224 protein-coding genes, 4 tRNA genes, 2 rRNA genes and 1 other RNA gene (2 of these 231 cut by a window edge) are annotated in these 221,766 nt (G+C 63.3%); 127 read left to right on the forward strand and 104 right to left on the reverse strand.

Annotation, left to right across the window (positions count from 1 at the left end; genetic code table 11):
• From FA04_RS18120 to FA04_RS18130, 3 genes are all read left to right on the forward strand, one after another.
• Positions 1-2,187: ribosomal RNA gene (locus FA04_RS18120) — 23S ribosomal RNA — on the forward strand; it begins 609 nt to the left of the window's first position.
• Between the two features lie 124 nt (positions 2,188-2,311).
• Positions 2,312-2,426, forward strand: a 5S ribosomal RNA gene (rrf, locus tag FA04_RS18125).
• Between the two features lie 208 nt (positions 2,427-2,634).
• Positions 2,635-2,711 (forward strand) — tRNA-Met (locus FA04_RS18130).
• Between the two features lie 80 nt (positions 2,712-2,791).
• Here the strand turns inward: FA04_RS18130 and FA04_RS18135 are convergent.
• Entirely contained in the window at positions 2,792-3,736 is a 945-nt protein-coding gene (locus FA04_RS18135) for an alpha/beta fold hydrolase (protein WP_082936524.1), read from the reverse strand.
• Between FA04_RS18135 and FA04_RS18140 the strand changes: the two genes are divergently transcribed.
• The 9 genes from FA04_RS18140 (at position 3,735) to deoA (ending at position 14,667) form a co-directional block, all read left to right on the forward strand.
• Positions 3,735-4,442 (forward strand): lysoplasmalogenase, encoded by a 708-nt coding sequence (locus FA04_RS18140; RefSeq protein ID WP_034805132.1) that lies wholly within the window; start codon positions 3,735-3,737, stop codon positions 4,440-4,442. The two genes, FA04_RS18135 and FA04_RS18140, sit on opposite strands and share 2 nt — an antisense overlap.
• Positions 4,432-5,844 carry a coniferyl aldehyde dehydrogenase gene (locus FA04_RS18145; RefSeq protein WP_034805320.1) on the forward strand — a complete coding sequence of 471 codons (1,413 nt, stop codon included), beginning with the start codon at positions 4,432-4,434 and terminating at the stop codon, positions 5,842-5,844. The genes FA04_RS18140 and FA04_RS18145 overlap by 11 nt, the downstream gene beginning before the upstream one ends.
• Before the next feature lie 95 nt (positions 5,845-5,939).
• The gene (locus FA04_RS18150) at positions 5,940-8,264 is read left to right on the forward strand and encodes a heavy metal translocating P-type ATPase (RefSeq protein ID WP_034805129.1); all 2,325 of its coding nucleotides are present in this window, start codon (positions 5,940-5,942) and stop codon (positions 8,262-8,264) included.
• Positions 8,265-8,512: 248 nt separating this feature from the next.
• Positions 8,513-10,048, forward strand: coding sequence for an ABC transporter ATP-binding protein (locus tag FA04_RS18155; RefSeq protein ID WP_034805126.1), 1,536 nt, complete (start codon positions 8,513-8,515; stop codon positions 10,046-10,048).
• Complete coding sequence (locus tag FA04_RS18160; RefSeq protein WP_034805123.1) at positions 10,045-11,178, forward strand: ABC transporter permease; 1,134 nt, start codon at positions 10,045-10,047, stop codon at positions 11,176-11,178. Before FA04_RS18155 ends, FA04_RS18160 begins: the two co-directional genes overlap by 4 nt.
• A 4-nt stretch (positions 11,179-11,182) precedes the next feature.
• The gene (locus FA04_RS18165) at positions 11,183-12,154 is read left to right on the forward strand and encodes an ABC transporter permease (protein WP_034805120.1); all 972 of its coding nucleotides are present in this window, start codon (positions 11,183-11,185) and stop codon (positions 12,152-12,154) included.
• A gap of 4 nt (positions 12,155-12,158) precedes the next feature.
• On the forward strand, positions 12,159-12,551 hold the full coding sequence (locus FA04_RS18170; RefSeq protein ID WP_034805117.1) for a cytidine deaminase: 393 nt from the start codon (positions 12,159-12,161) through the stop codon (positions 12,549-12,551).
• A complete protein-coding gene (locus FA04_RS18175) occupies positions 12,548-13,354 on the forward strand; it encodes a purine-nucleoside phosphorylase (RefSeq protein ID WP_034805114.1) in 807 nt (268 codons plus the stop codon). The genes FA04_RS18170 and FA04_RS18175 overlap by 4 nt, the downstream gene beginning before the upstream one ends.
• Positions 13,351-14,667, forward strand: a complete 1,317-nt coding sequence (gene deoA, locus FA04_RS18180) for a thymidine phosphorylase (protein WP_034805112.1) — start codon at positions 13,351-13,353, stop codon at positions 14,665-14,667. The genes FA04_RS18175 and deoA overlap by 4 nt, the downstream gene beginning before the upstream one ends.
• Here the strand turns inward: deoA and FA04_RS18185 are convergent.
• The 7 genes from FA04_RS18185 to FA04_RS18215 form a co-directional block, all read right to left on the reverse strand.
• Positions 14,660-15,187: a TIGR02281 family clan AA aspartic protease gene (locus tag FA04_RS18185; protein WP_034805316.1), complete on the reverse strand. Its 528-nt coding sequence runs from the start codon at positions 15,185-15,187 to the stop codon at positions 14,660-14,662. The genes deoA and FA04_RS18185 overlap by 8 nt on opposite strands.
• Positions 15,188-15,315: 128 nt before the next feature.
• Complete coding sequence (upp, locus tag FA04_RS18190) at positions 15,316-15,945, reverse strand: uracil phosphoribosyltransferase (protein ID WP_034805105.1); 630 nt, start codon at positions 15,943-15,945, stop codon at positions 15,316-15,318.
• Between the two features lie 117 nt (positions 15,946-16,062).
• Complete coding sequence (locus tag FA04_RS18195) at positions 16,063-17,031, reverse strand: adenosine deaminase (protein WP_034805102.1); 969 nt, start codon at positions 17,029-17,031, stop codon at positions 16,063-16,065.
• Positions 17,028-18,248, reverse strand: coding sequence for a phosphopentomutase (locus tag FA04_RS18200; protein WP_034805099.1), 1,221 nt, complete (start codon positions 18,246-18,248; stop codon positions 17,028-17,030). The genes FA04_RS18195 and FA04_RS18200 overlap by 4 nt, the downstream gene beginning before the upstream one ends.
• 141 nt (positions 18,249-18,389) lie before the next feature.
• Positions 18,390-18,977 (reverse strand): TadE/TadG family type IV pilus assembly protein, encoded by a 588-nt coding sequence (locus FA04_RS18205; protein WP_051659691.1) that lies wholly within the window; start codon positions 18,975-18,977, stop codon positions 18,390-18,392.
• A 10-nt stretch (positions 18,978-18,987) separates the two neighbouring features.
• Complete coding sequence (locus tag FA04_RS18210; RefSeq protein ID WP_034805082.1) at positions 18,988-19,611, reverse strand: TadE/TadG family type IV pilus assembly protein; 624 nt, start codon at positions 19,609-19,611, stop codon at positions 18,988-18,990.
• 116 nt (positions 19,612-19,727) lie between these two features.
• Positions 19,728-20,141: a pilus assembly protein N-terminal domain-containing protein gene (locus tag FA04_RS18215; protein ID WP_034805079.1), complete on the reverse strand. Its 414-nt coding sequence runs from the start codon at positions 20,139-20,141 to the stop codon at positions 19,728-19,730.
• A 257-nt stretch (positions 20,142-20,398) separates the two neighbouring features.
• On the opposite strand from FA04_RS18215, the gene FA04_RS18220 reads away from it, so the two are divergent.
• The 10 genes from FA04_RS18220 to FA04_RS18265 all read left to right on the forward strand — a co-directional run bounded on the left by FA04_RS18220 (position 20,399) and on the right by FA04_RS18265 (position 29,486).
• Positions 20,399-20,584: a Flp family type IVb pilin gene (locus FA04_RS18220; RefSeq protein ID WP_034805075.1), complete on the forward strand. Its 186-nt coding sequence runs from the start codon at positions 20,399-20,401 to the stop codon at positions 20,582-20,584.
• A 28-nt stretch (positions 20,585-20,612) separates the two neighbouring features.
• Complete coding sequence (locus tag FA04_RS18225) at positions 20,613-20,798, forward strand: Flp family type IVb pilin (RefSeq protein WP_034805073.1); 186 nt, start codon at positions 20,613-20,615, stop codon at positions 20,796-20,798.
• 114 nt (positions 20,799-20,912) lie between these two features.
• A complete protein-coding gene (locus FA04_RS18230; RefSeq protein WP_034805070.1) occupies positions 20,913-21,425 on the forward strand; it encodes an A24 family peptidase in 513 nt (170 codons plus the stop codon).
• A gap of 121 nt (positions 21,426-21,546) precedes the next feature.
• On the forward strand, positions 21,547-22,356 hold the full coding sequence (gene cpaB / locus FA04_RS18235) for a Flp pilus assembly protein CpaB (protein WP_034805067.1): 810 nt from the start codon (positions 21,547-21,549) through the stop codon (positions 22,354-22,356).
• Positions 22,353-23,930, forward strand: a complete 1,578-nt coding sequence (locus FA04_RS18240; protein WP_051659690.1) for a type II and III secretion system protein family protein — start codon at positions 22,353-22,355, stop codon at positions 23,928-23,930. The genes cpaB and FA04_RS18240 overlap by 4 nt, the downstream gene beginning before the upstream one ends.
• A 92-nt stretch (positions 23,931-24,022) precedes the next feature.
• Positions 24,023-24,682, forward strand: coding sequence for a CpaD family pilus assembly protein (locus tag FA04_RS18245; RefSeq protein ID WP_034805061.1), 660 nt, complete (start codon positions 24,023-24,025; stop codon positions 24,680-24,682).
• A gap of 18 nt (positions 24,683-24,700) precedes the next feature.
• A complete protein-coding gene (locus FA04_RS18250) occupies positions 24,701-25,987 on the forward strand; it encodes a CpaE/TadZ family protein (protein ID WP_034805058.1) in 1,287 nt (428 codons plus the stop codon).
• Positions 25,988-26,004: 17 nt separating this feature from the next.
• Complete coding sequence (locus FA04_RS18255; RefSeq protein WP_034805055.1) at positions 26,005-27,471, forward strand: CpaF family protein; 1,467 nt, start codon at positions 26,005-26,007, stop codon at positions 27,469-27,471.
• An 8-nt stretch (positions 27,472-27,479) separates the two neighbouring features.
• Complete coding sequence (locus tag FA04_RS18260) at positions 27,480-28,490, forward strand: type II secretion system F family protein (protein ID WP_034805052.1); 1,011 nt, start codon at positions 27,480-27,482, stop codon at positions 28,488-28,490.
• Between the two features lie 9 nt (positions 28,491-28,499).
• Positions 28,500-29,486 (forward strand): type II secretion system F family protein, encoded by a 987-nt coding sequence (locus tag FA04_RS18265; RefSeq protein ID WP_034805049.1) that lies wholly within the window; start codon positions 28,500-28,502, stop codon positions 29,484-29,486.
• Between the two features lie 93 nt (positions 29,487-29,579).
• Here FA04_RS18265 and FA04_RS18270 read toward each other — a convergent pair whose 3' ends face one another.
• A complete protein-coding gene (locus FA04_RS18270) occupies positions 29,580-30,404 on the reverse strand; it encodes a tetratricopeptide repeat protein (protein ID WP_034805046.1) in 825 nt (274 codons plus the stop codon).
• Between the two features lie 131 nt (positions 30,405-30,535).
• On the opposite strand from FA04_RS18270, the gene FA04_RS18275 reads away from it, so the two are divergent.
• From FA04_RS18275 to FA04_RS18285, 3 genes are all read left to right on the forward strand, one after another.
• Positions 30,536-31,927, forward strand: coding sequence for a leucyl aminopeptidase family protein (locus tag FA04_RS18275; protein WP_034805043.1), 1,392 nt, complete (start codon positions 30,536-30,538; stop codon positions 31,925-31,927).
• A gap of 87 nt (positions 31,928-32,014) precedes the next feature.
• Positions 32,015-32,365, forward strand: coding sequence for a MarR family transcriptional regulator (locus tag FA04_RS18280; protein ID WP_034805040.1), 351 nt, complete (start codon positions 32,015-32,017; stop codon positions 32,363-32,365).
• A 6-nt stretch (positions 32,366-32,371) separates the two neighbouring features.
• Positions 32,372-33,226, forward strand: coding sequence for a C40 family peptidase (locus FA04_RS18285; protein ID WP_034805036.1), 855 nt, complete (start codon positions 32,372-32,374; stop codon positions 33,224-33,226).
• Positions 33,227-33,371: 145 nt separating this feature from the next.
• Here FA04_RS18285 and FA04_RS18290 read toward each other — a convergent pair whose 3' ends face one another.
• From FA04_RS18290 to FA04_RS18310, 5 genes are all read right to left on the reverse strand, one after another.
• Complete coding sequence (locus FA04_RS18290) at positions 33,372-34,331, reverse strand: 2-hydroxyacid dehydrogenase (protein WP_034805033.1); 960 nt, start codon at positions 34,329-34,331, stop codon at positions 33,372-33,374.
• A gap of 8 nt (positions 34,332-34,339) precedes the next feature.
• A complete protein-coding gene (locus FA04_RS18295; protein WP_034805312.1) occupies positions 34,340-35,968 on the reverse strand; it encodes an ABC transporter ATP-binding protein in 1,629 nt (542 codons plus the stop codon).
• 8 nt (positions 35,969-35,976) lie between these two features.
• Positions 35,977-37,113 (reverse strand): ABC transporter permease, encoded by a 1,137-nt coding sequence (locus FA04_RS18300; RefSeq protein ID WP_034805015.1) that lies wholly within the window; start codon positions 37,111-37,113, stop codon positions 35,977-35,979.
• Complete coding sequence (locus tag FA04_RS18305; protein ID WP_034805012.1) at positions 37,113-38,195, reverse strand: microcin C ABC transporter permease YejB; 1,083 nt, start codon at positions 38,193-38,195, stop codon at positions 37,113-37,115. The genes FA04_RS18300 and FA04_RS18305 overlap by 1 nt, the downstream gene beginning before the upstream one ends.
• A 177-nt stretch (positions 38,196-38,372) precedes the next feature.
• Positions 38,373-40,232: an extracellular solute-binding protein gene (locus tag FA04_RS18310; RefSeq protein ID WP_034805009.1), complete on the reverse strand. Its 1,860-nt coding sequence runs from the start codon at positions 40,230-40,232 to the stop codon at positions 38,373-38,375.
• A gap of 231 nt (positions 40,233-40,463) precedes the next feature.
• Between FA04_RS18310 and mepA the strand changes: the two genes are divergently transcribed.
• The 6 genes from mepA (at position 40,464) to FA04_RS18340 (ending at position 46,593) form a co-directional block, all read left to right on the forward strand.
• A complete protein-coding gene (mepA, locus tag FA04_RS18315) occupies positions 40,464-41,516 on the forward strand; it encodes a penicillin-insensitive murein endopeptidase (protein WP_034805006.1) in 1,053 nt (350 codons plus the stop codon).
• A gap of 105 nt (positions 41,517-41,621) precedes the next feature.
• Positions 41,622-42,002, forward strand: a complete 381-nt coding sequence (locus FA04_RS18320; protein ID WP_034805003.1) for a methylglyoxal synthase — start codon at positions 41,622-41,624, stop codon at positions 42,000-42,002.
• Positions 42,003-42,115: 113 nt separating this feature from the next.
• Positions 42,116-43,135, forward strand: a complete 1,020-nt coding sequence (locus FA04_RS18325; protein WP_034804985.1) for a glucokinase — start codon at positions 42,116-42,118, stop codon at positions 43,133-43,135.
• A 112-nt stretch (positions 43,136-43,247) separates the two neighbouring features.
• Positions 43,248-45,083 (forward strand): ABC transporter ATP-binding protein, encoded by a 1,836-nt coding sequence (locus FA04_RS18330; RefSeq protein ID WP_051659689.1) that lies wholly within the window; start codon positions 43,248-43,250, stop codon positions 45,081-45,083.
• A gap of 21 nt (positions 45,084-45,104) precedes the next feature.
• Positions 45,105-45,923 carry a 4-hydroxy-tetrahydrodipicolinate reductase gene (dapB, locus tag FA04_RS18335; protein ID WP_034804982.1) on the forward strand — a complete coding sequence of 273 codons (819 nt, stop codon included), beginning with the start codon at positions 45,105-45,107 and terminating at the stop codon, positions 45,921-45,923.
• Between the two features lie 34 nt (positions 45,924-45,957).
• On the forward strand, positions 45,958-46,593 hold the full coding sequence (locus FA04_RS18340) for a 2,3-bisphosphoglycerate-dependent phosphoglycerate mutase (protein WP_034804979.1): 636 nt from the start codon (positions 45,958-45,960) through the stop codon (positions 46,591-46,593).
• Positions 46,594-46,670: 77 nt separating this feature from the next.
• Here the strand turns inward: FA04_RS18340 and FA04_RS18345 are convergent, their stop codons facing one another.
• Positions 46,671-47,558: a methylated-DNA--[protein]-cysteine S-methyltransferase gene (locus FA04_RS18345; protein ID WP_034804968.1), complete on the reverse strand. Its 888-nt coding sequence runs from the start codon at positions 47,556-47,558 to the stop codon at positions 46,671-46,673.
• Between the two features lie 103 nt (positions 47,559-47,661).
• Positions 47,662-48,159, reverse strand: a complete 498-nt coding sequence (locus FA04_RS18350) for a DUF2244 domain-containing protein (RefSeq protein WP_034804964.1) — start codon at positions 48,157-48,159, stop codon at positions 47,662-47,664.
• A 22-nt stretch (positions 48,160-48,181) separates the two neighbouring features.
• Between FA04_RS18350 and nth the strand changes: the two genes are divergently transcribed.
• Positions 48,182-48,952: an endonuclease III gene (nth, locus tag FA04_RS18355; RefSeq protein ID WP_034805307.1), complete on the forward strand. Its 771-nt coding sequence runs from the start codon at positions 48,182-48,184 to the stop codon at positions 48,950-48,952.
• A 22-nt stretch (positions 48,953-48,974) separates the two neighbouring features.
• Here nth and FA04_RS18360 read toward each other — a convergent pair whose 3' ends face one another.
• A complete protein-coding gene (locus tag FA04_RS18360) occupies positions 48,975-49,568 on the reverse strand; it encodes a TetR/AcrR family transcriptional regulator (RefSeq protein ID WP_034804961.1) in 594 nt (197 codons plus the stop codon).
• Positions 49,569-49,636: 68 nt separating this feature from the next.
• Here FA04_RS18360 and FA04_RS18365 point away from each other — a divergent pair, with 68 nt between their 5' ends.
• Both FA04_RS18365 and FA04_RS18370 read left to right on the forward strand, forming a co-directional pair.
• The gene (locus tag FA04_RS18365; protein ID WP_034804958.1) at positions 49,637-50,065 is read left to right on the forward strand and encodes a VOC family protein; all 429 of its coding nucleotides are present in this window, start codon (positions 49,637-49,639) and stop codon (positions 50,063-50,065) included.
• 87 nt (positions 50,066-50,152) lie between these two features.
• Positions 50,153-51,145 carry an adenosine kinase gene (locus FA04_RS18370; protein WP_034804955.1) on the forward strand — a complete coding sequence of 331 codons (993 nt, stop codon included), beginning with the start codon at positions 50,153-50,155 and terminating at the stop codon, positions 51,143-51,145.
• Positions 51,146-51,184: 39 nt separating this feature from the next.
• Here FA04_RS18370 and FA04_RS18375 read toward each other — a convergent pair whose 3' ends face one another.
• Positions 51,185-51,736 (reverse strand): SH3 domain-containing protein, encoded by a 552-nt coding sequence (locus FA04_RS18375; RefSeq protein WP_034804952.1) that lies wholly within the window; start codon positions 51,734-51,736, stop codon positions 51,185-51,187.
• 182 nt (positions 51,737-51,918) lie between these two features.
• Here FA04_RS18375 and FA04_RS18380 point away from each other — a divergent pair, with 182 nt between their 5' ends.
• Entirely contained in the window at positions 51,919-52,923 is a 1,005-nt protein-coding gene (locus FA04_RS18380; protein WP_034804939.1) for a 2-hydroxyacid dehydrogenase, read from the forward strand.
• 61 nt (positions 52,924-52,984) lie between these two features.
• On the opposite strand, the gene FA04_RS18385 is transcribed toward FA04_RS18380, so the two are convergent.
• The 3 genes from FA04_RS18385 to recF are packed head-to-tail and all read right to left on the reverse strand — an operon-like array spanning position 52,985 to position 55,376.
• Positions 52,985-53,452, reverse strand: coding sequence for a GNAT family N-acetyltransferase (locus FA04_RS18385; protein WP_034805304.1), 468 nt, complete (start codon positions 53,450-53,452; stop codon positions 52,985-52,987).
• A 10-nt stretch (positions 53,453-53,462) separates the two neighbouring features.
• A complete protein-coding gene (locus FA04_RS18390; protein ID WP_034804936.1) occupies positions 53,463-54,224 on the reverse strand; it encodes a molybdopterin-synthase adenylyltransferase MoeB in 762 nt (253 codons plus the stop codon).
• Positions 54,225-54,251: 27 nt separating this feature from the next.
• The gene (recF, locus tag FA04_RS18395) at positions 54,252-55,376 is read right to left on the reverse strand and encodes a DNA replication/repair protein RecF (RefSeq protein WP_034805301.1); all 1,125 of its coding nucleotides are present in this window, start codon (positions 55,374-55,376) and stop codon (positions 54,252-54,254) included.
• A gap of 203 nt (positions 55,377-55,579) precedes the next feature.
• Here recF and FA04_RS18400 point away from each other — a divergent pair, with 203 nt between their 5' ends.
• Both FA04_RS18400 and FA04_RS18405 read left to right on the forward strand, forming a co-directional pair.
• A complete protein-coding gene (locus FA04_RS18400) occupies positions 55,580-56,224 on the forward strand; it encodes a DUF47 domain-containing protein (RefSeq protein WP_034805298.1) in 645 nt (214 codons plus the stop codon).
• Positions 56,224-57,228: an inorganic phosphate transporter gene (locus FA04_RS18405; RefSeq protein WP_034804933.1), complete on the forward strand. Its 1,005-nt coding sequence runs from the start codon at positions 56,224-56,226 to the stop codon at positions 57,226-57,228. Before FA04_RS18400 ends, FA04_RS18405 begins: the two co-directional genes overlap by 1 nt.
• Positions 57,229-57,276: 48 nt before the next feature.
• Here the strand turns inward: FA04_RS18405 and FA04_RS18410 are convergent, their stop codons facing one another.
• Entirely contained in the window at positions 57,277-58,665 is a 1,389-nt protein-coding gene (locus FA04_RS18410; RefSeq protein WP_034804931.1) for a serine hydrolase, read from the reverse strand.
• Between the two features lie 140 nt (positions 58,666-58,805).
• On the reverse strand, positions 58,806-59,705 hold the full coding sequence (locus tag FA04_RS18415; RefSeq protein ID WP_034804929.1) for a LysR family transcriptional regulator: 900 nt from the start codon (positions 59,703-59,705) through the stop codon (positions 58,806-58,808).
• Positions 59,706-59,838: 133 nt separating this feature from the next.
• Between FA04_RS18415 and FA04_RS18420 the strand changes: the two genes are divergently transcribed.
• From FA04_RS18420 to FA04_RS18430, 3 genes are all read left to right on the forward strand, one after another.
• Positions 59,839-60,588 carry an SDR family oxidoreductase gene (locus tag FA04_RS18420; RefSeq protein WP_034805296.1) on the forward strand — a complete coding sequence of 250 codons (750 nt, stop codon included), beginning with the start codon at positions 59,839-59,841 and terminating at the stop codon, positions 60,586-60,588.
• Between the two features lie 203 nt (positions 60,589-60,791).
• Positions 60,792-61,427 carry a DUF1326 domain-containing protein gene (locus FA04_RS18425; protein WP_034804927.1) on the forward strand — a complete coding sequence of 212 codons (636 nt, stop codon included), beginning with the start codon at positions 60,792-60,794 and terminating at the stop codon, positions 61,425-61,427.
• Positions 61,428-61,432: 5 nt separating this feature from the next.
• Positions 61,433-62,326, forward strand: a complete 894-nt coding sequence (locus FA04_RS18430; RefSeq protein ID WP_090426699.1) for a DUF2182 domain-containing protein — start codon at positions 61,433-61,435, stop codon at positions 62,324-62,326.
• Between the two features lie 63 nt (positions 62,327-62,389).
• On the opposite strand, the gene dnaJ is transcribed toward FA04_RS18430, so the two are convergent.
• From dnaJ to FA04_RS18450, 4 genes are all read right to left on the reverse strand, one after another.
• Positions 62,390-63,520, reverse strand: coding sequence for a molecular chaperone DnaJ (gene dnaJ / locus FA04_RS18435; RefSeq protein WP_034804924.1), 1,131 nt, complete (start codon positions 63,518-63,520; stop codon positions 62,390-62,392).
• Between the two features lie 251 nt (positions 63,521-63,771).
• Positions 63,772-65,694 (reverse strand): molecular chaperone DnaK, encoded by a 1,923-nt coding sequence (gene dnaK, locus FA04_RS18440; protein ID WP_034804922.1) that lies wholly within the window; start codon positions 65,692-65,694, stop codon positions 63,772-63,774.
• 261 nt (positions 65,695-65,955) lie between these two features.
• Positions 65,956-68,226 (reverse strand): transglycosylase domain-containing protein, encoded by a 2,271-nt coding sequence (locus tag FA04_RS18445; RefSeq protein ID WP_034804919.1) that lies wholly within the window; start codon positions 68,224-68,226, stop codon positions 65,956-65,958.
• A 236-nt stretch (positions 68,227-68,462) separates the two neighbouring features.
• On the reverse strand, positions 68,463-68,813 hold the full coding sequence (locus FA04_RS18450) for a hypothetical protein (RefSeq protein WP_034804916.1): 351 nt from the start codon (positions 68,811-68,813) through the stop codon (positions 68,463-68,465).
• A 570-nt stretch (positions 68,814-69,383) separates the two neighbouring features.
• Here FA04_RS18450 and FA04_RS18455 point away from each other — a divergent pair.
• Positions 69,384-69,872, forward strand: coding sequence for a hypothetical protein (locus FA04_RS18455; protein WP_034804913.1), 489 nt, complete (start codon positions 69,384-69,386; stop codon positions 69,870-69,872).
• Between the two features lie 27 nt (positions 69,873-69,899).
• Here the strand turns inward: FA04_RS18455 and FA04_RS18460 are convergent, their stop codons facing one another.
• The 3 genes from FA04_RS18460 to FA04_RS18470 form a co-directional block, all read right to left on the reverse strand.
• Positions 69,900-70,859, reverse strand: a complete 960-nt coding sequence (locus FA04_RS18460) for a lysylphosphatidylglycerol synthase transmembrane domain-containing protein (RefSeq protein ID WP_034804910.1) — start codon at positions 70,857-70,859, stop codon at positions 69,900-69,902.
• A gap of 475 nt (positions 70,860-71,334) precedes the next feature.
• Complete coding sequence (locus tag FA04_RS18465) at positions 71,335-72,726, reverse strand: M20/M25/M40 family metallo-hydrolase (protein ID WP_089043078.1); 1,392 nt, start codon at positions 72,724-72,726, stop codon at positions 71,335-71,337.
• A gap of 230 nt (positions 72,727-72,956) precedes the next feature.
• Positions 72,957-73,400, reverse strand: coding sequence for a MarR family winged helix-turn-helix transcriptional regulator (locus FA04_RS18470; RefSeq protein ID WP_034804907.1), 444 nt, complete (start codon positions 73,398-73,400; stop codon positions 72,957-72,959).
• 511 nt (positions 73,401-73,911) lie between these two features.
• On the opposite strand from FA04_RS18470, the gene polA reads away from it, so the two are divergent.
• Together polA and purU are read left to right on the forward strand one after the other, a co-directional pair.
• Positions 73,912-76,920, forward strand: a complete 3,009-nt coding sequence (gene polA / locus FA04_RS18475) for a DNA polymerase I (RefSeq protein WP_034805279.1) — start codon at positions 73,912-73,914, stop codon at positions 76,918-76,920.
• Positions 76,921-77,156: 236 nt separating this feature from the next.
• Positions 77,157-78,011, forward strand: a complete 855-nt coding sequence (gene purU / locus FA04_RS18480; RefSeq protein WP_051659688.1) for a formyltetrahydrofolate deformylase — start codon at positions 77,157-77,159, stop codon at positions 78,009-78,011.
• A gap of 57 nt (positions 78,012-78,068) precedes the next feature.
• On the opposite strand, the gene FA04_RS18485 is transcribed toward purU, so the two are convergent.
• The 9 genes from FA04_RS18485 to FA04_RS18525 all read right to left on the reverse strand — a co-directional run bounded on the left by FA04_RS18485 (position 78,069) and on the right by FA04_RS18525 (position 89,828).
• The gene (locus FA04_RS18485; protein ID WP_034804901.1) at positions 78,069-78,713 is read right to left on the reverse strand and encodes a TetR family transcriptional regulator; all 645 of its coding nucleotides are present in this window, start codon (positions 78,711-78,713) and stop codon (positions 78,069-78,071) included.
• A gap of 51 nt (positions 78,714-78,764) precedes the next feature.
• Positions 78,765-81,905 (reverse strand): efflux RND transporter permease subunit, encoded by a 3,141-nt coding sequence (locus tag FA04_RS18490; protein ID WP_034804897.1) that lies wholly within the window; start codon positions 81,903-81,905, stop codon positions 78,765-78,767.
• 9 nt (positions 81,906-81,914) lie between these two features.
• The gene (locus FA04_RS18495; protein WP_472323144.1) at positions 81,915-83,126 is read right to left on the reverse strand and encodes an efflux RND transporter periplasmic adaptor subunit; all 1,212 of its coding nucleotides are present in this window, start codon (positions 83,124-83,126) and stop codon (positions 81,915-81,917) included.
• Between the two features lie 268 nt (positions 83,127-83,394).
• Positions 83,395-84,396 carry an ABC transporter ATP-binding protein gene (locus tag FA04_RS18500; protein WP_034804877.1) on the reverse strand — a complete coding sequence of 334 codons (1,002 nt, stop codon included), beginning with the start codon at positions 84,394-84,396 and terminating at the stop codon, positions 83,395-83,397.
• A 13-nt stretch (positions 84,397-84,409) separates the two neighbouring features.
• Positions 84,410-85,474 (reverse strand): Gfo/Idh/MocA family protein, encoded by a 1,065-nt coding sequence (locus FA04_RS18505; RefSeq protein ID WP_034804874.1) that lies wholly within the window; start codon positions 85,472-85,474, stop codon positions 84,410-84,412.
• Positions 85,471-86,310, reverse strand: a complete 840-nt coding sequence (locus FA04_RS18510) for a carbohydrate ABC transporter permease (RefSeq protein WP_034804872.1) — start codon at positions 86,308-86,310, stop codon at positions 85,471-85,473. Before FA04_RS18510 ends, FA04_RS18505 begins: the two co-directional genes overlap by 4 nt.
• A gap of 11 nt (positions 86,311-86,321) precedes the next feature.
• Entirely contained in the window at positions 86,322-87,272 is a 951-nt protein-coding gene (locus FA04_RS18515) for a carbohydrate ABC transporter permease (RefSeq protein ID WP_034804869.1), read from the reverse strand.
• A gap of 342 nt (positions 87,273-87,614) precedes the next feature.
• A complete protein-coding gene (locus FA04_RS18520) occupies positions 87,615-88,874 on the reverse strand; it encodes an ABC transporter substrate-binding protein (protein WP_034804866.1) in 1,260 nt (419 codons plus the stop codon).
• A 57-nt stretch (positions 88,875-88,931) separates the two neighbouring features.
• The gene (locus FA04_RS18525) at positions 88,932-89,828 is read right to left on the reverse strand and encodes an N-acetylmuramic acid 6-phosphate etherase (RefSeq protein WP_034804861.1); all 897 of its coding nucleotides are present in this window, start codon (positions 89,826-89,828) and stop codon (positions 88,932-88,934) included.
• A gap of 198 nt (positions 89,829-90,026) precedes the next feature.
• Between FA04_RS18525 and FA04_RS18530 the strand changes: the two genes are divergently transcribed.
• From FA04_RS18530 to nagA, 4 genes are read left to right on the forward strand one after another with little or no spacing between them, the layout of a single operon-like run.
• The gene (locus tag FA04_RS18530) at positions 90,027-90,911 is read left to right on the forward strand and encodes a glucosamine kinase nucleotide-binding domain-containing protein (protein ID WP_034804858.1); all 885 of its coding nucleotides are present in this window, start codon (positions 90,027-90,029) and stop codon (positions 90,909-90,911) included.
• Complete coding sequence (locus FA04_RS18535; protein WP_034804855.1) at positions 90,908-91,672, forward strand: GntR family transcriptional regulator; 765 nt, start codon at positions 90,908-90,910, stop codon at positions 91,670-91,672. Before FA04_RS18530 ends, FA04_RS18535 begins: the two co-directional genes overlap by 4 nt.
• Positions 91,673-91,705: 33 nt before the next feature.
• A complete protein-coding gene (locus tag FA04_RS18540; protein ID WP_034804852.1) occupies positions 91,706-92,728 on the forward strand; it encodes an SIS domain-containing protein in 1,023 nt (340 codons plus the stop codon).
• The gene (gene nagA / locus FA04_RS18545) at positions 92,725-93,885 is read left to right on the forward strand and encodes an N-acetylglucosamine-6-phosphate deacetylase (protein ID WP_034804849.1); all 1,161 of its coding nucleotides are present in this window, start codon (positions 92,725-92,727) and stop codon (positions 93,883-93,885) included. The genes FA04_RS18540 and nagA overlap by 4 nt, the downstream gene beginning before the upstream one ends.
• 86 nt (positions 93,886-93,971) lie before the next feature.
• On the opposite strand, the gene FA04_RS18550 is transcribed toward nagA, so the two are convergent.
• The 3 genes from FA04_RS18550 to FA04_RS18560 are packed head-to-tail and all read right to left on the reverse strand — an operon-like array spanning position 93,972 to position 96,972.
• The gene (locus tag FA04_RS18550) at positions 93,972-94,706 is read right to left on the reverse strand and encodes a copper homeostasis protein CutC (RefSeq protein ID WP_034804846.1); all 735 of its coding nucleotides are present in this window, start codon (positions 94,704-94,706) and stop codon (positions 93,972-93,974) included.
• The gene (locus tag FA04_RS18555; protein WP_034804842.1) at positions 94,703-95,614 is read right to left on the reverse strand and encodes an ROK family protein; all 912 of its coding nucleotides are present in this window, start codon (positions 95,612-95,614) and stop codon (positions 94,703-94,705) included. Before FA04_RS18555 ends, FA04_RS18550 begins: the two co-directional genes overlap by 4 nt.
• Positions 95,611-96,972: an amidase gene (locus FA04_RS18560; RefSeq protein ID WP_034804840.1), complete on the reverse strand. Its 1,362-nt coding sequence runs from the start codon at positions 96,970-96,972 to the stop codon at positions 95,611-95,613. Before FA04_RS18560 ends, FA04_RS18555 begins: the two co-directional genes overlap by 4 nt.
• A 194-nt stretch (positions 96,973-97,166) precedes the next feature.
• Between FA04_RS18560 and FA04_RS18565 the strand changes: the two genes are divergently transcribed.
• Positions 97,167-97,898, forward strand: coding sequence for a sulfate transporter family protein (locus FA04_RS18565; protein ID WP_034804837.1), 732 nt, complete (start codon positions 97,167-97,169; stop codon positions 97,896-97,898).
• A gap of 75 nt (positions 97,899-97,973) precedes the next feature.
• A complete protein-coding gene (locus FA04_RS18570; protein ID WP_034804834.1) occupies positions 97,974-98,183 on the forward strand; it encodes a SlyX family protein in 210 nt (69 codons plus the stop codon).
• A gap of 84 nt (positions 98,184-98,267) precedes the next feature.
• Here FA04_RS18570 and FA04_RS18575 read toward each other — a convergent pair whose 3' ends face one another.
• The 3 genes from FA04_RS18575 to FA04_RS18585 all read right to left on the reverse strand — a co-directional run bounded on the left by FA04_RS18575 (position 98,268) and on the right by FA04_RS18585 (position 100,576).
• Entirely contained in the window at positions 98,268-99,260 is a 993-nt protein-coding gene (locus FA04_RS18575; RefSeq protein ID WP_034804831.1) for a BMP family lipoprotein, read from the reverse strand.
• A 305-nt stretch (positions 99,261-99,565) separates the two neighbouring features.
• Positions 99,566-100,219: a peptide-methionine (S)-S-oxide reductase MsrA gene (gene msrA / locus FA04_RS18580; RefSeq protein WP_034804828.1), complete on the reverse strand. Its 654-nt coding sequence runs from the start codon at positions 100,217-100,219 to the stop codon at positions 99,566-99,568.
• 39 nt (positions 100,220-100,258) lie between these two features.
• Entirely contained in the window at positions 100,259-100,576 is a 318-nt protein-coding gene (locus FA04_RS18585) for a membrane protein (RefSeq protein WP_034804825.1), read from the reverse strand.
• A gap of 382 nt (positions 100,577-100,958) precedes the next feature.
• Here FA04_RS18585 and FA04_RS18590 point away from each other — a divergent pair.
• The 7 genes from FA04_RS18590 to FA04_RS18620 all read left to right on the forward strand — a co-directional run bounded on the left by FA04_RS18590 (position 100,959) and on the right by FA04_RS18620 (position 104,866).
• A tRNA-Ser gene (locus FA04_RS18590) sits at positions 100,959-101,048 on the forward strand.
• 181 nt (positions 101,049-101,229) lie between these two features.
• The gene (locus FA04_RS18595; RefSeq protein ID WP_034804822.1) at positions 101,230-101,544 is read left to right on the forward strand and encodes an ArsR/SmtB family transcription factor; all 315 of its coding nucleotides are present in this window, start codon (positions 101,230-101,232) and stop codon (positions 101,542-101,544) included.
• On the forward strand, positions 101,541-101,897 hold the full coding sequence (locus tag FA04_RS18600) for an SRPBCC family protein (protein WP_034804820.1): 357 nt from the start codon (positions 101,541-101,543) through the stop codon (positions 101,895-101,897). The genes FA04_RS18595 and FA04_RS18600 overlap by 4 nt, the downstream gene beginning before the upstream one ends.
• A 44-nt stretch (positions 101,898-101,941) precedes the next feature.
• Positions 101,942-102,574: an ATP-dependent Clp protease proteolytic subunit gene (locus tag FA04_RS18605; RefSeq protein WP_034804815.1), complete on the forward strand. Its 633-nt coding sequence runs from the start codon at positions 101,942-101,944 to the stop codon at positions 102,572-102,574.
• Between the two features lie 190 nt (positions 102,575-102,764).
• Positions 102,765-103,070, forward strand: coding sequence for a putative quinol monooxygenase (locus FA04_RS18610; protein ID WP_051659687.1), 306 nt, complete (start codon positions 102,765-102,767; stop codon positions 103,068-103,070).
• Positions 103,071-103,172: 102 nt separating this feature from the next.
• The gene (locus tag FA04_RS18615; protein ID WP_034804813.1) at positions 103,173-104,045 is read left to right on the forward strand and encodes a sigma-70 family RNA polymerase sigma factor; all 873 of its coding nucleotides are present in this window, start codon (positions 103,173-103,175) and stop codon (positions 104,043-104,045) included.
• 182 nt (positions 104,046-104,227) lie between these two features.
• Complete coding sequence (locus tag FA04_RS18620; protein WP_034804810.1) at positions 104,228-104,866, forward strand: class I SAM-dependent methyltransferase; 639 nt, start codon at positions 104,228-104,230, stop codon at positions 104,864-104,866.
• 102 nt (positions 104,867-104,968) lie between these two features.
• On the opposite strand, the gene FA04_RS18625 is transcribed toward FA04_RS18620, so the two are convergent.
• Entirely contained in the window at positions 104,969-105,367 is a 399-nt protein-coding gene (locus FA04_RS18625) for a DoxX family protein (RefSeq protein ID WP_034804807.1), read from the reverse strand.
• Between the two features lie 3 nt (positions 105,368-105,370).
• Positions 105,371-105,553 (reverse strand): hypothetical protein, encoded by a 183-nt coding sequence (locus tag FA04_RS35225; protein WP_143106247.1) that lies wholly within the window; start codon positions 105,551-105,553, stop codon positions 105,371-105,373.
• A 159-nt stretch (positions 105,554-105,712) separates the two neighbouring features.
• Here FA04_RS35225 and FA04_RS18635 point away from each other — a divergent pair, with 159 nt between their 5' ends.
• Genes FA04_RS18635 through FA04_RS18645 form a run of 3 tightly spaced genes read left to right on the forward strand, consistent with a single transcriptional unit; the run spans position 105,713 to position 107,160 of the window.
• Positions 105,713-106,045, forward strand: coding sequence for an ArsR/SmtB family transcription factor (locus FA04_RS18635; protein ID WP_034804801.1), 333 nt, complete (start codon positions 105,713-105,715; stop codon positions 106,043-106,045).
• A gap of 2 nt (positions 106,046-106,047) precedes the next feature.
• On the forward strand, positions 106,048-106,524 hold the full coding sequence (locus tag FA04_RS18640) for an SRPBCC family protein (RefSeq protein WP_034805274.1): 477 nt from the start codon (positions 106,048-106,050) through the stop codon (positions 106,522-106,524).
• A 12-nt stretch (positions 106,525-106,536) separates the two neighbouring features.
• Complete coding sequence (locus FA04_RS18645; RefSeq protein ID WP_034804799.1) at positions 106,537-107,160, forward strand: dihydrofolate reductase family protein; 624 nt, start codon at positions 106,537-106,539, stop codon at positions 107,158-107,160.
• A 116-nt stretch (positions 107,161-107,276) separates the two neighbouring features.
• Here the strand turns inward: FA04_RS18645 and FA04_RS18650 are convergent, their stop codons facing one another.
• The 4 genes from FA04_RS18650 to FA04_RS18665 form a co-directional block, all read right to left on the reverse strand.
• On the reverse strand, positions 107,277-108,206 hold the full coding sequence (locus FA04_RS18650; protein ID WP_034804796.1) for a hypothetical protein: 930 nt from the start codon (positions 108,204-108,206) through the stop codon (positions 107,277-107,279).
• Between the two features lie 38 nt (positions 108,207-108,244).
• Entirely contained in the window at positions 108,245-109,051 is an 807-nt protein-coding gene (locus FA04_RS18655; protein ID WP_034804793.1) for a MerR family transcriptional regulator, read from the reverse strand.
• Positions 109,052-109,155: 104 nt separating this feature from the next.
• A complete protein-coding gene (gene cml / locus FA04_RS18660) occupies positions 109,156-110,352 on the reverse strand; it encodes a CmlA/FloR family chloramphenicol efflux MFS transporter (protein ID WP_034804790.1) in 1,197 nt (398 codons plus the stop codon).
• A 242-nt stretch (positions 110,353-110,594) separates the two neighbouring features.
• Positions 110,595-110,876: a BON domain-containing protein gene (locus tag FA04_RS18665; RefSeq protein WP_029742346.1), complete on the reverse strand. Its 282-nt coding sequence runs from the start codon at positions 110,874-110,876 to the stop codon at positions 110,595-110,597.
• 241 nt (positions 110,877-111,117) lie between these two features.
• Here FA04_RS18665 and FA04_RS18670 point away from each other — a divergent pair, with 241 nt between their 5' ends.
• The gene (locus FA04_RS18670; RefSeq protein WP_034805271.1) at positions 111,118-112,062 is read left to right on the forward strand and encodes an AEC family transporter; all 945 of its coding nucleotides are present in this window, start codon (positions 111,118-111,120) and stop codon (positions 112,060-112,062) included.
• A 146-nt stretch (positions 112,063-112,208) separates the two neighbouring features.
• Here FA04_RS18670 and FA04_RS18675 read toward each other — a convergent pair whose 3' ends face one another.
• Positions 112,209-112,892, reverse strand: coding sequence for a c-type cytochrome (locus tag FA04_RS18675; protein WP_034804787.1), 684 nt, complete (start codon positions 112,890-112,892; stop codon positions 112,209-112,211).
• 156 nt (positions 112,893-113,048) lie between these two features.
• Here FA04_RS18675 and FA04_RS18680 point away from each other — a divergent pair, with 156 nt between their 5' ends.
• The 3 genes from FA04_RS18680 (at position 113,049) to FA04_RS18690 (ending at position 115,246) form a co-directional block, all read left to right on the forward strand.
• Positions 113,049-113,804: a 3-deoxy-manno-octulosonate cytidylyltransferase gene (locus FA04_RS18680; protein WP_034804784.1), complete on the forward strand. Its 756-nt coding sequence runs from the start codon at positions 113,049-113,051 to the stop codon at positions 113,802-113,804.
• 26 nt (positions 113,805-113,830) lie between these two features.
• Entirely contained in the window at positions 113,831-114,685 is an 855-nt protein-coding gene (locus FA04_RS18685; RefSeq protein ID WP_034804771.1) for a prephenate dehydratase, read from the forward strand.
• Positions 114,686-115,108: 423 nt separating this feature from the next.
• Positions 115,109-115,246, forward strand: coding sequence for a DUF1127 domain-containing protein (locus FA04_RS18690; protein ID WP_064817013.1), 138 nt, complete (start codon positions 115,109-115,111; stop codon positions 115,244-115,246).
• A gap of 64 nt (positions 115,247-115,310) precedes the next feature.
• On the opposite strand, the gene FA04_RS18695 is transcribed toward FA04_RS18690, so the two are convergent.
• The 4 genes from FA04_RS18695 to FA04_RS18710 form a co-directional block, all read right to left on the reverse strand.
• Entirely contained in the window at positions 115,311-115,679 is a 369-nt protein-coding gene (locus FA04_RS18695; protein ID WP_034804768.1) for a VOC family protein, read from the reverse strand.
• A gap of 80 nt (positions 115,680-115,759) precedes the next feature.
• On the reverse strand, positions 115,760-116,467 hold the full coding sequence (locus FA04_RS18700; RefSeq protein WP_029742353.1) for a helix-turn-helix transcriptional regulator: 708 nt from the start codon (positions 116,465-116,467) through the stop codon (positions 115,760-115,762).
• A gap of 25 nt (positions 116,468-116,492) precedes the next feature.
• A complete protein-coding gene (gene nudC, locus FA04_RS18705; RefSeq protein ID WP_034804765.1) occupies positions 116,493-117,473 on the reverse strand; it encodes an NAD(+) diphosphatase in 981 nt (326 codons plus the stop codon).
• Positions 117,474-117,475: 2 nt separating this feature from the next.
• On the reverse strand, positions 117,476-117,928 hold the full coding sequence (locus tag FA04_RS18710; RefSeq protein WP_029742355.1) for an HIT domain-containing protein: 453 nt from the start codon (positions 117,926-117,928) through the stop codon (positions 117,476-117,478).
• Between the two features lie 64 nt (positions 117,929-117,992).
• Between FA04_RS18710 and ffs the strand changes: the two genes are divergently transcribed.
• The 5 genes from ffs (at position 117,993) to FA04_RS18735 (ending at position 122,416) form a co-directional block, all read left to right on the forward strand.
• An RNA gene (ffs, locus tag FA04_RS18715) (signal recognition particle sRNA small type) lies at positions 117,993-118,090 on the forward strand.
• Positions 118,091-118,135: 45 nt separating this feature from the next.
• Positions 118,136-120,004 carry a DNA polymerase III subunit gamma/tau gene (locus FA04_RS18720; protein WP_051659686.1) on the forward strand — a complete coding sequence of 623 codons (1,869 nt, stop codon included), beginning with the start codon at positions 118,136-118,138 and terminating at the stop codon, positions 120,002-120,004.
• A gap of 39 nt (positions 120,005-120,043) precedes the next feature.
• Complete coding sequence (locus FA04_RS18725) at positions 120,044-120,367, forward strand: YbaB/EbfC family nucleoid-associated protein (RefSeq protein ID WP_029742357.1); 324 nt, start codon at positions 120,044-120,046, stop codon at positions 120,365-120,367.
• Between the two features lie 162 nt (positions 120,368-120,529).
• Positions 120,530-121,135, forward strand: a complete 606-nt coding sequence (gene recR / locus FA04_RS18730; protein ID WP_029742358.1) for a recombination mediator RecR — start codon at positions 120,530-120,532, stop codon at positions 121,133-121,135.
• Positions 121,136-121,177: 42 nt separating this feature from the next.
• Positions 121,178-122,416 carry a lytic murein transglycosylase gene (locus tag FA04_RS18735; protein ID WP_029742359.1) on the forward strand — a complete coding sequence of 413 codons (1,239 nt, stop codon included), beginning with the start codon at positions 121,178-121,180 and terminating at the stop codon, positions 122,414-122,416.
• A 109-nt stretch (positions 122,417-122,525) separates the two neighbouring features.
• On the opposite strand, the gene FA04_RS18740 is transcribed toward FA04_RS18735, so the two are convergent.
• Entirely contained in the window at positions 122,526-124,160 is a 1,635-nt protein-coding gene (locus FA04_RS18740) for an MFS transporter (protein WP_029742360.1), read from the reverse strand.
• A 273-nt stretch (positions 124,161-124,433) separates the two neighbouring features.
• Between FA04_RS18740 and rimP the strand changes: the two genes are divergently transcribed.
• From rimP to FA04_RS18800, 12 genes are all read left to right on the forward strand, one after another.
• Positions 124,434-125,054 carry a ribosome maturation factor RimP gene (gene rimP, locus FA04_RS18745; RefSeq protein WP_029742361.1) on the forward strand — a complete coding sequence of 207 codons (621 nt, stop codon included), beginning with the start codon at positions 124,434-124,436 and terminating at the stop codon, positions 125,052-125,054.
• 46 nt (positions 125,055-125,100) lie between these two features.
• The gene (gene nusA, locus FA04_RS18750) at positions 125,101-126,720 is read left to right on the forward strand and encodes a transcription termination factor NusA (protein ID WP_029742362.1); all 1,620 of its coding nucleotides are present in this window, start codon (positions 125,101-125,103) and stop codon (positions 126,718-126,720) included.
• A gap of 5 nt (positions 126,721-126,725) precedes the next feature.
• Positions 126,726-127,433: an RNA-binding protein gene (locus FA04_RS18755; RefSeq protein WP_029742363.1), complete on the forward strand. Its 708-nt coding sequence runs from the start codon at positions 126,726-126,728 to the stop codon at positions 127,431-127,433.
• A 105-nt stretch (positions 127,434-127,538) separates the two neighbouring features.
• Positions 127,539-130,250, forward strand: coding sequence for a translation initiation factor IF-2 (gene infB / locus FA04_RS18760; RefSeq protein WP_034804758.1), 2,712 nt, complete (start codon positions 127,539-127,541; stop codon positions 130,248-130,250).
• Complete coding sequence (locus tag FA04_RS18765) at positions 130,250-130,702, forward strand: hypothetical protein (protein WP_034804755.1); 453 nt, start codon at positions 130,250-130,252, stop codon at positions 130,700-130,702. Before infB ends, FA04_RS18765 begins: the two co-directional genes overlap by 1 nt.
• Positions 130,703-130,781: 79 nt before the next feature.
• On the forward strand, positions 130,782-131,189 hold the full coding sequence (gene rbfA, locus FA04_RS18770; RefSeq protein WP_029742366.1) for a 30S ribosome-binding factor RbfA: 408 nt from the start codon (positions 130,782-130,784) through the stop codon (positions 131,187-131,189).
• An 8-nt stretch (positions 131,190-131,197) separates the two neighbouring features.
• Complete coding sequence (truB, locus tag FA04_RS18775; RefSeq protein ID WP_034804752.1) at positions 131,198-132,133, forward strand: tRNA pseudouridine(55) synthase TruB; 936 nt, start codon at positions 131,198-131,200, stop codon at positions 132,131-132,133.
• A 183-nt stretch (positions 132,134-132,316) separates the two neighbouring features.
• Positions 132,317-134,029 (forward strand): sensor histidine kinase, encoded by a 1,713-nt coding sequence (locus FA04_RS18780; protein ID WP_162251050.1) that lies wholly within the window; start codon positions 132,317-132,319, stop codon positions 134,027-134,029.
• Positions 134,030-134,299: 270 nt separating this feature from the next.
• On the forward strand, positions 134,300-134,569 hold the full coding sequence (gene rpsO / locus FA04_RS18785) for a 30S ribosomal protein S15 (RefSeq protein WP_029742369.1): 270 nt from the start codon (positions 134,300-134,302) through the stop codon (positions 134,567-134,569).
• A gap of 355 nt (positions 134,570-134,924) precedes the next feature.
• Positions 134,925-137,078: a polyribonucleotide nucleotidyltransferase gene (gene pnp / locus FA04_RS18790; RefSeq protein WP_029742370.1), complete on the forward strand. Its 2,154-nt coding sequence runs from the start codon at positions 134,925-134,927 to the stop codon at positions 137,076-137,078.
• Between the two features lie 81 nt (positions 137,079-137,159).
• Entirely contained in the window at positions 137,160-138,176 is a 1,017-nt protein-coding gene (locus FA04_RS18795) for a class I SAM-dependent methyltransferase (RefSeq protein ID WP_034804749.1), read from the forward strand.
• A gap of 157 nt (positions 138,177-138,333) precedes the next feature.
• On the forward strand, positions 138,334-138,555 hold the full coding sequence (locus FA04_RS18800) for a hypothetical protein (protein WP_029742372.1): 222 nt from the start codon (positions 138,334-138,336) through the stop codon (positions 138,553-138,555).
• A gap of 34 nt (positions 138,556-138,589) precedes the next feature.
• Here the strand turns inward: FA04_RS18800 and FA04_RS18805 are convergent, their stop codons facing one another.
• Positions 138,590-139,789: an MFS transporter gene (locus tag FA04_RS18805; RefSeq protein ID WP_051659695.1), complete on the reverse strand. Its 1,200-nt coding sequence runs from the start codon at positions 139,787-139,789 to the stop codon at positions 138,590-138,592.
• 13 nt (positions 139,790-139,802) lie between these two features.
• Positions 139,803-140,054 (reverse strand): DUF1127 domain-containing protein, encoded by a 252-nt coding sequence (locus FA04_RS35900; RefSeq protein WP_051659694.1) that lies wholly within the window; start codon positions 140,052-140,054, stop codon positions 139,803-139,805.
• Positions 140,055-140,193: 139 nt separating this feature from the next.
• Between FA04_RS35900 and FA04_RS18815 the strand changes: the two genes are divergently transcribed.
• Entirely contained in the window at positions 140,194-141,699 is a 1,506-nt protein-coding gene (locus tag FA04_RS18815; RefSeq protein ID WP_034804746.1) for a winged helix-turn-helix domain-containing tetratricopeptide repeat protein, read from the forward strand.
• Between the two features lie 113 nt (positions 141,700-141,812).
• On the opposite strand, the gene fabI is transcribed toward FA04_RS18815, so the two are convergent.
• The 3 genes from fabI to fabA are packed head-to-tail and all read right to left on the reverse strand — an operon-like array spanning position 141,813 to position 144,410.
• On the reverse strand, positions 141,813-142,619 hold the full coding sequence (fabI, locus tag FA04_RS18820; RefSeq protein ID WP_029742377.1) for an enoyl-ACP reductase FabI: 807 nt from the start codon (positions 142,617-142,619) through the stop codon (positions 141,813-141,815).
• A gap of 4 nt (positions 142,620-142,623) precedes the next feature.
• Positions 142,624-143,847 carry a beta-ketoacyl-ACP synthase I gene (gene fabB, locus FA04_RS18825; protein WP_029742378.1) on the reverse strand — a complete coding sequence of 408 codons (1,224 nt, stop codon included), beginning with the start codon at positions 143,845-143,847 and terminating at the stop codon, positions 142,624-142,626.
• A 47-nt stretch (positions 143,848-143,894) separates the two neighbouring features.
• Complete coding sequence (gene fabA / locus FA04_RS18830; RefSeq protein ID WP_029742379.1) at positions 143,895-144,410, reverse strand: 3-hydroxyacyl-[acyl-carrier-protein] dehydratase FabA; 516 nt, start codon at positions 144,408-144,410, stop codon at positions 143,895-143,897.
• Positions 144,411-144,731: 321 nt separating this feature from the next.
• Between fabA and irrA the strand changes: the two genes are divergently transcribed.
• On the forward strand, positions 144,732-145,154 hold the full coding sequence (irrA, locus tag FA04_RS18835) for an iron response transcriptional regulator IrrA (RefSeq protein WP_029742380.1): 423 nt from the start codon (positions 144,732-144,734) through the stop codon (positions 145,152-145,154).
• Between the two features lie 45 nt (positions 145,155-145,199).
• Here the strand turns inward: irrA and FA04_RS18840 are convergent, their stop codons facing one another.
• The 3 genes from FA04_RS18840 to FA04_RS18850 all read right to left on the reverse strand — a co-directional run bounded on the left by FA04_RS18840 (position 145,200) and on the right by FA04_RS18850 (position 147,258).
• Complete coding sequence (locus FA04_RS18840; protein WP_034804743.1) at positions 145,200-145,625, reverse strand: plastocyanin/azurin family copper-binding protein; 426 nt, start codon at positions 145,623-145,625, stop codon at positions 145,200-145,202.
• 104 nt (positions 145,626-145,729) lie between these two features.
• Positions 145,730-146,365, reverse strand: coding sequence for a trimeric intracellular cation channel family protein (locus FA04_RS18845; RefSeq protein WP_034804739.1), 636 nt, complete (start codon positions 146,363-146,365; stop codon positions 145,730-145,732).
• A gap of 107 nt (positions 146,366-146,472) precedes the next feature.
• The gene (locus tag FA04_RS18850) at positions 146,473-147,258 is read right to left on the reverse strand and encodes a YdcF family protein (RefSeq protein ID WP_034804736.1); all 786 of its coding nucleotides are present in this window, start codon (positions 147,256-147,258) and stop codon (positions 146,473-146,475) included.
• Here FA04_RS18850 and FA04_RS35235 point away from each other — a divergent pair.
• On the forward strand, positions 147,227-147,757 hold the full coding sequence (locus FA04_RS35235; protein WP_143106248.1) for a hypothetical protein: 531 nt from the start codon (positions 147,227-147,229) through the stop codon (positions 147,755-147,757). The two genes, FA04_RS18850 and FA04_RS35235, sit on opposite strands and share 32 nt — an antisense overlap.
• Positions 147,758-147,789: 32 nt before the next feature.
• On the opposite strand, the gene FA04_RS18860 is transcribed toward FA04_RS35235, so the two are convergent.
• Both FA04_RS18860 and FA04_RS18865 read right to left on the reverse strand, forming a co-directional pair.
• Positions 147,790-147,865: transfer RNA gene (locus FA04_RS18860), tRNA-Ala, on the reverse strand.
• Between the two features lie 200 nt (positions 147,866-148,065).
• Positions 148,066-148,458, reverse strand: coding sequence for a TIGR02300 family protein (locus FA04_RS18865; protein ID WP_029742385.1), 393 nt, complete (start codon positions 148,456-148,458; stop codon positions 148,066-148,068).
• Between the two features lie 297 nt (positions 148,459-148,755).
• Between FA04_RS18865 and aroA the strand changes: the two genes are divergently transcribed.
• The 4 genes from aroA to rpsA all read left to right on the forward strand — a co-directional run bounded on the left by aroA (position 148,756) and on the right by rpsA (position 153,441).
• Positions 148,756-150,102 (forward strand): 3-phosphoshikimate 1-carboxyvinyltransferase, encoded by a 1,347-nt coding sequence (aroA, locus tag FA04_RS18870; RefSeq protein WP_034804733.1) that lies wholly within the window; start codon positions 148,756-148,758, stop codon positions 150,100-150,102.
• A 23-nt stretch (positions 150,103-150,125) separates the two neighbouring features.
• Positions 150,126-150,932, forward strand: coding sequence for a hypothetical protein (locus FA04_RS18875; RefSeq protein WP_034804730.1), 807 nt, complete (start codon positions 150,126-150,128; stop codon positions 150,930-150,932).
• Positions 150,929-151,567, forward strand: a complete 639-nt coding sequence (gene cmk / locus FA04_RS18880) for a (d)CMP kinase (RefSeq protein ID WP_034804727.1) — start codon at positions 150,929-150,931, stop codon at positions 151,565-151,567. Before FA04_RS18875 ends, cmk begins: the two co-directional genes overlap by 4 nt.
• Positions 151,568-151,716: 149 nt before the next feature.
• Positions 151,717-153,441 carry a 30S ribosomal protein S1 gene (rpsA, locus tag FA04_RS18885; protein ID WP_082005877.1) on the forward strand — a complete coding sequence of 575 codons (1,725 nt, stop codon included), beginning with the start codon at positions 151,717-151,719 and terminating at the stop codon, positions 153,439-153,441.
• A gap of 137 nt (positions 153,442-153,578) precedes the next feature.
• On the opposite strand, the gene FA04_RS18890 is transcribed toward rpsA, so the two are convergent.
• Complete coding sequence (locus tag FA04_RS18890; protein ID WP_034804724.1) at positions 153,579-155,171, reverse strand: ICP22 family protein; 1,593 nt, start codon at positions 155,169-155,171, stop codon at positions 153,579-153,581.
• A 340-nt stretch (positions 155,172-155,511) separates the two neighbouring features.
• Here FA04_RS18890 and FA04_RS18895 point away from each other — a divergent pair, with 340 nt between their 5' ends.
• Positions 155,512-155,853 carry a DUF6665 family protein gene (locus FA04_RS18895; RefSeq protein ID WP_034804722.1) on the forward strand — a complete coding sequence of 114 codons (342 nt, stop codon included), beginning with the start codon at positions 155,512-155,514 and terminating at the stop codon, positions 155,851-155,853.
• On the opposite strand, the gene FA04_RS18900 is transcribed toward FA04_RS18895, so the two are convergent.
• Both FA04_RS18900 and FA04_RS18905 read right to left on the reverse strand, forming a co-directional pair.
• A complete protein-coding gene (locus FA04_RS18900; RefSeq protein WP_034804720.1) occupies positions 155,842-156,597 on the reverse strand; it encodes a hypothetical protein in 756 nt (251 codons plus the stop codon). The two genes, FA04_RS18895 and FA04_RS18900, sit on opposite strands and share 12 nt — an antisense overlap.
• A 233-nt stretch (positions 156,598-156,830) precedes the next feature.
• Positions 156,831-157,358: a BA14K family protein gene (locus FA04_RS18905; protein WP_034805252.1), complete on the reverse strand. Its 528-nt coding sequence runs from the start codon at positions 157,356-157,358 to the stop codon at positions 156,831-156,833.
• A gap of 224 nt (positions 157,359-157,582) precedes the next feature.
• Here FA04_RS18905 and FA04_RS18910 point away from each other — a divergent pair, with 224 nt between their 5' ends.
• From FA04_RS18910 to FA04_RS18920, 3 genes are all read left to right on the forward strand, one after another.
• Positions 157,583-159,010: a phosphomannomutase gene (locus FA04_RS18910; RefSeq protein WP_034805249.1), complete on the forward strand. Its 1,428-nt coding sequence runs from the start codon at positions 157,583-157,585 to the stop codon at positions 159,008-159,010.
• Between the two features lie 77 nt (positions 159,011-159,087).
• Positions 159,088-159,174 (forward strand) — tRNA-Leu (locus tag FA04_RS18915).
• A 278-nt stretch (positions 159,175-159,452) separates the two neighbouring features.
• Entirely contained in the window at positions 159,453-160,400 is a 948-nt protein-coding gene (locus FA04_RS18920; RefSeq protein ID WP_029742396.1) for an adenylate/guanylate cyclase domain-containing protein, read from the forward strand.
• 3 nt (positions 160,401-160,403) lie between these two features.
• Here the strand turns inward: FA04_RS18920 and FA04_RS18925 are convergent, their stop codons facing one another.
• From FA04_RS18925 to FA04_RS18935, 3 genes are all read right to left on the reverse strand, one after another.
• On the reverse strand, positions 160,404-162,410 hold the full coding sequence (locus FA04_RS18925; protein WP_082584707.1) for an adenylate/guanylate cyclase domain-containing protein: 2,007 nt from the start codon (positions 162,408-162,410) through the stop codon (positions 160,404-160,406).
• 149 nt (positions 162,411-162,559) lie between these two features.
• Positions 162,560-163,588 (reverse strand): hydroxyacid dehydrogenase, encoded by a 1,029-nt coding sequence (locus FA04_RS18930; RefSeq protein ID WP_034804717.1) that lies wholly within the window; start codon positions 163,586-163,588, stop codon positions 162,560-162,562.
• Positions 163,589-163,797: 209 nt separating this feature from the next.
• Positions 163,798-164,109 carry a hypothetical protein gene (locus FA04_RS18935; RefSeq protein WP_029742399.1) on the reverse strand — a complete coding sequence of 104 codons (312 nt, stop codon included), beginning with the start codon at positions 164,107-164,109 and terminating at the stop codon, positions 163,798-163,800.
• Between the two features lie 107 nt (positions 164,110-164,216).
• On the opposite strand from FA04_RS18935, the gene FA04_RS18940 reads away from it, so the two are divergent.
• Positions 164,217-164,843 carry a ribonuclease D gene (locus FA04_RS18940; RefSeq protein ID WP_029742400.1) on the forward strand — a complete coding sequence of 209 codons (627 nt, stop codon included), beginning with the start codon at positions 164,217-164,219 and terminating at the stop codon, positions 164,841-164,843.
• A 14-nt stretch (positions 164,844-164,857) separates the two neighbouring features.
• Here the strand turns inward: FA04_RS18940 and FA04_RS18945 are convergent, their stop codons facing one another.
• Positions 164,858-165,202 (reverse strand): YqaA family protein, encoded by a 345-nt coding sequence (locus tag FA04_RS18945; protein ID WP_082566375.1) that lies wholly within the window; start codon positions 165,200-165,202, stop codon positions 164,858-164,860.
• 83 nt (positions 165,203-165,285) lie between these two features.
• Positions 165,286-165,567, reverse strand: coding sequence for an Rdx family protein (locus FA04_RS18950; protein WP_029742402.1), 282 nt, complete (start codon positions 165,565-165,567; stop codon positions 165,286-165,288).
• 214 nt (positions 165,568-165,781) lie between these two features.
• On the opposite strand from FA04_RS18950, the gene FA04_RS18955 reads away from it, so the two are divergent.
• Positions 165,782-166,237, forward strand: coding sequence for a DoxX family protein (locus FA04_RS18955; protein WP_029742404.1), 456 nt, complete (start codon positions 165,782-165,784; stop codon positions 166,235-166,237).
• Between the two features lie 95 nt (positions 166,238-166,332).
• Here FA04_RS18955 and rnk read toward each other — a convergent pair whose 3' ends face one another.
• A complete protein-coding gene (rnk, locus tag FA04_RS18960; RefSeq protein WP_029742406.1) occupies positions 166,333-166,737 on the reverse strand; it encodes a nucleoside diphosphate kinase regulator in 405 nt (134 codons plus the stop codon).
• A gap of 354 nt (positions 166,738-167,091) precedes the next feature.
• Between rnk and FA04_RS18965 the strand changes: the two genes are divergently transcribed.
• The 4 genes from FA04_RS18965 to FA04_RS18980 are packed head-to-tail and all read left to right on the forward strand — an operon-like array spanning position 167,092 to position 169,422.
• Positions 167,092-167,847 carry a type 1 glutamine amidotransferase gene (locus tag FA04_RS18965; protein ID WP_034805243.1) on the forward strand — a complete coding sequence of 252 codons (756 nt, stop codon included), beginning with the start codon at positions 167,092-167,094 and terminating at the stop codon, positions 167,845-167,847.
• Complete coding sequence (locus tag FA04_RS18970) at positions 167,844-168,323, forward strand: GFA family protein (RefSeq protein ID WP_034804714.1); 480 nt, start codon at positions 167,844-167,846, stop codon at positions 168,321-168,323. The genes FA04_RS18965 and FA04_RS18970 overlap by 4 nt, the downstream gene beginning before the upstream one ends.
• On the forward strand, positions 168,320-168,883 hold the full coding sequence (locus FA04_RS18975) for a sugar O-acetyltransferase (RefSeq protein WP_034804712.1): 564 nt from the start codon (positions 168,320-168,322) through the stop codon (positions 168,881-168,883). The genes FA04_RS18970 and FA04_RS18975 overlap by 4 nt, the downstream gene beginning before the upstream one ends.
• A gap of 26 nt (positions 168,884-168,909) precedes the next feature.
• The gene (locus tag FA04_RS18980) at positions 168,910-169,422 is read left to right on the forward strand and encodes a GNAT family N-acetyltransferase (RefSeq protein ID WP_034804709.1); all 513 of its coding nucleotides are present in this window, start codon (positions 168,910-168,912) and stop codon (positions 169,420-169,422) included.
• A 191-nt stretch (positions 169,423-169,613) separates the two neighbouring features.
• On the opposite strand, the gene FA04_RS18985 is transcribed toward FA04_RS18980, so the two are convergent.
• On the reverse strand, positions 169,614-170,216 hold the full coding sequence (locus FA04_RS18985) for a TetR/AcrR family transcriptional regulator (RefSeq protein WP_226020639.1): 603 nt from the start codon (positions 170,214-170,216) through the stop codon (positions 169,614-169,616).
• Positions 170,217-170,357: 141 nt separating this feature from the next.
• Here FA04_RS18985 and FA04_RS18990 point away from each other — a divergent pair, with 141 nt between their 5' ends.
• A complete protein-coding gene (locus FA04_RS18990) occupies positions 170,358-171,824 on the forward strand; it encodes an MFS transporter (protein WP_034804703.1) in 1,467 nt (488 codons plus the stop codon).
• Between the two features lie 175 nt (positions 171,825-171,999).
• Here the strand turns inward: FA04_RS18990 and lepA are convergent, their stop codons facing one another.
• Both lepA and FA04_RS19000 read right to left on the reverse strand, forming a co-directional pair.
• Entirely contained in the window at positions 172,000-173,826 is a 1,827-nt protein-coding gene (gene lepA, locus FA04_RS18995) for a translation elongation factor 4 (protein ID WP_371273231.1), read from the reverse strand.
• A gap of 70 nt (positions 173,827-173,896) precedes the next feature.
• Positions 173,897-175,138 carry an MFS transporter gene (locus tag FA04_RS19000; RefSeq protein ID WP_034804697.1) on the reverse strand — a complete coding sequence of 414 codons (1,242 nt, stop codon included), beginning with the start codon at positions 175,136-175,138 and terminating at the stop codon, positions 173,897-173,899.
• Between the two features lie 207 nt (positions 175,139-175,345).
• Between FA04_RS19000 and FA04_RS19005 the strand changes: the two genes are divergently transcribed.
• The 4 genes from FA04_RS19005 (at position 175,346) to FA04_RS19020 (ending at position 178,275) form a co-directional block, all read left to right on the forward strand.
• The gene (locus tag FA04_RS19005; protein ID WP_177235726.1) at positions 175,346-175,924 is read left to right on the forward strand and encodes a helix-turn-helix domain-containing protein; all 579 of its coding nucleotides are present in this window, start codon (positions 175,346-175,348) and stop codon (positions 175,922-175,924) included.
• A gap of 2 nt (positions 175,925-175,926) precedes the next feature.
• On the forward strand, positions 175,927-176,454 hold the full coding sequence (locus tag FA04_RS19010; RefSeq protein WP_034804683.1) for a GNAT family N-acetyltransferase: 528 nt from the start codon (positions 175,927-175,929) through the stop codon (positions 176,452-176,454).
• A 340-nt stretch (positions 176,455-176,794) separates the two neighbouring features.
• Entirely contained in the window at positions 176,795-177,820 is a 1,026-nt protein-coding gene (locus FA04_RS19015; RefSeq protein ID WP_034804680.1) for a histone deacetylase family protein, read from the forward strand.
• Between the two features lie 101 nt (positions 177,821-177,921).
• On the forward strand, positions 177,922-178,275 hold the full coding sequence (locus FA04_RS19020) for a hypothetical protein (protein ID WP_051659684.1): 354 nt from the start codon (positions 177,922-177,924) through the stop codon (positions 178,273-178,275).
• A 112-nt stretch (positions 178,276-178,387) separates the two neighbouring features.
• On the opposite strand, the gene FA04_RS19025 is transcribed toward FA04_RS19020, so the two are convergent.
• On the reverse strand, positions 178,388-179,026 hold the full coding sequence (locus FA04_RS19025) for an exopolysaccharide biosynthesis protein (RefSeq protein WP_034804677.1): 639 nt from the start codon (positions 179,024-179,026) through the stop codon (positions 178,388-178,390).
• A gap of 203 nt (positions 179,027-179,229) precedes the next feature.
• On the opposite strand from FA04_RS19025, the gene FA04_RS19030 reads away from it, so the two are divergent.
• Positions 179,230-179,892 (forward strand): YiaD family glycine zipper/OmpA-like lipoprotein, encoded by a 663-nt coding sequence (locus FA04_RS19030; RefSeq protein ID WP_029742421.1) that lies wholly within the window; start codon positions 179,230-179,232, stop codon positions 179,890-179,892.
• A 72-nt stretch (positions 179,893-179,964) separates the two neighbouring features.
• Here FA04_RS19030 and FA04_RS19035 read toward each other — a convergent pair whose 3' ends face one another.
• The 6 genes from FA04_RS19035 to epmA form a co-directional block, all read right to left on the reverse strand.
• Positions 179,965-180,780 carry a class I SAM-dependent methyltransferase gene (locus FA04_RS19035; RefSeq protein ID WP_029742422.1) on the reverse strand — a complete coding sequence of 272 codons (816 nt, stop codon included), beginning with the start codon at positions 180,778-180,780 and terminating at the stop codon, positions 179,965-179,967.
• A gap of 85 nt (positions 180,781-180,865) precedes the next feature.
• On the reverse strand, positions 180,866-182,293 hold the full coding sequence (locus tag FA04_RS19040; RefSeq protein ID WP_082572888.1) for an MFS transporter: 1,428 nt from the start codon (positions 182,291-182,293) through the stop codon (positions 180,866-180,868).
• A 90-nt stretch (positions 182,294-182,383) separates the two neighbouring features.
• Positions 182,384-183,277 (reverse strand): RNA polymerase sigma factor SigJ, encoded by an 894-nt coding sequence (sigJ, locus tag FA04_RS19045; RefSeq protein ID WP_034804673.1) that lies wholly within the window; start codon positions 183,275-183,277, stop codon positions 182,384-182,386.
• A gap of 1 nt (position 183,278) precedes the next feature.
• Positions 183,279-183,710, reverse strand: coding sequence for a carboxymuconolactone decarboxylase family protein (locus FA04_RS19050; protein WP_034804671.1), 432 nt, complete (start codon positions 183,708-183,710; stop codon positions 183,279-183,281).
• A gap of 169 nt (positions 183,711-183,879) precedes the next feature.
• Positions 183,880-184,932, reverse strand: a complete 1,053-nt coding sequence (locus FA04_RS19055; RefSeq protein ID WP_034804669.1) for a lysine-2,3-aminomutase-like protein — start codon at positions 184,930-184,932, stop codon at positions 183,880-183,882.
• On the reverse strand, positions 184,929-185,981 hold the full coding sequence (epmA, locus tag FA04_RS19060; RefSeq protein WP_034804667.1) for an EF-P lysine aminoacylase EpmA: 1,053 nt from the start codon (positions 185,979-185,981) through the stop codon (positions 184,929-184,931). The genes FA04_RS19055 and epmA overlap by 4 nt, the downstream gene beginning before the upstream one ends.
• Positions 185,982-186,141: 160 nt before the next feature.
• On the opposite strand from epmA, the gene efp reads away from it, so the two are divergent.
• The gene (gene efp, locus FA04_RS19065) at positions 186,142-186,711 is read left to right on the forward strand and encodes an elongation factor P (protein WP_029742428.1); all 570 of its coding nucleotides are present in this window, start codon (positions 186,142-186,144) and stop codon (positions 186,709-186,711) included.
• A 160-nt stretch (positions 186,712-186,871) separates the two neighbouring features.
• Positions 186,872-188,113 carry an SAM-dependent methyltransferase gene (locus FA04_RS19070; protein WP_029742429.1) on the forward strand — a complete coding sequence of 414 codons (1,242 nt, stop codon included), beginning with the start codon at positions 186,872-186,874 and terminating at the stop codon, positions 188,111-188,113.
• On the opposite strand, the gene FA04_RS19075 is transcribed toward FA04_RS19070, so the two are convergent.
• Positions 188,103-188,933 (reverse strand): C40 family peptidase, encoded by an 831-nt coding sequence (locus FA04_RS19075; protein WP_034804665.1) that lies wholly within the window; start codon positions 188,931-188,933, stop codon positions 188,103-188,105. The two genes, FA04_RS19070 and FA04_RS19075, sit on opposite strands and share 11 nt — an antisense overlap.
• Before the next feature lie 165 nt (positions 188,934-189,098).
• On the opposite strand from FA04_RS19075, the gene mbfA reads away from it, so the two are divergent.
• Positions 189,099-190,082, forward strand: coding sequence for an iron exporter MbfA (gene mbfA / locus FA04_RS19080; protein ID WP_029742431.1), 984 nt, complete (start codon positions 189,099-189,101; stop codon positions 190,080-190,082).
• A gap of 72 nt (positions 190,083-190,154) precedes the next feature.
• On the opposite strand, the gene FA04_RS19085 is transcribed toward mbfA, so the two are convergent.
• Both FA04_RS19085 and FA04_RS19090 read right to left on the reverse strand, forming a co-directional pair.
• Positions 190,155-190,775, reverse strand: a complete 621-nt coding sequence (locus FA04_RS19085) for a transglutaminase-like cysteine peptidase (protein ID WP_029742432.1) — start codon at positions 190,773-190,775, stop codon at positions 190,155-190,157.
• 289 nt (positions 190,776-191,064) lie between these two features.
• Entirely contained in the window at positions 191,065-191,868 is an 804-nt protein-coding gene (locus FA04_RS19090; RefSeq protein ID WP_034804664.1) for an alpha/beta hydrolase, read from the reverse strand.
• Between the two features lie 220 nt (positions 191,869-192,088).
• Here FA04_RS19090 and infC point away from each other — a divergent pair, with 220 nt between their 5' ends.
• Positions 192,089-192,625 carry a translation initiation factor IF-3 gene (infC, locus tag FA04_RS19095; protein WP_034804663.1) on the forward strand — a complete coding sequence of 179 codons (537 nt, stop codon included), beginning with the start codon at positions 192,089-192,091 and terminating at the stop codon, positions 192,623-192,625.
• A 174-nt stretch (positions 192,626-192,799) separates the two neighbouring features.
• Here infC and FA04_RS35240 read toward each other — a convergent pair whose 3' ends face one another.
• Positions 192,800-193,114 carry a hypothetical protein gene (locus FA04_RS35240; RefSeq protein ID WP_034804662.1) on the reverse strand — a complete coding sequence of 105 codons (315 nt, stop codon included), beginning with the start codon at positions 193,112-193,114 and terminating at the stop codon, positions 192,800-192,802.
• Positions 193,115-193,129: 15 nt separating this feature from the next.
• Between FA04_RS35240 and FA04_RS35245 the strand changes: the two genes are divergently transcribed.
• The 9 genes from FA04_RS35245 to pheT all read left to right on the forward strand — a co-directional run bounded on the left by FA04_RS35245 (position 193,130) and on the right by pheT (position 201,488).
• Positions 193,130-193,318, forward strand: coding sequence for a hypothetical protein (locus FA04_RS35245; RefSeq protein WP_029742436.1), 189 nt, complete (start codon positions 193,130-193,132; stop codon positions 193,316-193,318).
• 280 nt (positions 193,319-193,598) lie between these two features.
• Positions 193,599-194,066, forward strand: coding sequence for a PepSY domain-containing protein (locus FA04_RS19110; protein ID WP_051659683.1), 468 nt, complete (start codon positions 193,599-193,601; stop codon positions 194,064-194,066).
• A gap of 9 nt (positions 194,067-194,075) precedes the next feature.
• Positions 194,076-194,741, forward strand: a complete 666-nt coding sequence (locus FA04_RS19115) for a response regulator transcription factor (protein ID WP_034804661.1) — start codon at positions 194,076-194,078, stop codon at positions 194,739-194,741.
• Complete coding sequence (locus FA04_RS19120) at positions 194,738-196,105, forward strand: sensor histidine kinase (protein WP_051659682.1); 1,368 nt, start codon at positions 194,738-194,740, stop codon at positions 196,103-196,105. The genes FA04_RS19115 and FA04_RS19120 overlap by 4 nt, the downstream gene beginning before the upstream one ends.
• 221 nt (positions 196,106-196,326) lie before the next feature.
• Complete coding sequence (gene rpmI / locus FA04_RS19125; protein WP_025425550.1) at positions 196,327-196,530, forward strand: 50S ribosomal protein L35; 204 nt, start codon at positions 196,327-196,329, stop codon at positions 196,528-196,530.
• Positions 196,531-196,569: 39 nt separating this feature from the next.
• Positions 196,570-196,974, forward strand: coding sequence for a 50S ribosomal protein L20 (gene rplT, locus FA04_RS19130; protein WP_029742440.1), 405 nt, complete (start codon positions 196,570-196,572; stop codon positions 196,972-196,974).
• Positions 196,975-197,119: 145 nt separating this feature from the next.
• The gene (locus FA04_RS19135) at positions 197,120-197,893 is read left to right on the forward strand and encodes a BUD32 family EKC/KEOPS complex subunit (protein WP_051659681.1); all 774 of its coding nucleotides are present in this window, start codon (positions 197,120-197,122) and stop codon (positions 197,891-197,893) included.
• A 52-nt stretch (positions 197,894-197,945) separates the two neighbouring features.
• The gene (pheS, locus tag FA04_RS19140) at positions 197,946-199,028 is read left to right on the forward strand and encodes a phenylalanine--tRNA ligase subunit alpha (protein ID WP_034804648.1); all 1,083 of its coding nucleotides are present in this window, start codon (positions 197,946-197,948) and stop codon (positions 199,026-199,028) included.
• Positions 199,029-199,061: 33 nt separating this feature from the next.
• Positions 199,062-201,488 (forward strand): phenylalanine--tRNA ligase subunit beta, encoded by a 2,427-nt coding sequence (gene pheT / locus FA04_RS19145; RefSeq protein ID WP_034804645.1) that lies wholly within the window; start codon positions 199,062-199,064, stop codon positions 201,486-201,488.
• 63 nt (positions 201,489-201,551) lie between these two features.
• Here the strand turns inward: pheT and FA04_RS19150 are convergent, their stop codons facing one another.
• The 3 genes from FA04_RS19150 to FA04_RS19160 all read right to left on the reverse strand — a co-directional run bounded on the left by FA04_RS19150 (position 201,552) and on the right by FA04_RS19160 (position 203,403).
• Complete coding sequence (locus tag FA04_RS19150; protein WP_051659680.1) at positions 201,552-201,950, reverse strand: VOC family protein; 399 nt, start codon at positions 201,948-201,950, stop codon at positions 201,552-201,554.
• A complete protein-coding gene (locus tag FA04_RS19155) occupies positions 201,947-202,309 on the reverse strand; it encodes a nuclear transport factor 2 family protein (RefSeq protein WP_034804642.1) in 363 nt (120 codons plus the stop codon). The genes FA04_RS19150 and FA04_RS19155 overlap by 4 nt, the downstream gene beginning before the upstream one ends.
• Before the next feature lie 98 nt (positions 202,310-202,407).
• Positions 202,408-203,403, reverse strand: a complete 996-nt coding sequence (locus tag FA04_RS19160; RefSeq protein ID WP_034804639.1) for an aldo/keto reductase — start codon at positions 203,401-203,403, stop codon at positions 202,408-202,410.
• Between the two features lie 249 nt (positions 203,404-203,652).
• On the opposite strand from FA04_RS19160, the gene FA04_RS19165 reads away from it, so the two are divergent.
• The gene (locus tag FA04_RS19165; RefSeq protein WP_034804636.1) at positions 203,653-204,543 is read left to right on the forward strand and encodes a LysR family transcriptional regulator; all 891 of its coding nucleotides are present in this window, start codon (positions 203,653-203,655) and stop codon (positions 204,541-204,543) included.
• Between the two features lie 80 nt (positions 204,544-204,623).
• Positions 204,624-205,259, forward strand: a complete 636-nt coding sequence (locus FA04_RS19170) for a hypothetical protein (protein WP_034804634.1) — start codon at positions 204,624-204,626, stop codon at positions 205,257-205,259.
• Here FA04_RS19170 and FA04_RS19175 read toward each other — a convergent pair.
• Positions 205,211-205,684 carry a GNAT family N-acetyltransferase gene (locus FA04_RS19175; protein ID WP_034804631.1) on the reverse strand — a complete coding sequence of 158 codons (474 nt, stop codon included), beginning with the start codon at positions 205,682-205,684 and terminating at the stop codon, positions 205,211-205,213. The genes FA04_RS19170 and FA04_RS19175 overlap by 49 nt on opposite strands.
• 19 nt (positions 205,685-205,703) lie before the next feature.
• Complete coding sequence (locus FA04_RS19180; RefSeq protein ID WP_034804629.1) at positions 205,704-206,654, reverse strand: aldo/keto reductase; 951 nt, start codon at positions 206,652-206,654, stop codon at positions 205,704-205,706.
• Between the two features lie 199 nt (positions 206,655-206,853).
• Here FA04_RS19180 and FA04_RS19185 point away from each other — a divergent pair, with 199 nt between their 5' ends.
• Positions 206,854-207,840, forward strand: coding sequence for a Gfo/Idh/MocA family protein (locus FA04_RS19185; protein WP_029742452.1), 987 nt, complete (start codon positions 206,854-206,856; stop codon positions 207,838-207,840).
• Between the two features lie 66 nt (positions 207,841-207,906).
• On the opposite strand, the gene FA04_RS19190 is transcribed toward FA04_RS19185, so the two are convergent.
• On the reverse strand, positions 207,907-208,362 hold the full coding sequence (locus FA04_RS19190) for a hypothetical protein (RefSeq protein ID WP_051659679.1): 456 nt from the start codon (positions 208,360-208,362) through the stop codon (positions 207,907-207,909).
• Between the two features lie 77 nt (positions 208,363-208,439).
• Here FA04_RS19190 and FA04_RS19195 point away from each other — a divergent pair, with 77 nt between their 5' ends.
• Complete coding sequence (locus FA04_RS19195; protein WP_034804627.1) at positions 208,440-209,219, forward strand: helix-turn-helix domain-containing protein; 780 nt, start codon at positions 208,440-208,442, stop codon at positions 209,217-209,219.
• A 4-nt stretch (positions 209,220-209,223) separates the two neighbouring features.
• On the opposite strand, the gene FA04_RS19200 is transcribed toward FA04_RS19195, so the two are convergent.
• The 4 genes from FA04_RS19200 to FA04_RS19215 are packed head-to-tail and all read right to left on the reverse strand — an operon-like array spanning position 209,224 to position 211,588.
• On the reverse strand, positions 209,224-209,433 hold the full coding sequence (locus tag FA04_RS19200; protein WP_034804625.1) for a hypothetical protein: 210 nt from the start codon (positions 209,431-209,433) through the stop codon (positions 209,224-209,226).
• A 17-nt stretch (positions 209,434-209,450) separates the two neighbouring features.
• The gene (locus FA04_RS19205) at positions 209,451-209,819 is read right to left on the reverse strand and encodes a DMT family transporter (protein WP_234798717.1); all 369 of its coding nucleotides are present in this window, start codon (positions 209,817-209,819) and stop codon (positions 209,451-209,453) included.
• Positions 209,820-209,822: 3 nt separating this feature from the next.
• A complete protein-coding gene (locus FA04_RS19210; protein WP_034804623.1) occupies positions 209,823-210,530 on the reverse strand; it encodes a class I SAM-dependent methyltransferase in 708 nt (235 codons plus the stop codon).
• Positions 210,527-211,588: a glycosyltransferase family 2 protein gene (locus tag FA04_RS19215; protein ID WP_049811024.1), complete on the reverse strand. Its 1,062-nt coding sequence runs from the start codon at positions 211,586-211,588 to the stop codon at positions 210,527-210,529. The genes FA04_RS19210 and FA04_RS19215 overlap by 4 nt, the downstream gene beginning before the upstream one ends.
• A 136-nt stretch (positions 211,589-211,724) precedes the next feature.
• Here FA04_RS19215 and FA04_RS19220 point away from each other — a divergent pair, with 136 nt between their 5' ends.
• The 4 genes from FA04_RS19220 to FA04_RS19235 all read left to right on the forward strand — a co-directional run bounded on the left by FA04_RS19220 (position 211,725) and on the right by FA04_RS19235 (position 216,630).
• Entirely contained in the window at positions 211,725-213,545 is a 1,821-nt protein-coding gene (locus tag FA04_RS19220) for a hypothetical protein (RefSeq protein ID WP_034804621.1), read from the forward strand.
• A 73-nt stretch (positions 213,546-213,618) separates the two neighbouring features.
• The gene (gene xseA, locus FA04_RS19225; protein WP_034805207.1) at positions 213,619-215,223 is read left to right on the forward strand and encodes an exodeoxyribonuclease VII large subunit; all 1,605 of its coding nucleotides are present in this window, start codon (positions 213,619-213,621) and stop codon (positions 215,221-215,223) included.
• Between the two features lie 66 nt (positions 215,224-215,289).
• Positions 215,290-215,874 (forward strand): chloramphenicol phosphotransferase CPT family protein, encoded by a 585-nt coding sequence (locus FA04_RS19230; RefSeq protein WP_051659678.1) that lies wholly within the window; start codon positions 215,290-215,292, stop codon positions 215,872-215,874.
• Positions 215,875-216,039: 165 nt separating this feature from the next.
• Positions 216,040-216,630, forward strand: a complete 591-nt coding sequence (locus tag FA04_RS19235; protein ID WP_034804619.1) for an NAD(P)H-dependent oxidoreductase — start codon at positions 216,040-216,042, stop codon at positions 216,628-216,630.
• Between the two features lie 6 nt (positions 216,631-216,636).
• Here FA04_RS19235 and FA04_RS19240 read toward each other — a convergent pair whose 3' ends face one another.
• Positions 216,637-217,131, reverse strand: a complete 495-nt coding sequence (locus FA04_RS19240) for a MarR family winged helix-turn-helix transcriptional regulator (protein WP_090426724.1) — start codon at positions 217,129-217,131, stop codon at positions 216,637-216,639.
• A gap of 89 nt (positions 217,132-217,220) precedes the next feature.
• Between FA04_RS19240 and FA04_RS19245 the strand changes: the two genes are divergently transcribed.
• From FA04_RS19245 to FA04_RS19255, 3 genes are all read left to right on the forward strand, one after another.
• Positions 217,221-218,099, forward strand: coding sequence for an EamA family transporter (locus FA04_RS19245; protein WP_034804613.1), 879 nt, complete (start codon positions 217,221-217,223; stop codon positions 218,097-218,099).
• 75 nt (positions 218,100-218,174) lie between these two features.
• Entirely contained in the window at positions 218,175-218,804 is a 630-nt protein-coding gene (locus tag FA04_RS19250; RefSeq protein WP_034805190.1) for an RNA polymerase sigma factor, read from the forward strand.
• 21 nt (positions 218,805-218,825) lie between these two features.
• On the forward strand, positions 218,826-219,224 hold the full coding sequence (locus FA04_RS19255; RefSeq protein WP_034804610.1) for a VOC family protein: 399 nt from the start codon (positions 218,826-218,828) through the stop codon (positions 219,222-219,224).
• A 90-nt stretch (positions 219,225-219,314) separates the two neighbouring features.
• Here FA04_RS19255 and FA04_RS19260 read toward each other — a convergent pair whose 3' ends face one another.
• The 3 genes from FA04_RS19260 to FA04_RS19270 form a co-directional block, all read right to left on the reverse strand.
• Positions 219,315-220,568, reverse strand: coding sequence for an aminopeptidase (locus FA04_RS19260; RefSeq protein ID WP_034804607.1), 1,254 nt, complete (start codon positions 220,566-220,568; stop codon positions 219,315-219,317).
• An 88-nt stretch (positions 220,569-220,656) separates the two neighbouring features.
• Complete coding sequence (locus FA04_RS19265; protein ID WP_034805188.1) at positions 220,657-221,535, reverse strand: MBL fold metallo-hydrolase; 879 nt, start codon at positions 221,533-221,535, stop codon at positions 220,657-220,659.
• A gap of 93 nt (positions 221,536-221,628) precedes the next feature.
• Positions 221,629-221,766, reverse strand: partial view of a glutathione S-transferase family protein gene (locus FA04_RS19270; protein WP_234798718.1) — the 3' portion only. 534 nt of this gene lie beyond the right edge of the window; the window shows 138 of its 672 coding nt (coding positions 535-672); its start codon lies beyond the right edge, outside the window; its stop codon occupies positions 221,629-221,631.

A 221,766-nucleotide genomic window follows, 5' to 3' on the forward strand; every position in this document is an offset into this window, starting at 1 on the left:
ATGGGTCAACGACTTAGTGTGACGAGCAAGCTTAAGCCGATAGGTGAAGGCGCAGCGAAAGCGAGTCTGAACAGGGCGTTCAGTTCGTCGCATTAGACCCGAAACCGAGTGATCTAGCCATGAGCAGGTTGAAGGTTGGGTAACACCAACTGGAGGACCGAACCCGCATCTGTTGCAATAGATTGGGATGACTTGTGGTTAGGGGTGAAAGGCCAATCAAACTCGGAAATAGCTGGTTCTCCGCGAAAACTATTTAGGTAGTGCGTCGACCGAATACCCTCGGGGGTAGAGCACTGGATGGGCTATGGGGACTCACCGTCTTACTGATCCTAACCAAACTCCGAATACCGAGGAGTACTAGTCGGCAGACACACGGCGGGTGCTAACGTCCGTCGTGAAAAGGGCAACAACCCTGACCTCCAGCTAAGGTCCCCAAGTCATGGCTAAGTGGGAAAGGATGTGAGGATCCCAAAACAACCAGGATGTTGGCTTAGAAGCAGCCATCATTTAAAGAAAGCGTAACAGCTCACTGGTCTAAATAAGGGTCTTTGCGCCGAAAATGTAACGGGGCTAAAGCCATGCACCGAAGCTGAGGATACGTCGCAAGACGTGTGGTAGCGGAGCGTTCCGTAAGCCTGTGAAGGGATACCCGTGAGGGGTCCTGGAGGTATCGGAAGTGCGAATGTTGACATGAGTAACGATAAAGAGGGTGAGAGACCCTCTCGCCGAAAGACCAAGGGTTCCTGCTTAAAGTTAATCTGAGCAGGGTTAGCCGGCCCCTAAGACGAGGCGGACACGCGTAGTCGATGGGAACCACGTTAATATTCGTGGGCCTGGTGGTAGTGACGGATCGCTTAACTTGTTCACACTTATTGGATTGTGTGGGCGGGGACGCGGTTCCAGGAAATAGCTCCACCGTATAGACCGTACCCGAAACCGACACAGGTGGTCAGGTAGAGTATACCAAGGCGCTTGAGAGAACTATGCTGAAGGAACTCGGCAAATTGCACGCGTAACTTCGGAAGAAGCGTGACCCCAAGGGACGCAAGTCTGTTGGGGTGGCACAGACCAGGGGGTAGCGACTGTTTATCAAAAACACAGGGCTCTGCGAAGTCGCAAGACGACGTATAGGGTCTGACGCCTGCCCGGTGCTGGAAGGTTAAGAGGAGGGGTGCAAGCTCTGAATCGAAGCCCCAGTAAACGGCGGCCGTAACTATAACGGTCCTAAGGTAGCGAAATTCCTTGTCGGGTAAGTTCCGACCTGCACGAATGGCGTAACGACTTCCCCGCTGTCTCCAGCATAGACTCAGTGAAATTGAATTCCCCGTGAAGATGCGGGGTTCCTGCGGTCAGACGGAAAGACCCCGTGCACCTTTACTATAGCTTTACACTGGCATTCGTGTCGGCATGTGTAGGATAGGTGGTAGGCTTTGAAGCAGGGACGCCAGTTCTTGTGGAGCCATCCTTGAAATACCACCCTTATCGTCATGGATGTCTAACCGCGGTCCGTTATCCGGATCCGGGACAGTGTATGGTGGGTAGTTTGACTGGGGCGGTCGCCTCCGAAAGAGTAACGGAGGCGCGCGATGGTGGGCTCAGACCGGTCGGAAATCGGTCGTCGAGTGCAATGGCATAAGCCCGCCTGACTGCGAGACTGACAAGTCGAGCAGAGACGAAAGTCGGTCATAGTGATCCGGTGGTCCCGCGTGGAAGGGCCATCGCTCAACGGATAAAAGGTACGCCGGGGATAACAGGCTGATGACCCCCAAGAGTCCATATCGACGGGGTTGTTTGGCACCTCGATGTCGGCTCATCGCATCCTGGGGCTGGAGCAGGTCCCAAGGGTTTGGCTGTTCGCCAATTAAAGCGGTACGTGAGCTGGGTTCAGAACGTCGTGAGACAGTTCGGTCCCTATCTGCCGTGGGTGTAGGAATATTGACAGGATCTGTCCCTAGTACGAGAGGACCGGGATGGACATATCTCTGGTGGACCTGTTGTCCTGCCAAGGGCATAGCAGGGTAGCTATATATGGAATGGATAACCGCTGAAGGCATCTAAGCGGGAAACCAACCTGAAAACGAGTATTCCCTTGAGAACCGTGGAAGACGACCACGTTGATAGGCTGGGTGTGGAAGTGCGGCAACGCATGAAGCTTACCAGTACTAATCGTTCGATTGGCTTGATCGTTCCCATTGCTCATGCTCATCTTCAGATGAGCGACGTGTTCAAAACAAAACGAGTTGGCTCGACCAACTCACCAGCTTCTCAATCCGGTTTGCGTCCGCTAGACGCAAATCTTGCGCTTTGCCGACCTGGTGGTTCTGGCGGGGTGGCTGCACCCGTTCCCATTCCGAACACGGCCGTGAAACGCCCCAGCGCCGATGGTACTTCGTCTTAAGACGCGGGAGAGTAGGTCGCTGCCAGGTCTGCAAAGCGCAAGATAAAATCCGGAAATCTTCTCGACACAAAACTCGGCCAAGCCGAAACGCAAGGGCCGCCACCAAGCGGCCTTTTTGCGTAGGTAAAATCGAAACACACAACGGGATTTTGCTTCGCAAAACCCGGACCGGAAAAAGCATAAACCGCCAAGCGGTTTACGCTACCGCGCCAAATCCCAAAGGGATTTGCGCTGGACGCGGGGTGGAGCAGCCCGGTAGCTCGTCAGGCTCATAACCTGAAGGCCGCAGGTTCAAATCCTGCCCCCGCAACCAAATCAAAAAAAGCCCGCATGGAGAAATCCAGCGGGCTTTTTGACGTTTGAACGGCGCGCACACAGGCGCAAGTCGCAAGCTCAGGCAAGGGCCAAAAAACCGATCACGTCCGCCAGGATGGCATTCAGCGCAAACGCACGCTCCAGTGGGACATAATGGCCGCAAGCCGGGAGGACGTGCAAACGGCCGTCGATCGCGGCTGCGTCCTGTGAGGCGCTCGCCCTTGGCCCCGGAGCGACGTCGTCCGCTCCGGACACGATCGTGATCGGCCCTGGAAACGTCGAGAGGCAGTGATCCCGGCTCGGCCGCGTATGAAACACGGTAACGCCCCTTGCTATCTCCGCCGCCGAGGATCGTAACGCCATTTCTTTCGCCCGGTTGACAGTCGCCGCACCGGTGGTGCGGGAAAACAGCGGCGCCCAATAGGATTCCCAGGCAGCTTCCGGGCCTTCCTCGTCAATCAGCCTGAGCGCAGAGGCATGGAAAGTCGGATCGGGATGATGCCTGGCCTTCGTGCCGATCAGCACCAGCGCCGAGACCCGTTGCGGTGCGATGGTCGCGACCTCGAGCGCGCATGATCCGCCGACGGAACAGCCGACCACGATGATATTGTCGCCCTTCAGCGGTTCGAGTGCGGCCCGCGCCCATGCGTCAATCGTCTCTCCCGAAGAATAGAGGGTCGGAGCATGGGTTGCGTCTGGCAGCAGATGCATCTGCTCCGCCCACATGGAACCGTCGAGCGGCAATGCGTGCAGCAGCAAGAGTTCGGGGGCCGATCTTGGCTGCGGTCCGTTGGCGGAATGGGCGATCATGGAACGCACTATGAGCCAGCCGCCGGCGAAATGGCAATCCTGCCGCGCTTCGGACGGTTCACCAGCGGAGCGATGTCCGCAATAGTCCGTCAGGAGTGTAGTGTTGCTCGATATGCCCGCGCGCCCCCGCTGGACAATCGCGCAAAAATAGAAACTATCGCCGTGGCCGGAACAGAGTCGAAACGCGGCCTTAGGGCGGGAGTGGCGCGACATGAGTTATCAGGGAACCTTGGACGTCCACCGAAGCCGGCCCGTCCACGTGCTCTTTTTCGTCTGCGCCGCTTTGGCGATCCTCGGCAGCCTGCTTGCCGCCCCCGACGATTCTCCCTGGCGCTGGCTGCATTATCTGACGAAGCCGACGGCGACGCTGCTGCTTCTCGTCGTGGTGTTGCGAACGATCTCTGAAACACCCAGCGCCTATGCCTGGGCCGTTGCTATCGGTCTCGTCTTCGCGGCGGCCGGCGATGTCTTTCTTATGCTGCCGGGTGATTATTTCCTGGCAGGCCTCGTTTGCTTTCTGCTGACCCATTGCACCTATATTTACGCACTCACCCGTGATGCCAAGTTTGCCGAAAGCAAAGGCATCTTCGCGGCCTTTGCCCTCGTTGCGCTCGCCGTTGTCGGTGGGCTCTGGACCTCGCTTCCTGACGAAATGCGCATTCCCGTCATCATCTACGCCCTGGCGCTTGGAGCAATGGCGGCTCAGGCCATTTCCCGCGCCCGACAGCTTTCGGGAACGCCCCGGGCAACGGCGGCACGGCTCGCCGCCTATGGCGGCCTGTTGTTCCTGATCAGTGACAGCATACTCGCCTATGGCCGCTTCCGCTTCGCGATCCCCTTCAACGCGCTCTGGGTGCTTGGCACCTACTACGCAGCCCAATGGTTCTTTGCCCGCTCGACCGATGACCATAGCCACTGACAACCCCGCAGGTCTCCATGCCACTTTCGACGGGCTACGCACGACCTGGCGCGACAACCGGCCGTCCGTCGAACAACGCCGTGCGGACCTGAGCCGGCTCAGGGACCGCCTGCGTGCCCGCATGGAGGAGATGTGCGAGGCGATCGAAGAGGATTTTGGTCATCGCGCCCGGCATGAGACGTTGCTTGGCGAAGGGGGTGTCGTACTCTCGGAGATCGACCACATGCTGGCGAAGCTCAAACACTGGGTTCGGCCGGAACGACGCAAGGCCGGTTGGAAGCTATGGCCGGCGAAGGCCGAAGTGCGCTTCGTGCCGCTCGGTGTCGTCGGTATCATTTCGCCGTGGAACTACCCGGTCAACCTGGCGCTTGCCCCCTTGGTGGCGGCGATCGCGGCCGGTAACCACGTGTACCTGAAGCCGTCCGAACACACGCCGCGCACCGCGGAATTCCTTCGCTCGCTGCTTGCCGAAGTCTTTCCCGAGACACGGGTGGCTGTTGCCCTGGGGGCCGCCGAGCTTTCGGCAGCCTTCTCCGCCCTTCCCTTCGATCACTTGTTCTTCACCGGCTCGACCGCCGTCGGCCGCAAGGTGATGGCGGCGGCCGCGCAGAACCTGACACCTGTCACGCTGGAGCTCGGCGGCAAATCGCCGGCGATCGTCGGCGAAGCCGCAGACCTCGCCAAGGCTGCTGCGCGCATCGCGACCGGAAAGTTCTTCAACGCCGGGCAGACCTGTATCGCGCCCGACTATGTGCTGATCCATGAGAGCAGGCGGGATGCTTTCGTGGAGCAGCTCAAACGGGAGGCTGTGGCGCGCTATCGGTCGAAGCGTGGTCTCGACGATTACACGTCGATCATCAACGACGCCCAGTACGAGCGCCTGAAGCGGCTCATTGCGGATGCCGAGGCGCGCGGTCATCCGGTGGTTTCCCTTCTCGAAGGGGCAGCAGACGCGATAGCGCGGGAACGCGTCCTGCTGCCGACGCTCGTGCTTGATCCGGACCACGACAGCGCCGTCATGGGCGAGGAGATTTTTGGGCCCATCCTTCCCATCGTCAGTTACGCTTCCATCGACGAAGCCATCGCCTATGTGCGCGATCGCGACCGCCCGTTGGCACTTTATTGCTTCAGTCGCGATAACGTTGAAATCGAGGCCGTCCTGTCACGCATCGTCGCCGGCGGGGTCTGCGTCAACGACACGCTCTACCAGTTCGGCTGCAACGACCTGCCTTTCGGCGGCGTCGGCGCCAGCGGCATGGGCCACTATCACGGGCGCGACGGGTTCCTGACCTTCTCCAAGGCGATGCCGGTGCTGAGGAAACTCGATCCGGCGCCGAGCGACCTGGTGAAACCGCCCTATCGGGGCATTGCCGACTGGGTCATCCGCTTCCTGTCGCGATAATTCGCCAAAAAATCTGCAATCACGCAGCAATTTGGCCTTGTAGCTCTAGTTGCTAGAGGTCGTAGCCTTGCTTCAGAATTTGCAAGGAGCAGGTTATGGCGAGCACTATTCGGGAAGCCCGTTATCGCGTCGAGGGCATGGATTGCGCGTCCTGCGCGTCCAAGATCGATACGGCGGTGCGCCGGCTGTCGGGCGTCGAGGACGTATCGGTCTCTGTGTCGGCGGGCACCATGTCGGTCAAGTTTGCCGACGAAAACGATCTTGCGACGTCGATTGTGAGCAGGGTCGGAAAGCTCGGCTATCGTTTGCATCCGATCCAGGCAGGCCAGGCGTCGGAGCGGAAAGCGGCGCATGTCTGCTCCGGACACGATCATGACCATAACCACGACCACGATCACGGCGATCACAGTCATGACCATGACCATGACCATGACCATGATCATGGTCATCGACACGATGAGCACGCCCATCATCACGAGGGTAACGCCAGCCAGAAGGGCGAGACAGCCGCGGCAGCGATGGGCCTTCACGGTCATGACCACGGCCCGACGAGCGGCCCCTGGTGGAAGTCGGGCAAGGGCAAGCTGACGATTGCCAGCGGCCTGGCGCTGATTGCCGCCTATGCGGTCGGCAAGACGATCCCGGCGACCGAGCCCTGGATCTTTACCCTCGCCATGCTCGTCGGCCTGTTGCCGATTGCGCGGCGCGCCTTTGTCGCTGCGACCATGGGCACGCCGTTTTCGATCGAGATGCTGATGACGATCGCCGCGATCGGCGCGGTCTTCATCGGCGCGACGGAAGAGGCGGCAATGGTCGTCCTGCTCTTCCTGGTCGGTGAACTGCTGGAGGGCGTGGCCGCCGGCAAGGCGCGCGCCAGCATCCAGTCGCTGACGGCGCTCGTTCCGAAATCCGCCTTCGTCGAGCGCGATGGGCGGCTGGATGAGGTTCCGGCCGAAACGCTGAGCGGGGGCGCCGTCATTCTCGTTCGCCCCGGCGACCGCATTCCGGCTGACGGAGTCATTCTCTCCGGCGAAAGTGCCGTCGACGAAGCGCCGGTTACCGGCGAGAGCACGCCGGTGCGCAAGGAAGTCGATGACACCGTGGTTGCGGGCACCGTCAATGGCTCCGGCGCGCTGCGCGTGCGGGTCACGGCCGCCGCTGCCGACAACACCATTGCGCGCATCGTCCGCATGGTGGAGGAAGCCCAGGAAAGCAAGGCGCCGACCGAGCGCTTTATCGACCGCTTCTCGCGCTACTATACGCCGGGTGTCGTCGTCGTCGCGGCGCTTGTGGCGGTGCTGCCGCCGCTTCTCTCCGGCGGCTTCTGGGACGAGTGGATCTACAAGGGTCTTGCCATTCTCCTTATCGGCTGCCCCTGCGCGCTCGTCATCTCGACACCGGCAGCGATCGCCGCCAGCCTTTCGGCCGGCGCCCGTCGTGGGTTGCTGATGAAGGGCGGCGCCGTGCTTGAGAATGTCGGCAAAGTCACGGCCGCCGCCTTCGACAAGACCGGGACGCTGACGGAAGGCAAGCCGAAGGTGACGGATATCGTCGGCTTCGGCCGGTCGGAGGCGGAGGTCCTGCGTCTTGCCGCAGCGCTGGAGCAGGGATCGAGCCACCCGCTTGCCCGGGCCATCCTGGAGCGCAGCACGGCTGATGGCGTTGCGATCCCCAATATCGCCACCGTGAATGCGGTGGGCGGCAAGGGGCTGGAAGGGACCGTCGAAGGCATCGCGCTGTTCTTCGGTTCGCCGAAGGCCGCAGCCGAGCGGACGCCGTTGACGGCAGACGAAAAGGCGCGCGTCGCCGCGCTCAACGATGAAGGTAAGACCGTTTCGGTGCTGGTCGCCGGTGGCGTGATTGCCGGTGCCATTGCAATGCGTGACGAGCCCCGGCCGGATGCGGCGGCTGGTGTGAAGGCGCTCACGGACGCCGGCCTCCGCGTCGTCATGCTGACCGGCGACAACCGCCGCACGGCCGAAGCGATCGGCCGCCAGTTCGGCATGGAAGTCCGTGCGGAGCTCCTGCCCGAGGACAAGCAACGCATCGTGCGCGAACTGAAGGCGGAAGGCTTCAACGTCGCCAAGATCGGTGACGGCATCAACGACGCGCCGGCGCTGGCCGCGGCCGACATCGGTATCGCCATGGGCGGCGGCACCGATGTGGCGCTGGAAACGGCGGACGCGGCGGTGTTGCACGGCCGTGTCGGCGACGTCGCGGCGATGATCCGGCTCTCCCGCTCGACGATGCGCAACATCGTTCAGAACATCACGATTGCGCTTGGCCTGAAGGCGGTCTTCCTGGTGACGACGATCATCGGCGTTACCGGCCTTTGGCCGGCGATCCTCGCCGACACCGGTGCGACCGTTCTCGTCACGATGAATGCCCTCAGGCTGCTTCGGCCCGTACGAGCCGTCTGAGAACCACCAAATAATCCCAATATGAAGGACCGGCGGCACCCGTTGTCGCCGGTTTTTCGCGTCCAAGTGCCTGTGTATATTCACGCTGGACTCTCACCAGCGATCTGATGAGAGTATAAGGAGATCACGGTTGAGGGCTTTCGCCCCGAAAAATCGATGATAAACTTAGACCAAATGGTAAAAAAATCGCCGGCACGGTTTCTGGGAAGAATGCCGAAGCGGGCCAGTTTGGGGATCGCAAGGCCAATATGGACAATATTGCCATCGAACTGCGTGGGATCGACAAGAGTTTCGGTCCGGTCCACGCCAACAAGAACATCAATCTAAAAGTCCGCAAAGGGACGATCCACGGCATCATCGGCGAAAACGGTGCGGGAAAATCGACCCTGATGTCGATCCTCTACGGCTTCTATCAGGCCGATAGCGGTGAAATCCTCGTCGACGGAAAACCCGTAGCGATCCGCGATCCGAATGCGGCGATCGCCGCCGGCATCGGCATGGTCCACCAGCATTTCATGCTGGTCGAGAACTTCACGGTGCTCGAAAACATCATGCTCGGCGCCGAGGACAGCCAGATCCTCAACAAAGGTATTGCCAAGGCGCGCGTCGAGCTGAAGCGGCTGGAGCGCGAATATGCGCTAGAAGTCGATCCGGATGCCGTCATCGAGGAACTGCCCGTTGGCCTGCAGCAGCGCGTCGAGATCCTGAAAGCACTTTATCGCCGGGCCGATATCCTGATCCTCGACGAGCCGACCGGCGTCTTGACGCCGGCTGAGGCCGACCATCTCTTCCGGGTGCTCGAACAGCTGAAGAACCAGGGCAAGACCGTCATCCTCATCACCCACAAGCTGCGCGAGATCATGGCGATCACCGACGAGGTGTCGGTCATGCGCCGCGGCGAGATGGTAGCAACGCGCACGACGGCTGAAACCTCGGTCGAAGAGCTTGCCGAACTCATGGTCGGGCGTCGCGTCTTGCTGCGTGTCGAAAAGGGCGAGGCCAAGCCCGGCGAGGTGAAGCTCGCGGTCGAGGGGCTGACGGTCAAGGACGGCCGCGGTGTCACCATGGTTGACAACGTCTCCTTCAACCTGAGGGCGGGTGAGATCGTCGGCATTGCCGGAGTTGCCGGCAACGGCCAATCCGAGCTGCTCGAAGCGATTTCGGGCATTCGTCGCGCCGTGTCGGGCTCCGTGCTTCTCAACGGTAAGCCCATCGACGTTACCGGCCGCGCCGACCCCTCCGAACTGCGCAATCGTGGTCTCGCCCACGTGCCGGAAGACCGCCACCATGTCGGTCTCGTGCTGAAGTTCGAGGAATGCGAAAACGCGATCCTCGGCTATCATCACGACAAGCGTTACCTCAACGGCGTCTTCCTGAACGTCGATGCGATCCGCAAGGACGCAGAGCAGCGCATCGCCGAATACGATATCCGCCCGCCGAATCCGCGGCTGAAGACCGCCAATTTCTCCGGCGGCAACCAGCAGAAGATCGTGCTGGCGCGTGAAATGGAGCGCGGGCCCGATGTGCTGATCATCGGCCAGCCGACGCGCGGCGTCGATGTCGGCGCCATCGAATTCATCCATAGACGGATCATCGAGATGCGCGACCAGGGCATGGCTGTCCTGTTGGTCTCCGTCGAGCTCGATGAAATCCGCGCCCTGTCGGACCGTATCCTCGTCATGTTTGCCGGCCGTGTCGTCGGCGAGCGCGATCCGGATGCGACCGAGGGCGAACTCGGCCTGCTGATGGCCGGCGTTGAAGGCCGCAAGGAGGCCGCAGAATGAGCACCCCCTATGCTAAGCTTCCGGGCTGGGTCGAATACGGCCTCGTCCCGCTGGTCAACCTCGCTGTTGCCTTCCTCGTCGCCGGTCTCGTCGTGTTGCTCGTCGGTGAAAATCCGTTGGAAGCGGCCTATCACCTGATCAACGGCGCCTTCGGCCGCGGCGAATATCTCGGCTTCACGCTGTACTACGCCACCACCTTCATCTTCACCGGTCTTGCCGTCGCAGTCGCCTTCCATGCCGGCCTCTTCAACATCGGCGGCGAAGGCCAGGCCTATGTCGGTGGTATCGGCGTGGCGCTTGCCTGCCTCTGGCTCGACCAGACGATGCCGTGGTTCGTGGTGTTCCCGCTGGCGATCCTCGGGTCCGCCTTCTTCGGCGCTGCCTGGGCCTTCCTGCCCGGCTGGCTGCAGGCCAAGCGCGGCAGCCACATCGTCATCACGACGATCATGTTCAACTTCATCGCCTCGAGCCTGATGGTCTACCTGTTGACGCGGGTGCTGAAGCCGCTCGGCTCGATGTCGCCGCAGACGCGCACCTTCGCCGAAGGCGGGCAACTGCCCAAGCTCGATTGGCTGCTCGCGATCTTCGGGCTGGATATCGGTACGGCGCCGTTCAACGTCTCGTTCCTGCTGGCGCTCGTCGCGGCCTTCTGCGTCTGGCTTCTGATCTGGCGCACCAAGCTCGGCTATGAAATGCGCACCATGGGCCACAGCCCTTCGGCCGCGCGCTACGCCGGCATGAGTGAAAGCCGCATCACCGTCATCACCATGATGATATCCGGTGCGCTTGCCGGCATGATGGCGCTCAATCCGATCATGGGCGAGCAGGGGCGCATGCAGCTCGACTTCGTGCAGGGCGCAGGCTTCGTCGGCATCGCCGTGGCGCTGATGGGCCGCTCGCATCCGGCCGGCATCATCCCGGCCGCCATTCTCTTCGGCATGCTTTACCAGGGCGGAGCCGAAATCTCCTTCGAAATGCCGTCGATCTCGCGCGACATGATCGTGATCATCCAGGGTCTCGTCATTCTCTTTGCCGGTGCACTCGAAAACATGTTCAGGCCGGCGATCGCCCGGCTGTTTGCGATGCAGAGCCGCCGTGCGGCCGTCGTGGCACAGACCAAGGGAGCTTGAAGCCATGGATTTCTTCCACGTCATCGTGGTGCTCCTCGAGTCCACCATCCGCGTATCCGTCCCGCTGATCTTCGCAGCGCTGGCAGGGCTCTTCACCGAGCGCGCCGGCATCTTCGACATCGGCCTTGAAGGCAAGATGCTTGGTGCTGCCTTTGCCGCCGGCGCTGTTGCGGCCGTCACCCAGTCGGTCTGGATGGGGCTGCTTGCCGCCATCCTGATCTCGATCGCGCTGTCGCTGGTGCACGGCTATGCGTCGATCACCCAGCGCGGCAACCAGATCGTCTCGGGTGTCGCGATCAACTTCATCGTCGCCGGCTCGACCGTCATCCTTGGCGAGGCCTGGTTCCGCCAGGGCGGCCGCACGCCGGCACTCGGCGAAGGTGCGCGCTTCCAGACGATCACCTTCCCCTATGCCGACAGCATCCGCGAAATCCCGATCCTCGGTCCGATCTATTCGGACCTGCTTTCCGGGCATTTCATCCTGACCTATGTCGCCTTTGCCATGGTGCCGCTCAGCTGGTGGATCCTCTACCGCACCCGCTTCGGCCTGCGGCTGCGCGCCGTCGGCGAGAACCCGGGCGCGGTCGACACAGCCGGTATTTCGGTGATCTGGATGCGCTATCGCGCCGTCATCTGCTGCGGCATTCTCTGCGGCTTTGCAGGTGCCTATCTGTCGCTGGCCATGACCGCCGGCTTCGTCAAGGGAATGACCGCCGGTAAGGGTTATATCGCGCTGGCAGCGTTGATCTTCGCCAAGTGGCGTCCATTCAACATCATGCTCGCCTGCCTGCTTTTCGGCTTCCTAGATGCGCTCGCCATCCGTCTGCAGGGCAATCCGCTGCCGCTGATCGGCCAGGTGCCGGTGCAGTTGATGCAGGCGCTGCCCTATATCCTCACCGTAATCCTGCTTGCCGGTTTCATCGGCAAGGCCATTCCGCCGAAGGCCGGCGGCGTCCCCTATGTCAAGGAGCGCTAGAACCATGGAAAAGGAACTGTTCGAAGCCGCGCGTGACGCAATGGCCAAGGCGCATGCGCCCTACTCGAAGTTTCCGGTCGGCGCGGCGATCCGCGCCGAGGACGGCAAGATCTATACCGGCGCCAACATCGAGAACCTGTCCTTCCCCGAGGGCTGGTGCGCCGAGACCACCGCGATCAGCCATATGGTCATGGCCGGTCAGCGCAAGATCATGGAAGTCGCCGTCATTGCCGAGAAGCTGGCGCTCTGCCCGCCCTGCGGCGGCTGCCGCCAGCGGCTGGCGGAGTTCTCCGGCGCCAGCACGCGCATCTTCCTGTGCGACGAGACCGGCGTGAAAAAGACCCTGGCACTGTCGGACCTGCTGCCGCACAGCTTCGAGACCGAGATTCTCGGATGACCGCGGCCGCTGAACTGTTGAAAGCCAGGCTCGGGGACCTCTCTCCACGCTATGGCATCGTGCTCGGCTCCGGCCTCGGTTCTCTGGTCGAGGCTTTGGACGAGACGTTGCGCCTCTCCTACGCCGAAATCCCGGGCTTCCCGGTCAGCAGCGTCTCCGGCCATGCCGGCGAACTTGTGGCCGGAACGCTCTCGGGCGTGCCTGTTGTCATGCTGTCTGGTCGGGTCCACTACTACGAGCAGGGCGACGCCAATGCGATGCGCGTCCCGCTCGAAACCCTGAAGGCGCTCGGCATCGAATGCCTGGTGCTGACCAATTCCGCCGGATCGCTGCGGGATGATCTGCCGCCGGGATCGGTGATGCGGATATCCGACCACATCAACTACTCGGGCTTCAACCCGCTGATCGGCGTCGACAGCGACGATCGCTTCGTCGGCATGACCAATGCCTATGATGCCGAGCTTGCGGAAAGAATGCAGGAGAGCGCCGAGCGCCTCGGCATTCCGCTTCTCGCCGGCGTCTACATGTGGTTCTCCGGACCGAGCTTCGAAACGCCGGCGGAGATCCGCATGGCGCGCATCCTTGGCGCCGATGCGGTCGGCATGTCCACGGTTCCGGAAGTCATCCTCGCGCGCTTCTTCGGCCTCCGCGTCGTTGCCGCCTCGGTCATCACCAATTTCGGCGCCGGCATGACCGGTGGCGAGATCAGCCATCACGAGACGAAGGACATGGCGCCGATCGGCGGTAAGCGGCTTGCCGCGATCCTCGCCGACATGATCGCGGCCGACGCGGTGCGCGGGTGACGATGCTTCCGCAGGAAACCATCAGGCGCAAACGCAACGGCGAGCACCTCGCCTCGGCCGAGATCGCGGATTTCGTTCGCGGCCTGTCGGATGGTTCGATCTCCGAAGGGCAGGTCGCCGCCTTCGCCATGGCGATCTGGTTCTCCGGCATGAGCCGCGAGGAGACCGTCGCGCTGACATTGGCGATGCGCGATAGCGGCGAAACACTCGACTGGAGCGCCATTAAACGACCCATTGCCGACAAACATTCGACCGGCGGTGTCGGCGACAACGTCTCGCTGATGCTGGCGCCGATCGTTGCCGCCTGCGGGCTCGCCGTGCCGATGATATCAGGGCGCGGCCTCGGGCACACCGGCGGCACGCTCGACAAGCTCGAATCCATACCCGGCTATGATATCCAGCCGTCGGCGAGTGTCTTCCGCAGGACGGTCGACGAGATCGGTTGCGCGGTCATCGGCCAGACCGCTAATCTCGCGCCTGCCGACAAGCGCCTCTATGCGATCCGCGATGTCACTGCGACCGTCGATTCGGTACCGCTGATCACGGCCTCGATTCTGTCGAAGAAGCTCGCGGCCGGCCTTCAGTCGCTGGTGCTGGACGTCAAGCTCGGCAACGGCTCCTTCATGAGCGATGCGCGTGAGGCCGAAATCCTGGCGCGCTCGTTGGTCGACGTTGCCAATGGCGCCGGCGTTCGCACCTCCGCACTCCTGACTGACATGAACGAGCCCCTGGCAGACGCGGCCGGCAATGCACTGGAGATCGACAATTGCCTGGCTTTCCTTCGAGGCGAGAAGAAGGGAACGCGGCTTGAAACCGTCGTGCTCGCCTTTGCCGCCGAAATGTTGGTGGCCGGCGGCGTTGCCGGTGATGCCGAACAGGGTGAAGCCCAGGCGCGCAAAGTGCTTGGCAGCGGAGCGGCACTGGAACGGTTCGGGAAGATGGTACATGCGCTGGGTGGCCCGGCGGATTTCATCGAGCGCTCGGTCGCCTATCTCGGACGTGCGCCGGTCATTCTGCCGGTCGAAGCCGAGCAGTCCGGCTATCTCGCCGCCTGTGAGACGCGGGAACTGGGCATGGCCGTCATCGCGCTCGGCGGCGGGCGTTCGCATCCAGACGACAGGATCGATCACCGCGTCGGTTTCGATGCGCTGAAGCCGCTTGGAACGCGGGTCGCGAAGGGCGATCTCATCGCCTTCGTTCACGCGGCAGACCAGCAGGCGGCGGAAGCGGCCCGGCGACGCCTTTTGGCACTCTACACGATCGATGAGGTCGAGCCGGAGACGAGGTCCCCGATCCTCGCGAAAATCACCTGACCAGATGCAGGTCGCCGTCCTCGACACGGAAAGAGGACAGCCGGTTCAGGAAGGTCATGCCGATCAGAGTCCCCGAGAGCGCCTTGTCCGGAAGCACCAGCGCCTGAACGTCGCGCACCGATATGCCGCCGATCTCGATTCGGCTGAGGACCACCGGCGCTGCCCCGACGATGCCATTGGCCGTGTTGACACGTGCCGCGGCGAAGTCGAGCGTGTTCGCCGAAATCCCGAGCCGCCTTGCGGTTGAAAAGTTGATAGTGATCGCACTGGCGCCGGTATCGACCAGTCCGCGTTCCGTTCGCCCATTGATGCGGAAGGTGCCAATGAAGTGCCCTCTGTCGTCGGCGTCGAGCACGACGCTGCGCCCCATCGCGTATTTCGCGGTGGTCGTCGGCGGGGCTGCAGCTACCTGAGTGACCTTCCCGTTGTCTGGGTGGGACAGAAACCTGGTCGCAAGGTTCGGGACCACGATGGCCGCGACTGCCGCAGCGCCGGCCAATGTCAGCAGACGGACGAGCATGGACATCACCTCTTAATCGAACTTATGCTCGTGCAAGTAGAGCCGATGATGCCTAAGACGACATAAAAAAACCGCCGGGATCCGACGGTTTTCTCATCGATTTCAGATCCTGGTTAAGGATCTGAAAATCACTTGGTGCCGTACATGCGGTCGCCGGCGTCACCCAGACCGGGCATGATGTAGCCGAGTTCGTTCAGGTGGCTGTCGATCGAGGCGGTGAAGATCGGCACGTCCGGGTGCGCGCTCTGGAAATTGCGGATGCCTTCAGGAGCGGCGAGCAGGCAGAGGAAGCGCATGTTCTTGGCGCCGCGCTCCTTCAGCTTGTCGATCGCCGCGATCGAGGAATTGCCGGTGGCAAGCATCGGATCGACGACGATGATCAGGCGCTCTGACAGGCTCTCCGGTGCCTTGAAGTAGTATTCCACCGCCTCCAGCGTCTCATGGTCGCGATAGACGCCGATATGGGAGACGCGGGCCGAAGGCACGAGTTCGAGCATGCCTTCGAGCAGCCCGTTGCCGGCGCGCAGGATCGAGGCGAAGACAAGCTTCTTGCCTTCGAGGACCGGCGAGTCGATTTCCTGCAGCGGCGTTTCGATGCGCTCCATCGTCAGCTCTAGATCGCGCGTCACCTCGTAGCAGAGCAGCGTCGAGATCTCACGGAGAAGCCGGCGGAAACCCGCAGTCGAGGTCTCCTTCTTGCGCATGATGGTCAGCTTGTGCTGCACAAGCGGATGATCGATCACTGTAACGCCGTTCATGGCTCACCTTTCCGGATTTTTTGTATCCGTCCTTTTTCCATGGAATGCGCCGTCGCCGCAAGGGTATTGGCCGACCGGAGACCGTCATCCCCAGCCGGCAAATCGCGACCTGTACCCCTAGATCCGCGTCAGCAACCGCTGACGCGTCGCCTCGTCGACAAAGGCGGCTTCGATCGCGGTCCTGGTCATGCCGTTGATCTCATCGTCGCTGAAGCCCATCACCGCGGAGGCGATGTCGTATTCCTGGGCGAGCGAAGTGTGGAAGAACGGTGGGTCGTCGGAATTGAGCGTGACGCGCACGCCGGCCTCGTGCAGGGCCCACAGCGGATGCGACGCGAAATCGGGGAAGACCTGAAGCGAGATGTTGGAACCGGGGCAGACCTCGAGCACCACACCCTCATCGGCGAGGCGCCGCACCAGATCCGCGTCTTCGATCGCCCGCACACCGTGGCTGATGCGCGACGGGCGCACGTGGTCGAGCGCGTCGCGAACGCTGAAGGCGCCCGAGAGTTCGCCCGCATGGATCGTCAGCCCGAGGCCGGCATCACGCACGATGTCGAAGGCGCGCGCGAAGTCGGCGACCTTGTGCATGCGCTCTTCGCCGGCAAGGTTGAAGCCGGTGACGAACTTGTGTTCGCGCCTGGCGGCGAATTCGGCCGTCTTGATCACCGATTCCGGGCCGAGATGGCGGATGCCCGTGATCAGCATGCGCGATTCGATGCCGGTCTTCTGCCGGGCGGCTTCCATTCCGGCGGCAAGACCTTCGAGATAGGCGTGGGCACCCAGGCCGATCGTGTTGCCGTGGTCGGGCGAAACGATGATTTCGCTGTAGATCGTTCCGGCTTCGGCAAGTTCGGTCAGATAGGCTTCCGCGAGCAGCGCGTAGTCTTCCTCGGTCTTAAACAGCGAGGCGATGGCGTCGTAGCATTTCACGAAGCTGGTGAAGTCTTCCCAGACATAGGCCTTGTCGCGGATGATTGCGCTGGTGTCGACGCCATATTTCTCGGCCTGGGCCAAAGCCAGTTCGGGCGGCGTCGCACCCTCGATGTGGCAATGCAGTTCCGCCTTCTTCAGATGTGCGGTCAAATGAGGCTTCTCCCATGGTGGCCCGGCGCGATGCCGAGATGCTTGGCGACGGTTTCGCCGATATGCGTGAAGGTATTGGCAATGCCAAGCGAGCGGCTGCGCAGGGACGGCCCGAACATCAGCACCGGCACGCGCTCGCGCGTATGGTCGGTACCGCGCCAGGTCGGGTCGCAGCCATGGTCGGCCGTCAGGATGACGATGTCGCCCGGCTGCAGGCGACGGTCGAGATCGGGCAGGCGCGCGTCGAAGGCCTCGAGGGCAGCCGCATAGCCGGCAACGTCGCGACGATGGCCGTAGAGCATGTCGAAATCGACGAAGTTGGTGAAGACCAGGCTTCCGTCCTCGGCCTCGTCGATGGCTGCAATGCTGGCATCGAAGAGCGCCATGTTGCCATCGGCCTTGGTCAGCTTGGTCACGCCCTGATGGGCGAAGATGTCGCCGATCTTCCCGATAGCGTGAACCGAGCGCTCGGCCTCCACCAGCCGGTCGAGGATGGTCGGCTCCGGTGGCAACACCGAAAAGTCGCGCCGGTTGCCGGTGCGCACAAAAGTCTGCGGGCTCGCGCCGACGAAGGGGCGGGCGATGACGCGGCCGATATTGTAGTGGTCGAGCAGGCGGCGAACGATCTGGCAAAGCTCGAGCAGGCGGTCGAGGCCAAAACTCTGCTCGTGCGCTGCGATCTGGAAGACCGAGTCCGACGAAGTGTAGCAGATCGGCTTGCCACTGCGCATGTGCTCCTCGCCGTGGCGGACGATGATATCGGTGCCGGAGGCGTGGCAGTTGCCGAGAATGCCGGGAATGTTGGCCTCGCGGCAGATCGCTTCGACGAGCTCCGGCGGAAAGGCGTCGCCTTCGGCGGAGAAGTAGCCCCAGTCGAACATGACGGGGGTCCCGGCGATTTCCCAATGACCGGAAGGCGTGTCCTTGCCGCGCGATACTTCGCTCGCCGCACCATAGGCGCCATAGACGCGATTGGGCACCGGCATGCCCTGGGGAATGGTGCCGGTCGCAAGCTTTGCCGCGTGGATCAGGCCAAGCGCGGACATGTTCGGCAGGCTGAGCGGGCCCTCGCGCAATCCGGGCCGGTCGGCAGCGCCGATAGCGCAGAACTCGGCGATATGGCCAAGCGTGTTGGCACCGAGATCGCCGAAGGCTTCGGCGTCCGGCGCTCCGCCTATGCCAAAGGAATCGAGAACGAATAGAAAGGCACGCGCCATGATGCACCTGACAGCGGGCGCGCGGCGATCGCGGCCCGAGACCTCCGGAAAAGCGCAGGTACGCCCGCTAGGGCACCCGCGCAATCTCGAAGGGATAGCGCCGCTCGTTGCTCAATGCAATTGCGCCGCATGTCTGTCTGATCAGCAATCCGAGCATTTTATCGGCTGGGAGAGGCGTGCGTGGAAGTAGGCCGTCTTGGAGAGATCGATGGTCTTTGCCGTCGCCTGAAGGTTGGGCGCATAGAGCAGGAGTTCGTGCGGTACGGTCAGTTCCGTGCGAATGACGAAGGAGTTGGTCGCTGTGAACTGGGCGGGCAGGGAGACCTTCGTATTGACGGCATAGGGCGTGCCGCCTGCCTGATCGCGCGACCACAGGATCGTGCCCTCATTGGTGTTCGTGACCGCGATGCCGCTGATCTTCAGCGTGTAGTTGGCATTTCCGTAGGGCGCCAGGATGCTCTTTGCGATGTTCGGCACGTTGGCGAGGAAGGCCTTGTTGACCTCCGTCTGCTGCGCGACGACGTCGGCCGTAGCGCTTGCGGCGCGCGCGGTCTTGCCGGCAACTGTAAAACCGACCGAGAGTTCGAAGGCGCCGAGATAGGCCATCACCAGCAGCGGGGCGACGATCGCGAATTCGACCGCACCGACGCCGCTTCTGTCGCGCCGTAGCGCGCCAAGTGTCTTGGTAATCGGCTTGAGGCGCAGGATTTCTAACGCGGAATACGGCATCGGGGGCGCCTCACTCGCTCTCGTTGCGGAAGGTGGCGGTCGCCACCATGAGATAGTCCTTCGGCATGCTTGAGCCGGCGGGCCGCAGGTTGGTGATGAACGGCCTGACGAGGTCCGTGAAGACGCTCCAGCGATAATAGGCGCGAACCACGTTGAAGGAGCCGGGGCCGCCAGGAGCAAACTTGAAGCCGGTCGTGTCGATGTCGGTGGAATCGGCCTTCCGCGGGATCAGCACGGGAAACTTGCTGAGATCACTGACCGCCCTGACGTCCAGATAGAATTGCGAGGGTAGGCCGGCTTCAGTGGCCGAGCACTTCATCAGGACCGAGATCTCGTCGCAGAACGCCTGGCGGAACTGAGCCTCGCTCATGTCGGTCTGTTTTCCCTGCTGGAAGGTGATCTGACCGGTGCGGACCTTGCGCGCCATCGTCTCCGTCGCATTCGCCAGGAGCTGGTCGCCGTAGAAGGCGGCGAAGGTTTCGAGCGAGGCGAAGATCACCACGAAGAAGGGAAGCGCGAGAATGGCGAACTCGATACTCGTCGTGCCTTTGCGGTCGCGAAGGAAGCGGCTGAAAATGCCTTTTCGCCTTTTTTCGGCCCCGCTCGGCCGCCATGTTGCCTGCTCGATGTTCATTGCGCCGTCCCATCATGTTACGCCAGACGGGCGGCAGATTATGGAGCAACCATTGATATTTCGTTCTCAGGGATGGTGCGCATTTTAACGAACCACGCGCTTCGAACCCATAAAAATCAATTGGTGCTACCTGTGGTTTTGCGTTCCGCGTGACGCTCACAATTTGGCGTGCAGGAGAGCACGGTGCGGGACGTTTGTTTATAGACGCGCACGGTGTTACCTTCGTCGATCGACACCAGGATCCGCTCGTCGACGATGGCGTTTCCGTCCTGATCGAGGATGACCAGGTTGGTGGTTCCGAAGTTGCGGCCGGTAATGACGATCGTACGGGCGTCCGCAACCGTCGCGTCCGCCACCTCGGCATTGCCGATGATGACCTTGCTGACCGGGCGATCGAGCTTCAATACGCGCGCATGATCCATATACACACGCATCATGTCGCTTTCGGCCGCGGCGGCAACCGATGGGGCGAGGGCGGCGATCGCGAATGCGAATATGGCGGCTCGGCCGGTCGCGAATGGCGTGGTCATGGCGGGTCCCTAGGTGGTGTTCACGCCATATTCACCGCTCTTGGTGAACGAACCGTTAAGTCGATTCTATCGAGGCCTTGCAGAGGCTTCGCCGTTTTCTGTTCGTTTACCCAAAAATCAGGGATGCTTCGTTAACCTTCAGGTAACCGCCTTCTTTAAGTCGATGGCAATGCGCCAGGACTAGTTTGGGGTTCATCCGATCAACGGCAACAGTTGGCGGAAGTGCTGAACAACAAACGTGAAGTAGGAGAATCATCATGAAGAAGATTTTTGCCCGTCTGATGAAGGACGAGTCCGGCGCGACCGCCATCGAGTATGGCCTCATTGCCGCGCTCATCTCCGTTGCCCTGATCGCAGGCGCAACGACCCTCGGCAACTCGCTGAACAGCACGTTCAACGGCCTCGGCGGCAAGCTGACCAGCACCACGGCTGGCAAGCTCTAATCGGGAAAGCAAGCGAGGAGAAATTCGCATGACGAAGATTTTCCATCGCCTGCTTCGGGATGAAACCGGCGCGACTGCCATTGAATATGGCCTGATCGCGGCTCTCATTTCCGTCGCCCTGATTGCTGGTGCAAGCACGCTCGGGAACTCGCTAGATTCCACGTTCAACGGGATCGGTGGCAAGATCACGACGAGCACGTCCGGCAAGCTCTGACGAACAGGTTTCGCAAGAACCTGTAATGGAGCCGCCCCCAAAAGGCGGCTCTATTGTTATCTGGAAGCCAGCAGGCATCGCAGATTGTTTGCTCTCACTTCGGAGGCAGGAAGCATGATTGAAGCTGCCATATTCGTGGTCTTCCCTTTTTGCCTGGGATTTGCGGCGTTTTCCGACCTGCTGACGATGACGATCCCGAACCGTGTTTCGGTGATCCTGCTTGGTGCCTTTTTCCTGGTGGCGCCAATGTCCGGCTTGGGGTTCGCCGAGATCGGCCTGCATCTGCTCGCGGCCGCCGCAGTCTTTGCCGCATGTTTTGCCCTGTTTGCGACGAACGTGATGGGCGGCGGGGACGCGAAGCTCCTGACGGCCTGCGCCATCTGGTTCGGCCTGACGTCGTCGTTGACGGCCTTCCTGCTTTATGTCTCGATCTTCGGCGGCGTGCTGACGCTCGCGGTGCTTTTGTTGCGCCAGCAGGAGGATACGATCCTTGCGAGCGGCATTCCTTTCCCGCAGCTTTTGCTCACGGCCAAGAAAATTCCTTACGGGATCGCGATCGCGCTTGGGGGCTTTGCCGCCTATCCCTCGTCGCCGCTTATGGAGGCGGCCTTCGCGCGGCTCACTTGAGAGGCATTTGAGCTGACTGGTCAGCTTTTGTTAACTGCGCTCATAAGTAATCCGTTAACCATAATTACACCAATTCCTGATCAATCTGAGCCTGGCATTTTTTCGGGGCTCGGAAACAATCATGAAACCGGTTCGCATCATCATACTGGCAGTGGCCGTTCTCTCGGCTGCGATGGCCGGTCTTTTGGCGATGAGGCTGACGGGCGCGCCTGCGCCACAGATGGCTGAACCGGTCGTCGAGCGTGCCCCCACCGTCAATGTGCTTGTCGCCAGCAAGAGCCTGCCCGTCGGATCGCGACTGGGCGGCGACAGCATCCAATGGATGGCCTGGCCGAAGGACGGCGTGGTCGATGGCATCATTACCGAAGAAAATCAGCCGACCGCGATCGATGATCTGAGCGGTGCCGTCGTGCGTCTGCCGATCTTCAACGGCGAACCCGTGCGCCACGAAAAGGTGGCAGATTCGTCCAGCCGCATCATGTCGTCGCTGCTGCCGGCCGGCAAGCGCGCCGTTGCGACCGAAATCACGGTCGCAACCGGTGCCGGTGGCTTCATCCTGCCGAACGACCGCGTCGACGTGATCATGGTGCGCAAGGGTGATGGCGAACTCTACCTGACCGAAACCGTGCTCAGCAATGTGCGTGTGCTCGCGATCGACCAACAGGTCGAGGAAAAGGATGACGGCACCAAGGCGGTGGTTGGAACCACGGCCACGCTGGAACTTACGCCCGACCAGTCGAAAGTGATGACGGTCGCGCAGCAGATGGCGGAACGTATTTCGCTGGCGCTCCGAAGCGTCGCCGACGCGCAGGAGTCTGACACGGACGCCGCGGACTATCTGCTGAGCGGCGACGGCCAACCGAACATTCAGGTCATCAAGTCCGGCTCCATCGTCAAGGGCGATGGAACGGTCGGCCAGACGCAGCAATGACAGACACGAGCAGGAACCAGGTGAGAACGGGGCATAAGGTGAAACGGAGCGGAAACAAATTTCGGGCGTCTGTCGCAGCCGGCCTATCATTCTGCCTGGCGGTTACCGGCATGTATCTGCCGGCGCCGACGGAAGCGTTTGCCGGCGCGTCCTCGGTCGTCCGCATCGTCGAAAGCGGCCCCGGCGTGAAGAAGAAGGTCAGCCTCGGTTTGAACAAGGCCGTAGTCGTCGATTTGCCTGCAGACGCGCATGATATCCTCGTTGCCGACCCGTCTCTCGCCGACGCCGTGACCCGTACGTCGCGGCGCATCTACCTCTTCGGCAAGTCCGTCGGCCAGACCAACATCTTCGTCTTCGGTCCCAATGGCGAGGAGATCGTCTCCCTCGACATCGAGGTCGAGCGCGACGTCTCCAGCCTTCAGTCCAACCTGCGCCGCTTCATTCCGGACGCCGATATCAATGTCGAGATCGTCTCGGACAACATCGTGCTGACCGGCACCGTGCGCACACCGCTCGATTCCACCCGTGCCGTCGACCTTGCCAAGGCCTTTCTTCAGGGCGGTGAGGCGACCACGCGCAACATCACGGCCCAGGGCAACAATGGTGACGCCGATATTTTCGCCGAAGACCGCCAGGTGTCGCAGATCGTCAATCTCCTGACTATCGATGGCGACGACCAGGTCAATCTCAAGGTCACCGTGGCCGAGGTCAGCCGCCAGGTGCTGAAACAGCTCGGCTTCAACGGCCGTGTTGGCGACGGCGAAAGCGGGATTGCTTTCCGAAATCCGGCCAACCTCGGCGATGCGGTCGGCGTCGGCGTGAACGCGATCATCAACAAGACGGTCGGCGGCACAGTGATTTCCAGCTACATTAACGCGATGGAGCAGGCTGGCGTCATGCGGACGCTGGCTGAGCCAAGCCTGACGGCGATTTCGGGCCAAGAAGCCAAGTTCTACGTCGGCGGCGAGTTTCGCCTGCCCGGAACCCAGGAAGTCACGATTGATGACAAGACCGGCGAGGAAAAGGTTACACGCGAAGTCAACGATGTCGAATACGGTATCCGCCTGAACTTCAAGCCGGTCGTCCTCGGCCCAGGGCGCATCAGCCTGAAGATCGAGACGAACGTCTCCGAGCCTACCTACGAGGGATCCGTCGTCACCGGCAACGGCAGGAACGCGATCCCTGGCAACACCTTCCTCGGCATCCGCAAGCGCGAGGCATCGACCAGCGTCGAACTGCCGTCCGGTGGTTCAATCGTGATCGCCGGCCTGGTTCAGGACAACATTCGCCAGGCGATGTCCGGCCTGCCGGGCGCTTCGAAGATCCCGGTGCTGGGCACGCTGTTCCGCAGCAAGGACTTCGTGCGCAACGAGACCGAACTGGTCATCATCGCCACGCCTTATCTGGTCCGTCCGGTCGCCAGAAGTGCGATCTCCCGACCCGACGACAACTTCAATCCGGCCAACGATCTCGACAGCTACTTCCTCGGCCGCGTGAACCGCATTTACGGCCGGCCGGAAGCGGCCGCTCCGGCAGGCCGTTACCACGGCAACGTTGGCTTCATCTACAAATAGGCTGGGTCATGACGCTTCGAACCGATTTCCACGTGAATTCCGAAAGGCCGAACGCCATGTCCTCAGGTCCGTCCGGAACATTCATCCGTCGCATGAGCCGGGCAGCCGTCCTGGTGCTGGCCGGTGCCCTGCTTGCCGGTTGCGGCACGAGGGACAATCTCGCGACTGGCTCCATCCCCGATGACTACCGCACCCGGCATCCGATTGTGCTCGCCGAGGGGGAACGCGTCATCGACATCCCGATCGCCTCGGGCGATCGCCGTCTTACTCAGGGTACGCGCGATGTCGTCGCCGGTTTTGCGGCCGACTATCGCAACTCGGCAAGCGGCGTCGTGCAGATCATGATGCCGCGGGGCGCTGCCAACAGCCACGCCGCCCAGGCGATGCGCCGGGAAATCCGCGGCGTGCTGGTGAATGCAGGCGTACCGGCCAAGAGGTTGCTGGAGACGAGCTACGACGCCGGACCCTATGGCGACGCGGCCCCTATCCGTCTGAGCTATGTGGCGATCACGGCACAGACGGGACCTTGCGGCACCTGGCCGGAAGACCTGAACCTCAACACCTTGGAAAACAAGAACTATTACAACTTCGGTTGCGCCTCGCAATCGAACCTGGCGGCCCAGCTTGCCAACCCGACGGACCTCCTCGGTCCGCGTCAGATGTCGCCGATCGACGCCGAGCAACGCGGCCAGGTGATCACGGATTGGCGTGGAACCGAGAAGAAGGACGGCACGGTCATCACCTTCAACTGATATCGGCTGGATGAAAAGATGAGTACCATCGATTACAGGATCGAGACTGGCACCGAGGGGGACGACCCGTCCTTCGATGCGCGTATGAGCGATCTGGAGCAGGTTCGTCCGTTGCCGCGGATTTCGATCCACGCGTTTTGCGAAAGCAACGCGATGTTGCAGCTGATGGAGCGGTGCGGCCAGGATCGGCGCATGGCGAAAGTTAGCCTGCGCATCAACAGCGGCAGCATCGATGCCGCCGCCAACATGTTCGCGACCGTATCGACGCCCAACCTGATCATTCTCGAGACGGCGACGGAACCTCGGTCGCTGCTGACCGAACTGGCGCCGCTGGCGGAAGTCTGTGACCCCAGCACCAAGGTGATCCTCGTCGGCAAGCACAACGATATCGGGCTCTACCGCGAACTCATCCGCAACGGCATTTCCGAATACATGGTCGCGCCGGTCTCGATGCCGGACATTCTCACTGCCGTTTCGGCGATCTTCGTCGACCCGGATGCCGAGCCCTTGGGGCGAAGCATCGCCTTCATCGGTGCGAAGGGCGGTTGTGGATCGTCCGTGATCGCGCACAATTGCGCCTGGGGCATCTCCAGCCTATTCTCGACCGAAACGATTCTCGCTGATCTCGACTTGCCCTATGGCACCGCCAACATCGATTTCGACCAGGATCCGCCGCAGGGCATCGCCGAGGCGGTCTTTGCGCCGGAGCGCCTGGACGAGGTATTTCTCGATCGCCTGCTGACCAAGTGCTCCGAGCACCTGTCGCTGCTTGCGGCACCTTCGATGCTCGACCGCGCCTATGATTTCGAGACCGGGGCTTTCCACCCCATCCTCGAGATCCTGCAGCGCAGCGCCCCCGTCTCCGTTCTCGACATTCCGCATCTGTGGACGGACTGGACACGGTCCGTGCTCGGCGAAGCCGACGAGGTGGTGATCACGGCGATCCCGGACCTTGCGAGCCTGCGCAACACCAAGAACCTGCTCGACGCCCTGAAGAGGCTGCGCCCCAACGACAAGCCGCCCCACCTGGTGCTGAACCAGGTCGGCATGCCGAAACGGCCGGAGATCGCCGCCAACGAGTTCTGTGATTCGCTGGAAATCGAAGCCGCGGCCATCATTCCCTTCGATGCTGCCCTGTTCGGTAACGCTTCGAACAGCGGGCGGATGATCGCCGAAATCGACAAGAAAGCGCCGGCTGCTGAAACCTTCTCGCAGCTCGCACATCTTCTGACCGGCCGCGTGACGATGAAGAAGGCCCGGCGCGGCGGCCTCGGCAAGATGCTTGCAGCGCTCGGCAGGAAATAGGACGTAGGATTACGCAGATGTTTGGCAAGCGCGGAAACGAAGGCTTCGGCAAAGGCGGCGGCACCCCGGTTTCCGCCCCTCCGCCGATCGTGGCTGCGGTGCAAGCGCCGGTGGTCGAGCGCGCCGTTCCGGTTCTTGCCGAAACGCCCTCCGCTGGTGCCAGGCCGCCGACGCCCGCTCCGCCGGCAAGACGGCGGCAGGCGCGGACGGAAGACTACTACGACACGAAATCGCAGGTCTTCTCCGCGCTGATCGACACGATCGATCTGTCGCAGCTCGCCAAGCTCGATACGGAGAGCGCGCGCGAGGAAATCCGCGATATCGTCAACGACATCATCACGATCAAGAACTTCGCGATGTCGATCTCCGAGCAGGAGGAATTGCTCGACGATATCTGCAACGACGTTCTGGGGTACGGTCCGCTCGAACCGCTGCTTGCCCGCGACGACATCGCCGACATCATGGTCAACGGTGCAGGCCAGACCTTCATCGAAGTCGCCGGTAAAGTGCAGGAATCGGAAATCCGCTTCCGCGACAACGCGCAGCTTCTTTCGATCTGCCAGCGCATCGTCGGCCAGGTCGGTCGCCGCGTCGACGAATCGAGCCCGATCTGCGACGCCCGCCTGCCGGACGGGTCCCGCGTCAACGTCATTGCCCCACCGCTCGCCATCGACGGCACGGCGCTTACCATCCGCAAGTTCAAGAAAGACAAGCTGACGCTCGAGCAGCTGGTCCGCTTCGGCTCGATAACGCCAGAGGGCGCCGTTCTCCTGCAGATTATCGGTCGCGTCCGCTGCAACATCGTCATTTCGGGCGGCACGGGCTCGGGCAAGACGACGCTTCTCAATTGCCTGACACGCTATATCGACACGGATGAGCGCGTGATCACCTGCGAAGACACGGCCGAACTCCAATTGCAGCAGCCGCATGTCGTGCGCCTCGAAACCCGCCCACCGAACATCGAAGGCGAAGGCGAGATCACCATGCGCGATCTCATCAAGAACTGCCTGCGCATGCGCCCCGAACGCATCATCGTCGGCGAAGTGCGCGGCCCGGAAGTCTTCGACCTGTTGCAGGCGATGAACACCGGCCATGACGGCTCGATGGGAACCATCCACGCCAACACGCCGCGCGAATGCCTGAGCCGCATGGAATCTATGATCGCGCTTGGCGGTTATACGCTGCCGGCAAAGACCGTGCGCGAGATCATCGCCGGATCGGTGGACGTGATCATCCAGGCGTCCCGCCTTCGCGATGGTTCCCGCCGCATCACCCACATCACCGAGGTGGTGGGCATGGAAGGCGACGTGATCATCACCCAGGACCTGATGCGCTACGAGATCGATGGCGAAGACGCCGGCGGGCGGATCATCGGCCGCCACATGTCGACCGGCATCGGCCGGCCGCACTTCTGGGATCGCGCGCGCTACTTCAACGAGGACAAGCGACTGGCCGCGACCCTCGACGCGATGGACAAGGGCTAGGAGCTGCGATGTTCGGGATAGACATCACCGTTATGGCGCTAGCGGCCCTCGTCGCCATATCGGCGGCGGCGCTTGCCTACGGCCTGCTGTTCTCGCGCATCGAAAGCGAAAAGAAGGCGGAAGGCCGCGTGCGCAAGATCAGCGCGGCGGAAACCGACCGCGCCAAGATGAAGGCCGCGCGCGACCGCGTGAGCGAACTGTCGAAACGGCGAAAATCCGTCCAGGATTCGCTGAAAGAATTGGAAAAGAAGCAGCAGGAACGCTCGGCAAAGACAGCGCCCTCGATGAAGGTGCGTCTCACCCAGGCGGACCTGTCGATCTCCATCGGGCGCTTTTATCTGTTCAGCGCGCTCTTCGGCTTTTTCGCCTTTCTGGTCGTGCTGATACTGGGCGCCGGGCTCCCCATTGCCGTCGGCTTCGGCCTGGTCGCCGGGCTCGGCCTGCCGCGCTGGTTCATCGGCTACCTGGTCAAGCGGCGCTGCAAGAAGTTCCTCGAGGAATTCCCGAACGCGCTTGAGGTCATGGTCCGCTCGATCAAGTCGGGCCTTCCCTTGAACGACGCGCTACGTCTCATCGCCGCCGACGGCCAGGAGCCGGTCAAGACCGAGTTTCGCCGCGTGGTGGAATCCCAGCAGGTGGGCCTGAGCGTGACCGAAGCCTGCGCCCGTATGGTCAACAGCATTCCCCTGCCGGAGGTGAATTTCTTCGCCATCGTGATCGCCATCCAGGCGCAGGCGGGCGGCAATCTCTCGGAAGCCCTAGGCAACCTGTCGAAGGTCCTGCGCGAGCGCAGGAAGATGAGAGCGAAGGTCAGTGCCATGTCGATGGAAGCCAAGGCCTCGGCCTGCATCATCGGCGCCCTGCCGTTCATCGTCGCGCTTTTGGTCTACCTGACATCGCCCGCCTACATGATGGTGCTTTTCACCGACCCCCGCGGTCATCTGATCATCGGTGCCGGCCTGTTCTGGATGAGCATTGGCATTTGGGTGATGCGCAACATGATCAACTTCGACATCTGAGGGGCGTCGATGAGCACTGACCTGATCAAGACCCTGACCGATCCCAACGTCGTCGTCGCCATTCTGGTTTCGCTCGCCGTGCTCGCAACCTTCTATTCGCTGATCGTGCCGCTGTTCGATCGCGGCGATCTCGGCAAGCGGATGAAGTCCGTTGCGACCGAGCGCGAGCAGATCCGGGCGCGCGAACGCGCGCGGCTTGCCGCCGAGGTTCAAAACGGCCGGGCAAGCCTGCGCGGGCAGAACAACGCCTCCATCCGCCAGGTCGTCGAACGGCTCAACCTGCGCTCGGCGCTCGTCGACGATAATACCGTCAACCGGTTGAAAATGGCCGGCTTCCGTTCGCAGAACGCGCTCAACACCTTCCTGTTCGCGCGCTTCTGCCTGCCCTTCCTGTTTCTGCTCGTCGCGCTCGTCTATATCTTCGTACTCGGCAATTTTGCCGACAAGCCGCTGATGGTGCGGCTCTTCTTTGCGATCGGCTTTGCCTATCTTGGCTTTTATGCGCCGAACATCGTCGTGGCCAACGCCATCACCAAGCGCCAGGCGTCGATACGCCGGGCCTGGCCGGATGCGCTGGATCTCCTGCTGATCTGCGTCGAATCGGGCGTGTCGATGGAGCTCGGCATGCGTCGCGTCGCCGACGAGGTGGCATCGCAATCGCAGCAACTGGCGGAAGAGCTGGTGCTGACGACGGCGGAACTGTCGTTTCTGCCCGAGCGCCGGGTTGCACTTGAAAATCTCGGACAGCGCACCGGCCTCGACGAGGTGAAATCCGTGGTCCAGGCACTGATCCAGGCGGACCGCTACGGTACGCCGATCGCTCAGGCCCTGCGTGTGCTAGCGCAGGAAAGTCGCGACCAGCGCATGACGGCAGCCGAGAAGAAGGCGGCTGCACTGCCGCCGAAGCTGACTGTACCGATGATCCTGTTCTTCCTGCCGGTGCTGGTCGCCGTCATCCTTGGACCCGCGGGCATCCAGGTCGCCGACAAATTCTAGGCAGCGGCGCCGCTGTCGGCGCTCTACAATCATGGGCGGTAGATGGGAAGCGCTAGAGGCGCCAGGAGCGTCTCTGAAGAACGCGGCGCGCCTTTAGTTGGCGACCTTCTTGTCGTCGGCCTTGGCGAGCTCTTTCCATGCGCCCTGCTGCGAAAGCATTGAGCGCAGATAGGCGACGTTCGCTTCCGCCTGCTCGCTGGAAAGCTCCTGGCGGGCGATCGTCTCGGCTTCCTGGAAGCGGCCCTGAAGGCCGACGGCGAGCGCGAGGTTCTGGCGCACGCTGCTGTCGGCGCCGGGCTGGCTTGCCGCCAACTTGAGATAGGTTTCGGCGGTGCGAAGGTCCTTGGTCAAAAGATAGGACATGCCGAGATTCGAGAGTACTGACGGCTCGTTCGGCTTGAGGTCGAGAGCCTCGCGGTAGCGCAGTCGCGCCTCCTGGGCGCGGCCCAGCTGGTCGAGGATTGCGCCCTCGGCCGATTTCAGCTTCCAGTCTGGACGGTCGGGTGTCTGCGCTCGGCCGATTGTCGCAAGCGCCTGCTCGAGCTGACCGGCGGCGGCCTGTGCCTTGCCGTAGGCGCCGAGCACTTCGCGGTCCGACGGATGGTTGATCGCGACCTGCTGCATCACCGCAAGCGCCTGCTCATTGCGGCCAGTCATGCGCAGGAGATTGGCATAGTTGAGGCCCGCTTCGCGATCCTTGGGGTTCTTTTCATACGCCTGGCCGATGCTTTCGGCAGCGGCCGAAAGCTCAGGCGCGGTCATCGACTGCACCGGTTTTGACGTTCTGGAGATCGACCCTGTCGTCAGTTCCTTCTTCGGCTGGTTGGCGCAGCCGGCAAGCGAAAGCGCCACCAGCGCGATCGCCGCGCCCTGCAAGAAACGGGCGCGTTTCGAGGATGAGGTCGTATATTTGGCCATGTGTGTCCCCAGCATGCATTCGCGCACCTGAACTTCAGACAACACCGGCGCAACTTTCACTCCAGCAATAATCTGTTAACCCTAACAGAGCGTTAATGGCGCGATTCCATCTCTGTCAGCCGAGGACTTTCATGGCTCCCTATCAGTTCATCGAGCGGCCGTCGCCGTTCAACACCAGCGCCGGCAAGACCCTGCCGATCTTCGCCGTCACGCCGGCGCATATCGAGACGGGGACGATCGACCCGATCGCTTTGGACTGGGCGCGCAAGGCATGCTTTACGGCCGAGTCCGGCGCGGTGTTGTTGATCCCGTCCGCCGACGGCCATCTTGGCGGCGCGCTCTTCGGCCTCGGCAGCAACCCGTCGGAAGCGCCGTTCCTCGCAGGCAAGCTGGCGCGGGCGCTGCCGGCCGGCAAATGGCATATCGAAACGGCACCGCTGACGGCCAACCGGCTGGCGCTCGGCTACGGCCTCGGCTCCTATCGCTTCGAGCGCTACAAGTCCGCCAAGGGCGAACCGCCGACGCTGCTCATCCCCGCCGATGCGGACGCGACCGACATCAAGCGCCAGCTCGCTGGCGTGTTCCTCGCCCGTGACCTCATCAACACGCCGACCAACGACATGGGACCGGAAGCGCTCGAAGGCGCGTTCCGCGCGCTTGCCGCCCACTACAAGGCCGATGTTTCGGTCATAACCGGCGAAGCGCTGCTGACGCAGAACTTCCCGCTGGTTCACACCGTCGGCCGCGCCAGCGCCGAGGCTCCGCGCCTGCTGGAGCTGCGCTGGGGCAAGAAGGGCCACAAGAAGGTAACGCTCGTCGGCAAGGGCGTGTGCTTCGATACGGGCGGTCTCGACATCAAGCCGTCGGCCTCCATGCTGCTGATGAAGAAGGACATGGGCGGTGCCGCCAACGTCCTTGGCCTGGCGCTAATGATCATGGACGCCAAGCTCAAGGTGGATCTGCGCGTCATCGTGCCGGTGGTCGAAAACTCTATTTCCGCCAATGCCTTCCGGCCGGGCGACATCTATCGCAGCCGCAAGGGCCTGACCGTGCAGATCGACAATACCGATGCCGAAGGCCGGCTGATCCTTGCCGACGCGCTCGCCTATGCTGACGAAGAGAAGACGGATCTGCTCGTCGACATGGCGACGCTGACCGGTGCCGCGCGCGTCGCGCTCGGCCCGGATCTGCCGCCTTTCTTCACCGACGATGCCGATCTGGCCCACGATCTGACGGAAGCAAGCCTCGAGGTCGACGATCCGATGTGGCGCATGCCGCTCTATAACGGGTATGACAAGGATGTCTCGGCCCGCATCGCCGACCTCACCAACGCGCCTGCGGGCGGCATGGCCGGATCGATCACTGCGGCACTCTTCCTCCGGCGCTTCGTCACCAACGCCAAGAGCTGGGTCCATTTCGATATCTTCGGCTGGGCTCCGTCCGAGCGCCCGCATTCGACGGTTGGCGGGGAGGCGCAGGCAATCCGTGCGCTTTACCAGCACGTCCAGAAGATGACGAGGTAACCGCAACCAGGCGTAACCGGCAAAGAAACGCTTGCGTAACGATCCGCCGCTATCGTGGCGGATCAGTATCACGCGTAGGAGCCGCCATTGCCGATCGAGCTAACGCCCTCCCAGGCCCTCGGGCTTTGGCATTCGGTGTCGCTCGCCCAGGTTCGCGTCGACAGCCGCGACCTGACCTTGCGGCAGCTGGCGATCCTGCTGCACATCTACCTCGTGCCGCCGCCGCACACCGTGCGTGGATTGGCGGCGACGCTTGGGGTCACCAAGCCGGTCATCACCCGCGCGCTCGACACCATGGGAGCGCTTGGACTTGTCGATCGCACCCGCGACGAGCGTGATCGCCGCAACGTCGTCATCAAAAGGACAGTCGAGGGTGCTCTCTATCTTGAAAAATTCGGTGACCTGATCATTGATCAGGGCCGCAAGCAGCTGAAGTGAGTAGACATGTCGACACCGCCCGATCGCCGCCTGAACGCCTATCGCCCCGACCTCGCAGAGAGCCGGCTACGCGGTGTCGTGCAAGCCGAACGCTACGTCGAGGGAAGCGTTGCGCGCATCTCTGTTCCGGTTGCGCCCCTGCGGGCCAAGCCCGATCTCGCCTGCGGCACCGACACCGAGCTGCTGCTCGGCGAATCCGTTCGGGTACTCGACACCAACGAAAGCTGGTGTTGGGTGAAGGCCGATCTCGACGGCTATGTCGGCTATCTTCCGGAGTATTGCCTTGCGCCGGTGGTCAAGAGCCCGACCCATATCGTGACGGCGCCGCGCACCTTCGTCTATACCGGCCATGATCTGCGTTTCCCGACGGTCTATCCGCTGTCGATGGGCAGCCGGTTGACGGTTGTCGATGAACGCGAAACGAGGGGCACGCGCTACTTTCTGCTCGACGGCGGCCAGGCGGTCATCGCCAATCACTGCATCGAGGTCGGCAGTGTCGTGCCGGGAGACTATGTCTCGGTCGCTGCCCGCTTCGTCGAAACACCCTATCTCTGGGGCGGGCGTTCCGGCTTCGGCATCGATTGCTCCGGCCTTGTGCAATTGTCGATGATGATGGTCGGCAGGCAGGCGCCGCGCGATTCCGACATGCAGGCGACGGGGTTGGGAACGCCGATTGGGCGCGAAGAGCTCACACGCGGCGACCTCGTCTTCTGGAAAGGGCACGTCGCGCTGATGGAGGACGACGAAACCCTGATCCACGCCAACGGTCACACGATGACGGTTGCGCGAGAGGGCTTGGAGGCCTCGATCGAGCGGATTGGCTGGCTCTATGAGCAGCCGACGGGCTACCGCCGTCCCTGAGCGCCCGCAAACGGAGCGTAGGGGGGCGCGAGCCTCCGCAATCGTAGCCGATGAAGGCAAAACACCCGTTCACGTCGCAGAATGCGACGCTGCGTCTCTGCCAGGAGGCTCGGCGTGGCAAGCGTCGCACCTCGCTTTCGCTGGATCAGTAGCCGGCTACTTTGTCGACGACGTGTTCGAGCGCCTGTCCGCCTTCGAAGCGGGCGATCTGCTGCTCCACATGGCGGAAGAGGGCCTTGACGTCGGAGGATGCCGCCACGTGCGGTGTGACGTAGACGTTGGGCAGGGTCCAGAAGCGGCTGTCCTGGGCAAGCGGCTCCTGCTCGAAAACGTCGAGCGAGGCACCAGCGAGCACGCCGCTGTCGAGCGCCTTCAGGATGTCCGCTTCGACCTGGCTACCGCCGCGGCCGGCATTGATGAAGACAGGCGCGCCGAACGGGCCGTTACGGCTGAGCCTTGCAAACAGGCGCAGGTTGAAAATGCCGCGGGTGTCCGGCGTCAGCGGCAGCAGGCCGACAAGGAAGTCGCTGCGTGCCAGGAAGCTGTCGAGTTCGTTGCCGCCAAAGGTCTCGATGCCGGCGACGTCGCGCTTGCTGCGCGACCAGCCGATGACCTTGAAGCCCATGGCCGAGAGCTTGCGGGCGGCGTCCTGGCCAAGCACGCCCATGCCCATGATGCCGACGGTGATGTCGGCGGCTTCCGGCTGGGTCAGGTCGCGCCATTCGCGTTTCGCCGCCTGCGCCTCGTAGGTGCGGTGCTGGCGCAGGTGCATGAGGCACTGCATGACCACCCATTCGCTCATGCGCGTCGTCAGCGTCTGGTCGACGAAGCGCACGAGCGGCACTTCGGGAAGGCCCGGCAAGGTCAGGACGTGGTCGACGCCGGCGCCGCCGGAGAACACCACCTTGAGATCCGGCGCCCGGTCGAACAGGTCCGGTGCCGATTTCCAGACGACTGCATAGTCGATGCCGGAGAGGTCGCGGTTGTGGTGCACGGCATCGGCGCGGTTGATCACCTCGCGATCCGGGAAGGCCCCGCGAAGCGCCGCCTCGACCTCCTCCGGAATGAACTTCAGATCGACGATGACGGGGCTTTTTGCGGACATTCGGGCACCTATTGACGGATCGCGGTCAAGTTGACGGCTTCGAGGTTGAAGGCGGCAGCCATCAGCGCCTTCGTGTAGTCCTGGCTCGGGGCATTGAAGATGCGTTCGGCCGGGCCCTGCTCAACCACCTTGCCCATGCGCATCACGATCATCTCGTTGGCAAGGGCGCGCACGACCTTGAGGTCGTGGCTGATGAACAGATAGGCGAGGTCGTGTTTGCTCTGCAGGTCCCGCAGGAGGTCGACCACCTGCGCCTGCACGCTCATGTCGAGCGCCGAGGTCGGCTCGTCGAGCATCACGAATTGCGGCTTAAGCACCATGGCGCGGGCAATGGCGATGCGCTGCCGCTGGCCACCGGAGAACTCGTGCGGATAGCGCCAGCGGGTCGCGGGATCGAGGCCCACTTCTTCGAGCGCCGCCGCGACGCGGGCGTCGCGCTCGTTGTCGGATAGGGAGCGCTCGTGGATTTTCAGGCCCTCGGCGATGATATCGGCCACCGACATGCGCGGGCTGAGTGAGCCGTAGGGATCCTGGAAGACGATCTGCATCCGGTTTCGAAGCGGCCGCATCTCGTTGAAGCTGTAGCGGTCGATGTCCTTGCCGATGAAGGCGATGCGACCCTTCGACGAGATCAGCCGCGTCAACGCAAGCCCGAGCGTCGTCTTGCCGGAGCCGGATTCGCCGACGACGCCGAGTGTCTGGCCTGCACGCAGCTTCAGATCGATGCCGTCGACGGCCTTCACATGATCGACCACCTTGCGCAGGAATCCCGCCTTGATTGGGAACCACACCTTCATCTCAGAGGCTTCCATCACGATCGGCTTCGACGCGTCAGACGGCGGCGGATTGCCCTTCGGCTCGGAGGCGAGCAGATGGCGGGTGTAGGCATGCTGCGGATTGGCAAAGATCTCGGCGGTCGGTCCCGTTTCAACGATCTTGCCCTTGGTCATGACGCAGACCCGATCGGCGATCTTGCGCACGATGCCGAGGTCATGGGTGATGAACAGCATCGACATGCCGTGCTCATCCTTGAGCGTCTTCAACAGCTCGAGGATCTGTGCCTGCACGGTGACGTCGAGTGCGGTCGTCGGCTCGTCGGCGATCAAGAGTTCCGGTCGGTTGGCGAGCGCCATCGCGATCATCACACGCTGGCGCTGGCCACCCGAGAGCTCGTGCGGATAGGCGCTCAGCCGCTTCTCCGGCTCGCGGATGCCGACCTGGTTGAGCAGCTCGAGAATGCGCGTGCGCCGCGCTGCACCCTCCAGCCCCTGGTGCAGTTCGAGGATCTCGCCGATCTGCCGCTCGATCGAATGCAGCGGGTTGAGCGAGGTCATCGGCTCCTGGAAGATCATGGTGATGTCGTTGCCGCGGGCGTGGCGCAGCTCCGCATCGCTGGCTTTCAGCAGGTCCTTGCCGTTGAAGACGATTTCGCCGCTCGGGTGGCTGGCGGACGGGTAGGGCAAGAGCTTCAGGATCGAGTTGGCCGAGACCGATTTGCCCGAACCGGATTCGCCGACAAGCGCCACGGTCTCGCCGCGCCTGATGTCGAAGGAGATATGGTCGACGGCAACGGAGGTGTTGCCGCCCTGGTGAAAGGCGACGGAAAGGTCACGGACGGAGAGGATTGGATCTGTCATCGTCGCGCTCACCGGAACGTCTTTCTCGGATCGAAGGCATCGCGCGTCGCTTCGCCCACGAAGATCAGCAGCGACAGCATCAGCGACATGACGCAGAAGGCCGTCAGCCCCAGCCAGGGCGCCTGCAGGTTGGACTTGCCCTGGGCGATCATCTCGCCGAGCGAGGGCGATCCCGGCGGCATGCCGAAGCCGAGGAAGTCGAGCGAAGTCAGCGTCGTGATCGAGCCAGAGAGGATGAAGGGCAGGAAGGTCAGCGTCGCCACCATCGCGTTCGGCAGGAGGTGGCGATACATGATCGTGCCATTGCCGACGCCGAGCGCGCGTGCCGCGTTGACGTATTCGAAATTGCGAGCCCGCAGGAACTCGGCGCGCACGACACCGACGAAACCGACCCAGGAGAACAAGAGCATGATACCAAGCAGGATGAAGAAGCCTGGCGGCAGGATCGCGGCGATGATCAGGAGAATGTAGAGCACCGGCATCGACGACCAGATCTCGATGAAACGCTGCATCAGGAGGTCGGTCCAGCCGCCGAAATAACCCTGGATGGCGCCGGCGGTGACACCGATCACCGCCGAGGCGATGGTGAGCGTCAGGCCGAAGAGCACCGAGATGCGGAAGCCATAGATCATGCGCGCAAAGACGTCGCGGGCCTGGTCATCGGTGCCGAGCCAATTGAGGTTTCCGACGATGCAGTTCCGGTCGTTGGTCTTGTCAGGGTAGGCGGAGCAGCGCTCTTCCTTGTCCATCAGCCAGAACGGCTTGGTCGGCGCCGAATGCGGGATGTTGGAATTGACCGTCTGGTAGGAATAGCGCACCGGCGGCCAGATCATCCAGCCATTGGCCTCGATCTCGTCGCGGATGAAGTCGGAGCGATAGTCGGTCTCGGCCAGGAAGCCGCCGAACTTTTCCTCCGGATAGTCGATGACGACAGGGAACAAAAGCTCGCCCTTGTAGGAGGCGATGATCGGCTTGTCGTTGGCGATCAGTTCACCGACCAGGCTGAGCCCGAACAGCGCCAGGAACAGCCAAAGCGACCAGTAGCCCCGTCGGTTCGCCTTGAAATTCTGCCAGCGGCGCTGGTTGACCGGTGACAACCAGCCACGCGGCGCCACAGCGGTCGGGGACGTTGCGAGGCTTGCCATCAGACGTCCCTCCGCTCGAAATCGATGCGCGGATCGACCCAGGTGTAGATGAGGTCCGACAGCAGGCTGACGAGCAGGCCCATCAGCGAGAAGATGAAGAGCGTGGCAAAGACGATCGGATAGTCGCGCTTGACGACCGAATCATAGCCGAGCCGGCCGAGGCCATCGAGCGAGAAGATGTATTCGATCAAAAGCGAGCCGGTGAAGAAGGCCGAGATGAAGGCGCCGGGGAAGCCGGCGATGATGATCAGCATGGCGTTGCGGAAGACGTGGCCATAGAGCACCTGGCCGTCGGTCAGGCCCTTGGCCCGTGCCGTCGTTACATACTGCTTCTTGATTTCGTCGATGAAGGAATTCTTGGTGAGCAGCGTCGTCGTCGCAAAGGCCGAGAGCAGCAGCGTGATCAGCGGCAGCGTCATGTGCCAGATGTAGTCGAGGATCTTCTGCCACCAGGGCAAATCCCAGAAATTGTCGGAGACGATGCCACGCAGCGGGAACCAGTCGAAGAACGAGCCGCCGGCAAAGACGACGATCAGCAGGATGCCGAAGAGGAAGCTCGGCACGGCGTAGCCGATGACGATGATGCCCGAGGTCCAGACGTCGAAGGCAGAACCGTCGGATACGGCCTTCTTGATGCCGAGCGGGATGGAGATCGCGTAGGAGAATAGAAGGATCCACAGCCCGAGCGAGATCGAGACCGGCATCTTCTCCTTGATCAGATCGATCACCGAGGTGTTGCGGAAGAAGCTCTCGCCGAAATCGAAGCGGAGATAGTTCCACATCATGGTAGCGAAGCGTTCGAGCGGTGGCTTGTCGAAGCCGAATTGCTTTTCGAGCTTGGCGATGAACTCCGGGTCGAGCCCTTGAGCGCCGCGATAGCGCCCGCCTTCGTCGCCGCCGGCCTGCATCAGGTCGCCGCTGCTGCCCGACAGGCGATCGGAGCCGCCGGCATTGGTCAGGTCCGAGATCACCTGCTCGACCGGGCCGCCGGGCGCGAATTGCACCACGATGAAGGAGATCGCCATGATCCCGAAGATCGTCGGGATCATCAAAAGCAGGCGGCGCAGGATGTAGGCACCCATCAGGCGGGCCTTTCGATCGACGTGTGGGCGGTGGCCCGGACCGGCGAAGCGTCGGCAAGCCGTCTATGGTGTCTCAATCCCTGTGTCTCCTTGCGGCTGTCAGGCCCGGATCGGGGCTTGTTTCAGTGATTCGTTTTTTTGCATTTGGAATCGAGACGCCATTCGAGTGCAAGGACTTCATTTGGGGGAGGCGTTTTTCGACCACCACGCGTCCGGAAAGCCTATTCCGTAGTAGGGCAGTTCCTGCGGACGGGCGAGCTGGTTCCAGTAAGCCACGCGAACCGAGCGCGAGTAGAACAGCGGAACCACGAAGTGATGGGCGAGAAGAACGCGATCGAGGGCCCGTGTTGTTGCCACCAGTTCGTCGCGGTTGGGCGCGAAGATGATCCTGCGGATGAGTTCGTCGATCGCCGGATCGGATATGCCGGCATAGTTTCGCGATCCCTGCTGATTGACCGAAGCCGAACCCCAGTAGTCGATCTGCTCGTTGCCGGGTACCAGTGTTTGCGCCCATATGCCGTAGATCATGTCATAGTCGAAGCTTCGGACGCGGTTGGTGTATTGCGAATCGTCGACGGTCCGGATGCGCGCATCGATGCCGATCTTCTTCACGCTGTTGATGAACGGCGTGACGGTGCGCTCGAACGACGGGTTGGCCAAGAGTAATTCGAAGCTGAAGGGCTCGCCGCTCTTTACGTTGACCAGGCGGTTGCCCTTGAGTTCGTAGCCCGCCTCCTTGAACAGCGCCAGCGCCTTGCGCAGGTTGTCGCGCACCTTCTGCGGGTCGCCGTTGACCGGGTTCGCGTAGGGCACGGTGAAGACTTCTGGAGGAACCTTGTCCTTCAGTTCCTCCAGAATGGCCTTCTCGCGTCCTTCCGGCAAAGCCTTGGAGGCAAGCTCGGTGCCCCAGAAATAGCTGTCGACACGCTGGAAGGCGTTGTAGGCGAGGTTGCGGTTCAGGTCCTCGAAGTCGAAGGCGTAGTTCAGCGCCTCGCGCACGCGCTGATCCTTGAATTTGTCGCGGCGCATGTTCGGCACGAAGGCTTGCATGATGCCGGCTGCGCGCAGCGGATTCTCGATCTCCTCGCGGACCACACGGCCATCCTTCATCGCCGGAAAGTCATAGGCGGTCGCCCAGTGACTGGCGCTGTTGTCCTGGTAGAAATCGACGTTGCCGGCGCGGAAGGCTTCGAACTGCACGTTCCTGTCGCTGAAGAAGGCATAGCTGATCACGCCGAAATTATATTGCCCGACATTGACGTTGAGGCTCTTGCCCCAATAGTCGTCCCTGCGTTCGAAGCGGATCGAGCCGCCGGCCTGGAACGACGCAATCTTGTAGGGGCCTGAGCCCATCACCGGCTCCAGCGTCGTGCGGCTGATGTCGCGCTTGTTGCCCTTCTCGTCCTCGCCTTCCCACCAGTGTTTCGGCACGATGGGGAACTGGCCGAGGATGTTCGGCATTTCGTGGTTGTTCTTCTCGTCGAAGCGGAAGGTGACGTCGCGGTCGCCAGTCTTTTCCGCCGAAACCACGTGGCGGTAGTAGTTGGACAGAAGCGGATTGTGTTCCTTCACTTTTTCGAACGAAAAAACCACGTCCTCCGGCGTCACAGGCTTTCCGTCAGCCCACTTGGCCTCGGCGCGCAGGCGAAACGTCGCGGAGGAAATATCGTCGGGATAGGAAACGCCCTCGGCCAGCAGCCCATAGGCGGTTGTGATCTCGTCCTCGGCCGATTTCATCAACGTATCGAAGACGAGCGAGGTTACGCCGCTCGCCGCCTCGCCCTTGGAGAGAATTGGATTGAAGGTATCGAATGTACCGCTCTCCGACAGGCGCAGCTCTCCACCCTTGGGAGCGTCAGGATTGACGTAGTCGAAGCGCGCAAAATCGGGCTTGTATTTCAGTTCACCGATTGACGATGTTCCGTAGCGCCAGACGGGCTGTTCTTGGGCATTGCCTGCAGGAGGGAGGAGAAGAAACGCCGCTGTCAGTAGCGAGGCAGCGAGGCCAGGTTTCACGGTCCTGCAGAAGTTTGGCATCCAGCCGGTACCCCTTATATTTCAATCTTCTTTTGCGAGAGCATAGGCGAAATCAGGGCAAATGACAGGCACTGCCGCAAATCAGGCCAAATTTTTGAGTCACATCCCGGTGATTCACAAGCGTGTAACGCGTAAGGCTGAGGCAAAGACGGGGCCTTAGGATCGGGGTTCGCCGGAGAGGCATGCCGCACATCGGCGCCGCTCGCCGCGAGACAAACGGGACGAAATTCAATGATTGCTCCATTTCGACGTTGCGGCTCGGCGTTTCTTGCGCTGCTGCTCGGAACAAGCCTCCTGATCGCCGACAACGCCGCGGCGGACGAAACGCCGGCCAAGGCGCTTTTCGGCGCCAAGGCCCTGCCTGCCGAGATGGCGGCAAATTCCTACGGCTTCTATGCGAAGGGATGCCTAGCCGGCGGTGTCGCCATCCCGACCGACGGGCCGACCTGGCAGGCAATGCGGCTGTCGCGCAACCGCCGCTGGGGCCATCCGCAGATGATCGCGCTGATCGAGCAGTTTTCCCACGACGCCGCCGACAAGGTCGGCTGGCCGGGCCTGTTGCTCGGCGATATCTCGCAGCCACGCGGCGGGCCGATGCTGTCGGGCCACGCCTCGCACCAGATCGGGCTCGATGCCGATATCTGGCTGACGCCGATGCCGCAACGCACGCTTACCTATCGCGAGCGCGAGGACATCTCCGCCACCTCGATGTTGCAGAAGAACAAATTCCTGACGGTCGACCGTTCGATCTGGACGCCGAAGCACGCGCAGCTGATCATGTTGGCGGCGAGCTACCCGCAGGTGGAGCGCGTCTTCGTCAATCCGGCGATCAAGAAGAAGCTTTGCGATACCTGGACGGGCGACCGCACCAATCTTGGCAAGGTCCGGCCGATCTACGGCCACGATTATCACTTCCACATCCGCATCAAGTGCCCCGCCGGCGCTTCGACCTGCAAGGACCAGGCGGAAGTGCCGGCGGGCGACGGCTGCGACAAGTCGCTGGCCTGGTGGTTCACCGACGAGCCATGGGCGAAGCCGACCAAGAAGCCGGACGCAAAGCCCGTCAAGCCGAAGGTGACGACGCTTGCCGACTTGCCGAAGGCCTGCGCTCTGGTCCTGAACGGCCCGGCGCCGGCCTCAGAAGCGGCCGCCACTTTTGGCACGGCCTACCGGGCTGCCGCGCCGGCCGCAGCGAACGATAGTATCGAGCAGGTGATCGGTGCGTCCGGTGATGTCCCGCCGGCCGATATCCCCGTACCAATGGCGCGTCCGACGCTGCAGTAGGATTAAGGACACACGAGTGGGGCGGGGAGGCATCAGCCTTCCCATTCCCGTGGCGCTCATGTATAGGGCAATCAAATCGATTTAAATATTGATGCGAGGCCCGGCATGGCGGATCGAAAATGTGTTGCGCTGATCGCGCATGATCAGAAGAAGGACGATCTTGCGGACTTTGCCAAGGCGCACGAGACGGTTCTGGCTGACTGGCGGATCGTCGCCACCGGCACGACCGGCGGTCGCGTCCTCGACGTCTGCCCAAGCCTCGATATCACCCGGCTGAAAAGCGGCCCCCTCGGCGGTGACCAGCAGATCGGCGCGATGATCGCCACCGGCGAAGTGCAACTGTTGATCTTCTTCGTCGATCCGCTGACCGCTATGCCGCACGATGTCGACGTCAAGGCGCTGATGCGCCTCGCCATCGTCTACGACATTCCGATGGCGCTCAATCGTGCAACGGCCGAGCAGTTGATCGACCTGAACCCCAGATGATGCGGGCTCCCGGCGGGCGGATTCTACTGAAATCCTCCCGCACTTTTCCTCATCCCGTTCTGTCTGATAGACAGTTCAGCAACCCAAGATGACGATCAGGATGGATCTTTGCGATGTCCGGTACCAGTGAACACAGCTTTCCCTTTCCGATCCTGATCGGCGACATCGGCGGCACCAATGCGCGCTTCGCCCTGCTCATCGACGCTTTTGCCGACCCGAAGCAGCTGCCGCCGATCAAGACCGGTGATTTCGAGACGATCGAGGAGGCGCTGCAGAAGAGCATTCTCGACAAGACCTCCGTGCAGCCGCGCTCGGCGATCCTGGCGGTCGCTGGTCCGATTCGGGGCGACGAAATTCCGTTGACCAACGCCGGCTGGGTGATCCGGCCGAAGGACATGCTTTCGAGCCTCGGCCTCGAAGACGTGCTCATCATCAACGACTTCGAGGCGCAGGCGCTTGCCGTCGCCGCTCCGGCGGATGAGGATCTGGTGCAGATCGGCGGCGGCAGCATTCGGCCGATGACCTCCCGCGTCGTGCTGGGTCCGGGAACTGGCCTTGGCGTCGGCGGTCTGGTCTTTGCCCAGCACACCTGGTTCCCGGTGCCGGGCGAAGGCGGACATGTCGATATCGGTCCGCGCACTGAGCGCGACTTCCAGATCTGGCCCTTTCTCGAGCCGATCGAAGGCCGCATGGCCGGCGAGCAGATCCTCTGCGGCCGCGGCATCATGAACCTTTACCGCGCCGTCTGCGCCGCCGATGGCGTTGACCCGGTTCTGACGGACCCCGCGGAAGTAACGACGCACGCGCTGGCTGAGAGCGACAGGGCGGCGATCGAGACCATCTCGCTGTTTTCGACCTATCTCGGGCGGGTCGCCGGCGACATGGCTCTGATCTTCATGGCCCGTGGCGGCGTTTTCCTGGCGGGCGGCATCTCGCAGAAGATCCTGCCGGCGCTCTTGAAGTCGCCCTTCCGTGCTGCCTTCGAGGACAAGGCGCCGCACTCGGCGCTGATGCGGACGATCCCCACCTTTGCCGTCATTCACCCGATGGCGGCACTCTCGGGATTGGCGGCCTTTGCCCGCACACCGAGGGATTTCGGTGTGGCAACGGAAGGACGCCGCTGGAGAAGCTGAGCCCGCTGCGCGCGCAATGACTCGCCAAAGCGATATCAAACCACTATAGAGCGCCGGGAAAGATCGGGCCGGATGCCGGCTCTCCAGATTGGTTCCAGGGAAGACGGGCTTTTTGAGCGCCAGCAAGAAAAAACAGCACGCGGTCGACTCCGATACGATCAGCGGAATCCTCAAGCGGGTGATTGCCGAAAACGGTCGTGACCACATTCGCGGCTATGTTTTCGCCATCAGTTGCCTGGCCGTGGTCGCCGCGACGACCGGCTTTACCGCCTCGATCATGGAAACCGTGATCAACGAGGCCTTCGCCAACAAGCGGGCGGACATCGTTCTGCTCGTCTGCGGCGCAATCCTTGCCGCCTTCGTGCTGCGCGGCTTTGCCACCTATGGCCAGGCCGTCGCGCTTTCGAAGATCGGCAACAACATCGTCGCGCGCTACCAGCGCCGCCTTTATGCCCATCTGATGGCGCTCAGCGTCGGCTATTTCAACGAGACCCGCTCGGCGCAGCTTGCAGCCCAGATCAGCCAGAATGTCAGCGGCATTCGCGACGTGCTCAATCTGACCGTTACCTCAATCGCGCGCGACCTGCTGACGCTGATCGGCCTGGTCGGCGTCATGTTTGCCAAGGACTGGTTGCTGTCGATCATCGTCTTTGTCGCAGCGCCTCCTCTGCTCCTGGGCCTGCGCTATGTGTCCAAGCGCTTGCGCTCGGCCACGCGCGAGGCGATCGAGGTCAACAGCCGTGTTCTCGGCGCGATGCAGGAGACCATTCAGGGCATCACCATCGTCAAGGCCTTCACCATGGAAGGCGAGCTGCGTGGCAAAGTCGAGACGATCATCGACCGGGCCGAAAACCGCGCCAACCGCATTGCGCGGCTGAGCGAGCGTACCGCGCCGATGACCGAAACCTTCGCGGGTCTGGCGATTTCGGCCGTGCTTGCCTATTCGGCTTTCCGCGCCATCTACGCCGACGTGCCGCCCGGTGCCTTCTTCGCCTTCGTCGTCGCCCTGCTCATGGCCTATGATCCGGCCCGCCGCCTGGCGCGTCTTCAGGTCTCGCTCGAACGCGCCGCCGTCAACGCCCGCATGGTCTACGAGATCCTCGACACCGTGCCGCACCAGCGCGACAAGGCCGATGCCAAGGAACTGGCGTTTACGAATGCCGCTGTCGAACTGCGTGACGTGCGCTTCCGCTATCCCAATGGCGACGAGGTGCTGAAGGGCGTCAGCTTCGTGGCCGAGGGCGGCAAGACGACCGCGCTGGTCGGCCCCTCGGGTGCCGGCAAGTCGACGGTCATCAGCCTCATTCCACGGTTCTACGATCCGGCATCCGGCCAGATCCTTATCGACGGGCAGGACATCGCCGACGTCACCAAGCAGTCGCTGCGCCAGGGCATCGCCTATGTGTCGCAGCAGCCCTATCTCTTCGAAGGCTCGATCCGCGACAACATCCGCTACGGCCGCATCGACGCGACGGATGCCGAGGTGGAGGACGCCGCACGGCTTGCCTACGCCCATGAGTTCATCCTTGCGCAGCCGCAGGGCTACGATACGCCGGTCGGCGAGAACGGCATGACGCTGTCGGGCGGCCAGCGCCAACGTCTGTCGATCGCACGTGCGCTTGTGCGCAACGCCCCGATCCTTCTGCTCGACGAGGCTACCTCCGCGCTGGATACCGAATCGGAAGCCGCCGTGCAGAAGGCGCTCGACCACGCGATGGATGGCCGCACGGTGATCGTGATCGCACATCGACTTTCGACCGTCGTCAACGCCGACAAGATCATCGTCATGAAGGATGGCTCCGTCGTCGAGGAAGGCACCCATGTCGATCTTGCACGGCGGCCGGACGGTCTCTACGCTCGCCTCCACAATCTCCAGGGCCAGTCTTCGGAAGAGCAGTCGCCTGAAGGCGAGGCGCCCGAAGCGCCGGCCGACGCCGAAATTCACTAGCGGACAAGAAGGAAATCACCGATGGGCGCAAACGATATGAAGCTCGTGGTGGTGGGTGCGGCCGGCCGTATGGGTCAGACGCTGATCAGGACGGTTCACGCGATGGATGGCGTTCGCCTGCATGCGGCCATCGAGCGCCCGGGTTCCCCCTTCATTGGCCGCGATGCGGGCGAGCTCTCCGGCCTCGGCCCGATCGGCGTGCCGGTGACCGACCAGCCGCTCGAAGCCTTCGTCGAAGCAGAAGGCGTCCTTGATTTCACGGCGCCGGCTGGCACCGTCGAGTTTGCCGGGCTCGCCGCCCAGGCCCGCATCGTCCATGTGATCGGCACCACCGGCTGCTCGTCCGACGACGAGGCGAAAATCCGCGCTGCCGCCCGCCACGCTCGTATCGTCAAGTCGGGCAATATGAGCCTCGGCGTCAACCTGCTCGGTGTGTTGACGGAGAAGGCGGCGCGGGCGCTGGGTTCGGCCGACTGGGACATCGAAATCCTCGAAATGCACCACAAGCACAAGGTAGATGCGCCCTCGGGCACGGCCCTGCTTCTCGGCGCTGCGGCGGCGAAGGGGCGCGATATCGCCCTTGCCGACCACTCCGTGCGCGTGCGTGACGGTCATACGGGTCCGCGTCCGGCTGGCACGATCGGTTTTGCGACGCTGCGCGGCGGCTCGGTCATCGGCGAACACTCGGTCATTCTTGCCGGCGAAGGCGAGCAGGTGACGCTCTCGCACAGCGCCACGGACCGTTCGATCTTCGCGCGCGGCGCCGTCACCGCTGCACTCTGGGCCCGCGGCCAGAAACCCGGCTTCTATTCGATGCTCGACGTTCTCGGGCTCAACTGACCTTTCCACTCTCAAGTCTCAAGGGGAATTCGACATGAGCGGTACTCTCGTCCTCGTCCGGCATGGCCAGAGCGACTGGAACCTGAAGAACCTGTTCACCGGCTGGCGTGATCCGGACCTGACGGAACTCGGCGTCGAGGAAGCCAAGGCCGGCGGCAAGGCGCTTGCCGACTACGGCATCAAGTTCGACATCGCGTTCACTTCGGACCTCGTTCGCGCCCAGCGCACCTGCCAGTTCGTGCTCGACGCCGTCGGCCAGTCCTCGCTCGAAACGATCCGCGACCAGGCGCTGAACGAACGCGACTACGGCGACCTGTCGGGCCTTAACAAGGATGACGCCCGCGAGAAGTGGGGCGAAGAGCAGGTGCATATCTGGCGCCGCTCCTACGACATTCCGCCTCCGGGCGGCGAGAGCCTGCGCGACACCGGCGCACGCGTCTGGCCCTATTACCTGACCGAGATCCTGCCGCGCGTGCTGTCGGGCCAGAAGGTCCTGGTCGCTGCACACGGCAACTCGCTGCGCTCGCTGGTCATGGTGCTCGATCGCCTGAGCAAGGAACAGATCCTGAAGCTCAACCTCGCGACCGGCGTGCCGATGGTCTACAAGCTCAACGCCAATTCGACCGTCGCTTCCAAGGAAGTGCTCGGCGACATGTCCGGCGCCCACTGAGCGCTGACAGACGGAGAATGAAAAAGGGGCGCTTGGCGCCCCTTTTTGCGTCTGTGATGATGCTGGGAAGCCTGTAATCAGATCGTGCCGTCGGCCGCCTTGCCGGCTTCCCAGCCGAGGATGGCGCGTTTGCGCGTCAGCCCCCAGTGATAGCCGGTGAGATCGCCGCTTTTGCCAAGCGCGCGGTGGCACGGAACCACGAACGAGATCGGGTTGCGCCCGACCGCAGCACCCACGGCGCGCGATGCCGTCGGCTGGCCGATGTTGCCGGCGATGTTCGAATAGGTGGTGGCGCAGCCGAGCGGGATCTTGAGCAGCGCCTGCCAGACCCGGATCTGGAAGTCGGAGCCGATGAGGAAGATGCGCAGCGGCTCGTCCTGCCGCCAGCGCGAAGGATCGAAGATGCGCGCGGCGTATTGGGACGTCGCCGCGCTGTCCTCGATGTAGCGGGCGTTCGGCCAGCGTTGCGCCATGTCCTCGAAGCTGGCCTGCTCGCCGCCGGCATCGTTGAAGGCAAGGCCGGCGAGGCCGCGCTCGGTGATCATCACCAGCGCCGTGCCGAAGGGCGAGGGGTGATAGCCGAAGCGGATTGTCAGCCCTTCGCCGCGCGCCTTCCATTCACCCGGCGACATCGCCTCGTGGGTGACGAACAGGTCGTGCAGCCGGCTCGGTCCTGACAGGCCCACTTCGATGCTGGTTTCCAGCAGCGGCATGTCTTCCTGGCGCAGCAGGCGCTTGGCGTGGTCGAGCGTGACGGCCTGCAGGAAGGCCTTCGGCGAAAGCCCGGCCCAGCGGGTGAAGACCTTCTGGAGCTGCGTCGGCGACTGCTTCAGGCGCTGTGCCACGGATTCGAGCGACGGCTGGTCGCGATAGTCCTCGGTGAGCATTTCGATCACGCGGCTGACCGTATCATAGTCGGTGCCTTTCGGCGTGATATCGGTGGGTACGGATGTCGCAATGTTCATGGCTCTTCTCCTGTCTTGTCACAGGTAACCATTTGCTGGCCCCGTCAACCACCCGAAACTTGAAAACATGCGATCGGCGGGGTGCCGCCACAAGCGCCAGGCGTCAGCGGCGGCGAACGGTCGCAAGCGCGCCCGAGAGCGCCAGCGCAAAAGTCTCGCGGTCGTCGCGGTTGAGGAACGAGCCGATATCGGTTCGGCGGCCACCGCCGCTGATCGTCATCGAGACGATGCCGATCTCCTGATGCCGGGCGACATTCAAGCGCGCCCAGAACGGATTGAAACGATGTTCGCTGATCTGGCCCGAGGGCGTGAACTTGCGCACCGAAACGTCCGTCCTGCTAACGCGGACCTCTTCGCGGCTGAGCCCCGAGCGATTGTTCAGCCAGAACGCGCCGAACAGCAGCAGGTAGTCGAGCCCGAAAAAGAACACCACCGGCCAGGCGCCGATGATGAGGAAGACGAGGCCGTGAACGAGGCTCAGGAGCCCGGCGATCAGGAAGAACATTTTGAAGCCGCGGCGCCCGAGCGAGCGATAGGGCGTGAGCTCGGCGGTGAAGACCGGAGCGTCCTCAGATGGGGTGGTGGCGTTGCCATGGATCATGACCTTTGACTATAGATGCATCATGAAAAACGTGAAGCCAAAATTGCCCGTGGGTGTTGCAAAACCGAAGGCGAGCCGCCGCGCCACGCCGCGGGTGAAGAGCCTCTATAGCCAGGACGAGCTCAAGGAGATCTTCCGTCGCTTCTCGATCCAGCGGCCGGAGCCGAAGGGCGAGCTCGAGCACGTCAATCCCTTCACGCTGGTCGTCGCCGTGGCGCTCTCGGCGCAGGCGACCGATGCCGGCGTCAACAAGGCGACGCGTGCGCTCTTTGCCATCGCCGATACGCCGGAAAAGATGCTGGCGCTCGGCGAAGAAAAAGTCCGGGACTACATCAAGACCATCGGCCTCTATCGCAACAAGGCGAAGAACGTCATCGCGCTGAGCGAAAAGCTGATCCGCGACTTCGGCGGCGAGGTGCCGCGCACACGCGAAGAGCTGGTGACTCTGCCGGGCGTCGGGCGCAAGACCGCCAATGTCGTGCTCTCCATGGCCTTCGGCCAGTCGACGATCGCCGTCGACACCCACATCCTGCGCATCGCCAACAGGATCTGTCTGGCGCCGGGCAAGACCCCGGACGAGGTGGAAGACAAGCTGATAAAGATCATCCCCGACGAGTATCTCTACCACGCCCATCACTGGCTGATCTTGCACGGGCGCTACTGCTGCAAGGCGCGCAAGCCTGAGTGCGAGCGCTGCGTCATCGCCGATATCTGCAAGTCGCCGGAAAAGACCTGCGACATCCCGGCGTCGCTCGTCGAATTGCCGCCGCAGATGATCTCCGCCGCAAGCTGACGCCTGCCGTAAACGCTGATCCTTACGGCGACACCATCCGGTCGATCAGCGTGCCGATCGTTTCCGCATAGACCTCGCTCGACGCGCCATCGGCTATGTCGAGCGCCGCGCGATCGAAGGCAGCTGAAAGCAGCGAAGCCATGGCCGACAACCTTTCGGCAGAAACGGTGGCCGGAGCCATTGCCTCGGCAATCCCTTCCTCGAGCGTTCTCTGCGCGTTGGCCGCGTCGATCGCCATCATCTCCAGCTTACCGAGGACGGCAGGTCCATCAAGCAAGAGCAGGCGGATACGCCCCGGCTCGCGCATGGCGTCGAAATAGGCGCGGGCGCCGACCTTCAGTGCCTGGCGGGCCGAAAGGTCGCCTGACGTCGCCTGCTCGATCGACGTCGCCACAGCAATTGCTTCCCGTTCCGCCACCGCGCGAAACAACGCCTTCTTGTCTTCGAAGTGGTGATAGAGCGCGCCGCGGGTCAGGCCGGCGGCCGCGACGATGTCCGGCGTCGAGGTGTCGGCGTAGCCCCTGGTGACGAAGAGGCCGCGGGCGGCATCGAGGATCGCGGCGCGCGTCGTGTCGGAGCGCTCGCGATTGGAGCGTCGGGAGACTTCCTGTTGCATACATGCAGCCTGTATGTTAATTGAAGAAACATACAGATTGTATGATATTGCCGGAGCGAGGAAAAGCCATGAAATCGACGAGCTATTACCCGGTCATCATGACGGCCGACGTTGCCGCCACCGCCGCCTTCTATGTCGATCACTTCCGTTTCCAGGCGCTCTTCACCAGCGACTGGTATGTGCATCTTCAATCGGTCGAGGACGAGCATGTGACGTTGGCCGTGCTCGATTACCGCCACGAGACGATCCCCGAGGAGGCGCGTGCGCCGACGCGCGGTCTGCTTTTGAACTTCGAGGTCGATAATCCGGATGCGATCTATGCGCAGGCGCTTGCTGCCGGCCTGCCGATCCTCAAAACCTTGCGCGACGAGGATTTCGGCCAGCGCCATTTCATCACTGCCGACCCGAATGGCGTGCTGATCGATATCATCAAGCCCATTCCGCCGAGCGCCGAATTCGCCGCCGCCTATGAGGAAAGCGCGCTTCCTACGGCGTGAAGCCGCCTGCACGCGTCTTTTGTCTTCCAAATGGCCGGAAAACCGGTATTAACGAACACCGGCCATCACGGAGACCGGACGAGGTTCATGACAAAATACGACGTGCTGACGATCGGCAACGCCATCGTTGATATCATCGCGCGCTGCGACGATGCTTTTCTCAATGAAAACGGCATCATAAAGGGCGCCATGAACCTCATCGATGCCGAGCGAGCCGAGTTGCTGTACTCGCGCATGGGCCCGGCGGTCGAAGCCTCCGGCGGCAGCGCCGGCAATACGGCTGCGGGCGTTGCCAGCCTCGGCGGCCGCGCTGCCTATTTCGGCAAGACCGCAAGCGACCAGCTCGGCGAGATCTTCGCCCACGACATCCGTGCCCAGGGCGTCTATTTCCAGACGAAGCCGCTCGAAACCGTGCCGCCGACGGCGCGCTCGATGATCTTCGTCACCGAGGATGGCGAACGGTCGATGAATACCTATCTCGGCGCCTGCGTCGAGCTTGGCCCCGAGGACGTCGAAGCCGACGTCGTCGCTGAGGCCAAGGTCACCTATTTCGAAGGTTATCTCTGGGATCCGCCGCGCGCCAAGGATGCTATCCGCGAAACCGCACGGATCGCCCACGCGAATGGCCGCGAGACCGCGATCACGCTGTCGGACAGCTTCTGCGTTCACCGCTATCGCGACGAGTTCCTGGAACTCATGCGCTCCGGCACGGTCGACATCGTCTTTGCCAACAAGCAGGAGGCGCTGGCGCTCTACGAGACCGAGGATTTCGATCTGGCGCTGGAGAAGCTCTCGAAGGATTGCAAGCTTGCGGCGGTAACGCTCAGCGAAGAGGGTTCGGTTGTCGTGCGCGGCGACGAACGCGTTCGGGTCACCGCAACGCCGATCGCCCAGGTTGTCGATACGACCGGCGCCGGCGACCTCTATGCCGCCGGCTTCCTTCACGGCTACACGAGCGGGCGCTCGCTCGAAGACTGCAGCAAGCTCGGCAATCTCGCGGCCGGCATCGTCATCGGCCAGATCGGGCCGCGGCCGATGGTCTCGCTGGAAACGGCCGCCAAACAGGCTGGTCTCGCCTGATCCGACCGAATTGATTTTTGGTTAAAGACGGGCGCGGCCTTACTTGAAGGCCTCGCCCGGATAGGCGCCCCAGATTTCGCCTTGGGCGATCCAGCCTTCGACGCCTTGCGCTTCGGCATGGCACCAGTCGCCATTGCACTCGCCGACTTTCACGATGACACCGGGCTCCATGCGGGCGACGATCGGGGAATTGCCCTGCGCGTCGCGGCGCATGTTGACGAAGACGCCTTCGCCCTTGCCGCGCATCCAGGGGGCTGCAACGGCTGTGCGGTCGCCGGAAAGCAGCGCCTGGTTCACCCAGCCCTCGGTGCCGTCGGCGTCGCGGATGCGGCGCCAGTTATCGTACTCCTGAATGATCTCGACCGGCACGCCCGGCTTCATGTAGCGGAAGGCGACCGCGTAATCGACGCTCGGGCCGATCCGCAGATTGACGCTCTTGGACTTCAGGCTGACGAAGCGCGGCAGCGGCAGCCCGCTGGCGCCCTTGGCGGCCTGAGCGTAAGCCGCTGACGTCATGATCGCGGCGCCAAGGCAGGCGGCGATCAACGAGAGCGAGAATCTGGAAATGACGTGACGCATGACGAAGCCCATTTTCCGTGGCACTAGCTTTTGCAGGCGCAGTTCACTTGAGGCCCATGGGTCGGGCGGAAATCGCGGGGACGACGACGCGAGTTTTGTTTGTCTTCCCGGTGGGGTCTGGTAGAAATTGCGGCTACAGGGAGAAAGTATCGCCCAACTTGGTTAAGGACCCGTCAACAAGGCCCGTCGCAGCAATGACAAGCAAGAAGAAGCCCACGGTCTACATCACCCGCAAATTGCCTGACATCGTGGAGACGCGCATGCGCGAGCTCTTCGATGCGGAGCTGAACATCGACGACACGCCGCGCAGCCAGCCGGAACTCGTTGCCGCGGTGAAACGCGCCGACGTGCTGGTGCCGACGGTGACCGATCGCATCGATGCGGCGCTGATCGAGCAGGCCGGCCCGCAGCTGAAGCTGATCGCGAGCTTTTCCAACGGCGTCGACAACATCGATGTCGATGCTGCGGCCCGCAAGGGTATCACCGTGACCAACACGCCGAACGTGTTGACCGAAGACACCGCGGACATGGCGATGGCGCTGATCCTCGCCGTGCCGCGCCGGCTTGCCGAAGGTGCGCAGATCCTGACCGATCGCAAGGGCGAATGGGCTGGCTGGTCGCCGACCTGGATGCTCGGCCGGCGCATTGCCGGCAAGCGCATCGGCATCGTCGGCATGGGCCGGATCGGCACCGCTGTCGCCCGCCGCGCCAAGGCCTTCGGCCTTTCGATCCACTACCACAACCGCCACCGGGTGAAGGCGGAAACCGAAGAGATGCTGGAGGCGACCTATTGGGACAGCCTCGACCAGATGCTTGCCCGCGTCGATATCGTCTCGGTCAACTGCCCGTCGACGCCGGCGACCTACCACCTGCTCTCGGCACGGCGATTGGCGCTGATGCGACCGGACAGCTACATCGTCAACACCGCCCGCGGCGGCATCATCGACGAGACGGCGCTGATCAAGTCGCTGCGTGAAGGCAAGATCGCTGGCGCCGGCCTCGACGTCTTCGAGAACGAGCCGGCCGTCAATCCGAAGCTGATCAAGCTTGCCGGTGAGGGCAAGGTCGTGCTCCTGCCGCATATGAGCTCGGCGACGCTTGAGGGTCGCATCGACATGGGCGAGAAGGTGGTGATTAACATCCGCACCTTCTTCGATGGCCACCGACCACCGGACCGCGTGCTTCCCGGCCGCGATTGATGGCGAAACGCCGCACGGCCTTGTCGTGCGGTCGTCCATCCGGTTCGCTCAAGCCCGGAAGCTAAAGTGTCTTGCGCATCTCGATCGCCGTCGGCCGGGTAAAACCGGGATGGCACATCGTGTCGCTCTGGACGAAGCCCCAGGCGGCAAAGGCGCGGTGATTGTCGATGAGTTCGATGCGGGTGAGAAGCCTCAGCGCCGGCAGCTTCAGCGCACGCGCCGTCGCCTCCGCTTCGGCGAGCAGCAGCCGACCGATACCCTTTCCTTGCGTCTCAGGCGCGACGGCAAGCTTGCCGATATAGAGACAATCGTCCTCCGGTTTGCAGAAGATGCAGCCGACGAGCCTTTCGCCGTCGCGGACGCCGAAGGCGATCTCGTCAACGATCTTCTGCCGGAGCAACTCGATGTTCAACGCATGCGCCGACGACGGCGGGTCGATCCGCCCGTCCATGTAGGAGAAGGCGCCAAGGATCAGCGCCAGCAGTTCCTCGTAGCGGTCGAATGCTTCGTCGATGCGAAAGATCTGCACCATGGTCGGCCTATGCTCTGCGGCGATAGCGGATGGTGTTGAACTGTGCCGTCAGCGCGTCATACATCAGCAGCCGTCCGACCAGCGGTTCGCCGAAGCCGGCGATCACCTTGATTGCCTCCATCGCCTGCAAGGTGCCGATGACGCCAGTCAGCGCGCCGACGATGCCGGCCTCCGCGCAGGAGGGCACGACACCGGCCGGCGGCGGCTCGGGAAAGAGATCGCGATAGGAGGGGTTCGGCCGTCCATCGGCGCCGGCGCTGTAGGGCATCAGCACCGTCAGAGATCCGTCGAAGCGGCCGACGGCGCCGGTCACCAGCGGAATGCCGACCGCTGCCGCCGTATCGGCGGCGAGATAGCGCGTATCGAAATTGTCCGAGCCGTCGATCACCAGGTCATATTGCCGGAAAAGCGCCTCGGCATTGTCGGGGTTGAGCCTGAGCCTGTGTTCGTCGACGCCGACATGCGGGTTGAGGGCGGTGATCGCCTCGGCGGCCCGCTCGACCTTGGCGCGGTCGATGTCTTCCGTGCGGTGGATGATCTGCCGCTGCAGGTTGGAAAGCGCGACCGCATCGTCGTCGACGATGCCGATCCGGCCGATGCCGGCGGCGGCAAGATAGACGAGCACTGGAGCGCCGAGCCCGCCGGCCCCGATCACCAGCACACGGGCCGCCTTCAGCCTTTGTTGCCCGGCACCCCCGATCTCCGGCAGCACGATATGGCGGGCGTAGCGGGTGATCTCCGATTGGTCGAGCTTGTTCTCACCGGTCATGGCAAAATCCTCCTCGGTGACCTCTGCTTATCCCGTAACACTGCCGTGCGAAACCGTCAGAAAGCGGCCGCGTTCGCCCAGCGCCTCGAACATCGCTTGGTCCGTCCCGGTCATGAAGGCCTGGCCGCCAAGGCCGTCGACGAGATCGAACAGAGCGGCGCGCCGGTTGACGTCGAGATGGGCGGCGATCTCGTCGAGCAGCAGGATCGGCGCGTGGCCGGTCATGTCGCCGACGAGGCGCGCATGCGCCAGCACCAGGCCGACGAGCAGCGCCTTCTGCTCTCCGGTCGAGCAGCGTGCTGCCTCCATGTCCTTCTCGCGGTGACGCACGAGCAGGTCGCTCCGGTGCGGCCCGTCGAGCGTGCGCCCCGCCGCGGCGTCGCGCGGACGCCCATCACGCAGCATCGTCAGATATTGTTCTTCCAGATCATAGGCCGGACGATGGCCCTCGTCGTCGAGAAAGCCCGACAACGCCAGGCGCGCCGAGGGAAAGACGCTTTCATCGACAGTGCGCTCGACCAGCGCCGTCAACAGACCGAGCATTTCCTGCCGCGCCAGCGCCATGGAGACGCCGAGACCGGCCATTTCCTTTTCGATCGCCGTCAGCCAGGAAGGGTCCGGGCGGAATTCACCGAGCAGCCGGTTGCGGCTGCGCATCGCCCGGTCGAATTCGCTGGAGCGACGGCCGTGCTCCGGATCGAGCGACAGTACAAGACGATCGAGGAAACGCCGCCGGTCGGCCGAAGGCCCGGTAAAGAGCCCATCCATCGATGGCGTCAGCCAGAGGACGCGCAGGTGATCGGTCAGTTCGTCGACGGTCGCTGCCGGTGTTCCATTCAGCCGCAGCCGCCGGGATTGCCCTTCCGTGACGCCGGCAGTCCCGGTGCCGATCTCGACGGTTCCCTCCATGCCCTCGACTTCCGCAAAGACCGAGAACCCGTCGCCGGCACCGACCCGGGTCACGTCCGCATAGGCTGCGCGCCTGAGGCCGCGGCCGGGCGAAAGGAAAGAGACGGCTTCCATGAGGTTGGTCTTGCCGGCGCCGTTCTCCCCCGTCAGCACCACATGGCGCTGATCGAGCTCAAGCGAGAGGGCCGCATAGTTGCGGAACTCCGTAAGCTTCAGGCGGTTGAGAAAGACCTTGTTTGGCATCGGCAGTCCGGATTCGACGTTGGGCGCAGCTAGGACGAAAGCGCCTGCCAAGGCAAGGCGAAATGGGGCGCGTCGCCATATCGTGCAAGATAGGCCGATATCGACAGGGGAAAGGCGACAAACCCCTTTGATTCGGTGCTTTTCATAAAGGACCTAGTGAAATATGACAGCCGCATGACAATCCACAGATGGATATACGTGTGATGCTGGCCTGGTTCCGCAAACTTCTTCCCCGCGAGGATCGCTTCTTCGACCTCTTCGCAAAACATTCGCGCACCGTCGTCGGTGCTGCCGATGCGCTCGACAAGGTTCTCGCTGGCGGCGACGATCTGGAAAGACACTGCGACCGGATCGTCGCGTTCGAGGATGAGGCGGACCACATCACCGCCGAGGTGCTGCTGGCCGTGCGCCGGTCCTTTATCACGCCCTTCGACCGCGGCGACATCAAGGATCTAATCCAGTCGATGGATGATGCCATCGACATGATGCACAAGACCGTCAAGACGATCCGCCTTTACGAACAGAAGAGCTTCGATCCCGGCATGCGCGAAATGGGCACCACGGTCGTCAAGGCCGCGCACCTGATCGCCGAGGCCATTCCGCTGCTCGATAGGATCGGCGCCAATCACGACCGCCTGATCGCGATCGCCGAAGAGGTCACCCGCATCGAGGGCCGCTCCGACGAACTGCACGAACAGGGCCTCAAGGACCTGTTCCGCCGCCACGGCGCCAGCAACCCGATGGCCTACATCATCGGCAGCGAGATCTATGGCGAGCTCGAAAAGGTCGTCGACCGCTTCGAGGACGTCGCCAATGAAATCAGCGGCATCGTGATCGAGAACGTCTGATGGATGCGACGCTCGCCTTTCCGTTGCTCGTCGGGCTGATCGGCATCGCGCTGTTCTTCGACTTCCTGAACGGTCTGCACGACGCCGCCAACTCGATCGCGACGATCGTCTCGACACGGGTGCTGAGACCGCAGTACGCGGTCATGTGGGCGGCCTTTTTCAACTTCATCGCCTTCCTGTTCTTCGGCCTGCACGTGGCCGAGACGCTGGGCAAGGGCATCATCGATCCCGGCATCGTCACGCCGCTGGTGATCTTCTCGGCGCTGATCGGCGCAATCGTCTGGAACATCGTCACCTGGCTCTTCGGCATCCCGTCGAGTTCGTCGCACGCGCTGATCGGCGGCCTCGTCGGTGCCGGTCTTGCGAGCACCGGTTTCAGTTCGATCGTCTGGACCGGCCTCCTGAAGACCGTCGGCGCGATCTTCATGTCGCCGGCGATCGGCTTTTTCCTGGCGCTCATGCTGGTGCTGATCGTTTCCTGGATCTTCGTGCGCCAGACGCCCTTTGCCGTCGACCGCACCTTCCGCGTCATGCAGTTCGTCTCGGCCTCGCTCTATTCGCTCGGCCATGGCGGCAACGACGCGCAGAAGACCATGGGCATCATCGCGGTGCTGCTCTACTCGCAAGGCTATCTCGGCTCGGAGTTCTATGTGCCGTTCTGGGTGGTGATCACCTGCCAGGCGGCGATCGCGCTCGGCACGCTGTTCGGCGGTTGGCGCATCGTCCACACCATGGGCTCGAAGATTACCAGGCTCAATCCGATGCAGGGCTTCTGCGCCGAGACCGGCGGAGCGATCACGCTTTTTGCCGCCACCTGGCTCGGCATCCCGGTCTCGACGACGCACACCATCACCGGAGCGATCATCGGCGTTGGTGCTGCGCGTCGCGTTTCGGCCGTGCGCTGGGGGCTTGCCGGCAATATCGTCATTGCCTGGTTCATCACCATGCCCGCCGCAGCGGCGATTTCGGCGCTCGCCTACTTCACCATCGATCTGCTGTTCTGATCGATCTGGAAATCGTCTCCCGCCTGCTTACGAGGCGGGAGGCGCCCGTCATTTCGAGACCCGAGGCGCAGGGCTGCTCTGCCCACCCTGGTGCAAGGTCAGGCTTTCGGCTCGGTCGCCTTTGAGCGTGAAGCTGATCTGGGCATCGATGAGCTTCGTAAAGAAGCGGTGCTCGGCCTCCGGAAGGATTTCGAGCCGGTCCTGCCCGGTCGCCTGGGCAAACAGGCTATCGCCATCCTGAAAGATCGTGAGTTCGAAGTCGGGCGCCAGCCTGTAGGTGCCGACATAGACATCATAGCGCGCCGGGTCGATCACTATGGCCGTACGCTCGACGATCGGCGGCGCAAGCGGCGCGTTGCGATTGAGCAGATGGCGGCCGATGTCGTCGACGCCGACCTCGGTCGACGCGTTGGAGAGAGCGACGACGCCGACACCCGTCGACGGACGGTAGCCGACGAAGGATCTATAGCCGCCGGTTCCCCCATTGTGCCAGATGAACTGCTCGTCGCCCTTGCCAGAGACGACCCAGCCGAGCGCCTGCTGGTCGCGATCGCCGTTGCCGAGCGGTTGTCGGGTCGACAGCAGCGCGCTGAAGGCGGGAGCGAGCGGCGATGCCGTCTTTCCCATGGCCGCCTCAAGGAAAAGCAGGAGATCGTCCACGGTCGAGCGCAGGGCGCCTGCACCCTGCAGCGCGTCGAGATCCCAATCGCTCACCGGCTCCATGGCCGCATCGTGGCCCGTTGCCCGGCGTTCCGCCCAATCGGGCTGCTGCGTGATCGCCGTGTCCTTCATGCCGAGGGGAACGGCGATACGGCTGATGACGAGGTCTTCATAGGAGACCCCGGCCTTCAAGGCGATCGCGTGGCCGAGAAGCCCGGCGCCGAGATTGGAGTATTCATGCTCGACGCCGGGGCGGCGCTGCGGCTTGTGACTGGAGAGGAAAGCATAGAGCTTCGCCGCGTCGTAGCCGGCATAGGGATTGCTCATGTCGGCCGGCACCAGATTGCTGGGCAATCGCGGCAGGCCGGACATGTGCGTTGCGAGGTCGCCGAGCGTGATCGGCGTCTGCTTGTTCTCGGGCATGATCACGCTCTCGGGAAGAAGCGTGGCGACGGGTGTGCTGAGGCTGAGTGTGCCTTTCTCCATCGCATCGGCCAGCAGCAGCGCGGTAAAGACCTTGGTGACCGAGCCGATCTCGAACACGGTCTGCCCGTCGACGGGGCGCGGGTCACCTTTGGCCGGATGGCCGTGGGCGATGATGCGCCGGCCATTGGCATCGATGATACCGACGACGATGCCGATCGACTGCTGCTGCTTGTCGATCCGGTCGGCCAGGATCTCCTGAATTTCTGCGTCGGTGGGAGCGGGAAGCGGACTTGCGTGAGCGTTGGTGCCAAGCGCCATGAGGACGATCCAGTTCAGAAAGCGGTTCCGCATGAAAGATAGGAATCCAATTTTCGGTTGTCAGGGGATGCGCTGATGATGCCAGCCGGTTTCGGTCAAGCCTTGGTCAAGACTTGATCGGCGATCGGCGCGATACCGTCGCCCGCAACGATTGTGCCGGGATTGCGGAGCCGTCACGGATCCCAATAGGGCGGATCGCCGAAGGCTTCCTTCAGGTGCTGGGCGATGGCTCTGAGCTTGGTGGAGGCGCGCCGGCCCTCTGGATGCGCCATGTAGATGAACTCCGGCTCCGGGCTGAGCCCGACGTCGATCTCGTTCAGTTGCCCCTCGCGCACGGCCGGACCGGCGATGAAGGCGGGCAACAGCGCGATGCCGAGCCCGGCGACGGCGGCATCGTGCAACATGTCGCCATTGTTCATGCCAAGCGCCAGGCGCGCCCGTACGACTGTCGCACCGCCAGGTCCTTCGAAGCGCCAGTCGGCAGCACCCCGGTTGGTGTAGAAGATGCCGCGATGGCCCTCGAGTTCGGCGAGCGACGCGGGCGTGCCGTGCCGGTCGAGATAGTCGGGCGCGGCGACCAGCAGGCGCCGGCTTCTCGCAAGTTTCCACACGACCAGCCGCGAGTCGGCGATCGCGCCATGGCGCACGATCGCGTCGTAGCCTTCGGAGGCGGCATCGACCCGTCGGTCGTCGAGGTCAAGCGTCAGCTCGATCTCCGGGTGTTGGGCCAGGAACGGATAGAGCGCCGGGCCGAGATGCCTTCGGCCGAAGCTGACGGGGGCCGCGATCCGAAGCGGTCCCGTCAGCAGCCCGCGGCGTTCGGCAAGATCGCTGGCGGCCGCCTGCACTTCGCTGACAATCCGGATGGCGCGCTCGCGAAACGCGATGCCATCCTCGGTGAGCGTCAGCTTGCGTGTGGTGCGGTGGAGAAGCGTGGCGTTGAGCCCGCGCTCCAGTTCTGCCACTCTTTCGCTGACGACGGATTTCGACAGCCGCAGGCGACGTGCCGCCTCGCTGATCGAGCCGGCTTCGGCCACGGCGACAAAGGCAGCTATTCCTTCGATCTTCATCATCGTTCGGCTTTTCCGAATTCGAGTTCCACGATTGGGAGACTAATCCGAACGACCGTTTTCCGCCATATCTGTGGGCATCGAAGGACGGCCAATTGAACCGGCCTCCTTCTCAACCCAGCAAGAGGATTTCATCATGTCACGTTTGGAGAACAAGACGGCACTCATCACCGGCGGCACCAGCGGCATCGGTCTCGAAACCGCCCGCCAGTTCATTGCCGAAGGCGCACGCGTTGCCGTCACCGGCACCAATCCGAAGAACATCGCCGAAGCCCGATCCGTCCTTGGCGAGGCTGCGCTCATCATCGAGGCCGATGCCGGCAATGTCGCCGGCCAGGCGGCCGTTGCCGAAAAGATCCGTGCCGCCTTCGGCACGCTCGACATCCTGTTCATCAATGCCGGCATCGCCAAGCTGCAGCCGATCGAAGAGTGGGACGAGGCGAGCTTCGACCGGTCGATCGCCATCAACGTCAAGGGCCCGTACTTCCTGATCCAGGCACTGCTGCCCGTGTTCTCCAAGCGCGCCTCGGTCGTGCTCAACACCTCGATCAACGCCCATATCGGCATGCCGACCTCCAGCGTCTATGCGTTGACCAAGGCGGGCCTGCTGTCGCTGGCCCGCACGCTCTCCGGCGAACTCATCGGCCGCGGCATCCGGGTCAATGCCGTCAGCCCCGGCCCAATCCGCACGCCGCTCCATGACGGCCACGCCCCGACGCCCGAACAAAACAAGCAAGTGGTCGATGCGATCGCCGCGCAGATCCCGCTTGGCCGTTTCGGCGATGCGAGCGAGATCGCCAAGGCCGTGGTCTTCCTCGCTTCGGACGAAGCCACCTTTACCGTCGGTGCCGAACTGATCGTCGATGGCGGCATGGCGACGCTTTAGGACGGCACCGATAAGGAGCTCGAAACCTGATCACCCAAGCGCCGCGGGTCCGACCGACCCGCGGCGCTGTCGTGTTCCCGCCTCTGCCTATCGCCTGCCGTTGGCATCGGCGGCGGAGAAGAGTATATTTTTCCGTTCTAATAAAAGGCATCCGTTTGCGGGGAACCGCGAGACGAACACCGATCAGATCTCAGGAGGAGACGATGACGAGTGTCAGATGGATGATGAAGGGGCGTGAGTTCATTCATTGCAATTGCGCCTATGGCTGCCCCTGCCAGTTCAACGCTCTGCCGACCCAAGGCCATTGCAGCGCTGTCGGCGCCTTCGAGATCGAGGAAGGCTATCACGGCGACACGCGGCTCGATGGGCTTCGCGGCGGCCTGATCGCCGCGTGGCCGGGCGCGATCCATGAGGGCAGGGGGCAGGTGGTGCCGATCGTCGACAGCCGCGCATCGGACGAACAGCGCGGCGCGCTGCTGCGCATTATGAGTGGCGAGGATACGGAACCCGGCGCGACCTTCTTCCAGGTCTTCGCAACCACCTTCGAAACCATGCACGATCCGGTCTTTGCCGAGATCGATTTCGAGGTTGATGTTGGCGCCCGAACGGCGCGGCTGAACGTGCCGGGCTGGATCGCCGCACGCGGCGAGCCGATCCTCAATCCCGTGACCGGCGCCGCCCATCAGGCGCGCATCAATCTCCCCCATGGCTTCGAATACGACATTTGCGAAGTCGGGCGCGGATGGGCCGATACGAAAGGGCCGCTGACTTTGGCGCTTGCGGATTCGCATGCCCATTTCGCCCGGATGCATTTGACCGAAAGCGGCGTGATCCACTGACGCCGATGGGAGACACGGCGCTCGAAACCCTGCTTAGACGTGACCGCGTCATCGTCGTGGCGGCGCTGGTCACCCTGACGGCGATCAGCTGGCTCTACATCCTGTGGCTGGCGTCGGCCATGGACATGGCTCGTCCCCCGGCTCCTTCAGCCAGCATGGATATGGGCTCCGGCATGGACATGGATATGCCCATGGACATGCCGGCGGACAAGCCCATGACCATGGGGGCACAGCAGGGCGCCATGGCATCGATGGCGGGCGCGGTTGCCGCTCCCTGGTCCGCCACGACCTTCGCCTATGCCCTCGTCATGTGGGCCGTAATGATGGTCGGCATGATGGTGCCGTCGGCGACGCCGATGATCCTGCTCTATGCCCGTGTCGGCCGCAAGGCCGCCCAACAGGGCAAGCCCTTTGCCGCCACCGGTTTCTTTGCCGCCGGCTATCTGTCGGCCTGGATCCTGTTCGCGCTCGTCGCCGTTCTCGGGCAATGGCTGCTCGATCGCGCCCTGTTGCTCACGCCGGCGCTTGCAAGCGCCAGTGCGGTCCTCAGCGGCATCGTGCTGATTGCTGTCGGCCTGTTCCAGTTCACGCCGCTCAAGGATCGCTGTCTCAGCCAATGCCAGGCGCCGCTGCTTTTCATCCAGTCCCACGGCGGCTTTCGTCGGGAAGCGGGCGGTGCCTTCGGCCTCGGTGTGCGGCACGGGCTCTATTGCGTCGGCTGCTGCTGGGCGCTGATGGCGCTGCTGTTCGTCGGCGGGGTGATGAACGTGCTGTGGATCGCCGCGATCGCCATCTTCGTTCTGGCGGAGAAGGTCGTGCCCGGCGGCAGGATCCTGTCTCGCATCGCTGGGGTAGCGCTCGTTTTGGCCGGGCTGTGGCAGCTCATGGCCCTGCTCTGAAATAGAAGCGCCGCGCAACCGTTTCCGGCGCGCGGCACTGCAGAAGTCGTCGGGCTTGAAGCCTTAGTCGCTCAGCGTATCGAAGAAATCCTTCATCCGGGCAAAGAAGCCGGTCGATTCCGGATTGTTGTCCTTGGAGGAGATCTCCTCGAATTCCTGCAGCAGTTCGCGCTGGCGCTTGGTCAGCTTCTGCGGCGTTTCGATCTGGATCTGGATGTAGAGGTCGCCCGATTGCGCCGAGCGCAGCACCGGCATGCCCTTGCCCTTCAAGCGGAACTGCTTGCCGGCCTGGGTGCCCTCGGGAACCGTGACGCGCGACTTGGTGCCGTCGAGTGTCGTCACGTCGAACTTGCCGCCAAGAGCAGCCGTCGTCATCGAGATCGGCACGCTGCAATAGAGATCGGCGCCGTCGCGCTGGTAGAACTCATGCGGCCTGACCGAAAGGAAGATGTAGAGGTCGCCCGACGGTCCGCCGCGAAGCCCGGCTTCGCCCTCGCCCGAAAGGCGGATGCGCGTGCCGTCCTCGATGCCGGCCGGAATGTTGACCGAGAGGGTGCGCTCTTCGGTGACCCGGCCCTGGCCGTGGCACTTGCCGCAGGGGTCGGTGATCGTCTGACCGCGCCCGCCGCAGGTGGGGCAGGTGCGTTCGATCGAGAAGAAGCCTTGAGCGGCGCGCACGCGGCCGGAGCCGTGGCAGGTGCCGCAGGTCTTGGGGCTGGTGCCCGGCTTGGCGCCGGAGCCGGTGCAGACGTCGCAGGTAATCGAGGTCGGAACGCGGATCTGCGCCGTTTTGCCGCCGAAGGCTTCCTCGAGCGAGATCTCCATGTTGTAGCGAAGATCGGCGCCGCGCTCGCGGCCGCCCGATGAGCGCCGCTGGCGCCCGCCGCCCATCATCTCGCCGAAGATGTCTTCGAAGATGTCGGAGAAACCGCCGGCGCCACCGCCGCCGAATCCGTTGCCCATGCCGCCCTGCTCGAAAGCCGCATGACCGTAGCGGTCATAGGCCGCCCGCTTCTGCGGGTCCTTGAGCATCTCGTAGGCTTCGTTGATTTCCTTGAAGGTCTTCTCCGCTGCCGCGTCGCCGGGGTTCTTGTCCGGATGATACTTCATCGCGAGCTTGCGGAAGGCGCTCTTCAGCTCCTTTTCGTCGGCGTTCTTGGCAACACCAAGCGTTTCGTAGAGATCACGTTTCATTCGTAGAAGATTATCCTGTTGGCAAGCCAGCGCGATGGCTCGGCGGCTGCCCGTTTACCTTGCCACCGATTTAGTAAACCTTGAAGCGCGATACCATAGCCCGAACGGCGGTAGATACGGTTTTTTGTCGGAAAAGGTACGTTTGCGGCAAGTCACAGTGCCGATCGCCGATATTGCAGGCCCTGACGGGCGAGACCGGCAACAAAAAAGCCCGGGCGAACCCGGGCTTTTCCGTCTGTTTGAAGGGCGACTTAGGCCGAACGCTTGCGATCGTCTTCGTCGTTGACTTCTTCGTAGTCGGCATCGACGACATCGCCGTCACGGGCAGCGTCGGCGGCGGCATCCGCATGAGCGGCTTCCGTCTGCTGCGCTTCGTAGATCGCCTGGCCGAGTTTCATGGAAACTTCCATGAGCGTGTTGGTCTTGGCCTTGATGTCTTCGGCGTCCGGCTCGGAGGCTTCGACGGCGGTCTTCAGCGCGGCAATCGCGTCGGAGATCGCCTTGCGGTCCGTTTCCGAAACCTTGTCGCCGTAATCCTTCAGCGACTTCTCGCTGGAGTGGATCAGGCTTTCGGCCTGGTTCTTGGCTTCCACGCCTTCGCGACGCTTCTTGTCGACCTCAGCGTTGGCTTCGGCGTCCTTGACCATCTTTTCGATGTCGGCGTCGGAGAGGCCGCCAGATGCCTGGATGCGGATCTGGTGTTCCTTGCCGGTGCCTTTGTCCTTGGCCGAAACCTGCACGATGCCGTTGGCATCGATGTCGAAGGTCACTTCGATCTGCGGCATGCCGCGCGGTGCCGGCGGAATGCCGACGAGGTCGAACTGGCCGAGCAGCTTGTTGTCTGCAGCCATTTCACGCTCGCCCTGGGAGACGCGGATCGTCACGGCCGACTGGTTGTCGTCGGCGGTCGAGAAGGTCTGCGACTTCTTGGTCGGGATCGTCGTGTTGCGTTCGATCAGGCGGGTGAAGACGCCACCGAGCGTTTCGATGCCGAGCGACAGCGGGGTGACGTCGAGCAGGAGAACGTCCTTGACGTCGCCCTGCAGAACGCCGGCCTGGATGGCGGCGCCCATGGCGACCACTTCATCCGGGTTCACGCCCTTGTGCGGCTCCTTGCCGAACAGCTGCTTGACGGTTTCCTGCACCTTCGGCATGCGGCTCATGCCACCGACGAGAACGACTTCGTCGATCTCGGCAGCCGAGACGCCGGCATCCTTGAGGGCTGCCTTGCACGGCGCGACGGTGCGCTGGATCAGGTCGTCGACAAGCGCTTCGAACTTGGCGCGGGTCAGCTTCATCGTCAGGTGCTTCGGACCGGAAGCGTCAGCCGTGATGAACGGCAGGTTGATTTCGGTCTGCTGCGACGAGGACAGCTCGATCTTGGCCTTTTCAGCGGCTTCCTTCAGGCGCTGAAGAGCGAGCTTGTCGTTCTTCAGGTCGATGCCCTGTTCCTTCTTGAACTCGCCGGCGAGGTACTGGACGAGACGCATGTCGAAGTCTTCGCCACCGAGGAAGGTGTCGCCGTTGGTCGACTTCACTTCGAAGACGCCGTCGCCGATTTCGAGAACCGAGATATCGAAGGTACCACCACCCAAGTCGTAAACGGCGATCGTCTTGCCGTCCTTCTTGTCGAGGCCGTAGGCGAGCGCTGCCGCGGTCGGCTCGTTGATGATGCGCAGAACTTCGAGACCGGCGATCTTGCCGGCATCCTTGGTTGCCTGGCGCTGGGCGTCGTTGAAGTAGGCCGGTACGGTGATGACGGCCTTCTCGACCTTTTCACCGAGGTAGGATTCGGCCGTTTCCTTCATCTTCTGAAGGATCATGGCGGAGATCTGCGACGGGGAGTAATCCGTGCCGTGCGCTTCGACCCAGGCGTCGCCATTGTCGGCCTTGGTAATCTTGTAAGGAACCATGTCCTTGTCTTTTTGCGTGGTCGGGTCCTGGAAGGTCCGGCCGATCAGGCGCTTGATCGCAAAAAGCGTGTTTTCCGGATTGGTGACAGCCTGGCGCTTGGCCGGCTGGCCAACGAGACGCTCGCCGTCTTCGCTGAATGCCACCATCGAGGGGGTCGTGCGCGCACCCTCGGCATTTTCGATCACCTTCGCGTCTTTACCGTCCATGACGGCGACGCAGGAGTTGGTCGTTCCCAGGTCAATACCAATAACTTTAGCCATGTCGTTCTCTCCTTGCAGCGGACTGTCGGAACCCGGTCAGGCATTCGTGAGACAGCCCCTAACGGGATGGTCTTTGGATTTCTTCGCAGCTTAGACTGCGCCGATGCGGCGTATATAAGGACCGGCGTTTCGGACTGCAAGGCATTCTGCGGGGCGTTTGGGGGCAAAAGCAAGCCCGGGATTTGTCTAGCCCGAAATGGGCCATCGGCCGCAGCCTGCCTACAGGCCGGATCCCCTGTCAAATCGAGGTTCACGGGCGGCTCAGCCGCCGGTCAGAATATCGAAAAGCGTGGTGCGGCGCGTGGCCCCGGTCGTCTGGCCGACATCGGCCGGCGGTACCATGCCGCCGTTGCCCTGGTCCGCCGTCTGGCCGCCCCACGGGGCGCCGCCCTGGTCGACCGGACGCTGCCCGACCGCGACTCCGCCATCGACGCCGACGGGTGCTTCCGGGAAGGCTTCCGGGTCCCCGGACATCAGGTCGCCGGGGGGCGGCGCGGTGCCGTCGTCGAAGACCGGCTGCACGCCGGTCGTCCCGAACAGCGGCGAGGGCGAAAGCCCTTCGTGGGCCGCCATCATGAAATCGTGCCAGGCCTTGGCCGGCAGGCCGCCGCCGGTGACCTTCTTCATCGACTTGCCGTCGTCGTTGCCGAACCAGACGCCGGTCGTGAGATTCGAGGTGTAGCCGACGAACAGCGCGTCGCGGAAGGACTGCGTCGTGCCGGTCTTGCCGGCCGCTTCCCAGCCTTTCAGTTGCGCCTTCTTGCCGGTGCCCTTGGTCAGCACCCGCAGCAGCATCTGGTTCATCTCGCTGACGATCGCCGGATCGAGCACACGCGGCGGGTTGTCGTAGGTGTTTTCGTAGAGCACCGTTCCGTCCGCCTTGGAAATGCGGCGGATCACGTGCGGCGTCGCCTTGAAGCCGCCATTCATGAAGGGGGCATAGGCCGACGTCAGTTCGACGAGGCTCACTTCCGACGTCCCGAGCGCGATCGAGGCGTTTGCCTGCATCTCGGAATCGATACCGAGGCGGTGCGCGACCTTGACGACGTTGGAAGGACCGACCTCCATGACCAGCTGGGCTGCGATCGTGTTCAGCGAGTTGGCGAGCGCATCGGCAAGCGTCACCTCGCCGCGATATTTCTGGTCGTAATTCTCCGGCGTCCAGTTGCCGATCCGAACCGGACCGTCATTGCGGATCGACATCGGCGTGCGGCCGATCTCCATGGCCGCGGCATAAACGAAGGGCTTGAAGGCCGAGCCCGGCTGGCGCTTGGCCTTGGAGGCGCGGTCGAACTGGCTCTCGGCATAGTCCTTGCCGCCGACGAGCGCCCGGATGGCGCCGGTGCCGTCGACCGAGACGAGGGCGGCCTGCGAGGCGTCGAGCTTCTTGCCGTCGGCGTCCAGCGTCGCGGCAATCACTTCCTCGGCCTTCTTCTCGAGATTGAGGTCGATCGTCGTGTCGATGACCAGGTCTTCCTTGATCTCGCCGATCATGCCCGGAAGCTGGTCCATTACCATGTCGGCGACATAATGCTCGGCGCCCGACCAGTAGCTCTTGGCCTTGGTCGGCGTCTGCGACATCGCCGTCTTGATCTCGCTGTCGGTGACGAAGCCTTCCTCGCGCATCGCGCCCAGCACGATCTGAGCGCGCTCTTCCGCCGCCTTCGGATCACGCGCCGGCGAGAGCCGCGAAGGGGCCTTGAGCAAGCCCGCGAGCAGGGCGGCCTCGCCGAGGTTCACGTCGCGTGCCGACTTGTTGAAGTAGCGCCGCGAGGCCGCTTCGACGCCATAGGCGTTGGAGCCGAAGAACACCCGGTTGAGATACATCGCCAGGATCTGGTCCTTGGAATATTTCTGCTCGAGCCAGAAGGCGAGCAAGACTTCCTGCACCTTGCGCTCCAGCGTGCGCTCCGGCGACAGGAACAGGTTCTTGGCGAGCTGCTGCGTCAGTGTCGAGCCGCCCTGGACCATGCGGCCCGTAGTGACGTTCGTCAGCATGGCGCGGGCCAGACCTAAGGGGTCGATGCCGAAATGGGAATAGAAGCGCCGGTCCTCGATGGCGATGACTGCCTGCGGGATATAGGGCGACATGTTTTCGAGCGAAAGCGCTTCGCCGCCCGTGGTGCCGCGGTTGGCGATGATGTCGCCGCTGACGGCAAGGATCTTCACGTTCGGCGGGCGATCGGGGATCGACCAGCTTTCGGCGCTCGGCATGCGCGCGCCGTAGTAGAGCACCAGGCCGCCGACGCCCATCGCGCCCCAGATGCCGAGCACGATGCACCAGTAGAACAGTGTGCGGACAAGGCCGACCAAGCCACCGCCACCGGAGCCGCGACGGCCGCCGCCGCGCTTGCCGGCTGGCTTCTTCTTGCCGTTGCTTCTGTTGGTCTGGCCGGAAGATTTGCCGCGTGGCGCCTTGCGGCTCGTGGTCACGCGGTCGCTGGCCTCAACGCGAAAATCGTCGCCGTCATCGTCCTCGTTTCCGCCGAACGAGGGCTCGATCCGCTGTCCTGACCTGCCGCTTGCTGCCATGCCGTTTGATCTATCCCTCACCGCCCAGCGGTGGCCCTTGGCGCTATCTTTGCGGCCAATCGATTTCGACGGCGGTAACGACGTCCCACGCCCATCCGCCACGGCGACCGGGTGAACTTTAAATGCGGCAATTTAAGGGGTGGTTAAGAAAGTCGTTGTGAAAAAGCCTGATGGTTCAAAACCTTGACGGTGAGGCGCGCATGCGCCTCCAGGTCCGAGCCCGTGCTCGCCGGTTCTCACTGGATGGCGTTTCGAAGCGGAGTCTGTTCGACCGATGCCGTGGGGCTCACCGGATAGGGATCGGTGAAATCGTAGAGCCATTGGCTGAAAGGCATCCGCAGCAGCACCCGCTTGCCCAGATGGTTCATGGCCACCTCCTCGCAGTCGGCGGCCGGGTAGGCCCGACGGCCGCACATGCCGAGCGGGCTGTCGATCAGACGGAAACCATGTCCCTGATAAACGAGGGCCGTCATCGCTTTGAGCTTGAGGGAGCCGGGCGGCAGCACCACGAGACGGAGGCTGGCAAGCCAGGTCGCAAGGATCAGGACAACGATGAGGGCGGTCGGAATCTGGAGCAGCAATTTCATTTGAGCGCCTGCAATTACTGAGTGAAAATTTATTCTTGGCTTACACGTAGATGTATGTCGAAAAAGCTGAACAAAAGGAACCTGCCATCAGTAGTTGTGGTTTCTATGAGGTTATCGGTCGCGGTGGTCCTCCGGATGCACCATCCGCGATCCGACGTCAGGGACGATGCTTTTGGCCCTGCCTTTCCTTCACGATTTTGTGCAGTGCAAAATTATGTCTTGAAATTGTTGCGGCGCATAATTATTGTACGACTTATCGAAGCGCCGCACCTCCTCCCGCGGCGCCCGATGCGGATCGGCGGCACTCCTCCTCGCAGCTGCCGATCAAGTTCGAGAGCCCCGTGTACCTCCTCCCACACGGGGCTCTTTTCATTTTGCGCTTATGCCTGCGGCTTTCTGCTCATCGGCGTGACGCCGCCCACCGCCTCCCAAATTTACTGAGGTCAAACGGATCGCCGCTGCCGCGCCGAACGGTGGCTGGCCTATGTCGTTATCGATCCACTCGCGAATCCTGCTATGGCTTCGCCTCATTGTTGTGTTCGGCTGCCCGCACGACAAAGGAGGACTGCCATGAAGCTTCGATCCACCGTCTTTGCCCTCGGCGCATTTGCAGCCTTGAATGGCGAAGCTCTGGCGCAGGACAGCGTCGCCTATGTCGATGACCGGTCCGATGGGGCCGCGCTCGTCCGCTCGCTCTACAACGCCGTCAACCGCAAGGAATATGCCCGCGCCTATGGTTATTTCGGCGAATCGAAACCCGTCGGCGGCTTCAAGGCCTTCACCCGCGGCTATGAGCGCACGGTGTCTGTCGAGATCAAGGTCGGCAAGGTGAAGACGGAGGCCGGGGCGGGCAGCATCTATTCCGCCGTTCCCGTCGCGGTGAAATCGATCGAGAAGCGGGGGCGGGTGCGGTTCTTCGCCGGCTGCTATGTCGCCCGCATCATCAATCCGTCGCTGCAGGTGCCGCCGTTTACACCCTACCAGATCGAAGCGGCGCGCCTGCACGAGGTGAAGGGGCCGCTCGAACAGGCGCTGCCCACTGTTTGCAACGCGCCCTGATATCCGTGATGGACGCGGTCTCTTCGCCTAGGGGAGGTCGCTTCCCTTCGGCGGTTGGCGCTCCGCCACGAAACGCGCCCGCTCGAACACCAGGATCACGATCAGCGCAAGCACGAACGGGATGACGAGGTAAAGCAGCCGGAAGATCGCAAGCGCCGCAAGCACGGCAGCCGGGTCCATTTCCGGCAAGGCGGCGATGAAAATCAGCTCGAGTACGCCAAGCCCGCCGGGCGCATGCGACAGAAGGGCTGCCGAAAAGGACGCAAGGAAGATCCCGAGAATGACGATATAGCCCGGATTTCCCGCTTCCGGCAGGGCGAAATAGATGATCCCGGCGGCGCCGATCAGCTCCACCGGAGCGATCACCAGCTGCCGGAAAACGATCTTCGGCTTCGGGTAGTGCAGCTGGAACCAGCGCGTGCGGAACGACGGCAGCCCGACGAGACTGCCGATGACATAGAGCCCGATGACGATGAGGATGAGCACGCCGGTCGTGAGCGACATTTCGACCGGCAGGAACTCGGCAAAACGCTCGATGATGTCGGGCCGTACCAGAAGCACGACGGCCGATAGAACCAAGGTCCCGAGCGTGAAGGTGAAGGAGCAGAAGGCGACGAGAACGCCGACTTCGCCCGGGGAAAGCCCCTTGGAGCGGTAGGCGCGGTAGCGCACGACCGCGCCGGAGAACACCGAGGCGCCGAGATTGTGCGACAGCGCGTAGGTCGTGAACGAGCAGAGCGTGATGAACCAGAGCGAAATGCGGTGGCCGAGGTGGTCGAGCGCAAGTCGGTCGTAGGCCGCCAGAGCTGCATAGGCGAGGAGCGTCGAGCCGATCGCCAGAAGCCAACTCCTCAGCGAAATAGCATTGAAGCTTGCGAGAAACTCGTCGAACGACAGGCCGCGCAACTCATGATAGAGCGCGTTCACCGAAAACAGGATCGCCAGAAGGCCGACAACGGGCCAGAAATAGGTCTGCAGCCGCTTCATGCCGGTGCCGCGATGGATGCGAGGGCGTGGCGGGGTTGTTTCAAGGACACTTCCGTTGCAGCGGCCGGAGGGTTTCTCCGAGCGGAGACGTTCAGTTTTCTGAGCCGCTTTGTCATAACGTCACGCCCGCAGCGCGACGCTTCGGTCCTTACCCTTGCCAACGATCCGATTTCCCTTTGTGATTTGTTTCACAAAAAGGAAGCACCTGAGACCCCGGAGGTCAAGGATTGACGGCCCGCCGACAACGGAGAAACCGCCGGGAAACAGTGAAGGGGAAACGGTAAAGCGTGGACATCCCATCGATCAGGCAGCGATGCATGCGCGTCGATGGAGCGCTTGCGCGCGAGGGCTGCATCATCTCCAGCCACGCAACCAAAACGAAGAAGCCGTGGCGGAGAGCTCCGCCACGGCTTCCGGGGTCAAGTGGCTCGGGCGGGATGCGCGCAGAAAATCGCGCCCCGTCCCGCACCGATCATCAGGCGGCGAGCGCGTCGAGGATACGGATCCAGGAGCGGATGCCCTTGTGATAGGACTGCAGCTCGTACTTCTCGTTCGGCGAATGGATGCGGTCGTCGGAAAGACCGAAGCCGACGAGCAGCGATTCCATGCCGAGCATCTTCTGGAAGTCGCCGACGATCGGGATCGAGCCGCCCATGCCGATGATGACGGCCGGCTTCGGCCACTCGTCGGACAGGGCCACCTTCGCCGTGTTGAGCAGCGGCGATTCGTATGGAAGATGGATCGCTGGCGAACCGCCATGGGCATGGAACTCGACCGAGCAGTCGGCCGGAACCTTGGAGCGCACATAGGCGCGGAAGGCTTCGCGGATCTTTTCCGGGTTCTGGTTGCCGACCAGGCGGAAGGAGACCTTGGCTGAGGCCTCGGCCGCAATCACCGTCTTGAAGCCTTCGCCGGTATAGCCGCCGGTGATGCCGTTGACTTCCGCGGTCGGCCGCGCCCAGGTCAGTTCCAGCACCGAGCGGTTCTTTTCACCCGACGGGATCGAAAGGCCGATTTCGCCGAGGAACTTCTCTGCCGTCTGGCCGAGCGTTTCCCAGGCCGCCTTGATCTGGGCCGGGGTCTCTTCGACGCCGTCGTAGAAGCCTGGCAGCGTCACGCGGCTGTTTTCGTCATGAAGGCCGGCGAGAATGGTGGTGAGGATGCGGATCGGGTTGGCGGCAGCACCACCGAAATAACCGGAATGCAGGTCGCGGTCGGCAGCCCGGACGATGACTTCTTCGCCGACGAGGCCGCGCAGGCCAGCGGAGATCGCCGGCGTATCGCGGTCCCACATGCTGGTGTCGCAGACCAGCGCATAGTCGGCCTTGAGTTCGGCGGCATTGGCTTCGAGGAAGGGCTTCAGCGACGGCGAGCCGGATTCCTCTTCGCCTTCGAACAGGATCGTGACGCGGCAGGGCAGGGCGCCATGCACGTCCTTGTAGGCGCGCACCGCCTCGACGAAGGTCAGGAGCTGGCCCTTGTCGTCAGCCGTGCCACGGCCGGTGATCACCTTGCGGCCGGGTTCGATTTCCTTGATGCCGGGCTCGAACGGATCCGTGTCCCAGAGGTTCAGCGGATCGACCGGCTGAACGTCATAGTGGCCATAGAACAGCACATGCGGCGCATCGGGCTTGGCACCGTCATGGTGGGCGACGACCATCGGATGGCCGGGGGTGTCGCGCACCGATGCGGTGAAGCCGAGGCTGTTGAGTTCGGCCACCAGCCATTCGGCCGCCTTGCGGCATTCCGCCTTGAAGGCCGGGTCGGTCGAGATCGACTTGATCCGAACGAGGTCGAACAGCCGGTCGAGGCTCCTTGGCAGGTTGGCGTCTGCGCGTTCGAGAACGGGGGTGATGTCAGCCATCATGCATATCCTTGCTTCAAGTTTCGCCGGAACCTACTGCATGTGCCGCCAAAGCGAAATCGATTTGAGCGATTTTGGGCAGAGGTCTCAGGTGACGGTGAACGGAGAGCCTGGCGCGTCGGCAAGGTGAGCGCCGGGGCGCCCGGATCGACGCGTCTGCCCCTGCTTTAGAACGGGCGAACGCCCGCTTTAAGCCAAATTTTTTGATGGAATGATCATAAGGGGGTGGTGCGTCAGGCGCGACTGTCGCTGCGTGCCACGTTGGCGAGCGCCATGCGCATATATTCGAGCATCAGTTCGCGTTCGAAATTCCTGAGGCCGGCAAGCAGCGACTGGTCGGCGGCAAGCGCTGCCTCCTTGGCGGCCGCCTCCATCTCCTTTGCCTTTTCGGTGAGGTAGATCTGCTGCGAGCGCTTGTCCTGCGGATGCTTGCGGCGGAGGATGAGCCCGTCGCGCTCCATGCGCGAGAGCGTGTTTGCCATCGTCGCCTGTTCGATGTCGAGGCGATCGAGCAGTTGTTTCTGCGTCAGGCCTTCCTCGGCCCAAAGCTCGAGCAGGATGGGAAACTGACCGGGCGCGAAACCAAGCTTCTGGCCGCGCTCGTGAAGCGCGCGCGAAAAGCTCTTGGCCAGCAGGCTGGCCAGGTAGGTCGCAGATTCCATACGATTGAAGGCCATGCCTATCGGTACGCCCGAACCGCCATGAAGACAAGTTACAATGCAGGCGATGGACCTTGAGACCGTCGGGTCTCACCGGGATTTGAGCGGAGGTGATCAGACGGCAGAAACAAAAAACCGTCACGGTGCGGAGGCGGCGCCGTGACGGTCTTTTGAAAACGGGACAAAGGCCCGGAGAGGGGGATAAGGCCTTTGTCCTCATCTGGTGCGGGCGGGGGACAGGCCAATCACCAGAAGACGGCATCACTCGGTGCCGTTGAGTAAGATTTGAGGATTCAAATGTGGCTTTTCAAGGATACCGGGGCTGAATCGGACATTACAAATATGTAACGTTTGCGTGAAGCCGAACGGGCGCTTGCGAAGCCTTTTGGCGCTCGATCCCAAGGCGAAGTCAGCCCCCGTTTTCGCAATCCGCGGTGGCGATCGCGGCCACCGCGACCGGTGGAGAATGTAGTGTCTGGCGGGAAAACCGCAATGGACCTTTGGCTTGCCCCGCGCTATCCATTTGCCCATGAAAAACGGTGATCATCTCTTCCTCGTCGACGGCTCCGGATTCATCTTCCGGGCGTTCCACGCCATCCCGCCGCTCAACCGCAAATCCGATGGCCTTCCGGTCAACGCGGTATCGGGTTTCTGCAACATGTTGTGGAAGCTGCTCACTGATGCGCGCGACACGTCGGTCGGCGTCACGCCGACCCATTTCGCGGTCATCTTCGACTATTCGTCGAAGACCTTCCGCAACGCGCTCTACGATCAGTACAAGGCGAACCGCACGGCGCCGCCGGAAGATCTGATCCCGCAGTTCGGGCTGATCCGTCACGCGACCCGCGCCTTCAACCTGCCCTGCATCGAGAAGGAAGGCTATGAGGCCGACGACCTGATCGCCACCTACGCCCGGCTTGCAGAAGCCGCCGGCGCCGGCGTCACCATCGTCTCGTCCGACAAGGACCTGATGCAGCTCGTGACCTCGAACGTGTCGATGTACGACAGTATGAAGGACAAGCAGATCTCGATCCCGGAAGTGATCGAGAAATGGGGCGTGCCGCCGGAAAAGATGATCGACCTGCAGGCGATGACCGGTGACTCCACCGACAACGTCCCCGGCATTCCCGGCATTGGCCCGAAGACGGCGGCACAGCTGCTCGAGGAGTACGGCGATCTCGAAACGCTGCTGGCCCGCGCCGGCGAGATCAAGCAGGCCAAGCGCCGCGAGAACATCATCGCCAATGCCGATCTCGCTCGTCTGTCGCGCCAGCTCGTCGAACTCAAGACCGACACGCCGCTCGACGTTCCGCTCGAAGAGCTGAGCCTCGAGCCGCAGAACGGTCCGAAGCTGATCGCCTTCCTGAAGGCGATGGAATTCACAACGCTGACGCGTCGCGTCGCCGCCGCGACCGGTACGGACGCCGATGCCGTTGAAGCAGCCTTGGTGCCGGTAGAATGGGGCGCCGAGGCGCGCGGCCCTGATCTCGACAAGGGAGATGGGGCGGAAAAGGTCAGCGAGGGCTCCTCCACCGCGGCTGCCGCCCGTGGCGAGGCCGCGCAAGCCGCCGCCGTCCTGTCGCGTGCCGGCGAAGCGAATGGCGCGGACGCGACGCCCGAGGCGCTCGCTGCGGCACGCGCTGAAATCTTCGCCAAGGCGCCGATGGATCAGAGCGCCTATGTGACGATCCGCGACATCGCCACTCTCGACCGGTGGATATCGGACGCGCGCGAAGCCGGTGTCGTCGGCTTCGACACGGAAACGACCTCGCTCGATGCAATGCAGGCCGACCTCGTCGGCTTCTCGCTGGCGATCGCCGACCATAAGGCCGACCCGACCGGCGCCTCGATCCGGGCGGCCTATGTGCCGCTGATCCACAAGACCGGCGTCGGCGACTTGCTCGGCGGCGGGCTCGCCGAAAACCAGATCCCGGTCGCAGAAGCCTTGAGCCGGCTGAAGCGCCTGCTTGAGGACCCTTCGGTCCTCAAGGTCGCCCAGAACCTGAAATACGATTACCTCGTGATGAAGCGGCACGGCATCACCGTCGAAAGCTTCGACGACACGATGCTGATGTCCTACGTCGTCGATGCCGGCAACGGCACCCATGGCATGGACTCGCTGTCTGAGCGCTGGCTGAACCACAAGCCGATCGCCTACAAGGACATCACCGGAACCGGCAAATCCTCGGTGACCTTCGACTTCGTCGATATCGACCGGGCAACCGCCTACGCGGCTGAGGATGCGGACGTCACGCTCAGGCTCTGGCATATCCTGAAGGCCCGATTGGCCGCCAAGGGGCTGATGCGCGTCTATGAGCGGCTGGAGCGGCCCCTGGTTGCCGTTCTGGCACGCATGGAAGACCGCGGCATCACCGTCGACCGCCAGATCCTCTCGCGGCTTTCGGGCGAGCTCGCCCAGGGCGCAGCCGGGCTCGAGGACGAGATCTACAAGCTCGCTGGCGAAACCTTCACCATCGGTTCGCCGAAGCAGCTCGGCGATATCCTCTTCGGCAAGATGGGCTTTGCCGGCGGCTCGAAGACCAAGACCGGGCAATGGTCGACCTCGGCACAGGTTCTGGAAGACCTGGCAGCCGAAGGCCACGAACTGCCGCGCAAGATCGTCGACTGGCGACAGCTGACCAAGCTCAAGTCCACCTATACCGATGCGCTTCCGGGCTTCGTCCATCCGGAGACGAAGCGCGTGCATACGTCCTACGCGCTCGCAGCCACGACCACCGGCCGCCTGTCGTCGTCCGATCCGAACCTGCAGAACATTCCGGTGCGCACCGCCGAAGGCCGCAAGATCCGCACCGCCTTCATCGCAACGCCCGGCCACAAGCTCGTCTCGGCCGACTACAGCCAGATCGAACTGCGCGTGCTTGCCCATGTTGCGGACATTCCGCAGCTTCGCCAGGCCTTTGCCGATGGCGTCGACATTCATGCGATGACCGCATCGGAAATGTTCGGCGTTCCGGTCGAGGGCATGCCGAGCGAAATCCGCCGGCGCGCCAAGGCGATTAACTTCGGTATCATCTACGGCATCTCCGCCTTCGGCCTTGCCAACCAGCTGTCGATCGAGCGCTCCGAAGCCAGCGACTACATCAAGCGCTATTTCGAGCGTTTCCCCGGCATCCGCGACTACATGGAGGGCACCAAGGTGTTTGCCCGCGAGCACGGCTACGTCGAGACGATCTTCGGTCGCCGCGCCCACTATCCGGACATCCGCTCGTCGATCCCGTCGCACCGTGCCTTCAACGAGCGCGCCGCGATCAATGCGCCGATCCAGGGCTCGGCCGCCGACATCATCCGCCGCGCCATGGTGAAGATGGAGCCGGCGCTGGCCGAGGCGAAGCTTTCGGCCCGCATGCTGCTGCAGGTGCACGACGAACTGATCTTCGAGGTCGAGGACGCCGAGGTCGAAAACACCATTCCGGTCGTCGTCTCGGTGATGGAGAACGCCGCCATGCCGGCGCTCGACATGAAGGTGCCGTTGAAGGTCGATGCGCGCGCGGCGACCAACTGGGACGAGGCGCACTGATCTAGTCGGTGCACACCGGGTTTTTGATGGAAACCTCTCAGAAAACCTCAAAAGCCGGATGCGACGAATCTTGCAGCGCCCGGGGGCATTCCATGCTCCCGGGCGCCTTTCCATCAGGATGATAGAAAGCGTCAGCCGTCGCAGCCGGAACGATTGCCGGCGCGTTCAACTCCTCATAGGCAGCCTTTGGGAAGGGGCTCGAGCCTCATCCGAAACGGCTGCAATCGGAGGAGATCATGGCGCCGAAGACCTTCATTCTTGTCCTGTCCTGCGACGACAAACCCGGCATTGTCGCCGCCGTCACCACGGAGCTTGCCGCCCTTGGCGCAAACATCGCCGAGAGCAACCAGTTCTGGGATACCAAGACCAACAGCTTCTTCATGCGCATCGCCTTCCAGGTTGCAGCGAGCGTTCAGGCTGGTGATGTCGAGCGGGCGCTTCGCCCGGCGGTCGAGCGTTTCCAGATGCGGACCACGCTTACGGATGCTGCGGTCAAGCCGAAGATCCTGGTCCTCGTCTCCAAGTTCGACCATGCGCTCCTGCACCTGCTTTACCAGATCCGTGTCGGCTGGTTGAACGCGGAGGTCGTCGCCATCGTCTCCAACCACGAAGACAGCCGGCGTACGGCCGAAGCCGAAGGGCTCGCCTATCACTGTTGGTCGGTATCGAAGGACAACAAGGCCGAGCAGGAGGAAAGGCTTCTGCGACTGGTCCAGGAGACCGGCGCCGATCTCGTCATCCTTGCCCGCTACATGCAGGTGTTTTCCGACAATCTGTCGAAGCGCCTCTACGGCAAGGCGATCAACATCCACCATTCGTTCCTGCCGAGCTTCAAGGGCGCCAAGCCCTATCATCAGGCGCATGAGCGTGGCGTGAAGCTGATCGGGGCGACGGCGCACTACGTCACGCCGGACCTCGACGAAGGCCCGATCATCGAACAGGAAACCGAACGCGTCAGCCATGCCTTGACGGCGGAAGATTTCGTCGCCACCGGCCGCGACATCGAAAGCCGGGTGCTGGCGCGCGCCGTCAAGCTGCACCTGGAGCGGCGCGTCATGCTCAACGGTCACAAGACGGTCGTGTTCAGCTAGAGGGTTCTGGAAGGCGCTTCATGTAGCCGGTACTCACAGGGGTGCCGGCTACAGCTGTTACAGGCGGGCTACGACGGCGGTCGCGGTAACGGCCGGCGCGCGGAAGCTGGCAAAGAGCCGGCTCAGGCCCTCGCGTCCCTCGGCCGTCAGATCGAAGGTGCGGCCGAACAGCAGCCATTCCGTACAGAGCCCGAGCATCATCCAATGCAGGGTCCGCGTCGCGGAGGCGGGGGTCCAGGTCTCGTGCATCTGCCCCTTGGCGAGCGCGCGGGAAAAAGCGAGTTCGAGCACGACATTGTGGTGCTCGTCGAGTTCCTTCTGGCGGGCGAGGACCTCGCCCAGGTCGCCGTCGTAATTGGTGCGCAGCATGATCGTCAGAATGCGCTGGCGCTGCTCGTCGGCGGCCAGAACATCCAGCCAGTCGCCCATGGCACCTTCGAGGATGGAGAGTGTATCGGCAGCTTCCGCTTCGATCTCGCGGGCGACCATGTCTTCCTGCGGCAAGGGCACAGCGTCGTGCAGCGCGAGGAACAGGTCGGTCTTGTTGGCAAAGTGCCAGTAGATGGCGCCACGGGTCACGCCGGCGGCCTTGGCTATTTCTTCGAGCGTCGTGTTCGAGACGCCCTTTTCGTAGAAGACGCGCTCGGCGGCGCTCAGGATCTTCTGTCTTGTTGCTTCTGCATCGGCCTTTGTTCGGCGCATTCATTCCTCCTCATGCGACGGCCCGCCAGAGGCGGGCCGTCCAGTCTTGTTTTATTCGGCGGGTGTCGGGTTTTCTGCGGCTGTCGGTGTGTTCTCCACCTTCTTTCGGCTGAAGAGCTTCGTGACGAACACGAAGAAGACAGGAACGAAGAAGATGGCGAGCACCGTTGCCGAGATCATCCCGCCCATGACGCCCGTGCCGATGGCGCGCTGGCTGCCGGAGCTGGCACCCGTGGCGATTGCCAGCGGCAGAACACCGAGCGTGAAGGCCAGCGACGTCATCAGGATCGGCCGGAAGCGAAGATGTGCCGCCTCCAGCGTCGCGTCGATCAGCGACTTGCCCTGCTCACGCAGTTCCTTGGCGAACTCGATGATCAGGATCGCGTTCTTGGCCGAGAGACCGATGATCGCGATCAGGCCAACCTTGAAGTAGACGTCATTCGGCATGTCGCGCATCATCACGGCGAGCACCGAACCGATGACGCCGAGCGGAACGACCATGATCACCGCCACCGGGATCGACCAGCTCTCATAGAGGGCTGCAAGGCACAGGAACACCAGAAGGCACGACAGCGCGATCAGGAGAGGCGCCTGGGTGCCGGACTGGATTTCCTGCAGCGACTGGCCGGTCCATTCGTAACCGAAGCCTGCAGGCAACTGGCCCGCCAGCCGTTGCATCTCGGCGATCGCGTCACCCGAGGAGTAGCCGTGGGCGGCTTCGCCGCTGATACGGACCGACGGGTAGCCGTTGTAGCCGATCGTCTGGGTCGACGCCTTGACCCACTCCACCGTCGCGAAGGCCGACAGGGGCACCATGCCGCCATTGGCGTTGCGGACGTTGAGGTTCAGGAGGTCGGCGGTCTGCATGCGCTGACCTTCGTCCGCCTGCACCGTTACGCGCTGCATGCGTCCGGCATTGGGGAAGTCGTTGACGTAGGACGAGCCGAGGTTGGTCGAGATCGTCGAGTTGATATCGGCGAAGGTCACACCGAAGGTGTTGGCCTTCTCGCGATCGATCGTGACGCTGACCTGAGCCGCATCGGGCATGCCCTCGAAGCGGACGCCGGAGAGCACCTTGCTCTCGGCGGCCATGCCGAGCAGCTGGTCGCGGGCCTGCGACAGCGCCGCCTGGCCGAGACCGCCACGGTCCTGCAGGCGGAACGAGAAGCCGCCGGTGGTGCCGAGGCCCTGGATCGCCGGCGGCGACAGCGCGAAGCTGATCGCATCCTTGATCTGGCTCATCGCCATCGTCGCCCGCATGGCGATCGACTGTGCGGCGTTGTCGGCGTCACGTTCCTTCCAGTCCTTCAGCGTCACGAAGGCGAGCGCTGCGTTCTGGCCGGTACCGAAGAAGGAGAAGCCGTTGATCGCGATGATGCGTTCGACTGCCGTTTCCTGGCCGAAGATCTTCTCGGCCTGCTCCACCACCTCGGTCGTGCGGTTGCCCGTTGCTTCCGACGGCAGCTGCATCATGACGATCACGAAGCCCTGGTCTTCGTCCGGAAGGAACGACGACGGCAGCTTCATGAACAGCCAGCCGAGACCGGCGAGCACCGCGACATAGACGATCATGTAGCGGCCGGTCCGGTGGACCAGGCGCTTCACGATGCCGCTATAGCCGTGCGACGTCTTGTCGAACGAGCGGTTGAACCAGCCGAAGAAGCCACGCTTGGCGTGATGATGACCCTTCGGAACCTGCTTCAGGAAGCTCGCGCAGAGCGCCGGTGTCAGCGACAAAGCGAGAAGTGCGGAGAACAGGATCGAGACGACCATCGTCAGCGAGAACTGGCGATAGATCACACCGACCGCGCCCGGGAAGAAGGCCATCGGAATGAACACCGAGGCGAGAACCAGCGTGATGCCGATGACGGCGCCGGTGATCTGCTTCATCGCCTTGCGGGTGGCTTCTTTCGGCGTTGCCCCTTCCTCGGACATGATGCGTTCGACGTTTTCGACGACGATGATCGCATCGTCGACGAGAATGCCGATCGCCAGCACCATGCCGAACATGGTCAGAACGTTGATCGAGAAGCCCATCGCCAGCATGACCGCGCAGGTGCCGAGGAGCGCCACCGGCACGACGAGCGTCGGGATGATGGTGTAGCGGATGTTCTGCAAGAACAGGAACATCACGATGAACACGAGCGCGACCGCTTCGACCAGCGTCGAAAGCACCTTCTCGATGGAAACGGCGACGAAGGGCGAGGTGTCGTAGGGAACCGAATATTCGAGGCCCTGCGGGAAGAACTTCGCCAGTTCGTCCATGCGTTCCTTGATGGCGGCCGAGGTCGACATGGCGTTGCCGCTCGGCGAAAGCTGGACGGCGATAGCCGCCGACGGCTTGCCGTTCAGGCGCGTCGAGAAGGCGTAGCTTTCGCCGCCGATCTCGATGCGGGCAACGTCGCGCAGGCGGACGGAGGAGCCGTCCGGATTGGCGCGAAGCACGATCGCACCGAACTCTTCGGCGCTTTCGAGCTGGCCCTTGACGACGACGGGCGCGCTGATCTGCTGGGTGATCGGGTTCGGCTGTGCGCCGATCGAGCCCGAAGCGATCTGGGCGTTCTGCGCCGTGATCGCATTGGTCACGTCCGCAGCCGTCAGGTTCAGACCCAGCATCTTGTCCGGATCGAGCCAGACGCGCATCGAGCGTTCCGTGGCAAACAGCTGCGCACGGCCGACGCCGGGCACGCGCTGGATTTCGCTAAGCACGTTGCGGCTTAGATAGTCGCCGAGGCCGATGGCGTCCATCGAGCCGTCGGTCGAGGTGAGAGCCACGATCATCAGGAAGCCAGAGCCGGCTTCATCGACCTGCACGCCCTGGCGCTTGACCGAATCGGGCAGGCGCGGTTCGACGCGGCGAACCCGGTTCTGGATGTCGACGGCCGCCTGTCCCGGGTCGGTGCCCGGTGCAAAGGTGGCGCTGATTTCGACCGAGCCGGAGGCGCTGGAGGTCGACTCGAAATAGAGCAGGCCTTCGACGCCGTTCAGCTCGTCTTCGATCAGTCGCGTGACGCTCTGATAGGTGTCTTGCGACGAGGCGCCGGGGTAGCTCGTGTTGATGGAGATCTGCGGCGGCGCGACGTCAGGATACTGCGATACCGGCAGAAGCGGAATCGCAATGACGCCGGCGACCATGATGAAGATCGCCACCACCCAGGCAAAAATAGGCCTGTCGATGAAAAAACTAGGCATCAATCAAACTCACTTTGTAGCTTCGGCAGGCTTTTCGTCGGCAGCGGCCGTTGTCTGCGCTGCTTCGGCAGTCGGCTTGGCGTCCGGGTTCCAGTCCGTCGGCTCGACGGGGGCACCGGGGCCGATCTTCTGGAAGCCTTCGACGATGACCTTTTCGCCGGCCTTGATGCCGGAGGTCACCTGCCAGCGGGTGCCGATCGTGCGGCCGAGGGTCACGTTGCGGAACTCGACCTTGTTGTCGGCGCCGACGACATAAACCTGCGACTGGCCGGCGTTGTTGCGCTGGACGGCCTGCTGCGGAACGGTGATCGCGTCCTTCTCGACGCCCTGCTGCACAAGTACGCGAACATACATGCCGGGAAGCAGGTCGTTGTCGGGGTTCGGGAATTCGCCGCGCAGGGTCACCTGGCCGGTCGTCGCGTCGACGGCGGCCTCCGAGAACAGGAGCTTGCCCTTGTGCTCATACGTGGTGCCGTCGTCGAGCACGAGCTGGACTTCGGCTTCCTCGCCGTCGCCGTTCATCATCTGGCCGTCCTCAAGCGCCTTGCGCAGGCGGATGAGGTCGGTCGCCGACTGGGTGAAGTCGGCGTAGAGCGGGTCGAGCTGCTGGATCGTCGCGAGATTTTCCGAGCTGTTGGTGCTGACGAGCGCGCCTTCGGTGATCAGCGCACGGCCGATGCGGCCGCTGATCGGTGCCGTCACGTCGGCATATTGCAGGTCGAGCTTGGCCGCCGCGAGGCCGGCTTCGGCGATCGCGACATCGGCGTCGGCGGTCGCAAGCAGCGCAGCCGCATCTTCCAGCTGCTGCGCGGCGACGACGTTCGCCTTCTTCAGCTGCTCCTGGCGATCGGCCTTCTGCTGGGCCTGCTGGCGAATGGATTGGGCGCGCCGAAGCGTTGCCTCTGCCTTTTCGACCTGGACGCGGAAGGGCGCGGGATCGATGCGGTAGAGCACGTCACCGGCATTGACCTTGGAGCCCTGCTGGAAGACGCGTTCGACGACAATGCCGGAAACGCGCGGACGGACCTCGGCGACACGGGTCGCGGCGATGCGGCCCGGAAGCTCGTTGGTGATCGGCAGGGTTTCGGTCTTGGTCGTGAAGACCGCGACGGCGGACGGTGGGAATGCGGCGGCGCCCTGTTGTGCTTCCTCTTTCTGGCAGCCGGAAAGAAGAATCACAGTTGCCAAGGCGGCGGCCAGTGTCGGTCGGTTCATGCGCATAGCGATGTCCATATTCGGTGACCGCAGGCGACAGGTGCATCTCGCAAGGTGCCCGTGCGGTCCGGAAGTGAAGGGGAGCGGAACCGGTATTGCTTGGGGAAAATACCGGAAAGCTAATATACAAACACAAATGTATGTTAAATCGCTTTGCAGCGCAACAGAGTCATTCAGCACAGCTATTCAAAAAATAAATAAGCCGCCACAAGGGGTTAGTCCCGTGGCGGCTGGTTTTCACGCAGCTGTGATGAGGCCTTAGCCTCAAAACGCATCAGGCGAGGACGCGGTCGTCGTCGCCGAAACGGTGCATGGCACCGACCGTCGGCGTCGCATAGACGATGTCGTCAGGCGCGTAGCGATGTTCGCCGAAGAGGCGGACGGTGATGGTGCCGACCTGCTCGGAATCGATATAGACGATGGTGTCGGCGCCGAGGTGCTCGACATGCACCACCTTGCCCTTCCAGTCGCCGCTCTCGCGTGAAAGCGCCATGTGCTCCGGGCGGATGCCGATCGTCTTGGCTTTGACATCGCCGAGCCGGGCGCCCTCGATGAAGTTCATCTGTGGCGAGCCGATGAAGCCAGCGACGAAGACGTTGGCCGGGCGGTTGTAGAGATCCATCGGCGAGCCGATCTGCTCGATCTGGCCGGCGTTGAGGACGACGATCTTGTCGGCGAGCGTCATCGCCTCCACCTGGTCGTGGGTCACGTAGATCATCGTTGCCTTCAGGCTTCGATGCAGCCGGGCAATCTCAAGCCGGGTGTTGACGCGCAGCGCCGCGTCGAGGTTCGAAAGCGGCTCGTCGAACAGGAAGAGCTTCGGTTCGCGCACGATCGCGCGGCCGATCGCCACGCGCTGACGCTGGCCGCCCGAAAGCTCGGCCGGGCGACGGGCCAGGTAGGGATCGAGCGACAGCATGTTCGCAGCCTTGCCGACCTTGTCCTCGATCTCCGCCTTCGGAGCGCCGGCCTGTTTCAGGCCAAGGCCCATATTGTCCTTCACCGACAGGTGCGGATAGAGCGCGTAGGACTGGAACACCATGGCGATGCCGCGCTTGGCGGGCGCCACGTGGCCGACTTCCGTGCCGTCGATCTGCACGCTGCCGGAGGTCGCGTCCTCGAGGCCAGCGATGGTGCGCAGCAAGGTCGACTTGCCGCAGCCCGACGGGCCGACGAAGATGACGAACTCGCCGTCCTTCACCTCGAGGTCGATGCCCTTCAGCACCTCATGGCTACCGTAGGCCTTGCGGATGGATTTGAGTTGAAGCGATCCCACCTGGTTGCCCCCTTTAAAGTTTGACTGGTCTGCCGGTGCGCACGCTTTCGTCTGCGGCAAGGCAGATGCGTAGCGACTGCACGGCGTCGTTCATGTGACGGTCGAGGTCGATGTTTTGGCGAATGGCCTTCAGCACATAGGCCTGCTCGCGGTCGCAGAGTTCCTGGTGGCCGGGCTCGCCGTCCATCTTCAGGTCCTCGTCGGCTTTCAGGAAGCGGCCATCGGGACCAGTTTCGGCGTTGTGCAGCCGGATCACCGCGGTCTTTGTGTGCATGTCGATGTCGTCGGACTTGGCATTCTGGTCCATGACGATCGACACCGATCCCTTCGGCGACATCACGTCCTTCACGAAGAAGGCGGTTTCCGAGATCATCGGCCCCCAGCCGGCTTCATACCAGCCGGCCGAACCATCCTCGAAGATCACCTGCAGGTGACCGTAATTGTACATGTCGGGCGCGATCTCGTCGGAGAGACGGAGCCCCATGCCGCGCACTTCCACCGGCTTGGCATCGGTGATCTGGCACATGACGTCGACATAGTGCACGCCGCAATCGACGATCGGCGACGTCGTCTTCATCAGCGACTTGTGCGTCTCCCAGGTCGGTCCGCTGGACTGCTGGTTCAGGTTCATGCGGAAGACATAGGGACCGCCGAGCTTGCGCGCTTCGGCGATCAGCCGGATCCACGAGGGGTGATGGCGCAGGATGTAGCCGATCACCAGCTTGCGGCCGTGCTTCTTCGCAGCCGCGACGACGCGCTCGGCGTCGGCGACGGTGGTTGCGAGCGGCTTTTCGACGAAGACGTCGGCGCCGGCCTCGAACGCCATGACCGCAAAGTCCGCATGGCTGTCCGAATAGGTGCAGATCGAGCAGAGCTCGGGCTTCAATTCGGCCAGGGCCGTCTTGAAGTCCGGATGGATCGTGTAGCCGCTCAGTTCCTCCGGCAGCGGCACCTTCGAGCGGTTGACGAGGCCGACGATCTCGAAGCCGGGATTGTTGTGATAGGCGAGCGCATGGCTGCGCCCCATGTTGCCGAGCCCCGCGACGAGGACCCGGACCGGTTTGCTGCTTGCACTCACTTGACTGCTCCTGCCGTGATGCCGCGGATCAGTTGCCGCGAGAAGATGACGTAGAGGACGAGAACCGGAAGGATGGCGAGCGACAGTGCCGCCAGAACCGCGTTCCAGTTGGTGACGAACTGGCCGATGAAGATCTGCGAGCCGAGCGTCACGGTCTTGGTGGCTTCGGCCGGCGCGAGGATCAGCGGGAACCAGAGATCGTTCCAGATCGGGATCATCGTGAAGACCGCGACGGTTGCCATGGCCGGACGGACGAGCGGCAGAACCAGGCGGAAGAAGATCGAATATTCCGACAGCCCGTCGATGCGCCCGGCGTTCTTCAAGTCATCCGAGACCGTGCGCATGAACTCCGAGAGAATGAAGATCGCGAGCGGCAGGCCTTGGGCCGTATAGACGAGGATCAGTGCCGTCAGCGTGTTGACGAGGTTGGCAGCGACCATGCCCTGCAGAATGGCGACGGTGCCGAGACGGATCGGGATCATGATGCCGATCGCGAGATAAAGGCCCATGAGCGTGTTGCCACGGAAGCGGTATTCCGACAGCGCGAAGGCGGCCATCGCCCCGAAGAGCAGCACCAGCGCGATCGAGACGATCGTGACGATGAAGCTGTTCTGGAAATAGGTGGCGAAGTCCCCCTGGCCAAGGACGGTCTGATAGCCGATCAGGCTGAAGGTCTGCGGCGTCGGGATCGTCAGCGGCGCCCGAAAGATCGCGTTGCGATCCTTGAACGAGTTGATGATCGTCAGGAACACCGGAAACAGCGAGATGAGCGTGTAGGCGATGAGCGCTGCATGCACGAAGCCGGTGCGGAGAAATGAATCGCGTGCTTTCGACATCTCCGGTCTCCTCAGAACTGGTAGCGGCGCATGCGGCGCTGAATGACGAAGAGGTAGAGCGAGACGCCGGCGAGGATGATGAGGAACATCACCGTGGCGATCGTCGCGCCCATCGAGCGGTCGCCGAGCTGCAGCTGGAAACCGAAGAAGGTGCGGTAGAGCAGCGTACCGAGAATGTCGGTCGAGCCGTCGGGACCGGCAAGCGCGCCCTGCACCGTGTAGACCAGGTCGAAGGCGTTGAAGTTGCCGACGAAGGTCAGGATCGAGATGATGCCGATGGCGGGCAGGATCAGCGGCAGCTTGATCTTCCAGAACTGGCTCCAGCCGGTGACGCCGTCGCATTCGGCAGCCTCGATTACCTCATCCGGAATGTTGAGCAGGGCGGCATAGATCAGCATCATCGGGATGCCGACATATTGCCAGACCGAGATCAGCGACACGGTGATGAGCGCCGAGCCCGGCTTGCCGAGCCAGGGGGCAAACAGCGACTTCAGGCCGACGAGGTCGAGCATGCCGGGTGCCACGCCCCAGATCGGCGACAGGATCAGCTTCCAGATGAAGCCGACGATCACGAAGGAGAGCAGCGTCGGCAGGAAGATCGCCGTGCGGTAAAAAGTGACGAAGCGCAGCTTCGGGATCGACAACATGGCGGCGAGCGCAACGCCGATCGGGTTCTGCACGCACATGTGGATGATGAAGAAGATGACGTTGTTCTTCAGCGCATTCCAGAAGTCGTGCGCCCAGCGCTCTTCGCCAAACAGCGTCTGGAAATTCGCAAGGCCGACAAAGGTCGACTGGCCGTCGACCGTGTTGAACAGCGAAAGCCTGAGCGTCTCGATCAACGGCAGGATCATCACCGCCGAATAGACCAGGAAGGCCGGCAGCAGGAAGACGAGGATGTGCCAGCGTTTCGGCCGCCTTGCGGTCGGCTGTCCCTCTTGCACTGAAAGAGCGTCACTCATGGATCCATCCGTTTCTAGAAGACCGGTCCCCAGACAATCATGATGCGCACCGGCGCCACGCGGCCGGTCGCGCCGCATGCCGTCTGCCCCTTTATCGAGGGCTCATGACGAAGGTTAAGTCTATCGCGTTCTTTTGCAAACGACTGCGTCGGTGGCCTCCCACTGTGGGAGGCCGGTGACGCTTCGGCTGGGGGAGTGCCGTCATTCGGCATGTCGCCCCGCCCGGTCCCTACGGCATCCTTAAATCCATCCGGCTAAAGGTGCTCTATGCACGTCCAGAACGTGCGGCGCTGTAGGGCCGACCCTCCCCAAGAAGGGGAGGGAACCTGTTGCGCTTACGTCTTACTTCGCCGGCTTGTACCAGGCGTCGAGGCCCTTCTGCAGCTTCTCGGCGGCAACCTCAGGCGTATCCGTGCCGTTGATCACGTTGGCCGATTCGACCCAGGTCTCATTTTCCAGGCTCGGGGTGCCGCGTGCCAGGATCTGGTAGGTCGAGCGGATCGTCGGCTTGCACTTTTCGCGCCAGGAGACGAATTCCTGGGCGAGCGGATCGGTCATCTTCACCGGGGTCGAGTTGAGGCTGAAGAAGCCCGGCAGTGCGTTGGCGTAGATGTCGGCGAACTCAGGCGAAGCAACCCAGGTCAGGAAGGTCTTGGCCTGCTCGGCATGTGCGCTCTTGGCATTGAGGCCGATACCGATGTCGTTGTGGTCCGAAATGTAGCAGGTGTCGCCAGCATTTTTGACCGGCGGCGGGAAGGCGCCCATCTTGAACTGAGCCTGGGTGTTGAACAGGCCGATCTCCCACGAGCCTGCCGGATAGATCGCGGCGCGGCCGAGCGTGAAGAGGTTCTGGCTGTCCGGGTAGGTCTGGGCTTCGAAGCCGTCGCCGAGATAATCCTTCCACTTGGCAAGAACGCGGTAGGGCTCGACCCACGGCTCGTCGGTCAGCTTCTGCTCGCCCTTGATCAGCGCGGCGCGGCCTTCCTCACCCTTCCAGTAGTTCGGGCCGATGTTCTGGTAGCCCATGGTTGCGGCTTCCCAGAGATCCTTGGTGCCCATCGCCATCGGGATGTAGTTACCGTCGGCCTTGATCTTGTCGAGGGCAGCGAAGAATTCCGCTTCCGTCGTCGGGATCTGGATGCCGAGTTGGTCGAAGGCGTCCTTGTTGTAGATGAAGCCGTGGATGACCGATGCCATAGGCACGCAGAAGGTGGCCTTGCCGTCGTCGGTGGTCCAGGCGGACTTGGCGACCGGCGAGAAGTTTTCCATGCCCGGCAGGCTCGTCAGGTCGGCGAGGTGCTTCTTGTTGTAAAGTTCGAGCGAGACGTCGAACGGACGGCAGGTGACGAGGTCGCCTGCGGAGCCGGCGTCGAGCTTGGCGTTGAGCGCGGCATTGTATTCGGTCGGTGCCATCGGGGCGAACTTGACCTTGATGCCCGGGTTCTTGGCTTCGAAGGCCGGGATCAGCTTTTCCTGCCAGATCGCCAGGTCGTCGTTGCGCCAGCTTTCGATGGTCAGCGTCACGTCCTCGGCGTGCGCCAGCCCGGCCGTGCCGAGAATGCTCGACGCAAGCAGCAGGCCCTTGATAGTCGTACGGGTCATTCAGCTTCTCCCTCTTATGTTGCGCCGTTTTGGCGCGGTTTGAATCCCAGGCTTATGTCAGGCCGTGACGATATCGATCGCCCGGCGCAGGTTCTGTCTGGCCTCTTTCAGTGCCGCCTCCGCGACCGCAACGTCCTTCGCGCCAGAGGCGAGAAGGATTGCGACCTTGACCGAGCCGGAGGCCATGTTGATCAGCCGGCCGGCCTCGCCAGCGCCGATGCCGGTAATGTCGGTAACGATGCGGATTGCGCGGCCGTGCAGCTTGATATTGTCGGCGCGCAGGTTGACCATGTGGCCGTCGAGGACGTGCCCGAGTTGAATGCCGACCAGCGTCGAGAACATGTTGAAGGCGATCTTCTGCGCGGTACCGGCGCCCATGCGCGTCGAACCGGAAACCACTTCCGGGGGCGTCTGCAGAAGGATCGAAACGTCGGCGTCCTTGAACAGCGCCGCACCAGGATTGTTGGCGACAGCGATCACCTTGGCGCCCAGCTTGCGGGCCTCGTCGGCCGCGGCGAGCGCGTAAGGGGTGGAGCCGCTGGCGGAAACGGAAACAAGGCAGTCGCCCGCGCCGATGCCGGCCTTGCGGACGTCGTTGCGGGCAAGGTCCATGTCGTCTTCATAGCCGCCCGCAAGGTCGCTCAGGCTGGCGGTGCCGCCGGCAAGCAGAACGACGATCTGGTCCTGGGGAATGCCGTAGGTGCCGGGCAGTTCGAGCGCATCGGCCATGGCCATCAGGCCGGAACTGCCAGCGCCCGCATAGGCGAGACGCCGGCCGGATGCGAGGGATTCGGCCGCGAGCGATGCGGCAGCCGCAATCGACTCGATCGCCGCGTCGACGGCCTTGGTGGCCGCCTGCTGGCCGGACGCGAGCAGCCGGAGCGCCAGCGCCGGATGCATAAGATCCAGGCCCTTGGCGTTGTCGTGGCGCTCTTCGGTCTTGGCTGACGGCATGGGTTGTATCTCCTCTTGGTCAAATTAATGCCAAAAAAATACCAATTGTCCAGCAGAATTTAAGTTTTGACGTCTTAAAAAACTAAACAGCTAAATTAGCCCTTGAATTTCAACGTATTGCAACGAAAACGAAACTGCAGACGGATTCAGGCTTGGTTATTGGTATTTTTTTGGTATCCTCAATGGGCGGAGGTACTCATGACAAATTACCTGATCGGAATCGATGGCGGCGGAACGAGCTGCCGGGCTGCCGTGGCATCGGCGGACGGGCGCATTCTCGGGCGCGGCAAGGCGGGTGCGGCCAATATCCTGACAGACCCGGAAACCGCGCTTGCCAATATCGGTGAGGCCGCACGCGCCGCCTTTATGGAAGCGGGCCTTGATCCCCAGGGCATAACCGCTGCCAAGGCGATCGTCGGTGTCGCCGGGCACAATGTCGGCGACGCCGTGCATTATGTTAAGCGCCGCCTGCCGTTCGCCGCAGCCGATATCGAATCCGATGGCTTGATTGCCCTTCAGGGCGCGCTCGGCAATCATGACGGTGCGGTCGCTATTCTCGGTACCGGCAGCATCTATATCCTTCGCCAGGGCGAAACCGTCAGCTATGTCGGCGGCTGGGGCTTCACCATCGGCGACCATGGCAGCGGTGCACGCATCGGTCATGCGCTTCTGCAGGAAAGCCTGCTTGCCTTCGACAATATTCATGAAGCCTCGGCGGTCACCGACAGCGTCCTTGCCGAATTCAACAACGAGGCGCGCGACGTCGTCGATTTCGCCCGCCTCGCCAAGCCCGGGGAATTCGGCCGCTATGCGCCGCGTGTTTTCGAAGGCGCCGCCGCCGGCGACCCGGTTGCCGTGCGCATCCTGAAAGCCGCTGCCCTCACAGTGGACGAGGCGCTTGATGTCGTCGTTGCAAGAGGCTGCGAAAGATTGTGCCTTCTTGGCGGATTGGCGCCGCTCTATCGCCCCTGGCTTGCCGATCGGCATCAGGCCCTGCTCGTCGAGGCGGAAGCCGACGCGCTGACCGGATCGGTCGCCGTTGCCGCCCAGCGTTTCGGCACCCAGGCGAGGGCAGGCGCATGACGCACCAGCTCGCTTCCATTCTGCCGCTCGAGGGTCTGCAGTCCGGAGGGTCGGGGCCGCTCTATCTCAAGCTTCGGCAATCGCTCGAAGACGCGATCCAGTCGGGCAAGTTGAACCACGGCGACGCTCTGCCGCCCGAGCGTGATCTTGCCGACTACGCCAACATCAGCCGCGTCACCGTGCGCAAGGCGGTGGACGATCTCGTGCGCGACGGCCTGCTGGTTCGCCGCCACGGCTCCGGCACCTTCGTCGTCAAGCCGGTCTCCAAGGTGCAGCAGTCGCTCTCGCGGCTGACCTCGTTCACGGAAGACATGGCGCGCCGCGGCCTGAACACCCATGCCCGCTGGCTGGAGCGCGGCCTGTTTCACCCCTCTCCGGATGAGATGATGGCGCTCGGCCTTCCGGCCGACGCGCTGGTTGCCCGGCTCGGGCGCCTGCGCATCGCCGACGACATGCCGCTTGCCATCGAGCGCGCCAGCATTTCGGCGGAGTTCCTGCCGGACCCGCAGGCCGTCACCTCGTCTCTCTATACTGCGCTCGACAAGACCCGCTCGCGACCGGTTCGCGCCGTGCAGCGCATCTCCGCCTGCAACATCAAGGATCCGGATGCCTCGATGCTCGGCGTCGCCGTCGGTTCGGCCGGCCTTTCCATCGAACGTGTCTCCTATCTCGCATCGGGACGCGTCGTCGAATTCACCCGCTCGCTCTACCGGGGCGATGCCTATGACTTTGTCGCGGAACTGACGCTGTCGGAATCCTAAAAGCGACGGCTCCGCCAAGAAAGGGAATTGACCATGCAGACCAATATGCGCCGAGAAATCGACGAGATCCCCGAAGCCGCCCAGCGTCTGCTGGAACGCTCCGCCGACCAGCTGAAGGCCGCCGGCGCCGCACTGCGCGCCAAGGATCCGGCCTTCCTCGTCACTATCGCCCGCGGCTCCTCCGACCATGCGGCGCTGTTCCTCAAATATGCGATCGAGCTGCAAGCCGGCGTGCCCGTCGCTTCGCTCGGCCCGTCGCTCGCCTCGATCTACGGTGCCAAGCTGAAGCTCGGCGGTGCCGCGGCGATCGCGATTTCGCAGTCGGGCAAGAGCCCGGATATCGTCGCCATGGCAAAGGCTGCAACCGATGCCGGCGCGGTCTCGATCGCGCTCACCAACACGCTGCCGTCGCCGATTTCAGAGGCCTGCACCAACCCGCTCGACATCTTGGCCGGTCCGGAAATCGCCGTTGCCGCCACGAAGTCATACGTCAATTCGATCGTCGCTGGCCTTGCCGTGCTCGGCGAATGGACCGGCGACGCTGCACTTCAGCGCGCGGTCGCCGACCTGCCGAACCAGTTTGCCAAGGCCGTGAAGCTCGACTGGCAGGCCTTTGCCGACGATCTCGGCGAAGCCGAATCGCTCTATGTGCTCGGCCGCGGCCCGGCGCTCGCCATCGCCAGCGAAGCGGCGCTGAAGTTCAAGGAAACCTCCGGCATGCATGCGGAAGCCTATTCGGCGGCCGAAGTGCTGCACGGGCCGGTGGCGCTCGTCGGCGCCAAGTTCCCGGTGCTGACGCTTGCCGCCCGTGATGCGGCCGAGACGTCGGTTGCCGGCATTGCCGACGGTATGGCGGAAAAGGGCGCGGTGGTTCATGCTACCTCGAACCTCGCCGTCAAGGCCAAGCGCCTGCCGTTCGTCGAGACCGGTCACCCGATCACCGACGCGCTGACGCTGATCCTGCCGTTCTACGGTTTCGTCGAGGCCTGGTCGCGTTCGCGCGGTCTCAATCCCGATGCGCCGGCAAGCCTCAAGAAGGTAACGGAGACGAGATGAGCGAGAGGAAGGCAATCACCGGCACCCGCCTGTTCGACGGCGTCGAATGGCACGACGGCTGCGCCCTCGTCATCGAAGCTGGTCGCGTCAAGGCGATCGTGGCGTCGGCCGACATTCCCGCCGACGCCGAACGGATCGATGCCCACGGCATGCTGCTGGTGCCGGGTTTCATCGACCTGCAGGTCAACGGCGGCGGTGGTGCGCTTCTGAACGAGGAGCCGACCGTCGAAGGCATCCGGCAGATCTGCTCGGCCCATGCCAAGTTCGGCACCACGGCGCTTCTGCCGACGCTGATCACCGATACGCGCGAAATCCGAAGCGCCACCATCAAGGCCGGCCTTGAGGCAAAGGCGGCCGGTGTGCCCGGTTTCCTCGGGCTGCATCTCGAAGGCCCGCATCTTTCGGTCGCGCGCAAGGGTGCTCATGATCCGAAACTGATCCGGTCGATGGACGATGCCGATCTCGCCGAAATGCTCGATTGCGCCAAGGCGCTCGGTGTCCTGATGGTGACTGTGGCGCCGGAAAACGCCAGCAGGGAGCAGGTAAAGGCGCTCGCCGATGCCGGTGCCGTCGTCAGCCTCGGCCACACGGATGTCGGCTATGAAACTGCGGTCGCCTACGCCAAGGCGGGTGCACGTACCGTCACTCACCTCTTCAATGCCATGAGCGGTCTCGGCCATCGCGAGCCGGGCGTGGTCGGTGCTGCGCTTGCCACCGGCACGCTGCATGCGGGCCTGATTGCCGACGGCTATCACGTCGAGCCGGCGTCGATGGGCGTGGCGCTGCGCGCCAAGGTGGGGCCGGGCCAGATCTTTCTCGTCACGGACGCGATGTCGCCGATCGGCACCGACATGAAGAGCTTCCAGCTCAATGGCCGCGAAATCCTGCGCGAAGGTGGCCGCTTGACGCTTGCCGACGGCACGCTTGCCGGCGCCGACATCGACATGCTGTCTTCGGTGCGCTTCGTGCACGAGAAGCTTGGCCTCCCGGTCGAGGAAGCCCTTCGCATGGCGTCCGCCTATCCCGCCGATGCCATGGGGCTTGCCACTCACAAGGGACGGCTGAAGCCCGGAGCGGACGCCGATTTCGTGTTGCTCACGCCTGAACTCGGCATGGGCTCCACCTGGATTGGCGGCGACCAGGTCTACGCAGCCTGATTGCCGCTTACGAGAAGATTTGACAAGAAGACCCGGAAAGCGCTCCGCTCTCCGGGTCTTTCCTATGAGGGAAGGAAAGGCGCCGATCAGCGCGGGCTGCGGGCCGCAAGCTTCACCTTCATCGCCCGCACCGTCTCCGGATCGGTGCGGCGCCGATCGGAAGAAACGAACCCCATATCGACCAAGCGTGGATCCTGAGCCGGCTCACTAATCGAGCAGGAGGAGTGCACCTCGCTGACCGTGAGGTGATCGAGCAGAGCGTCGACCGTCTTCAGCGTGACGCCGGATCCCGGCATGATCGACAGCCTGGCCTTGGCAAGGCCGATGATTTCGCTAAGGCGGTCGATCGCCTGCGGCGCGCTCCTGGCCCCGCCTGAGGTGAGAATGCGCTCGAAGCCAAGGTCGACTGCGATTTCCATCGCCTCGGCGAAATCCGGGACGAGGTCGAAGGCCCGGTGCAGCGTCATGCCGAGTCCGGCCGCATGGCCGCTGAGCTTGGTGAGCATCGACGTGTCGAGCCGGCCATCGGCAAGCGAGGCGCCGAGCACGACGCCGGCCAGACCGGCATCCCGCACCGCGTCGATATCGCGGCGCATCGCGTCGAGGTCAGCGGTTGAGAAAATGAAGTCGCCGGGCCGCGGCCGGATCATCGCGTAGACGGGCACTCGTGGCGGGCCAGCCAGCGCCATAAGGCCGGGATTGGGCGTGAGGCCACCGACGGAAAGGGCGGCGCAAAGCTCGATCCGGTCGGCGCCGCCTTCGATGGCCGCGTAAAGCCCGTCGGCATCGTCGACGCAGACTTCGAGTTTGATGTCGCTCATGCCTTGTCTCCTGAAAGCCCGAGCAGCGCCGCGCCGATGAGGCCGGGCTCGATCCGGCATTCGCCGCGCACAACCAACGGCCGGTCGAACCGCCGCAGAATCCGGCTACGCACCGCCTTGTCGATCTCGGCGAGCAGTTCCTCGGCATTGGAAAGGCCGCCGCCGACGGGCACGATCGTCGCACCCGTGATGTTGATGACGAGCGCCAGCGGTGAGCTGACGAGATCGACGAGCAGGTCGACCGTGCGTTTCGCCTCGGCGTCGCCAACCTTCCAGGCCTCGATGATCTCGTGGCTCGAAAGCGTCTTGCCATGGGCCGTCTGGTGCAGCCGTTCCAGCCCGCGGGCGCCGCCGACGGTATCGACGCAGCGCTTCTGGCCGCAGCCGCAGGCATAGGCGGGAATCGCCATTGGTGGATCCCCGGCCTCCGACGCGATCGCCGGGCCATGGCCCCATTCGCCGGCGAATCCGCCATCGGCATTGATCAGCCGGCCGTCGATGACAAGGCCGCCGCCGACCCCGGTGCCGAGGATGGCACCAAAGACGATGCGATGACCGCGCCCTGCACCCGCTCCGGCCTCGGCCAGCGCAAAACAGTCGGCGTCATTGGCGATCTTCACCGGCAGATGCAGCGCCGCCTCGAGTTCAGCAACCAGTTCGAGCCCGTCGATGCAGGGAATGTTGGCGCATTTGATGCGCCGCGTCTCGGGATCGATCACGCCGGTGATCGAGATCGCCACGCAGTCCGGGTGTCCGCCCGCTTCGTCCAGAACCGATTCGAGCGCCTGCACGAACTGGCGGAAATTGGTAAGCGGCGTGGTTCGGCGCGGCAACGGAAAGATCCGGTCGCGCGAATGCACGATCGCGCCTTTGATTGCAGAGCCGCCGATATCGAAACAGACGATCATGCCTCACCCCGGATGATCGCCTCGGCCGAAAGCGCCACCGAAAGCAGCCGGTCGTCCTGGTGATGCGGGGCCGCAAGCTGGAAGCCGACCGGCATTTCCGCCGCCCCGAGCCCGCAAGGAATGGAGATGCCGCAGAAATCCAGGAAGTTGCCGATCGAGGTGTTGCGCAGCGTCTTGCCGTTGATCTTGAAGAACAGCTCGTCGTCTTCGAGAAGCGGCGCGATCGGCGGGGCGACATGGGGCAGCGTCGGGTGGGCGATGAGTTCGTTCGGCTTCAGACTTTCGACCGTCTCGTGGATCAGCTGGTCGCGCGCGTCGAGGAGCGCGATGTAGTCGGGCATGGAGATCTTCTCGCCGAGCCGCGTGCGGGCGACGACGCGTGGATCCATCGCGTTGGCCTCGGGCCCGGCCAGACGCTCGCGGTGCAGCGCATAGGCCTCCGCCGTCACCAGGGCGCCGTGGCGGGCCATCAGCCCGAACACGGCCGAGAAGGATGGAAAAGCGCGGCGGCTGACGGCAACGCCCGCCTTCTCGAGCCGCTTGATCGCGTCCTCGAAGGCCTCGACGACTTCCGGCTCCGCATCGTCGAACACCACTGTTTCCGGGATCACCAGCGCGATGCTCGAGAGGTCGGCGCGGCGCACGGTCGGCGCCGTCAGCCCGTGCATGGCGGCGTCCACCCAGACGGCATCCTGTACCGTGTGGCAGAGTGGCCCGAGCGAATCGAGGCTTTCAGCCAGCGGAAAAATGCCCTTCATCGCATAGCGGCCGCGCGTCGCCTTGTAGCCGACGATGCCGGTGAAGGCTGCGGGAATGCGGACAGATCCGCCGGTGTCGGTACCGATGGCCGCCGGCACCAGTCCGGCCGCAACCGCGACCGCCGAGCCCGACGACGAGCCGCCGGGAATGCGCTCGACGTCGGTGGCCGCCGGGTTGCGCGGCGTGCCGTAGTGCGGGTTGAGGCCAAGGCCGGAGAAGGCGAATTCACTAAGGTTGGTGCGACCGACACTGACCATGCCGGCGGCGGAAACGGCGGCGACCACAGGCGCGTCGCTCGTTGCCGGCGCGTTCGTCCGAAGCACGGCCGAGCCGGCGGTCGTAACGTTGCCGGCGGTGTCGAACAGGTCCTTCCAGGCGACCGGCAGGCCGTCGAGCAGACCGAGCGACCGCCCGGCCCTCAGACGCTTCGAGGCAGCCTCCGCATCCCGCGTCGCGCGCTCCGGCGTCAGCTCGACAAAGATGGCGTAATCGCCGTGTGCGTCGATCGCCGCATAGGTTTCCTTGGCGAGCTCCACCGGATCCAGCTTGCCGCTCTGCACCAGCACCGAAAGGCTGGCGAGTGTCTTTTGTTCTGTCATGTCATCCTCCGCGGAGCGCTGCTGCCGGCATCCCGTATGTCTACAATATCGCCGCTCCCGGCGTTTTCCATGCTTCCCTTAGACGAGGCGCATGAATCTTGCATAAAGACGGGTGCCTGCCGGGACTATCTTGTCGCCGGTAGCGCCTCTGCCTACATGCACCATCGAACCTTGGCCCATGCTGGAGAGCGATGATGATCCTGGACGCGGCGCGACTGTCGCTTGCCAATCTGTTTGCACCCGAGACCCGATCGGTCTTCTGGAAGGTGCTGGGCCTGACGATCCTTGCGCTTGTCGCCCTGTGGTTTGCGGTGCGCGAAGTGTTCATCTGGCTCGCCTTGCCCTGGATCGACACGCTGATGCCGGGCACGCCCGTCTGGGCCGGCTGGCTGACCTTCGTGCTCGGCATCTTCGCAAGCCTTGGCCTGGCCCTGGCGCTCGCCCTGCTTCTTGCGCCCGTCACCGCACTGATCGCCGGCTTCTTCCTCGACGACGTCGCCGACGTCATCGAGAAGCGTGACTATCCGAACGAGCCCCCGGGACGGCCGCTGCCGCTCGGCGAGGCGGTTGCCGGCTCACTGAAGTTCCTGGGCGTCGTGATCCTCGGCAACCTCCTGGCGCTGGTGCTGCTGCTCGTTCCGGGCGTCAATCTCGTCGCCTTCTTCCTGGTCAACGGTTATCTGCTCGGTCGCGAATTCTTCGAGTTTGCGGCGATGCGCTATCGCGCGCCGGCGGAAGCGCGGCTCTTCCGGGAAAAGCACCGCTCGACCGTCTTTCTCGCGGGTCTACTGCTCGCGGGCTTCCTGGCTGTGCCCTTCGTCAACCTTTTGACGCCGCTCTTTGCTGCCGGCCTGATGGTGCACCTGCACAAGCGTCTTTCGGCTAGGGATCCCGGGTTCTCGCTGCGTGTGGCGGCGAAGGCATAAGGCCTTGCTTGACATAAGGCCGGCTGTGGCCAATCTGCCGGCAAACGGCGCCGCGCGCCCATGGAGTTTGCAAGAATGAGCAACACCGACGAACGGATCACCCGCCTCGAGGAGACCGTGGCCCATCAAGCCAAGACCATCGAGGAGCTTTCCGATCAGCTTGCCGAGCAATGGAAGGTGGTCGAGCAGGCGCGCGCCAAGCTCGACCGGCTGACAGAAAGGTTCCTGACGCTCGAAGAGCAGTCTCTCGACGCGCCGGCAATCACGAAGCCGCCGCATTACTGATCACCGCGCTCACGTCAGGACAAGCAAAAAAATGGCCGCCGGTCCAATGAACCGGCGGCCTTTTTCATGACGCAAGCGCTGCTCTTAGTAAGGGCAGGACTCGTCGCTCATGTAGTCGTGGACCTGGACCTTGCCGGCAATGATTTCGGCTTTCACCTTTTCCACCGCGTCGAGCATCTCGGGCGTGATCAGCGCCTTGTTGTTGTCGTCGAGCGCGTAGCCGACGCCGTCTTCCTTGAGGCCGAGGTTGGAAATGCCGAATTCGAACTTGTCGTTCTTGGCTGCCGTGAAGGCTTCGTAGACGGCGACGTCGACGCGCTTCAGCATCGAGGTCAGGACCTTGCCCGGCTGCAGGGCGTTCTGGTTGCTATCGACGCCGATGCCGAGCTTGCCCGCATCTGCGGCTGCCTGCAGAACGCCGACACCGGTGCCGCCGGCTGCGTGGTAGACGACATCCGAGCCCTGGTCGATCTGGGACTTGGCGATTTCGCCGCCCTTGACCGGGTCGTTCCAGGCGTCCGGCGTCGTGCCGGTGTAGGCTTCCAGAACCTTGACGTCAGCGCCGGTCGACTTGGCGCCGCCAACGTAGCCACAGGCGAACTTGTGGATCAGCGGAACGTCCATGCCGCCGACGAAGCTGACGGTCTTCGACTTGGAAGCGAGACCGGCGAGAACGCCGACGAGGTAGGAGCCTTCCTGTTCCTTGAAGACGACCGACTTGACGTTCGGCTTCTCGACGACCATGTCGATGATCGCGAACTTGATATCCGGATATTCCGGCGCGATCTTCTCGAGCGAAGCCGCCCAGTTGAAGCCGGCCATGACGATCGGGCTGTTGCCGTCGCTGGCGAAGCGGCGCAGCGCCTGTTCGCGCTGGGCATCGTTGGCGATTTCGAACTCGCGGTATTCGACGCCCGATTCCGTCTTGAACTTCTCGGCGCCGTTAAAGGCAGCCTCGTTGAAGGATTTGTCGAACTTGCCGCCGAGATCGTAGATGATCGCCGGCTTGATGTCGGCGGCCAGTGCCGTGGCGGACATCATCGAAAAGGCAAAAAGACCGAGAATTGTTTTTTTCATCGTGCAGCCCTGTTGTCGCTATTGATCTTATTGGGTCCTCCCGCCGGCTCCCTGACGGAAGCCTGTCTGCGGAACCCACCCCCTTCTCCTTGGGGCTAGGGTGGCGCATCCTTGCACGGTCACGGCAAAAAAACACTCAAAATTTTTCAGATGGTAAAAATTGAAGCCACGGATACCGGCACGCGTAAGGCACGGGTTCTGTTGCATTTTTTGAGATCACGACAAGGTGTCCCGGTCGGTTCGGCGCGGCCTCAGGGTTGTGGGTATCGCGACCGCGCGCGGGATGCCATCCGCGGGGTATGCGTCTAGTGGCCGATCGGGCAGCTGACGCCGGTGCCGCGCAGGCCGCAATAGCCGCTGGGGTTCTTCGCCAGATATTGCTGGTGGTAGTCCTCGGCGAAATAGAACGGTCCCGCCATGCCGATCTCGGTCGTCACCCTGCCGCCGTGATTGGCGTGCTTCAGCGCCGTCTGGAAAGTGGTGCGCGCGGCCTTGGCGTGCGCCAACTGCTCGTCGTCGTAGGCATAGATCGCCGAGCGGTAGGTGGTGCCGATATCGTTGCCCTGGCGCATGCCCTGCGTCGGGTCGTGTTCCTCAAAGAAGGTCCTGAGCAGGCTCGCGAGCTTCACCTTTTCCGGATCATAGACGACCAGGACCACTTCGGCATGGCCGGTAAGCCCTGTCGTCGTTTCCTGGTAGGTCGGGTTCGGTGTCAGCCCGCCGGCATAGCCGACCGCCGTCACGTAGACGCCGGGGATGTTCCACAGCAATCGTTCGGCGCCCCAGAAGCAGCCCATGCCCAGAAGGATGCTCTTGGTGTCGTCGGGGTAGGGACCTTTCAACGGTCGGCCGGAAACGAAATGTGTCTCGGCCGTCGGGATCGCGGCGTCACGGCCCGGCAGCGCCGTCTGCGTGTCCGGCATGATCGTTTTCTTGTTGAACATGTCGATCAGGAACATCAGCACACTCCTTTCGATGCGAAGGCCGCCTGCAATGCGTCAGGCGGCGAATCGTCCGGCCGCCGGCCGCTTCTTGTATCCGACCATCCATAGCACGAGGGCGATCAGCGCCAGCACCGCAAAGGCCGGCTGTTGCAGCAGCCAATGCAGCATCCCGTGCCAGATCGTCGGTGCGGTATCGGAACGTTGCGCAAACTGGACCCAGCTTGCCGTGTCGGCGCCAAGCGCCTCCAGGTCGTCGCCGAGCGACGTCATGACCAGTTCCGATGCTGCGACCGACTGGATCGCGTCGACGGCACCGGCAAGCACGGCGGCAAACAACACGACGGCGCTCGCCAGCCTCAATAGAAATCGCATTGGATTGCATTCCCTTCAATTCGCTGGCTGGCGCCAGTCATCGGCTCGGCGCGTCGCCCTGCCGCATCTTCTCCGATCGCCCGTGCCTCGGACAAGGCCCGACAATGAAAATATGCGGCAATCTGGCATGCCGGAGGATGTGGCCGAGACGGGCCGGACGCATCGGACACGCCCTGACGCAAGAGATAAGCCCCTTGCCCGGAGTGCACAATGGGAACCGGGAACCCGCCCGCGTCACAAGATGTCAATAATCTGTCAGAAAGCAGTTGATCCCGGGCAAATCATCGGTATATAGACGCGCGTCCGCCGGTTATCAGCCGGCTGACGCCGAAGGGCCCCGCCCTTCCCATCCAGCCGGATTGACCATCGGCTGCTGACGGATGGACAGGTGGCCGAGTGGTTGAAGGCGCACGCCTGGAACGCGTGTATACGTGAAAGCGTATCGAGGGTTCGAATCCCTCTCTGTCCGCCATTTCCCCCTTGTTCTGTTTCCATTACCAATGCGCATTAAGCGCTACCCTTGTCCTATCTACTGGCGGGTATTGATCTGAGGCGCCGTGACAACGTCGGTGCGCAAAGTCGCGTCCTTTCTTTTCTCCTCCTGCTGAACAGCGCACTTGTTATTGAGATAAGTCAGTGCTTATGTGTTTGGCATGATCGAGAACGAGATATTCCGAGCCCTGGCTGACCCCACGCGCCGCGCCATCTTCGAGAAGCTTGCTGACGGAAGCATGAATGCCAGCGCTTTGCGGGAAGGTATGGACATAAGCCAGCCGGCCATGTCCCAGCACATTTCCGTGTTGCGGAGTGCCGGGTTGGTGAAGGAGCAGCGGCAAGGTCGGTTCGTAAACTACGAAGTCGACCCGGACGGGCTGGCGCAAATTGCGCAGTGGCTCGCGAAATACCGTGCCTACTGGCCGGCACGCATCGAAGCTCTGAAGATCTTGCTGAAGGATATGGACCAATGAACCACGAAATCAGCGCCCCGGACGATAACAGCCTTGAGCTGGAATACGAACTCGACGAGGCGCCGCAGAAGGTCTGGCGCGCAATCAGCATCCCGGCGTTTCGCGAAAACTGGCTACCGAAAGAGGCATTGGCCGACCCCGATGGCGCCGTCGTCGTGCCTGGAGAAGAGGTCCGCTACAGGCTGCGCGAAACCGAAGCTCCGTTTCTCGAAAGTACGGTCACATTCCGGATCGCCCCGATTGGTTCGGGCGGCACCCGGCTGCGGATCGTCCACGAACTGCCGAATGTTCGCGGCGGTCGCGTGACCAGGACGGCCGCGAACAGCAACGATACTCTCATGCTCGCCGCCTAGACCGGCGAGCTTCCCCTCAATCTCTGGATAAATGGAGTTCGCCGATGCGCGAAGCGATGCAACTCGTCCCTATGGTCGTCGAGCAGTCGAACGGTGGAGAGCGGTCGTTCGACATCTATTCCCGCCTGCTGCGCGAGCGAATCATCTTTCTCAACGGTGAGGTGAACGACACGGTCTCTGCGCTGGTCTGCGCCCAGATGCTTCTTCTCGAAGCGGAAAACCCGAAGAAGCCCATCCATCTCTATATCAATTCGCCGGGCGGCGTGGTGACCAGCGGTTTCGCCATGTACGACACCATGCGCTACATCCGGGCACCGGTGCATACACTGTGCATGGGGACCGCACGGTCGATGGGTTCGTTTCTGCTGATGGCCGGCACGCCGGGCCAACGGGCCGCCTTGCCCAATGCCAGCATCCTCGTGCACCAGCCATCGGGCGGTTTTCAGGGCCAGGCGTCCGACATGCAGATCCATGCCGAGGAGATCCTTCGCACCAAGCAGCGCATGACGCGCCTCTATGCGGAACATTGCGGACGGACCTACGAGGAGTTCGAACGCGCTATGGACCGGGACCGTTTCATGACCGCGGAAGAAGCATTGGAATGGGGCCTGATCGACACCATCCTGAAGGTTCGCGACGACGGCGAGCCGGCGGCCTCCAGCGGCTTTGCCCTCTAACGGTCTGTCACTGTTCGGCGGGCTACCGGCCGATAACGGATGGTCCGCTGCCGAGCCCCTCGAAGGCGCCCCCCTGCCAAGGGAGTATCCCCGACGTCCGAATCGCCTGGCGCTAAAAAATCGTCGCCCGCGCGATCCGTTTCGCCTCTCCGCTTCGTCTTTGGTGCATCCGCAACGAAGGAGAAGCACCATGACCACTGCACCCGTCACTCTCGTCAACGTTCTGAAGGTCGAACCCGGCAAGCAGGAGCAGTTGATCGCGCTGTTGAAGCGCAACATCGACACCGTCATCCGCACGCTCGGCGGCTGGCGGACGAGCCGGCTGATTGCTGCCAGGGATGGCGCCAGCGTCATCATCTATTCGGAATGGGAGACGCCCGCGGCCGTCGAGGCGATGCGCGCCGATGTCAGGATGAAGGCCTATTTCCCACAGATCCTCGAACTGGCGAGCCTCGAATCGGTCATCGGTGAGGTGGTCCTCAGCGATCACAGCTGATGTCGAACGGCTGTGCGTTGCCGGAGCCGGTTTCGATCGGTCAGGCAGCGGACATTTTCTTCAGTCCACGCTATCGTCCGAACCGGCCCCTGGAGATACCCGATGGAACTCGATGTCATGAATACGGAAGACTTCGAGGATCGCTTGAGGGAACTCCGGCCGCGGTTGCACCGCTATTGCGCGCGCATGACCGGCTCGGCCGTGGATGGTGAGGATGTGCTGCAGGACACGCTGATCAAGGCCGTGCAGGCGCGGGCGGATGGCGTGGTGGTGGACAATCTCGAAGGCTGGCTGCTGCGCATCGCCCACAACACCAGTCTGGATTTTTTGCGCCGGCGGTCCAGGCACAAGATCGTCCCGCTGCTCGATGACATGGAAGACGCCCCGCTGCCCGAGGCGGACATCGTCGCGATCGGCTTTCAAACCTTCCTGCAACTGCCGGAACTTCAGCGCTGTGCGGTGATCCTGAAGGATGTGCTTGGTCATTCGATCGAGGAAATCGCCGCTATCGCCGAGTGTACGCCGGCGGCGGCCAAATCGGCGCTGCAGCGCGCCAGGGTGGCGCTCAGGCACCTGACCGAACGCCCGGAGGATATGCGGCTGCCGCTGATGTCCGACGCGAACCGGCACAAACTGGCAAGTTTCGTGCGCTTCTTTCAGGGCGGCGACTTCGATGCCATCCGCGCCATGCTGGCCGACGATGTAAAACTTGAGCTGGTCAACAGGCTGAAGCTGGAGGGTCGCGAGGGCATCAGCCGCTATTTCACCCGCTATGCGCAGGAGACAAAGTGGCGTTTCGCGCTCGGCGCAATCGAAGGGCGGCCGGCCATGCTGGTTTTCGACAGTGCCGGCCCCATGAAAAAACCGGCGCATTTCGTCGTTCTCGATTGGCGTGGAGACGAGATCGCCGCGATCCGCGATTTTCTCTTCGCCCCCTATGTGCTTGAAACCGTTGATTGGGTTCGTCTGGCTTGAACTGCGAGACAGCGGCTCTTTGCCGATTGAGGGTCCGTTCTCCGTCAAATGTTGACGGTTCCGCGCTATTCTTGGACCTTCGCTGGTATCGGCAGCCGTTGGGTTTCGGCAGGTTTCCCTGGCCGGTGTGGCACCGGCTCCGAGCATCGCGGGGGACCGGTTGCGTTCTGGGGAGAGGCAGCATGAGTTTGGCGAGCGACGCGCACTTCTGGGACCGGACGTCGCGGCGATACGCCAAGGGAACGATCGCGGACCCGGCCGCCTATGAACACACGCTCGACCGCACCCGCGCCTTGCTTCTGCCCGATGACCGCGTGCTCGAACTCGGTTGCGGCACGGGAACGACGGCGTTTCGGCTGGCGGGCGATGTGCGCGATTACCTTGCAACCGATTTTTCGACCGAGATGATCGCCATTGCCCGGGAGAGGTACGCCGTCGATCTGGTTCCGAACCTCGCCTTTCGCAGCGCGACGGCCGAAACGCTTGCGGCCGAATGTGGGCAGTTCGATGCGGTGCTGGGCTTCAACTACCTGCATCTCGTGCGCGATCTGCCCGCCACGCTCGACAACATCCATACCCTGCTTGCCTCCAGGGGCGTGTTCATCTCCAAGACGCCCTGCGTCGGCGACATGAACCCGCTCGTCCGGCTCCTGCTCTTGCCGGCGATGCGGGCCGTCGGACTGGCGCCCTATGCGGGAACTTTCAGCGCAGCAGAGCTCAGCCGGCACATCGTCGCCGCCGGCTTCGAGCTTCTGTCGGCGGAAAATCACGCATCGGCGAGCAACGACAACCGCCCCTACATCGTCGCCCGGAAGCGCTGAGGTGTTAGACCAGAGCAGCCGTGCTGCCCTGGTCTCGATGCGTTCCAGACACGCGCTGCCGCGAGGGCTGAGTGGTCCTGCCGAGCCGCCGATTGTTGACGTTCAACGCCTGCGCGACACGATCGATACCAGCGCCAGGCCGCCGATCACGGAGACGTGCTCCAGCGCCACGGTCATGTCGCGGAAGGCCTCTTCGCCTTCCTTCAGCCAGAAAGGATGGGCGATCGGGATCGTCAGCACCGTGAAGACGGCGAGCGCCCCGGCGGCAAGCCAGACCCAACGGTTGAGGATGATCAGCAGAGAGGCGCCGATCTGCAGGATCAACGTCATCGAATTGAACAGCCATCCCGGCGTCAGGCCGAAGCCTTCCATGATCGCGACGTTGGCGTTGAAGTCGAAGAGCTTGGCAAGGCCGCTTGACCAGAAGACGAGCGTCAGCAGCACGCGGGCGAGAATGCCGAAGGCGCGCGAATCGAGAATGCTTGCGATAGGGCCTGACATGGATCATCCCTGCCTTGCGGTGAGAAAGGCGACCCTGCGGACGATTGCCGGTGTCGGCGCGATGGCGAACAGGCCAGCGAGCCAGCAGGCGGCGCTCGATGCTGCGGCGCCGCCGGGCTCGGCGATGCCCGCAGATGCCGTTCCAGTCCCGGGATTGTCAGTCCTTATCTGGTTTTCCAATGCCACGTCGGCCCCCATTTCCGATTGAACCGACGGGGTTTGTAGAAGCTCAACCAGGCTTGAGGTCAAGAAAACGGCCATGCGACAAATTGGGTGGCGCTGGCGGCGGTCGTTCGATGAATAGTTAGCTCTTGCGCTAAGTATTGACGCGTGATACTTAGCCTTATGGAACAGTATTCAGACCGATTGGACGTGATCTTTCAGGCGCTCGCCGATCCCACCCGCCGTGCGGTGCTTGCGCGGCTCGGCGGCGGTCCGGCGAGCATCAGCGATCTCGCCAGACCCTTCGACATGGCCCTGCCGTCCTTCTTGAAGCACATCCACTACCTTGAAGGCAGCGGGCTCATCCGCACGCACAAGGAGGGCAGGGTGCGCACCTGCGCCATCGAGAAGGCGCAGTTCACCGCGGTAGAGAGCTGGCTTTCGGCGCAGCGCGCGCTCTGGGAAGGCCGCGCCGACCGGCTGGAAAAATTCGTCACTGAACACGAGGAGGAATGACCATGATCCGCTCTCCCGATCCTGAACTCGACCTGACGATGGCGCGCATCATCAAGGCGCCGCGCGCGACGGTCTGGCGCGCCTGGAGCGATCCCACTCGGCTTGAGCAATGGTGGGTTCCTGAGCCGGCAAGATGCAAGGTGATCGACATGGATCTCAGGCCCGGCGGCAGTTTCGTGACGCGGATCAGCGAAGGCGGCGGCGCATTCGTGCCGCATATCAACGCCTGTTTTCTCGCGGTCGACGAACTCTCGCGCATCGTCTTCACCGACACGCTCGTTGCCGGTTGGCGGCCGGCGGAAAACGCCTTCATGACGGCGATCATCACCCTCAGCGATCATCCAGCCGGCACCGAATACGCTGCCCATGTAATGCATCGGAGCGGCGCGGACCGGAAGATGCACGAGGAGATGGGTTTTCACGACGGCTGGGGAACGGTTGCCGGGCAATTGGCCCGGTTCGTCGAGCAAACTCACTGAGGAGACGATCCCATGCGCAATATCGTGCTGCAGATGATGACGACACTGAATGGCCGCCTCGACGATCCGCTTGCCTGGATGGGGACCGTGGTCGACGAGCAATACCGGGCGATCGACCGCCTTTACGCAGGCTACGACACGGTTCTGGTCGGCCGCACCACCTATGAGGAGATGGTCGGCTATTGGCCGGGCGCGCTGAACGACAAGGCGGGCGGCGAGACCAATCGGGTGATGGCAGGGCGTATGCACGACTATCGCAAGATCGTGTTCTCCCGCACCGAAGAGCAGGCGATCAGCCGCTGGCACAATGCCGAGCGGGCGGTGGTTCCTGATGATGCGGCGCTCTCGCGCTACCTGACCGACCTGAAGGCTGGGCCCGGCCGGGATATCCATTTGTCCGGCGGCGCGAGCCTGGCGCAGACGGTGATCGGCCTCGGCCTCGTCGACCGCTACCACTTCTTCGTCTACCCGGTCGTATCGCCCGGCGAACCATGGTTCGCCCGGCTTCGCGACAAGAACGAGCTGCAGCTGATTGGCAGCGAGCACTACGACAACGGCGTCGTTGGACTCCACTACGCGACGGTACGCGACGCAAAGTCAGCGCGACCGAAAAGCTTCTCGGAGCTCATCGCCTAAGAGCAATTCCAGGAAAAGTGCGAAGCGGTTTTCCGTCCGGAATTGCGCCAGCCAAGCGAGCAATTCCAGGAAAAGTGCGAAGCGGTTTTCCGTCCGGAATTGCGCGGCTTTTGGGATCACTCCCCGGCTTGCAGGGTGGTGAACAGCCGGTCGTAGGTCGGCGCCAGCAGGCGTAGGCTTGCGGCCGCCTCGGCATCCCTGCGCAGGACCAGCGGATACTGCAGCGCGCCGATCAGCCGCGCCTGTTCGCCGGCGATGGCGGCGGATTTGGCAAGGCCTGCCCGCGCCAGGCAGGACGCCGCGTCGCCGGCGCGGCGGGCACCGACACGAACGGCGAAGTGCACGAGGTGAGCCCGCAGGTTCTTGTCGCAATGGTCTTCGATCAGAGCGGCGAGCGCTTCGGCTGCGTCGGCATTGCCAAGGCTGCCCGTCGGCACCAGCCGGTCCGTGGTCATCGAGAGCCAGTGGATCGCGGCCGGCACCGAGGCGCGGATTGCCTCGACCTCGCTCACGTCGGCGACACGAGAGAATCCCCATCGCATGGTGTAGGGGTCGCCGTAGCTCAGCGTCTCGGCGCCCCAGGCCGTCATGAAATCGTGGAGCGGCAGGGAGGCGTAGGGATATCCTTGCGGGTCGTGCATCAGCACGCGCGTCTCGTCGATCGCGAGGACCACGACATAGTGATCGGCCTCGATCGGTCCCGTCATGCCGGGCTGGTGCCTCAGATGCCCCATCTCCACCGGGCCGACCCAGACGGGACCATCCTTCAGCGCCGCGCGCAGGCGGGAAAGCGCGTCCTCGGGCTCGCCGCCGCTGCTGACCTGCGACGTCCAGCCGAGCGCCTTCAGCGCACCGTCGAACCCGGCCTCCGGATCCCAGCCGTAGGGGTCGAAGAACGGCAGGGTACCGCCGACGATCTGCATGCCGAAGGGGCTGCCGGTGGCAAGCTCAATGGTCGAGGTCGAGGGCGCGGCTTCGCCGAACATCATTGCAAATGAGTTGGCGTAGCAATAGGGGCCGGAGCCCACATAGGAAAAGTGCTGCATCGGTTGGTCCTTGAGTGATTGGGGCGTGCGGGGATTGGTTAGCGCACGATGGGGTAGGCGACATCGAAGCGCGTACCGCCTCTGCCGGGGTAGATTTCGTAGGGGCTGCCGAAGCAGCTGAGATCGTCGCTTTGCTCGAACCAGGCTTCGATCGCGTCATAGACGCGGAGCACGGCCGGAAAGGTTTCGAACGGTTCGGCCACGGCCAGGAACGCTTCGCGTCCTGCCGGCTGAAGGCGGATGCGCAGATCACCAGTGGGTTCGAGACTGCCGTCATAGCCGATCGCGACCTCGACGAGACCCTTGCCGTCGTGATTGACCGGCTCGTGGAAATGCAGCGTCATCGGCCCGTCGTCGCTCTTGCCCGATTGCGCAAGATAGCCGCGGATCTCCGTTTCGGCGCTTTGGGTGAAGGCGTCGAGCGCGTCCACCGTCACATGATGCTGGCGATAGACGATTTTCGAAGGCGCGACGTCGCGCACGGCAACGGCCCTAACCAGCGGATCGTCGCCGCCGCTCGATTGCCGGATGATTGCCTCCACCAGCTCGCGCTGATCCTCGAGCCGTTTGCTCTGCACCTCCAGCCAGGCGCGCAGCTCCGCGAGGCGAACGTCGGGCTGAAGATCGATCAGCCGCGCGATCCGGGCGATCGGCAGACCCAGCTGCCGCAGCCGGGCAATCAGCCTGGCGCGGCTTGCCTGCGTGGCGGCGTAATAGCGGTAACCGGTCGCGGGATCGACATGGGCAGGCACCAGCAGGCCCTGCTCGGCATAAAGCCTGAGTGCTTTCGGCGACAATCGTGTGGCGGCGCCGAAGCGCCCTGCAAGGAAGTAGGAATCGGTCATGAAGGTAGTCTGGGGCCAGCCCCAGGGGCGAGGTCAAGGGGCACGTTGCCGTCTTTCCTGTTGAAGACCTCCCGGAACAGGCGACCGCTCCGGGAGGGGCAAGGCTATCGATTTTCGCTCCGGTTGAGAAACGCAAGCGCCAGCAGCGTGATCGTCGCCATGCCGAGGCAATAGCCGACGAGCGGCCAGGCCGTATCACCGCCAAGCAGGAGAACGGCGCCGGTGCCAATGAGGCTGACGATCAGGCTCTGGATCGAGAAGTAGAGCGCGACCGCCGTCCCGGCGATGGCATCGAAGGCCTTGAGCGCTCCGTTGGCGGTGACCGAGGCGCTCATGACGATGCCGAAGGCGATCACCCACATTGGCAGCACGAAGCTCTGGAACGACGGCACCGCCGAGGCTTCGCCCGCGCCAAGCAGCAGCCCGCCGAGGATGATCAAGGCCATGCCGCGGGCGAGGCAACCGGAGGTCCCGTAGCGGGTGACGAAGCCCCTGGCGAAGCGCGTGGCGATGATCATCACGACGGCGGCGGTGGCGAATGCCAGGCTGAAGCCGAGCTGCGAATAGCCGGCGCGATCGATGAGCAGGCGTGGCGCCGTGGAGAAGAACACGAAAAACGCGCCCATCGCCGTGCTGAAGCCAAGCGTATAGGTCCAGAAGGCGCCACTTGCGAGCATGGGCCTGAACCTCGGCCTCATCGGTGCCGCGGCGTCAGGCCGGGTTTCCGACCACCGCGGCAAGGCCTGGCCGAGTGCTGCAAGGCCAAGCATGGCAAGCGTCAGGAAGATCGCCCGCCATCCGAAAGCGCCTGATATCAGCGCGCCGGCGATCGGCCCGAGCGCCGGCACGAAGGAAAGCATGGCGCTGAAGAGGCCATAGATGGTCACACCCTCCGGACGTGCGCCATAAACGTCGCGCACGGTCGCGAAGGTCGCGACCAGTGCGGCCGAGGCGCCGGCCGCCTGGACAAGCCGCAAGGCGACGAAGACCGGTGCCGAGGTGGTTGCGGCCAGTCCCAGCGAGGCCAGCGCAAATAGCGTCGCGCCACCGAGAAGAACGGGACGGCGGCCGACGCGGTCGGACAGCGGGCCGAACAGCAGCTGACCCAGCCCCAAAAGCAGCATGTAGAGGCTGAGCGTGAGCTGGACGACTGCGGGCGACGTGCCGAGGATCGCCGGCATGTCGGGCACGACGGGCAGGTAAATGTCCATGGCGAGCGACGCCAGGATATCGAAGGGCGCCATCAGCAAAAGTGCTGCCGGCAGCGAATAGGACCAGGTGAGGGAATTACGATCGGGCATGATGAAACATCCGCGCAAATGAAAACCATTCGGCGGCGATCTGCCACTTCATCAAATCTTCTGAATGTGAGCCGACAGACGCCGCAACAACTTATTCAACCGTTGTTGCGGCTTACCTGGTTGCTGACGGGTCGGTCCTCATCTGCGGCTCCTATGGCGGCTCTCCAGCGATAACGCCAAGCCAGCCGAAATCTCATGCCGGCATGTCCTATCATCGGGATTTCCGGACGGCAACTCCTGGCTCAGCTATCAGCCTCGGCCGCGCCCGGCATCACCGCCAGCCGGTTCTCGACGCTGGTGACGCCGATCACCGATGCTGCGGCATCGCCGGCGCAGGCGATGTCGGATGCCTGCGCCACATGACCGGAAAGCACCACGATCCCGCCGAGCGCCATCACCGAGATCTCGCGCGTATCGATCATCGCCGCATACTGGATGTAGCGCAGCACCTTGTCGGCGAGCGCATCGTCGATGAGATGCGGATCGTCGTCTTTGTGCGCGTAAATGGACTTCTCTGTCGGCATGGCTCGTTCCTCATGCTGTTTCGGAACGCCTGCGGCCGGGGAATGTTCCCCTCCCTGTGCCCGCTGCTCGCGCGCTTGCGGCGCGGGTGCGAACAACGTTATTGCTGGCAGGACCATTCCAGGAGCGGAAAGAGGAAAGCATCTGCGGTCTTCCGCCCGTCTCCCGCTCTACCTCATGAGAACAGACCCCGAAGATCTTGGATCGATACGCTCCAAGGTCATCGTGATCCAGGGCCCGCGCATGTCCGACATCTTCCAGAACGTCCTGCCCATCTTCATCCTGATCCTTGCCGGCTGGTTGCTGGTGCGCCTGGGTTACCTGAAACCGGCCGTCGGCGAAGCCTTGGGCGATTTCGTCTTTCGCGTCGCCGTGCCCATCCTGCTGTTTCGCACGATTGCGGAAGCGGATTTCAAGGACGGTTCGCCCTGGCCGCTCTGGGTCGCCTATTTCTCGGGCGTCGCGGTGACCTGGACGTTGGGACACGTGGCGGCGACGCTCGTCTTCGGGCGGGATGCGCGCATGGGGGTTCTCGCTGGCGTCTCCTCCGCCTTCGCCAACACGGTCTTCATCGGCCTGCCGCTGGTGTCGCGAATCGTCGGCGAGGAGGGCATCGTTGCGATCTCGATCCTGCTTTCGGTGCATCTGCCCGTCATGATGATAGCGGGCACGCTCTTGATGGAGCGTGCGGAGCGGCGCGCCGGCGGCAAGCCGGGGCAAAGCCCGCTGCAGCTCTTGGCCGGTGTCGCCCGCAATCTGGTGCGCAACCCGCTGGTGATCGGCCTTGCCTGCGGCGCCGCCTTCCACCTTATCGGCCAGCCGCTTGGCGGTCCGGTCAAGACCGTCGTCGATCAACTGGCGTCGATGGCAGCACCCGCGGCGCTGATCTCGATCGGCATGGCGCTGGATAAATACGGCCTTGCCGGCAATCTCGGGCTCGCTTCGGTGACGAGCGTCTTGAAGCTCGCCGTCATGCCGGCGGTCGTCTATGCGAGCTGCCACCTGCTCGGCCTCAACGACAACTGGACGACGGCGCTGGTGCTGACGTCGGCGGTGCCGACGGGTGTCAATGCCTGGCTGATCGCCAACCATTTCAATGTCGGCCATGGGCTGGCGTCCTCGACGATCACGCTGACGACTGCGCTCGGCGTCATCAGCGTTTCGGTCTGGGCCTATCTGCTGATGTGATTACCGCTCTCTCCGGCAAACTGTTTCGCCGCGGAGGCTTGGATCCGCCTGAACGTTCCGTGCGCAACATCTCCGCCTATCCCCGAATACGAAAAGGCCCGGCGCGAGCCGGGCCTTTTGCATGGGATCGTTTCCGACCGCTGAACTTATTGAGCCGGTGCCGGCTGGCCTTCGGCAGGCTTGGCTTCGGTTGCCGGCGCTTCGGCCGGCTTTGCACCTTCGGCGCCAGCAGCCGGTGCTGCTTCACCGGCAGCCGGTGCGGCTTCGGCAGAACCGGCAGATGCGTCCGGCAGTGCTGCCGGAGCGTCGGCCTGCTCGCGCAGCCAGGCGATCAGGTTGGCGCGCTCGTCGGGCTTCTTGACGCCGGCAAAGCCCATGGCGGTGCCCGGAACGTGCTTCTTCGGTGCTTCGATGAAGTAGCTGAGGTGGTCGTAGTCCCAGACGACCTTGCCGCCTTCGGCAAACGTCTTCATGCCGGCCGAGTAGCTGAAGCCCTCATGCGAAGCGATCGGACGGTTGACGAGGCCCCAGAGGTTCGGACCGACTTTGTTTGCGCCGCCCTTGTCGGCGGTGTGACAGCTTGCGCATTTCTTGAACACGGTTTCACCGGCAGAAGCGTCGGCCTTGAGCAGCAGCGGCTTGATGTCGACTTCGACTTCCGCGGCACCACCGGCACCGGCTTCAGACGTGCCTTCTTCCGCAACGATCGTAAAGCCTTCCTTCTCGGGAGCTTCGGAATGGAAAATGCCTTCCGATGCAATGGACACGGACATCAGAACGAAGACCGTTCCCAGAAAGGCGCCCACGCCCATGTTCACATATGAATTCATCTGCAAACGCTCCCTTTGCCACCGGCGCAAACAAAAACCCGGCCTATCTTGAAATCGCGCGGAACCTATGTCTTTTGGCTCTGCGTTGCAACAGTGATTATCGGCCCCTAACTGAGACTTATTGACACTTTCGGCGGGGTTTTTGAAGGCCAGATCATGAATCGCGAAAATTCAGGTAAAGTCATCGTGCTCATTCCGGCGCGCATGGCCTCGACACGCCTACCCGGAAAGCCGCTCGCCGATATTTGCGGCCTGCCGATGATCGTCCAGGTCGCGACCCGAGCGCAGGAAGCGGACGTCGGCCGCGTCGTCGTTGCCGTTGACGACCAGCAGGTCTTCGACGTCGTGCGCGAGGCCGGCTTCGAAGCGATAATGACCCGCATCGACCACCAGTCCGGCTCCGACCGGATCTACGAAGCGCTGCAGAAGGCCGATCCGAACGGCGAAGCCGAGATCGTCATCAACGTCCAGGGTGACCTTCCGACGGTCGAACCGGCATCGATCCGCGCGGCGCTGAACCCGCTCGAAAATGCCGCCACCGATATCGCCACGCTGACGGTGGCGATCGCCGAGGAGAGCGAGAAGACCAACCCGAACATCGTCAAGGTCGTCGGTTCGCCGCTTTCCGACACGCGCCTGCGTGCGCTCTATTTTACCCGCGCGACCGCGCCTCATGGCGAAGGCCCGCTCTATCATCACATCGGGCTCTATGCCTATCGACGGCAGGCGCTGGAACGCTTCGTCTCGCTTCAGCCCTCCGTGCTCGAACGCCGCGAATCGCTGGAGCAGCTGCGTGCGCTCGAAGCCGGCATGCGCATTGATGTCGAGATCGTCGATTCGGTCCCGCTTGGTGTGGACACGCCGGTGGAGCTGGAAAAGGCCCGCCGCATCCTGTCTGCCCGTACCCGCTGATATCAGAACCTGAGAAGGACGCTACCGTGACCGCCAAGACCAACAGGATTTCCTTCCAGGGCGACTATGGCGCCAATTCCGACATGGCCTGCCGCGACATGTTCCCGTCGATGGAGCCGCTGCCCTGCCAGACCTTCGAGGATGCCTTCGTCGCGGTCGAGAACGGCAACGCCGATCTGGCGATGATCCCGATCGAGAACACGATCGCCGGCCGGGTCGCCGACATCCATCACCTCCTGCCGGAATCGCGGCTGCACATCGTCGGCGAATATTTCATGCCGATCCGTTTTCAGCTGATGGTGCTTCCGGGTGTCACGCGTGACGAGATCCGCACCGTGCACAGCCACATCCATGCGCTCGGCCAGTGCCGCAAGATCGTGCGCTCCAACGGCTGGAAGCCGGTCGTCGCCGGCGATACGGCGGGCGCGGCAAAGCTCGTCTCCGAAAAGGGCGACCGCTCGATGGCCGCGCTCGCGCCGCGGCTTGCCGCCGATCTCTATGGCCTCGAAATCATCGCCGAGAACGTCGAGGATACCGAGAGCAACGTCACCCGCTTCGTCGTGCTGTCCCGGGAAGAGCAGCGCATCGCCCGCACCAGCGACGAAGAGCTGATCATCACCACCTTCGTCTTCAATGTCCGCAACATCCCGGCAGCGCTCTACAAGGCCATGGGCGGTTTCGCCACCAACGGCATCAACATGACCAAGCTCGAGAGCTACCAGCTTGGCGGCCGGTTCGTGGCGACGCAGTTCTATGCGGATATCGAAGGCCACCCGGATGATGTCGGCGTGCGCCATGCCATGGACGAGCTTCGCTTCTTCTCCGAAAAGGTCCGCATCCTCGGAACCTATAACGCGCACCCGATGCGCGGCGTTCTCTGAACAGGCGGCTCCGGCGCCAAGCTGTTGAGAAAGGCCTGCGTAGGCGGGCCTCGACCGCCTCCCAAAGTGGTGAGGCGGTCGCTATCGTTAGCACGCTGCTTGGCCCCTCAGCTCCGCCTGAAGGCCGCGAATGCGCCTGATTTCTGACCAAAATGAAGCCTGCGGTTGTGGTCTTCTCGCGCCGCACATATCTGATCCTGCCATTTGGCTAAGGTTTTCAGAGCATCACGTTTAAGTCCTGAGCGTACCGTTCGCGGTGATTTTCCGAGAGAATCATTGGTTTCGCCGCGCCCTACCGGGGTGAAAGTGGCAAAAATTCGTTAACCGGCTACGCGTCTGACGCATGCCTAGTTTGCAATCGTGGCGCTACACAAATTTTAGGCAAATGCCTATTTGACGCTCGTCAAGTAAGGAGTGTTAAAGATGAAGATCCGTCAGAAGATCATGGAATATGCGAAGACCCGCCGTGCGATCCGCGAGCTGAATGCTCTCGACGATCACGCACTGAGCGACATCGGTCTGTCCCGTTCGCAGATCCAGGCCGCCGTTTACGGCCGCTAATTCCGTACCATTCGCGCATCCCGCCGCTTCAGGCTGGTGGGATGCGCGCAGCATACCCTCTCGCTTAAGAATCGTAGAGGCAGACGCGCAGCCGGTGACCATCCGGATCGAGCGCGACGAAAGTCGGTCCGAAATCCATTTCGGTCAATTCCTGCGCAATCGGCAGGCCTTTCCCCTTCCAATCCTCGTAACGTGCGCGCACCGCGCTCTCGTCTTCCACCATGAAGGCCAGTTCCGACCGGCTGCCCGATGCCGCCGGCTCCGGCGCGACCGTATGTTCGGCCCAGAGCCCGAGCGTGAAGCCACCCGGCAGCTCGAAGGACGAGAAGGTCTGGTAGGTGACGCTTGGTTCCTGCGCGAGAAGCGCGCGATAGAAGGTCACGCTTGCGAGCGGGTCCTTGACGTAGAGAACGATGAGATTTGCCTTGGCCATGCTGTTCCTCCTTGTTGCGGAAGGTGCAGGCTAGGGCTGGCCGCTGCCAGTTTCTGTCAGCATCGGCGCACCAACACCCGTCAGGAGCCGACCGTCTCTCGCTTCGACGCCGCCATGTTCTGGCTCGAGCGCCAATCCTTCATCAGCACCTGCCGGCGGCGGGGATAGCGCGCCTCAGTCACCGTCATCTTCTGCATGCGGTCGGCGCGAAAGTGCCGGAAGTCCAGGCGCAGCTCGCACCAGGCCATGACCATGCGCACGTTCTCAAAGAAGCCGAGGGCAAAGGGCCAGACGGTGCGCTGCGTCGCGCTGCCGTCATTGTCGACGTAGTCGAGTTCCACCTTGCGCTCGTTGCGGATTGCGCGCCTAAGCGCGGCGATGTCGATGCCGTTGGTGGCCGGCGGGCTCGGGCCGACGAGCAGGGTCGAACTGTCGAGCTCCTCGCGAAGTTCGGCCGGCAGCACCGCGGCAATCTTGGCGAGCGCATTGGCGGCAGCGCCGGCGAGATCGTCGTCGGTGCGCTTGGAGACCCAGCGCGAGCCGAGCACCAAGGCTTCGATCTCCTCGGCGGAAAACATCATCGGTGGCAGCATGAAGCCGGGCTTGAGCACATAACCGAGCCCCGGTTCGCCCTCGATATCAGCGCCCTGCGCCTGGAGGCTGGCGATATCGCGGTAGAGCGTTCTGAGGCTGACGCCGGTTTCTTCCGCCAGTCGCTGGCCGCTCACCGGCTGGCGGTAGCGCCGGAGCACCTGCAGAAGGTCGAGCAGCCGTTCGGAGCGGGACACGGTCGATCTCCCTGTATCCGTCGCCTTATGTCCGCTCGCCCCAGGCGAGCCAGTCACGCATCAGCTGGTGCGCGATCGCGCCCTTCGGCGGCGGAATATGCGCGTCGCCGGTGTCGGCGACCCCGGTCGACCTTTCGAGCATCGCGATCGTTTCATCGCGCGTGAACCAGCGCACGTCTTCCAGCTCGTGCTCGTCGCGCTTGATGACGGTTGATTTCGCCTCCGCATAGCAGCCGATCATCAGCGTGTGCGGCATCGGCCAGGGCTGCGAGGCATGGTAGCGTACCCGGCCGATATGGATGCCGGACTCCTCGAGCGTTTCCCGCCGCACGGCGTTTTCGATCGTCTCGCCCGGCTCGACGAAGCCGGCAAGGCAAGAATACATGCCCGGCGCGAAATGCGGGCTGCGGCCGAGCAGGCAAAGATCGCGCTCAAGGTCGATCGTCATCATGATGACGACAGGGTCGGTGCGCGGGAAGACCATATGGCCGCAGGCGGTGCAGACCCGGCGATAGCCGCCAGCCTTGCCTTCCATCGGGCCTGCGCAGCGACCGCAGAAGCGGTTGTTGGCATTCCAGGTAATCAAGCTCGAGCCTTGCGCGAACTGGCCGAGCAGTTCCTCCGGCAGCATCTGCTGGCGATAGAGGGTGCGGCCGTCGGCGATCTTGAAGGGCTCGGTGATCGTCTCGTCCGTCAGGCCCGTCGGCACGGCCAGCCGGGGCTCGCCGTTGGCGAGGTAGCCGAGCAGGATCGTCTCGTCGAGAACGGGTTCGAGACCTTCGAGCTCATAAGGCGCAAACAGTGGGTCGATGATCTTCTCGTCATGCTTGACGATCAGCTTCGGTCCGGAGAAGGCCAGGAAATGCGCACCCGGGTGCTTCAGTGCCACCTGCACGCAATCGTCGGCCCGGTGCTCCGACTGGCGATCCAGATGATTCTCCGAGAAGGCGACGAGGGTGCTTGGCTCTGGATGCGGGCTGCGAAGGTCAAAGATCGATTTCGTCATGTTCAGAGGTTTTCCAGAATGCGGGCTGCGAAGGCCTGATGTTCTTTTTCGTCCCACGGCTCCGCCTTGCCGAAGCCCCAGACCGGCCCCGGCCAGTTCGGGTCGCCGTCGCTGCGGGCGATGATATGCACGTGAAGCTGCCGGACGATGTTGCCCAATGCGCCGATATTGATTTTCTCGGCGCCCGTGACCTTCTTCAGCGCCGTCGCTGCCATGGTCGTCTCGAAGGTCAGCATCGTCTGGTCGAGCGGGGTGAGGTCGAAGATCTCAGAAATGCCTTCACGCTGAGGAATGAGCACGAGCCACGGCCAGCGGCGGTCGTTCATCAGCCGCATCTGGCAAAGCCCGATCGAGGCGATCGGAATGCCGTCGCGCTCGAGCCGCTCGTCGAGGGTGAAGGTCGTCAACTGGGTCTCCTCGGCTATTGAGAATGGCGGATTCGCCTTGTTTTGCATATCGATATCAGTTTTTTGACGGCTTGGCTTGCATTTGCTTTCGATATTGCCGATATGGAAGCCGGGAGGTTGGTGGTGGACGAGCCACTCGCCAACCGGGTCAGGTCCGGAAGGAAGCAGCCCCAACGAGCTCCGGCACGGGTCATCGTGCCAGCCTCCCACCTTCTCCGTCCTGTCGGGACAAGAGTTCGAACAGCGGCAGGGTCGATGAGCGACGATACGTCCATTTCATCCGTTGAGAAACCAGCCGCCTACCGTGTTCTGGCGCGCAAGTATCGCCCCAAGGATTTCTCCGACCTGATGGTCGGCCAGGAACCGATGGTGCGCACGCTCACCAACGCGTTCGAAACCGGCCGCATCGCCCAAGCCTACATGCTTACCGGGGTGCGCGGGGTCGGCAAGACCACCACCGCCCGCATTCTCGCCCGCGCGCTGAACTATAAGACACCGGATATCGATCGGCCGACCATCGACCTGCGCGTTCCCGGCGAACATTGCCAGGCGATCATGGATGGGCGTCACGTCGACGTCATCGAAATGGACGCGGCGTCACACACCGGCATCGACGATATCCGCGAGATCATCGAACAGGTGCGCTACCGCCCGGTTTCGGCCCGCTACAAAGTCTACATCATCGACGAAGTGCACATGCTCTCGACCCAGGCCTTCAACGGCCTGCTGAAGACGCTCGAAGAGCCGCCAGAGCATGTGAAATTCATCTTCGCGACCACCGAAATCCGCAAAGTGCCGATCACGGTTCTGTCGCGCTGCCAGCGCTTCGACCTGCGCCGCATCAGCGCGTCCGATCTCGTCGGCCTGTTTTCGACGATCCTCGGCAAGGAAGGCGTATCCTTCGATCCGGAAGCGCTTGCGATGGTGGCCCGCGCTGCCGAAGGCTCGGCGCGCGACGGTCTGTCGCTGCTCGACCAGGCGATCGCCCACGGCGGCGGCGCTGTGGAAGTCGAAACCGTGCGTTCGATGCTCGGCCTTGCAGACCGCGCCCGCATCGTCGACCTCTTCGAGCACGTCGTCAAAGGCGATGTCGCCGCGGCCCTCAAGGAATTCACCGCACAATACGAGGCCGGCGCCAATCCGACGGTCGTATTGACCGACCTTGCCGATTTCACCCATCTCGTCACCCGGATGAAATACGTGCCGGAGGCGGTCAACGACCAGTCCTTGAGCGAGATCGAGCGCACCCGCGGCGCCGTCTTTGCCGAGAGCGTGGCGGTTACGGCGCTCTCGCGCATCTGGCAGATGCTCCTGAAGGGCATTCCGGAAGCCGAAAGCTCGTCGCGCCCGGCGGGTGCCGCCGAAATGGTGCTGATCCGCCTGGCGCATGCGGCACATCTGCCGGCGCCTGAAGAGGCCGCGCGGCGCTTGCTGGAACTTTCCGGCAATGAAGGCGGCGGCGCTCGCCCTGGCCCTTCAGGTGGCAACGGCGGCGGCGCACAGGCCCAGGCTTCCGTGTCCGTGTCGGCGCAGGCATCGCAGCCGATGCCGGTGCAGCGCCCGACGAGCAATGGCGCGACCATGCTGCGCGCCGTCCCGGACGTGCCGCCCCAGGCGGTTGCCGTTGGCCGCATCGAAGAACGCCCGGTGGCGGCGCCTGCGGCCAAGCCGCAGCCGTCGGTGCCGGTCAATTCGATCGCCGACATCGCCGATCTCTGCGCCAAGAACCGCGACATCAAGCTGAAGACGCTGGTGCGCGGCTTTCTGCGGCTCGTGCGGATCGAGCCCGGACGTCTCGACGTCAACGTCTCGGACGACGCGCCGAAGACGCTGCTTGGCGAAGTGGCCGTCAAGCTAAAGGAATGGACCGGCATCCACTGGATCGTCAGCTACAGCCGCGAGGCCGGTGAGCCGACGCTGATCGAGGCGGAACAGCGGGCGCAGGAGCAGCGCGTCAACGACGCGCGCCAGGACCCCGATGTCGCCGCCATTCTCGCCCGGTTCCCGGGCGCCAAGATCACCGACGTGCGCATTCGCGCCGTTGAAGAAGAGGCCGAGAGCCAGGCTCCGGCTACAGCCGAATCCGCCGACGGCGATATCGTCCCTGGCGACGACATCGAATAGTCCCGTCTGCGAGCAGAAACAGAAAGACAGGAGACGACGATGCGCGACATCATGGGGATGATGGGCAAGGTCAAGGAAATGCAGGCCAAGATGGAAAAGATGCAGGCGGAAATCGCCGCGCTCGAAGTCGACGGCACCTCTGGCGGTGGCCTCGTCACCGTTCGCCTCGACGGCAAGGGCACCCTCAAGAGCCTGAAGATCGATCCCTCGCTGTTCAAGGAAGACGACGTCGAGATCCTCGAAGACCTGATCGTCGCCGCCCACAAGGACGCCAAGGACAAGGCCGAAGCCGTGCAGGCGGAAAAGACCCGCGAACTGACCGCCGGCCTGCCGATCCCGCCCGGCATGAAGCTGCCCTTCTGATCGTCTCCGGGCAGTAGGTTCGGGAAGCAGGGCGGTCTGCCGCCCGCAGCATTTGCGCGCCGGCGGTGGTAGCCGCCGGGTACCGCGTCGATACCCGCCGCTTCGCGTGCGGGCGTTTCGAAGGCGATTCCGTTTCGGCGCGATATGGGCTAAAAGCGCCGCATGGCAAAACGAGTCACCGGCCCCGAAATCGAAAAACTCATCCAACTCCTGGCGAAAGTGCCGGGGCTCGGACCGCGTTCGGCGCGCCGCGCCGCCCTGCATCTCGTCAAGAAGAAGGACCAGTTGCTGGGTCCGCTCGCCGACGCGATGGGCGAAGCGCACCGCAAGGTCCGCATCTGTTCCTGCTGCGGCAATGTCGATACGATCGATCCCTGCACCGTTTGTTCGGACGAGCGTCGCGACCACTCCGTGCTCATCGTTGTCGAGGACGTTTCCGATCTCTGGGCACTGGAACGCGCCGGCGCGATGAACGCCGCCTATCATGTGCTCGGCGGCACGCTCTCGCCGCTCGACGGCGTCGGCCCCGACGATCTCAACATCAAGGGTCTCGTCCAGCGCGTCGCCAATGGCGGCGTCCGCGAGCTGATCATCGCCGTCAATGCCACCGTCGAGGGCCAGACGACGGCGCACTACATCACCGACCAGCTCGAAGGCATGGAGGTGAAGATCACCCGGCTTGCCCATGGCGTGCCGGTCGGCGGCGAGCTCGACTACCTCGACGAAGGCACCTTGGCGGCTGCCCTTCGCGCCCGCACGTCGATCTGAGCGTCATTTCGGACGCTGCAATCCAACCGATGGGGAAGCCTTATGCTGAGACTTCTTTCACTGACGACCTTGCTGCTCTGTGGCTGGCTGGGGCTCGCGCAAGCCGCGACCAAAGCCGACGTCGAGGCGCAGTTTCGTACCTGGCTGCAGAATGATCTCTGGCCGGAGGCGAAGAAGGCCGGCATTTCCGCCGGATCCTTCAAGGCGGCCTTTTCCGACGTGAAGCTCAACTGGGACCTGCCGGATCTGGCGCCGCCCGGCTTCCCGAAGCCGAAGGAACAGAAGCAGAGCCAGGCGGAGTTTTCCTCGCCCGGAAACTACTTCTCGGAAAAGCGTCTGCAGGGGCTCGCCGCCACCGGCCGCAGCCTGGCTTCCACCCATGCGTCGACCCTGAAGAAGATCGAGCGCACCTATGGCGTGCCGGGCTCGGTGATCGTTGCCATCTGGGGCCGCGAATCCGGCTTCGGCCGCGCCAAGATCCCCTATCCGGTGGTCGACGTGCTCGCGACCAAGGCGTTTATGTCGACGCGGCCAGACCTGTTTCGCCGCGAGCTGATCGCGGCACTGCACATTCTCGACAGCGGCGATGTCGACGAGGCGGCGATGCGCGGCTCTTGGGCCGGCGCGATGGGTCAGCCGCAGTTCATGCCGTCGAGCTTCCTGCAATATGCCGTCGATTTCGATGGCGACGGCCGCCGCGACATCTGGAATTCGGTGCCAGACAGCCTGGCGTCGATCGCCAATTATCTGGTCAAGAAGGGCTGGCAGCGCGAGCGTGACTGGGGCTTCGAAGTATCGATTCCCGAAGCCGTCTCCTGTGCGCAGGAAGGGCCGGACCTCGCCCAGCCCCTGTCGAGTTGGGCAAACAAGGGGATCGTCAGGATTTCCGGCAAGGCCTTTCCGTCGCACGAATTGTCCGCATCTTCGATGATGCTGGTGCCCGCTGGTCGCCATGGGCCGGAGTTTATCGTCACGCCGAATTTCTACGTGCTCAAGGAATACAACAACTCCGACCTCTACGCGCTCTTCATCGGCAACCTCGCCGACCGCATTGCGACGGGCGGCGGCGCGTTCCGCGGCACGTGGGGCGACGTCGGCAACATGCTGCGCTCGGACGTTCTGAAGATGCAGAAGGCGCTGGTTGCCAAGGGCTACGACGTCGGCAAGGTCGATGGTCTCCCCGGCTACAAGACACGCCGTTCGCTCGGCGACTGGCAGGCAAAGAGCGGCCTTGCCGCCACCTGCTTCCCCGATGCTTCGCTGAAGGCGAAGCTGCGATAGAGCCAATTGCAGCCGGAGGCACTGGTGTGCCGACTGCCGAAAAGAAAAGGCCCCGTCATCGGGGCCTTTTTCGTTGCATGTTCGAGACCGGCGCGAGGGCCGGCACAAGCTAGTGCATGTCCACATTCACCTGGCGCTTGTAGCGCTCGTAATGGGTCGGCACGATCGTCTGGCGCTCGATCATCCGGTGCACGCGCGGTGGTGCTTTGCCGCTATGCAGCGCCGTCAGCCTGTCGCCGACGGCCGCGTCCGCCTGGGTGCGCCGCTGGTTGTGACGCACATATTCGACCCAGGTCGGCACGTGGTAGGTCTCCGTCCAGGTGGTCGGGTTTTCAAGGTCGCGCATCAGCGCCCAGTGTCCGGCGCCGTCACGGATGCGGATGCGCCGCCGTTCCGCCATGGTTGTCAGGAACTCCGGGATGTCGTCGTCGGCGATTTCGTAGTCGATCATGATGACGATCGGGCCGCTGCGCGGTTTCAGGTCCAGTTCGAGCGGCGGCTCGTTGAAGCGGTTCAGCGGATCGAGGTTGAGCGAGGTGAATTCCGGCAAGGGCAGGCGGAAGCCGACCACGACGCCGGCGAACATCAGCAGACAGGAGCCCATCAACGCGTTGGCCGCGCCATATTGCTCGGCGGCCGTACCCCAGAGCCAGCTGCCGCCGGCAATGCCGCCGAAGGTCATGGTCTGGTAGAGCGAAAGGGCGCGGCCAACCACCCAGCGCGGCGTCGACAGCTGCACCGTGGTGTTGAACAGCGATAGCGCCAGCACCCAACAGGCGCCGGAGATGAGCAGCACGAGACAGCTCAGCCAGGCATAGGTGCTCCAGGCCGTGATCGCGGCGCTGGCGGCAAAGCCGGTGAAGGCGATGCGCACGATCGCCTCGCTCGAAAGCTTCTCGCGCAGGCGGGCGGAGAGCAGCGCCCCGCCGATCGCGCCAAGGCCGAAGGCGCCGAGCATCAGACCGTAGGTGAGCGGCCCACCCTGAACGAGGTCGCGGGCGACGAGCGGCAGAAGAGCGAGGATGGCGCTTGCCGAAAGGCCGAAAAGGAAGCCGCGCAAGAGAACCTTGCCGATGTTCGGCGACATCGCGACGTAGCGCAGGCCAGCCGAAATGGCGCGCCCCAGCGTCTCGCGCGGCAACGTGCTCGTCGGCACCTCGCGACGCCAGCGCACCAGCGCAAAGAGGATGGCGAAATAGCTGAGCGTATTGGCGAAGAAGGCAGCCGCCGCACCGAGTGCCGCGACGATGGCGCCGCCGATCGCCGGGCCGACGCTTCGGGTGATGTTGAAGCCCATGCTGTTGAGCGCGACCGCTGCCGGCAGGTCTTCGCGCGGAACCATGTCGCCGACCGACGCCTGCCAGGACGGGTTGTTGAGCGCCGTGCCGCAGCCGATGAGGAAGGTGAAGAGCAGGAGCAGCCAGGGCGTGATCAGCCCGACATAGGCACAGATCGTCAAGAGCGCCGAGACGAAGAGCATGAAACACTGCGCCACCAGCATGATCCGCCGCCGGTCGAAATTGTCGGCAAGCGCGCCAGAGACAAGCGAGAAAAGCATGATCGGCAGCGAGGTCGAAGCCTGCACCAGCGCCACCATGTTCGCCGATGAGGAAATGGAGGTCATCAGCCAGGCGGCCCCGACCGATTGAATAAGGCCGCCGAAATTGGAGGCGAGGCTCGCGATCCATATCGTGCGGAAGATGTCGTGCTTGAAGGGGGCAAGCGGCGAAATACGGGTTGGCACCTCGTCTTCTCTCTTCGTTTCTTGATTGTCGTCTCGAAGCGGTTCGTCTCCTGTTATAGGCCCGACAACGCGAAGTGCCACCCGCTGAAACTGACCTTGTTGGCGAAGATGCTCGCCGGCGGTTCGTCCGGCCATTTGCGTCGGACGGCCCAATGCCTTGCAATTTGCGGCGATGGGGCGTATATGAGCCTCAAATTCTTGATCGGTAGATGAAGAGTGGGCCCGTCAGGACCCGCTCTTTTTTATTAGCCGGTCCGATGAGGAGATGATCGTTTGTCCGATACGACAACGGCTGAAAATGCAAATGAACCCCGCCTGATCACCGAAACCGGTCTCGACCAGCGCGTCGCCGACATCATCGAGCCGGTGATCGTGCCGATGGGCTACCAGCTCGTGCGGGTGCGCATGTCGGGCCAGAACGGCATGACGCTGCAGATCATGGCAGAGCGCACCGACGGCACCATGACCGTCGAGGACTGCGAAGAGATCTCCAAGGCCATTTCGCCGGTGCTCGATGTGGAAGATCCGATCGACAAGGCGTATCATCTCGAAGTGTCGTCGCCGGGCATCGACCGCCCGATGGTGCGCAAGTCCGACTTCTTCCGCTGGCAGGGTCACCTGCTGAAATGCGAGACGTCGGTTCTGGTCGATGGCCGCAAGCGGTTCCGCGGCAAGATCGTTTCTGTCGATGACGACGGTTTCCGGCTTGAGCGCGACCAGGTGGCCTATGGCGAGGAGCCCGTCGTCGTGATCCCGTTCACCACGCTTTCCGAAGCGCGGCTGATCCTGACCGACGATCTGATCCGCGATGCGCTGACGGCCGACAAGAAGGCCAAGGCTGCGCGTGCCGCGAACGAGAATTTCGAAGACGAAGATTCACCTATTGAGGAATAAGTCGGGCGGAGCTTGAAAGCCCCCTGCAACCCAACGGAGACAAGACATGGCAGTCAGTGCTAACCGGCTCGAGCTTCTGCAGATCGCGGATGCTGTCGCGCGTGAAAAGGTGATCGACCGCGAGATCGTTCTGGCCGCGATGGCCGACGCGATCCAGAAGGCCGCCCGCTCGCGCTATGGGTCGGAATCGAACATCCGCGCCGACATCAACTCCAAGACTGGCGAAATCCGCCTGCAGCGTCTTCTGGAAGTGGTCGAGAAGGCTGACGACTACTCCACGCAGATCCCGCTCGAGCTTGCTCGCGATCGCAATCCGGACGCCAAGCTCGGTGACTTCATCGCCGACCCGCTGCCGCCGATGGATTTTGGCCGCATCGCCGCCCAGTCGGCCAAGCAGGTCATAGTGCAGAAGGTGCGTGAAGCCGAGCGCGACCGTCAGTTCGACGAGTTCAAGGATCGCGTCGGCGAGATCGTCAACGGCACGGTCAAGCGCGTCGAATACGGCAACGTCATCGTCGACCTCGGCCGTGGCGAAGGCATCATCCGTCGCGACGAGATGATCCCGCGCGAAAACATGCGCTACGGCGATCGCGTCCGCTCCTTCGTCTACGACGTTCGCCGCGAACAGCGCGGCCCGCAGATCTTCCTGTCGCGTACCCATCCGCAGTTCATGGTGAAGCTCTTCACCATGGAAGTGCCTGAAATTTACGACGGCATCATCCAGATCAAGTCGGTTGCCCGCGACCCGGGTTCGCGCGCCAAGATCGCGGTCGTCTCCAACGATAGCTCGATCGATCCGGTCGGCGCCTGCGTCGGTATGCGCGGTTCGCGCGTTCAGGCCGTCGTTGGCGAGTTGCAGGGCGAAAAGATCGACATCATTCCGTGGTCGCAGGATCCGGCATCGTTCATCGTCAACGCGCTGCAGCCGGCCGAAGTCGCCAAGGTCGTTCTCGACGAAGACGCCGAGCGCATCGAAGTGGTCGTTCCCGACGAGCAGCTGTCGCTCGCCATCGGCCGACGCGGCCAGAACGTTCGCCTCGCTTCGCAGCTGACCGGCTGGGATATCGACATCCTGACCGAGCAGGAAGAGAGCGAACGCCGCCAGAAGGAATTCACCGAGCGCACCAACCTCTTCATGGATGCGCTCGACGTCGACGAAATGGTCGGTCAGGTGCTGGCTTCGGAAGGCTTTGCCGCCGTCGAGGAGCTTGCCTATGTCGATCTCGACGAAATTGCGTCGATCGACGGTTTCGACGACGAGACCGCCAACGAAATCCAGACCCGCGCTCGCGAGTACCTGGACCGGATCGAGGCGGAAATGGATGCCAAGCGCCGCGAACTCGGCGTTGCCGACGAACTGCGCTCAATCGACGGCCTGACGAGCCAGATGCTCGTTGCGCTGGGCGAAGAAGGCATCAAGACGGTCGAGGACTTTGCTGGTTGCGCCGCTGACGATCTCGTCGGCTGGAGCGAACGCAAGGACGGCGAGACCAAGCGTTTCGAAGGCACCTTCTCGAAGTTCGACGTCTCGCGCGCCGAAGCCGAAGCCATGATCGTTCAGGCCCGCCTCGCAGCCGGCTGGATCACGCAAGAGGACCTGGCAAGCGAAGAGGTCGAAGGTGAAGAGCCGATCGACGTTGCCGAAGGCGCCGAGCAGGACGCTTAAGGACGATGATCGCCTCTGATCATGCCGACAGCCTGCCTTCGGACGCCCTGCCCACGGATGGGGGGCCGAAGGATCGCAACGGCAGCACGCGGACCTGCATCGTCACCCGTGAAAGCGGTTCGCCAGACGAGTTGATCCGCTTCGTGGCTGGGCCAGACGGTCGCGTCGTTCCCGATCTGAAGCGTCAGCTTCCGGGGCGCGGCTGCTGGGTCAAGGCCGAGCGGGCGCTGATTGAGAAGGCGGTGGCGAAGAAGTTCTTCGCCCGCGCCCTGAAGGCGGACGTCAAGGCCGACGCGACGCTCGCCGACGATGTCGACCGGCTGCTCGCCGAGCAACTGGCCGGAATGATGAACATGGCGCGCAAGGCGGCCCAGTTCATCTCCGGCGCAACGAAGACGGAGCAGGCCGTCAGGGGACTGGCGGCACTCGCCGTGTTTCACGCGTCCGACGCTGCGGCCGACGGCGTGCGCAAGATAGACCAGGCCCGCAAGGCGATGAGCTTTGTGGCCGACGATGAAATGGAAATACCTTCGTTCCGTCCCTTCACCGGGGCGGAAATGGAGGGCCTTTTAGGAAGTAATGCTTTTATCCATGCCGCAGCGCTTGCAGGGCAGGCGGGTGAAGGTGTAGTGAAGCGCGCAATCATGCTCGAAAAGTACCGAGGATCCGTCCCGGTCCGGGCCGACGGCGGCGCTGGCAAGCCACAGCAATGACCCGCGTCACCGGCACAGTCTGGCATCGCGTACATTGTTTGAGACAATTTGGAAGACAGGGTCAGGTGATACGCATCCGGCCCTGATCGCTAGGAACGGAACGGAATGACCGACAACAACGACGACAAGACAGGCAGCGCAGCGGGCAAGAAGACGCTGACCCTGAAGCCCCACGGGGTTTCGCAGGGGACCGTGCGTCAGGACATGGGCCGTGGCCGCACCAAGGCGGTCGTGGTCGAAACCAAGAAACGCCCCTTCCACCGCCCCAAGGACGAGCGTCCGATCACACCGGTTGCTGCAGCTCCCGCTGCGCGCCCGGCCGATCAGCGCCCGGCTCAGCCGCAGCCTTCGGGTCGCCCGGCACCGCAGCCGCAGCAGCATTCGACGCGTCAGGAAGCCAACCAGGCCAATCGTCCGCGCGTCGGTGTCGTTCTGAACCAGCTATCCGCCGGTGAGATCGATGCGCGCCGCCGTGCTCTGGCCGAAGCCCAGATCCGGGACGCCGAAGAAGCGGTCATCCGCGCTGAGAACGAAGCACGCCGCAAGCGTGAGGAAGAAGCGCGTCTCCAGCAGGAGAAGGAAGAAGCCGCACGCCGCGCTGCCGAGGAAGCAGCCCGCGCGGCGGCCGAGCCCGAAGCCAAAGCCGAAGTTAAGGCCGCAGAGGTTGTTGAAGAGCGCCCCGTGGCTGCTCGCGCACCGGCTTCCACCGAGCGTCGCGTTGACAGCCGCCCGCAGGCAGGACGGCCCGCCGACCAGGCAGGTGGACTTCCGACCCCGGCTCCGGCCGGCGCACTGCGCGGCCGTAAGGTCGACAACGAAAAGGATGACGATCGTGGTCCGCGTCCCGGCGCAGGTCCGGCGCGCGGCAAGGTCGTGCGTCCCGAGCCTGCCAAGGTTCCGGCCCGCCCGAAGGGCGACGACGGCCGCCGCCAGGGCAAGCTGACACTGACCACCGCTGCCGACGAGGATAGCGGCCAGCGCGCCCGTTCGCTGTCGGCCATGCGTCGCCGCCAGGAGAAGTTCAAGCGCAGCCAGATGCAGGAAACCCGCGAGAAGATTTCGCGCGAAGTCATCCTGCCCGAGACCATCACCATTCAGGAGCTGTCGCAGCGCATGTCTGAGCGCGCCGTTGACGTCATCAAGTTCCTGATGAAGGAAGGTCAGATGATGAAGCCCGGCGATCTGATCGATGCCGACCTGGCCGAACTCATCGCCGGCGAATTCGGCCACACGGTCAAGCGCGTTTCGGAATCCGACGTCGAAGAGGGCATCTTCAACGTTTCGGACACGGACGAAGAAATGGAACCGCGTCCGCCGATCGTCACGATCATGGGTCACGTCGACCACGGCAAGACCTCGCTGCTCGATGCGATCCGCCACGCCAACGTGGTGGCCGGCGAAGCCGGTGGCATCACCCAGCACATCGGCGCCTACCAGGTCGAGCAGAACGGCAACAAGATCACCTTCATCGACACCCCCGGCCACGCGGCGTTCACCGCCATGCGTGCTCGCGGTGCCCAGGCGACCGATATCGCGATCCTGGTGGTTGCGGCTGACGACAGCGTGATGCCGCAGACGATCGAATCGATCAACCACGCCAAGGCGGCCGGTGTTCCGATCATCGTGGCGATCAACAAGGTCGACAAGCCGTCGGCAAATCCGCAGAAGGTTCGCACCGAACTGCTGCAGCACGAAGTCTTCGTCGAATCCATGGGCGGTGAAGTCCTCGACGTGGAAGTGTCCGCCAAGAACGGCACCAACCTCGACAAGCTGCTCGAAGCGATCCTGCTTCAGGCGGAAATCCTCGACCTGCGCGCCAATCCGAACCGGACGGCCGAAGGTACGGTCGTGGAAGCCGAGCTTGACCGCGGTCGCGGTGCGGTTGCCACCGTCCTCGTTCAGAAGGGCACGTTGCGTCCGGGTCAGATCATCGTCGCCGGTGATCAGTGGGGCCGTGTGCGCGCGCTCGTCAACGACAAGGGCGAACACGTCAAGGAAGCCGGTCCGTCCATGCCGGTCGAGGTTCTCGGCCTGTCCGGTACGCCGGCAGCCGGCGACAAGTTCGCCGTCGTCGAGAACGAAAGCCGTGCTCGCGAGATCTCCGAGTACCGCCAGCGTCTCGCCCGTGAGAAGCAGGTTGCCCGTCAGTCCGGCTCGCGCGGTTCGCTCGAGCAGATGATGACCCAGCTCCAGACCTCCGGTCTCAAGGAGTTCCCGCTGGTCATCAAGGGCGACGTGCAGGGTTCGATCGAAGCGATCGCCGGTGCTCTCGACAAGCTCGGAACCGACGAAGTGCGTGCGCGCATCGTGCATTCGGGTGCCGGCGGTATCACCGAGTCCGATATCTCGCTCGCCGAGGCATCGAACGCCGCGATCATCGGCTTCAACGTCCGCGCCAACTCGCAGGCCCGTTCGGCCGCCGAGCGTGCCGGCATCGAAATCCGCTACTACAACATCATCTACGATCTGGTAGATGACGTGAAGGCGGCGATGTCGGGCCTGCTCTCGCCGGAGCGTCGCGAAACCTTCCTCGGCAACGCCGAGATCCTGGAGGTGTTCAACATCACCAAGGTCGGCAAGGTCGCGGGTTGCCGCGTCACCGAAGGCAAGGTCGAGCGTGGCGTCGGTGTCCGTCTGGTTCGCGACAACGTCGTTATCCACGAAGGCAAGCTCAAGACCCTCAAGCGCTTCAAGGACGAAGTCTCGGAAGTCAATGTCGGTCAGGAATGCGGCATGGCCTTCGAGAACTACGAAGACATCCGCGCCGGCGATACGATCGAGTGCTTCCGCGTCGAGCATATCACCCGGACGCTCTAATGGGCCTGAAAGCCCGGCAAATCTGCACAACGGCGGCCCTGGCCGCTGTTGTGTCGTTTTGGTGGACGCCGGTCTTCGCGGAAGTCTGCGACAAGATCTATCCCGAATGGGATGGTCAGAAATTCTCGGTTCTCAACGAGGTGGCCGCTTTTCTGACCAATTGGGTCGGCCTGGCGGCGCTTTTCTGTCTGGTTACCGGTTCAGCGGTTTTGCGCCTTCGGGCGCTGCTTTGGGTCGGGAGCCTTCTCGGCGGCCTCCTCCTCCTGGTGGCCATCATGTCCTGGGGAGATGCCGAGCACCAGGTATGGCAGTCGGCCATCAATGAGGGTTGCGCACATCCGCAGTTCGAACTGATCCAATTGCTGTCCGCGCTCGTGTTGACGGCTACGGGCGTCTTTCTGGGACTGCGTCGAAGAAAGCGGGCGCAGGCAATCAGAGCTACCCGTGCCTGAGGCACGGAAGGTATATTACGCTGAAGAGTAAAACGGTTTGCCGCCCCGAGCGGGCGCAATACCTTGGAAAGCAACGACCATGAGCAAAGCCACATCCTCTGCCCCCTCACAGCGCATGCTGCGCGTCGGCGAACAGGTGCGCGCTGCCATCACCCAGGTTCTGCAACGCGGCGAGGTCCGCGATCCGGTGATCGAGAAGACCGTCATCGCGATTTCGGAAGTGCGCATGTCACCGGATCTGAAGATCGCCACGGCCTATGTCACGCCGCTTGGCGTGCCCAACCATGCCGAGGTCATCGACGCGCTCAACCGCAATGCCAAGTACATTCGCGGCCGCCTCGGCCCGCAGCTGCGACAGATGAAATACATGCCCGACGTTCGTTTCCGCGACGATACGAGCTTCGACAATTACAAGAAGATCGACGAGCTCTTGCGTTCGCCGGAAGTTAGCCGCGATCTCGACCAGACCAGCGAAGACGAAGAATAGTAGATTTCATGTCCAAACCGCGTAAGCCCAAGGGCCGCCCGATCTCGGGCTGGCTGATCCTCGACAAGCCGCTCGACTTCGGCTCCACCGAAGCTGTCTCGAAGATCAAGTGGCTGTTCAAGGCCCAGAAGGCCGGCCATGCCGGCACGCTCGATCCGCTGGCCTCCGGCATGTTGCCGATCGCGCTTGGCGATGCGACGAAGACCGTTCCTTACGTCATGGACGGCCGCAAGATCTACGAATTCACCGTCGCCTGGGGCGAGGAACGCTCCACCGACGATCTCGAAGGCGAAGTAACCCATTCCTCGGCCGAACGGCCGAACGAAGAGGCAATCCGCGCGCTTCTGCCGAAATACACCGGCGTCATCAGCCAGGTGCCGCCGCAGTTCTCGGCGATCAAGATCGATGGCGAGCGCGCCTATGATCTCGCCCGCGACGGCGAGACGGTCGAAATCCCGGCCCGCGAGGTCGAGGTCCACCGGCTGACTCTGCTGGGTGCCGCACCCAACCTGGCCCACTTCGAAATCGAATGTGGCAAGGGCACTTATGTGCGCTCACTCGCCCGCGACATGGGCCGCGACCTCGGCTGTTTCGGCCACATCGCGTCGCTGCGCCGCACCTTCGTCGCGCCCTTCGGCGAAGAGGACATGGTGCCGCTTGCCGACCTGGTGGCGTTGGAAAAGATCGAGGACGACCAGGAACGTCTGGCGGCACTCGATGCCTATCTGATCGAGACCGGCGAGGCGCTTTCCAGCCTGCCGCACGTGCCTGTCAATGACGACCAGGCGCACCGTCTGAGGATGGGCAATCCCATTATCCTGCGCGGCCGCGACGCACCGCTGGCGACGCCCGAGGCCTATGCCACGGCGCGCGGCAAGCTGGTCGCGATCGGTGAGATCGCCGAGGGCGAATTCCGCCCCAAGCGCGTCTTCGCCGGAAGCTAAGCACCCGGAACCATTTGCCTTTGCTTTATCCTTGACGCATGATCCCGGCATGGGTTCCCAGTCCATCCGAGGTGATTCCGTTTCCGTATCGCGTTTCGTTGCCGTTTGGCGGTTGCGCCGCTTGCGGCGGCGTGCGCCGAAGGCGTTGATGCCGCCGACAGGGAACCGCAAGGGACGTTGCAGGTGACCGGTGTGACGGAGGAAGGAAAGCGCAGGGCAAGCGATGGCCTGGCGGCGATGGTTGATCGCGCCCGTCATCGGCTGACCCGCCCGTTCAGTTTCTATCTGACGTCGCTGCTGCTGGTCGCCATCGTTCCGGCCTTCATCTTCTCGCTGGTCGTGCTGAAGCGCAGCGTCGACGCGCAGGAACAGGTCATCACCTCGCTGCTGCAGGCCTCGACCGGATCGGTGACGCGCATCGTCGAGCGCGATATCGAGGGCATGTTGACGACGCTGAAGGTGCTGTCGACCTCGCGGGCGATTGAGGACGACAATTTGCAAGCCTTCTACGAGAGAGCCTCGACGGCGCTCGCGCAGACGGATTCCTACCTGATCGTCATGGATCGCAAGCACGAGCAGCGGCTTAACACCCGCGTCCCCTTCGGCACTGAGCTTGGCAAGGGGTCGGATGCGGACTCCATCGAGCGCGCCTTCACCAATAGCGGCGCGCCGCTCGTCTCCAACGTCTTCTTCGGCAAGACCGCCGGAAAATGGGTGTTCAACGTTTATCTGCCGGCAAAACTCTCGACCGGTGAGGAGTATCTGCTGGCGTTGACGCAGAACGCCGAGAACATGGCCAAGGCCGTCAACCGCGATACGCTGTCGCCTGGTTGGAACGCGGCCCTCGTCGACGGCGCGGGAAAGGTCATCATCTCCTCGGACGCGGCGGTCAAGGCCGGGGAGCCGTTCTTCCTCGACAAGGTTCCGGCGATCAGCATCGGCGTTCGCAACATCAAGGAGAACGGCACGGAGTACCGGGTGGCGACCGAATTCTCGGTGATCACCGGCTGGCGGATCATCGCCTGGGCACCGCGGGCGATCGTCGATGCTCCGGCCGTCTGGTCGTTCCTGTGGCTTTCGCTCGGCGGCATCATCTTTGCCGGCATCGCGATCGCCGGTTCGCTGGCAATCGCGCGGCTGTTGTCGCAGGGCGTCAAGCTCGTGGCGCAGGATGCCCGCCGCCTTGGCGCCGGCGAGCGGATCGAGCCGCGCCCGCATATGATCGCCGAGGTCGAACAGGTCTCGGCAGCTCTGGCCCGTGCGGCGGCCGCGCGCACCAAGGCGGAGAGCGAAATCCGTTTCTTGATGCGCGAGGTGGCGCACCGCTCGAAGAACCAGCTGACGGTGATCCAGTCCATGCTGAACCAGTCGGTCTATTCGGCCGAGAGTGCCGCTGATTTCGCCGACAGTTTCCGCAAGCGCATCGCCGGGCTCGCCCGCTCCACCGACCTTATGATCGCCAACGCCGCCCAAGGGGTCGATTTCCGGGAACTGGCCCAGAACCAGCTTCAGCCATTCACGCCTGACGATCCGAGGCGGGTGATCCTGTCCGGCCCGCCTTTGCGGCTCGAGACCCAGATCGCCCAGACACTCGGCATGGCGCTGCACGAGCTCGCGACCAATGCGACCAAATATGGCGCGCTCGCCAACACCTCAGGCGTCGTCAAGCTGAGCTGGTCGCTGGAGGATGAGGGCATTGCCATACGCTGGCGGGAGGAGGGGGCCGATCTCGCGGGCAAGCCCTCAGATCCGATCCGCAAGGGGTTTGGCACGCTCGTGCTCGAACGCATGCTCGGCATGGCCCTGAATGCGGGGCTCGAGCGGATGATGCATGCCGACGGCATCGAGTGGCGGATCACCGTGCCGCGACCGGCCGAAGGGGATGACGTGCCATGACCTGCCGCCGTCACTTTTTCTCCCTCGATCGGGGCCGAACTCCTCCCGATCGCGGCCGAATGAAATCGCCGCCGATGCACCCGTTCCCGACCGGCAATTGAGGCCTTCCGCCGGCCCTCCCGGGCGCCGGTCCATGACCCTTTCCTTTTTCATCCAATTCGTTTATAGGCACGCCAGCAAAAGGCGCATGCCCGTTGCATTCACGGCCGCAGCTGGACGACATCCCGGCTGACGGCGTCCCGAAATCCTCGAAATCGAAAGGATCATCCGATGTCGATTGCTGCAGAGCGTAAGGCTCAGCTCATCAAGGAATTTGCAACCGTTGAAGGCGACACCGGTTCTCCGGAAGTCCAGGTTGCTATCCTGACGGAACGGATCAACAACCTGACCGAACACTTCAAGGGCCACAAGAAGGATAACCATTCCCGCCGTGGTCTGCTCGCGATGGTTTCCAGCCGTCGTTCGCTCCTCGACTATCTGAAGAAGAAAGACGAAGCGCGCTACACCAAGCTGATCGGTGCCCTGGGCATCCGTCGCTAAGCGACTTATCCGGCGGGTCTTTGCGGCCCGCCGGCTTTTTTATGGAGCGTTGAACGCTCGACGATTAAACTCTCCAGCCGCATAGGAAACGTGGCTAAACGAGAGAATCCAGCGAGCCGGATGGGCCGGTATCGCGGATCAACCGATGGCCCGTCATGGGGCAGGATTGCAGGATGCTTCGGCCCCTGCTTGTCGGAAACGCCGCTGAAAGCGGATGGTCGGGCAAAGCGGAAAACAGCCGATTATAGCGTGAAGCCTCCCGTTGTCTTGCCCGTGATGCGCCATTTCATGCGGCCCTTCGACCGCCCGCGCTGTAACAGCCGCGGAGAGGTCCGCCGCACACGAAGGACAGAACATGTTCGATACCCACAAGGTTGAAATCGAATGGGCTGGGCGTCCGCTCAAGCTCGAAACCGGCAAGATCGCCCGTCAGGCTGACGGCGCCGTTCTCGCCACCTACGGCGAAACCGTCGTTCTCGCCACCGTCGTTTCGGCCAAGTCGCCGAAGCCGGGCCAGGACTTCTTCCCGCTGACCGTCAACTACCAGGAAAAGACCTACGCCGCCGGCAAGATCCCGGGTGGCTACTTCAAGCGCGAAGGTCGTCCGAGCGAAAACGAAACGCTCGTCTCGCGCCTGATCGACCGTCCGATCCGTCCGCTCTTCCCCGATGGCTACAAGAACGACACCCAGGTCATCGTCACGGTCATGCAGCATGACCTCGAAAACAACCCCGACGTCCTGTCGATGGTCGCCGCTTCTGCAGCGCTGACGCTGTCGGGCATCCCCTTCATGGGCCCGATCGGTGGCGCGCGCGTCGGCTACATCAACGGCCAGTACGTTCTGAACCCGCATCTCGACGAGATGGACGAATCGACCCTCGACCTCGTCGTCGCCGGCACCCAGGAAGCGGTGCTGATGGTCGAATCTGAAGCCAAGGAACTGCCGGAAGACGTCATGCTCGGCGCCGTCGTCTTCGGTCAGAAGGGCTTCCAGCCGGTCATCGACGCCATCATCAAGCTCGCTGAAGTCGCTGCCAAGGAGCCGCGCGAATTCGAAGCCGAAGATCATTCCGCTCTCGAAAACGCCATGCTCTCGCTTGCCGAAGACGAGCTGCGCAACGCCTACAAGATCACCGAGAAGGCTGCCCGTTACGCTGCCGTCGACGCCGTCAAGGCCAAGGTGAAGGCACACTTCCTGCCTGAGGGCATCGAGAACCCAGCCCATTCGGCCGAAGAAATCGGCGCCGTCTTCAAGCACCTGCAGGCCAAGATCGTTCGCTGGAACATCCTCGACACCAAGAGCCGCATCGACGGCCGCGATCTGGAAACCGTTCGCCCGATCGTGTCGGAAGTCGGCGTTCTGCCGCGCACCCACGGTTCGGCGCTGTTCACCCGCGGCGAAACGCAGGCGATCGTCGTTGCCACGCTCGGCACCGGCGAAGACGAACAGTACGTCGACAGCCTGACCGGCATGTACAAAGAACGCTTCATGCTGCACTACAACTTCCCGCCCTTCTCGGTCGGCGAAACCGGCCGCATGGGCTCCCCGGGCCGCCGCGAAATCGGTCACGGCAAGCTCGCCTGGCGCGCTATCCGCCCGATGCTCCCGGAAGCCGAGCAGTTCCCCTATACGCTGCGCGTCGTTTCCGAGATCACCGAGTCCAACGGCTCGTCCTCGATGGCCACCGTCTGCGGCACCTCGCTCGCTCTCATGGACGCCGGCGTTCCGCTCGCAAAGCCGGTTGCCGGTATCGCCATGGGCCTGATCAAGGAAGATGAGCGCTTCGCCGTTCTCTCCGACATTCTCGGCGACGAAGACCACCTCGGCGACATGGACTTCAAGGTTGCCGGTACCGACGCCGGCATCACCTCGCTCCAGATGGACATCAAGATCGAGGGCATCACCGAAGAGATCATGGGCATCGCGCTCAACCAGGCCAAGGGCGGCCGTCTCCACATCCTCGGCGAAATGGCCAAGGCCATTTCCGAAAGCCGTGGCCAGCTCGGCGAGTTCGCCCCGCGCATCGAAGTCATGAACATTCCGGTCGACAAGATCCGCGAAGTCATCGGTTCGGGTGGCAAGGTCATCCGCGAAATCGTCGAAAAGACCGGCGCCAAGATCAACATCGAAGACGATGGCACCGTGAAGATCGCCTCCTCGTCCGGCAAGGAAATCGAAGCGGCCCGCAAGTGGATCCACTCGATCGTTGCCGAACCGGAAGTCGGCCAGGTCTACGAAGGTACCGTTGTGAAGACCGCCGACTTCGGCGCCTTCGTCAACTTCTTCGGTGCCCGTGACGGTCTCGTCCACATCTCGCAGCTCGCCTCCGAGCGCGTCGCCAAGACGACCGACGTCGTCAAGGAAGGCGACAAGGTCTGGGTCAAGCTCATGGGCTTCGACGAGCGCGGCAAGGTTCGCCTGTCGATGAAGGTCGTCGACCAAGCCACCGGCAAGGAAATCGTTGCCGAAAAGTCTGAAAAGAAGGGCGACGGCGAAGCCGCTGAATAAGCGCGCTTCACCCGAATGCATTCGGGGCGCGGGGCGGATCGCTCCGCGCCCCTTTCTTGTAGGAAGATGACGGATAGACCGATGAGCCGAGATTCGTTGAAGACCCTGTTTTACCCGTTCGACAGCGGCGTGATCGACCCGCCGGGCGAGAGCGAGCGCGTGCTGTTCCTCGGCGCCGAGGCGGGCTACAGGCTGCCGCAGGGCTTCGAGGCGTCGATCTCGGCGGTGCAGCCGCTGCGGCCGCTCTATCGCGCCCTGGAAGCCGCCCGCGCCGACGTGGCGCCTGAAATCACCGGCGAGGACTACGACGTCACGCTGATCCTCTGCGGCAAGCACAAGGGCGAGAACGAAGACCGGATCGCCGAGGCGCTGAAGCGCACGCGCGAGGGCGGTCTGATCGTCGTTGCCGGCGGCAAGGAAGACGGCATCCAGTCGCTGAAGAAGCGCATCGCCAAGTTCGAATGGGACGGCGACCATCTGCCGAAGTATCACGGCGTCGCCTTCTGGTTCACCCGCCCGGAAGATGTCACCGACGCAGTGCAAAAGCTTGCCAAGGTGCCGGTACGCGTCGACGGTCTGTTCGAGGCGTCGCCCGGCATGTTCTCGCACGACCGCATCGATGCCGGCTCCGAGCTGCTGGCGTCGCGTCTGCCGAACGATTTCCATGGCCACGCCGCCGATTTCGGCGCTGGCTGGGGCTATCTCGCAGCCAAGCTTGCTGAAGCGTCACCGGGCACCAAGGGGGTCGATCTCTTCGAGGCCGATCACGAGGCGCTCGAGGCGGCCCGCGTCAACATGATGGCAAACGCGCCTCGCATGCCGGCCCGTTTCTACTGGTTCGACTTGACGAGCGAAGAGCCGCGCGACAAGTACGACCTCATCGTCATGAACCCGCCCTTCCATGAAGGCCACGCGGCTGAGCCGTCGCTCGGCGTCGCCATCATCAAGACGGCGCTGAAGGCGCTGAAGCAGGGTGGCAAGCTGATGATGGTCGCCAATCGTGGCCTTCCCTACGAGCAGGTGCTGGCGGAAAATTCCAAGGAATATGGCGAGACCTGCCGCAACGCCCGATTCAAGGTGCTCTGGGCCAAGCGCTGAGACGCCGCAGGACGCATTTTGCGCCATCCGAGAATGGAAAAAGCCGGGCAGATGACCCGGCTTTTTTGCATCTGGCTGCAAGTCAGAGTTAGCCCGTTGCCTTCGTCGCAGATCCGGCTCACCATGTGCCCGGTTTTACTGCCGGAGGATGAGTTCCATGACGTCGGGAGTGAACAGGCCGCCCTTGAGCGAGGATGCGGCCGAAGCTATTGCCAAGGACATCAAGCAGGGCGAGGGACATGGCGCGACCTCCGAGGTGCCCATGTCGTTCTTGCAGAGCCTCTATCGCTCGCCGCTTGACCCGGCACGCCGGACCCATACGGGCTTCGTCGTGCTGGCGGTCATCGTGGCTCTGCTCGTGCTGTTCGTCCTGATTTGAGCTTGCCGGCAAAAGGCAGGCGGACCGGCGCGCCTCAACCGCGCCTTCTCGCAACGACCAATACCCCCGCAAGGACGGCGCAGAGCAGGCCGAGTGACAACGGCAACCCGTGGTGTCCCGTCACTTGCATGACAAGGCCCGTTGCTGGCGAGCCAACCATGCCGCCGAGGCCCCAGGCGAAGGCAAAGGCGGCGTTGCCGGCGATCAGGGTCAGGCCGCTGAATCGCTCGCCGAGCTGGATCAGCGACAGGGTATAGATCCCGAACGTCACCCCGCCCCAGACGAAAACAAGCGGCCAGATGAGCCAGTTTTCGAACAGCCATGGCAGCAGCAGGCAGCCGGCCAGGGAGGAAAGCACGCAGAACAGCATCGTCTGCCTCGATCCCCTGCGTTCGGAGAGGCGCCCGAGCAGGATCTGCAACGACGCGTTGCCGGCAATGAAGCAGGTGATGAGCGGCGCGACGCGCTCCTCATTGCTGCCAAGCGCTGCGCCATAGACCGCAAGCAGCGAAAGCAGGGTCTGCTCGAAGGCCGCAGCCGTTGCGACTGCAAACAGCAACAAAGGCGCTAGCGCGAAAAACCCGGCGACGGACGTTGCTTCCCCATCCTGCGGCATCTCCGGCAGGCGCGACACCAGGGCAAGCAAGATCAGGCCGCAGGCGACAAAGGCCACGATGCCGATCAGGAACGGCGACCAGCCCGCCGTTCCGACCATCCCGAGCGACAGCGGCCCTATGGCGAAACCGGCTGAAACGACGGAGGAATAGAGACCCATGATGCGGCCCCGGCGGGACGCGGGCGTAATGGCCACCAGCCAGGTCTCGCTGATCACGGAAAGCGGATTGGCGAAGACGCCCAGCAGAAAGCGAAGCGGCATCCAGGCCCAGACGTCGTCAGTCCACGCAATGGCGGCAAGCGTGCTGGCGGCCAGCACCGAACAGAGGATCGCGTGCCGGGCACCGCCCAGCCGCCGCGAAAGCATCGGGATCAGAGGCGCCGACAGGATGAACCCCAGCGGCGTCATGGCCGCCGACAGGCCGATCAGGGCGGGTGCGGTTCGCTGCCGCTCCAGGATGAAGCTGAGCAGCGGATAGGTGAGCCCTTGCGCCACCGCAAAGACGGTAACGGTGGCGATGATACCCGCCATCGCCGCCCAGGGGGCTTGATCCTCGCGGAACGTCGTGATCACCTCGCCAAGGGTCGGCGCCGGTGGCGGTCGCTGGTCCGATGTCATTGCGCGGCTCACCTCAAAGCACTTGCCAGAAGGGCCTGGCGAGCTCCTCCTCGACTTGACGTCGCGTCAGGCCGATATCGTCGATCAGATGCGGATCGCCCTTGAGCTTTCGATCGAGTTCTAGGTGAAATTGGTTCCGTTCACGCCAGGCGGCGACCATCCGTTTCAGCGTCTCGACAGGGGAATGCGAAAGCGTCGGGCTCCTCGGCGCCTCAGGCGCCGCGGCCTGAGGCGATGCAATGGGAGAAAAGGGGGCGTTGTTCATGACAACCTCGCTATCGGCTTTGAGGGTCGGGGGGACCCTCGATCTGAAGGAGGTTGGATTCTGCGGAATAGGATCGGTGCCGTACTTAAGCCCTTCCAAAAAGTTCTCAAAAACTTCCAAACGGGCTATAGATCGCCGCATGCAGGATACACGGTTTGCCTTTGGTCCGTTCGTGCTTGATCCGGGTGCGGGAACGCTCCTGCGGAACGATGATCCGGTTGCGGTCGGGCATCGCGGCGTGAAGCTGCTTGCGGCGCTCGTGGAAAGGCCGGGCGAAATCCTCGCCAAGACCGAGCTGATGGACGCGGCCTGGCCTGGTACGGCCGTCGAGGAAGGCAATCTCACCGTACAGATCGCACAGCTCAGGAAGCTGCTCGGCCGGGCTGCCGACGGCGGCGAGTGGATTTCAACGGTTCCGCGCATCGGCTACCGTTTCATGGGCAGTATCGAGCGGCTGGCAGGCGGGCGAAAGCCGCTGCCGTTGCCGGGCCGGCCTTCGATCGCGGTGCTGCCCTTCGTCAATCTCAGCAACGATCCCGATCAGGATTCCTTCGCGGACGGGCTGACGGAGGATCTGATCACCGATCTCTCCCGGAGCGGTGGTCTGTTCGTCATCGCCCGCAATTCCACCTTTGCCTACAAGGGCAGGGCGATGGATGTACGCGCGATCGCCGAAGACCTCGGCGTGCGCTACCTCCTGGAAGGAAGCGCAAGGCGCGCCTCCGGACGCGTACGCATCAACGCCCAGCTGGTCGATGCGCTGAGCGGAGAGCACCTCTGGGCAGAACGCTTCGACCGCAACCTGGAAGACATCTTTGCCGTTCAGGACGAGGTGACGGCCAAGATCGTCGAGGCGTTGCTCGGTCGGCTGCGCACCCCGCCGTCACGCAATCGCCCCAGGAGCCTCGAGGCCTATGATCTCTGCGTTCGGGCGCGCAAGCTGATCGACGATTCGCCGCAGACCGCCCGGGAAGCGCATCTGATGCTCACTCGCGCCGTTTCGCTCGACCCTGATTATGCCGAGGCCTATCGCTGGCTCGCCATGAACCACTGGATGGGGTGGGTGCACTGGGGCGAGCCGATCGTACCGACCCGCGGCATCGCCCTGGATCTGGCGCGCAAAGCCGTCGCGATCGATCCCAACGACGCCGGTTGCCGCTGGGTGCTGGCCAATCTGCTTGCCTATGAGCGCAACTTCGCCGAGGCCGACGCGGAATTTGCCAGGGCCATCGAGCTTGACCCGAACGAAGCCGACACCTGGGCGACATTGTCCGACATCACGATCCTGGCAGGCCGGGTCGAGGAAGGGCTGGAGCACATTCGCAAGGCGTTCCGGCTGAACCCCTATCCGGCAAGCTGGTACTATCTGACACTCGGCCAGGCGCAGTATGCGGCCGGAGACTACGAAGCCGCGGTCGAGACGCTGCGCAAGGACGAAACCTACCGCACCAGCTCGCGTCGCTTCCTGGCGGCGAGCCTCGCGCAATTGGGGCGGTTCGACGAGGCACGCGCCGAGGTCGACCTGTTCCTCGTCGCCAACCCGCATTTCACGACCGGTTTCTGGGCGACGACCGAGCCGTTTCGTGACGCAGCGACGCTCGCGCACTTCGTGGACGGATTCCACAAGGCCGGCCTTCCGGACTGATGTTTTCTCGGGCCGTCGGGCCCTGTCGACCTCAAAAAAGAAACCCCGGCGAGGTGTCTCTCCGGGGTTTTCTATAGAAGCTGGGTCGTCAGTCAGCGGCTTTGCCGCTGCCGTCACTCTGCGTCGGCGGTCCTGAGCGCATCGAGTGCCGGCATCGACGTAATGTTGTAGCCGGAATCGACATAGTGGATTTCGCCGGTCACGCCGCGCGAAAGGTCCGAAAGAAGGTAGAGGGCCGAGCTGCCGACGTCGTCGATCGTGACGGTGCGGCGCAGCGGCGAATTCTTCTGCTGCCAGGACAGCATCGCCCGGGCGTCGGAAATGCCGGCGCCGGCAAGCGTGCGGATCGGGCCCGCCGAGATCGCGTTGACGCGAATGCCGCGAACGCCATAGTCGGCGGCGAGATAGCGCACCGACGCCTCGAGCGCTGCCTTGGCGACACCCATGACGTTGTAGTTCGGCATGACGCGCATCGAGCCGCCATAGGTGAGCGTCAGCATCGAGCCGCCCTCATCCATCAGTTCGGCAGCCCGCTTGGCGATCTCGGTGAAGGAGAAGCAGGAGATCACCATCGTGCGGCTGAAGTTGTCGCGCGAGGTGTCGGCGTAGAGGCCCTTCAGCTCGTTCTTGTCCGAAAAGCCGATGGCATGAACGATGAAGTCGAGCTTGCCCCAGCGTTCCTTGATCGCATCGATGACCGCATCGACAGACGCAATGTCTTCGACATCGCAAGGAAGCAGGAAGTCGGAACCGAGCTCGGCCGCCAGCGGCTTGACGCGCTTACCCAGCGCCTCGCCCTGAAAGGTGAAGGCCAGTTCCGCGCCTTGCGCTGCAAGCGCCTTGGAGATGCCCCAGGCAATAGAATGGTTGTTGGCCACACCCATGATGAGGCCACGCTTTCCAGTCATCAGTCCCGTCATGGTGTTATCCGTTGTAGCGCTGGAAGACGAGCGTTGCGTTGGTGCCGCCGAAGCCGAAGGAGTTCGAAAGAACCGTATCGATCTTGGCATTGTCGATGCGCTTGCGAACGATCGGAACGCCATCGAATTCCGGATCGAGCTCGCTGATATGCGCGCTTTCGCCGATGAAGCCCGCCTGCATCATCAACAGGCCGTAGATCGATTCCTGCACGCCGGCCGCACCGAGCGAGTGACCCGTGAGCGACTTGGTCGACTGGATGTGCGGCATCTTGCTGCCGAACACTTCGCGGATCGCGCCGATTTCCTTGCTGTCGCCAACCGGGGTGGAGGTGCCGTGGGTGTTGATGTAGTCGACCTCGCCCTTCACGGTCGAGAGCGCCTGACGCATGCAGCGGATTGCGCCTTCGCCCGACGGAGCCACCATGTCGTAGCCGTCGGAGGTGGCGCCGTAGCCGACGATTTCGGCGTAGATCTTCGCGCCGCGGGCCTTGGCGTGCTCCAGTTCTTCGAGAACGAGAACGCCTGCGCCACCGGCAATAACGAAGCCGTCGCGGTTGGCGTCATAGGCGCGCGAAGCCGTCGCCGGCGTTTCGTTGTACTTCGACGACATGGCGCCCATGGCGTCGAACAGGTTGGACATGGTCCAGTCGAGGTCTTCGTGACCCCCGGCAAACATCACGTCCTGTTTGCCCCACTGGATCATCTCGGCGGCGTTGCCGATGCAATGGGCCGAGGTCGAGCAGGCCGACGAGATCGAGTAGTTGACGCCGTGGATCTGGAACCAGGTGGCAAGCGTCGCCGACGCCGTCGAAGACATCGCCTTGGGAACGGCGAACGGGCCGATGCGCTTCGGGCTGACGTTCTTGCGGGTGATGTCGGCCGCTTCAACGATGGTGCGGGTGGACGGTCCGCCCGAGCCCATAATGATACCGGTACGCTCGTTGCGGGCGATGACGGCTTCTTCCAGACCGGAGTCGGCGATCGCCTGCTTCATCGCCACGTGGTTCCAGGCGCCGCCCTGAGACAGGAAGCGCATGGCACGGCGATCGACGAGTTCGGTCGGATCGAGCGACGGCGCGCCCCAGACCTGGCACTTGAAGCCATTCTCGGCGAAATCGGGAGAAAACGTGATGCCCGACTTGGCATCGCGCAACGACGCCGTAACTTCGTCTGCATTGTTCCCGATCGAGGAAACGATGCCGAGGCCCGTGACAACAACCCGTCTCATGGTACTGACCTTTTCTTTATTTCGTTGGCTGCGGAAAGGCCTGAATTTTACTCGGCCTTATCCTTCGACAGGCCGACGCGGAGGTCGGTTGCCTGATAGATAGTCTCGCCATCGGCTTTCAGCCAGCCGTCGGCCGTGCCGAGCACGAGCCGTCCGCGCATGACGCGCTTGAAGTCGATGCCGTACTCGAGAAGCTTGGTATGGGGACGCACCATGCCCTTGAACTTCACTTCGCCGGTGGAAAGCGCCATGCCGCGGCCGGGCTCGCCGAGCCAGCCGAGGTAAAAACCGGTCAGCTGCCACATGCCATCGAGGCCGAGGCAGCCGGGCATGATCGGGTTGCCCTGGAAGTGGCAGGGAAAATACCAGTCGTCCGGCCGCACGTCGTACTCGGCGCGCAGGTAACCCTTGTCGAAGGCGCCGCCGGTCTCGGAGATTTCGGTGATGCGGTGGACCATCAGCATCGGCGGCAGCGGCAGCTGGGCATTGCCGGGGCCAAACAACTCACCACGGCCGCAGGCCAGGATTTCCTCATAGCTGAAGCTGGATTGTCTGGTCGTCATGAATAGATGTTTCCCCGCGTAACAAATTGTGTTGTCCGACCTGCTTTAGAGCAAGTTCGGCTTGAAATGAAGCGTGGCGACCCGGATCTTGCGGTTTTCCGTCCGGTCTCCATCGCTTCTGATGGCGATTTCACTCCGCCGTCGCTTACAGGATCAATGTGGGCGCGACCAGAGTTAATTGCCAGCATTCCCCGAGTTTGACCGGTTTTTCGGGCTTTGCAACGCCTGTCAGGGCTGGAATCTATTGAAAGGCGAGGACGTAAAAGTTATATCGCGGAGGAAGTATTGTGAATTTCGCCGGGATACATGGAACGACCCTTGATGACGAAAGCAACAGAAGTGAGTTCGGAAGAAAGGCTACGCCACTCAGGCCTGCGTCCGACCCGTCAACGCGTTGCCCTCGCCGATCTGATCTTTGCCAAGGGTGATCGCCACCTGACCGTCGAAGAACTGCACGAAGAGGCCGTCATGGCCGGCGTGCCAGTGTCGCTGGCGACCGTCTACAACACGCTGCACCAGTTTACCGAAGCCGGCATGATCCGCGTGCTGGCGGTGGAAAGCGCCAAGACCTATTTCGACACCAACGTGTCGGACCATCATCACTTCTTCGTCGAGGGCCAGAACGAGGTTCTCGATATTCCGGTCAGCAACATCCACATCGACAATCTGCCGGAACCGCCCGAGGGCATGGAGATCGCCCATGTCGACGTGGTCATTCGTCTGCGCCGTAAAAACGACCGCTGATCCGGCGGCCACCGTCATGGTGGCCGCGATGGCGATCGATCGCCGCTATTCCGTCACCGTCAGATTGGCGCGCATGCCGGCCTCGTAGTGTCCTTTGATGTTGCAAAGGAGCACGTAGCTGCCCGGCGCGAGCTTGGCTTTCAGCTGGCCGTCGGCTCCGGGCTTCAGCTCGGAAACCTCGCCGAGGCTCTTGAGCTGCTTTTCGTCGACCCGATGCTTGGCCGCGATGAGATTGATCTTCTGGTCGGCTGATTTCAGCTTCACCAGCACCATCTCGTGCTCTTCCGTCATGGCGTCGTTGTGCACCAGGAAGACAGTCTCTCCGGCCTTTATCGTCGACTGGTCGAGTGTCAGTGTCATCGGGCCGCCCGCTTCACCACCTTCGACGACCTTGACGGTCGTGGCGGCAAATGCCGGCGAGGCCATGCAAAGAAGGGCGAGTGCGGCAAGCTTGTTGCTGAAGAAACGCATGCGGTATCCCTTTCGCTGAAGCCGCCCGGGTGGCGGCCGACACCGCATCAACTACGATACCGGCGCTGTCCGCCGCCTGTCATAGGCACGCACGTGCGAAAGGCTCACATCACGTCGTCCGGATCGCGGCCCGGCAGCGCCTTGCCGGTCGGCAGCGTCCATCCGAACTTGAGCGCACCGGCACGCACGGCAAAGGCCGAGGCCACGCCGAGCGTTGAGGCGGCCACAAGTGGTAGTCCCGCCATCGTCGCCAGCACGTAGGCACTGGCACCGATCAGCGCTGCCGTCACATAGACTTCCGGCCGCAGCAGCACCGAGGGTTCTCCGGCCAGCAGATCGCGAAGCACGCCGCCGAACGTCGCCGTCAGCATGCCGGTAACGAGCGCGACGCTCGGCGACCCCGTCGCTGCATAGCCTTTCGCCGCACCCATCACGCAATAGGCCGACAGCCCGATCGCATCGAGCCAGACGAGGACCCGGTAGCGGGAATCGAAGAGATGGGCGGTGAAGAACAGGAGAACGGCGACCGTCGCGCAGACCAGAAGATAGGTCGGATTGGTGACCCAGAAGACGGGCGTTGCGCCGAGCACGACGTCACGCATCGTGCCGCCGCCGATGCCGGTGACCGAGGCCAGGAACAGATAGCCGATGATGTCGAGTTGCTTGCGCGAGGCCGACAGCGCCCCGGTTGCGGCAAACACGGCCACACCGGCATAGTCGAGGATTTCGAGGATCGGCATGGGCGCTCCGTTTCAGCCCGATTGGCTCCCGCAGATCATTAGCGCACCGTCGGGATGAAGTCAGGAGGCGCGCTGCCATTTGCTGCACTGGGGCGTGTCATGGTCGTCTAGCGCGGCAGCACCGTCTGAGTGCGGCCGAGCAGGTAATAGGCGACGAGCCCGGTCCATTCCTTGGCGGCCGTCGTTGTCAGCTGCGCGTTCAGTGAGGGCTGGGTGAAATCGAAGCCAAGCCGCACCTTGCCGCTGGTGCGGTAGTCGGTCGGCCAGGGCAGGACGTCGATGTCGTTGGCGCGGAACAGCCCGACGGAGCGCGGCATGTGATACGCCGAGGTGACGAGCGCACATTGCGTCAGCCCGTTTGCCGCCAGAAGATCCTTGGTGTAGCGCGCGTTCTCGAAGGTGGTGCGCGAATCTTCCTCGCGGATCACCCGATCGGCCGCAATGCCGAAGATGTCGAAGAACGCCTTCGAGGCCAGCGCATCGCCCTCGTAGGCGCCGCTGATCGAGCCATCGCCGCCGGAGACGAGGATTCGTGCTTCGGGATAGCGCTTGGCGAGGCTCGCTGTCTCGATGAAGCGGTCTGCTGCCTGGTTGAGCTCCGTGCCGCCGCGGCTTGCCATGACTTCGTTTTCGAAGGCGCCGCCGAGCACAATGATGCAGGAAAGCGCTGTCGGCGGCGTCGGGCGCACAAATCGATCCTCAAGCGCTTGCAGGGCATAGGGGCCAGCGGTGGTGAACAGGCTGACGAAAAGAACCAGCGCGCCCAGGCTGCCGAGAACGGCGCCGATGCGTCGCCAGCCGATGGCCGTCGCAAGCAGCCCGGCGATGACGGCGAGCAGCGAGAACGACAGCGGCTGCACAATGAGCCAGAAGATTTTCGAGATCAGAAACATGGCACCAGCTTCTGCGTTCCGCTGCTTAACAAATCATGAATGCATGGCGCGCGGCCGGATGTTGCGCGCGAAACGGCTGTTCGCGTTCGCGCAAGGTAACGCATGCACCATGTTCATCCGAACGTTGCGTGGGCGGCCCCGGCCACCACTTTCATTTGAAGCCGAAAGGAGTATCATCCGCGAGATGACCACGATAGCCGGCTTCCGATCGCAGCTGTTTCGTGCCGCCAACGAGGTCCATGACCTCACCCCGGTGCAGGCACAGCGTTTGCTTGAAGGCGCAGTGGCGCTGATCCGCTGCATGCGCGAGCAGACGGGCATGGAACCGAACACCGAAGCGCCGGACGTGACCAACATCCTGCTGGACATTGCCGGTTCCATACCCAAACGGTCCGAGCGCGAAATCCGCAATGCTCTGCTCGAATCCGCCGACATCATCCGGTTGCTGACGATGATCCTGGATTCGCTGGACGAAATGGCCGCGAACGAGGGTCCCTGAGGACTGGGTACTGATCAATCGAAGGAAGGTTTTGGTGGAGCTAAGCGGGATCGAACCGCTGACCTCTTGCATGCCATGCAAGCGCTCTCCCAGCTGAGCTATAGCCCCATATCGGGTTCCGGCTAGGCCGGTCCGGGAAGTTCGTCGAGCTGTTGTGCTCGGCGAGTGGCGGCTTATTACTTCCCCTTTTTGAGGATGGCAAGCCGAAAAATGCGTGGCCCGTGGATTTATTTTTTGTCCGGGCCGTTTTTCTCCCGTCCGGGCCACTTTGGCCGAGGACGGGAGCATTTCTTTGTCATTTGAAGCGCTTAGACGTCTTCTTCGTCGTCCGACACGCCAATGAGGTCGCTCATGTCGTCGTCATCGTCTTCGTCGTCGGTCTGCAGGAAGGTGTCGTCATCGTCGTCGCCGTCGATTTCGACGTCGTCGTCGCCGAGATCCGGCAGGTCGTCGCCGCCCGCTGCCTCATCATCGGCATCCTCGAGCGAAACGAGTTCGACTTCGGTGTTCTCTGCGTCGACTTCCGTTACCTCTTCTTCTTCTTCCTTCTCGAGCACCTTGGCGACCGAGGTTTCTTCGAAGAAGGACAGCGGATAGGACTTGCCGGTGTAAGGCGAAACGATCGGATCACTGTTCAGATCGTAGAATTTGCGCCCCGTTTCCGGGTCGATGCGCTTTGTTCCAAGTTCCGGTTTTGCCACAGTCAAAGCCTCTTGAATGGCCGGCCGAGCCGGCGCTTGCCGGAAAGCCGGCGGGTGGAAAGGGTATCAAGCTTATGATGATTAGCCGGTCCCCATAATCGTCTTGGCCGCATCTGTCAAAGACAAATCGCCAAAGCCCCGGCGTTGCTGGCTTTCCGGCTCTTGCCCGCCCCTTGTGGCGCTCCTCGAGCGGCCGCAATTTATGGAAACACGCAGCGAGGGTGTGATAGGAGTGCCGCGGTGCGGGCGCGGTTGTGCCCTTCGGTGAGAGCGCCCTTTCGGGCCAGAGGATGCCGCATGTCTCATGGATCGGGCCCGAGACCCGCCACTGCCCGAAAGTCCGCCGATCTGCGCGGCTCGATCCGCATCCCCGGCGACAAGTCGATCTCGCACCGGGCGCTGATGCTGGGCGGGCTTGCTAGCGGCGAGACGCGCATTACCGGCCTGCTACAAGGCGCGGACGTGCTGGCCACCGGCCGCGCGATGCAGGCGATGGGGGCCCGCATTCGTAAGGAGGCCGATACCTTTATCGTCGATGGTGTCGGCAACGGTGCACTGCTTGCGCCGGAAGCGCCGCTCGATTTCGGCAATGCTGGCACAGGCTGCCGTCTGGCGATGGGGTTGGCGGGCGTCTACGACTTCGAAACGACATTCCTTGGCGATGCTTCGCTCGGCCGCCGGCCGATGGCGCGGGTTCTCGAGCCCTTGCGTGAAATGGGCACGCAGGTGAGGGCCGCCGCAGGCGATCGCCTGCCGGTGACCCTACGCGGACCGAAGACGCCTGCCCCGATCACCTATCGCGTGCCCGTCGCCTCGGCACAGGTGAAGTCGGCGTTGCTGCTTGCCGGTCTCAACGCGCCCGGCATCACCACTGTCATCGAACCGGTCATGACGCGCGATCATACGGAACGGATGCTGGAGGCATTTGGCGCCGCGCTCTCTGTCGAGACCGACGTCAGCGGCGTCCGTACGATCCGCCTTGACGGTCGCGGCAAGCTTACCGGCCAGGAGATCGACGTGCCCGGCGATCCCTCGTCCGCGGCTTTCCCGCTGGTCGCAGCCCTGATCGTCCCAGGCTCGGACATCACGATCACCAACGTGCTGATGAACCCGACGCGCACGGGCCTGATCCTGACGCTTAAGGAGATGGGAGGGGATATCGAGGTGATCGGCAGCAGACAGGTTGGCGGGGAGGACGTGGCGGATCTGCGCGTACGGCACTCGGAACTCAGCGGTGTCACCGTTCCCGAAGAGCGCGCCGCCTCGATGATCGACGAGTACCCGGCTCTCGCCATCGCCGCCGCCTTCGCCGAGGGGAATACCGTCATGGCCGGGCTCGACGAACTGCGTGTGAAGGAGTCCGATCGCCTCGCCGCCATCGCCGCGGGCCTGAAGCGCAATGGCGTCGATTGCGAGGAGGGCGCCTCGTCGCTGGTCGTGCGCGGCCGTCGCGACGGTAAGGGGCTCGGAAGCGCTGCCGGCGCGACCGTAAACACCCATCTCGATCACCGCATCGCCATGAGCTTCCTTATTTTCGGGCTTGCATCCGAACATCCGGTCACCGTCGACGACGTGTCGATGGTCGCGACAAGCTTTCCTGAATTCATGCACCTCATGACCAGCCTCGGCGCGAGGATCGCGTGAGACCCACGATTCCGGCGGTAACAATGAGATGGCTGCTGACACTCGCGGTCGTGGTTCTTCTGACGTTGCTGACGCAGATCGGTGGCGCCGTCTGGATCGTCACTCTTGGGCTCCTGCGTCGAAGGAGAGCCGGCGTTGCCGTATTTCTGGCGCTCTTTCTCGGCCTCTATGCGGCAGGGACCGCGCTCAGCTATGCCATTGCGCCGATCTTCGGCCGCGTTCCTCTGCCCTGTTTCGACGACGGCACGTCGCGGCTGAAAATGCAGTCGCCGCTCTTCTGTGTCCTGAACCGCCAATATGTCGTTCCGGAACTGAAGGAAGCGGCCGCTGCCCTGTCACGCCATGTGGATCAGGTATTCCCCGGAACGACCACCTTGGCGCTCGACGCCAACTTTCCGTTCTTCGACGGTTTTCCGCTCTTCCCGCATTTGTCCCATTCGGACGGTCGGAAGCTCGATGTCGCGTTCTTCTATCAGGATGCCGAGGGCAGCTATAAGGATAAGGCGACCCGCTCGCCGATCGGCTATTTTGCCTTCGAGCAGCCGCGACCGGACAGCATTCTCCCATGCCGGGATCGCGAAGACCTCTTGACCTTGCGCTGGGACTTGGACTTCTTGCAATCGCTGTGGCGGCCCTTGCCGCTGGAAGAAGGCCGGACCGCAGAGGCGCTCCGCTGGCTCTCGGCCGAGGGGAGCGGTTTCGGCATCGAGAAGATTTTCGTGGAGCCGCATCTGGCGCAGAGACTTGGCGTCGAAGCGGAGTCCATTCGGTTTCAGGGTTGCCGGGCCGCCAGGCACGACGACCACATACATATGCAGGTTGGAAAATGACGTTCACCATCGCTATCGACGGACCGGCCGCAGCCGGCAAGGGCACGCTCTCGCGCCGCATCGCCGAGGAATACGGCTTCCATCATCTCGATACCGGCCTCACCTACCGCGCCACCGCCAAGGCGCTGCTCGATGGCGGCTTGCCGCTCGACGACGAGGCGGTCGCCGAGAAGGTGGCGCGCGAGGTTGAACTGGCCGGGCTCGATCGCTCGGTGCTTTCCGCCCACGCGATCGGCGAGGCCGCCTCGAAGATCGCGGTCATGCCGGCCGTGCGCCGGGCGCTGGTCGAGGCGCAGCAGGCTTTTTCGCTGCGCGAGCCCGGTACGGTGCTCGACGGCCGCGACATCGGCACGGTCGTCTGCCCGGATGCGCCGGTGAAGCTCTATGTCACAGCATCGCCGGAAGTACGGGCGCAGCGCCGCTACGACGAGATCACCGGCAATGGTCAGCCGGCCGACTACCAGACGATTTTCGAAGATGTGAAGAAGCGCGACGAGCGTGATATGGGCCGCGCCGACAGTCCTTTGCGCCCGGCCGACGACGCGCACTTGCTTGATACGTCTGAAATGAGTATAGAGGCGGCGTTTCAGGCCGCGAAGTCTTTGATCGATGCGGCCCTGATCAAGAAGATCTGAAGAAGAGCCCATCCCCGACACTGTCAGGATCGCTCCTCTTGCATAAGCCTGAAATTCCGTCCACGCGCCGGATTGTCCCTTCGATGGGGCGGACTGGGTTCAGGCCTGTTCAACACCAGCCCCCGGCGCATATGCGTCTCCCCCGTGAGATGCATGCAGGAGATTCCATGTCTGCTACCAACCCAACCCGTGACGATTTCGCAGCGCTTCTCGAAGAATCCTTCGCGAAGACCGATCTCGCCGAAGGCTATGTTGCCAAGGGCATTGTCACGGCCATCGAAAAGGACGTCGCCGTTGTCGACGTCGGTCTGAAGGTCGAAGGCCGCATCGCTCTGAAGGAATTCGGCGCGAAGGCGAAGGACGGCTCGCTCAAGGTCGGCGACGAAGTCGAAGTCTACGTTGAGCGCATCGAAAACGCGCTCGGCGAAGCTGTTCTGTCGCGCGAAAAGGCTCGCCGCGAAGAAAGCTGGATGCGCCTGGAAGTGAAGTTCGAAGCCGGCGAACGCGTCGAAGGCATCATCTTCAACCAGGTCAAGGGTGGCTTCACCGTCGATCTCGACGGCGCCGTTGCCTTCCTTCCGCGCTCGCAGGTCGACATCCGTCCGATCCGCGACGTCACCCCGCTGATGCACAACCCGCAGCCCTTCGAAATCCTCAAGATGGACAAGCGCCGCGGCAACATCGTCGTATCGCGTCGTACGGTTCTCGAAGAGTCCCGCGCCGAGCAGCGTTCTGAAATCGTTCAGAACCTTGAAGAAGGCCAGGTTGTCGAAGGCGTCGTCAAGAACATCACCGACTACGGTGCGTTCGTCGACCTCGGCGGCATCGACGGTCTGCTCCATGTCACCGACATGGCATGGCGCCGCGTGAACCATCCGTCGGAGATCCTGAACATCGGCCAGCAGGTCAAGGTCCAGATCATCCGCATCAACCAGGAAACCCACCGCATCTCGCTCGGCATGAAGCAGCTCGAGTCGGATCCGTGGGATGGCATCGGTGCGAAGTACCCGGTCGGCAAGAAGATCTCCGGTACCGTCACGAACATCACCGACTACGGTGCGTTCGTCGAGCTGGAGCCGGGCATCGAAGGCCTGATCCACATCTCCGAAATGTCCTGGACCAAGAAGAACGTACACCCCGGCAAGATCCTGTCCACGAGCCAGGAAGTCGACGTTGTCGTTCTCGAAGTCGATCCGACCAAGCGTCGTATCTCGCTCGGCCTCAAGCAGACGCTCGAGAACCCGTGGCAGGCATTCGCGCATAGCCATCCGGCTGGCACCGAAGTCGAAGGCGAAGTCAAGAACAAGACCGAATTCGGCCTGTTCATCGGCCTCGACGGCGACGTTGACGGCATGGTTCACCTTTCCGACCTCGACTGGAACCGTCCGGGCGAGCAGGTCATCGAAGAGTTCAACAAGGGCGACGTCGTTCGCGCTGTTGTTCTTGACGTCGACGTCGAGAAGGAGCGCATCTCGCTCGGCATCAAGCAGCTCGGCAAGGATGCAGTCGGCGACGCCGCTGCTTCGGGTGAACTGCGCAAGAACGCCGTTGTTTCGGCCGAGATCATCGCGATCAACGATGGCGGCATCGAAGTGAAGCTCGTCAACCACGAAGACATCACCTCGTTCATCCGCCGCGCTGACCTGTCGCGTGATCGTGACGAACAGCGTCCGGAGCGTTTCTCGGTTGGTCAGGTTGTCGACGCTCGCGTCACCAACTTCTCCAAGAAGGACCGCAAGATCCAGCTGTCGATCAAGGCTCTGGAAATCGCTGAAGAGAAGGAAGCCGTTGCTCAGTTCGGTTCGTCCGACTCGGGCGCTTCGCTCGGCGACATCCTCGGCGCTGCTCTGAAGAACCGCCAGAACAACGAGTAATCGTTGCCTGACGTTTGAATTGGAAAACCCGCGGAGAGCGATCTCCGCGGGTTTTTCTTTCCAACCAAGTCCGAATTGTGAAATCGGCCCCCAGCCCTGGATGGGGCTAGGCCCGCGCTTAAGGCTGAACCGGCGTCTTAGCCGAGACCGCCGAGCCTGCGGTAAAGATCGTAGGCGTCGGGCGTTTCCTGTGCCTCGCCCTCCTGCATGGCTTCGCCGGTCGGCTCTCCGTCTTCCGGATTTCCGTCGCCTCCCTCTTGTGCCGTTTCTTCCTCACTCGCTGCATCTTCGCCCGAGCCTCCGGGCATGCCGCGCGAATGGTCTTCGCCTTCCACCTCGCCGGCGGCCACTGGATAGGGGATCATAGCGAAGGGGATGGCCTCGCGCGGCAGGCCGTTTTCCACCAGTCTGGCGATCATCTGCTGCACCGTCTGCTCGTCCGTGGCGCGTTGCGGGCGAATGTCCGTGGGTCCGCGCGGTGGTGCAGCGGTCTCCTCGGAGCGATCGTCGAGCAGCGACGGCAAGGTCGTGCCGGCGTCCATTACGGCGCGCTGGCGGGCGGCGGCATCAGCGATGCGCATTCCAGCTTCCTTGGCGGCGGGCTGGGGCTGCGTAGCCGGCTCGTCCGTCTGCTGCGTCGCCGATCCCGGATCGCCATCGGCCGCGCCGGCAGGCAAGGCCAAGCTGTCGCGGATGAGCGTCTTGATGGCCTCGGAGAGCACGCGTGCCGAGCGCACCTCCGGATCGTTGCGACCGGCGGCGGTGGTCCTATGGCCGTCTTCTTCGTCGGCATCGGGCAGCGGGCCGTAGGTGCCGTCGGGATCCTCGCCTTCGATCGTGTCGGCAGCCTCCATTTCATCGGCGCCATGCGCTTCAAGCGGTGTTGCGGCACTGTCTCCGGCGGGCGCTTCCGTCTCGCCGTGTCCGACTTCGCCGGATTGCAGGTCCTGCTCGGCCTCGGCGATGGGGCCAGACAGCGATGCCGCTTCCGCGATCTCGCCTTCGCCCGCAAGCAGCGAGGCAGCGCTCCCGATCGGCGTGTCGCCCGATGAAGCGCTCTTCGCGGCGTTCGCGCGCGCCTCACCCCGCTCCGTGGGCTTTTCGCTTCCGCTCTTTGATGGCGCTTCGGTTCCGGCCGCGTCCAGATCCTCGCCCTGCGGCTCGGTCACATCGTTGCCGACGCTAAAGGTCTTCCGCAGCACAGCCTGTAGAAGTGCGACTTCACCACCGAGCGGCGTTCGTGCCGCGGTCTGGCTGAACGGCAGCGCCGGCTGGAGCGAGGGGTTGCGCAGGATGACGTCGCGCGCCTGCGCCGGCATGGGTGTCGCGGTGCCGCCCGGCGCGCTCGTGCCGTTGCGGATCGCCGGCAGGTCCGCTAGCAGGCCGACGCGGATTGAAAGATTGCGCCCGCCAAGCTGACGCTCCAGAAGCAGCCGGTCGGACGTCGGCATCGATTCGAGGAAGGCCACCAACCGCCGGACGAAATCGCGCCCCCCCTCCTGCGGGAGTGGCGGGAACTTCAGGATGCGTGCCAGATCCTCCATCAGGCGCACCAGCGCGTCCTTCGAAAGGATCTCACGACCGGAAAGATGCCGCGTCAGCGCATCGAGGATCTTCTGTATGGCTTCGCCACGCTGGCTGGCGGTCAATGGTGCTGCAGGCTGCAGCGTCCTTGCGCTCGTCTCTTCCGTGGCGGCCGCGGTTCGAGCCGCCTGGATGGGTATCAGCATTCTGGTCTCCATCTCGCTTGACCTCGGTTTGACCATTCGTCGTGGAACGACGAAACGCGCTCGGGCGCGGTCCGATTTTTCGGCTTGCGCGCGACTTTCTGTTCATCACTTGCGGGTTGGCGCCTCATGCGCGTCGTGGCGAATGGCCAGACAGCCGCGGCTCGGCCGCGGATAGGAGAATCGGCATGATGGTTTGAGGTTAGGGCAAAGAGGTTTATGAATTCTTAACCATGTTTCGGCGCCCGGCATGTCGCAGCCCGGCTTGCGGACGGGTCTGCAAGGCCTATCTTTAAGGGAGCCGCTCTGCAGGCTCGAATGGTGTCTGTGCCAGGAGTTTCGGATGACAGTCCGTCCCCCAAAAGCCCTAGGCCCGAACTTCTCGACGGCCGGCGCCTTCAACGTGCTCGAATGCGAATTGATGTCCGAGCGCGCCGATGCGCTTGGCCGGCATGGCCTCAAGGTCGAAAAGGCGCTTGCAGCGCTTGCGGCATTGAAGGGAGATGTGGCGAGGGATCTACGCGAGCGGGTGCTCGACGAGGCGGCCGATGCCGTATGGGCCTTCCTCATTCAGCGGGAGATTTGCGGCCTGCGTGACAGCCGCGATGTGGTTCGCCGCTATGGCATACCCAAGGAGGTCATGGCGCGGCTCGGCATCGTGCGCCGAACGCCGTCAGAGGCTTAGCGCAGCGAGCCTATAGAGGCCGTTGTCGTCGAAGCGCAAAAAGGGGTCGGCTGCCGTGCGTTGGTCGGCAATATCTTCCATCTCGTCCTTGAGGTGGAGCGCCCGCAGATGCTGCTCCTCTTCGTCGAGCGACAGCTTGTCGGTTCTGCGCGTCGGGTCACCGCGCAGGCTGTTGAGCTGGGCTTCCTCGGTCGACGCAGGCTCCGTCGCGCTCTTCAGGCGGTCGACGGCATTTGCGGCTTGTGCAGCGCTTTGAGGTCCCTTGTCACTCGTCTCGCCGAGCGCAACCTTCAGTGCGTCGTTTTCCGGGCCGCCGGGGTTTTTGAGCGCCTCGACCAGCTCCGTAAGCGACAGTCCGAGCTTGTCGAGCCCCAGTTCTTCCTCGATTTTCGCAATGGCGGGCGATTCCAGCTGCTTCAGCTGGTTCTCGATTTCCCTTGCAAAGGCGGAATCGGACTTGAACGTTTCACGCTCGATGTCGAAAAATTTTCCGACCTCACGGATGAGCACGGCGCGGTTGTTGTTGGCGTCGTTGCGAGCATGATCGAAGAAATAGCCGTTGATCTTCTCGTTGGCGGCCTTTTGAGCGCCATCGGGCTCGACCTGCGCCCTCAGGAGCCGGTCGTCCTTTGTGCTCTTGGCCTTTTCTTCTTCCTCCGTCTGCCGCTTTTCGATGTCCTTGAGGATCGAGCCGACCAGATTGGTCGTCGCGGTGGCGGCAGATTGCTGGGTCGGAAGCAGCATGATTCATCCTGGCAGCACAGTGGATCGTTTTGAAACGGTAGGCTCTTGCAGTTAATGCCGGTTTAACTGGCGCTGCCGAGATGTTGGGGCACGCAAGCGCCGGTGATGGCGCGCAAAACTTCTAACTCCCGCTAATGCGGGGCGGAGAGAAGGTGCGCAGGCGGTATGGCCAGGCCGCGCCCCAATTAGGGCGCTAGAGCGTTTCTCGTGCGTTCATGCGGACGCGCCGCGCTCTAGCGATAGGGCGAATAGCAGACCTTGTAAGCGCCGCCGTAGCTCAAGAACCGGTTGGTTGCCGGATTGTAGGAACGGTAGCGCGACAGGCACCAGCTGACATGGGCGTTGCCGCCACCGACATACCGATCGCGATAGTAGTAGTTGCCGCCGTAGTAACGGCGGGGATAATAGCCGCGATTGTAGCCGTAGCGGGGATAGTAGCCGTAGCGGGGGTAGTATCCGCCGCCATAGTAACCGCCGCCGTAGTATCCGCCCGAGCCGAAGTAGAGGGTCAGGCCGGAGCCGCCATAGTAGGGGCTACCCCATCCGCGTCTGTAATAGGGGCCTCCCCAACCGCCTCGCCAGCCGTATCCGCCATATCCGCCGTAACGGCGGTGGTAATACTGCACATTCTGGACGTCGCCTTGTGCCTTGATCTGAAGGTCGGGCGCCTGAAGCGGCATCGCCTGCACAGGTCCGACGGGGGTGATCAGGGAGGCGGCGGCCAAGCTGCAGCCGATAACGAAATTGCGAAATCCCGTCATTTTGTCCTCGCTTTCGGAAAGCACTGCCTTCCGGTTGTGTCCCTGCCTGTATTACGTTTTCTTTTCTTGGTTTATTCATGGCAACGGGCAAGGAGCGCGTGGCGGAGAGCCACCGGATTTCCGTCCGTGCGTTGTCATGTCCAGAATGCGCCGGTCCGTGCCGCGCGTCACTGTAATATTTGCCCTGTTTTCCCCGAAACTGGGCAGCGGAGAATGCGATGCAGTTGAAGTTTGGTACCAGCGGCCTGCGTGGCCTTTCAGAGGAACTGAAGGGTGAGCCTTCGGCCCGCTACGCGACCGCGTTTGCGCGCTATCTTCTGACGTCCGGGCGCAGCCAGCCGGGTGACCCGATCGTGATCGCCCGCGACTTTCGCGATTCGAGCCCGGAAATCGCGGCAGTCTGTGCCTCGGCACTCGCGCGCGAAGGACTGCGCGTCTTCGATTGTGGCACGGTGCCGACGCCGGCGCTTGCGCTCTATGGCCGCGAATGCGGAGCCGCTGGTCTGATGATCACCGGCTCCCATATCCCGGCTGATCGAAACGGCATCAAGTTTTATCGGCCGGACGGCGAGATCGACAAGGAAGATGAGGTCGCCATCAGCCGGATTGCCGATGAAATCGCCGGGCAGATCGAGCCGGTCGCCAATCAGGGGATTGGTGAGGACCATGCGTCCCGCGCAGCCATGCTCTTCATCCAGCGAAACCGGCAGTTGTTGCCCGCCGGCGCGCTCGCCGGCCTCAAGGTCGGCGTCTACCAGCACAGCACCGTCGCGCGGGATCTTCTCGCCGATCTGATCGCCTTCTTTGGCGCCGAGGTCGTCGCCCTTGGACGTTCGGAACACTTTATCCCCGTCGATACCGAAGCGGTGTCCACCGACACGATCGAACGCCTTCAGGAATGGGCCCGCGAACACCGGCTCGATGCGATTGTATCGGCGGACGGCGACGGCGACCGGCCGCTGGTCGCGGACGAGAACGGCTTGCCGCTGCGCGGCGATCTCCTCGGGCTGATTGCCTGCGGCTTCCTCGGTGCTACGCTTGCCGTCACGCCGGTCACCTCGAATTCGGGCCTGGAGCGCAGGGAAGGGCTCTCCGTGCTGCGCACCCGTGTCGGGTCGCCCTTCGTGATCGCCGGAATGCAGGAGGCCCTGGACGAGGGGTCGACCAAGGTCGCCGGCTTCGAGGCCAATGGCGGCACGCTGACGGCCAGCCCCTTCGTCGTCAACGGCGCAACCCTCCAGCCGCTGCCCACCCGCGACTGCGTCCTGCCGATCGTCGCCGCATTGGCTGCGGCGGCAGAGGCCAAACTCTCGCTGTCGGTGCTGGCCGCCTCCTATCGGCTTCCCGTGGCGCTCAGCGACCGGCTCGAAAACTTCCCGGTCGAAACCAGCGCCCGGCTGATGGCCCATTTGCGCGGCGGCGACGAAAATCTCGCGGCATTCCTGGCGCCGATCGGCCGGCCGGTCGCCGTCAGCGACATCGACGGGCTGCGGGTGACGCTTGACGACGGTCGCATCATTCACTTCCGCCCCTCCGGAAATGCACCGGAGATGCGTTGCTATGTCGAGGCGGACACGGCCGAGGCGGCCGAGGGACTGCTGTCGAGCGGTCTATCCACAATCCGGCATTGGGCAAAAACCGCCTCGAACTGAGTTTTTTGTCCTCCGACACGAAAACTTCAAAAAGCCTGTTGACACTTCGACTCGAGCCTTTTACACACCCGCTCGTCGCCCAGATGGCGGAATTGGTAGACGCGCCAGCTTCAGGTGCTGGTACTCGAAAGGGTGTGGAGGTTCGAGTCCTCTTCTGGGCACCAAATTCCCAAACCAAATCTTTGATTTGGTTCTGAAAAACCCCGGTTCGCCGGGGTTTTTTCGTTTCTGGCGTTTGGCCGGATTCCGTGGCGATTTCCTGCCTTCCGAGCCTCGCTCTTCGACCAGGATGGTTGCATGCCCAGGATATTTTCGCGTGGTGCGCCTTGAAGCTTGGGCCGGCAGCATTGATATTCTATCGCCTATGAAGGGCAGGCTTTCCGCGTGAGGGCAGTCCCATGTTATCGTCCGCCGGGGCGGCGGCTTTGAGAAGGACGAAGCGATGTCTGAGACACGTCGCAAGCTGACGACCATATTCTCCGCGGACGTCCAGGACTACACGCGGCTGATGCGCGCCGACGAGGAGGGCACGCTCGCCACGTTGAAGCGCCATCGCGATGCCATGGGAAGGCTCATCGAGGCGCATGAGGGCCGTGTCGTCAACACCTGGGGTGATGGACTGATCGCCGAGTTTCCGAGCGTCGTGGAAGCGCTGCGCACCGCGATCGACGTGCAGAACGAACTCGCCGGCTGCAACGAGAAATGCGCGGCCGACGAGCAGATGCTGTTTCGCATCGGCATCAATCTCGGCGACGTGATCGCCGAGGGCGACGATCTCTACGGCGACGGCGTCAATGTTGCAGCCAGGCTGCAGGCGTCCGCGCCGGCTGGCGGCATCGTCATCTCCAATACCGTGTACGACCAGGTGCGCAACAAGGTCGCCGTCGGTTTCGATTTTCTGGGGCCTCTTGAGGTCAAGAACATCGATGGCGGTGTGCCGAGCTATGCCGTGCGCATCGGCGCGGACGATCCCCGTCCGACCTTTGCCGCAGAGACCTTCGGCCGCCGTGCTGAAGCAGCCGCTGCCGAGGCGGCCAAGCCGCGTCCGGAGCCGGTGGGCGTGATTGCGGCAATCAGGAGCGGATCGCTCCCGGTTCTCTACATCGTTGCCGCTGGCTTGGTCGCTCTCAACCTGTTGACCTGGAACGGAACCTTCTGGTCCGTCTGGCCGCTGCTTGGCCTCGCCATCCTTGCCGGCCTTGCCTGGATCAAGACCAACCCGTGGGTGGACCGCAGCATCGGCATACTGGTGCTCTCGGGATTGGTGCTTCTCACCATCAATCTCTTGACCTGGCGCGGCGTCTTCTGGGCCGTCTGGCCACTGCTCGCCTTCGCCGTGGTCGGCGGCATTCGCTGGGTCACCCGGCAGAACCGCCGCCTCGGCTCCTGACGTCTATTCGCGGCTTTCGGAGCCGGCCGACAAGTTGTCGTGTGTCTTCGGGCCGTCATCGAGGGCTTCCGGCTCTTTCGGCTCCGCGCCCAGCACTTCGTAAATCTCCAGGGCCGAGGCTCGGCCCTTGGCCTGCGCTGTGCCGAGCGGCCGGAAGTGGATCGTGCCACCCGTATGGGCAACGACCGCGCCGCTCGCCATGATCATCGTGCCGTAGTTCTTGTTCATGCCCTCGAGGCGCGAGGCGACGTTCACCGTGTCGCCCATGGCGGTGTATTGCAGCCGCTCCTTGGCGCCGACATTGCCGACGACGGCGGTGCCGGTGTGAATGCCGAAGCGTGTGCGGAACTCCGGCAGTCCTTTCTTGCGCTGTGCTTCGTTGAAGATGCTGAGGCGCTGCTGGACCGCGAGCGCGCACCGACAGGCATTCTCGGCGTGTTTGTCGTCCGGTGCCGGGGCGTTCCACATCGCAAAGACCGAATCGCCGAGGAACTGGATGATCGTGCCGTCGTGCTCGCCGACCGTCTCGCTGAAGATATCGAAATACTCCGACAGCATCGCCACCACCTCCTCGGGCGAATGCCGTTCGCTGAGCGTAGTGAAATCGTAGATGTCGGTGAAGAGCGCGGTGACTTCCTGACGCCAGGCGGAGCGGCCGCTGAAATGGCCGGATTCGATGCCCTTGCGCACCAGTTCCTTCGGCACATAGAGCGCAAAGGTGAAGATTGCATCGCGGGCCCGGTTCATGGCGCCGCCGAGGGTCGAGATTTCGCTGACATGCGAGGAAACATCGATCGGGGTGGTGAAGTCGAGGTCCTGCAGCCGGTTGGCGCTGGCGGTCAGCTGGTTGAGCCCCTTGGTAATCAGATGCGCCAGCACCAGCGAGGCGAGTACCGCCAAGGCTACCACGGCCCCGGAAATCGCCAGCCCCTGAACGAGCGTCTTGTTGGCGTCCGCCATCAATTCGTCGAGCGGTGCGGCCACCACGGCGCGGTTGCCGGAGAGAAGCAGCGCGGATTCGAGCGGCGTTACCATGACGAGGTAGGTGCGGTCCCCGACCTGGACGAAGTCGGCCTTGTCGGGCGCTGGTGGATGTTGGCGGATGCTCTGGATCAGCGGTTCGCTGTCGGCCTGCACGATCGGGGCGTCCTTGTCCTTGGCAGCCATGATGCGTCGCATCATCACCCGGTCGGAATGGATGATCGGCCGGCCGACGGCATCGAGGATGAAGGACACCGAACCAGCAGTCAGCCGTTCGCGGGCGAGGAAGTCGGTGATCGTATCGAGCACGACATCGGCGCCGATGACGATCTGCGGATTGCCGCGATGCGCCTGCGAGATGGTCATGCCCAGTGTTTCGGTGGTGGCGCTTTCATAAGGGCCGGTCGAGACCGCGGCCTTGCCGTTAACGGCCGCGCGATACCAGGGCCGCGTGCGCGGGTCGAAGCTCGATGGCGGTAGCCGCCGTTCGGAGAATTGCGTGCCGTCCTTGTCGACGAAGAGAACGCGCTGGAGCGGCTTGCCGTTTGAGTCCCTTTCCATCGAGCGCACCGCAATGGCGGCGCCACGGGGCGCGTCGAGCGCCATGCGCCAGGCAACCTGCTTGAGGTCGACGACCTGAAAGAAGGCGCCGTTGGGATAGCCGACATACACCCCATCGATGTGCGGCGAGCGGGTGATGCCTTCACGAAGCACCGCCACCTTGTCGTTCATGCGTTCAGGCGGGGGCACGAGGAAGGAATTGGCGACGGAGGAGACGAGATTGACGAGGGCGGAAGTGTCGCCCGAGAGCACGCCCAGCCGGTCGACAAGGCGGTTCATGAAGCCGCGCATGTTGGCCTCGGCATCAGCGATCGCGGCGTTGCGCGAGCGATGGTAGTCAAGCCCGACAAGCGTCGCGGAAACGACGATCAGCATGGCGACCATGACGAGGCTGAACAGCGATCGCAGCGAACTGTTCCAGCCATCGCGTGCTTTGCCTTGTCGAGCGCCGGGCGCCGTGTCTACCATCGCGTTTCTCTGATCCCGTAACGATGCCTCGGCGACGACCTTAACGTGCAAGGTTGATCGCATGTGCAAGAAAAGTTAAATGCGAATCCCATAAAACACGTTAATCGGCGGGATGCACGATCCCGCCGAGATCCGCAGCGAAAAATGTCTCAGTTCATCGTTACCGGCTTCGAGCGCATGCGCGCGACGGTTTCGCGCTCGGCACGCTTGCAGCGCATCGGTGGCAGGCCGCGATCCATCAGGTCCATGTCTTCGAGCACCATGTCGCCCATTTTCTTGAAGGCGCTGTCGAGCGCGCCGGCGCGGTGCGCCGAACGCAGGAAGCCCGGCAGGCGGCGAACGGGATGGTCGAGCGGCAGGGGCTCCTCCGGAAAGACGTCGCTCGCCGCCACGATATGGCCGCTTGCGACCGCGGCCATCAGCGCCTCGAAATCGACGACGCCGGCGCGACTGAGGAGAATGAAGGCAGCACCCGGACGCATGCGGGCAAACGCCTTCTCGCCAAGGAAGCCTTCGTTCTCGCTGGTAACGGAAGCAACGACGAAGACGAAGTCGCTTTCGCCCAACACGGTCTCGAGCGATGCCGGTTCAACGCCATTGTCCCGCAGGATCGAGGCCGGCATCCAGGGGTCGAAGACGCGGATTTTCGCCCGGAAGCCGGAGAGCACGCGGTTCAGGGCCTTGCCGAGATCGCCGAAGCCGATGATGCCGATCTCGGAGCCGGAAAGCAGGCGCGCCGAACGGTTGCCATCGCCACCCCAGAGTTCGCGGCCTTCACGGAAGGAAAGGTCGGCGTCGACGACGCCGCGGGCGATGTTGAGCGCCATGGCGAGGCCGAGTTCCGCCACCGGCTCGGCAAAGACCTGCCCGGTGGTCACCACATGGATGCCGCGCTCGAACAGCACCTCATAGGGCATGTTGTTGATCAGGTTGCTTTCGACGTTGAGGATCGCCTTCAGCTGGCTCATGCGCCTGAGGGTGGCGTGGTCGAGCGGGGGCTGGCCGATGATGTAGTGGGCGTTGCCGAGCACGTCGTCGCCAAGGCCGGCGATATCCTCCGGGTCCGCTTCGACGATGCGGTAGCGGCGATGCAGGTCCTTGAGGGTTTCCGGTGTGAAGATGAGATCGAGCGTGCGTGGTGCGGGTGCACTGATGGCAAGCGGCCGGTTGTCGGGCATGGTTCCTCCCACTGCAGGTTTCCTTTGATCGGGTCGATCGAAGGATAAAAACATGCAGCACCTCAAAGCGCTACCGTGACCTTTGCGCGGCGCTGAGACGGAGGACGCCCATGCTCTGGCCGTGAGGCTAGGAACAGCTCCACCGCTTGCCAAGCGGCGTGGCGGTCCCGATGCTGTCTTCGCACGAGGATTGCTTGTCGTGTTTTTGCTTAGTAGCCGAGACCACGCTTCTGCCGATAGAGCGAAGGCGGCAGGTCGCTGCCCTGGAAGACCGGCCCGTCGCCACGGCGGCAGTTGTAGATCGTGTCGTAGATGGGGCCGCCGCGGGCCGACGATTCGAACGGATAGTTTCGGTCGACAAAGGTCTGCTCGCATACGGTTTGGTCGCCACCACCATTCAACGGATCCATCTGGCGCACGCCCGGCAGGTCCCGATAGGTCTGCGCCGGTGCCGGCATGGCCGTCAGCCCGATCGCCAGCGCGAGCGTGGAGAGAGCGAGGGCGGGTTGAAAAGACGTCATCGTCAGGACTTTCAAAGGGCAGCCGGCGGGCGGAACGTGACAACGGTATCGCCGACGCCAAACTTGCGCTATAGGCCACACCACTTCGTTTGATCTGGGGATTTTCGATGGCGAATGCAATACGGTTCCATGAAGGCGATATCTCCGCAGCCGACGCCGACCGTTATCGAGGCGCAATCGCGATCGACACGGAAACGCTCGGCCTCATCCCCCGCCGTGATCGCCTTTGCGTGGTGCAGCTGTCTCCGGGCGACGGTACGGCCGACGTGATCCGCATCGCAGCCGGCCAGAAGCAAGCGCCGAACCTCGTCGCCATGCTTGCCGATCCGGCCCGCCAGAAGATCTTCCATTTCGGCCGCTTCGATATCGCCGTCCTCTTCCATACCTTCGGGGTGACGACGACGCCGGTCTTCTGCACCAAGATCGCCTCGCGGCTGACCCGCACTTACACCGATCGCCACGGCCTCAAGGACAACCTCAAGGAAATGCTCGACGTCGACATTTCCAAGCAGCAGCAGTCGTCCGACTGGGCAGCAGAGACCCTGTCGCAGGCGCAGCTCGAATATGCCGCCTCCGACGTGCTGCACCTGCATGCGCTGCGCGACAAGCTGACGGCGCGCCTCATCCGCGATGGTCGCATCGAGCATGCCGAAGCCTGCTTCGCCTTCCTGCCGACGCGCTCCAAGCTTGACCTGCTTGGCTGGGACGAGACGGATATCTTCGCGCACAGCTGAGTTGTGCGGGGCTGTTATGGCGTCAGGTAAAGGACGACCGCATAACGTGCGGCCTTGCCGATGGTGACGAACAGCAGGAACAGCGGCAGCTTCATGCGCAGCAATCCGGCGACCAGCGTCAGTGGGTCGCCGATGACCGGCAGCCAGGAAAGAAGCAGCACCGGCTGGCCGTAGCGGGCAAAGAGCGCCTCTGCCTTTTGCCGATTGGTCGGCGAAACTGGAAACCACCGGCGCCCCTCGAAGCGGATCAGAAAACGCCCGAGCGCAAAATTGACGACGGCGCCGAGCACGTTGCCTGATGTCGCGGCGATGAAGAGGGCAGGGCGGCTCGTTTCGCCGTGCAGGGCGGCGGCCACGATCGCAGCTTCCGACATGCCGAAAAGCAACGTCGCCGACAGGAAGGCCGCGGAAAAGACGCCGGCAAGAATTCCGAAATCCAGGATCAGCTCCTGTCCGTATGACCGAGATCGCGCTCCGGCTCGATGATGTCGCGGATGCGCTGCTTCAGTTCCTTCGGCCCGGGGAAACCGCCGTCCCGCTTGCGCTCCCAGATGAGCGCGTCATCGACGCGGATCTCGAAATTGCCGCCGGTGCCGGGAATGAGCGCCACTTCGCCGAGCGACTGCCCGAACGTCTGCAGCAGTTCCTGCGCCATCCAGCCGGCGCGAAGCAGCCAGTTGCACTGGGTGCAGTAAAGGATGGTGATGCGCGGCTTCTGGTCCATCGGGTGTCTCGGATGTGCTTCGGGCGGCGACCATAGCGGTCGCCTCAGTTGGAAACAACTGCGTTCCGGGGCTCATGCTCACGCTGCGCTCACACGATTGTCAACCAATTTAGTCATGTTTTTATCGGCGGATAGCTTGCTTTGCGCGGTCGTCGCGGCGAGACAATGCGGCATTGCACAAATTGTCGCACCCAACCGCCGGAGAGGCCCCTTAATGACCGACGTCACCGTTTCCAGTTCCCGCCCGCGCGCCATCCTGCCGGCGCTGGAAAAGATCTATCTGCCGCTCAATACATCCGCCGAAACGCTGTTGCGTGTGCTCGCCGGCGCTCTGCTTGCGGTTCACGGTTTTGGCAAGATCACCAATCCCTTCGGCGCGATTGGCATGGTCGAGGGCCTCGGCTTCTATCCCGGCGTCTTCTGGTCGCCGCTGCTCGCCGCGACCGAATTCTTCGGCGGCATTTTGATCGCGATCGGTTTGTTGACGCGCCCGGCCGCCTTTGCCGGCATGATCGTTCTGCTCGTCACCGTCTACTTCCATGGCATCGTGCAGGGTGAGGGCCTCTTCGGCGCAGAGAAGTCGATCCTCTGGGCAGCGATCCTGTTCTTCTTCGCCATCCGCGGCGCCAACAGCCAGTCTGTCGACGCCAAGCTCGGCAAGCAGTTCTGATCGAACGAACGACGCTTAGAAAAACGGGGAGGCGGTGAAAACCGGCCTCCCCGTTTTCGTCTTGCAGCTGGTGAGGCTTTCGCCGTCGCGACCTCTCAGGCGCTTTCCTTCGCCGTCACGCTGCGAATGGTCATCCGGTGGACCTTGCCCGACCGGTCCTGCCAGTCGATCGACTGGCCGACGGAGAGCCCGATCAGCGCCGCGCCGACAGGGGTCAGCACAGAGATGCGGCCGGCCTCGATATCGGCCTCGCCGGGATAGACGAGCGTTACCTGCTTGGCAAAACCATTGTCCGCCTCGAAGGCGACGGTGGAGCCCATCTGCACGCTGTCGGCGGGCAGCGCGTCGGGCGCGCCGACCCGGGCGCGGTCGAGTTCAAAGAGCAGTGCCTCGGCCACATCAGGCACGCGCTCGAGCGCGGAGGAGGCGAGCGCCGTCAGCCGCTTGTGGTCTTCGGCATTGATGATGATCGGGGGAAGTTTCTTGCGGGTTGCCGCCATGATGGGACCTGACACGTTCAATCGAAGCGCACGACAGGGCGCAATCGAATAGGTTTTCTGGAGATTAGGCGCTCGTTCAGCCGCGCTCGGAAATTTCTTCTGCCGACGCGAAAGGCTCCCCTGACCCGGAGAGCGCAAGCGTCCGGGCTGGGGTCAGGTTCCTGCGATCGGGCACACCCGGAAGCAGCAATGAGAAGAAATCGTCGGCATCATCATGTCCCAAGGGTCGGAAAGTTCGCTCACGAAGTCAAGGCCCGCATGAACCCGTCCGCATCATCGCATCGCTATGTGACCTCTTGAACAGTGGCCGCGCTCGTGGTCAATCTCCACGGTCGATGCGAAGGGAATGCGATGATGCGGGTGCTGGTGGTTGAAAACATGGCGAAGACCGAGCTCGGCCAGGTCGGCACGGCGCTTCGCGAGGCAAAGGCCGAGATCGAGATCCGCCGCGCCTATCTCGGCGAGGCCGTTCCTGAAACACCGGAAGGATACGACGCACTGGTGGTGCTTGGCGGCGAGCAGAGCGCGCTCGACGATGCCGCCTATCCCTATCTGCCTGATCTTGCCGCGCTGATGCGCCGCTTCGGTGACAGCGGCCGTTCCGTGCTCGGCATCTGCCTCGGCAGCCAGCTTCTCGCCCGCGCCTATGGGGGCCGGAACCTGCTGGGCGAGGCCAAGGAGTTCGGTTGGTGCGAGGTGGAGGTGCGCGGCGAAGGCGCCGAGGACCCGGTCCTTTCCAGCGTCGGTGAGAGCTTCCCGATCTTCCAGTGGCACGGAGATACTTTCACGCTGCCCGAGGGGGCTGTCCATCTCGCCGAAAACGCCGTCACCCGACATCAGGCCTTCCGCGTCGGCCGCGCCGCCTACGGCACCCAATTCCACTTCGAGGCCGACACACACCTCGTCGAAGACTGGAACCGCGCTTTCCCGGACACCATCAAGCGGCTCGATCCGACCTGGCTTGCGCGCTATCGCGAACACGCCGCGCGCCACGGCCGGCAGGCGGATGCCGCGGGCCTGTCTCTTGCCCGCGCCTGGGTCGCGACGATCGTTCGCCATCAGGGCGGCGCGGTGAATGAGGAACCGGCGTTGGAGGAGGTTACCGGATGAACGAGGCACTAAACGGCGGCTGCTTCTGCGGCAGGATCCGCTATCGGCTGAAGGCGGCGCCGATGTTCGTCAACTGCTGCCATTGCAGCGATTGCCAGCGCCAGGTCGGTAGCGCCTTCGTCGTCAACGGCGTGATCGAGCGCGACAATATCGAACTCATTGAGGGCGAGCCGGTCGTCGTGACGCTTCCGACGGACAGCGGCCGTCCGCATGATGTCTACCGCTGTGCCGAATGCCAGACGGCCCTCTGGAGCGACTACGGCCGGCGCGGCTGGCTTTCCTTCGTCCGGATCGCAAGCCTTGACCGCCCGTCGGACTTCCCGCCGGATGCGCATATCTTCACCCGCTCCAAGGTTGCTTGGCTGTCGCTCGAGGGCGGCGCACCGGCTTTCGAGATTTATTACGACATGAAGACGATGTGGCCGCCGGAAAGCCTGGCACGGCGCGAAGCCGCGGAAGCGAAAGCAAAAGCGTGACAGCCAGCGAACGCGACAAGATGGCAGCCGGAGAATGGTACTCCTGCCTCGTCGACGAACTCGAGGCGCTTCGGATGACGGCACGCAATGCTGTCCATCAGCACAACGCCATGGCGCCGATCGAGCGTGGAAACATGGCGTCGGCGCTGCGGGTGCTGTTCGGTGCGGTCGCTGACGACGTCTTCATCGAGGCGCCATTCCATTGCTCCTACGGCATCAACATCCACCTTGGCGCCCGCGTCTATCTCAATGCCGGCTGCACGATCCTCGACAGCGGCCGCGTGGCGATCGGGGCGGGGACGATGCTGGGGCCGAACGTGCAGATCTATTGCGCCGAGCACCACAGGGATGCCGTGCTTCGCGGCCAAGGCCTCGAAGTCGCCAAGCCGGTGACGATCGGTGCCGATGTCTGGATCGGCGGCGGCGCGATCATTCTCGGCGGTGTCACGATCGGGGATGGCGCGATCGTCGGTGCGGGCTCGGTGGTGACGAAGGACGTGGCGGCCGGCGCCGTGGTCGCCGGCAACCCGGCGCGGCCGCTCCGCCGCGTGTCTACGTAAGGCGATTTCAGGAGGAATGATTTTTGATGACGATTGAGATGAAGACGATCCACGTGCGCCCGGCGCGGCCAGAAGATGCACCTGCGTTGTGCGCTTTCCTCAACGAGATCATCGCGATCGGTGGCACCACGGCCCATCAGACGCCGTTCACGCCTGAGAGCTTCGTGGCGCACTATCTCGCCGGCCCGGGCTTCGTCAGTTGTTTCGTCGCCGAGGACGAGGCGGGTGAGCCTTGCGCCTTCCAGGCGCTCGACCGCTGGGACGGCATACCGCAGGATTGGGCCGACATCGGCACGTTCTCGCGCCCCGACAACAAGGTGCCCGGCGCCGGCACGGCGCTCTTTAAGGCCACCTGCGACTTCGCCCGCTCGATCGGCCTGAAAGCCCTCAACGCCACCATCCGTGCGGACAATGTCAGCGGGCTCAGCTATTACGGCAAGATGGGTTTCGTCGACTACAAGGTCGACAAGGCGGTGCCGCTGAAGGACGGGCAGTTGGTGGATCGCATTTCGAAGCGGTACGTGCTTGAGGACGGATGAGGCGAGCACTGCCGCTCTGGCAGCGCCACCCTCCCGGTCTTCATCCCCGGGCCTGAAGTTCAGTCCGGGGAGGCAGCCGACATCATAGGATGGATCCGTCTTGAGGAGATCGGCCCCACGCCTTGGCGAGAGGCGTCGGCGATAAAAGAGCGTCGACGCTCGCCAAGGGCATCTCTTGAAAGCGTGCCGCTCTAACGGCAGCTTCTGTTCACCATGGCAATGATCGTCTCGTAAAGCTCGTCCTGAGCCTCGTCGGCGGTGATTTCGCTCGTCGCTGCAGCGTGGGACAAGCCATCGGCTGCGCCGAGCATTGCCCAGAAACCGGCCTGTGCGATGCCCCTCTGCCCGATGAACGGGCCCAGCACCTTTCGGCACTTTTCGATATAGACCAGCTGATAGTCCCGTTTAACGGCCGCAAGCTCGGGCGAGCCGGCGAGGGCCGCCAGCACGCCGGGCATCTCGCGACCCTGCGTGAGCACGCAGTCGACATAGGAGGCGGCAATCGTCCTGACTGTCGCTTCCAGCGTTGGGTCGCTCGCGGCAATGGCAGCGTCCATCACCACCGTCTGGCGCACATCAAAATCCTGGTAGAGCGCGGCGAGCAGTCCGTTGCGTGTTCCGAAATGATCATAGACGACCGGCTTGGCGACGGCCGCTTCCTCGGCCAGGCGCGGCAGCGTCAGCACATCGGTCCCTTCCTCGCGAACGAGCCTCCAGGCGACGTCCAGCAGCTGGCGTAGCCGCTGCTCGCGGGTGAGGCGAACGCGTTTGGCGGTGACCGTGTCTCTTTCCATGGTGCTTGACATCACTATATACCAAAAGTAACTTACCTTAAGTATATAGAAGATATCTCCCAACCGCAACCATCCGCCTCCTCACGGGCGGCGGCCGAAGCGGCATGCCGACGCGTGCCGTTTGCAAAGGATTCGTGCCCAATGACTGACGTCTCACTCCCTCACTCCCAAGGCCGAAGCGCATGGCTCGGCCTCATCGCCGTGCTGCCACTGGTCCTCATCGTGGCCATGGATGGCTCCATCCTCTATCTCGCCATGCCGCGCGTGACTTCGGCTCTCTTGCCCACCGCCGACCAGGCGCTCTGGATCCTCGATATCTACGGTTTCGTCGTCGGTTCGCTGCTGATTGCCTTCGGCAATATCGGCGATCGCTACGGGCGGTTGAAGCTGATCATGATCGGCGCGGTGATCTTCGGTGCAGGATCGCTCGGTGCGGCCTATGCGCAGTCGCCCATGGCGTTGATTGCTTCCCGGGCGCTGATGGGGCTCGGCGGCGCGACATTGCTGCCCTCGGGGCTGGCAATCGTCAGCGCGCTGTTTCCGGATCCGCGACTGCGGGCGCAGGCGATCGGCATCTTCGCCGCCACCTTTGCAGCCGGCTTCGCCATCGGTCCGGTTATCGGCGGCATCCTGTTGCAGCGGCTCGAGTGGGGCGTGGTGTTCCTGATTAACGTTCCCGTCGTGCTCGGCTTCCTGGTCGCCGCACCCATTCTGCTTCGCGAGGTGCGCTCCACGACCTATGGCCGCATTGACCTGCCAAGCCTTGTCCTGTCCTTTGCCGGTATCCTGCTCACCACCTATTCGCTGAAGACCGCGGCCGCCTACGGCTTCACGCCGCTGCAGACGCTTGCCGGGATCGTCGGCGTCCTCGCCATCGCGTTGTTTATTCGCAGGCAAACGCGGATCGCCTATCCGCTGCTCGACCTCGGCCTGTTCCGGGACCGCATCTTTTCCATCGCCATTCTCACCGGCCTCCTGCCGCTGGTCGTCTGGTCCGCCGTCGGTTACCTCTCGGGCATCTATCTGCAATCGGTCCTCGGCTTCGATGTTTTTACCGCAGCACTTTTGACCTTGCCCGGCGCCGTCGTGCTGATGGCGACTTGTGTCGGGACAGCGCGCATCGTCGATGTGGTCGGCCGCAAGACGGCGCTTGTTGCGACGCATTTCCTGATCGCAGCCGGCCTCTTTCTACTGCTCCTCACGAGCACCGAGGCGGGCGTGGCAGCGCTCATCGCCTCGACTGTGGTTGCGGGCATCGGCTACGGCCTCTCCTTCAGCCTCGTCGCCGAGATCGCCGTGTCGGCGGTGCCTGCGGAACGCGCCGGTGCCGCGGGCTCGATCGCCGAGACCAGCAACGAACTCGGAAATGCGCTCGGTATCACACTTTTGGGTTCACTGGCGGCACTCAGCTTCCGGCTGCTCGGCCCCGGCGTGGCCGGCACGCTGAACGAAACCCTCGATCATCCGGGCCTTGCTTCTGAAACGGTGCTGCAGGCCAAGGAAGCCTTCCTCACCGGTCTTCACATCGCGACCGGCGTCGGCGCCCTGTCGCTGCTCGCATTGGGCATCATCGCCTGGCTCTGGCTGCCGAAGAAGCTGCCGGAGTAACCGTCGTGAGAGGTCACTGTGAGACGCCGTGGCCCAGAATAACGGAGTAGCTAGTCCGGGAAACCACGCCTGCGTGCGACCAATCCTGCTGCTCCAGCATCGCCTCACCTTCACAAACCAAAAAGGGCGACCCGAGGGCCGCCCTTTCAAACGTTGAAACATGCAGCGCTGCCGCTTATTCGTCGCCCATCTTGAGGGCGGCGATGAAGGCTTCCTGCGGGATCTCCACCTTGCCGAACTGGCGCATGCGCTTCTTGCCGGCCTTCTGCTTTTCGAGCAGCTTGCGCTTGCGGGTGGCGTCGCCGCCATAGCACTTGGCCGTCACGTCCTTGCGCAGAGCCGAGATGGTTTCGCGGGCAATGACGTTGCCGCCGATCGCCGCCTGGATCGGGATCTTGAACATGTGCTTCGGGATCAGCTCCTTGAGCTTCTCGCACATTTCGCGGCCGCGCTTTTCGGCCGCCATCCGGTGCACCATCATCGACAAGGCGTCGACCGGCTCGCCATTGACGAGGATCGACATCTTCACAAGGTTGCCTTCCTTGTGCTCGGTGATCTGGTAGTCGAACGAGGCATAACCCTTGGAGATCGACTTCAGGCGGTCGTAGAAATCGAACACGACTTCGTTGAGCGGCAGGTCGTAGGTCAACATCGCGCGGGTGCCGACATAGGTCAGCTCGATCTGGATGCCGCGGCGGTCCTGGCAGAGCTTGAGGATGCCGCCGAGATAGTCGTCGGGGGTCAGGATCGTCGCGCGGATCCACGGCTCGTGGATTTCGGCGATCTTGACGACGTCGGGCATGTCGGCCGGGTTGTGCAGTTCGCGCTCCGAGCCGTCGGTCATGAACAGCTTGTAGACGACCGAAGGGGCCGTCGCGATCAGGTCGAGGTCGAACTCGCGTTCGAGCCGCTCCTGGATGATTTCAAGATGCAGAAGCCCAAGGAAGCCGCAGCGGAAGCCGAAGCCGAGTGCTGCCGAGGATTCCATTTCGAACGAGAACGAGGCGTCGTTGAGGCGCAGCTTGCCCATCGCCGAGCGCAGGTCCTCGAAGTCGGCGGCGTCTACCGGGAAGAGACCGCAGAAGACCACCGGCTGCGCCGGTTTGAAGCCCGGCAGCGCCTTGTCGGTCGGGCGCTTGTCCTCGGTGATGGTATCGCCGACGCGGGTGTCGGCCACTTCCTTGATCGAGGCGGTGATGAAACCGATCTCGCCCGGGCCGAGCGCATCCATCGCCACCATCTTCGGGGTCAGCACGCCGACGCGCTCGATCGTGTACTTGGCGTCGGTGCCCATCATGCGGATGGTCATGCCCTTCTTGAGCGTGCCGTCGATGATGCGCACGAGAACCATGACGCCGAGATAGGTGTCGTACCAGCTGTCGACGAGCAGGGCCTTCAACGGCGCCGTATCGCCGCCGTCGCTCTTCGGCGCCGGAAGCCTGGTGACGATCGCTTCGAGCACATCGGGAATGCCGAGGCCGGTCTTTGCCGAAATCAGCACCGCGTCGGATGCGTCGATGCCGATGACTTCCTCGATCTGTTCCTTGATGCGGTCGGGTTCTGCCGCCGGCAGGTCGATCTTGTTGAGCACGGTGACGAGCTCGTGGTTGTTGTCGATCGCCTGGTAGACGTTGGCGAGCGTCTGGGCTTCGACGCCCTGGGATGCGTCGACGACCAGCAGCGAGCCTTCGCAGGCCGACAGCGAGCGCGAGACTTCGTAGGCGAAGTCGACGTGGCCGGGCGTGTCGATGAGGTTCAGCACATAGGTTTCGCCGTCATTGGCCTTGTAGTGCAGACGCACCGTCTGGGCCTTGATGGTGATGCCGCGCTCGCGTTCGATATCCATGCTGTCGAGCACCTGCTCGGACATCTCGCGTTCGGCGAGGCCGCCGGTGGACTGGATCAGCCGGTCGGCAAGCGTCGACTTGCCGTGGTCGATGTGGGCCACGATCGAGAAGTTGCGGATATGCGAAAGGGGCGTTTTCGAAGATGTTGTGCTCATGGGCCGCATATAGCAGTGCCTTCAATCGCCGCAAAGCGGGAAATGAAGGCTTCGTTCACTATAAATCGGCCTATTCGGCCCTTGCCTCGGCCTCGACCAGCGCGCCTGCATTCGGCATCTGCGCGCTCTTGAGTTCGAAGCTCTCGCGCTCGGCCGCCGGCACCTCGTCCCGCTTCCTGAGCCTTGCCAGCACGAAGAGCGCATAGAGCGCGGCAACCGCCATCGCCGCATAGATGAAGGTGCGCGGCCCGAAGACCGGCATCAGCACCGTCACCATCAGCGGCACCACCGTGGCGGCGGCCGACCAGGCGACCAGCATGGTGCTCGCAAGCGGCACGAAATCGGCCGGATCCGTCCGGTCGTTGGCATGCGCATTGGCAATCGAATAGACGGTCTCGACCGCGCCGGCAAAGAGCGCGAAAACCAGCATCAACAGGATCAGGTTGCTGAACGTGGCCGAGAGCGCGAGGAAGCCGGCGACGAGGATCAACAGGCAGGTGCCGATCAGCACGAGCCGGCGGTCGATCCGGTCCGACAGCGTTCCCATCGGATACTGGATGGCGATCAGCCCGAACTGCATGACGAACATCAGGTTGGCGACATCGCCTTGGCTGACATTGTTGGCGGCGGCGTAGATCGGCGTGAAGCCCTGCACCACCATGGAGAGGCCGCCGGCGGCAAGCACGCCGATGAAGGCGACCGGCGAATTGCGCCAGACCATCGGGATATCGATGCTGACCTTGGCGGGCGCGGGCGGCGTCGGCAGCCGCGTCAGCCCGATCGGCAGGAGCGCAAGGGCGGTGAAGAAGATGGTCACGAGTGGCGGCAGGTTGCCATCGGCGGGGATCTGCCCGAACAGCCAGGCGCCGGTGCCAAGGCCGATGACATAGGCCATGTAGAACAGTGCCATCGCCTTGCCGCGCCAGTGGTTCGCGCTTGCGTGGTTGAGCCAGCTCTGGGCGATAATGAAATTGGTGTTGCCGGATGCACCGTAGAGACCACGGGCCAGCACCCAGACAAGTGGATGCATGCCGAGCGCGATTGCCAGGGCCGAGAGGATGACGAGCGCCATCGAGCAGGAGAAGGCGCGCGCATGGCCGACGCGGCGGATCATCGGCCCGGCGATGACGCAGCCGACCAAGCCGCCGAAGGCGATCATCGTCACCGCTGCCCCCGGCACCCAGTCCGGCGCGTCGGAACGCGTCAGCGCGAAGGGCACATAGGCGAGCATCATGCCGTTGCCGATCGCCACGGCCGTCATCGAGGCAACAATGCTGGCGATCGAGGTCAGCGAGGAGGGCTGTTTGGTCATGTGCAACCTGTGAATGGGATCCGCGCAGGGCAAAGCGCGTGAGAACTATCTAAAGTATTGAAGCGTAAGCATTTCTCGATTTCGTCGGTTCGGCCGACACCATAGCCGAAAGACTGGTGTCGCGCTGTCGCCAAAGCGGCATCGCATGCCCATATTTTCAGTTCCAGCAGACTTGACTCCATTATATGAGAAATGCAATCTCAAATAATGGAAAACCCAACCGACCCTCTTGAACACGCGATCGGCGAGCGCGTCCGGGCGTTACGCCTCAAGCAGGCGCTGACACTCGATGAACTTGCCTTAAGCTCCGGCGTCAGTCGGGCGATGATCTCGCGCATCGAGCGCGGCGAGGCGAGCCCGACGGCGCAGCTTCTGGCGAGGCTGTGCAGCGCGCTCTCGACCACGCTTTCGGCGCTTTTTGCCTTCGAGGCGAGGGTGGCGTCGCCGGTTGCAAGGCGTGCCGACCAGCGCCTCTGGCGCGATCCGGAATCCGGCTATCTGCGCCGCTCCGTCTCGCCGGATGGTCTTGGCTCCCCCGTCGATATCGTCGAGGTCGAGTTTCCGCCGGGTGCGCGCGTCGTCTTCGAGCGGCAACCGTCCGACCGGGGCATCACCCAGCATCTCTGGCTGTTTTCCGGGCGACTGGAACTCACGACCGAATCCGGCTCCCATTCGCTCGAAGCCGGCGACTGTCTGTTCATGGGCCTGGAGGCGGGCCACATCTTTCACAATCCGCACGATGAGCCGGCACGCTACGCCGTCGTCCTCTGCCGCACCAAGGCTTGACCATGTCCGATCTTCGTATCCGCCTGCTTGATGAAAATGGAGCTGTGACCGCCATCCCGGCGCTTTCGGATGTGCTGTCCGATTGCGTGGAAGGTGGCGCGTCGGTCGGTTTCATGCAGCCATACCCGCCGGAAAGTGCGCGTGGCTACTGGCAGGGAGTTGCCGGAGCGGTCGCGGTCGGCGACACGCTGCTGATGGTGGCGGAGGAGGCGGGCCGCATCCTCGGCACGGTGCAGGTGGGCGTCGCGCAGATGCCGAACCAGCCGCACCGCGGCGACCTGAAGAAGCTGCTTGTGCACCGCGACGCCCGCGGCAAGGGCGTTGCCCGGCGGCTGATGGAAGCGGTCGAGCGCGAAGCGGCCGCCCGCGGCAAGACCCTGCTGGTGCTCGACACCGCCACCGGCAGCGAGGCCGAGGCGATCTATCCCCGTCTCGGCTGGGAACGCGTCGGCGTCATCCCCGACTATGCCATGTGGCCGGAAGGCGGCCTGTGCGCCACCACGTTCTTTTACAAACGGATCGCTGCTTAGGGGTGACCGCAGCACGGTGGCCGGCTGCCTCAGTCGTCTCCCTTACCCCAATTGCCCCCCCCATCGGGTTTAACCCGAGGACTCACCCTCTCCCGGCAGGCCGGAGACGTGTACGATGCGTCGGCTGACCACTTCACGTACGCCTGATTGGAGAGACCGCGAGCGTGCGACGTATGGGGAGCGGGTGCCGCGCGTCTCCTTCGCCCCGCTTGCGGGGAGAAGGTGGCCGGCAGGCCGGATGAGGGGCGAGCCCTCACCGGGCGGATGAGGGGCAGGTTGCCAAGCCTGAAACCGCGGGTAGGGTACCAGCACCCTTCCGTTGCCTCTTCAGGATACGTTCATGCACATCTTCTACTCCGAGGACCACAAGCTCCGTGACGCCAAGACCGAGCTGTTCGGTGGCGAGCTCGTTGCGCCCTTCGAGGCGCCGTTCCGGGCCGAGTGGATCCTTGCGGCGGTGAAGGAAGCGGGGTTTCGCGATGTCGTTGCCCCCGACCACCATGGCCTCGACGTCGCCCTCAAACTGCATTCGCCTGACTATCTCGACTTTCTCGAAACCGCCTGGTCGCGCTGGGTCGCCGACGGCTATCGCGGCGAAGCGATCGCCACCTGCTTTCCGGCGAGGCGCATGCGCCAGCATCCGCCCCGCGATATCGATGGCGCGCTCGGCTACTATTCTTTTGCGGCGGAAACGGCGATCACCGAGGGTACCTATGCCGCGGCGCGGGCGGCGATGGACTGCGCACTTTCTGCCGCCGACCATATCCATGCCGGAAACCGTGCGGCGTTCGCACTCTGCCGTCCGCCCGGCCATCATGCGGCTATCGACCTTTATGGCGGCTATTCCTTCATCAACAATGCCGCCTGCGCCGCCCAGCGCCTGAGGGATCAGGGTGCCGCCAAGGTGGCGGTGCTCGACGTCGACTTCCATCACGGCAACGGCACCCAGGACATCTTCTACGAGCGCAACGACGTCTATTTCGCATCGCTGCATGGCGATCCCGTTGACGCCTTCCCCTATTTCCTCGGCTTTGCCGACGAGGAGGGGGCCGGCGAGGGGCTGGGCACGACGAAAAACTACCCGCTGCCGCGCCGCACCGGTTACGACGTGTGGTCGGCCGCCATGGCCGACGCGCTTGCCCGTATTGCGGCCTTCGGCGCGGAGGCCATGGTCGTGTCGCTCGGCGTCGACACCTTCGAGCGCGATCCGATCTCGTTCTTCCGGCTGACATCCGACGATTACATCCGCATGGGCGCGGCGTTGAAGCGCACGGGCTTGCCGGTGGTCGTCTGCATGGAGGGCGGTTACGGCGTGCCGGAGATAGGGCTCAATGTCGCCAATGTGCTGAAGGGACTTTCCGGCTGACGGCGCCGGCGCGAGTAAAAGCGCGATCACCGCTATTGACCTCAACTTTACTTGAGGTCGTACGACTGCTCCTGTTCAAAAGAGACGAAGAGGAAAGAGCAATGAGCAGCCAATCGAAGCCGGCCGTCGTGGCGCCGCTTTACCGTATCAATAAGTACACCGTGCCGCTGGAAGCACGCCAGCAGTTCGTCGAACTCGTCGACAAGACGCTCGCAGTCATCCGCAAGCAGGACGGCTATGTGAAGGACCTGTTTCTGGAGCAGCACGCCGGCCCCGGCCAGTTCGACTTCATCACCCTGATCGAGTTTGCGAGCGCCGACGTCGCGCCGAAGGTCGCGGCCGCCCTCGTCGAGTTCGACCGCCAGCTCGGCCTTAACCGCGAGGCGCTGATGAAGACACTCGGCATCCGCACCGACTTTGCCAGCTACCGGGCTTTCGGCGGTCTGGCTGCCTAGAGCAATTCCAGGAAACGTGTACAGCGGTTTCGGTCCGGAATTGCGTGCCACAGATGGTCAGAACGAAAAGGCCCGGCAGTTGGCCGGGCCGATCCACACGCCTGATGAGGTGTCAGGAGACGAAGAACGACGACAGGCCCTGACCGGCGGCAAAGGCCATATAGGCAAGCACGGTGAAGTAGACCGTGGTCGCGATCAGGAAGAGATAGCCCCCGGCCACCATCAGTCCGTCGCGCTGAATGATACCGAGCGAGAGTAAGAGGATCGCGATCCCCGGCAGCGTGTTCGACAGCGGGATCAGGCCGAGCGGGAACATCAGGAGAATGCCGCCGGCCATGATCATCAGGCCGTTGAATCGGTTCATCAGCGCGCCCTTCGTCAGGAAGCCGAGACGCGGACGGACGTAACGATCCAGCTTGGAAACGAGATTCGCGCCTTTCTGCAGCGTCGGCACCAGCTTCTCGGTTTCGATCCGGCGATCGAGAATGCGCTGCGGCATCCACGGCAGGCGATTGAGCGTGACCGATACGGAAATCAGGATGATCGCTGCGCCGAAGACGGTGCTGACGCCCGGGATCGACACCGGCAGCAGAAACGGCAGCGTCAGCAGGGCGCACAGCAGCAGGAAGCCCTGTTCGCCGATTTCCGTCATCAGCTCGCGTAGCGTGATCGTCTCGCCGCGGATCGAGGCAATCATGCCGTTGAGCGTGTCGCTGAGACTGCGTTGCGTGTCGCCGAACTCGATTGCCATTGGAGCTTGCCTCTCTTTTCTTTGGTGCCCGTCCTATCAAGAGCGTGTGAAGGATCGGTTTATGTGTGCCCTGATGGCCACGCCAGCCGCTGGCGAAGCTGGATTTGCCGGTAAACCTTGGCGTGAATGGGACGCCTCTTCATCTTCCTGCCGCAATCGCTAGTATGAAGCAACTTCGAGCACCAATGGGGACAACTGATTCCATGATCAAGAAATGCGCCATTCTGGCTGTCGCGGCCATCTATCTTTCGGGATGCACCACCACCGATCCCTATACGGGCGAGCAGAAGATGTCGAACACGGCCGGTGGCGCGCTGATCGGCGCAGGCCTCGGCGCGGCGACCGGTCTGCTGGTTGGCGGCAGTGCCGCAGGACGGCGTGACTCCGCACTCGTCGGCGCCGCGATTGGCGGTCTCGGCGGCGGCCTGATCGGCAACTACATGGACAACCAGGAAGCCGAACTGCGCGCCCAGTTGCAGGGCACCGGCGTATCGGTCACCCGCGCCGGCGACCGCATCATCCTCAACATGCCGTCCAACATCACGTTCGCGACCGACCGCGACCAGGTGATCCCGGCTTTCTACGACACGCTGAACTCGGTGGCGATCGTGCTGCGCAAGTTCAACAAGACGATGATCGACGTCGATGGCCACACCGACGCGACCGGCAGCGCCTCCTACAACCAGGGCCTCTCCGAGCGCCGCGCCGCTTCGGTCGCCAACTACCTGGCGGGCCAGGGCGTCGACCAGCGCCGCATGTCGGCCATGGGCTACGGCAAGGAGCGTCCGATCGCCTCCAACGGAAGCGAAGCCGGCCGCGCGCAGAACCGCCGCGTCGAAATCTCGATCGCGCCGATCAAGGCCTGATCGGCCGAAAGCGACCGCTTGCAATCGAAGGGGCTGCGCCGCAAGGCGCGGCCCTTTTCATGCCTTGCCGGGCTAGAAACGGTAGCGCAACAGGCGGCCCATCCGGCGCAGCATCGGCAGGGCGCTGACGACATGCGCCGCTATCCGCGCCATCGGCGACAGGCGTGCGACCTGGCCTGAATCATACTCGCTGATCTCGTCGAGCAACGTCAGCCCGGGCACGTCGCGTTCCAGCGTTTGCGCGTTTTCCAGCCCCCAGCGAAGCTCCGCCCCCGTTGCCCGCAGCGATGGGCTCAGCCGCAAAAGCTCGATACCGAGATGGCTGTAGGCGTCAAAGACGATTTCCCCGCCGGCAAGGCAGGAGGTCAGCCGTCGCAAGACGTCGCGGACCTCGTGTTCTGAGAGATAGGGAAACACGCCCTCGGCGACGACGATCGCCGGGCGGTCCGCCGGAACGAGGTCGATCCACTCGCGCTCCGTTATCGAGGAGGCGATCGTCGTGCAGCCGGCGCGCGCCGGGAAAAGCTGTCGCCGCAAGGCGATCACATCGGGAAAGTCGACATCGAACCAGCCGACGGACGCGGGCGGATCGAGCCGCAATATACGTGTGTCGAGACCGCAGCCGAGGTTGAGCACGATTGCGTCCGGGTGGCGCCCGATAAAGGCGCGCGCCCAGCGGTCGAGCATATGGGCGCGCACGGCAATGCCGATGGTCATGTCGTGGCCGGCATCGGGCGGTTTCGGCCTGCCGGCGAGCCGCCGCATGAGATCGGCGGCAAAGTGATCGTTGAGCAGGGAATCCGGGAACGCGCTCTCTGCGGCTTTGGCCTGGAGCGTGACCAGCAAGGTCTCCCGTACGCCGTGAAGGCCGATCTCCTCGGCTTCCATCCTCTCCTCCCAAGGGCGTGATGCACCCCGCCGCACAGCTTGCATTTTGCAGGCCCTCCACCCCGGGGAAGGCCCGCAAAGGCGCCTATTTCGCCGTTCGGCGCGCCCGCCAGACACGTCCGGCTGTCAGAACGGCCAGCGCCGGCATCAGCGCAAACAGCCAGAAGAGCCAGCGTGTCGCCATCGCCACGCCTTCCGTCGACGGCGTTTCGATGCCGGCGAGATTGGCGGTAAGCCCGGCCAGCGCCGCGCCGAGTGCTGCGGCGAAGAGCTGGACCGTGGTAATCGAGCTCGACGCCTTCTCCGCTTCGCCTTCCGGCGCAAATTCATAGACGGCCGTCACGATGTGCGGCCAGGCAAAGCCCATGCCGAAGCCGACCGCCATGATGCCGAGGCTGAGCGGCGCGGCGATCACCATGAATTCCGATCCTGCCATCGGCATGAACAGCGCAATCAGTGCCAGGCCGACAAAGCCGAAGGCCGGGCCGGCAAAGATCGTCTGCTTTGCCCTTTCCCCATGCCAGTGGGCGCTTGTCATCGACCCGGCGGTCCAGCCGATCGACATCAGCGCCGCAATGTAGCCGGCTACCAGCGGCGACAATCCGTGCAGCTCCTGCAGGAGGTACGGCACATAGATTTCCGGCTGCAGGCCGACCATCAGCAGGGTGATCGTAGCATAAAGGGCTGCCAGCGGGGAGGTCGGGGTGAAACTGCCGGAGGGGAGCAGCTTGCCGGTTGCCCGCTTCTCGACGACGAGCAGCGCCAGGAACATGAATATCGCCGCGCCGACGCAGCCTACCTGCGCCGCCGCCGTGGTCAGCGTGCTGGCGATGGAAAGCGCAAGCACGATGGCGACGAGCAGCGTCAGTTGCACCAAGGGAAGCGGCGTGCGTGCGCCTTCGCCGGCAGCCTTGCGCGGCAAAGTCGAGAAGGCGAGGGTCGCCAGCAGCGCCGTCAGCGGCAAGAGCGACCAGAAGGCGACTCGCCAGGTGGAAAACTCCGCGAACATACCGCCGATCGCCGGACCGACCAGCGTCGCCGTACCCCAGGTGGCCGAAATCAGGCCGATGGCGCGGGTCCAGAGCTCTGGCCGGAAGACCTCACGGATCACGCCATAGGCAAGCGCATAGAGCAGCCCGCCGCCGAAACCCTGGATCGCGCGGCCGGCGAGCAGCATCGCCATCGAGGGGGCCGCAGCGCAGAGGAGTGTGCCCAGCCCGAAGACCAGCGCACCGATCGCATAAGCGCCGCCGGCGCCGACGGCACCAAGCAGCCGGGCCGACAGGGCCGCGCCGAGGATCGAGGCGGCGACGAAGACGGTCGTGCTCCAGGCGTAATATTCGAGCCCGCCGATCTCGCGCACGATCGACGGCATGATCGTCGTCACGACGTAGATGTTGAGCGCGTGCAGCGCGACGCCGCCGCTGAGCACCAGCGAATGCACGGCGTTCCCGCCGGTCAAAAGCGCGCGCCAGCCGGTTTCCTGGTGGGCTGCGGATGTTTTTTCGAGCATGTCAGTACCTCATGCAGCGGTATTGCCGAAAACGTGCGACCGGCCTGGCCGGTGGGGAGGATCACGTTTGCAAGGGCGATGCCGCCAGTATCAGTGGAGCGCAGCCTCGCCGAAATGCGTGAGCTTGTCCGGGTTGCGCATGATGAAGATGTCGTTGACGTTTCCGTCGCCGTCATAGCCGAAGGCGACGGTTGCCGCGATCTCGTTTTTCGCTTCGTCCCGAAGCACGATGCCGCGGCCGCCATTGATGTCGCCGATTTCCCAGACGTAATGCGACCAGTATTCGGTAAGCCGATCGATGATGAAGGCGAGCACCGTCTCCTTGCCCGAGAGCACTCCGAGCACGGTCGCCACCTTGCCGCCGCCGTCGGCTGTCAGCTTCACATCGGCCGAAAGCAGGGCCGAGAGGCTAGCGACATTGCCGCCGTGGATTGCCTGGTGGAAGGCCGAAAGCAGTTCGTCCTGTCGCTCACGCGGCGTCTGGTGCCGGGCTTTTTCGAGCCCGATATTGGTCTTGGCGCGCGACACCAGCTTGCGGGCGGCGGTTTCCTGCATGTCGAGCGTTTCGGCCACTTCCTCATAGGGCTGGCCGAAGATCTCGTGCAGCAGATAGGCGGCGCGCTCCTTCGGTGTGAGCCGTTCGAGCATCAGCAGGAAGGCCGTCGTCAGTGAGGATGTCAGCGCAAGCTTCTCCTCGGCATTGTCATCGCTCGCCGTATGGATCGGCTCCGGTAGCCATGCGCCGACATAATCGATGCGCTTGCGGTGCGCCGCCTTCAGGAGGTCGAGGCAGCGCCGCGTGCAGGCGGTCGTCAGCCACGCCGCCGGCGTTTCGATCGTTGTCCGGTCGACCTCCTGCCATTTCAGGAACGTATCCTGCACCGCATCTTCCGCATCGGCACGCGAGCCGAGGATGCGGTAGGCAAGGCCGAGAAGGCGCGGGCGCGCCTCCTCGAAGATCTGCATGTGCTGCCGGTCGTTCATGTCAGTGCCTCGAGATCTGGATGCGGTTCCAAAGGTTGATCATCGCCACCGTCGCGGTGATGACGCTGATCTCCTTTTCGCTGAAATGCTGGCGCAGCTCGGCGCGAAGCGGCGCAAAGTCGGTGCGCGGCTCGAGTTCGGTCAGAGCTTCGGTCCAGGCAAGCGCTGCCTTCTCGCGCGGCGTGAAATCATTGACCTGGTCCCAGACGATGATGCGGTCGAGCCGCTCGTTGCTCTCGCCCTCGGTGCGGGATTCCTTGGTGTGCATCTTCACGCAGAAGCCGCAGCGGTTGATCTGTGAGGCGCGCAGCTGCACGAGATTGTGGATCGTGCGGTCGAGCCCGTGCAGGTCCATGGTCTTGTGCACGTCGGCGAGCGCGCCGAGCACGTCGGAGATTTCCTGTTCGTAGCGGACGGCCTTGGTATCGGTCATGGTCTCAACTCCATCGTTGTCGTGTTGCTTATGACCAATTGACGATCGACGCCGGACAGCTGTGACGCGGGCACGATGATTTTTCTCGCAGGATGCGAAGAAAAATGCATGAGCTGATTATTTTGAAGAAGTTTCAATAATTTGGAGAGTCGCGATTTCTCGCCGTGCATCAGGCTTTCGGTGGATAGCTGTGCTCGCCGCCGCGAAAATCCGTGACGGTGTAGCAGCCGCCGCCCTCGTCCGCGATCGAGGCAGCGCTGATCACCGCCTTGCCGTGCCCGCCGGGAATGTCGAGGATATAGGTCGGCTGGCAGAGGCCGGAGACGCGGCCGCGCAGGGCGGCAACCAGCGCCTGGCCTTCCTCGATCGTCAGGCGAAAATGGCTGGTGCCGGGGGCGAGATCCGGGTGGTGCAGGTAGTAGGGCTTGATCCGCGTTTCGACGAAGGCGCGCATCAGGCTGGCAAGCACCTCGGCATCGTCGTTGACGCCCCTCAAGAGCACCGATTGGCTGATCATGACGATGCCGGCATCGATCAGGCGGGCAGAGGCGGCACGCGCCTCGTCCGTCAGCTCGCGCGGGTGGTTGGCATGCAGCGCCACATAGGTCGCCTTGCCGCTGGCTTTGAGTGCAGCGATCAGGTCGGCGTCGATGCGTGCCGGCTCGACCACGGGCACGCGGGTGTGGAAGCGGACGACCTTTACATGCGGGATCGGCTTCAGCCGTTCCATGAGTTCGGCGAGCCGCCGCGGGGACAGTACCAGCGGATCGCCGCCGGTGAGGATCACCTCCCAGATTTCCTCGTGGCTTGCGATATAGGCGATCGCGGCATCGAGTTCGGCTGGCGTCAGCGTGCCGAGCCCTTGGGGCCCGACCATTTCGCGGCGGAAGCAGAAGCGGCAATAGACCGGGCAGACATGCACGGCCTTCAGGAGCACCCGGTCGGGATAACGGTGGACGATGCCGGTCACGGGACTGTGCGGCTTGTCGCCGATCGGGTCCTCGCGCTCTTCGGGTAGCAGGGTCAACTCGGCGGCATCCGGCACGAACTGCCGTGCAATCGGGTCATTGGGGTCGTTGGGATCGATGAGACCGGCGATGACGGGGCTGATCGCAACGGCATAACGCTCGGCAACGGCGGCAACCGCCGCCTCCTTGGCGCTGTCGATGAGGCCTGTTTCGACCAGTTCGCGTGCGGTCTTGATCGGGCGGTGCGCGTTCACGCTCGTGTCTCCGCCACTGGCGCCCAGAGCACCTGGTCGATGCGTGAGGCTCCGGTTGCGAGCATCACCAGCCGGTCGAAGCCGAGCGCGATGCCGCTTGCCTCGGGCATGATCGCGAGCGCTGCAAGAAAATCCTCGTCGAGCGGATAGGTCTCGCCGTAAACGCGGGCCTTCTCCGCCATCTCCATTTCGAATCGACGCCGTTGTTCCGGCGCATCCGTCAGCTCGCCGAAGGCATTGGCAAGCTCAACGCCGCAGGCATAGAGCTCGAAACGTTCGGCAACGCGAGGGTCGCGTGCGGCAGGACGCGCCAGTGCCGCCTCGGCGGTTGGATATTCGTCGAGGATCGTTGCGCGGCCGAAGCCGAGGTGCGGCTCGACCTTTTCGACAAGCACCCGGCTGAAAAGATCGGCCCAGGTGTCGTCATGGGCGACCCGAAGGCCGGCTGCCGCCATCGTGGCAGCCAGATGGTCGCGGTCGGTCTCGCCATTGGCGGCGATCGAGGCCAGCAGGTCGATGCCGGCAAAGCGCTCGAAGGCGTCCGCCACGCTGAGGCGCTCCGGAGCGGCGAAGGGATCGCAGGCCTGCCCCTGGAAAATAAACTGCTTGGTGCCGGTGGTTTCCGCCGCAAGCGCCAGGATCTCGGCGCAGTCGCGCATCAACGCCTCGTAGCTTTCGCCGGCGCGGTACCATTCGAGCATGGTGAACTCGGGGTGATGAAGCGGCCCGCGCTCGCGATTGCGGTAGACATGGGCAAAGCAGGCGATGCGCTCTTCGCCGCCGGCCAGCAGCTTCTTGCAGGCAAATTCCGGCGAGGTGTGCAGATAGAGCGGATGGTCGGTTCCGTCGTGGTTGAGCGCCTCGGTCGCGAAGGCATGCAGGTGCGCCTCGTTGCCGGGCGAGACCTGCAGGGTCGCGGTGTCGACCTCGATGAAGTCGCGTGTCTCGAAGAACCGGCGCAATACCGATTGGATCCGGTTGCGGCCGAGAAGAAACGGGCGCCGGTCGGCATGGACATCGGGTGTCCACCAGGGTGAGGCATGCGACATGATCGGTTCAGTCCAGGCTTTCTTCGTGCAGATACCGGCTCAGGCTGGCTATTTGCGCGAAATTAGGGTAGTGGCGGCGCGAAATCCTTCTTTCCGCGTCCTTCAGGGCCCGTGTTTCCGGCCCGCGGTGTCGCGCATACCTCTGTTACAAGGAAGACTAATGGTCAAGGTCATCGCTTCATCTGTCCGTAAGGGCAACGTTCTCGACGTCGACGGCAAGCTCTATGTCGTGCTTACCGCCCAGAACTTCCACCCGGGCAAGGGCACGCCGGTCACCCAGGTCGACATGCGCCGCATTTCCGACGGCGTGAAGGTCTCCGAACGCTACCGCACGACCGAACAGGTCGAGCGCGCCTTCGTCGAAGACCGCGAGCACACCTTCCTCTATGAAGATGCCGAAGGCTTCCACTTCATGAACCCGGAAAGCTATGACCAGCTGGTCATGACCACCGAGGACATCGGCGATCTCAAGGCCTACCTGCAGGAAGGCATGGCCGTCATTCTTTCGATCCACGAAGGCCTGGCGATCGCCATCGACCTGCCGCGCCACGTGACGCTCGAAATCACCGAGACCGAGCCGGTCGTCAAGGGCCAGACGGCTTCGTCGTCCTACAAGCCGGCCATTCTGTCGAACGGCGTCCGCACGCTGGTTCCGCCGCATATCCAGGCCGGCACCCGCGTCATCATCGCGACGGAAGACGGCTCCTACGTCGAGCGCGCCAAGGACTGAGGCATCGACCAGGTCAGTTTGGACGGGGACGGCAGCGAAGGTTGCCGTCCCCGTTTTCGTTTCGGGCAGACCGCATGAGCAACCAGAAATTTAAGGGGCGCATTTCGAAAAACGGGTGCTAGGATGCGGCGCCGATACGACGTGTCACGAGAGGGCCTGCATGTTCCCATTGTCGCATATGATGAAGTCGTTCATTCGCAAGGGTCGCCTGACGGTGATCGATGCCGATGGCAAGAGGCACGTTTATTCCGGGACGCCAGGACCGGAAGTGACGATGCGTCTCACCGACAAGAAGCTTTATCGCAGCCTCGTCTTCAATGCCGAACTGGCCGCCGGCGAAGCCTATATGGACGGCACCATGCGCTTCGAGGAGGGCTCCACCCTCCGCGATTTCCTGACGCTGTTTTCGATCAACCGCCTGTCGCTCGGCTCCTACCCGATCCAGAAGTTGCTGCGCGCGGTAAAAATGCGTTTCCGCAAGCGTCAGCAGGCCAACCCCAAGGGCAAGGCCCAGCAGAACGTCGCGCATCACTACGATCTCGGCAACGAGTTCTACAAGCTGTTCCTCGACGAGAACATGCTCTACTCCTGCGCCTACTTCCGCGAGCCCAACGAGACGCTCGAGACGGCGCAGCGCAACAAGCTGAGGTTGCTTGCCTCCAAGCTTTGCCTGGAGCCCGGCATGAAGGTGCTGGATATTGGCTGCGGCTGGGGCGATCTCGCGATGTACTTGGCGCAGCTGGCGGATGTTCAGGTGCTCGGCGTCACGCTTTCCAAGGAGCAGCAGGCGCTTGCCACCGAACGGGCGCGCAAGGCGGGCCTGTCGGACCGGGTGCGTTTCGAGCTCAAGGACTATCGCGATGTGCAGGGGCCGTTCGACCGCATCGTCTCGGTCGGGATGTTCGAACATGTCGGCGTCCATCACTATGACGAGTTCTTCAAGAAGCTGAACGCGCTGATGCCGGACGACGGCCTGGCGGTGCTGCATTCGATCGGCCACATGAGCCCGCCCGGCATGGCGAGCTCGTGGCTTCGCAAGTACATCTTCCCGGGCGCCTATTCGCCGGCACTGTCGGAGGTCTTCGAGGTCGTCGAGCGCAACAGCCTCTGGGTCAGCGATCTCGAATTCCTGCGGGTGCACTACGCGACGACGCTTGCCCATTGGGGCGCGCGCTTCGACGCGAACCGCGACAAGGTGATCGCGCTATACGACGAGCGCTTTGCCCGCATGTGGGAGTTCTATCTGATCAGTGCCGAGATGATGTTCCGCACCGGCAGCCAGCTTGTCTTCCACATGCAGCTGTCGCGCTCGCGTGATGCGGCGCCGATCGTTCGCGATTACATCACCGACCGCCAGCGCGATTACATGGCCCGCGAACAGGCGCTCGCTCTCAACCTTTGAACGGGTGTTCTCCGTCACCTTGCCAGAGTAATCGCTTGTAGTCGAAGCCGAACTCCAGCGTCGGCTTGACGATCGCGAAGAACGGCGAGAGGTCGAAATCCCTGGGCGTGTAGAGCGAATGATGGCGGATATGCAGGATCTCCTCGCGTGAATAGGTCGAGGTCGCGGACGCCCGTCCGGGCGCGCGGGTAACCTCGGGCAGGATCGGATAGCGGATCTGCTCGAAGGCGGCCGCAATCAGCGTCGAGCAGATCGCGCGCGTCGGGTCGCCGGAACCGAAGGCAAGCAGGCGCCGCCGCCAGCGCACCGGAACCGGCGGCGTCGGCATGAAATAGCGCAGCATGTCCAAAATGTTCTTCAGGTCGTATTTCATCCCGAGCCTCGAGATCATGAAGCCGACGAGTGCTGTGCGATCATCCGGCGTCAGCGCGATAGGCCGGCAGATGCGGGTGTTGAACGAGGCGTATTTCTTCAACGGCACGGCAACGCAGCCCTCGCCGATGTTTACCTCGATCAGTTGCGGCCGCTCGATGACGGGTAGTGTCGCCTGATCGAGCGTCAGCGGCATCTGGTCACCGGCAAAGAAGGCGGCATGCGACCAGGTCGATTGCGTCAGATACTTGATCGCTGCCGAAACCTTCTGGTTGCCTTCGATCAGGAGAATGTCGCCCGGGCGCAGCGTGCGCGCCAGCGTTTCCTGATCGGATGGCGTGTAGGGCTCGTAGCCCGACGTCTGCGCCTGCAGGCGTGCGGCGAGCCTGGCGCCGAGACGATCGAGCAGCGTGTCCTTGCTTTCGGAAAGTGGATAGATGGTCCTCATCGAGGCGATCGCTCCGGGGAGGGGATGGGGATTCGAAACTGGCGGGCATGGTGGCCGAGCCGCGACACTCTGTCGAGTGATTGTTACATGATTGCATAGCTTTGGGCTTGACGGTGCGATCCTGCATTTCTATTTTAGAATTATTCTAAAGAAGGTTTCCTCCCAATGTTTTCCCGTCTCTTCTCCCGTTCCAAACGCCCGTTTTTGTCTCTCAGCGAACAGGAAATCCTGGCGCTCGCCATCTCCTCCGAGGAGGACGACGGGCGCATCTATCTCGCCTATGCCGATGCGCTTCGGGCACAGTATCCCCACTCGGCAAAAGTGTTCGAGGAGATGGCGGAGGAGGAAAGCCACCACAGGCAATGGTTGATCGATCTGCACGTCCAGCGCTTCGGCAACCGCATTCCGCTGATCCGGCGCGAACATGTGCGCGACTTCCCCGAGCGCAAGCCTGACTGGCTGATTGCCGAAATGCCGATCGAAAAGGCGCGCGAGGAGGCCGAAGCGATGGAGGAGGCGGCGCACCGCTTCTATGTCGAGGCCGCCACCAGAACCCAGGATGCCGCCACCCGCAAACTGCTCGGCGATCTCGCGATCGCCGAAAAGTCGCATGAATCGCTCGCCCGTCGGCTTGGCGAAGAGCATACGCCTGAGGACGTGCGCGCCGAGGAGGACCAGACCGCGCGCCGCCAGTTCATCCTCACTTACGTTCAGCCCGGTCTCGCCGGCCTGATGGACGGCTCGGTCTCGACGCTGGCCCCGATCTTCGCCGCTGCCTTCGCCACCCAGGATACCTGGCAGACCTTCCTTGTCGGTCTCTCGGCCTCCGTCGGCGCTGGCATCTCCATGGGCTTCACCGAAGCCGCCCATGATGACGGCAAGCTTTCCGGTCGCGGCTCACCGATCAAGCGCGGCCTTGCCTCCGGCATCATGACCGCGCTCGGCGGTCTCGGCCATGCGCTGCCCTATCTGATCCCGCATTTCTGGACGGCGACCGCGACTGCAGCGGTAATCGTCTTCGTCGAGCTTTGGGCGATCGCCTTCATCCAGAACCGCTACATGGAAACGCCGTTCCTCAGGGCCGCATTCCAGGTGGTGCTCGGCGGCGGTCTGGTGCTCGCGGCCGGCATCCTGATCGGCAACGCCTGACGGGCGAGCGGGAGATACGAAAAAGGGCCGGTTCGACCGGCCCTTTTTTGAAACTCTTCTGTCGCCTTGAGGTCAGTTGCCGACCGAGCCGACGAGGACTTCCGCGCCGTTCTGGATGGTGACCCAGCGGCCGCTGTGGTTCGACGCCTGGCGCTTCAGGTAGCGGTAGGGCGTGTTGGTCCAGAGCTTGACGCCGTTTTCGAGGTTATCGAGGATGAAGTCGCCCTGCGAGGTGCGAACGGTCAGAACCGCATGGCCTTCGCCGTCAGGCTTGCGCACCACGGTGATCAACAGGTCGCTTGCCGAGAAGCCCCTGCTCATCAGGCGCTTGCGCTTTTCGAGCACGAAGTCTTCGCAGTCGCCGGCGCCGTCCGGATAGGACCAGACTTCGTCCCGGCCGTGCAGTTCCAGGTCGGTCATCGGCGTGATCTCGCGGTTGACCGCCGCGTTCACCTGCCGGATCGTTGCCCAGCCTCGTTCGGTCACGCGCGCAGCGACGGTTCCCTTGGAGCGTACGTTGCACTCGCTCTTGTACTTCTGGCAGAATTCGTAGTGGCCGATCGGCTGCGAGGTCGCGGAGCCGGTCTGCATCCAGGGAGGCGATCCCGCCTGCGCGGGGATTGCCGTGTTTGCTGAAATGAAAAGTGCGCAGAACGCCGCGATACTTCCCTTAACCCCAGTCCAAGACGCCATACAAGTCCCCTGCGGCGCGGTATGCCGGACGCTCTTTGTCCGGACGCATTCGCGCAATCCTGAGTTGAAGGCAGCTTGTTTAGGTTCGTCCCCGGCGCTGCTCTAATCGTTAATAAAGAGTTAATAACGTCGGGGCTGCGGAGTCAATCTCCGGAATCGGGGCATCGGACTTTATGGTTAAAACCGGAACCGGGCGCACGCGAACGGTTGCGCCGCAGGGGATCTGCGGCACGGGACGGGTTTTGTCCTTGGGATTCGGTCGAAAAGGGAGGGCTATTCCGGCATGGGCTCAGGCGAGCATCGTGCCGATCGCCTGTTTCATTTTAGCAATGTCTTCTTCACGCGAGAGGCGATGGTCGCCGTCGCGAATGAGCGTCATGACGACGTCGTCGGCGGGTAGGTGCTCCATCAGCCGCAGGGCGTGGGAGTAGGGGACATCGGGGTCGCGCATGCCCTGCAGGATGTGCACCGGGCAGCCGGTGGAGATCGTGCCGTCGAGCACCCGGTTGGCCCGGCCGTCCTCGATGAGCGCGCGGGTAAAGATGTTCGGCTCGGGGCTGTATTCGGAAGGCTCCTCGAAATAGCCGCGTTCTAAAAGCGAGGCCCGCTCGGCCTCCGTCAGGTTGGGCTCGATCAGTTCGGCGGTAAAGTCGGGTGCCGGCGCGATCAGGACGAGACCGGCGAGCCGGTTTCCGTCGCCCCGGCGCCTGAGCTCCTGGATGACCCGCAAGGCAATCCAGCCGCCCATCGACGAACCGATCAGCACCACGCGCCCCGGTGCCGCCTGATCGATGACGGCGAGGCTTTCTTCCAGCCAGCGCGAGATCGTGCCGTCGGTGAAGGCGCCGCCGGAGGAGCCATGGCCGGAATAATCGAAGCGCACGCAGCTAGCCCCCCGTTCCATGGCATAGCGCTCGACTTCGACCGCCTTGGTGCCGGTCATGTCCGAGCGGTAGCCGCCGAGCCAGACCAGCGTCGGCTGTCCATCCGTCGGCTTGTCGGCGTGCCGCACGCGCATCGCGATCTTGCGCGCGGCCTCCGCTGCGCCGACCTCGATGAAGCTGATTTCCGTCTCTGCTGGCGTATTCTGCATGCAAATTCTCTCCAAGGGCCCGTTTCGCTGGCGATTTTCTTTCTAAAACAGATTCGTCTTGCTATCGACAGGTGGTGATTTTCCTTGCAAGCCGTGCTATTGACTCTCCCGTCGCAATTCACACATTGCCGTCGGTGACAGATTCAGGCGCTTCGTTTGGGATCGCGCCGGCGAACGAATTAAACAACATTTTTCGAAATAGCTCGAGGAGAGTACGACCATTCGCAGACCGTTCAAAGCGGACGCCCCCGTCAAGGAGGGGCCGCGCTCAAACAAGGAAATCCGGGTGCCCCGGGTTCAGCTTATCGACGCCGAAGGCCAGAACATCGGCGCCGTCCCGATCGACCAGGCGCTCCGTATGGCGGAGGAAGCCGGTCTTGATCTGGTGGAAATCGCGCCGAACTCCGAACCGCCGGTGTGCAAGATCCTCGATCTTGGCAAGCTGAAGTTCGCCAACCAGAAGAAGGCGGCCGAAGCGCGCAAGAAACAGAAGATCGTCGAAATCAAAGAAATCAAGATGCGTCCCAACATCGACACGCACGATTATGACGTGAAGATGCGGGCGATGAACCGGTTCTTCGAGGACGGCGACAAGGTCAAGGTCACGCTGAAGTTCCGCGGTCGCGAAATGGCCCACCAGGAACTCGGCATGAAGCTTCTGCTGCAGGTCAAGGACGACACCCAGGCGATTGCCAAGGTGGAAGCCGAGCCGAAGCTCGAAGGCCGCCAGATGATGATGGTTCTCGCGCCGCGCTAAGCGCGTGCCGCCCATCCGTCGAGATTACGAAAGCCGCCTCCGGGCGGCTTTTTTCGTTTGCGGGATCCTTCGGGCTTTGCTGACAGAATGCTGACAATCGCCCTCAGCGAGCTGTCAGGCGTCCCGTGCCATTCTCTCCGCATCGCATCGGGAGAAGGAGCCGAGATCATGACTTCAGTACTGCGCAAGGCCTTGCTCGTTTCTACGGTCGCCGTCTGCGGCCTCGTTTCGGCGCCGATTGGCGCTTCCCTCGTTGCCACCGGAGCGTCGCATCCCTTCTCGACCATGGCGCTCGCCGACGATGACGATGACGGTGACGATAACGGCGGTCGTGGTGGCGGCAATGACGACCGCGACGACGATCGGGACGACGGTCGTCACAACGATCGAGACGATGACGATGATCGTGGCCCCGGTCATCGCGACGACGATGATGATGACCGCTTCGACGACATCGACGACGACTTCGACGATGCCCGAGATGATCATGAGATTGAACTGCGGGTGACCGACGAAAATCTCCGGGGCCTGCGCAATGGTTCGCTGGTTGCCGTCGACAATCTCGGCCGGGTGCTCGAGGTCGAGGTGGAATACGAACATGGCGTTCGCGTCGTGACGGTCGAGCCGCACGACAGCGATATCCGCCGCAATCCGGGACCGGTCGGCAGCGTCTCCATCCGGCCGGCATTCTGATCAGGTCACAATTTGCCCGGCGCATTCGCCCCACACCATGCGCCGGAGCGATGGTCGGCCGTCACCAGCCCGCCCGGCGGCCCGACCCGGCAAGCGCATGCCCCCTGTGCCCGAAACGGCGCCGGGGGCATGCGCGTCGCTGGCGTTCTCGTCAAGGCTGGCATAGGCTCGCCCCGAACGATGCCCGCGGCGTCGCCGCAGACGAAGCACCTGGCGGATGCTTGCGCAAGCGCATTTGGAAGGACCCGACGCTGAGGAGCAGTTGCGACAGGATGAAGCCATGGCGATGACACGACGAGACCTGATCGCGCTCTTCTGCTGCTCGCTCCTGCTTTCGCTCGCGCCGCAGCCCGGCGGCATGGCGGCTCTCGCCAAGGATGACGACGACGATGATGACGGTGGCTCGCATGGCGGTGGCGGGCACGGCAACGACGATGACGACGATGATGACGAAGACGATGATGATGATGATGACGACGAAGACCTAGGGCCGGATGATGCCGGCGGTATCCGTCGAAGCGATCAGGAGCGGGCGCGCGACGGCGTCGAAAAGGGCGACATCCTGCCGCTGAAGGAGGTTCTCCGGCTGGTCGACGAAGACAGATACGGCCAGGTCATTGCGGTCGATCTCAAGCGATCGGGTGGCAGCGAGATTTACCGGCTCCGCACCCGCGACGAGCAGGGCACGATCCGCAACCTGCGCATCAATGCTCGAACCGGCAAGTTCGTGAACATTTTCGGGTTCTAGAGGAACGACATGCGGATTCTTCTGGCGGAGGACGATCCCAACATCGCGGCCCATGTGGCAAGCCGGCTGGAGGCGGAAGGCTACGGCGTCGATACGCTCACCCATGGCCCGGATGTCTGGGAGCAAGGGGAGAGCGGTAACTACGCCCTGGTCATCCTCGATCTCGGCCTGCCGGGCATGGACGGGCTGTCGATCCTGAAGCGTTGGCGGCAGGCGGGGCTGGAGACGCCGGTTCTGGTTCTGACGGCGCGCGGCTCTTGGATGGAGCGCGTCGACGGTTTCGATGCCGGGGCGGACGACTATCTGCCGAAACCCTTTCGGGCCGAGGAGCTTCTGGCGCGGCTGCGCGCCCTTCTGCGGCGCGCCGGTCCGCGTGTTGCGTCGGTGCGTGCTGCCGGACGCTTCACCCTCGACGAGGCGGGGCGCCGGGTGACCTTCGACGGGCTGCCGCTCGACCTCAGCCCGCTCGAATACCGCATGCTTGCACTGTTCGTGGAGCGCAAGGGGCAGGTTGTCACGCCGCTCGAGCTGGCAAGCCACGTTCAGGGCCGCGACGATGATGCCGCCAAGAACGCAGTGGAAGCGATGATTGCCCGTCTGCGCAAGAAGACGGAGAGCGGTGCGATCGAAACGCGGCGTGGATTTGGCTATGTCCTGCCGGACGGTGGCGCATGATCCGCTCGTTGCGGCTGAGGCTGGCAATCGGCGCATCGGTCGCCATCTGCCTGGTTCTGCTGGTGGTCTGGCTCTCCTTGAGCCGGCTTTTTACCGACTACGTTGCCGGGCGCTACCGCGCCGAAATGGCAACGCTCGTCGATACGGTTGCCGCCCAGGTGCGGGTGCGCAACGGTGAATTGGTGCTGCCGCGCGCGCCGGCCGATCCGCGCCTGAGCCTGCCGGCCGGCGGCCGCTACTGGCAACTCAACCGCGACGGCGGCACTCCTTTGCGTTCGCGCTCCCTGTGGGACACGGTGATCGATGCCGATCGACCGTCGGCGCCGCACCACCTGGGCTTCCTCGAAGCGGAGGGGCCGGACGGCGCGCCGATCCTTGTCTACCGCCAGGCCCTGACGCTTGGCGAAGGCGCGGATGCCAGGCAGTTCGCGGTTACTGCCGGCTTTGCGCGCAGCGAACTCGATGACGCTCTTTCCGCCTTTCACGGCCGTATCCGGCTGATGCTGCTGGCGACGGCCGTCGTGCTTGCCGGCGCCGCATTCCTGCAGGGTGCCCTCGGCCTTCTGCCACTGGTGCGGCTGCGGGAACGAGCCGCCCGCGTCCGGTCGGGCGAGGAGAAGGATTTTGGCCTGGCCGGGCCGCGCGAGGTGCAGCCGCTCGTCAGCGAAATCAATCTACTGCTTGCGGAGCGCGCGACCGCGCTGGCGCAAGCCCGGGCGCGCGCCAGCGACCTCGCCCACGGGCTGAAGACGCCGCTGACGGTGCTGGCGCAACTCGCCGAAGGCCTGCCGAAACACCAGCGCGACATCGCGCTCGAACAGGTCGACCTCGTACGCCAGCGAGCCGACCGCCAGCTTCAGGCGGCCCGCATGGGCGTCGAGCGCATGGCAACGACCTTGCTCGCCGATCTCGGCAACAAGCTGGTCAGCGTCCTGCGTCCCGTGACCGCGGAGCGCGACGTCGTCTGGGAGGTCGACATCGATCCGTCGATTTCACTCGACGTCGACCCGGCCGACCTTGCCGAATGTCTCGGCAATCTGCTCGACAATGCCGCCAAATGGGCGCGGGCACGGATCCGCCTATCGGCCGAGGTGGTCGACGGGCGCGTGCGGATCACGGTCGGTGACGATGGGCCGGGGGTTGCCGAGGGCGACCGCGAGCAGGCGATGCGCCGCGGGGGGCATAGTGCCAATGCAGCGCCGGGCCACGCCTCCGGCAATGGCCTGGGGCTTGCGATCAGCGCCGATATAGCGGAGGCCTATGGCGCGACCATGTCGCTCGGGCAGTCGGCCCTGGGCGGTCTCGAGGTCGCACTGATCTTCGACGTCGGCGGCGGCAGCCGGCGCCCGCGCGATCCGACCTGAGGCGCAATGCGTCGTCGCAAAAAAAAGCGGCATGCGCAGGCGGCGAGGGCACTGGATCGCCGCTTGCAGCCCGCTCTTTCGATTCCCCAGTTGCGCTTTTCGGGATGTGCGGTTATAAGCCCCCGTCCGAACGGTCCGGCAGGGCATGCCGTGGCCGTTCTTAACGCTGGAAATGGACCTCGTCTGTCCGTTTCGATTCTTAAGAACAATGGAGTAGCAAAATGCCCAAGATGAAGACGAAATCGTCTGCCAAGAAGCGGTTCAAGATCACCGCGACCGGCAAGGTTCGTGCAGCAGCTGCTGGCAAGCGCCACGGCATGATCAAGCGTTCCAACAAGTTCATCCGCGACGCACGTGGAACCATGGTTCTCGCGGAGCCTGATGGCAAGAAGGTCATCAAGAACTACCTGCCCAACGGTCTCTAAGACTTTCAGGCATATTGGACACGTTAAGGAGATCATGACATGGCACGTGTAAAACGCGGCGTAACCGCTCACGCCAAGCACAAGAAGACGCTCAAGGCAGCCAAGGGCTTCTATGGCCGTCGCAAGAACACCATCCGCGCCGCCAAGGCAGCGGTTGACCGTTCGAAGCAGTTCGCTTACCGCGACCGCAAGGTCAACAAGCGCAACTTCCGCGCTCTCTGGATCCAGCGTATCAACGCTGCCGTCCGCGAATTCGGCCTGACCTACGGCCGCTTCATCGACGGCCTGAACAAGGCTGGCATCGAAGTTGACCGCAAGGTTCTGTCCGACATGGCTATCCATGAGCCGGCAGCATTCGGCGCCCTCGTCGAAGCTTCCAAGAAGGCGCTCGCCTATCTCAAGGAAGCCGGCACGGCAAACGAGTTTGAAAGCGCTGTTCGTTAAGCCAGCGTTTTCCCAAAATCGTTTTTGAAATTAGTTGGGAAACCCGCGCTGGCAGGGCTGGCGCGGGTTTTTCTTGTTTTACGGGACGAAAGTGTACCACGATCGAAGGGGACCATGCGCGGTCCCGGAGCTTGATGACGACGATATGACGTCTCTGCTGGCAGCGCTTGCAGCCGGCCGGGAGCGCGTTGAGCGCTGCGAGCTCAAGGATCGTATGGTCTGGATCAAGCGCTATCGTCGTCAGGGCCCTCGTCTTTGGCTGCGCACGCAAGCCTTTGTCGCGCGGATTTGTGGCCTTCCGGTGCTGTTGCCGTCCCCGCTTCTCGACATCGAGGGCATGATCGAGCGCGAAGTTCGCCAGATCGCGACCTTCTCCGCGGCCGGTTTCATGACGCCCGAGGTCGTCTACCGTGGGCCGAAGGTGCTGGTTCTCTCCCATCTTGGTCTGCCGGTCAGCAAGCATATGGGGCCGCTGCGCAACAGCGACGCCGCCGCGCACGATCAGCTGCTGGTGCGCTGCGCTGCGGAACTCGGGCGCCTGCACCGCGCAGGTCTCTGCCACGGACGTCCGCATCCGCGCGATTTCATCATCGACAACGGCGAATTCGGCTTCCTTGATTTCGAGGAGGTGCCTGCGAGCGTCATGCCGCTGGCGACCGCCCAGGCGCGCGACCTCTGGCTCCTGTTCCTGCAGGTGGCGAGCCGGGCCGTGCAGCCGGAAACCCCGGCCGCGGCCTTTGCCGCCTGGAGGCGCGCAGCGCCGGCGGAAGCCAGCCGGGCGCTCACCGAAATCATGCCGCTCTTCATCCGCTTCCTGCCGCTGGCGCGCTTCGTCCTGCGCTTCCGCAAGGGCAACGATATCATCCGTTTCATCGCTGCGACGGACTATCTGGCGGGTGCAACGCGATCACATTCCTGAAGACAAGAACCGATATAGAACCGAACCCATTCCCGCATCGAGGCAGGACAGAATGAGCGAACTGGAAACACTGGAACGGACACTCCTGGCGGACATCGACGCCGCCGGCGACGAAGGATCGATCGAGGCGGTGCGCGTCAACGCGCTCGGCAAGAAGGGCTCGATCTCCGAGCTCCTGAAGACGCTCGGCACCATGACGCCGGAAGAGCGCCAGACCCGCGGCGCGCAGATCAACGCGCTGAAGAACACGGTCGCCGAAGCGATCGCCGCCCGCAAGTCGGCGCTGAAGGACCAGGCGATCGCCGAGCGCCTGGCGCGCGAGACTGTCGATATCAGCCTGCCGGTCCGCTCCTCGCCGGCCGAGCGCGGCCGCATCCACCCGATCAGCCAGATCGTCGACGAGATCACCGCGATCTTCGGCGACATGAGCTTCTCGATCGCCGAAGGTCCGGACATCGAGACCGATTACTACAACTTCACGGCGCTGAACTTCCCCGAAGGTCATCCGGCCCGCGAGATGCACGATACGTTCTTCTTCAACCCGGATGAGAACGGCGATCGCAAGGTGCTGCGCACGCACACCTCGCCGGTGCAGATCCGCACGATGGAAGCGCAGAAGCCGCCGATCCGCATCATCATCCCCGGCAAGACCTACCGCCAGGATTCGGACGCGACCCACTCGCCGATGTTCCATCAGGTCGAAGGCCTGGTCATCGACAAGGCGGCCAACGTCGCCAATATGCGCTGGGTGCTGGAAGAATTCTGCAAGGCCTTCTTCGAGGTGGACCAGGTGACGATGCGCTTCCGCCCGTCCTTCTTCCCCTTCACCGAGCCGTCCTTCGAGGTCGACATCCAGTGCGACCGCTCCGGCCCGATCGTGAAGTTCGGCGAAGGCACCGACTGGATGGAGATCCTCGGCTGCGGCATGGTGCACCCGAACGTGCTGCGCTCGGGCGGGCTCGATCCGGACGAGTACCAGGGCTTCGCCTGGGGCATGGGCCTCGATCGCATCGCCATGCTGAAATACGGCATGCCGGACCTGCGCGACTTCTTCAACGCCGACGTTCGCTGGATGACCCATTACGGCTTCCGCCCGCTGGACATGCCGACGCTGTTCGGCGGTCTCTCGGCCTGATCGCGCGTAGATATTTAGGACACAGGTGAAATCATGAAATTCACGCTTTCCTGGCTCAAGGACCACCTTGAAACCGACGCTTCGCTGGAAGACATCTGCGCGCGCCTGACGATGATCGGGCTCGAAGTGGAAGACGTCGACGACAAGGCCGCCTTCAAGCCCTTCGTCATCGCCAAGGTCGTTTCGGCCGAGCAGCATCCGAACGCCGACAAGCTGCGGGTACTGATGGTCGACACCGGCGCCGGCGCTCCGATCCAGGTCGTCTGCGGCGCACCGAATGCGCGCGCCGGCCTTATCGGCGCCTTTGCAGCCCCCGGTACCTATGTTCCCGGCATCGACGTGACGCTCGCCGTCGGCACCATCCGTGGCGTCGAAAGCCGCGGCATGATGTGCTCGGAAAAGGAACTGCAGATCTCCGAGGACCACAACGGCATCATCGACCTTCCGGCCGACGCACCCGTTGGCACCAGCTATGCGGCCTATGCCGGCCTCGACGATCCGATGATTGAGATCAACCTGACGCCGAACCGGCCGGATTGCACCAGCGTCTACGGCATTGCCCGTGACCTCGCCGCTTCCGGCCTCGGCACCTTGAAGGCGCGCAAGGCGCCGGCCTTCAAGGTGGAAGGCGACACGCCTACCAAGCTGACGCTCGATCTCGGCGAAGACAGGCATCTCTGCCCGGGCTTCTCGCTGCGCCTGGTGCGCGGCGTCAAGAACGGCCCGTCGCCGAAGTGGATGCAGCAGCGCCTGCTGGCAATTGGCCTCCGCCCGATCAATGCGCTGGTCGACATCACCAACTACATGACCTTCGACCAGGGCCGGCCGATGCACGTCTTCGACGCCGCCAAGGTCGAGGGCAACCTGACGGTCCGCCGCGCCAAGGACGGCGAGACGGTGCTGGCGCTTGACCAGCGCGAATATAAGCTCGGTCCCAACAACGTGGTCATCGCCGACGAAAAGGCGATCGAGTCGATCGGCGGCGTCATGGGCGGCGAACATTCCGGCTGCGACGAGAACACCACCGACGTCCTGATCGAATCGGCTCTCTGGGACCCGATGAACATCGCCAAGACCGGCCGCACGCTCGGCATCATCACCGATGCGCGCTACCGCTTCGAGCGTGGCGTCGACCCGGAATATATGGTGCCCGGTCTCGAGCGCACCACCGAACTGGTGCTCGAGCTTTGCGGTGGCACCGCCGCCAAGGCGGAAGTGGTCGGTTATGCCGGCCATGAGCCGAAGATCGTCGACTTCCCGGTTTCCGAAGTGAAGCGCCTGACGGGCCTTGAGGTTTCCTCCGAGGAAAGCGTCTCGATCCTGAAAAAGCTCGGCTTCGGCGTGGAAGGTTCTGGCGACCGCTTCAAGGTGTCGGTTCCTTCCTGGCGTCCCGATGTCGACGGCAAGGCCGATCTCGTCGAAGAGGTCATGCGCATCCACGGCGTCGACAACATCGTTGCTGCCCCGCTGCCGAGCCATGGTACCGTCAACGGCAAGATCCTGACGACGCTGCAGATCCGCACGCGCCTTGCCAAGCGCGCGCTTGCCAGCCGCGGCATGCTCGAAGCCGTTACCTGGTCGTTCATCTCCGAAGAGCAGGCAAAGCTCTTTGGCGGCGGCGCACCGGCACTGAAGCTTGCGAACCCGATTGCCTCCGACATGTCGGACATGCGCCCGTCGCTGCTGCCGGGCCTTTTGACGGCTGCCCAGCGCAATGCCGACAAGGGTTTCGGCGACGTCGCGATCTTCGAAGTCTCCGGCACCTATGAAGGCGATACGGCGGACGCGCAGCGCCGCGTAGCCGGCGGCATTCGTCGCGGCACGGCTTCCTTGAACGGTGCAGGTCGTCTCTGGTCGAACGCCGCCAAGGGCGGCGGCAAGCCGGTCGACGTGTTCGACGCCAAGGCCGACGCGATTGCCGTGCTCGAAGCCTGCGGCGTGCCGATGGGCAACGTCCAGTTCGAGCCGGGCGGTCCCGCTTGGTATCATCCGGGCCGCTCCGGCACGATCAAGCTCGGCCCGAAGATCATTCTCGGCACCTTCGGCGAGTTCCATCCGAAGACGCTGGAAGCGCTCGACGTCTCCGGCGCACTCTGCGGCTTCGAGATCTATGTCGATGCCATGCCGGAGCCGAAGAAGAAGGCGACCCGCACCAAGCCGGCGCTCGATCTCTCGCCGTTCCAGGCGGTCAAGCGCGACTTCGCCTTCGTTGTCGACAAGGCGGTGGAAGCCGGCGCAATCCTGCGCGCCGCTTCGGGTGCCGACCGCAAGCTGGTGACCGGCGTCAGCGTCTTCGACGTCTTCGAGGGTTCGTCGCTCGGCGAAGGCAAGAAGTCGATCGCCATCGAGGTGACCATCCAGCCGGTCGAGCGTACGCTCACCGACGAGGATTTCGAGGCGCTCACCGCCAAGATCGTCGCCAATGTGACGAAGACGACCGGCGGCGTACTGCGCGCCTGATCCGATCGACAAAACGGATACCGAAAGGGCCGCTGCCACCGCAGCGGCCCTTTTCGTTGCGGCCTATTGCGCGCGCTGCATCAACTCGATGCGGTTGCCGAACGGGTCGTTGACATAACATCTGCGGTAGCCGGCAAGCGGCTCGTCCTCGGCGATCGTCACGCCGCCGGCTTCGAGCCTGAGGATCATCCGCTCGAGATCGTCGACCAAAAAGGCCGGATGGGCCTTGCGCGCCGGCACGAAATCCTGGTCGATGCCGAGGTGCAGGCGGATGCTGCCCCGCTCGAACCAGCAGCCGCCACGGCCAAGCAGATTGGCGGGCTTGGCGACCTCCGTCAGCCCGAGCAACCCGCCATAGAAGCCGCGCGCCAAGTCTTCGCCGCCTTCCGGTATCGCAAGCTGCACATGGTCGATGGCAAGCAGCCGGCCGGTCGATGTGGACTCGGGTCCGCCGTCCGTCACTGCGCGTGCAGGTGATAGATCTTGTTGACGATCAGCCAACGGCCGTCGATCTTCACCAGCGACAGGTAATCGGAGAAGCGCTCTCCGGCGAAGCTGTCGATGACCTTCACCGTGGCGGCGTCGCCGGTGATGTCGATCATCTGCACGTCCATTTCCGGCTGTGTTCCGGGTGGTGCCGCACCGGTATCGAGGATCGCCTTGATGAAGCCGTCACGCGTCATCCATTCGAGCGCGCCCTGGTAGTTGCCGATGATCGCCGCATCGGGATGGAACGCCTTGCGCAGCGCCCCTTCGTTGGCAAATGCCATGCCGTCCACATAGAGGTGCACCACTGCACTGATCGCCTGCTCGTCGGACATCCCGCTCCTCCCCAGTTGCTTGTTGCTCAGAGGTAGTGCGTTCAGCGGGAATTTCGATGGGCATTCTCTCCGCTGCGGGAGCGGAGAGAAATTTTGGCTCAACGATTGGTGAGTGCCAGCGAGGCGTCGGTGTAGCGTTTTCCTGCGACCAGGGTCGGCGAGAGTGCGTCGGACAGCCGGGTGGTTTCTTCGACCGTGAGCCGGATTTCCGCAGCGGCGGCGTTCTGCTCCAGATGGTCGAGCTTGCGGGCACCCGGGATCGGCACGATGAAATCGCCTTGGTTGATGACCCAGGCGAGCGCCAGCTGGGCGGCGGTCACGCCCTTCTCCTCGGCCAGCGCCTGCAGCGTCTCGACCAGTCGGACGTTGGCGTCGAAGTTCTCCGCCTGGAACCGCGGCAGCGAGCGGCGAAAATCGTCGGCTTCCAGATCCTCGGCTTTGCGGATCGCGCCGGTCAGCATGCCGCGTCCAAGCGGGCTGTATGGCACGAAACCGATGCCGAGTTCGCGGCAAGTGGCAAGCACGTCTTCTTCCGGATCGCGCGTCCACAGCGAATACTCGCTCTGCACCGCGGCGATCGGATGAACCTTGTGGGCGCGGCGGATGGTGGCGGCACTCGCTTCCGAGAGACCGAGCGCGCGCACCTTGCCCTCGCGCACCAGCTCGGCCATGGCGCCGACGGTGTCCTCGATCGGTACGTCAGGGTCGACGCGGTGCTGGTAGTAGAGATCGATGACATCTGTGCCGAGCCGCTTGAGCGAGGCTTCCGCTACCGCCTTCGCATGCTCCGGCCGGCCGTCGACGCCCCTGATCGCCTGGACGCTCGGCACGCCGGTCTCGATGCGGAAGCCGAACTTGGTGGCGATGACCACCTTGTCACGCACCGGGCCGAGCGCCTTGCCGACGAGCTTTTCGTTCTCGAAGGGACCATAGACTTCGGCCGTGTCGAAGAAGGTGACGCCGAGATCGACGGCGCGCTGCAGCGTGCGGATCGATTCCGCTTCGTCCGCAGCGCCATAGGCGAAACTCATGCCCATGCATCCAAGGCCGATGGTGGAGACGGTAAGCTCACTTCCGAGTTTGCGGGTCTTCATGTCGTGTCCTTTATGGCTGCCATGCGTCGGAGCTAGCGCGTTGGGAGCGCACGTCTATCGTCCGAGGCATGAAATGGTGGGTGGCACCGCCGCCCACGCCCTTTTGTGGCGGCGCGACGGGTTCCTCTGCCTCATCGCCAGACGAGCTCCTCGCTTCGTCCTGACGCTGGCGACATGTGAAGAATAGGGCTCGATGGGGCGGCTGAAAATCACTGTCAATTCTCACGGGCTGTTCTATTATTTCGATCAATGAACAGAACACAGCTCTCCCAACTCGCGGTATTGGCCGCCGTCGCCGCCCACGGCAGCTTTCGTGGTGCCGCGCGCGAACTGGGCGTCGCACCTTCGGCCGTCAGCCACGCCGTCGGCAGCCTCGAGGCGAGCCTCGGCATTCGTCTGCTTGCCCGCACCACCCGCAGCGTCGCCCCGACGGAGGAGGGGCGCCGGCTGCTCGAACGGTTGGCGCCGGCGCTCGACGAGATCGCCCATGCACTGGAGGCAGCCGCCGACGCCCGCGAGCGCCCGGCCGGCAATCTGCGCATCACCGCACCGCGGTTCGCTGCCGATCTGATCCTGGCGCCGCGCCTGGGCGCCTTCCTGGATCGGTATCCCGAGATCGTGCTCGAAATCGCCAACGAGGACGGCTTCACCGATATCGTCGAAGAAGGTTTCGACGCCGGCATCCGGCTCGGCGAGAGCCTGGAGGCCGACATGATCGCGGTGAAGGTCGGCCCGGAGCTGGAAAGCGCCGTCGTCGCGTCTCCCGAATATTTCCAACGCTATGGCCGGCCGCAGCACCCGCGCGACCTCGCGCAGCATCGCTGCATCCGCCGGCGCTTCTCCAACGGCACGCTCTATCGCTGGGAATTCGAGAAGCATGGCGAGGAATTGACGGTATCGGTCGAGGGACCGCTGATCCTTGGCGAGGACCGGCCGATCATCAAGGCGACAATGGGCGGCGCCGGTCTCGCCTATCTCTTCCTCTCACGGGTCGAGACCGCGATTGCCGAAGGGAAGCTGGTGCGCGTCATGGAGGACTGGTGCGCGCCCTATGCCGGCCCCTATCTCTACTATCCGAGCCGCCGGCAGATGCGGCCGGCACTGCGCGCTTTCATCGACTTCTTCCGGCACAGCGGATAGCAGCCGGCGCAAAATCGGGTGGCGGGACGGGACCGGATCTGGAATGCCATTGGTTTCGTGTCTTGATGAGAGGAAGGCCTATGAAAAAGCCCGGTTCGATGAAGGGTCTTGAAGATCTCGGCCGGGTGCGGCTTTCTCGAAACTTCTTCTTTCGCGATTTCCTGCATTCGGAAATCGCCGACTTCTACCGTATCCCGAACATTCCCGATGATCCGGATCTGGCGATCGAGGCCGGGCGGCGTCTCTGCGAGGAACTGCTGGAACCGCTGGAAGCGACCTTCGGCCGCCTCGTCATCCGCTCGGGCTACCGCAACCGCGCCGTCAACGGCTTCGGCAATGCCAATGGGCTCAACTGCTCGACCAATGCGGCCTCTGCCGCCGACCACATCTGGGACATGCGCGATGCCGACGGGTGCATCGGCGCCACCGCCTGCATCGTCATTCCCTGGGTCTGGGATCGACGCGGCGAGATCGGCGGCTGGCAGTCGATCGCCTGGTGGATCCACGACCATCTGCCCTACGCCTCGCTCTGCTTTTTCCCAAAGCTATGGGCTTTCAACATCCAGTGGCACGAGCGGCCGGCGCGCCGGATCATGAGCTTCGTCGAGCCGCGCGGTGTCCTGACCAAGGCCGGCATGGAGAACCAGGCCGGCCGCCACGCCGAGGCCTATGCCGGGTTTCCGGATTTGAGGGCCGCGCCGATATTCACCTTGTAGCGCACGTGCTCGTCGGTGCCGGAGTAGCGGTCATAGAGCCGCCGCGCCGTCGCATTGTCGGCCTCGGTGTACCAGTAGAGCCGGTCCCAGCCCTTCTCCTCGCAATGCGCAATGAGACCGTCGATCATCGCCCGCGCCACGCCCTGGCCGCGCGCTGCAGGATCGACATAGAGATCCTCGATGTAGCATATCGACCGGCGAAAGAAGGTGGCGAGCTGCTCCTGGCAGATCGCAAAGCCGACCACCTGCCCGTCGAGCATCGCCAGCCGCGCAAAGAGCGGTGCGGCGGGATCCATAAGCCTCTTCCAGGTGAGGTCGATGATGTCTTCGGCGAGATCGGTGCCGGAAAAGGCGACATAGCCAGCCCAGAGGCGGCGCCAGTCCGCCTCGTCGCCGCCAGTCGCGGCGCGTATCGTCAATGCCATTGTGTGGTTTTTGCTCCCGTCACTCACCGACGTCGTTGAGTTTTTGCACCGCCTCGTCCGACAACTTGAGTTCCGCGGAGCGAATGAGGCTTTGCAATTGCTCAAGGCTGGTGGCGCTGGCGATCGGCGCTGTGACGCCCTTGCGTGTCCGGATCCAGGCGAGCGCGATTTCCGCCTGGGTCGCGCCCGTGTCGGCCGCGATGTCGTCGAGAACGCCAAGGATGCGCATGCCGCGTCCGTCGAGATATTTCTCGACTCCGCTGCCGCGCACGGAGCCTTCGAGGTCCTTGTGGGTGCGGTATTTCCCCGAAAGGAAGCCCCGCGCCAGCCCGAAATAGCTGATGACGCCGATCTCCTCGGCGATGCAGAGGTCGCGCAGCGGTCCTTCGAATGCGTCGCGGTCGTAGAGATTGTATTCCGGCTGCAGCACCTGATAGCGGGGCAGGCCCTGGTTGGCGGACACGTCGAGCGCCTCGCGCAGTTGCAGCGAGTTCAGGTTGGAGGCGCCGATCGCCCGCACCTTGCCTTCGGACAGCAGCTGGTCGTAGGCCGCAAGCGTCTCCTCGTAAGGCGTGTCGGGGTCTGGCCAGTGCGAGAGATAAAGATCGATATGGTCGGTCTGTAGCCGCTTCAGCGAATCTTCGACCGCCTGCAGGATCCAGCGGCGCGAAAGCCCCTTGCGGTCGGGGCCGAGCTCCGAGCCGACCTTGGTGACGATGACGGCCTTGTCGCGCGACCGGCCCGACTGTTTCAGCCACTTGCCGATGATCGTTTCGGACTCGCCGCCCTGATTGCCGGGCGCCCAGGAGGAATAGACATCGGCGGTGTCGATGGCATTGAAGCCGGCATCGAAAAAGGTGTCGAGCAGCGCGAAAGAGGTCTTCTCGTCGGCGGTCCAGCCGAAGACATTGCCGCCGAAGACGAGGGGCGCGATTGTCAGGTCGGTGCGGCCAAGTCTCAGTTTTTCCATGGTTTCGCTCCATTGGACTGGATGAGGGCATGTTGCGATCGGGAGGATTGCGAAGGAAAGATAGGGCAGAAAAGCTGACATTGTCACCCGCCTTTCGGCAATTTTCTGCACGTCGTACTTCTTCGCCAAACCGCTCACTGCCGCTTGCTAGGTACGTACCTCGGCGCTAGTCTCTGCCACCAAATCAGGGAGCCTTGTCATGTTACGTTTCGGAATTCTGTCCACGGCCAGGATCGGCCGCGACCTCGTCGTGCCGGCCATTCAGGATGCGGAAAACGCCGTCGTCTCGGCTGTCGCCAGCCGCGACTTCGCCAAGGCCCGGGCAATGGCCGATCGCTTCTCCGCGCCGCACGCCTTCGGTTCCTACGAAGAGATGCTCGCTTCCGATGTCATCGATGCGGTCTACATTCCGCTGCCGACGGCGCAACATGTGGAATGGTCGGTCAAGGCCGCCAATGCCGGCAAGCATGTGCTTTGCGAAAAGCCGATTGCCCTGCGCGCCTCTGAGATCGACCAGCTCATCGCCGCACGTGACCGCAACGGCGTCGTAATCGCCGAAGCCTTCATGGTCACCTATAGCCCGGTCTGGCGAAAGGTCCGCTCCCTAATCGCCGAAGGCGCGATCGGCCGGCTGCGCCACGTCCAGGGCGCTTTCACCTATTTCAACCGCGACCCCAACAACATGCGCAACATCCCGGCGCTCGGTGGCGGCGGCCTGCCGGATATCGGCGTATACCCGACGATCACCACCCGCTTCGTCACGGCCAAGGAGCCGGTGCGCGTTCAGGCAAACACCGATCGCGATCCGGAATTCGGCACGGATATCTATTCGAGCGTGCGCGCCGATTTCGGCGACTTCGAGCTGAGCTTCTACATCTCCACCCAGTTGGCGGCCCGCCAGGTCATGGTCTTCCATGGCGACAAGGGCTTCATCGAGGTGAAGTCGCCCTTCAACGCTGACCGCTATGGCCGCGAGGAAGTGGAGTTGACGAACCAGAACCACGCCCAATCCCAGCTTTTCCGCTTCCAGGACGCGCGCCAGTACAAGCTCCAGGCGGAGGCTTTCGCCCGCGCGGCCAAGGGCGAGGACGAGGAAGTGGTGACGCTGGAAAACTCCCGCCTCAATCAGAAATTCATCGACGCGATCTACCGCGCCAGCGCCAAGGACGGTTGGGAGACCATCTGATCAACGGAAAGGGCCCGCTGGTTTTGCCGGCAGGCCCCTTCCTCTTCATCTCCAGCGATCATCCCGTCAGGCAATCGCTGCCTGTTCCCGCGCAAGGCCGCGCAGCTTGAAGATCAGAAAGTCGGCGACCGTGATCAGGCCGATGACGATGAAGCCGATACCCGCGACAGTGAGGAACGGGTAAGCCGCGACCAGCAGTGCTACGCTTGCCACCTGCCAAAGGATGTCGCCAGCGATGCTGACGCGTGCCGCTGCTGCGACCGGCCCGCCGTTGCGCGCCGCGGCAAGGTGGAAGATCCCCCAAAATACCAACCCGACGCCGAGGATCTTCATCATCGGCGCTGTCGCGGCGGGGCTGAAGAGCGAAGCAAGCGGGGCGGCAAAAAGGATCAGCACGGCGCCGACGGCAAGAGAGTAGACGCCGTCGGCAAGGAAGGTCTTGTTGAGCAGGCTGCGGTTCGAGAGGTTCATCGTCGGCTCCATCGGTTTGTCGATGACCGGAGATTGCCGGTTCGGTGTCATCAAACCAATTACCTCTGAGGTAATGGATTTTACGACCGGCGCGCGCCACTCTCCGGCAGAACGGAGAATCACGATCCATGCAGTTTGGTGAACATCTGAAGGAATGGCGCGGGCATCGCCGCATGAGCCAGCTTGATCTTGCGGTTGCCGCCGGCATCTCGGCGCGCCACCTGTCCTTTCTCGAAACCGGCCGCTCGAAACCGTCGGAGGGCATGATCCTGCGGCTGGCCTCCGTGCTGGAAGTCCCCGCTCGCGACCAGGGCACGCTGTTTTCGGCAGCCGGCTATCGACCGCGCATGGCGACGCGGCCCGCCGCCGGGCTGGACGCCATGCCGCCGGTCGTTGCCAATGCCATCAGGCTGATCCTGGCGCGCCACGATCCCTATCCGGGGCTGGTGCTCGATCACGAGTATACGCTGCTGGTCGTTAATCCGGCGCTGGCGAGCTTGGCGGTTGCCGCCGACATTCCGTTCCAGCCCGGCGAGAACTTTCTCGACACGTTTCTCGGTGACGACAATGTGCGCAAGCTGGTCGTCAACTGGGAGGCCGCGGCCGCCGATCTGGTGCAGCGGGTCAGAACCGAAGCCTGGCTGCAGGGTCCCCGCAGCCGCCTCGGCAAGCGCCTGGAAAAAGCGGCGTCCAATCCGGCCGTGGCGCGTGCGACCGAAAACCATCCGGACACTGACCGGTTGCCGGTGCTGCCGATCGAGCTCGACATCGGCGGCTTGCGCTTAAGCTTCATCACCACGCTTCAGACCTTCGGCTCGACCCAGGATGCGCTGGTCGAGGGGGTGCTGATCGAATCCTTCTTTCCGGCCGACGAGGAGACCAGGGCGTTTTTCGAACGCAAGGGATGATCGGCTATCGGTCGCGCTCCAGGCCGATGGCAATCGCGCCGCAAATCATCAGCGCGACGCCCATGTTGTAAGCGCCGATCGCTGCCGCCGCCTGGATCCAGTCGCCGTTTGCGCCGGCAAGCGCCAGCAGCCCCGTGCCGGCGAACAGGCAGGCGCGGGCGGATTTGAGGCCGCATACGGCAATGCCGAGGACGAAGGATGCGGTGACGATCATGAGGCCCGCTTATCCCCTTAGGAGTTGATGATGATCATGCCGCTGATGATCAGCGCGGCGCCGAAGGCGTAGCGCAGCGTCACCGCCTCGCCGAGAAAGACGGCGGCAAGCAGCGGCACGATGCAGAAGGTAAGCGCCATGAAGGAATAGGCGATCGTCAGTGGCACCGACTTGATCGTGAAGATCCAGATGATCGTGCCGATGCCATAGACGGCGAGCGCAATCAGCAGGGTGGGGCTGAGGGCCAGAGCCAGGAGCCCCTGGGCACTGGCATTCCCGGTCTTCGCGCTTGTCAGCTTGAAGAGGATCTGCCCGGCCGAGATCAGCACCGGCGTGAAGAACAGCCCGAACCAGACGGTGGGCGTGAGATTGAGGTTCATCGCCATGCCTCACTCCGCCGCGGCAGTTCTGTCTTCGCAATAGAAGATATCGCGGCCGATATCGACGCATGTGTGCTCGGCCGGAACGGGATGCATCGCCCGCAGGAAGGAGTGGGTATAGGGAAAGAAATTGAAGTGCGGATTGAAGGTGTAGCGGTACTCGCGCTCGCGCGGCACGACGATGATCAGGCGCCGGCGAGTGACCCGGCGAAGCTCGGCGATCGCCTTGCGGTAGTCGAGAATGTGCTCGATCACATGCGTGCAAACGACCGTGTCGAATTCGCCGTCCGCAAAGGGCACGTCCTCGATCATCGCGGCGTGATATTCGATGCCTTCGATCCGGGCCGCATCGTCGATGGCGAAGTCGACACCGGCGAGGCGTTTAAGGTCGGGCTTGGCTTCCCGGATACGCTTCAACAGAACGCCGGTGCCGCAACCGACGTCGCAGACGCTGTCGCCGACGACGCTTGCCGCGATCTTGCGCACGCAGGCTTCGGAATTGTCCGTTCCCTCGTGCACTCTTGGGTGCTGCCGGTAGAGGTCCTCGTACTCGTTCGCCGACAGGAACGGCGCCCGTGCGCGAAAGTCGGCGAGATGGGCGATGTGCTTGCCCCAGGCGAGGCTCGCCATACCCTTGAACAGGCGCGAATCCCTGAGGATCGGCGGCATGACGTCTTCGATCAGGAAGCGTATGCGGTTGGTCGTTTCCCGGTTCATCCGCGGCGCTCCCGCACAATGCGTGGTGCCGACTGCAAGCCGGCTTCCTGGTCCTCGCCCCGGGGCAGAGCGACGCCGCTATCGACCTTCTCCAGCGGCGCAGCCCGTACCGGTGTCGCGATGTAGTGCAGCCGGAGCTGCTCGGTGCGGGCGCGCGAGACCGAATCGAGGATCAGGCCTGCGGTGAACATGATGATCGACATCATCAGCATGGCCAGCGCGAGGACCCAGGTCGGCATGCGCGGCACGAGGCCTGTGGCGAAATATTCGAGCAAGACAGGCATCATGAAGCCGATGCTCGTCGCAAAGAACGCCATGGCGATCACGCCGAAGAACGTGAAGGGCCGCGTTTCTTTCATGAGCATGGCGAAGGTCCAGAGGATCTTGGCGCCATCCTTGTACGTCGACAGCTTGGAATGGGAACCTTCCGGGCGCCGGCCATAGTCCAGTTCAAGCTCCGCGACCGGCAGTTTGAGACGCGAGGCATGGACGGACATCTCCGTTTCGATTTCAAAGCCGTTGGAAATCGCCGGGAAGCTCTTGGCGAAGCGGCGCGAGAGCACGCGGTAACCGGAGAAGATGTCGTTGAAATCGGTACCGAAAATTTCCCGGTACAGAATGTTGAAAAGCCTGTTGCCGAAGGCGTGACCCTGCCTGCCGGCATCGTCGTGAACGCCGCGCCGCGTGCCGACGACCATGTCGGCGCGCTCGGTGATCAAGGTGCGGATCAGGTCTTCCGCATCGGTCGGGCAATAGGTGCTGTCGCCGTCGGCCATGACATAGATGTCGGCGTCGATATCGGCGAGCATGCGGCGCACCACGTGCCCCTTGCCCTGCCGGCGTTCACGTACGACGGTCGCGCCGGCAAGCATCGCCTTCAACGCCGTGCCGTCGGTCGAGTTGTTGTCGTAGACGTAAATTCGCGCCGTCGGCAGTGCCGTCTGGAAACCCTCGACCACCTGTCCGATGGTCGATGCTTCGTTGTAGCAAGGCAGGAGAACGGCGATGTTGAAGCGGTCGAACATCAAGGTGGCTCGGTTGCTGTTGGATCGCGCCATCATAGGATCAGGGTGTTAACAAGACGCCAAGGTGCGCCGCGCGGGCCGGTCGAAGCGACCGGCCTCGCCGCCGCGCGCTTTACGCTTTCTTGATCGCAGGGACGTAAGATCCACGCGATCTAGTGGGCGGGAACCTATGTCGAGCGGAATGGCGGCACTACCGGAAATGGCGACTACGCCCAGGCAGCGGCGGCTCTCGTCGAGCCTGCTTGGGATGGTGCTCGCCTATGGCGTGCCCACGGTTCTTTTCCTCGTCACCCAGTTCATGCGGGCGCCGGATTATCTCGGCCGCGACAATGACGATGCCATGCGCCTGGTCGAGGTGCGCGACCTCCTCGCCGGACAGAGCTGGTTCGACCTCACCCAGCCCCGCCTGGGGCTCGAGGGCGGAACGCTGATGCACTGGTCGCGCCTGATCGATCTGCCGATCGCCGGGCTCATGTCGATTTTTCGGCCTTTTGTCGGCGTGGAGCAGGCGGAAGTCCTGGCGCTTGCGATCTGGCCGATGGCGCTCGCGGTCGGGCTGCTTGCGGCGATGGGGCTCGCCGGACGCCGTGCCGGCGGCACGGTCGCCATGCATTTCTGCCTGGGGCTGACCGCGATCTTCATCGCCACCTCGAACCGTTTCCTCGGGGGCGCCATCGATCACCACAATGTGCAACTGGTGCTGGCCGCGGTCATGGCGGCGATGCTCGTCGATCGACGGTATCGTGCCCTAAATTATGCGCTTGCGGGAGCGGCGGCCGCACTCGCGATCGCCGTAGGTGCCGAAACCACGCCACTCGTGGCGGTCGTCTGCGCAATCGTTGCCTGCCAGTGGCTCTGGGCCGGCCAGACGGCCGCGCGTTCGACCGTCGCCTTCGGCCTGTCGCTGACAGCCGGCCTCAGCGTCATCTTCTTTTCGACCGTGCCGCCGCGCCTCTATTTCGTCGCGACCTGCGACAATCTCTCGATCGCCTTCTATTCGCTGGCGCTGACGGGAGGCGTCCTCCTCGCGCTCGCCGCCGCCACTGTCAGCCACCGCGCGCCAGCGCTGCGCTTCGGCGCGCTCGCTCTCTGCGGTCTCGTCGTCGCCGCGGTCGCCCTGTCTGTGGCGCCGCAATGCCTCGGCAATCCACTGGCCGGTCTCGATCCGCTGCTCATCGAGCTCTGGCTCGACCATATCTCCGAAGCCCGTTCCGTCACGCTGATCGCTGTGCAGGAGCCGACCAATACCGGCGCCTACTATTTCACCGGCGCCTTTGCCTCGGCCATCTGCCTCTGGCGCATCTTGCGTCGCGACCGGATCGATCTCCATCTGGTGCTCCTTGCCTTGGTGCTTTCGAGCCTGGCGATCGCCCTCGTCCAGGTCCGCGGCATGGCATTTTCCAACCTGCTCGCCATCGTGCCGATGGCCCTGCTGCTTACCGACCTGCGTGCGCGGTCGAGCGGCGGAACGGCTGGCGCCCGCGCCTCCCTTCTCTATGTCGGAGCACTGCTCGTTTCCGTTCCGGCGATGTGGGCCGTTGCCGGAACGCTTGCGGAAAAGGGGATCAGCGGGTTTGCTGCCGCGGAAGCAGCGGTCACGAACGGCGAGGCGTGCCTGACCGACGCCGCCCTTGCCGATATTGGGCGGCTGGCGCCGTCGCTGGTCGTCGGACCGTCGGATATCGGCGCGACGCTGCTTCGCCGCACCGAACACCGCGTGCTCAGCGCGCCCTATCATCGCAATGCCGCCGGCATGCTCCGCGAGCTGAAGATCGGCCTGGCCGAGCCTGGAGCCGCCGCCGTTCTGTTGCGCCAGCTCGGGCAGCCAGTGCTCGCCTTCTGCGCCGTTGACGCTCAAACGCAGGTCATAGCTGCCCGCGCTCCGCGTGGTCTCTATGCGGATCTCGCCGCCGGGCGCGTGCCGGCATTCCTGTCGCCCCTGCCGGTTTCGGAAGGCTCGCCCATCCGGCTCTATATGCTTGCGCCTTGAGCGCCACGCCCCTGGCGCGTGGAAAGCGTGAGGGATGTGCTGGCCTTCGGCGAAGGGTGCGGTAAAAGAGGCGATGGCCTCTTTCTTCGACAGCGATTCTCCGAGCAACCTCACCGAATACTCGGTGTCCGAGCTTTCGGGCTCGATCAAGCGAACGGTCGAACAGGCCTTCGACCAGGTGCGCGTGCGCGGCGAAATCTCCGGCTATCGCGGCCCTCATTCGTCGGGCCACGCCTATTTCGCGCTCAAGGACGATCGGGCGCGCATCGATGCAGTCATCTGGAAGGGTACCTTCTCGCGCCTGCGCTTCCGTCCGGAAGAGGGCATGGAGGTGATCGCGACCGGCAAGGTCACGACCTTCCCGGGCTCGTCGAAGTATCAGATCGTCATCGAGATGATGGAACCGGCCGGCGCCGGCGCGCTGATGGCGCTGCTCGAAGAGCGCAAGCGCAAGCTCGCCGCCGAAGGGCTGTTCGACGCCAATCGCAAGCGGCAGCTGCCCTATATGCCCAAGGTGATCGGTGTCGTGACGTCGCCGACCGGTGCCGTCATCCGCGACATCCTGCACCGCATCGCCGACCGCTTTCCCGTCCATGTCGTCGTCTGGCCGGTTCGCGTGCAGGGCGATGGCTCGGGTGACGAGGTTGCAGCGGCGATCCGCGGCTTCAACGCGATCGAGCCCGGCGGGCCGATTGCGCGGCCGGATGTCCTGATCGTCGCGCGTGGCGGCGGCAGCCTCGAAGACCTCTGGGGCTTCAACGACGAGGCCGTCGTGCGCGCCGCCGCCGCCTCCGGGATCCCGCTGATTTCGGCCGTCGGTCACGAGACCGACTGGACGCTGATCGACTATGCCGCCGACCAGCGCGCGCCGACGCCGACGGGTGCAGCGGAAATGGCGGTGCCGGTCAGGGCCGATCTCGAAGCCGGTCTCTCCGGCCTGTCGGCACGCCTCAAGTCGGCTGTCGGACGCCAGATGGACAATCGCCGCCAGGCGGTGCGGTCTCTGGCGCGGGCGCTGCCGTCGCTCGACCAGTTGCTGGCGCTGCCGCGCCGCCGTTTCGACGAGGCTGCACTCGGGCTCGGGCGCGGGCTCACGATGAACACGGCCAACAAGCGCCGTCAGTTCGAACGCGTGTCTGCCGAGCTGCGTGCCGACCTTCTCAAGGGCAAGCTTTCCGAGCGTCGCCAGCGCCTGGTCGACGCCATGAACAAGGCCGACCGCATCGTCGAGCGGCAAGTCCATCGCGGCGAGGCGCGGGTTTCTGCGGCCGACGCTGCGCTGCGCGCCTTACCCTCGCGCCTCATCGGCCAGATCCATCGGGCATCCGATCGCGTCGCCGGGCTTGCTGCCCGGTCCGATGCGGCCGTGCGCGCAGACGTGCGACGCCTGCGCAGCGTCATCGTCGCCCAGGATCGCATCCTGCAGTCGCTTTCCTATCGCAACGTCCTGCAGCGCGGATTTGCGCTGGTGCGCGATGCCGAAGGCGGGCCGGTGCGCCAGGCTGCATCCGTCTCGGTCGGCATGACGCTCAGCCTGGAATTTGCCGACGGTCGCGTGTCGGCGATTGCCGGCGACGGGGAGGGCGAGCCAGGTTCTCCGCCGACGGCGCCCCGCAAGAAGCAGCCGAAGCCCGCAGACCCGGCGGGAGAGCCGCCGAAACAGGGTAACCTGTTCTAGCGCGTCATCCCGCTGTCATGCCGACGACGTAGCGCCAGCGTTCGCAAGAGAGTGACGGAGCCCGGCATGGTCGAGCGAGCCAAGATTATCTTCATCCACGGCGCTTCCAGCAGCGGGAAATCGACGCTGGCGCGGGCGGTCCAGGCGCAGATCGGCGCGCCGTTCTGGCATGTTTCGATCGACCATCTTCGCGATTCGGGGATGGTGCCAATGGAACGGTTCCGCCGCGGCGATTTTCGTTGGAAGGAACACCGGGCGCGCTTCTTCGACGGTTTTCACCGCTCGCTGGTCGCCTATGCGTCAGCCGGCAACAATCTCCTGCTGGAGCACATTCTCGAAGAGCCCGGCTGGGCGTCTGAGCTCGCGGTGATGCTTCAGCCGTTCGATGTGTTTTTTGTCGCGCTTCACTGTGAACTCGACGAACTGGTCCGGCGCGAACGGCTTCGCGCCGACCGGCCGATCGGCAGCGCCGCAGATGATTTTCACCGCATTCACGTCGGACAGTGTTACGATCTGGAGCTTGGTTCGGGACAGGCCGCCGATGACGCCGCCGCGCAGTTGATTTCCGCATGGTCGGTGCGCCGCTCGCCCTCCGTCTTTGACACACTGGCGCTGGAAGCCCGGCCAGGATCGGGCAAATCCCCGTTCTGAAGAAGGCGGCTGCTGGCGGTCTAGGGAGCGAGCGTGTCCGCTCGCATGACTGCCTCCTCGGCGCGGCCTGACGGTCGCGAAAAACGGCATTGTATTCGGTTGATTTTTAAGCTCATTTTCCCGGCGACGGATCTTGATTCCAGATCGATATGTTAGGAACACCGCATGCGCATCCTGCTCGTGCTTGCCCACCCGCTCGAAGACAGTTTTGCCGCGAACGTGGCGCGTGAGGCGCGCGCCGCCTTGGAGGCGAGCGGACATTCGGTCGACTTGCTCGATCTCTATCGCGAGGATTTCGATCCGCGCCTCAGCGTCGCCGAGCGCGGCAGTTACTTCTCCGACACCTATGATCGGTCAGGCGCGGCAGACTGGATCGGCCGGCTGCAGGCGGCCGATGGGCTGGTGCTCGTCTTCCCGCAATGGTGGTTCAATTTTCCGGCGATCCTGAAGGGCTTCTTCGATCGCGTCTTTGCGCCGGGCATCGCCTTCGACAACGACCCGGCCGGCGGCCGCATCATCCCGCGGCTCCACAATATCAAGCTCTTCTGGGCGCTGACGACGACCGGCTCGCCCTGGTGGGTGGTGCATCTCTACATGGGCAATCCGGTGAAGCGGCTCTTGAAGCGCGGCATCGCCGCCTTCTGCGCCAAGGGACTGAACTTCCGCATGCTCGCGCTGCACGACATGGACCGGGCGACCGACGCCAAGCGCAAGGCGCATCTGCAGCGTGTCCGTCGGCTTGCCTCCAGTTTGTGATCGCGGCTACTCGAAGGTCGCGAGATATTTGCGCAGCAGTGCGTTGAGCACCACGCGTTCCTCGGGCGACAGCGCGGAAACGACGCGATGCTGGTTGGCCACATGCGCGGTCGCGGCCTCGTCGACACGGCGCAAGCCCTCGTCCGTCAAGGCGATGATCACCCCCCGCCTGTCCTCGGGATTGGCGATCCGTTCGACGAGCCCGGCCTTTTCAAGCTGGTCGATGCGGTTGGTCATGGTGCCGGAGCTGACCATGGTCGTATCCAAAAGGTCTCCGGGCGAAAGCCGATAGGGCGGTCCGGACCGACGAAGCGTCGCGAGCACGTCGAAGCTCGACGCATTCAATCCGCGCTCGGAAAACGACTTCTCGATTTCCCGGGCGATATGTGTCGAAACCCGTGAGAGCCGGCCAAGCAGGCCCATGGCCGAAACATCGAGGTCCGGCCGCTCCCGGTGCCATTGGGCCAAAATCCTGTCGACGCGATCCATCAAACCCTCCATGCATTTATCTCAGCATAGAGTATCTTGACTTAGAGATAAACCGCGTTATCCTCATTTTATCTTGATATAGAGATTCTTGAGGTAAAGATATGAGTTCGAGCCGCACCGTCGACCTTGCCTTGACCGCGCTGGCACCGGCCATCTGGGGCAGCACCTATCTTGTCACCACAGAGTACCTGCCGTCTGGCTATCCGTTGACGGTCGCCATGCTGCGGGCGCTGCCGGCGGGGTTGCTCCTGCTCTTGATTGTGCGGCGCCTGCCGGACGGTATCTGGTGGCCGCGGACCTTCGTGCTCGGCGCGCTCAACTTCTCCTTCTTCTGGGCCATGCTGTTCGTTTCCGCTTACAGGCTGCCAGGCGGCGTCGCCGCAACCGTCGGTGCCGTTCAGCCGCTGATCGTCATCCTGTTGTCGCGCGTCTTCCTGGGCTCGCCGATCCGCCTGCTCAGCGTGGTTGCCGGCCTTGCGGGCATTGCCGGCGTCGCCCTGCTGGTGTTGACGCCGGGCGCCGCGCTCGATCCGCTCGGGGTGCTCGCTGGTCTCGCCGGAGCCGTCTCCATGGCCTTCGGCACGGTGCTGAGCCGCCACTGGGCGCCGCCGGTTCCGCCGCTCACCTTCACTGCCTGGCAATTGGCCGCCGGTGGCCTCATGCTCGTGCCGGCGGCGCTGTTCTTCGAGCCGTCGCTGCCGCCGCTGACCACCGCCAACGTCCTCGGTCTCGCCTATCTCGGCCTGGTCGGCGCCGCCTTCACCTATCTGCTCTGGTTCCGCGGCCTGTCGCGCCTCGAACCTTCTGCCGTCTCGCCGCTCGGTTTCCTGAGCCCGGTCGTTGCCATCCTGCTCGGCTGGGGCGTGCTCGGCGAGCAACTGACGCCGGTGCAGGCGCTCGGCATCCTTGTCGTCTTCGTCAGCGTCTGGCTCAGCCAGCGCGCGCAACTCGCCCCCAAGGTGCGACCGGCGCGGGCCTGAAAGCAGGGCTTGCAACCACAGCGCATGCGCTTCACATTGCCGGCAACGTCAATCCTCAAAGAAGCGCACGCCCTGATGACCGAGCATCTGACGCCAGCGCTCTATTCCGATCTCCTCCGTTTCGCGAGGCGGCAAAGCCGCCGTGCGGCCGAAGCGGAGGATTTGCTGCATGAGGCGCTGATCGTCGCGCTCAAGGCAGGGCGTTTTCCAACCGGCGGCGATCGCGCCTGGTTCTGCGGTGTTCTCCGCAAGCTCGCAGCGATGCAGGCGCGCACCGCTGCTCGCCGTTTGCGCCGGGAGCTGCAAGCGGACGTTTCCGAAGCGGAAGAGCGGCGCTCTGGCGATCCGCTGGCCTTCGCCGTCACGCTTTCCCCGAGCCTCAGGATCGTGATGCTGCTGGCGATCGGCGGCCACAATCGCCTCGAAATCCGTCATCTCCTCGGCATTTCCGATGAAGCGCTGCGCCAGCGCATCCTGATGCTGCGCCGGGCCTGGCGCGATGCCGGCCATGTCGAGACCAATCTGGAGTTGACCGGACTTCGCTATCCGCTCGAAAGCGGCCGTATTCGTCAGGCCCTGCTGCCGGTCACCCGCGGCGGCCGCGCCGCCTTTGCCAGCCACGATCCGGACGGCCATCTCTTCGCGATCAATTTTTCGCCGCGCGTGTCTCACGAAACGGCAACCGGCGGCAACAAGCCGGCGTAACAAACACAAGGGAAGCAACCAATGTTGTCGAAACCACGTATCGGGGCCATCTGCTACTTCGTCTCGGATCTCACCCGCACCGAAGCCTTCTACCGTGATGTTCTGGGTCTCAACGTCCAGCGCATGGAGGACGACGAAGCCGGCTCCTGGCTGATGGCGAAGATAGAAGACGAGGTCGAGTTGATCTTCTTCGTCGTGGAGAGCAAGCCGGGCAACACACCGATCGTTGTGTTCGATCTCGCCGAGGGCGGCATCGACGATGTGGTCGCGGGCCTCGCTGAAAAGGGAACCACCATCGTCACGCCGGTGAGCCATGCGCCCGGCGGCTGGTCGGCAGAATTCGCCGATCCCGATGGCCACGTGCTGTCCCTCTACCAATCGGCGGAGATGCCGCGTCTGAAGCGGGCTGCCAACGGCTGAAGGGGCAATTTCCCCAATAGAAAAGGCCGCCGCATGTGTTGCGGCGGCCACAAGCCTTTCAGGTCGGACGAGACCGGGGAGGGGCCGTGATCAGGCCCATTCACCCTTTCGCATGACCGGAACGCGGCTACCATCGGCGCGCACGCCGTCGATGTCGACCTGGCCCGAACCGATCATCCAGTCGATGTGGATCAGGCTGGAATTGCCGCCCTGGGCGCGGATCTGTTCCGGCGTCAGCTTGGTGTCGTCGACGAAGCAGCCGGAATAGCACTGGCCGAGCGCGATGTGGCACGAGGCGTTTTCGTCAAACAGCGTGTTGTAGAACAGGATGCCGCTTGCCGAGATCGGCGAGGAATGCGGCACCAGAGCCACTTCGCCGAGCCGGCGCGCGCCCTCGTCGGTGTCGAGCACCTTGTTCAGTACTTCCTCGCCGCGCGATGCCTTGGCTTCGACGATCCGGCCGCCCTCGAAACGCACCTGGATGTTGTCGATCAGCGTGCCCTGGTGCGACAGCGGCTTGGTCGAGGAGACATGGCCTTCGACGCGCAGCGCATGCGGCGTCGTGAACACTTCCTCGGTCGGGATGTTCGGGTTGCAGGTGACGCCGTTCTTGGCCTCCGATGCGCCGCCGCACCAGAGATGGCCATCGGCAAGCCCGACGGTCAGATCGGTGCCCGGGCCGGTAAAGTGCAACGCGGCAAAGCGCTCGCCGTTCAGCCAGGCCGAGCGCCGGGCGAGGTTGGCGTTGTGCTCCTTCCAGGCGGCCACCGGATCGGCGACATCGACGCGCGAGGCGGCGAAGATGGCGTTGGCGAGCTTCTCGACGGCAACCTCTTCCGGGTCGTTCGGGAAGACGAGCTTCGCCCAGGACGGGTTCGGGTAGGAAACGATGTTCCAGTTGATGTCGAAGTTCGAGATCTTTTCGAGCGCCGGCTTATAGGCAATGGAATTTGCCTTGTTGGCCCGCGCCACCTTGGCCGGATCCTGCGCCGAAAGCATCATCGGGTTGTCGCCGGAGATCGCAAGCCGCGCTGCACCACCGGCGAAAGCTTCGGCCATGCCCTTGAACAGCCAGTCGCTTGCCCGGTCGAAGCTCTCGTCCGGTGCATAGGCATAACGCGAAAGCGTCGTGTCCTCGTCCGAATAGAGAGTCGTCACGAGGCCTGCACCGGCCTTGTAGGCGTGCTTGGTGATAAGGCGAACAAGCGGCATCGCCGCGACCGGCGCAGTCATGACAAGGTCCTGACCGCGCTGAAGCTGCAGGCCGACCTGGATCGCGACTTCCGCGAGCTTGTCGAGTTTCACCGGGTCGATCGGATCGGGCGTATTGGCGGGAAAGGTCATGATCTACCTGTCTTTCTGAAATCGGAAGAAGAAGACTTAGAGCGCTTTGCGGCGAAAATGAAGGCTGAGCCCGGGAGGTTTAGTGCAATCAGCGCGCGCCGAGCCCCGCACGCACCCGCTCGACATTGCTCCTGTGCACAGCCTCATAAGGCGCGAAATAGAGGATCGCGCCGGAGGCGATATCCTCGGCGGCGAATTCCTTGAGTGCGCCGATGGCAGCACCGGTCGCGATCGCGCGGGTCAGCCGCTCGAGATAGCCGCGATTGGCATCGATCAGTTTCGGTCCGTAGCCGCCGCTGGCGATGCGTTCGCGGTCGCCATGGGCGGGTAGAATCCGAGCAATCGGCCATTGCCGCAGGCGCTTGAGTTCCGCGATGTGCGTCGCCGTCTGATCAGCCTCGCTGATGAAGGTCGTCGTATCCTCGAGCGTATCGCCCGCCAGCAGCAACTTCTCCTCGGGCAGCCAGATCACGTTGCCGTCGGCGCTATGGATGGCGAAGTGATGCAGTTCGACCCGGCGTGCGCCGACGGTCAGTGCAAGCGTCTCGTCGAACAGGCGGTTCGGCATCACGAGGGGCTGGATCGGCGGCGTCGCCGTTTCGATCTTCTCGCGGTTTTCTTCAAGTTTCGCTGCCGTCAGCTTGAGGGCGATGATCTCGCAATCGGCAAAGACCGCATTTCCGGCCACATGGTCCTTATGCCAATGGCTGAGCACGACGCGGATCGCGGTGACGCCAAGGCTTTCGAGATGGTTGCGGATCGCCCGGGCGTGATCGAGCGAGATATGCGTGTCGTAGACCAGCGCTTGCGTGCCGTCGACGATGGCATAGGAGGCGACGCCGAGTTCGTAGGCGCCGTCATCGAGCCAGTTCGCCGCCTGCGAATAGAGCCGCACTCCGGCAACGCGCCCGTCATAGTAGGCATAGACGCCGGGATAGGGCTCAAGAACCGTAAGGGTCGAGATCATGTCGGTCACAAGGCGCTCCTCCAGCATGGCTTGCGCCCTGTCATAGAGCAGGCGCGCGCCAAACTGAAGGACGGCGTGATCTCGCGCTCTTCGCTATGCCTGTCCGGCGCGCAGCAGGTAGGCGTCGTGCTCCCTGAGGAAGGTCATCAGCCGCTCACCGTAATCCGGCGTCACGGCCGCCTTGACGCTCGGCCGCTCGGCGAGCGCCTTGCGCCAGGCGCCGACACGATC

The organism is Ensifer adhaerens (genome assembly GCF_000697965.2).
GTDB lineage: Bacteria > Pseudomonadota > Alphaproteobacteria > Rhizobiales > Rhizobiaceae > Ensifer > Ensifer adhaerens.

Coding starts and splice junctions, on each gene's coding strand:
- FA04_RS18140 (WP_034805132.1), top strand. CDS start 3,735: ATGAGTTATCAGGGAACCTTGGACGTCCACCGAAGCCGGCCCGTCCAC.
- FA04_RS18135 (WP_082936524.1), bottom strand. CDS start 3,736: ATGTCGCGCCACTCCCGCCCTAAGGCCGCGTTTCGACTCTGTTCCGGC.
- FA04_RS18150 (WP_034805129.1), top strand. CDS start 5,940: ATGGCGAGCACTATTCGGGAAGCCCGTTATCGCGTCGAGGGCATGGAT.
- FA04_RS18155 (WP_034805126.1), top strand. CDS start 8,513: ATGGACAATATTGCCATCGAACTGCGTGGGATCGACAAGAGTTTCGGT.
- FA04_RS18160 (WP_034805123.1), top strand. CDS start 10,045: ATGAGCACCCCCTATGCTAAGCTTCCGGGCTGGGTCGAATACGGCCTC.
- FA04_RS18165 (WP_034805120.1), top strand. CDS start 11,183: ATGGATTTCTTCCACGTCATCGTGGTGCTCCTCGAGTCCACCATCCGC.
- FA04_RS18170 (WP_034805117.1), top strand. CDS start 12,159: ATGGAAAAGGAACTGTTCGAAGCCGCGCGTGACGCAATGGCCAAGGCG.
- FA04_RS18175 (WP_034805114.1), top strand. CDS start 12,548: ATGACCGCGGCCGCTGAACTGTTGAAAGCCAGGCTCGGGGACCTCTCT.
- FA04_RS18185 (WP_034805316.1), bottom strand. CDS start 15,187: ATGCTCGTCCGTCTGCTGACATTGGCCGGCGCTGCGGCAGTCGCGGCC.
- upp (WP_034805105.1), bottom strand. CDS start 15,945: ATGAACGGCGTTACAGTGATCGATCATCCGCTTGTGCAGCACAAGCTG.
- FA04_RS18200 (WP_034805099.1), bottom strand. CDS start 18,248: ATGGCGCGTGCCTTTCTATTCGTTCTCGATTCCTTTGGCATAGGCGGA.
- FA04_RS18205 (WP_051659691.1), bottom strand. CDS start 18,977: ATGCCGTATTCCGCGTTAGAAATCCTGCGCCTCAAGCCGATTACCAAG.
- FA04_RS18210 (WP_034805082.1), bottom strand. CDS start 19,611: ATGAACATCGAGCAGGCAACATGGCGGCCGAGCGGGGCCGAAAAAAGG.
- FA04_RS18215 (WP_034805079.1), bottom strand. CDS start 20,141: ATGACCACGCCATTCGCGACCGGCCGAGCCGCCATATTCGCATTCGCG.
- FA04_RS18220 (WP_034805075.1), top strand. CDS start 20,399: ATGAAGAAGATTTTTGCCCGTCTGATGAAGGACGAGTCCGGCGCGACC.
- FA04_RS18225 (WP_034805073.1), top strand. CDS start 20,613: ATGACGAAGATTTTCCATCGCCTGCTTCGGGATGAAACCGGCGCGACT.
- FA04_RS18230 (WP_034805070.1), top strand. CDS start 20,913: ATGATTGAAGCTGCCATATTCGTGGTCTTCCCTTTTTGCCTGGGATTT.
- cpaB (WP_034805067.1), top strand. CDS start 21,547: ATGAAACCGGTTCGCATCATCATACTGGCAGTGGCCGTTCTCTCGGCT.
- FA04_RS18240 (WP_051659690.1), top strand. CDS start 22,353: ATGACAGACACGAGCAGGAACCAGGTGAGAACGGGGCATAAGGTGAAA.
- FA04_RS18245 (WP_034805061.1), top strand. CDS start 24,023: ATGAGCCGGGCAGCCGTCCTGGTGCTGGCCGGTGCCCTGCTTGCCGGT.
- FA04_RS18250 (WP_034805058.1), top strand. CDS start 24,701: ATGAGTACCATCGATTACAGGATCGAGACTGGCACCGAGGGGGACGAC.
- FA04_RS18255 (WP_034805055.1), top strand. CDS start 26,005: ATGTTTGGCAAGCGCGGAAACGAAGGCTTCGGCAAAGGCGGCGGCACC.
- FA04_RS18260 (WP_034805052.1), top strand. CDS start 27,480: ATGTTCGGGATAGACATCACCGTTATGGCGCTAGCGGCCCTCGTCGCC.
- FA04_RS18265 (WP_034805049.1), top strand. CDS start 28,500: ATGAGCACTGACCTGATCAAGACCCTGACCGATCCCAACGTCGTCGTC.
- FA04_RS18270 (WP_034805046.1), bottom strand. CDS start 30,404: ATGGCCAAATATACGACCTCATCCTCGAAACGCGCCCGTTTCTTGCAG.
- FA04_RS18275 (WP_034805043.1), top strand. CDS start 30,536: ATGGCTCCCTATCAGTTCATCGAGCGGCCGTCGCCGTTCAACACCAGC.
- FA04_RS18285 (WP_034805036.1), top strand. CDS start 32,372: ATGTCGACACCGCCCGATCGCCGCCTGAACGCCTATCGCCCCGACCTC.
- FA04_RS18290 (WP_034805033.1), bottom strand. CDS start 34,331: ATGTCCGCAAAAAGCCCCGTCATCGTCGATCTGAAGTTCATTCCGGAG.
- FA04_RS18295 (WP_034805312.1), bottom strand. CDS start 35,968: ATGACAGATCCAATCCTCTCCGTCCGTGACCTTTCCGTCGCCTTTCAC.
- FA04_RS18300 (WP_034805015.1), bottom strand. CDS start 37,113: ATGGCAAGCCTCGCAACGTCCCCGACCGCTGTGGCGCCGCGTGGCTGG.
- FA04_RS18305 (WP_034805012.1), bottom strand. CDS start 38,195: ATGGGTGCCTACATCCTGCGCCGCCTGCTTTTGATGATCCCGACGATC.
- FA04_RS18310 (WP_034805009.1), bottom strand. CDS start 40,232: ATGCCAAACTTCTGCAGGACCGTGAAACCTGGCCTCGCTGCCTCGCTA.
- mepA (WP_034805006.1), top strand. CDS start 40,464: ATGATTGCTCCATTTCGACGTTGCGGCTCGGCGTTTCTTGCGCTGCTG.
- FA04_RS18320 (WP_034805003.1), top strand. CDS start 41,622: ATGGCGGATCGAAAATGTGTTGCGCTGATCGCGCATGATCAGAAGAAG.
- FA04_RS18325 (WP_034804985.1), top strand. CDS start 42,116: ATGTCCGGTACCAGTGAACACAGCTTTCCCTTTCCGATCCTGATCGGC.
- dapB (WP_034804982.1), top strand. CDS start 45,105: ATGGGCGCAAACGATATGAAGCTCGTGGTGGTGGGTGCGGCCGGCCGT.
- FA04_RS18340 (WP_034804979.1), top strand. CDS start 45,958: ATGAGCGGTACTCTCGTCCTCGTCCGGCATGGCCAGAGCGACTGGAAC.
- FA04_RS18345 (WP_034804968.1), bottom strand. CDS start 47,558: ATGAACATTGCGACATCCGTACCCACCGATATCACGCCGAAAGGCACC.
- FA04_RS18350 (WP_034804964.1), bottom strand. CDS start 48,159: ATGATCCATGGCAACGCCACCACCCCATCTGAGGACGCTCCGGTCTTC.
- nth (WP_034805307.1), top strand. CDS start 48,182: ATGAAAAACGTGAAGCCAAAATTGCCCGTGGGTGTTGCAAAACCGAAG.
- FA04_RS18360 (WP_034804961.1), bottom strand. CDS start 49,568: ATGCAACAGGAAGTCTCCCGACGCTCCAATCGCGAGCGCTCCGACACG.
- FA04_RS18365 (WP_034804958.1), top strand. CDS start 49,637: ATGAAATCGACGAGCTATTACCCGGTCATCATGACGGCCGACGTTGCC.
- FA04_RS18370 (WP_034804955.1), top strand. CDS start 50,153: ATGACAAAATACGACGTGCTGACGATCGGCAACGCCATCGTTGATATC.
- FA04_RS18375 (WP_034804952.1), bottom strand. CDS start 51,736: ATGGGCTTCGTCATGCGTCACGTCATTTCCAGATTCTCGCTCTCGTTG.
- FA04_RS18380 (WP_034804939.1), top strand. CDS start 51,919: ATGACAAGCAAGAAGAAGCCCACGGTCTACATCACCCGCAAATTGCCT.
- FA04_RS18390 (WP_034804936.1), bottom strand. CDS start 54,224: ATGACCGGTGAGAACAAGCTCGACCAATCGGAGATCACCCGCTACGCC.
- recF (WP_034805301.1), bottom strand. CDS start 55,376: ATGCCAAACAAGGTCTTTCTCAACCGCCTGAAGCTTACGGAGTTCCGC.
- FA04_RS18400 (WP_034805298.1), top strand. CDS start 55,580: ATGCTGGCCTGGTTCCGCAAACTTCTTCCCCGCGAGGATCGCTTCTTC.
- FA04_RS18405 (WP_034804933.1), top strand. CDS start 56,224: ATGGATGCGACGCTCGCCTTTCCGTTGCTCGTCGGGCTGATCGGCATC.
- FA04_RS18410 (WP_034804931.1), bottom strand. CDS start 58,665: ATGCGGAACCGCTTTCTGAACTGGATCGTCCTCATGGCGCTTGGCACC.
- FA04_RS18415 (WP_034804929.1), bottom strand. CDS start 59,705: ATGATGAAGATCGAAGGAATAGCTGCCTTTGTCGCCGTGGCCGAAGCC.
- FA04_RS18420 (WP_034805296.1), top strand. CDS start 59,839: ATGTCACGTTTGGAGAACAAGACGGCACTCATCACCGGCGGCACCAGC.
- FA04_RS18425 (WP_034804927.1), top strand. CDS start 60,792: ATGACGAGTGTCAGATGGATGATGAAGGGGCGTGAGTTCATTCATTGC.
- FA04_RS18430 (WP_090426699.1), top strand. CDS start 61,433: ATGGGAGACACGGCGCTCGAAACCCTGCTTAGACGTGACCGCGTCATC.
- dnaJ (WP_034804924.1), bottom strand. CDS start 63,520: ATGAAACGTGATCTCTACGAAACGCTTGGTGTTGCCAAGAACGCCGAC.
- dnaK (WP_034804922.1), bottom strand. CDS start 65,694: ATGGCTAAAGTTATTGGTATTGACCTGGGAACGACCAACTCCTGCGTC.
- FA04_RS18445 (WP_034804919.1), bottom strand. CDS start 68,226: ATGGCAGCAAGCGGCAGGTCAGGACAGCGGATCGAGCCCTCGTTCGGC.
- FA04_RS18450 (WP_034804916.1), bottom strand. CDS start 68,813: ATGAAATTGCTGCTCCAGATTCCGACCGCCCTCATCGTTGTCCTGATC.
- FA04_RS18455 (WP_034804913.1), top strand. CDS start 69,384: ATGAAGCTTCGATCCACCGTCTTTGCCCTCGGCGCATTTGCAGCCTTG.
- FA04_RS18460 (WP_034804910.1), bottom strand. CDS start 70,859: ATGAAGCGGCTGCAGACCTATTTCTGGCCCGTTGTCGGCCTTCTGGCG.
- FA04_RS18465 (WP_089043078.1), bottom strand. CDS start 72,726: ATGATGGCTGACATCACCCCCGTTCTCGAACGCGCAGACGCCAACCTG.
- FA04_RS18470 (WP_034804907.1), bottom strand. CDS start 73,400: ATGGCCTTCAATCGTATGGAATCTGCGACCTACCTGGCCAGCCTGCTG.
- polA (WP_034805279.1), top strand. CDS start 73,912: ATGAAAAACGGTGATCATCTCTTCCTCGTCGACGGCTCCGGATTCATC.
- purU (WP_051659688.1), top strand. CDS start 77,157: ATGGCGCCGAAGACCTTCATTCTTGTCCTGTCCTGCGACGACAAACCC.
- FA04_RS18485 (WP_034804901.1), bottom strand. CDS start 78,713: ATGCGCCGAACAAAGGCCGATGCAGAAGCAACAAGACAGAAGATCCTG.
- FA04_RS18490 (WP_034804897.1), bottom strand. CDS start 81,905: ATGCCTAGTTTTTTCATCGACAGGCCTATTTTTGCCTGGGTGGTGGCG.
- FA04_RS18495 (WP_472323144.1), bottom strand. CDS start 83,126: ATGCGCATGAACCGACCGACACTGGCCGCCGCCTTGGCAACTGTGATT.
- FA04_RS18510 (WP_034804872.1), bottom strand. CDS start 86,310: ATGTCGAAAGCACGCGATTCATTTCTCCGCACCGGCTTCGTGCATGCA.
- FA04_RS18515 (WP_034804869.1), bottom strand. CDS start 87,272: ATGAGTGACGCTCTTTCAGTGCAAGAGGGACAGCCGACCGCAAGGCGG.
- FA04_RS18520 (WP_034804866.1), bottom strand. CDS start 88,874: ATGACCCGTACGACTATCAAGGGCCTGCTGCTTGCGTCGAGCATTCTC.
- FA04_RS18525 (WP_034804861.1), bottom strand. CDS start 89,828: ATGCCGTCAGCCAAGACCGAAGAGCGCCACGACAACGCCAAGGGCCTG.
- FA04_RS18530 (WP_034804858.1), top strand. CDS start 90,027: ATGACAAATTACCTGATCGGAATCGATGGCGGCGGAACGAGCTGCCGG.
- FA04_RS18535 (WP_034804855.1), top strand. CDS start 90,908: ATGACGCACCAGCTCGCTTCCATTCTGCCGCTCGAGGGTCTGCAGTCC.
- FA04_RS18540 (WP_034804852.1), top strand. CDS start 91,706: ATGCAGACCAATATGCGCCGAGAAATCGACGAGATCCCCGAAGCCGCC.
- nagA (WP_034804849.1), top strand. CDS start 92,725: ATGAGCGAGAGGAAGGCAATCACCGGCACCCGCCTGTTCGACGGCGTC.
- FA04_RS18550 (WP_034804846.1), bottom strand. CDS start 94,706: ATGAGCGACATCAAACTCGAAGTCTGCGTCGACGATGCCGACGGGCTT.
- FA04_RS18555 (WP_034804842.1), bottom strand. CDS start 95,614: ATGATCGTCTGTTTCGATATCGGCGGCTCTGCAATCAAAGGCGCGATC.
- FA04_RS18560 (WP_034804840.1), bottom strand. CDS start 96,972: ATGACAGAACAAAAGACACTCGCCAGCCTTTCGGTGCTGGTGCAGAGC.
- FA04_RS18565 (WP_034804837.1), top strand. CDS start 97,167: ATGATCCTGGACGCGGCGCGACTGTCGCTTGCCAATCTGTTTGCACCC.
- FA04_RS18570 (WP_034804834.1), top strand. CDS start 97,974: ATGAGCAACACCGACGAACGGATCACCCGCCTCGAGGAGACCGTGGCC.
- FA04_RS18575 (WP_034804831.1), bottom strand. CDS start 99,260: ATGAAAAAAACAATTCTCGGTCTTTTTGCCTTTTCGATGATGTCCGCC.
- msrA (WP_034804828.1), bottom strand. CDS start 100,219: ATGTTCCTGATCGACATGTTCAACAAGAAAACGATCATGCCGGACACG.
- FA04_RS18585 (WP_034804825.1), bottom strand. CDS start 100,576: ATGCGATTTCTATTGAGGCTGGCGAGCGCCGTCGTGTTGTTTGCCGCC.
- FA04_RS18595 (WP_034804822.1), top strand. CDS start 101,230: ATGATCGAGAACGAGATATTCCGAGCCCTGGCTGACCCCACGCGCCGC.
- FA04_RS18600 (WP_034804820.1), top strand. CDS start 101,541: ATGAACCACGAAATCAGCGCCCCGGACGATAACAGCCTTGAGCTGGAA.
- FA04_RS18605 (WP_034804815.1), top strand. CDS start 101,942: ATGCGCGAAGCGATGCAACTCGTCCCTATGGTCGTCGAGCAGTCGAAC.
- FA04_RS18610 (WP_051659687.1), top strand. CDS start 102,765: ATGACCACTGCACCCGTCACTCTCGTCAACGTTCTGAAGGTCGAACCC.
- FA04_RS18615 (WP_034804813.1), top strand. CDS start 103,173: ATGGAACTCGATGTCATGAATACGGAAGACTTCGAGGATCGCTTGAGG.
- FA04_RS18620 (WP_034804810.1), top strand. CDS start 104,228: ATGAGTTTGGCGAGCGACGCGCACTTCTGGGACCGGACGTCGCGGCGA.
- FA04_RS18625 (WP_034804807.1), bottom strand. CDS start 105,367: ATGTCAGGCCCTATCGCAAGCATTCTCGATTCGCGCGCCTTCGGCATT.
- FA04_RS18635 (WP_034804801.1), top strand. CDS start 105,713: ATGGAACAGTATTCAGACCGATTGGACGTGATCTTTCAGGCGCTCGCC.
- FA04_RS18640 (WP_034805274.1), top strand. CDS start 106,048: ATGATCCGCTCTCCCGATCCTGAACTCGACCTGACGATGGCGCGCATC.
- FA04_RS18645 (WP_034804799.1), top strand. CDS start 106,537: ATGCGCAATATCGTGCTGCAGATGATGACGACACTGAATGGCCGCCTC.
- FA04_RS18650 (WP_034804796.1), bottom strand. CDS start 108,206: ATGCAGCACTTTTCCTATGTGGGCTCCGGCCCCTATTGCTACGCCAAC.
- FA04_RS18655 (WP_034804793.1), bottom strand. CDS start 109,051: ATGACCGATTCCTACTTCCTTGCAGGGCGCTTCGGCGCCGCCACACGA.
- cml (WP_034804790.1), bottom strand. CDS start 110,352: ATGCCCGATCGTAATTCCCTCACCTGGTCCTATTCGCTGCCGGCAGCA.
- FA04_RS18665 (WP_029742346.1), bottom strand. CDS start 110,876: ATGCCGACAGAGAAGTCCATTTACGCGCACAAAGACGACGATCCGCAT.
- FA04_RS18670 (WP_034805271.1), top strand. CDS start 111,118: ATGTCCGACATCTTCCAGAACGTCCTGCCCATCTTCATCCTGATCCTT.
- FA04_RS18675 (WP_034804787.1), bottom strand. CDS start 112,892: ATGAATTCATATGTGAACATGGGCGTGGGCGCCTTTCTGGGAACGGTC.
- FA04_RS18680 (WP_034804784.1), top strand. CDS start 113,049: ATGAATCGCGAAAATTCAGGTAAAGTCATCGTGCTCATTCCGGCGCGC.
- FA04_RS18690 (WP_064817013.1), top strand. CDS start 115,109: ATGAAGATCCGTCAGAAGATCATGGAATATGCGAAGACCCGCCGTGCG.
- FA04_RS18695 (WP_034804768.1), bottom strand. CDS start 115,679: ATGGCCAAGGCAAATCTCATCGTTCTCTACGTCAAGGACCCGCTCGCA.
- nudC (WP_034804765.1), bottom strand. CDS start 117,473: ATGACGAAATCGATCTTTGACCTTCGCAGCCCGCATCCAGAGCCAAGC.
- FA04_RS18710 (WP_029742355.1), bottom strand. CDS start 117,928: ATGCAAAACAAGGCGAATCCGCCATTCTCAATAGCCGAGGAGACCCAG.
- FA04_RS18720 (WP_051659686.1), top strand. CDS start 118,136: ATGAGCGACGATACGTCCATTTCATCCGTTGAGAAACCAGCCGCCTAC.
- FA04_RS18725 (WP_029742357.1), top strand. CDS start 120,044: ATGCGCGACATCATGGGGATGATGGGCAAGGTCAAGGAAATGCAGGCC.
- recR (WP_029742358.1), top strand. CDS start 120,530: ATGGCAAAACGAGTCACCGGCCCCGAAATCGAAAAACTCATCCAACTC.
- FA04_RS18735 (WP_029742359.1), top strand. CDS start 121,178: ATGCTGAGACTTCTTTCACTGACGACCTTGCTGCTCTGTGGCTGGCTG.
- nusA (WP_029742362.1), top strand. CDS start 125,101: ATGGCAGTCAGTGCTAACCGGCTCGAGCTTCTGCAGATCGCGGATGCT.
- FA04_RS18755 (WP_029742363.1), top strand. CDS start 126,726: ATGATCGCCTCTGATCATGCCGACAGCCTGCCTTCGGACGCCCTGCCC.
- infB (WP_034804758.1), top strand. CDS start 127,539: ATGACCGACAACAACGACGACAAGACAGGCAGCGCAGCGGGCAAGAAG.
- FA04_RS18765 (WP_034804755.1), top strand. CDS start 130,250: ATGGGCCTGAAAGCCCGGCAAATCTGCACAACGGCGGCCCTGGCCGCT.
- rbfA (WP_029742366.1), top strand. CDS start 130,782: ATGAGCAAAGCCACATCCTCTGCCCCCTCACAGCGCATGCTGCGCGTC.
- truB (WP_034804752.1), top strand. CDS start 131,198: ATGTCCAAACCGCGTAAGCCCAAGGGCCGCCCGATCTCGGGCTGGCTG.
- rpsO (WP_029742369.1), top strand. CDS start 134,300: ATGTCGATTGCTGCAGAGCGTAAGGCTCAGCTCATCAAGGAATTTGCA.
- pnp (WP_029742370.1), top strand. CDS start 134,925: ATGTTCGATACCCACAAGGTTGAAATCGAATGGGCTGGGCGTCCGCTC.
- FA04_RS18795 (WP_034804749.1), top strand. CDS start 137,160: ATGAGCCGAGATTCGTTGAAGACCCTGTTTTACCCGTTCGACAGCGGC.
- FA04_RS18800 (WP_029742372.1), top strand. CDS start 138,334: ATGACGTCGGGAGTGAACAGGCCGCCCTTGAGCGAGGATGCGGCCGAA.
- FA04_RS18805 (WP_051659695.1), bottom strand. CDS start 139,789: ATGACATCGGACCAGCGACCGCCACCGGCGCCGACCCTTGGCGAGGTG.
- FA04_RS35900 (WP_051659694.1), bottom strand. CDS start 140,054: ATGAACAACGCCCCCTTTTCTCCCATTGCATCGCCTCAGGCCGCGGCG.
- FA04_RS18815 (WP_034804746.1), top strand. CDS start 140,194: ATGCAGGATACACGGTTTGCCTTTGGTCCGTTCGTGCTTGATCCGGGT.
- fabI (WP_029742377.1), bottom strand. CDS start 142,619: ATGACGGGACTGATGACTGGAAAGCGTGGCCTCATCATGGGTGTGGCC.
- fabB (WP_029742378.1), bottom strand. CDS start 143,847: ATGAGACGGGTTGTTGTCACGGGCCTCGGCATCGTTTCCTCGATCGGG.
- fabA (WP_029742379.1), bottom strand. CDS start 144,410: ATGACGACCAGACAATCCAGCTTCAGCTATGAGGAAATCCTGGCCTGC.
- irrA (WP_029742380.1), top strand. CDS start 144,732: ATGACGAAAGCAACAGAAGTGAGTTCGGAAGAAAGGCTACGCCACTCA.
- FA04_RS18840 (WP_034804743.1), bottom strand. CDS start 145,625: ATGCGTTTCTTCAGCAACAAGCTTGCCGCACTCGCCCTTCTTTGCATG.
- FA04_RS18845 (WP_034804739.1), bottom strand. CDS start 146,365: ATGCCGATCCTCGAAATCCTCGACTATGCCGGTGTGGCCGTGTTTGCC.
- FA04_RS35235 (WP_143106248.1), top strand. CDS start 147,227: ATGAGCCAGAAGATTTTCGAGATCAGAAACATGGCACCAGCTTCTGCG.
- FA04_RS18850 (WP_034804736.1), bottom strand. CDS start 147,258: ATGTTTCTGATCTCGAAAATCTTCTGGCTCATTGTGCAGCCGCTGTCG.
- aroA (WP_034804733.1), top strand. CDS start 148,756: ATGTCTCATGGATCGGGCCCGAGACCCGCCACTGCCCGAAAGTCCGCC.
- FA04_RS18875 (WP_034804730.1), top strand. CDS start 150,126: ATGAGATGGCTGCTGACACTCGCGGTCGTGGTTCTTCTGACGTTGCTG.
- cmk (WP_034804727.1), top strand. CDS start 150,929: ATGACGTTCACCATCGCTATCGACGGACCGGCCGCAGCCGGCAAGGGC.
- rpsA (WP_082005877.1), top strand. CDS start 151,717: ATGCATGCAGGAGATTCCATGTCTGCTACCAACCCAACCCGTGACGAT.
- FA04_RS18890 (WP_034804724.1), bottom strand. CDS start 155,171: ATGCTGATACCCATCCAGGCGGCTCGAACCGCGGCCGCCACGGAAGAG.
- FA04_RS18895 (WP_034804722.1), top strand. CDS start 155,512: ATGACAGTCCGTCCCCCAAAAGCCCTAGGCCCGAACTTCTCGACGGCC.
- FA04_RS18900 (WP_034804720.1), bottom strand. CDS start 156,597: ATGCTGCTTCCGACCCAGCAATCTGCCGCCACCGCGACGACCAATCTG.
- FA04_RS18905 (WP_034805252.1), bottom strand. CDS start 157,358: ATGACGGGATTTCGCAATTTCGTTATCGGCTGCAGCTTGGCCGCCGCC.
- FA04_RS18920 (WP_029742396.1), top strand. CDS start 159,453: ATGTCTGAGACACGTCGCAAGCTGACGACCATATTCTCCGCGGACGTC.
- FA04_RS18925 (WP_082584707.1), bottom strand. CDS start 162,410: ATGGTAGACACGGCGCCCGGCGCTCGACAAGGCAAAGCACGCGATGGC.
- FA04_RS18930 (WP_034804717.1), bottom strand. CDS start 163,588: ATGCCCGACAACCGGCCGCTTGCCATCAGTGCACCCGCACCACGCACG.
- FA04_RS18935 (WP_029742399.1), bottom strand. CDS start 164,109: ATGACGTCTTTTCAACCCGCCCTCGCTCTCTCCACGCTCGCGCTGGCG.
- FA04_RS18940 (WP_029742400.1), top strand. CDS start 164,217: ATGGCGAATGCAATACGGTTCCATGAAGGCGATATCTCCGCAGCCGAC.
- FA04_RS18950 (WP_029742402.1), bottom strand. CDS start 165,567: ATGGACCAGAAGCCGCGCATCACCATCCTTTACTGCACCCAGTGCAAC.
- FA04_RS18955 (WP_029742404.1), top strand. CDS start 165,782: ATGACCGACGTCACCGTTTCCAGTTCCCGCCCGCGCGCCATCCTGCCG.
- rnk (WP_029742406.1), bottom strand. CDS start 166,737: ATGGCGGCAACCCGCAAGAAACTTCCCCCGATCATCATCAATGCCGAA.
- FA04_RS18965 (WP_034805243.1), top strand. CDS start 167,092: ATGCGGGTGCTGGTGGTTGAAAACATGGCGAAGACCGAGCTCGGCCAG.
- FA04_RS18970 (WP_034804714.1), top strand. CDS start 167,844: ATGAACGAGGCACTAAACGGCGGCTGCTTCTGCGGCAGGATCCGCTAT.
- FA04_RS18980 (WP_034804709.1), top strand. CDS start 168,910: ATGACGATTGAGATGAAGACGATCCACGTGCGCCCGGCGCGGCCAGAA.
- FA04_RS18985 (WP_226020639.1), bottom strand. CDS start 170,216: ATGGAAAGAGACACGGTCACCGCCAAACGCGTTCGCCTCACCCGCGAG.
- FA04_RS18990 (WP_034804703.1), top strand. CDS start 170,358: ATGACTGACGTCTCACTCCCTCACTCCCAAGGCCGAAGCGCATGGCTC.
- lepA (WP_371273231.1), bottom strand. CDS start 173,826: ATGAGCACAACATCTTCGAAAACGCCCCTTTCGCATATCCGCAACTTC.
- FA04_RS19000 (WP_034804697.1), bottom strand. CDS start 175,138: ATGACCAAACAGCCCTCCTCGCTGACCTCGATCGCCAGCATTGTTGCC.
- FA04_RS19005 (WP_177235726.1), top strand. CDS start 175,346: ATGGAAAACCCAACCGACCCTCTTGAACACGCGATCGGCGAGCGCGTC.
- FA04_RS19010 (WP_034804683.1), top strand. CDS start 175,927: ATGTCCGATCTTCGTATCCGCCTGCTTGATGAAAATGGAGCTGTGACC.
- FA04_RS19015 (WP_034804680.1), top strand. CDS start 176,795: ATGCACATCTTCTACTCCGAGGACCACAAGCTCCGTGACGCCAAGACC.
- FA04_RS19020 (WP_051659684.1), top strand. CDS start 177,922: ATGAGCAGCCAATCGAAGCCGGCCGTCGTGGCGCCGCTTTACCGTATC.
- FA04_RS19025 (WP_034804677.1), bottom strand. CDS start 179,026: ATGGCAATCGAGTTCGGCGACACGCAACGCAGTCTCAGCGACACGCTC.
- FA04_RS19030 (WP_029742421.1), top strand. CDS start 179,230: ATGATCAAGAAATGCGCCATTCTGGCTGTCGCGGCCATCTATCTTTCG.
- FA04_RS19035 (WP_029742422.1), bottom strand. CDS start 180,780: ATGGAAGCCGAGGAGATCGGCCTTCACGGCGTACGGGAGACCTTGCTG.
- FA04_RS19040 (WP_082572888.1), bottom strand. CDS start 182,293: ATGCTCGAAAAAACATCCGCAGCCCACCAGGAAACCGGCTGGCGCGCG.
- sigJ (WP_034804673.1), bottom strand. CDS start 183,277: ATGAACGACCGGCAGCACATGCAGATCTTCGAGGAGGCGCGCCCGCGC.
- FA04_RS19050 (WP_034804671.1), bottom strand. CDS start 183,710: ATGACCGATACCAAGGCCGTCCGCTACGAACAGGAAATCTCCGACGTG.
- epmA (WP_034804667.1), bottom strand. CDS start 185,981: ATGTCGCATGCCTCACCCTGGTGGACACCCGATGTCCATGCCGACCGG.
- efp (WP_029742428.1), top strand. CDS start 186,142: ATGGTCAAGGTCATCGCTTCATCTGTCCGTAAGGGCAACGTTCTCGAC.
- FA04_RS19070 (WP_029742429.1), top strand. CDS start 186,872: ATGTTCCCATTGTCGCATATGATGAAGTCGTTCATTCGCAAGGGTCGC.
- FA04_RS19075 (WP_034804665.1), bottom strand. CDS start 188,933: ATGAGGACCATCTATCCACTTTCCGAAAGCAAGGACACGCTGCTCGAT.
- mbfA (WP_029742431.1), top strand. CDS start 189,099: ATGTTTTCCCGTCTCTTCTCCCGTTCCAAACGCCCGTTTTTGTCTCTC.
- FA04_RS19085 (WP_029742432.1), bottom strand. CDS start 190,775: ATGGCGTCTTGGACTGGGGTTAAGGGAAGTATCGCGGCGTTCTGCGCA.
- FA04_RS19090 (WP_034804664.1), bottom strand. CDS start 191,868: ATGCAGAATACGCCAGCAGAGACGGAAATCAGCTTCATCGAGGTCGGC.
- FA04_RS35240 (WP_034804662.1), bottom strand. CDS start 193,114: ATGATCATCTCGGGCATCGTCGAAGTCGTCGTCGATGTCGTCGAAGCG.
- FA04_RS19110 (WP_051659683.1), top strand. CDS start 193,599: ATGGCGATGACACGACGAGACCTGATCGCGCTCTTCTGCTGCTCGCTC.
- FA04_RS19115 (WP_034804661.1), top strand. CDS start 194,076: ATGCGGATTCTTCTGGCGGAGGACGATCCCAACATCGCGGCCCATGTG.
- FA04_RS19120 (WP_051659682.1), top strand. CDS start 194,738: ATGATCCGCTCGTTGCGGCTGAGGCTGGCAATCGGCGCATCGGTCGCC.
- rpmI (WP_025425550.1), top strand. CDS start 196,327: ATGCCCAAGATGAAGACGAAATCGTCTGCCAAGAAGCGGTTCAAGATC.
- rplT (WP_029742440.1), top strand. CDS start 196,570: ATGGCACGTGTAAAACGCGGCGTAACCGCTCACGCCAAGCACAAGAAG.
- FA04_RS19135 (WP_051659681.1), top strand. CDS start 197,120: ATGACGTCTCTGCTGGCAGCGCTTGCAGCCGGCCGGGAGCGCGTTGAG.
- pheS (WP_034804648.1), top strand. CDS start 197,946: ATGAGCGAACTGGAAACACTGGAACGGACACTCCTGGCGGACATCGAC.
- pheT (WP_034804645.1), top strand. CDS start 199,062: ATGAAATTCACGCTTTCCTGGCTCAAGGACCACCTTGAAACCGACGCT.
- FA04_RS19155 (WP_034804642.1), bottom strand. CDS start 202,309: ATGTCCGACGAGCAGGCGATCAGTGCAGTGGTGCACCTCTATGTGGAC.
- FA04_RS19160 (WP_034804639.1), bottom strand. CDS start 203,403: ATGAAGACCCGCAAACTCGGAAGTGAGCTTACCGTCTCCACCATCGGC.
- FA04_RS19165 (WP_034804636.1), top strand. CDS start 203,653: ATGAACAGAACACAGCTCTCCCAACTCGCGGTATTGGCCGCCGTCGCC.
- FA04_RS19170 (WP_034804634.1), top strand. CDS start 204,624: ATGAAAAAGCCCGGTTCGATGAAGGGTCTTGAAGATCTCGGCCGGGTG.
- FA04_RS19175 (WP_034804631.1), bottom strand. CDS start 205,684: ATGGCATTGACGATACGCGCCGCGACTGGCGGCGACGAGGCGGACTGG.
- FA04_RS19180 (WP_034804629.1), bottom strand. CDS start 206,654: ATGGAAAAACTGAGACTTGGCCGCACCGACCTGACAATCGCGCCCCTC.
- FA04_RS19185 (WP_029742452.1), top strand. CDS start 206,854: ATGTTACGTTTCGGAATTCTGTCCACGGCCAGGATCGGCCGCGACCTC.
- FA04_RS19190 (WP_051659679.1), bottom strand. CDS start 208,362: ATGACACCGAACCGGCAATCTCCGGTCATCGACAAACCGATGGAGCCG.
- FA04_RS19195 (WP_034804627.1), top strand. CDS start 208,440: ATGCAGTTTGGTGAACATCTGAAGGAATGGCGCGGGCATCGCCGCATG.
- FA04_RS19200 (WP_034804625.1), bottom strand. CDS start 209,433: ATGATCGTCACCGCATCCTTCGTCCTCGGCATTGCCGTATGCGGCCTC.
- FA04_RS19205 (WP_234798717.1), bottom strand. CDS start 209,819: ATGGCGATGAACCTCAATCTCACGCCCACCGTCTGGTTCGGGCTGTTC.
- FA04_RS19210 (WP_034804623.1), bottom strand. CDS start 210,530: ATGAACCGGGAAACGACCAACCGCATACGCTTCCTGATCGAAGACGTC.
- FA04_RS19215 (WP_049811024.1), bottom strand. CDS start 211,588: ATGGCGCGATCCAACAGCAACCGAGCCACCTTGATGTTCGACCGCTTC.
- FA04_RS19220 (WP_034804621.1), top strand. CDS start 211,725: ATGTCGAGCGGAATGGCGGCACTACCGGAAATGGCGACTACGCCCAGG.
- xseA (WP_034805207.1), top strand. CDS start 213,619: ATGGCCTCTTTCTTCGACAGCGATTCTCCGAGCAACCTCACCGAATAC.
- FA04_RS19230 (WP_051659678.1), top strand. CDS start 215,290: ATGGTCGAGCGAGCCAAGATTATCTTCATCCACGGCGCTTCCAGCAGC.
- FA04_RS19235 (WP_034804619.1), top strand. CDS start 216,040: ATGCGCATCCTGCTCGTGCTTGCCCACCCGCTCGAAGACAGTTTTGCC.
- FA04_RS19240 (WP_090426724.1), bottom strand. CDS start 217,131: ATGGAGGGTTTGATGGATCGCGTCGACAGGATTTTGGCCCAATGGCAC.
- FA04_RS19245 (WP_034804613.1), top strand. CDS start 217,221: ATGAGTTCGAGCCGCACCGTCGACCTTGCCTTGACCGCGCTGGCACCG.
- FA04_RS19250 (WP_034805190.1), top strand. CDS start 218,175: ATGACCGAGCATCTGACGCCAGCGCTCTATTCCGATCTCCTCCGTTTC.
- FA04_RS19255 (WP_034804610.1), top strand. CDS start 218,826: ATGTTGTCGAAACCACGTATCGGGGCCATCTGCTACTTCGTCTCGGAT.
- FA04_RS19260 (WP_034804607.1), bottom strand. CDS start 220,568: ATGACCTTTCCCGCCAATACGCCCGATCCGATCGACCCGGTGAAACTC.
- FA04_RS19265 (WP_034805188.1), bottom strand. CDS start 221,535: ATGATCTCGACCCTTACGGTTCTTGAGCCCTATCCCGGCGTCTATGCC.